Origin of the sequence: Marinitoga sp. 1135 (genome assembly GCF_013363245.1) — a bacterium.
GTDB classification, from domain to species: Bacteria; Thermotogota; Thermotogae; order Petrotogales; family Petrotogaceae; genus Marinitoga; species Marinitoga piezophila.
In genome coordinates, this window is record NZ_LBEZ01000003.1 from 115,344 (window position 1) to 346,029 (window position 230,686).

Here is a 230,686-nt window from a genome sequence, read left to right on the forward strand (position 1 = left end):
CCTCTATCCATTTGAAGAAAAATTGAAAGAAGAACTTACAATACAGGAAAGGATAGAATTTATCGACATAGGTGGTCCAACATTAATAAGGGCTGCAGCTAAAAACTTCGAACACACAATAGTTATTGTTGATCCTGAGGATATTCCAATGGTTATAGAAAAAATTAAAGAAAATAATATTGACTTTGAAACAAGATTATACCTTGCCTCAAAAGCTTTTAATCTTACAGCATATTATGATTCATTAATATCAAATTATTTAAACAAATTAATCAATAAAAAATTCCCCAAATATTATACCCCTTCATTAAAACTAAAAAACAAATTAAGATACGGAGAAAACCCTCATCAGGATGCAGTATTCTATGAAAACACACTTGAAGAAGGATTTTTCAACACCTTCGAACAATTAAATGGTAAAGAATTATCCTATAACAATTTAAAAGACATAGACGTTGCCTGGAAAGTGGTTAATGAATTTGATAATGAAAATGCATGTTGCGCTGTAAAACATCAAACCCCATGTGGTGTTGCAATAGGAAAAGATAATTTAGAAGCATATAAAAAAGCGTATGAATGTGATCCAATCTCCATATTCGGTGGAATTGTTGCCTTTAATCATACAGTAACTAAAGAAACGGCACTTGAAATGAAAAAACTCTTCTTAGAAGTAATAATTGCACCAGAATTTGAAGAAGAAGCATTAGAAACCTTAAAAAAGAAAAAAAATCTAAGAATTATAAAAGCTCATAAAAAACCATCAGAAAAAAGGGAATTTTCTACAATTGATGGTGGAGTTCTTGTTCAGGATAGAGATACAGAACTATTTAATAAATTTGAAGTGGTAACTGAAAAAGATATAGATGAAGAGCTAAAAAAAGAATTAATTTTTGCCTTTAAAGTAGTAAAACATGCTAAATCAAATGCAATTGTCGTTGCAGGTAATCAAATGGCAACAATAGGTTCAGGGCAACCAAATAGAATATGGGCAGCAATAGATGCATTAAAAAGGGCAAAACACCCAATAGTATTAGCTTCTGATGCATTCTTCCCATTTGATGATGTTGTTAGAGAGGCTGGAAAATACAATATAAAAGCTATTATACAGCCAGGCGGTTCAATACGCGATGAAGATTCAATAAAAGCTGCAAATGAACTGGGAATAGCCATGATATTTACAAAAATGAGACACTTTAAGCATTGAGGTGATAAGATGAAAGTAATGATTATTGGCAACGGCGGGAGAGAACATGCATTAGCCTGGAAAATATCTCAAAGTCCATTAGTCGAAAAAATATACTGTATCCCCGGAAATGGTGGCACATTTAATGAAAACAAATGCGAAAATGTCTATATAGACAATATTCATGACATAAAAGAATTCGCTAAAAATAATAATATAGCCCTTACAATAGTTGGACCGGAAAAATATCTTGTTGAAGGAATAGTCGATGAATTTGAAAAAGACAGCTTAAAAATTTTTGGTCCAGACAAACGCGCTTCAATGCTTGAAGGAAGTAAATCATATGCAAAAAACTTCGCTAAAAAATATAACGTTCAAACTCCAGAATATTCAGTATTTAATAAATTAGACGATGCAATAGAAAAGATAAAGGAAGTAAAATATCCAGTGGTAATAAAAGCCGATGGCTTAGCTGCTGGAAAAGGGGTAATAATCGCCAAAAATTACGAAGAAGCAGAAAAAGCTCTTTATGATTTTATGGAAAACAAAATATTTGAAGAGGCTGGAAAAACAGTTGTTATAGAAGAATATATTGAAGGTTATGAAATGTCTGTGTTTGTGCTTGTTGATGGAGAAAATTATAAGATATTCCAGACAGCAAAAGACCATAAAAAAATATTTGAAGGTGAAAAAGGACCTAATACAGGTGGTATGGGAGCAATTTCTCCACATCCCTTATTAAACGAAACATTATTTGAAAACATTAAACAAAAAATAATAAAACCAACAATAAAAGGTATAAAAGAAGAAAAATTAAATTACAAAGGTATTTTATTTATTGGATTAATGATAAAAAATAATGAGCCATATCTCCTTGAATATAATGTAAGATTTGGCGATCCAGAAACACAGGCTATGCTCCCATTATTGGAAAATGATATTGCAAAAATCTTTTTAAAAACAGTAGAAGGAAAATTAAATGAAGTAGAATTAAAATGGAAAAACAAAGTTTCATGCTGTGTTGTCGCAGCCTCAAATGGATATCCGGGAAAATATGAAAAAGGCTATGAAATAAATATCAATACAGAAGAAATTGTTTTTCATGCAGGAACAGCAATAAAAGATAATAAACTTATTACAAACGGTGGAAGAGTTTTATCATTAGTAACTATGGAAGATACACTTGAAAAAGCACAAGAAAAAGCGTATGAGGAAATCTCAAAGATTTCTTTTAAAGGAATATATTATAGAAAAGATATAGGAAAGTTATAGCTACAATATAACTAAAACCCCGGGAACTCTTAAATTCGGGTTCTCGGGGTTATTTTTTAAAAAATCAAAGTGATTATTATAGGAATTGATATTGAAAGCAAAACTCCATGACCAAAACTTATTAAAATCTTATCCTTATCAACACTTTTTGAAACAACTCCCAGAAGCGTATCCATAGACGGAGCACCTGCTATACCAATAGCTCCTAATTGAGAAACTCTTGCATATAATGGTATTAATAAAATTCCAAGAACTTCTCTAAATACATTGGACAAAAATGCCACAGCACCTAAAAACGGCGAATATAATGAGCTAATCATAACTCCAGATAAAGAATACCATCCCATTCCAGCAGCAGCACCCATTGCTTCTTTAAAAGTTAATTGAGTAAAAAACGAAACAAAACCACCAAAAACAAGACTTCCAAAAATTGTTAAAGATGTCTGGATTAATATTACCTTTAAACTACTCTTTAACTTTGATAATATACGTTCTTCAGATCCAATATCAACTCCAACTGAAAAAACCAATAGCATAAGCAAAACAGTAATTAAATTCGATGGAAGATTAATATCTATAAAAAATCCACTTATTATTCCTAATACAACAGCAGAAAGCAATAATATCATTTCACATCATTCCTTTTAAAAAAGAACTTTTCATATATTGTGGCCAGTAACGCACTTCCTAAAATTGCAAAAACAGCAATTATAAATGAAAGATATCCTATTTCAGAAAGTTGTTGTATTAAATCCTTATCAGAACCAAGTTCAAACCCCATAAAAAAAAGCAATAATACAGTGACAATAGTAACAACATTCCATTTTCTCAAAAATTGAAATTTATTCTTAATACCAAGAACAAACCCTAAAATAAATGCTGCCAGGATTAAATACAACATCCTATCACCCCTATATATAAAAAAATTGGCAACTGGAATTTCAGTTGCCATATATATTATATCACAAAAATCACTTTTTGTCAAGCAGATGGTTTATTAAAAGACTTTAATGTTTTGTTTGTTATTATTGTCACTTATATTACAGGGTATTGACAACAAAAAAATTTTATGGTATTATAGGATATGATTTACATGTATGAAATATTTTTCATGGAAATTTGTTATATTTTTGTACTAATTTTAATAAAGTAATTAAAATCGAAAACTTAAGATGTAAATATTAACATATATTATCTTTACATAGAAAGGGGTGTTAACTTTGGCTAGACAAAAGTGGGGTTCAAGATGGGCGTTTGTTTTAGCAGCCGTAGGTTCTGCCGCAGGTCTTGGGAATGCCTGGAGATTCCCATATATGGCATATTCTAATGGAGGTGGAGCATTTTATATTCCATATTTCATTGCTCTATTTCTTGCTGGTATACCAATTTTAATGGCAGAATTTGGAATAGGTCAGGGTTTACAAAGTAGTGCTCCTAAAGCTTTGGGAAAGATTTCAAAAGGTGCTGAATTCATCGGTTGGTGGGCTGTATTAACTGGTTCTATAATCGTATTCTACTATAACGTTATTATGGCCTGGATTTTTAACTATTTATACTTCTCATTTGGTCCAGCATGGAAAGGCGATCCAAAAGGTTTCTTCTTTGGTGATTTCTTAAAATTAACAGATGGACCTGGACAATTAGGTGGATTAAGATGGCCAATAGTTATTGGATTATTAATTGCCTGGTTATGGGTATATTTAATATTAAGAAAAGGTACAGAATCAGTTGGAAAAACTGTTATGTGGACTGTTCCATTACCAATTATTCTCTTAGTTTTATTAGGAATCAGAGGTGTAACACTTGAAGGTGCAGCCACAGGTTTAAATTTCTTATTTGAACCAAACTTTGCAAAATTAGCTGAACCAAGAGTATGGGCTAATGCATTTGGACAGATATTCTTCTCATTAAGTGTTGCATTTGGTATTATGATTGCATATGGTAGTTATAATGATAAGAAAAATGATGTTGCTAATAATGCTATTATTACTGCTCTTGGTAACTCAGCAACTTCATTCCTTGCTGGTATCGCTGTATTTTCCGTTTTAGGATATATGGCTACACAAATGCAGGTCCCAGTTGATGAAGTAGTTAGCGGTGGAATTGGATTAGCATTCGTTGTTTATCCACAGGCTATTTCATTAATCCCTGGCGGTGCTGTAGTTCAGTCAATAATTGGTTTAGCATTCTTTATTATGTTATTAACACTTGGTATTGACTCAGCATTCTCACTTGTTGAAGCAACAGAAGCTGCAGCTGGAGACAAATTTAAAGTAAATAAGAAAACATTCTTAGTTGGTTTCTCAGTATTAGGATTTATCTTTGGACTTTTATTTGCAACACAGGGAGGATTATACTGGTTAGACATCATTGATCACTACATGGGTACATATGCATTATTGGTTGTTGGTATATTAGAATCAATTGTTATTGGCTGGGTTTTTGGTGCAGAAAAATTAAGAGAATACATCAATTCAGTTTCTGAAGTAAAAATCGGTGCTTGGTTTGACATTTCTTTAAAATACATTATTCCTATTGTTTTAATCTCCATTTTAGGATTAAATATCTATGATGAAATGAAAAATCCATACGGCGGATATCCAGCATGGGCATTAACAGTTGGTTTTGTTATTTTCTTAGCTGTTCCAGTAATTGGATATATACTTGCTAAAATGCCTTCAAAAGACGAAAAGTATAATGAAAAGGTTACTGAAATTACAGTAGAGGATTAAGGGGGCGAAAATATGTCAGGAAGCGCAATAGCATTCATGATTTTTGCAGGTGTTGTATTATTTGGAGGATTAGCCTGGTCATTAAATATAGCAGCAAAACACAATAAATAATTATATAAAATAAACAGGCGCGTAAATTCGCGCCTGTTTATTTTATTATTAATGATATTAATAACAATGAAATTAAAAAATATGGTATTGCATATTTATGATATGTTTTCATTCCATTTTCAATCTTAGAAATTCTCAATCCTATAATATTTGCAAGAGAACCTATTATAAATCCTGTTCCAGCCAAATTAACTCCATAACTTAAATAATACCAGTTATCTGTGTAGTTAGATAAAAATATAGTTGCAGGAACATTACTTATTATCTGCGACAATCCTGTACTAAACAAAAACAAATTTTTTCCATTATTCAAACCAAAATGTTCAATAAAATATTTTATTTCAGGTATCATGGATAATATATTAAAATTAATAAAAAACAGAATAAAAAGAAGAATTATATTCCAATCACATTTAGATATTACTGATTTTTTAGTAATTAAATAATAAACAAAAATTACTCCTAAAAACAAATAAAAAAAATCTTCGTAATTCGAAGAAATTATGTACATTAAAAGGATTATTAACGAATTAAAAAAAGCGTTATTATCGTATTTTTCATCACTAATAACTATTTCCATTTTCTTATTTTTCACAAGAAATGTTGCATATACAATCAAAAGGAAAAATTCCAAAAGAAAAAAAGGCATCATTTTTAAAATAAAATTAAACACACCTGTGCCATAATTATGCCATATAAATATATTTTGAGGATTTCCAATAGGAGTTAATGAAGAACCAATATTTACAGCTATTATTTCAAGAATTATTATTCGAGAAAAATCAAAATTTACCAGTTTTTTTAGTTTTATTGTTAAAGGAATTACAATAAAAAGCGTTATATCATTGGTCAAAATCATCGCCAGAAAAGTTGAAATTATTATTAAAAAATATACAAGATTCCTTTCATAATGCGCCTTTTTAACCATAAATATCGCTATATGGTGAAAATAATTTGATAGTTCAATTGATTTAGTAATTAATAATAATCCCGAAAGAAAAAATATTGTTTTCCAGTTTATTAATTCTGGATATTGAACTGGTGAAATTTTATACATAAATGAAATTATTATTAAAAAAACAAATAAAAATACTATCAGTTTTTCTTCCATTATATACTTTTTTACTCTATCTATTGCAATCACCATCCACTATGTAATTTGCATATATATTATATCATATACTTTTTTACATATCTGTATTCAAATGGATAATAAACGTAGAACCAACCATCCATTGAGAATTATATTCTATTTTATAACCTGCAAGATTACACAGATATTTTACTATAGCAAGTCCAAGACCGGAACCACGAGCATATTTTTTCGCATCAACTCCACGATAAAATCTCTCAAACACTCTTTCCTTTTCTTCATCACGTATTCCTATTCCTTCATCTTTTACTATTATTTTATCTTCAAAAATAGATACATATACCCTGGAGTTTTCATATGAATATTTTACTGCATTTGAAATAAGATTTCTCAATATTGTATAAATTACAAAAGGATCTCCTTTAAGCATTTCTACATTTAAATCCGGATCAATACTAACATTCTTTCTTTTAATTTTCTCCTCGAGATCATTTTTTACATCTTCAAAAATCTTTTGAGGATCAAAAATTTCGAATTTTAAAACATAATTCTCAAATTCAGCCAACGATAACAAAGTCAATTGATCAAGAATCCTCTCTATTTTATTAATAGAATCTCTAACCTTCTTTAATGGTTTAATCGCTTCATTATCCTTCAAAAGATCTATGGCAAGATATATATTTCCCTTTGCAACAGATAATGGTGTTCTTATTTCATGGGATAATGAAGTTATAAAATCAGATTTCACCTTTTTTACCAATTCCTTTTCTGTTTGATCCTTTATAATCAACACATTATAATTTGATAGATATTTTAAAAAACAATATTTACTTTCTCCCTGAAAAAAATAGACAGTGGTTTCTATTTCAAAATCTTCATTATTAATAATAGCTTTAATAAACTCATCTATCTCATTAAACGTAATTATGTTTATTAACTCAATTCCTTTCTTAAATCCAAAATCCATTGCCGATTTATTAATTTCCTTCACTTTTATCTTATCGAGTTCAATATACGCTTCTTCTATAAAATCCAGGATTTTCGTATCCATATTATTCCTCCACTTCCCATGCCTGAGGATTAAACTTATATCCAAAATTCCTTACAGTTTTAATCCATCCTTTTCCTATTTTAGATCTAATCATACTAATATGAACATCTACAACTCTATCTGTTATATAATCACTGTCAAACCAGATTCTATCAATAATTTCTTCTCTTGAAAAAATCTTCTTATTATTTTTAGCTAATAACAGCAAAATTTCAAATTCTTTTGCAGTTAAATCTATTACATTATTTTTATGTTTAACCACATAATTTCCAGAAAAAATTTCAAGTGGTCCAAATTCCAATTTCTCATCTTCGTTTTTAAGTCTTTTTAGAAGAGCACGCACTCTTGCAACAACCTCTCGCGGATTAAACGGCTTTGTTACATAATCATCAGCTCCACTTTCTATTCCATATATCTTATCCCTATCTGTATTCTTTGCAGAAACAATTATAATCCCGGTATTTCTATTTGCTGAACGAATATAAGGGAGAATTTCCACAGAATCTCCATCAGGAAGCATAATATCAAGAAGAATAATATCCACATGATTTTTAGAAAGAAATGCTTTCATTTCCTGAATATTTTCAACCTCAAAAACATCATATTTTTCAATTTCCAGATATGTCCTCAAAATTTCGCGAATATCACTATCATCCTCAACAATTAAAATAGATGCCATTATTCCCCTCCTAAATATATTTCAATATTTCCTCTCCTTTTTCAATATACACAATCTCCTCACAAAGATTAGTAACCTGATCAGAAATTCTTTCAATATCTCTTGCTATTAAAACATATGGAATAATAGAACGTTCATCGTATTTCCCATTTTTAAAATCTTCTAATATATTTTTTCTATTTTCTATTTCAAGTTCGTCTATAATGTTATCCTTTTTCCATATTTCTATTGCAAGTTCTATATTCCTTTCATTAAAAGCTCTGAATACCTCCTTAAGCATCTCTAAAGATAAACCTATCATTTTCAGCATATTTTCATTTAATTTTGCATGTTCGTTTAACTCTTCAAATTCAAATGTTTTTTGCGCTATATTACAGGACAAATCTCCTATTCTTTCGAGATTATTGGAAAACTTTATCATTGTGATTATATATCTTAACTCTTTTGCAAGGGGATTATACCTTGCAATTAATTGATAAACCTCTTCTTCTATCTTTCTATTTAAATTATCAATTTTATCATCAAGATCTAATACTCTTTTAGCCAGCATTTTATCATTTCCTTCAAGTGCTTTAATTGACATATTAAAAGACTCAAGAATCAACGATAACATCTTTGATATATCAGCCTTTAAAATCAAAATTTCATTCTCAAAATGATGTATATTTTTCATTATATAACCCCCATTATCCTATTCTTCCATTTAAATAATCTTCGGTAAGTTGATTTTGTGGATTTTCTATTATCTCAGAAGTTTTTCCGCTTTCTATTAATTCACCCTGATACATAAAATAAAGATAATCTGAAATTCTAATAGCCTGAGAAAGATTATGCGTTACAATAACAATAGTATATTTTTCTGAAAGTTCCTCTAAAAGCAACTCTATTCTCTGAGTCGCAATTGGATCTAAAGCAGAAGTAGGTTCATCAAGCAATATAACCTCTGGATCAACAGCAAGCGCTCTTGCAATAACAAGCCTTTGTTGTTGCCCGCCAGAAAGTGTAAGAGCAGACTTATGTAATTCATCCTTTACCTCTTTCCATAATGCTGCTTTCCTTAATGAAATTTCAACTATCTCATCAATCTTTTGCTTATCTTTCACTCCATGAATCTTCAAACCAAAAGCCACATTCTCATATATAGACATGGGAAATGGCACAGGTTTCTGGAATACCATACCAACCTTTTTCCTATATATTGTAAGATCAATTTTACTATCATATATATTCTTTCCTTCAAAACAAATCTCCCCACTAATTCTATATTCCGGTATAGTATCATTCATTCTATTAATGCTTCTTAATAACGTAGACTTTCCGCATCCAGATGGCCCTATAATAGCACTTATCTTATTCTCCTTAATAGTTATATTAATATCTTTAAGAGCCTGTTTATCACCATACCATGCATTAAAATTTCTTACAGTAATTATATCATTACAACTTTTAATTATTGTTTCAGTTGCCATTTATTTTCCTCCTCAATCTAAACGCAAAAGAATATATTATTAATACTACTATCATCAATACAGAAGCTGTTCCCTTTGCCATCCATTGTGCATCAGCTCCATATGCCATAACAATATTATATATATGTGTAGGCAAAGTCATTACAGGATCTTTTATACTTCCTGGCAATTGCGTTGAATAAAAAACAGCAGCTGTAAGCAAAACCGGGGCAGTTTCTCCCATAACCCTTCCAGATCCAATTAACACAGCTGTTAAAATTCTCGATTTAGCTGCAGGCAATATTACCTTAAATATCATCTCCGTTTTCTTTGCACCAAGTGCATAAGCCGATTCTCTTAATACATCTGGAATAGCCCTTAAAGCTTCTTTAGTTGCAGATGAAATTATTGGCAATGCCATAACAGAAAGCGTTAAAGCTCCTGAAATTAAAGATGTTTTTAATCCCATTGTAATAGAAAACAACGCGAGTCCAAAAAGTCCGAAAACAATAGAAGGAACTCCAGACAACGATGTTATAGCTATATCAAGTAATCTTCCAATTCTATTATCGCCATACTCTGAAAGAAATATTCCCGTTAAAACTCCAACAGGTATCGATATTGCAAGAGTTAAAAATAACAAATAAAAACTTCCCAATATTGCAGGAAAAATACCTCCTTCTGTCATCATATCTTTTGGAAATTGTATAAAAAATCCAAAAGAAAAAAACCTTATACCCTCAAAAATAACAAACGCAAATATTATAACTACTACAACAAAAAGCAAATAACTAATACTTCTAAACACAATAGATACAACCTTATCTCTTGCCATTTTCATAACTCCTCACAAAATTTTTTGAAGATATAGTAAGAATAACAGAAATTACCAATAACACAAGTCCTGAAACAAATAGCGTAGAATAATGAATACTTCCAATTTCCACCTCTCCCATCTCACTTGCTATTGCAGCAGTTAATGGTCTCACAGGATCAAAAATAGATTGTGGAAGCATATTCGCTCCTCCCGCAGCCATTAATACAACCATTGTCTCCCCAATTACCCTATTGATTGTTAAAATAATGGAATTAACTATTCCAGGCAACGCTGCAAGAGTAACAATCTTAAATACCGCTGTAAATCGTGTACTTCCCAATGCCAGCGCTCCTTCCTTCAAACTCTTATCAACAGAACTCAAAGCTTCCTCCATTAATGATGCTGTATATGGAAAAGACAATAAAACAAGTCCTGACACAGCTAACAACATATTTTCCGGAGACCATGCTCCTATTTCTAACATCAACGGAGAAAGATAAATTACAAGAAACATACCAATAATCACAGATGGAACTCCAGAAAGAAGATCTATTGCAGACTTTATTAATCTTTTTTCAAGTGGCTTTGCATATTCATACATAAAAAAAGCTACAATATATCCTAAAGGGATAACTATAAGCGATGTAAAAATCGTCAATAAAATAGAATTAATTAACATAGTTAAAATACCGTATTCAGGCTCATCATAAGTTGGATACCAGTTAAAACTCGTGAATATTTCTATACCGGCACTTTTCAATGCCGGTATAGACTCATGAATAATAAAAACAAATATCAATATCAAAGCCCCTATCCCCAGAAATGCAGTTATATTAATAAGCATAAAATTCAACTTATCTTTTAACTCCCTCAAAAAAATCACCTCATTAAAAACCATATGCCGCTACATATCCTGCCTTTTCAACAAGTTCCTGTCCTTTTTTCGACAATCCAAACGTGATATATTCCTTAACAGGTCCAGATTCAGGCCATCCATTGGTTACATCTATAAACATATATAAAGGTCTTGAAATCGGATATTTAGCAGTTAAAATATTTAATTTTGTTGGTTTTACGCCTTCAACAGTTAACACTTTAACCTTTTCAGAAACATATCCAACTCCAACATATGCAATTGCATATGGATTTCTCGCAACCTGATCAATTTCAAACTGAGTTGATTCAACCATCTTCACAGTAGGAAACATCTTTTCTCCATCTAAAACCTTCTTTTCAAACGTCTCAAATGTTCCAGATGCAGTATTTCTCGAATAAATAACAATCCTTTTTTTAGGTAAATTTGGATCAACCTGATTCCACGTTCTAAGTTTTCCAGTATAAATCCCCTTTAAAGTTTTTAAAGTGATATTATTAATCTTCAATCTTGGATTTACAATTATTGCAATTCCGTCATATCCCACAACTATTGGCGCAAAATATAATCCTTCTCTATTCATCTTATCTATCTCTTTCTTCTTTAAAAATCTACTTGCATTTGCAATATCCGTAGTCCCATTAAACAAAGCTGCTATTCCTGTTGATGATCCTGCACCTTCAAGTGTAATTTCAATTTCCGGGTTATTCTTTTTTAATTCCTCAATCCATAATTGAGCAATTGGAAACACCGTATTTGATCCTTTAATAATCAATCTTTCAGCAAAACCTTTACCTAATATAACTAATACTAAAACAAGAAATAACCCTATACTTTTTTTCATCTTCATTCCCTCCTATTTTTTATTTTTACATCTGTAGTATAGATTAAATTTTTTTAGCATTTTTTTGCTTATATTAAGAAATGTTAAGATGAAAAATCTAAATAACATATTACTTTTATCTATCAAAAAGTGGTATAATTAAAATAGAGAAATTTTATTTAAATAGAATTAGTGCAAAATTTCATTAAGTAATCACAAATTCTATAAAGTGGGGTGGGACAATGTTGCTGTATTTATTAATAACAGTACCTCTTTTAGCCTTATTATTCGCAATGTATAATTATCGTTCTGTATTAAAATTGGATGAAGGTACAGAAAGAATGAGTGAAATAGCCTTAGCAATACGAGAAGGCACCAGAACATTTATTAATCACGAGTACACAACAGTTGGAATATACATTGTATTTATTTCTATTATCCTGGCTATAGTAACAGATATAAATACCGGCATTGCATTTGTTATAGGAGCTATAATGAGTGGTAGTGCTGGTTATGTCGGAATGAAAATGGCCACATATGCAAATGTTCGTGTATCCAACAGCGCAAGAACAACCAAAAATATTGGAAAAACACTAAAAGTTGCTTTTCAAGGCGGAAGCGTAATGGGATTATCAGTAGCAGGATTTGCATTATTGGGACTAATTATAATATATATAATATTTGGAAAATGGCAGGGATTACTCAACATCGAAAATATAAAAGTAATAAGAAATTGGCTGGGGATAAGCTATATTCCATTTGCAATGGTCATCTCTGGTTATGCTTTAGGTTGTTCTGTAATTGCAATGTTTGATAGAGTCGGTGGTGGAATATATACAAAAGCCGCTGATATGGGAGCTGATCTTGTTGGAAAAACAGAATTGGCCTTACCAGAAGATGATCCAAGAAATCCTGCAACAATAGCAGACAATGTCGGAGATAATGTTGGTGACGTTGCCGGATTAGGAGCAGATTTGCTTGAAAGTTATATAGGTGCAATTATCTCTTCAGTAATATTAATACTATATGCCAGCTTTATTCTATCAAAAAACAATTCCATCATATCTTATGAAACCACATATAAATTAATAGTTTATCCTGTTATCTTTGCAATCATGGGATTAATAGGCGCAATGTTGGGAATATTCTATGTAATAAAAAAGAAAAGCACAGACAACCCTCACAAAGAACTAAACACTTCACTTCTATTCTCTGCAACCTTTACAGGAATATTTACTTTAATAGCTGGATATTATTACCTCAAAGACCTTCCTCAAAATGAATTAAAGCTACTTGGATTTAAATATGGCATATTTTCACCATGGCTATCAGCTATGTTAGGAATTATTTCTGGTATTATAATAGGATTATTAGCTGAATATTACACAAGCGATAAATACAAACCTACACAAGAATTAGCCACATTTGCAAAAGGCGGTCCTGCAATAATCATTTCAAAAGGTATGGCTTTAGGAATGAAAAGTGTATTATATCCCGTCTTTATGCTAATGTTTGGAATTCTTCTTGCAAATTATTTTTCAGGATTATACGGTGTTGCAATGGCTGCAATGGGAATGCTTTCATTTGTAGCCGCAACTGTCTCCGTTGATTCATATGGCCCAATTGCTGACAATGCCGGAGGTATTAGTGAAATGGCAGAACTGGACCCAGAAGTAAGAAAAATCACTGATATGCTTGATTCCGTTGGAAATACAACTGCAGCTATAGGAAAAGGATTTGCAATTGGTTCTGCTGCATTTGCTGCCTTATCCTTATTTGCATCATATGTCTATTCACAAATTAATCCGGATATGGCAGTTGATTTAAAAACACTTTTAAATATCAATTTAATAAGTCCAAGAACAATTGCAGGGGCATTATTTGGAGCAGCATTACCTTTTTATTTTAGTGCATATTTAATTGATGCTGTTGTAAATGCAGCCGAAAAAATGGTGGAAGAAATAAGGAGACAATTTAGAGAAATCCCTGGACTAATGGAAGGAAAAAACAAGCCTGATTATAATAAATGTATAAAAATAAGTAGTGAAGGAGCTTTAAAAGAAATGAAAACACCTGCTTTAATTGCTGTATTAACTCCTATAATTTCAGGATTCATTTTTGGTACTGAATTTGTAGGAGGACTCCTTGCAGGAACTACCTTTAGTGGTGTAATGCTTGCAATTTATACAGCAAATGCAGGTGGTGCATGGGATAATGCAAAAAAATACATTGAAAACAATAATCTTGAAGGTGAAGGAAAAGGAACAGAAGCTCATAAAGCCTCAGTTGTTGGAGATACAGTAGGTGACCCATTGAAAGACACTGTTGGTCCTTCATTGGATATATTAATAAAAATCATGGCTGTAACTTCCTTAATTACAGTTTCAGTATTCAAAATATATCATCTATTTTGATTTAAACCATAACAAAGACTCTCCCGGACATTTTATTATGTTCCGGGAGAGTTGTTATTTAAGTATATAGGTGGCTATTTTTAATTTTTTATTTTAAAAGCTATAAATAGGATTTTGAGATTGCTATAAAATATTTATTTATAACTAACATTCTACATAAATAGTCACAATTTTTCTGACAATTTATTATAATAAATATATTTTTACAAAACAGAAAAGTATTGATAATATAAACGCAATAATCATTGATTATAATATCAATGTAATTTGGAAGGCTCAAAATCCTGAAGAAAGGAGAGTCTTGTTGTAGCATAAGTGTATTATGTTGCGACAAGACTCTTTTTTTTATTATATACAACAAAACCGAAAGGAGATGATATTTTAGAAAATATTATTAAATAAAAAATTTAAATCCGGATTTTAAAGGCTCTAACAGCAAAAGATAGCTTTTTATTTTTTCATCTACAATTTTATGAACGAGCCTTGTTATATTCCCTCCTCCACAAAGGGAATGGAATTCAAAGAGAAAAATCATTAAAATCCAAAGACTTATACTGCAACAAAATATTCTTGAGCTTATTTTTTTCAACATTTCAAATGAATTTTAAAAAAGTCTTGTTTTCAAAAAAACTCAAATATTTTCAAGTCTCGAGCGTTGAGAAGAGACTTTCAACAGCTAATAAAACTACAATGTATTTTTAAATCCGGAAAATTAGCTTAATACTAAAAATTGTGGAGGAGGGAATAGTATGAATAAAAATTTCATGGAAGCATTAAAAGAAGAAGGAAACGTATATTACACAGGAAATGGAGCATTGAGTTTAAAAAATAGCGGAAATAGTTTAGTTGATTTCTTTTACAGATGTGGGATTTTAATGAACCAGCCAAAAAGATTTGAAGAATTATTCCTTAATGCATTTGCAGAAGATAAAGAAAAAGCTATAAAAATATTATTTTACTCAAGGGATGTAAGAGGCGGTCAGGGAGTAAGAAGAACATTTAGACATATATTAAAAAAGTTAGGAAATCTATACCCTGAAATAGCAGTGCAGATAATAAAATATGTACCAGAATATGGAAGATGGGACGATTTATATGCCTTTGTTGGAACAAAAGTAGAAACAGAAGCATTTGAATTTATGTATAAACAAATAATAGAAGATGTAAAAAACTATAAGGATAACAAGCCAATAAGTCTATTGGCAAAATGGTTAAAGTCCGAAAACACAAGTTCTAAACACTCTGTAAAACTTGCCAAAATAACCAGAAAATATTTTAAAATGGACTCAAAAACATATAGAAAAATGTTGTCTGAATTAAGAAAATATATAAAAATAGTAGAAAGAGATATGAGCGAAAACAAATGGGATAACATTGAATATGAAATAGTCCCATCCCGGGCAATGAAAAAATATCACAGAGCATTTTATAAACATGATGCTGAAAGATATGAAAAATATCTTGAAGAAGTAAAAAATAACAAAAAGAAAATAAACGCAGGGACATTATATCCCCATGATATAGTAAAAATGGTATTGAATAAAGAAAATGAAACTGCAGAAATGCTATGGAAAAATCTACCTGACTATGGAATTGAAGAAGATGCCATAGCAGTAGTGGATACATCGGGATCAATGTACGGATGTGACGAAAGTTTGATCCCAATAACAGTAGCAGTTTCATTGGGAATATACTTTGCTGAAAGAAATAAAGGGAAATTTAAAAATTACTTTATAACCTTCTCCGAAAAACCTGAATTACAGGAAATAAAAGGAGAAACATTATACGAAAAAGTCCAGACATTATCTCAGGCATATTGGGATGCGAATACAGATATAATAAAAGTATTTGAATTAATATTAGAAACTGCCAAAAAAGGCGGATATACTATAGAAGATATACCTGAAAAAATATACATAATATCTGATATGCAGTTTGATATGGCTGTATCAGACAATAGCAAAACAAACTTTGAAGCAATAAAAGAAATGTACGAAAAAGCAGGATACCCAATACCACAACTAATATTCTGGAATGTAAGTAGTTACGGAAATGATGTTCCTGTTAAATTCGACGAAAATGGAACAGCATTAATATCAGGATATAATCCAGTAATATTAAAATACATATTGACTGGAAAAGACATAAATCCATACGAAATAATGGAAAATGTAATAAACTCTGAAAGATATAAAAATATACATATAAACTAAAAATTCCAGCCATCTACTCTTTACGATGGCTGGTTTTTTATATATAAAATAACTGATTTTTTGATATAAGTTGCAATTACATTTAATAAAAGATTTATAAAAAAACTAAATATAAAAGAAAAACAAAAGAAAGATATTCGCAAAATAGTCAAAATTATAAAATACGCATAAATAAACCAAAACATATCTACGAGGTTCGCAGAGGTTTATGATTTTGTAACACTTTTCAAAAACTACTTGACAAAAGGATTTTAGAATGTTATAATAAAAATAGTTCGTATACGGACCTAAATCCAAAAACACAAAATCTCTGAAAGCAGCTTAAACAAAAAAAAACTGAAAAACAGGTACGAATATAGATGAAAAGCGGATTACAGAGATTTTATTCGAAAAAATGCTGAAAATTTCAAAATTAAAAAACAGGTTCGAAAAATCACCTTCTAAAAAACGCTAATAATAACCACTCTAGAAACCAGCTATCCGAATATAACTACTCTCTGAAAGAGATAGAAACATATTTGGGAGCAAATAGTGCTCCCAATCATAGCCAAGATAATCCGAATATAACTACTCTCTGAAAGAGATAGAAACATATATTCTTTTTCAGATTCCTTGAATTCATCAATAATATCATCCGAATATAACTACTCTCTGAAAGAGATAGAAACCATTTATAGCCACGCTATTAAGTTTTATCCTCTTAATTCTATCCGAATATAACTACTCTCTGAAAGAGATAGAAACCAAATATGCTGCGGTTTGAGTTCTTCCTTCGGCCTTGCCGTATCCGAATATAACTACTCTCTGAAAGAGATAGAAACACAAAATTTCTCTCATACCACATTTGATTACCACCCACATTATCCGAATATAACTACTCTCTGAAAGAGATAGAAACATAAACCCGGCCATTTCAAGGCCGAGTACAAAGCCCTCAGCATCCGAATATAACTACTCTCTGAAAGAGATAGAAACCATCACCGCCTCAGTCGGACGACGCTGAGGCTGTCTGCTCATCCGAATATAACTACTCTCTGAAAGAGATAGAAACGGGTCATAATCTAATACCATTTTTAAACGTAAATCACCATTATCCGAATATAACTACTCTCTGAAAGAGATAGAAACTAGTATTCCAACCAGTCCTCCATTGATTCAAACCCTTCTTCATCCGAATATAACTACTCTCTGAAAGAGATAGAAACTTCTTCTTTTTTTATGGTCACGCAATACATACCCGTAATCATCCGAATATAACTACTCTCTGAAAGAGATAGAAACAAGTTGTTGAACCTTTTTCGAAGCCTTCAACGAAGGCTTCTTTATCCGAATATAACTACTCTCTGAAAGAGATAGAAACTAAACTTCTTAAAAATCTTCTAAAATCTCCTATTTTAATCAATCCGAATATAACTACTCTCTGAAAGAGATAGAAACTTAAGCCCCTGTTAAAATAAATTTTATTCTTCTTCAGTTACATCCGAATATAACTACTCTCTGAAAGAGATAGAAACTCTCTTTGGCGGATAATTTAACATCCGCCAATTCTTGAAGATCCGAATATAACTACTCTCTGAAAGAGATAGAAACAATTTTCTTCTTCATCTCCGAGGTCATCGAAATACTCGGACATCCGAATATAACTACTCTCTGAAAGAGATAGAAACTATCCTTCCTCGGGCAGGGTATGCCATACTCCTCTTGAAGGGTATCCGAATATAACTACTCTCTGAAAGAGATAGAAACTACGAACAGCGGCTTTAATGGTTGGCCGTTTAATCCTGCTATATCCGAATATAACTACTCTCTGAAAGAGATAGAAACTATAAACCTGGAGAAGCTTATAAGTTATTTCTGAGGTAGCTTATCCGAATATAACTACTCTCTGAAAGAGATAGAAACCAGTGCCTTTGATGTCAATCTCATTATGTTCATTTGTAATATCCGAATATAACTACTCTCTGAAAGAGATAGAAACTATTTTTTAAATTCCTCATATCCTTTAATCATTTCCTCCGGATCCGAATATAACTACTCTCTGAAAGAGATAGAAACCGTTCTTTTTGTTTTCTATTGTTTCATATGTTCCTTCTTCTATCCGAATATAACTACTCTCTGAAAGAGATAGAAACTGTTATAATACATTTGAAAACTTTCGGTTGTCACCTGATAATCCGAATATCACTACTCTCTGAAAGAGATAGAAACATTCCATGCCTTGAAATCCATAAAATCTTTTTCACTTTAAATCCGAATATCACTACTCTCTGAAAGAGATAGAAACTGAATTATTAATGTTGTTTCTCTTGGATATTTTTTTTCATTATCCGAATATCACTACTCTCTGAAAGAGATAGAAACACATCGCTTTTTTCTGCCAAATCATACCAAAAATCTACAAAATCCGAATATCACTACTCTCTGAAAGAGATAGAAAGCTCCTGCATTAAAAGCAGGAGCTTTTTTATCTTTTAATCACCAAAAACTATTTTAAATTTCTCCTATAAATATTGACATAATAATTTCATTATGTTAAAATTATAATATATACAATTTAAATTTTTGGTTGGTGAGAATATGAATTTTAAAGAATTAGCATTTAAGGCTGAAGAAGATTTTGACTTTGAAAAAGCTATTGAATATTATAAAAAAGCATTTAATGAATTAACAATTAATGATGATTCATTAATTCGCTATGCAAATTTATTATTTGATTTTCAAAAATTTGAAGAAGCAGAACCAATTTTTGAAAAAATAGTTTCTGAAATTAATGACTCGGAGTATATGAATAAACTTGCTATTATTTATGAAGAGAATAATAAATTTGAAAAAGCATTGAAAATATACAAAGAATTAGGAATAGAATCTAAAGTGAAAGAGCTCTCAGATAAAATCGAATTAAAAGCACCATCTCAAAATGCAATAAAACGTTTTATGACGCTTTTTTCAGGAAGAGAAGATGTTTTTTCTATTCAATATGAAGGTGGATACAGACCAATTAGAAGACCTTTGAATTTTCATGATATAAAAAATCATTTTTCTGGTAAAAAGACTTTAGGAATATATCTTTTAAAAAAGAATGATACTGTTAAATTTGCAGCATATGATATAGATATAAAAAAGCATTATTTAAATAGAGAAGATAAATTTGTTTATGAAGAGAATAGTAAAAAAGTTGCTAAACGATTATCTAGAGAATTGAATTTGGAAAATATAACTCATTATTTTGAATTTACTGGCAATAGAGGATATCATATATGGATATTTTTTGATATTCCTGTTTCTGCATATAAAATAAAGTATATTATGGAGAAAATTTTGGATAGAATTGAATTAGAAGAAGGTATCGATGTTGAGATATTTCCAAAACAAACATCTTTAAATGGTGGATTAGGAAATTTAATAAAAGTACCTCTTGGAGTTCATAAAAAGACAGGTAAAAAATGTTTATTTGTGGATAATGATTTTAATGTCATTGAAAATCAAATTGAATTTCTGAATAGTATAAAAGAAAATAATGCAACTGAAATTGATAAACTTTTTAGAGAAATATTCAATGAAAATGATTATGATGATTTTAATGTTACATATAAAAAAAGAACAACCAGTTCTAAAAATTCTGCATCTAAAAAAATTAAAAGTTCAATTAGAAAAACGCTGCCAAAAAGTAATAAGAATATTTTTACCCAAATGATTGAAGGATGCCATATTTTAAAACAAATTAACGAAAAGATAGAAAAAGAGGCATATATTACAGAAGAGGAAGAAATGATTTTTATAAAATCACTTGCTAATCTTGAAAATTCAAAAAAGTTTATAGAAATGAAATTATCTCAAACAATTAATTTTTCAAAAAAACGTATTGATATGATTATAAAACAAAGTTTAGGCGTTCCAATAACCTGTGAAGAGATACGGAAAATTATATTGAATAAAGATATATCGTTGAGTCTTGAAAACTGCACATGTAAATTTCAGGGTAATTATAATTCACCATATGCAATTGTGGAAAATATAGAAGAAATGTTTCTTGATAAAATTGACATAAATGACATTGCTAAAAAGATTGTTGAAAAAAATGCTGAAAAGTTTGAAATAGAAAAAGAAATTAAAAATTTAAAAAGAATGATAGCTAAAAAGATGGGCGATTCAAAAGAGTTAAGAACCGAAATAGGTACAATAAAAAGATTTGGCGATGATATAGAAATTATATTATAAGGAGATTTTTAAATGATTTTGTATATCACAGAACAAGGAGCTGTGCTTTCTAAAAGAGAAGGACGACTTGTTATTTCTAAAGAAAATTCTATTATTTCAGAGATTCCGTTAAATAAAATTGAAAAGATTAATTTAATGGGGAATATTTCCCTTACTACTCCAATTATTAGCTATTTTCTTGATCATGAAATAGAAGTTATTTTTATGACGAAAACTGGAAAATACAGAGGAAAATTATATACCGATGAATACAGAAATGTGTTATTAAGATTAAAACAATACGAACGCTCTTATGATGAAAAATTCAAACTGAAAATTTCAAAAGCAATAGTTAAAGGAAAACTGAAAAATTCATATGATTTTTTGATTAATAGAAGTAGATATTTACCTAAAGGAACTTTAAGCAAGGAAATTGCTTCGATTAGAAAGATTATAGAAAAAGTTGATAAAGGAAAAAATATTGATGAAGTAAGAGGATTTGAAGGAATTGGTTCTAAATATTATTTTGAAGGATTTAAAAAATTAATAAAAAACGAAAATTTCAAATTTGAAAAACGCATTATGCACCCACCAAGAGATCCTGTAAATGCCATGCTATCATTTGGATACTATCTTTTGTATAACGAAGTTATGGCAGCTATTAATATCGTTGGATTAGATCCATATTTTGGCAATCTTCATACCATAGAAATATCAAAAAAATCACTTTTATTTGATCTGGTTGAAGAATTTAGAAATATCATAATAGACAACTTTATACTTAAATTAATTAATAGAAATGAAATAAGCAAAGATGATTTCAATAAAAAAGATGAAAATATTATATATTTTACAGATGAGGGAATGAAGAAATTTATATCCAAATACGAAGAGATGATATCTCAAAAAATGCGATATCATTTAGACGAAGAAACAAATTATATTAGAACAATATTTCAAAAGCAGGCAAGACATTATGCCAGAGTTGTTATTGGAGATGAAGAGGAATATATTCCATTTTATAGGGTGGGGAATTAAATGTTTTATGTTGTAAGTTATGATATTACAAATGATAAAAGAAGACGAAAGGTTGTAAAATATCTTGAAAGTTATGGAGTTAGAGTTCAATACAGTGTTTTTGAAACGGAATTAAACCAGGACCAATTGAAAAAACTTATAAAAGGTTTAAAAAAGCAAATAAAAAAAGATGAGGACACCATAAGAATTTATCCCATATCTAAAGAAAGTAGAAGATATATTGTCACAATAGGCATTGATAAAGGAAAGTATTACGACAAGGATTTTTTAATAATATGAGAGAGGGGGAAGGGGCATGTATTTAAATTTGTATAAAATTGACATTCCTAAAAAAATTAAACGACTTTACTTCTACAATCCTGACATGGAACCTAAATTATTTGCCAGAAATCTTTCAAGAGTGAATAATTTTAAATTCCAGGATTCAAACGATCTTGTCTGGATTGAAATACCTGATATTGATTTTCAAATTACACCAAAAAACGTTTTTCAGTATAAAGTTGAAAAAGAAGAGATAATTAAGGAAGAAGAAGATAAAAAATTATTTGTAAAGACACTATACAAATACATAAAAAAACTTTTTCTTGACAATGATTTTTATTTTAAAAAAGGAAATAATTTTATTTCAAATTCAGAAGTGTTTTCTTTAGATTCAAATGAAAATGTAAATGCACACTTAACTTATAAAATAAAAATACATAATATTTCCAATGAGTATTATTTATCAATACTACCTAAGTTTACTTTCCTTTCAAAAGAACCTGCATTAGAATCAGCCATAAAAAGCGGATATTTATATAATATAAAATCTGGAAAAAGTTTTCCATATATTTCAGGATTGGATGGAATTTTAAAAATAGATATTGGAAATAACCAAATAGTAGAAGTTGCTTATCCAGAGAATTACCTTTTTAATTTTACAACTCGTGATGCAGAAAAATACGGTTTTTCAAAAGAAGTACACGAAATATATAAAAATAAAGTATTTGAAGGATTTAAAAAAATACCAAAAACATTAGGATTCTTAAATAAAATTACTAATCTTAATGAAAATTATCAATTGAAAGATGGATATAAAATATTTATAAATGTTATATATAAATTTAAAAATGGCGAATCTCGTTATGCTAAAGATGTTTTCAAATATTCTTTCTATAAAAACGAACAACCTCTTAAGGCAATATTCTTCTTTTCTTCAAAAAAACAGTTTTTTGAAGTTCAAAAATCTTTAAAAGAATTATTCCATAACAAACATTCAGTTTTTTATCGCACAGCAGCAGAACTTGGATTTTCAAAGGTTGAATTTTTAAGAGATCCTAAAACTAAAAGCTCAGCATTTTTATATAATCCTGAAGAATTTACAGTAAAAAATACAGAGTTTATAAATCAAATAGAAGATAATGTAATGGCTATAGTTTTGCTTGATAAATATATAGGAAATATAGATCCACTTGTAAGAAATTTTCCAGATAATCTAATTCTTCAACCTATATTAAAAGAAAAATTAGAAGATATAAAACCGTTTATCATAAAAAGTTATGTTTATAAAATGGGAAATTTTATTCCAGAATGTAAACCATTTATATTGAAGAAAATGGAAGATAAGGAGAAAAATTTATATATAGGAATAGATTTAAGTCACGATACCTATGCAAGAAAAACAAATCTTTGTATTGCGGCAGTTGATAATACTGGAGATATATTGTATATAGGAAAACATAAAAATCTGGAATTAAATGAAAAAATGAATCTGGATATTTTAGAAAAAGAATATATTAAGGCATTTGAAAAATATATTGAAAAATTTAATGTTTCGCCTGAAAATGTATTTGTTTTAAGAGACGGAAGATTTATAGAAGATATTGAAATAATCAAAAATTTTGTTTCTTATAATAATACGAAATATACTCTGGTTGAAATCAATAAAAATACAAATATTAATTCATATGATGATCTGAAAGAATGGATTATAAAGCTTGACGAAAATACATATATCTATTATCCTAAAACCTTTTTAAATCAAAAAGGAGTTGAAGTAAAAATTCTTGAAAATAATACGGATTATACAATTGAAGAGATAATTGAACAAATATATTTACTAACGAGAGTTGCTCATTCCACACCATATACAAATTATAAGCTTCCATATCCTTTGCATATAGCAAATAAAGTAGCTTTAACTGATTATGAGTGGAAATTATATATACCTTATTAAAATAACCCCTGATTTTCAGGGGTTATTTTAATAAGGGTAACGTAATTGGTTTTATTCCGACTTTTGCTGTATTTCTTCTATACTATCTTTATTTTTATAATAGATTCAGGGCTTCTATAAATTTGCCTTTTTTCTTTTCATCTTTTACAATTTCATCTAAAAAATGATGAAGAGCTTCTTTTTTAAAGTGAATTTCTCTGAATTTTTCGTCTTCTAAAAGTTCTTGCATTAAATCTTTATAACTTTTCATTTTATTGTCTTAATAGATTTCTTTAAAGACCATATACTCATTTTATCATACTCTTTATGCTATCATATATGATAACTAATATCAAGCAACTTTTTTGTAAATTTATAATTTGTCGTTTAATCAAATAAATCCCTATACATTCTAAATCACAGAACATATAGGGATTTTGAATAATAAAATTTATTGATAAATTTTGTAGTTTATTTTATATTTCTTTCCAACCATTCGTATCGTAATTTTCATACACAATTCTCTAATTTTTAAAATTTTCTTTTTATATAATAGTATCCAATTAAATTGTTTTCTTCCATATAGTCCATTTCTTCCTTTGTATAGATTCTTCCTTCTTCAGGCCTTTTTTCTAATTTTATTACAATAGCCTCTTCCCCAGGAGCAAAATAAATTTCTTTTCTTTCCAGAGGAATATCCAAATCAAACTGTTCTTTTATAAAATGTTTTATTGAATCGTGACCTATTGCAGAGTCCAAAGTCTGTTCATTCAGAGCATTTTTTAAAAAATTATAAAACTTTTCTTTTGTAATTTTTTCTATATCAAAGTTTCCTGTTTCACTATCTTTTGAAAGTGGAATTATTATGGAATTTAGTAAGTAAACTTTTCTCTTTAAGGTAGCTTCTTTTTTCTCAAATAACTCTATATTATTTGATAATTCTTCAATTTTTCTTACATACGACAACAATAATTTTTTTAAGTTCTCTTTTTTGAAGTCATCAGTGCCTCTTCCGGCATGTGCAATTTTATTTCTTGTGTCTATAATATTTTTAGTTAGTTTATCCAATCTTTCTGCAATTTCATTTCTTTTTAAAGAATCTTCCCAAAATATTCTTTCTCTTTTTTCTTTATCATCATAGTATAATATTTGCCCTTTTGCTAATAGATGTAAATCAATTAAAAGTTCTCTAATCTGAATCATTGCTTCTGAATACATTTCCCATTTTAATAATAATTTTATGAAATTTGCCATAAATATAATTTTTTCCCTGGTTAATGTATTATCATTTTTTATTGAATCGATATTATAAAATAAATCTTCCACGATAATTTTTCTAAGAGTGGCCAAAAAATAATTAATAGGTTCTATGAAAAATAACTTTTCTGTGCTTTTTGAACAATTTCTAAATTCTATAATGCTATTATCCAAAATTTCCTTTATTTTTAGTATAGAATTTATAATTTTTTCAGGTGATGCTGGAATTTTTATAATATTATTAAAATTAGATAACTCAGTAGAAAGAGAAGAAAATTTCAATTTATTCACATTACATAATTTATTTGTTGCAACTAATTTCTGGATATTTCTTAAAGCTTTTTCTATTCTTTTTGTAATTCCATATTCTTTAAATTCCTCCAAAGCAAGGGTTAAGTTTGAAAGTTCTAATGTCGATGAAATATTAAGAATCGGTACTTCTGGAGGTTTGTTTTTAAATTCCTTTCTTATATCATAAGCACCATAATATAATATAATATTTTTTTCTTCAAAATCCTGCTGTAAATTTTTTAAATAAAAAATTACTCCAGTGGTAAAGGTTGATATATGCCTAAGACCATGAGTTAAATCAAAAATAATTTCTTTTTCCGAAAATTCACTTATTGACTTTTTTATAATTGAAATTATTTCTTCGAGTTCATTATAATTCCTTCCTTCTGGAATATTTTCAAAGGTTACACTTATTCCTTTTTGATGCAGATTATTTATTTCATTATTTATATTTTGACCATGTTCGCTATTAGGATTTTCCAGAAAATTTTCTTTAACTTCTTTTGTTATAAAGAATTTTATTTCAACATCATTTCCTCTTTCTTTTTCTAAATATGCATTAGCTAAAGGGCTTAAATAACTTTTAGCTTTTTTGTTTTCAGCTTCTAATCTATAATATAATGATTCATTATATCTTCCTTTTCCAAGAAAAGATAATAATAATATTTTTTCCATAAATTGCCTCCTATATAAGTTCTAATAGATTTTTGCATTTATAGTCTTGATATTTTTGCATTATTTTCTCATATTCTCTTTCATATTTATCATGATCTAACCATATATAGTATAAATTTAATTTATTTTCATCTGTATCCCAAACAGCTCTAAAAATATTTCCGGTAATTGATTTATATAAATAAGGTTTATTAAATCTTTTTCCTTCCCAGGATTTGTTATGCATTAATTCTCCTTTATAAGAATTGTTATTACTTTTAAATAATTTTATTTTTCGTATAAGCTCAAAAATTTGAGTTTTTACAAATTTTCTTTTATCATTATCAAGTTTATCCCACATTTCTTTTAATTCATCTGAAATAAATATTTCAGTTGTAAGAATATTTTTAAATAAAAATAATCCAAAGGCATTTAAAACAACTACTCCATCAATGGTATCAAAAAAGTATGTATGATTATCAATAAACTCTTGTTCCATTTTTGATAAAGAATTATATTTAATTTCTGATTCCTGAATTTCTTTTATTAAGTATAAATAATCTATAGATTCTTCAATATCAAACTTTATAGGGATTGGAGGAACTTCCTGAAATACAGAACCTTCTTCATATAAATATCCCATTTTATAACCATAAAATGAACCAGCTACATATCCTAAATAAGACATAACTTTATATCCAGGTGTTGGCGAGAAAAAGGTGTTATAAATATTTCCTTTTTGTAATTCAGTTACAAGAATATCCATAAATTCACCATATTGTTTATTTAATTTTATTCTATCATTTATATCAAAATCTACACCTTTTAAAATCACATTTGCATTAAAATCTTTTCTAAATATATATTCATTTAATTTTGCAGAGATAATACCTTCTTTAGTGTTTGTATGAATAATGGATATATCAGGATTATTTGCTAATTTATTCATTTCTTTTAAAGTATGTACTAAAGAATATTCAACACTAACTTTTTTAGGATCACTTTTTGAGTTTTGAAAGGCGACTTTTACTTTTTCTATCCATTTTTCAACATCTTCACTTTTTAAATTTTTAACGTGTTCGATATTATTATCTTCAATAAATTTTCCTAATAAATTAAATTTGCCTAAAATTGATTTTCCCCCTGTAAGAACAATATTACTATACATTAACTGGTTCCTCCCTTCGTGTTTGACCTAATCCCATGGTGGTTTTATACCCCACTCCGGCATAAAATGCAAAATCAGATAAAATATTTGCTGTCTTTTTTAATTCATAATTATCTTCAGGAATTTCAAAAACTACATTACCTGTAAATCCCTGTAAATAAAAATTTGGAAAATATATGTATTTTAAATGAGTTTTTCTTTGAATTATTTTAATAGTATTAAATTTTTCTTTTACTTTTTCATTGAGTTTATAAGGACTATATTTATTGAATTTTATTAATAAGCTATTAAATATTTTTTCCGGATCCGGATATCTTAAATGTTTGTCTCCAGTTTTAAACAGTGTCGGAGTAATAAAAGTAAGAGAAATTTTATTGTCATAATTTTCTTTTAGCAAATCATCAATAGTTAATAAATTAGCCCATTTACTGTGTTCCTTATCAAAAATTATCCTGATTATTGAAAATGAAATATCTTCAATATTTATTTTTTCTTTGAAAATTTTATTTTTAAATATTTTTGTTGTAAATAAGATAAAAATTTTTTCTTCTAAAAATGTCATTCTTATATAATATCTTTTTCCTTTTAAAATAGTTACTGGCTCATCAATTTTTTTCCCAAGAAAAGAGGAAACTGTAAAAGGTTTATAATTTTTGTCTTCATGGAGTTTATAAGAAATTTCTTTATCAACATCTTTTAATATATTAAAAAAAAGGCCATGTATCTTTTTACCAGGAAAAGTGGGGATAACCCCACTTTCTAATGCTTTTAATTCTATGACTATACTATAAAAAATAGTATCACCTTCTATCAAAATTACTTAATTCTTGAATTTTAAATCTTCCATATCCCATAGAAGTTTTTGCACCAATTCCAAAATATTCTAAAAAGTATTTAAAATGAATGTTTATAATATTTATAACTTCATTGGAATCTGCAGAAATTAATAAATCTATTCTAAAAGTTCCATTAGAAACATTTAAATAATTCAATGGAATGGGATTATATACATCATTTGGAGGTTGATTATTCATATAATATTCCTGAAAATGTGGTGTTTGATAGTCAATATTTAATTTTATAGTATTAATAGGTATTGCATCTAAAAAATCAATATATCCTTTTTTCTCAGCATTTCCAAAAACTACATCTATAATACTTTTTAAATCATTATTTGATTCGATATATTTTCTAAAAGCTCCCTTTATTGACGTACCTGGAATTATTGGAAGTCCATAATTTCTACTCCAATAAAATCCTATTTCATCTATTGAAGGAATTCCTGCTCCTATTAAAAATGGTGTTTTATTTTTTACTATATAAGTTTTAACGTTATAATGTTTTTTTATTTTATTTATCATTTGAATTCTTATATTTTTTATAATCTCTATATTCTTTTTTATTATATTTTTATCCAAATTTATTAATATATCTTTATAATCATCTTTTATTTTTTTTAGATCTTCTGGATTTGCTTCATGGTATACAAATTTATCATAATACAAACTCGCGTTTTTTAAATTTTCTGGTTTATAATTGGTATAATACTTCAAGTTTATTCACCACCTGTTTGAATAAATATATCAACATATCTTCTGTACCAATTTGTAAATTCTAACACTTTTTCCTGTATAGTAGAAAGTTCTTCTGTATTTTCAAGAAATGTAAGCAAATCCTCTCCCTTAAACAACCCTTTTTCTTTAAGATATTGTTCAATATCATTAAATACAGCTTTATGATGATCTTTGTTTTTTGCTTTTAAAAATACAAGGGTTCCATATAACCCGTTTTGTATTATCATTGAACCAAGCCCTTTTATCAAAGATCTATAATCATCTTTATATTTTTTATTTATTTTCTGAATAACAAATTTTTTTGCTAATAATTTTGTGCTGTTTTCTCTTTTCACATTTTCACCTCACATTAATTTTATATATGAAAAACCTTTTCCAACAGAGGCCTTTCCACCAATATTTATGTATTCTTTATCTAAATTCTTTTCTACTTCGTTAAGCAATTCTTCGCTATTTTTTAGCGATTTTATTAAAAAGAACATTACAGTGTCTTGGGGTAAATATTCTTCATACCATAATGCACCTTCTGCTACTGTACCAGTATCAGGATTTATTCTAATTCTTGGTAATACTTCTGTAGCGTTTCTAACAAAAAAAGAGAAATCTTCATCTTTTAATACAATAACATTTTCTTCTAATACTTTTTGTAAATATTCATCAGGAGATACTTTTTTTAATTCTTTCATTAGTTCTTTTAATTCGTTAGATTCTTCGGTTTCTATAGCATATTCTTCCACATTAACAACAGTACTTTTAAATGTTGAATATTCTTTTTTATTTTTTATTGTTTTGAGAAATTTATTTATTTTTGACGCCATTTCAGTATTCCCTGAAATTTCAAAAGCGGTTTTTAATCTGGATAATACCATTGGACATGTTATCCATACTAAACCTCTATTTATACTTCTTAATGGGAAAAATAATATTTTGGCTTCTGAGAAAGTTATATTACCTGGTTTTGATTCTTTATTGTTATTACCTGGTTTAGAACCAAATATTTCTTCTTCTTTATTGAAAGATAATTCATTTCTTATTGCTCCTTTTATTCCTGCTATTATTGGGAATCCAGTATGTACCTCCCTTTGTATTGGTTGATCTACAACTCCAACATCCATTCCTTTACCTGCATGAATTTGTGTTACTGCATATAAAAATCCAACTTTTCCACTCAAGTTAATAACCCCCTTAAATTTTTATTTCAATATATTTTCCAAAATTATATTCATCATATTTATCAGTAAAATTTATTTTATAATTTTCTTTTTCAAAATCACCTTTTATTACATAAACACTTCCCGAAGGAACCACTTTAAATTGTTCACCAGGATGATTATTTTTAAGATCCCAGTATCCAATTGTTTCAGGTTTATAATTGGCAATAGCTATAATATTACTATCAAATATAGGTTTTACTCCATCTTCAAAGTATGCTGGAGTTAGTAACAATAAACCTTTTTGAGTATCAATTATTGGGTCAAAGATAGAAGTTTCTATCTCTTTTATTTCAATTTTTGCCATTTTTCCTTTTGTACCAAGAGTAATTATTTCAATTTCATTTAATATATTTAATTCATCTCGCTCTATAAAAAAAGCAAATCCTGCATCGTCTATAAATCTAAAATATGAATATGAATATAGCATACCCTCCATTGCTTTTCTATTTTCAAGAGCAATTCCTATTTTTTCTTCTTTAAAATATATCTCAGAATTATCATTGGAAATTTTTAAATTTCCTTTTTTTAGTTCTTCTAATTCATTTAATGAAATATACGTTTTTTCAGGCTCTTTTAAATTTCTCATACTCTTATATTTTATCCCATATAATTCTTTACCGTTTAAATTAAAAGTAAATGTTTCATCTATTTCGCCTTTATAAAATTCTTTTGTGATATCATTTTGTTTTATTATTGCAGGCATTCTAAAGTATATGTTACTTTCACTATCGGTTAAAAATGGACCTATAATTTTCAGTTTTTTATCTTTTATTATTTGTTCTATTTCTTCCTGGGTTAAATTTTTCTTTCTCATATATGCTGTCATTATTGCACCATAAAATGTTTTTGGATTAGGAAATATTGTTTCCTCAGCGTGAGAAAAAGTTTTTGATTTTCTAAAACCAACCCAATCCACTGGTTTAATAAACAATGTTTTAATTTTTTTCATATATATTCTCCCTTCTTGCATATTCTATATTTTCAAGGGTATTGAAATATTCCATTAATTTATTTCCAGTAAGGAATCTTTCATTAAGTGTAATTAATTTTACAAATGAATTTTTTAATTTATCTTTTTTTATTTCCATTCTTTTTTCAAGAAATGGTATAATATTATTTTTAAAATCTTCAATGGTTAAAATTTCGTTTCCAAATTCATCAAAACAATAATTTATATATTCAGATTTTAAACGTAAAATTATATTTTTAATGGATTTTTCTTTTTCAAAATCTTTTATAAATTCTAAACCTTTTAAAAGAATATCAAATCTATTCAATTCCCAAAAACTTTTTGATATATTTATTTGTCCGCTTCTTCTTATTGTAGCTATTGCAAAACTATCTTTTTTTCTACCACTTTTTTCTTCATTAGATTTAGCAAGTTTTTCCATTTCTCGAGCCTTGTTAAGTGCAAGTTTTAAATTAAAATTATGTTTCGATATAACAATTCCAGCACTCATTGTTGCCTGTTTTCCCATCATATTAAATACAGGATATTCCAGATTTTTTTCTTTTTTATAGCACCAGCCATTTTTGAATACATATTCTCCAACTTTTTCTTCACCAATTCCAGAATAAACTTTTCTCAATTTATTAGCAGCATCAAAAACTTTATTAGAAGGGAAAAGAGCTAGCACATCATCTCCGCCAGCATATATTAATAATCCATCAAATTCTTCCACCACTTTTGGTACAAAATTTGAAAAATTATTTAAAGTTCTACTAATCATCCTCTGATATGATGGAGTTACAAGATTTATATTTTCCAATAGTTTTGTGTATTCTTTGTCTTCTCTTTCTAATTCTTTTATAACTTTTGAATGTAGTCTTTTTTTAAATGATGGAGCTAATGTTCCCGATATCCATTTTCCCATATTATCTCCATCCATCAATAATACTGCAAGTTTATATTTTCCTGCTATTTCTTCAGTTGATTTTACATATTTTAATTTTTCATAAGCTTCTTTGTATCCAATTTCATTTAGATATTCAACAAATAATCTCTTTATTGCTGAAAGTGCCGATAATCTTTCCTTTTTTTCATCTTTGTCTATGATTTCGATTACTGCTTTATTTGCTCCGCTTAAATCGTCCCCATTTACAACATCATCTTCAAATAGTTGAATAAAATCACGTGTAGTTTTTCTTAGAGAACTTTTTATACCCAATAATTCACTATACATTCCATAAAAAGCTATATCTTTCATTTGATATGTTGATTCAAGTTGTTTCATTTTTTGATATAATTTTTTAATATTTTCATCTTCTGTATAAATATAATGTTTTTCAATATATTTTTCAATGTTATTAATTTCTTGATCAACTGTAATTATTATTGGGAATTGAGAAATTTGTTTATCCCAGTTTTTGAATGCTTCAAGTTTTTGAAAAATTGTTTCTTTATATTTTTTTTCTGATTGAATTAAATCTTCAATATATATTTTTATAAATTGACTTATATTTGACATTTCATCTTTTATTGCTTTTTTGATTTTGCTCTTTATTTTTTCTAGATCTTTTGTTGGAACAATGGCAGTGAAAATATTAGGAAGTGAAGCAACGCCAGGATCAGCAGATGTTTCAACGAATATACCGATTTTTTCGAATTCTTTTTTCACAAAATAATTGCCTCTCATGTATGGGAATATTACATTGTCATATCCATACTCTTCACCTATTACTTTTATTCCTTGGAAGGTTAAATAGGATAACATATAACTTCCAACTTTTAAATCTATAGTTTTTCTTGCAGCCGCTATGAACTCTTGAACAGGTCCTATAGATACTAATAATAAAGACATTTTATTGCTAACACTCATTGCAGAAGCACTATCAAGATGATCAATTATCGAATGACTTGGGATTCTTGTATCTCCAGGTAACATAAATGATAATTCAGTTTGTTCTGGAAGTTCCCACCATGTTTTATAATATGTTTTTTTGAAATCTTCTAATTTTTCTAATTTATCAGTTATTTTTTCCGAATTAAGTTTATCAATTTTTTGTTTAAAATCATTTTTAAAATAATCTTCTAATTTTTCACCATTTAATGGATGTAAATATTCTGGATAATGGTATATATTTATGCTGATTCTTTTACTGAAATGTTCTTTTTCTTTTGGAAATAATATTCTATCTGCAGCGCTTGAAAGATAATCGGGATTTTTATAATCATCTTTTAAATATGTTCCCAATTTATTTAATCTTCTATTTGCAATATTTTCATGATTTTCAAGATTTAACGCTTTTTCTACCGGATCATGTAAAAGCGCTATAATTTTTTTCTCCCAATTCACTTTTTCTCCCCCTTATTCGTTAATTTTTTTTCAACTTCCTTTTTAAATATATCCATTGCTTGATTATATATTTCAAAACTTTCTGGACTCTCAGTTATTAATTTATTTCTTCTTCCTTCGAAATATATTTTGTTATTTAAAGAAATTTTACTTGTTATCATTAATATTCTTACATAATATTCATTTTTTTCATTTAAATGAAACGAGAAGAAAAATGGTGAAGCTTTTCTTTCACCGTTTGTTAAAGTGTATTCATTACCTTTATAATTACGCAATTTTTTAGAGGTAATATTATATTTATAATTTATAGGTAATCCCATTAATGCCTGATAAAAAATAATATTACTTTCAATTGTATTTTTTGAAGATGCTTCAACTTCTCTTAAAGCATTTGTAAAAGAATCAGTGTTATTCAAAGTTCTTAGTTTCTTTTTAACTTTTATATAAACTCCTTTTTTAGATTCTTGCATTTCAGTTGCATAGAGTTTTTTATAGATATCAGAAAAATTCTTGATTGGAGATTTTTTTGTCGAAACGACTCTATAAGTTTTGGGATCTGATAATAATACAGGAAATTCAGGTATATCTAAAAATTCTGTTTGAGAATACTTGAAATGAGTATCGGATATAGAGCTAAAATATCGTTTCAAATTTTCATCTAATTCATTTAAAATATTTTTTACACTGTTTTTAATTTCTGATGAATTTTCTTTATTCGTTTTTATTAACTCTATTTTAAAGCTTCCAAAACCTTTTCTTGTTTTTGCACCAAACCCGCTTACTAAAGAAATTAAGTTCATTAAATTTATTATGATATTTAATAATTTATCTGGTTGCTTTTTTATGATAAAAGTTATATTTAATTTTGATTTTTCTTTTAAAAATTCTCTCTCTTCTACACCATAAATTCCATAAATGTAATTTATTTTTCTGTTTCTTTTATTTATTCTTGCAAAAGTAAAATAATCGTGATTGTTTGTAATATTAGTAGGCGATATTAAATCAACTATCACATCAAAACTTGATTTTCTTTCTGTTGAACCAAATATTAATTCTTCTGCTTTTTTTAATCCTATATATGGTTTTCTTTCACCGTTATAATAATGAATATCTATTACTCTTGGAACAACAGCTCTAAACCAGAATCTCATTACTCCTCTTACGCTTTGCGGAGTTAAAGAAAATGTTTTTCCGTCTCTACTTGCAAACATGGGCGATGTTGTAAGTAACTCAAATTCTAGAATGTTCATTTTTTCCCTCCTATTTATTAAAAATTAACATCTTCAACCAATCAATGATATATTAATAATATAAATATATTCTAATTAATCTTGAATTAAATTATACATTTCTATTTTAACACATCACAAAATTAATTTCAAGAAAATATAAGACCCCTGAAATTAATTGTAAAGGTTAAAGTAGAAAAGAATAAAAAGTGTGTATATGGTAAAACAAATTGACCCCTCTAAGGAAGAAAAAGCTTATGATGAGTAGTAAAATAGAAATATAACTCGTCGAAAGGAGAATGGGGGATGAAAACAATAATGGAAGCATATGAGATTATTACAATGTACAAGGGAATATAAGCAATAATAAAGAATGGATAAAAAAAACAGCAATACTCGGAAATAAGAAATTTATAAATAAACTAAATATAAAAGAAAAACAAAAGAAAGATATTCGCAAAAATAACAAAACTATAAAATACGCATAAATAAACTAAAACATATCTATGAGGTTCGCAGAGGTTTATAATTTTGTAACACTTTTCAAAAATCACTTGACAAAAGGATTTTAGAATGTTATAATAAAAATAGTTCGTATACGGACCTAAATCCAAAAACACAAAATCTCTGAAAGCGGCTTAAACAAAGGAAAACTGAAAAACAGGTACGAATATAGATAAAAAGCAGATTATAGAGATTTTATTCGAAAAAATGCTGAAAATTTCAAAATTAAAAAACAGGTTCGAAAAATCACCTTCTAAAAAACGCTAATAATAACCATTCTAGAAACCAGCTATCCGAATATCACTACTCTCTGAAAGAGATAGAAACTTTGCAGTTTTTCCACTTGCAAGCCCTTTCCAGTTTCCATATCCGAATATCACTACTCTCTGAAAGAGATAGAAACCATCATCGAGAGAATCTAAAAATTCTCTGATGACTACTTTAAATCCGAATATCACTACTCTCTGAAAGAGATAGAAACTATTATAATATCCACTTAAAACTTCTATATAACTTGCTTCATCCGAATATCACTACTCTCTGAAAGAGATAGAAACTAATATCCACCAATTCTTGAAGATTACCTGACTGGTAATATCCGAATATCACTACTCTCTGAAAGAGATAGAAACCGCTCATATTATTCGTCCCCCTTTTCGTCTTTCTCTTCAATATCCGAATATCACTACTCTCTGAAAGAGATAGAAACATTCGGCAACGACACCGTTTTTGCTTCCTTTAAATTCTATATCCGAATATCACTACTCTCTGAAAGAGATAGAAACCACGTGTAATTCCCTCGTTAAAATATTTTTCTACTTCTTTATCCGAATATCACTACTCTCTGAAAGAGATAGAAACCCGGAGTCAATCAACAGGTAACCGATTATCCATTTTTCTAAATCCGAATATCACTACTCTCTGAAAGAGATAGAAACTTTATAAAGTCTTTTCAACTCTTTAGCTAACTTTTCATATATCCGAATATCACTACTCTCTGAAAGAGATAGAAACTTGGGGAAAGATTTTTCCCCAATTTTTATGAAATAATCCGAATATCACTACTCTCTGAAAGAGATAGAAACTTATCTTTGTTTAATTTAAAAGATATTATTGCAACAACCAAATCCGAATATCACTACTCTCTGAAAGAGATAGAAACTCTGGATGCGCAGCTTGAATTTTATCAACTTTTTCTTTGATCCGAATATCACTACTCTCTGAAAGAGATAGAAACTGTATAAATCCTTGTTTTTCTAATTCATCTCTTACATCTAAATCCGAATATCACTACTCTCTGAAAGAGATAGAAACTCCATTCAGGCGCATCCTCTTTTAATTCTTCTTTTATGATATCCGAATATCACTACTCTCTGAAAGAGATAGAAACTTATAGTATTTCTTTGATATAATTGAAATAGATTCATTAATATCCGAATATCACTACTCTCTGAAAGAGATAGAAACGTGTCAAATAATCATTCCTCTTCCTCTACTACTTCACCATAATCCGAATATCACTACTCTCTGAAAGAGATAGAAACTGTTAAATTTATTTTATTCCTCTTCAGTTACAACCGACTCATCCGAATATCACTACTCTCTGAAAGAGATAGAAACATAATTATTTTTATTAAATTTTTAAATATATTTTTCATTTATCCGAATATCACTACTCTCTGAAAGAGATAGAAACTTGCATTTTCTAATCCTTCAGTATTTACTAATAGAGTAAATCCGAATATCACTACTCTCTGAAAGAGATAGAAACCAATCTATCAAGCCATTCTTCTGTATTTTCTAACTTATCTTTATCCGAATATCACTACTCTCTGAAAGAGATAGAAACTATCTACTTCTACAGCATTTGATAATCTAAATGCTTTTACATCCGAATATCACTACTCTCTGAAAGAGATAGAAACTCTTCAAAGCCGTCATCCCATGCCGGGGAGACGGCTTTTTTATCCGAATATCACTACTCTCTGAAAGAGATAGAAACTATAGTCTGGAAGTTTAACCTTTATTGTATAGGGTGTTAGTATCCGAATATCACTACTCTCTGAAAGAGATAGAAACAACTACCTAACCATTCTTCACTTAAAACACTCGTTATAAACCTATCCGAATATCACTACTCTCTGAAAGAGATAGAAACCAATTATCAGAAGAAGAAATGTTATTAATCCACCGATCCGAATATCACTACTCTCTGAAAGAGATAGAAACTTTTGTTTTGGATAAAGAAAATTTTCTTAGTTATCATATTATCCGAATATCACTACTCTCTGAAAGAGATAGAAACGATAAAAGATATGCCACTGGTAAAATAGATTTAATACCTGAATCCGAATATAACTGCTCTCTGAAAGAGATAGAAACCATCTTTTCCTCTTAATTTTTTACTATCTATTTCTTTCCAAATCCGAATATAACTACTCTCTGAAAGAGATAGAAACTCTGATAAATCTTTTCTAATTGTATTCTGTAATTTTTTATTATCCGAATATCACCACTCTCTAAAAGAGACAAAAAACTCCTGCATTTTTCAATGCAGGAGTTTTTGTGTATGGTATAATAACACCATGGGGGTGAAAAAATGAAGGAATTAAAAAGTCTTCCTCTGGGAGAAAGCAACTTTAAAACCATAATGGAAAACAATATGTATTTCATAGATAAAAGTATGCTCATAAAGGATATATTATCAGCAGGAAGAGTAATATTAATCACTCGACCAAGGAGATTTGGAAAAACATTAAATATGAGCATGTTAGAACATTTCTTTTCAATGAAAGAAAACAGTGAGAATTTATTTAAAGATTTAAAAATCTGGAATGAAAAGAAAATAATAGAAAAGTATTTAAATAATTATCCTGTTATATTTATTAGTTTTAAAGGCTTAAAGAAGAAAAAATATGAAGATATGAAAAACGGAATAAGAGAGTTAATATCAAAATTATATACAAAGTACGTATATCTCCTTAATACTGATAAAATAACACAATGGGATAAAAAAAGAATTATAGGTATATTAGATAAAACTGCAGAAGACGCTGTTTTCGAAGATGGAATAAAAAATCTAACAGAATATTTATATATATATCATGGTAAAAAGGTAATATTATTAATAGACGAATACGATACACCGATACAACAATCATATCTAAATGGATATTATGATGAGCTAATAGATTTTATAGGAAATATACTTGGAAATGCATTAAAAGATAATGAGTATTTAGAAAAAGCTGTATTAACAGGAATAACAAGAGTGGCAAAAGAGAGTATATTTACAGGAGTAAATAACCTCCAAATTTCAACTGTATTAAGCAGATTATTTAATGACAAATTCGGAATGACAAAAGAAGAATTACATGAAGCTTTGAAATATTATGGAATGGAATACGAAGAAGAAAAGATAATAGAATGGTATAATGGATTTAATTTTGGAGGATTTGAAATATACAATCCATATTCAATAATGAATTTAATCTTTGAAAAGGAAATAAAGAATTACTGGATAAACACCAGCGGGAATAAGTTAATAAAAGATTTAATAGCCAAAGGAAGTGCAGAAATAAAATCAAAGATTTATGATTTAATAGAAGGTGAAACAGTAACAACAACAATAAATGAAAATTTGGTATATGGAGATTTAAATGTCAATGTAGAAGAAAGCGTATGGACACTCTTTTTATTTACAGGATACTTAACCTGGATAGACAAAATAGGGGAAGGAAACAGTGCAGAATACAGACTAAAAATAACAAACAAAGAAGCTCTTGATTTCTTTAAAAAAACAGTGGTTAACATATTAGAGGATTCAGGTTTTAAATACAAAACACTGTTAAAAGATTTAATAGAGGAAAATTATGAAGAATTCAAAGAAAATTTTAAAGAATTAGTAGAAAATACAATAAGTTATTTTGATGTAAGTGGAAAAGAACCAGAAAGGTTTTATCATGGACTTATATTGGGACTGAGTGTGGGATTACAAAAGGAATATATAATAAAAAGCAATAGAGAATCAGGATATGGAAGAGCGGATTTAATATTAATTCCAAAAAAGAGAAGCAATCCAGGGATAATATTTGAATTTAAAAAATACTATAAAAAAGATGGAGATTTAAAAAGTAGCGCAGAAAAAGGAATGAAACAAATAGAAGAAAAGAATTATGAAGCAGAAATTAAGAGTTATGGAATAGAAAAAATAATAAAAGTTGCTATTGCTTTTGATAAGAAAGAGATTGAGATTGTAATTAAATAAAAAAGGCTCTTCGTTTTGAAGAGCCTTTTTGTTTATAATCCAAACACATTAACCTTATTTCTGAGAATAAATCGAATAAGATACTTGAGATTTTCGCATATTTCTTCTGTTAGATTGTTTGATTCAGTATCATTTAAAACATCCAATATAGCTTTAATAGAAGCATTTTTATGTTCCAATTTTTCTGGTAATTCAGAATATTCAATAAATTTCTGATATTTTAGTTTAAATCCATCTCCAAATATTTTCTTTGATGTTTCAAAAAGAAGCAAACCATTTTTTCCAAATACAAATACCGTATATACTTTAAATGCATTTTTTGGAAGGTTAAAAGCATTTCGAGTTAATACAATAATAAAGTTATTCTTAAAGAATTTTTTTGAATTTACATCACTAAAAAAGTAATATTCATCATCAAAATTATCTTTAATTAAAGATTTGAAATTTTCCTTTTCTTTTTCAGAAAACTTTTCATACATTTCAACAAAGGCATTTGCTAATGAATCTGAATCAAGAATAATGTTATTATATTTATCCTTAACCTGAAAATCATAATAAATGTCAGAAAGATAAAAGTCTGGATCGTTAAAATCCTTAATTCTAACTAATTTCTTATCTTTATCATAATAGAGATAATGCTCTAATTTCTGATTTTTTACAATATTAAGATAAATTCTTTTTAGATATTCTTTTCGTTCTATATCGGAATTAATAATATTATTCCATACATTTGAATAATAAATTCCTTCATTGATTATTTCTCTTTTATATTTTTCTATTTCATCATTTTTTAAATAATTTTTATAGTTAATCATCAAATAAGTCATCACTTTATCTTTTAATAAACTTATTTTTTCATTTATATTCCAATTATAATATTCCTGCATAAGATAAGGCTCAAAAGCATTTTCTATATTTTCATTTTTTTCAAACCATGTTTTTAAATCATCTATTAATTCAATTATACGTTTATCCTTATTATTTATGTAATAATACGCTTTGGCTAATAATTTCAAATTATAATCGTTTATATTTTCTGAAGTATCTATATTTTTCTCTATCAATTTTTCAAGGTTAATAAATAAATTTCCATATTCACTATAAACATCTCTTTGTAAGGAAAGAATATTTTCCCCTAAGTTTTCGAGCGTATTTATTTTTTCTTCATCTATTGCAATCTGGCTCTTGTATAAATAATTTATAAAATCCTTATATTTTCCAACTTCTGTATAATTTTTATTTTGACTATTTCTATATGAAAACATGTAATAAATAAAATCTGATGTATACTTTTTAAAATCCTCTTCATTCTGAGTATTAAATTTGAAATTTATTAAATCTCCACCATTTAATATGAATCCAATTAAGGTATTTTTATTTCGATTGATTTTAAAGGAATAATTATAATCAAAAGGATTATCTGGGTTTACCAGTTTATAACATAATTCCCCTTTAAACTTAGATTCCACATCATTAAAAAATGTTTTATGATCCTTTTTATATTCTTGTGAAAAATTAAAAGTAAATTTAATTTCTGGATCTTCTTTATTTAAAAACTCTGCAAAATATTTGCCATTTTCATCAGAAAACTTGTATTTTCTATATAACTCATTAGTTAATTTAAAATACGCTTGAAAACGTTCGGCATTAATTTTTGTAAAGTTATTATCAGGTTCGGAAAATTTCAAATCATATTCTTCAGGAACAAACTTTTTCAAATATTCTTTTAACGCTTTTTCTGTTTTTTCATAAATTCCTTTATTTATTGCAATATCCCTTGAATACATCTTAAATCCTTCTTTTATATTGTCTTTATAATAAGAAGAATCTATTTTTATTTGATCGGTTACAATAATAGGTTTTTTATCAAAAGATTCACCATAATAGAAAATTTCAGGACTTGGAAAATAAATTACTCCTTTTGAATAAACTTTTTCTTCTGATTTTATCTTATTCAAATCTATCCCTGCTTCAACAGTATATGGATATATAGCGACATAATAATTATTATTTTCATCCTTTGCTATAAACAGAAAATCCATATTATATGAGAATACTCTTAATTGGGCTAAATCTCTTATAGCTTCAATATTCAGACTTGGAATTTGTACTGAAACTTCTTTAGATTTAGCAAAAAAATTAGAAATTATATTATATCTCGAAACCAAAAAGGCTATTCCTATTATTAATGCTAGAGTTAGTATTCTAATTATCATTTTCTTCATTGTATCACTTCCAATAAACTATTATCCCATACAACCTCAACATTTTCATCTTGAATTGAATATAGTGGTTTTACAGCTTTTAAGAATTCCGATTTATAGTATTCTATAATATCTTTTTTAAATTCATTATCATTCCCGTATAAAAACTCAAGAGCTATTAAATCCTTTGCTTTTGCTTTTATCTCTTCGTCTAATCCAAGTGAAAGATCATTAACTGTATTTGAGCTTTGAGAAGAAGATTTTTCTAATTTTCTAACAAAATGCTTCGTTAAAAGATATCCTCCAACAGCTCCACCTAATGTTCCAACAATATTTATAGCTTTAAAATTCTTTAAAATAGAAATATTTGTTAATTTGCTACCAATCCAGGCTCCCAAAACTGTTCCTACTACTGGTGAAAATTTTTCTGTAATATCCATCAAATTACTATTATTACTTTTTACTTCAATTGGAAATGTATCAATTTCTTTTGAATTTTCTATTTCAACATCAATTTTCAACATATCTTTTTGTGGAATAGAAATATACACTATTTCCTTACCTGTTACCGAATCACTTTCGATTCTCTTTTTTAAATCTTCTACATTAAACTTTATTTCTGCTCTACCTTTAATATAATAAACTCTTGCCTTGTTTTGATTATTGTCTTTATACACAATATAATTATTAAATTGAATTTCTTTAAACACAATATATTCTATATTGTCAAAATAACTTTTCTTGGGAGCTGACACTTCATTTTCAACGGGAAAGAAATAATTAAAAATAAAAACAAATAATATAAAAATCCCTATATAAAACAGGATTACAGCAAATCTTTTTAACATTCCATTTTTCTTTTTAACTTTGTCCTGCTCGTCCATAAAATCCCTCCTGTTTTTTATCAATAATTATAATATTTACTAAATTTATTCTTTAACGTTTTAAAAAGCCAATCATTTGGTAATCTGGAATCATAAAATAATTTAATAAAATTATCTTTTTTTATTTCATAATATAGATCATTTGCAGAAATAGCAAAATTTAAGCCTTCGGTAATATTTTTATCCCCCCCCAAAGAATTGATTCCTATTACATTTCCATACTTATCAATAAGAGGACCTCCAGAATTCCCATGATTTATTGCAGCATCTGTTTGAATTAATTCAAAAAATTTGTTATTGTTTATATTATAAAATTCATTAATCCTTGCAAATCTTAGTGCTGATATAATACCTTGAGTAAATGTAAAATCTAATCCTTCTGGATTTCCTAAAGCATAAACCTTTGTTCCAATAGTATGAGAATATAATCCTAAAGGCAATACCGGATATGTGTTATCAAGATAAAATTTAGATATGCTTAAAATCGCTATATCTTTAAATGTAGTATTTATAAAAACTTCTTCTGGAGAAACAGTTTCGCCATTAAAAAAAGTTATGGAAAGTCCGTAATAAGATATATCTTTCGTTATATCTTCACCTATTGTGGAAACAACATGTGCATTTGTTGCAATATAATAGTAAAAATCATCTTCAGCAATTATAAAACCGCTACCTGAACCTTCCAATTCTTCATAAGAAGAATAAACATAATTATTTATTCTTACAACACTCTCCATTTTCTTTGCAATCTCTTCTGGAGAAATAATTTCTTCTCCTCTTTCTGCTATTAATAATTTATTTTTTAAATCATGTTTTTTAAAAGTTTGTATATAGTCAATAAAATTATTGTTGTTTGACATATATGTTTTGTATGCCTCAAAAATCTCAGTTCCATCTTTTTCTATATATTGTAAAATAGTATTTTCAGAACTACATAATAAAGCATAAATGTTATCATTATAAGGTATATAACCTTCCAATAAATAAAAACCATTATATTCATATGTATCAATTATTTCAAACTTCTCATCTTTATATTTTAATTTAGTTAAAAATGTTTTTTCATTGTCAAAATCATATTGTGTTAAAACAATAAACCAACCATTTTTCCAATAAATATATGGTCTTGAAATAATTGGAAATTTTAAAATCTTTTTTGAAATTATTTTTTCATCAGACGACAGCATATATATTTCCTTATTATATGTAATTAACGTCAATAAATCTCCAGTAAAATTAAAGTCATAAACAACATTCCCTGAAACTAACGGATACTTATAATTACCTTTATTGGGAAGTTCACTATAAGATATATAATAAGACTTTGTTGTAGGATCATATTCTATATAATTGATAGTAAAATTTTTATCTACAAAAACGCCTTCTGGATAATAATCATTATCTACATCTGCGTAATAAACTGTTGAAATTGGTGCAAAAATATCCTCTTCATCTTGATACCAATAATCAAAATCTATTTTTATCAAATTACCATTATCCAATATTTTAATATAATTATCTTCAAAAAACACCACTTCAATTTTCCCATCCTGATTAAGGTCTGAAAATGTAGGAGGGAGTTTATGAGACTTTTTTTCAGCATAATATCTATTTATTATATTTCCTTCATAATCCAATTGGTATATATATTTTTCAGTTTGGATAAACAAATTATCAGAAAAATCAAATTCATCCCTATAAATAACACCTGAAATTATATAATCAGGTTTTGTAACAATATTGGTTTTATAAACATAAGAAATATTACTATTATTCCTTAAGAGATGTAATGTAGCTACATCCTCAGAATAATTTTCAAGATATTTTGCCATATCGGAATAATTATATAGATATTCATCGTTAATTTTTATGATAATATCGTTCTTTCTTGCATTTAATTTATTCTCTTTAATAATAAAATCATTGTCAAAATCATTGGTTATCTCAATATCTTTATATTCAAATGACTTTTTCCATTCAACACTGATTTTTTCAGAATCTGATACATAAAAAGAAATTAATGTATTATCATAATATGCATAATATGTACTAAAATATCCTGGATAAAAACACTCACCAGAAACTATTGAAACGGGAGAATACGTCTTAAAAACATCAAGAATTTCCAAATTTTCTTTATCTAATAAATATATTCCCGCATCATTATAATCTTTATCCGGAGTTCCTGGAGAAGCTAAAATAATATAATTATTTGTAACTATAGGCGCATAATAAAAAAGTTCATCTCTATCTTCCATTGAAATATTAAGTATTTTTATATCCCCAAAAGAAAAAATACTAAAAATTAATAATACTATAAAAAGTAGAAAAAATGATTTTTTCATAAAACCAGCTCCTTTTTAATGAATTTTGAAATAATAATTGATTTTTCAAAATATTCTTGTTATAATTATAATACAAAAACTTTAATTATAATAACAAAAAGAGTTTCGATTAAATAAATTGAGGGGAAAATATGGATGAAAAAATTATATTTAGTATATTAAATCACGAAAATGATATAATATATAAAAAGTATTTAAATAATGAATTTTTATTTGGAGAAAGTATAGAAACAACTATTACTCCTCTTCATGCAGCAATTATTTCAGATAACATAGAAGTTATAAAACTCATGGAAAAAAGCGGATATAATATAGTTTATGCTCTTTTAAACAATAATGATATTTTAAATCCATATATTTTAGCTAAACGCTTAGACCGAGAAGAAATAGTAGAATATTTTGATGAAATATTAGAACAAAATTTAAATACGGATTTAAAAAATACAGAAAATTTTAAATATATAGAAATTGAAAAAGTATTTGAAGATATATTAAAAGATGCTGAGAATAAACAGAAAATACAGGAATTCTTAGAAAAATTTTTAAAACATCCCAAAAATTTATTATTAGAAACAAATATAGCAAAAAGAATTTTTTGTGAAATACCTAATGAAGAACTAGTTTTTTTTATAAAAAAAATTATAGATGTTTTAACCGATGAGTATTGCTCTATGTTTTTATATGAATTTTTGGATCCAAAATGTAAATTAGCTTCTGTATATGCATTAATAAGGATTAAAGAGAGCCAGAATATAGCTGCTTATTATAATGAAAAATATATAAATAGATTAATAGACATTTATGATATTTTTATGCTGAATGATGACGAAGATAAAATTACATATCTTGAAACTATAAACAGATTTTATATTGAAGAATTATCTGAAGATATAAAAGATTTATTTTTTGAAACACAAAATGATAAATTAAAATATATTACATACAAAATATTATTAAAATATGAATTAGAAGAATTATTTGAAATAACAAAGGAAGCAATGAAATCAAATTATTTACCTTTAAAAGAACTGGCAACACTAATATGTATATTAAAATATGAAAATAATTGTAAAAAACAGGACAATATTAAATTTGAAAATTTAAGGGAAGAAGATTATATTGCTATTTCATTATTTGATACTCCATATGTGGAGGATATAATATATAAAAAATTTTCAACTTTTTCATATGATACAAAATTAAGTATAATTTATAATCTGATGATTATGAGCTCAAAAAGAAGATATAACATGTTATTGGATATATATAAATTTGAAAAAAATCCTGAAATAAAAGCTGAAATCATTTATCAATTTATTATCAGAGAAATATACACACCTGAAATATTAAAAGTATTTATAGAAGATTTTATAAAGAATCTAGATGAATATAATTCGTATGATGATAATGAAGATTTTAATATATTTAGTGCCTTAGGGCATTATTTTGCAAATGTTTTGATGAATAAAAATTAAAATTACTTTAGGAGGGAAGGTATGAGTATTTTAGCTATTATATTTGGAGGAATATTATTTATAATATTTTTTGCACCTCTTGTTGAATTTTTTGGAAAAATACTACTACTTTTGCTTTTTATTGGATTTGCTGTTTTTATTATAGGCGGAACATTTTATGAATATTATGAAAAATTAATAGATTTTTTATCTTGGATTGATTGGCAAAATGTTTTTGGAATTACCATATTTATAATTATCGTAATAATTCTTTCTGCATTATATGATTTTAGCAAAAGTTTTTGGGAATAATTGGAAATAATGAATAATCTTTATTTTTTCTAATTTTATTTATATATGGAGGTGTTTTATTATGAGAAAAAAATTAATTTTAATTGTAATTCTTTTTTCAACTATTTTTGCTACTGCGAATAATCTAATTTTATCTCCAGAAGGTAAGATTATACTAAAAAAAGAACTTGATAAATTAGACAATGTAATTTTAAAAGAATTGGATTATTTATGTAATAACATCTATAATGATATTACTTCTTATGAAGTTTATACTCCACAATTCGTAAACGATATAACAGACTTTGGGAGTAATATAAAATCCATTTGGTATAAATCTAAAGACAAAATTTTAAAAATTGCCAAAAAAAATCCGGAAAATTATAACTCTTACGTAAAAAAAATTTTTGAACATTATTATTTTGACAATACGAAATTAGAAGAAATAATAGAAAATCATATGAAAAAGTTCCTATATAATATAAATAAAGAATTTTATATATTTATGAATAATTTATATGTAAATCTAGAATATAAAGATAAAATAGTTCTTGAAAATAACGAAAAGTTTAAATTATTAGTAAAAACACTTGATATTTATAATATATTTGATAATGATAATATATTTTCAGATAATATTACAGTCAAAATATCTAAAATGCAAAATCTAATAGTTTCAAATACTATTGTAGATTTTACATATTCAGCAGGAGCAATAATTACCGTATTAAATTTATTAGGTTTATCTAATCCTATAACTTTTTCTATTCTTTCTATCACAACATACGTATGGGTTGGTAATGTAATAAAAAAAAGTAATGATGAAATGAGAAAAAATTTAATTAATGAAATAAATAAAAATATAGAAATATTTTCAAAAAATTTAATCAACAAATTAAAAAAGGAAATTTCAAAAAAATACTCAAAGAAAGTGAAAGACGTTGTTCTAGATTTTAATTTGGAGGAAGTTAAATGAAAAAATATATATTATTAATTATTACTTTCATATTTCTTTTTATCCAATTAACAGCAAGTCCTATAAGTGTTATAACAAAAATCGGAAATGAAATGATTGAAAAATTGCCGAATTTAGGTAAGTATGTTAATGAAATAGCTGTACTACGAGATGGAGTATATGTTCTTATAAACCCCAACGTTATTGTAAAAATAAGATTATCCATAAATTTAGTAAAGTTAGGAACAAAATATGCTACTAAAGCTTTAAAGATGATTCGAATTTATGGAAATGATGTTGCTTTAGTAATTTCCAAACACGGAAAAGAAGGAATAAATTTAGTTGAAAAATATGGCAATAATTTTATAAAAGCTTTTAACAAATACGGAGATGATATATACAAAGCTTTCAGCAAATACGGAGATGAAACTGTTAAATTAATTGAAAAATACGGAAATGATGTTGCTCCTATAATTTCTAAACATGGTGATGATGGCATTAAATTAGTTGAAAAATATGGCAATAATTTTATAAAAGCTTTTAACAAATACGGTGATGATATATACAAAGCTTTCAGCAAATACGGTGATGAAACCGTTAAATTAATTGAAAAATACGGAAATGATGTTGCTCCTATAATTTCCAAACATGGTGATGATGGCATTAAATTAGTTGAAAAGTATGGCGATAATTTTATAAAAGCTTTTAACAAATATGGTGATGATATATATAAAGCTTTCAGTAAATACGGTGATGATACTGTTAAATTAATTGAAAAATACGGAAATGATGTTGCTCCTATAATTTCCAAACATGGGGATGATGGCATTAAATTAATTGAAAAATACGGAGATAATTTTATAAAAGCTTTTAACAAATACGGTGATGATATATATAAAGCTTTCAGTAAATACGGAGATGAAACCGTTAAATTAATTGAAAAATACGGAAATGATGTTGCTCCTATAATTTCCAAACATGGTGATGATGGTATTAAATTAGTTGAAAAGTATGGTGATAATTTTATAAAAGCTTTTAACAAATACGGTGATGATATATACAAAGCTTTCAGTAAATACGGAGATGAAACTGTTAAATTAATTGAAAAATACGGAAATGATGTTACACCTATAATTTCTAAACATGGTGATGATGGTATTAAATTAGTTGAAAAGTATGGTGATAATTTTATAAAAGCTTTTAACAAATACGGTGATGATATATACAAAGCTTTCAGTAAATACGGAGATGAAACTGTTAAATTAATTGAAAAATACGGAAATGATGTTGCTCCTATAATTTCCAAACATGGTGATGATGGCATTAAATTAGTTGAAAAGTATGGCGATAATTTTATAAAAGCTTTTAACAAATACGGTGATGATATATACAAAGCTTTCAGTAAATACGGAGATGAAACCGTTAAATTAATTGAAAAATACGGAAATGATGTTGCTCCTATAATTTCCAAACATGGTGATGATGGCATTAAATTAGTTGAAAAGTATGGCGATAATTTTATAAAAGCTTTTAACAAATATGGTGATGATATATATAAAGCTTTCAGTAAATACGGAGATGAAACTGTTAAATTAATTGAAAAATACGGAAATGATGTTACACCTATAATTTCTAAATATGAAGAAGAAGGTATAAAATTAATAGAAAAATATAAAAATGATTTTATAAAAATTTTCAAAAAATATGGAAAAAATTCAGTCAAATTAATAGAAAAATATGGTAATGATTTTATAAATGGAATTAATAAATATGGTAATCTTGCGTATAACGCATTTAAAAAATATGGTAATGAAACAATAAATTTAATTAAAAAAAATGGAGATGATGTTGTACCAGTAATTTCCAGATATGGAAAAGATGGTATCAATTTAATTGATGATTACGGAAGATTTTTTTTGCAACAATTTAATAAATATAGTGATGATGCATTTATAGCGTTTGGATTATATGGTAACCAAACAATAAAATTACTGGAAAAATATAGCGATGAGGTTATACCAATTATTGCCAAATATGGTGATGAAGGTATTAAATTAACTATAAAATATGGAAATAAAAGTGTTAAAGTTTTAAAAAAGTACGGAGACAGAGTTATCAACTTAATTGAAAAATACGATGATGATGTTATAAAAGTAATATCCAAATATGACGAAGAAGGTTTAAAATTAACTTCTAAGTATGGAAGTTCTTTTTTAGAAATTATTAATAAATTTGGAGATGAAGGTTTTATAGCTTTTGAAAAATATGGCGATGATATTTTGAAAGTTACAAAAAAATATGGTGATTCTATTGTTCCTATTATTGCTAGATATGGTGATAAGGGAATTGAATTTGTTTCAAAAAATGGTAATAATGGTATAAAGTTTTTAATTTCATTAAATCCAAAATATAAAAATATAATATTAGATAATCTAGATGATGTATATAAAATATTTAATAAAAAAGGACTTTACTTTACTGTAAAAATGCTTGATTTGGCTGATAAAGGAAAGATAAATTTAAAAATTATTTCTAATATATTTTCAAAATACGGCGATGATGCATATAAAGTATTACAAAAATACGGTGATGATGCTGTTGAATTAATTACTAAAAACGGGGATGAAATAATTCCTGTAATTTCTAAATATGGTGATAACGGTATCAATTTAATTAAAAGATTTGGAAAAAATGTAGCTCCTATTGTAGAGAAATATGGTGATGATGGTATTAAAGCTATTAATAAATACGAAGGATTATTAATAAATGCTTATACTAAATACGGCGACGACGCATATAAAGTATTACAAAAATACGGGGATGATGCTGTTGAATTAATTACTAAAAACGGGGATGAAATAATTCCTGTAATTTCTAAATATGGTGATAACGGTATCAATTTAATTAAAAGATTTGGAAAAAATGTAGCTCCTATTGTAGAGAAATATGGTGATGATGGTATTAAAGCTATTAATAAATATGAAGGATTATTAATAAATGCTTATACTAAATACGGCGACGATGCATATAAAGTATTACAAAAATACGGTGATGATGCTGTTGAATTAATTACTAAAAACGGGGATGAAATAATTCCTGTAATTTCTAAATATGGTGATAACGGTATCAATTTAATTAAAAGATTTGGAAAAAATGTAGCTCCTATTGTAGAGAAATATGGTGATGATGGTATTAAAGCTATTAATAAATACGAAGGATTATTAATAAATGCTTATACTAAATACGGCGACGACGCATATAAAGTATTACAAAAATACGGGGATGACGCTGTTGAATTAATTACTAAAAATGGAGATGAAATAATTCCTGTAATTTCTAAATATGGTGATAACGGTATCAATTTAATTAAAAGATTTGGAAAAAATGTAGCTCCTATTGTGGAGAAATATGGCGATGATGGTATTAAAGCCATTAATAAATATGAAGGATTATTAATAAATACTTATACTAAATACGGCGACGACGCATATAAAGTATTACAAAAATACGGGGATGATGCTGTTGAATTAATTACTAAAAACGGGGATGAAATAATTCCTGTAATTTCTAAATATGGTGATAACGGTATCAATTTAATTAAAAGATTTGGAAAAAATGTAGCTCCTATTGTAGAGAAATATGGTGATGATGGTATTAAAGCTATTAATAAATACGAAGGATTATTAATAAATGCTTATACTAAATACGGTGATGATGCATATAAAGTATTACAAAAATACGGTGATGATGCTGTTGAATTAATTACTAAAAACGGGGATGAAATAATTCCTGTAATTTCTAAATATGGTGATAACGGTATCAATTTAATTAAAAGATTTGGGACTAAAGTGTTAGTTTTATCTTCTAAATATGGTGATGAAGCCATCAACAAAATTATAAAAAATTATAAAAAATTAGATATTATCCTGGATTATATAGAAAAACATCCAAAAACTTTTTTAGGGTTAGCCACTTTACCAGCAATATATAAAGTTTTATCAGAACCTGAGTTATTATCAGAAGCATTAGAACCAGTAAATAAAAGTATAGAAGTAGTAGGTAAAAATGTAATTAGTCCTATAACTAATAAATTTGTAATTCCATCTCTTTACGTTTTATTATCATTAGTAATTGTTTTAAGTTTAATAAAAGTTACAAAAAAACAGAAAAATAAAAGGGAGTGAAATTATGAAAAACTATGAAAAAAAACTTACAGAAAGAGAACTTCTTGATATTTACAGCATAATGTTTTCAGTTGCATATGCTGATGGAGAACTTGATAAAGAAGAATTAAAGGTTATTTTTGAATATATAAATACTGAAAATTTTTCTGAAAATGGAAAACAGGAAATAAAAAATTTTCTTGTTTCACCTCCAGATTTTTATGCAGTTTTAGAGAGAATGAAAAATTATAAAAAAGAAATACAATATACAGCTTATTTAAATGGAATTGATGTTGCTTATGCAAATGATATTATAACCTCTGATCAAGAAAACCTGTTCAAATATTTAAGAAAAGAATTAAATATTAATGATGAACAAGATAAAGAAATTAGAAATTTCGTTTTAAAGATGAAAAAAATACGTGAAAGAGGACTCAACGATGAATATGCAAAAGATACTATTAAAACAGCTATTTCCGGATTAAGCGCTGTAGGAGTTCCTATTACAGCTATTTATTTTAGTGGAAGTGTTGTAGGATTAAGTGCTGCTGGAATTACAAGTGGTCTTGCTGCGCTTGGATTAGGAGCTGGAATGGTTCCGGGAATAGGAACAGCAATATTATTAGGTGTAACCGTATTCATGATATTAGCTAAAATATTGGATATTGGAGATAAACGAAAAAAGGAAAAATTTCAAAAAGAGAGAGAAAGAAGAGCTGAACAAGTAATTAAAAATCTTCAAGAAACTATTAATGATTTAATTGAAAGAATTGAAATTTTAGAAAAAAAGGCAGATGATTCTGAAGCTAATAAAAAAGCTGTAGAACAATTAACAAAAAGAATTACATTATTAAAACAGATTATTGAAAATAAAAAAAGAGGGATTGAATATGCTGAATAATGAACAATTAAATGATTTAAAACCTATTTTTTCTATGCAATTCCATCTAATAAAACGAATTCAAAAAAATTTGGATATTATTGAAAAAAGTTTCGAAAATAATGAAGATATATCCTCACAAATTAATGAGTTAAATAAATTAATGGATTACATTGAAGATAATATCGATTTATTAGAATATGAGGACATAAAAGAATGGGATGAACAAAATATATATAATCTATATCTTGAAAAATCCAAACTTATAGACAAAGATCTGAAAAAAATTAAAAATTCTGATTGGAATTCTTTTGTAAAAGAATCCATTAATTATTGTACAAAAAATAATTTAGAACTCTTTTTACCTTATGAAACATTTTTAAACGAGAAAGATCTTGAAGATATGAAAAAGGAAAATTATAAAAATAAATATAAATGGGATCGATGGGATTATATATTTGTCGGAATCGCAGGAGTTCTTGCAGCATTGACAGATTTTCTTATAGTAAAAATACCGAAAGATTTAAAGGTTGGAATTTATCAAGGACAAAAAGGGAGTAACCTTACAAAAAAACTTCAAACTCTTAAGCTACCAGCAAATATGCAAAAATATTTTGAAAGTATAGCTAAAGTTCCATACGATAACACTGGTGGAAGCGATCATCGAATTAACACACCAGGGCACGATCCAATTTTAGGATTTATTTTTGGTGTATACGACATTATTAATAATACTTCAACAACCATTTCTAATGGAAAATTACATATAGAAAATTTTGAAAAACTTCAAAATGATGGTATTTTAAATGCTTTTATAAAACAAGTTTTACATCTTATATCTGATGTTTGTACTGAAAAAGGATTACCTGTACCTTTCGCGAGCGCTTTTAGAATTTTAGATATCGGGAATTTCAAAAGAGCTAATGGCAAGACAGCAACAATATCAGATATAGCTTTATGGATGTATCATTACGGATATGATTTAAGACATTTCGCAACAATGTCAATTACCCCTTTAACTATAAACCTGTTTTTAAGTGTATATTTTTTAATACGAAATTTCACTGAAGAAACGGATGAAAATATTAAATTAAATAAAAATCCTAAATTTAGATCTATGCTTTTAACTTCCCATTCAATTGCAGCTGCAGCTAATGCTGGAAAAGTTATGATATACCACGGTAATCCACTTGCAATAAACTATGCCGAATGGTTAGCCTTAATTAGATATTTAATACCTTCTATAAAGTACTGGATATTTGATAATCATAAATTTAAAATAGCTCATATGGAAAAAATTAATGATGAACTTTGGGATGAATTATTAATTAACAGTTACCAACTACTTGATAAAGCTTCTACTAGAGAAATGGAAATTATAGAATTAGGAAAAAAATAAAATGTTATTTTTATTAAACCCAAAAATAATAACTTTTACTAATTTAAAAGGAGTGTACTTATGCCAAATAATGATTTCAAAGACTTTGAAAATGAAGTAAATAGTTATGAAAATAAAGTTGAAATAGAGTCCGGTTCGTTTTATAAAAAATTAAGAAATAAAATTAAAAAATGGGCTGGGAAGAATAAAGATAATAAAATCCTTGAATATATATTGCTTGCGCCAGATTTATTTTATTTTTTTCTTACCGTTTTAAAAGATAAAGATGTATATGTTGACTATAAGCTAAAAATCACTGGATATCTTGCATATTTTATTTCTCCAATAGATATTATGCCTGAAATGGTTTTGGGACCAGCTGGATATTTAGATGATGTATTAATGGGATTATTATTCCTCAGAACTCTTTTAAAGGAATTGCCATATGAGTATGTAGAAGAAAAATGGCCGGGTGATAAAGAAGTTTTAAAAAATGTCTCGGTAATGATTGATAATATTCAAGCTATTATTGATAGTAAAATTTTTAGAAGTGTGATGTCATATTTTTCCAAAAATATAGAGAAGAAAAAATAAGACTTTTTGTATACTCTCCTTCAAAATAGAGGGAGAGTATTGTATATGGTAAAATAAATCGCCCCCTCTAAGGAAGAAAAAGCTTATGATGAGTAGTAAAATAGAAATATAACTCGTCGAAAGGAGAATGGGGGATGAAAACAATAATGGAAGCATATGAGATTATTACAATGTACAAGGGAATATAAGCAATAATAAAGAATGGATAAAAAAAACAGCAATATTCGGAAATAAGAAATTTATAAATAAACTAAATATAAAAGAAAAATAAAAGAAAGATATTTGCAAAAATAACAAAACTATAAAATACGCATAAATAAACTAAAACATATCTATGAGGTTCGCAGAGGTTTATGATTTTGTAATACTTTTCAAAAACCACTTGACAAAAGGATTTTAGAATGTTATAATAAAAATAGTTCGTATACGGACCTAAATCCAAAAACACAAAATCTCTGAAAGCAGCTTAAACAAAAGAAAACTGAAAAACAGGTACGAATATAGATGAAAAGCGGATTACAGAGATTTTATTCGAAAAAATGCTGAAAATTTCAAAATTAAAAAACAGGTTCGAAAAATCACCTTCTAAAAAACGCTAATAATAACCACTCTAGAAACCAGCTATCCGAATATAACTGCTCTCTGAAAGAGATAGAAACCTTTTGTTAAAAACACTATTCTTGATAACCATCTAATCCGAATATAACTGCTCTCTGAAAGAGATAGAAACTCTGTTTTTTACTAAAGTCTCTAAATTCTTTTTGTTAATCATCCGAATATAACTGCTCTCTGAAAGAGATAGAAACGAAACATTATGTTTCCTGTTCCATTGAACATCAAGTTAAAATCCGAATATAACTGCTCTCTGAAAGAGATAGAAACTATATCTTCTTCTATCATTTTGTTTATTGTGTTTATTTATCCGAATATAACTGCTCTCTGAAAGAGATAGAAACGGCAGGCTCTTCAGGCAAAAGCCTGCCTTGCTTATTTTTTATCCGAATATAACTGCTCTCTGAAAGAGATAGAAACCCTTAAAGACTGGAGTTTTGATATAAATACTATATTCTTTATCCGAATATAACTGCTCTCTGAAAGAGATAGAAACTGTAAATTTTTTCGGGTGTTGTTATCGTGGTGGATATGGGTATCCGAATATAACTGCTCTCTGAAAGAGATAGAAACAATTCTGGGATCATTTTAAATTCATATGTATTTATATCTTCATCCGAATATAACTGCTCTCTGAAAGAGATAGAAACCACGATGGATACATAAATATAATCATCATCCACAAAATCAAATCCGAATATAACTGCTCTCTGAAAGAGATAGAAACCCATTTAAGCGGTCTCGAACCTTGAAGTAGTTCTCAAGCGATCCGAATATAACTGCTCTCTGAAAGAGATAGAAACTACTCCCAATCGTACCCAATAAATATTTTCCCATCAGTGATCCGAATATAACTGCTCTCTGAAAGAGATAGAAACCGGTTCGAGACCGTCTAAGCGGTCTCGAACCTTGAAATAAATCCGAATATAACTGCTCTCTGAAAGAGATAGAAACTGTATTTGTTGGTGTATTGCCGGTCAAAATTCTTTTTTCAATCCGAATATAACTGCTCTCTGAAAGAGATAGAAACTATTTATAATTCTTATATACTGCATTGAATATAACTTATAATATCCGAATATAACTGCTCTCTGAAAGAGATAGAAACCTGATTTGAAACTTTTTATCAAAACTTCCATCGTAGAGGCTATCCGAATATAACTGCTCTCTGAAAGAGATAGAAACTTTCACTTTCATCACTCCCTTCATTTGCTGTTTATGTCATAATCCGAATATAACTGCTCTCTGAAAGAGATAGAAACTTATAATATCCACTTGTAATTTCAATATAATTACATTTTACATCCGAATATAACTGCTCTCTGAAAGAGATAGAAACTTTCTATTGTTTCATATGTTCCTTCTTCTAATTCGTTTATATCCGAATATAACTGCTCTCTGAAAGAGATAGAAACTATTAGTATTCAAATATCATTTCCGCCATATATGGTTATGACAAGAAATCCGAATATAACTGCTCTCTGAAAGAGATAGAAACATTGATTTTTAATTGTAATATGTAGAACAATCTTTATTCTGATCCGAATATAACTGCTCTCTGAAAGAGATAGAAACTCTTCGATGACGGGTGGATATTCTATCCCGTCATCTTCTTCATCCGAATATAACTGCTCTCTGAAAGAGATAGAAACTTTCAGCTATAAAAGTAAGATATTTTTCAATTCCTGAATCATCCGAATATAACTGCTCTCTGAAAGAGATAGAAACATGTCAAAGATGTAAGCTTTCACATTTATTGCACCTCCTTATCCGAATATAACTGCTCTCTGAAAGAGATAGAAACACTATGAGAGCCAAGGAGTCTTGGAGGTAATGCTTTGACCCATCCGAATATAACTGCTCTCTGAAAGAGATAGAAACTCCTGTCGAGCATAGGCTAAAAACTCCTCCCTATTGGCTTCTATCCGAATATAACTGCTCTCTGAAAGAGATAGAAACCCTATAAATCAACATTTAATAAATAACCTCCTTTATCATTTATCCGAATATAACTGCTCTCTGAAAGAGATAGAAACTGTTTTTCTAATTCATCTCTTACATCTAATGCTCTGTTAGGATCCGAATATAACTGCTCTCTGAAAGAGATAGAAACAGGCTCTTAAGACAGAAACCTGCCTTTGGAATTTTTTGCATATCCGAATATAACTGCTCTCTGAAAGAGATAGAAACCATATTAATTACCTCCTTAGTATTTTTTTTTTAATTCAATAATCCGAATATAACTGCTCTCTGAAAGAGATAGAAACGCTGCTTTTGTTTTTGCATTACATATCAGATCTGGTATTCTATCCGAATATAACTGCTCTCTGAAAGAGATAGAAACACAAATTCTAAATAATCATAGTATGATTCCATACCAAGAAGATCCGAATATAACTGCTCTCTGAAAGAGATAGAAACAAAATAATCAAATGCTCCTTCTGCAATCAAAAAATATTCTTATCCGAATATCACTACTCTCTGAAAGAGATAGAAACCAAGTTCGTCTGCTTCTGGTGATAAATCGATTCTGTCTATAATCCGAATATCACTACTCTCTGAAAGAGATAGAAACTTGTTACTGCACCGACGTCCATGCCTGCAACATTCCCCGAATCCGAATATCACTACTCTCTGAAAGAGATAGAAACTTCATTTCCTCGATTTTTTCTTCCTTCATTGATTCAGGTATTCCGAATATAACTGCTCTCTGAAAGAGATAGAAACGAAACTATGATTGTTTGAAAACATAGTGTTTAAACTTTTCATCATCTAATTTACAACCACTCTCTAAAAGAGACAAAAAACTCCTGCATTTTTCAATGCAGGAGTTTTTGTGTATGGTATAATAACACCATGGGGGTGAAAAAATGAAGGAATTAAAAAGTCTTCCTCTGGGAGAAAGCAACTTTAAAACCATAATGGAAAACAATATGTATTTCATAGATAAAAGTATGCTCATAAAGGATATATTATCAGCTGGAAGAGTAATATTAATCACTCGACCAAGGAGATTTGGAAAAACATTAAATATGAGCATGTTAGAACATTTCTTTTCAATGAAAAAAAACAGTGAGAGTTTATTTAAAGATTTAAAAATCTGGAATGAAAAGGAAATATTAGAAAAGTATTTAAATAAATATCCTGTTATATTTATTAGTTTTCAGGGATCAGGTCGAAATTTGCAATTATCCTCCTAAAATTCGTAAAACTAATTATTTATATTATATTAAATTATCAGTGTCGAGAATAAATTTTATTATGATATAATTCAATTGATAATCTAGAGCGTCTGAAATAAAGGTGGGAAATTATGCAACAAATTTTTGAGCAAATATCGAAAACTCCTATTTTTAAATCATTAAAAATAACTGAAATAGAAGAGTTAATTTCTTCAGAAAAGATGATTATAAAATCTTATAAAAAGGATGAAATTATTAGATTTCGTGGAGAAAAGGTTAATGAAGTAATGATTTTGTTATCAGGACAGGTTAAGGCTGAAATGTCTGATACTCAGGGAAAGATCATAGAAATAGAAGAAATAAAGGCTCCAAACCTTCTTGCTGTTGGAGCCACATTTTCTAAAAATTCTATAATTCCTGTTGATATAATTGCAATTGAGAAATCTACAGTAGCATTTATAAATAAAGATGAAGTTTTAAATTTATGTATGCATAATAAAGACTTTCTGCAGGAATTGATCGAATATCTGGGTACAAAATTTGTTTTTATTTCACAAAGATTATGGTTTATCACTCTTAACAATATTAAAGATAAAATCTTATTTCATATAAAAGGAAAATTAAAAGATTCTTCTGATGATTATGTAATACTCGAATATTCTGTTGAGCAATTATCTCATTTATTTGGCGTTACAAGACCATCTCTTTCAAGAGCGTTTTCTAAACTCGAAGAGGAAGGTATTATAAAAAAGGAAGGAAATAAAATTTATATTTTGAATAAAAATATCTTTAAAGATATTTAATCTCTTTTTTTAGTTGAATTCCTTATTATTAATTCAGTTTTCAGAACTATACCTTTGAATACCGGTCCATCTGAATTAATTATTTGAATAATAAGATTAGCTGCTGTATATCCCATTTTATATATTGGCTGTCTTACTGTAGTTAAAGATGGTTTATAATGTCTGCTAAATGGAATGTCATTAAATCCTGTAATGCTAACATCATCAGGTATTTTCACACCTCTTTCATCAAGGGCATCCATTAATCCATAAGCTATAAGATCATTACCACCCATTATAACATCTGGAAGTTTTTTTAAATCTATTTCTTTTCCATACTGATACCCTGCATCATATGAAAAACAGGAATATATATGTTTATATGATTTAATATTATTTTTCTCCATAAATTCAGCAAAAGCTTCGTAACGCACCTGAGCGCTAAATGTATTTTCATTACCATTTACAAAATGAAAACTTCTATGATTTGTATCGTATAAATATTGGAGCAAATCATGCATTCCCTGTTTATTATCACTTACTACATAAGAAACATCTATCCCTTTTAATATTCTGTCGAGATATACAACTTTTATCCCACGTTCTTTTAAATGCTTTAAATAAGGATTGGTAAGACCACTACCTATAAAAATAACTCCATCTATATGATTTGATTCAAATGTTTCTATGATTTTTGTTTCTTGTTCTAAATCCTGACCGGAATTACTTAATAGCAATGTATAATCTTCTTTTTTTAAATAATCTTCTATGCCTTTAACTATATGCGGAAAATAAGGGTCTGTAATATCTGGAATAACAAGTCCTATTGTTTTCGCTTTCCCTTTTCTAAGACTTCTTGCAACTATACTGGGTTTATATTCTAATTTTTTTATTGCCTCTTCTACTTTTTTTCTCAATTCTTCTTTTACAGGAGCACTTTTGTTTATTACTCTTGAAACTGTTGAGATCGAGACTCCAGCTTCCTTTGCTACATCTTTGATATTTATTCTTTTCATATTGAATCCCTTCCCATTGTTTTATTTGTAGTTTCGAAAACGTTTTCGTAATTATAGGATATCACAAATTTAAAATAAAGTGAAATTCAATATTTCATAATGTTTATAGGATATAATTAAATATGAGCAAAAATTTCTTTTAAGCTATTGTATGCATAATATTAATACTGTTTATTTATCAATTTCAAAAAAATCTAAAACCATATCTAAAGATTTTACATTATTCATCTTATAATTATCCGATTTTCCAACTGCTTTTGTTATGACTGTGATTTTACCAGATTTTACTTTTAAAAGAACATATTCAAGATATCCATAATGTAGTTTTTTAGTATAAGGATTTAAAATTTTTTTATGCCCTGGATCAAACGGTGCGCCGCCGCCACCAGTGGTGATATATGTAATACCATTTAATTCAAATCGTTCATATGCATGAACATGTCCATTAAAAACAAGTTTAACGTTATATTTTTCAAATATTGGACGCCATTTTTTTTCAAGTATTTTATTATCTCTTCTCCATGCATAAATTGAATTGTTCCAAAACGGATAATGGAAAATTATTATATTTATATAGTTCTTATTGTTTTTCAAAGTTTGTTCAAGCCATATTGTTTCCTGTTTAAATAGTTCTGAATTATTGATAATAATTGAGTCAAGAAGAATAAAATTTAAATTTCCATATTTAAATGAATACCATTGTTTGTTTTGAAATCCTCCGCCCTCTGGTAATATAAACGCAGCATAATAATATTTTGAATTTTTTTCATGATTACCAGGAATAGGGAAATATGGAATGTTTAGTCCTTTTATTGTATTGAAAAAATTGGTCCAATAATTGATATTTTCTCCGTTTTCAACCATATCTCCAACATTAATTACAAAATCTGGTTTTTCTTCTATTATTTTATCTACTATCATTCTATGAAGTTTATCATAATATCTGGTGTCTCCATATACAACAAATGTAAAATCCTTTTTTAACGGATTAAATTCGTTGAATGTATTTTTGTATATAACTTTTGAATTTTGTTTTATAATATATTCAAAATTTTCATTAACATAATCAATATTTATTGGCATATGATAAAGTTCATTTTCCTGTAATTTAATAGAATATACTTCGTTTAGATTTTTATCTATAATATGAATGGAAAGTCCTTTAATTATTCCATTTGTTTTGAAATTTAAAAATAAATCTTTACCATTATATGTAATGTATGGTGGCCATAAAAATAGTGATTTTGAAAAGAGATATAAAGCTGAAAATAATAATATGAATAATAGAATATATTTTTTCATTCTTTCACCTCAAATATACAATTATTTGGTTTATAACTTTTTTTCAGGAGGACATTATGAGAAAAATACATTTATATATAATAATATTTGCTATATTGTGGGTTTTTCCAGTATCCATCTTAATGATTAACTACTTTGATTTTCATACTTTTTTAAATGTATTTTTTAGAGCAAGAACATTAAGGATACTAAAAAACACTGTTTATCAAGCCTCATTATCAACTGTATTTTCATTTATTATCTCGATATTACCTGCAATATATGTTGCTAATAATAAAAATACATTAAGTAAAATCCTTGAAAATTCATTTTTTATTCCATTTTTCTTTCCACCAATCTCAACGATAATTTCATTTTCGATTTTATATGGAAATAATGGAATTATAAATAAAATTTTTGATTTGAATATATTATACACCTTAACAGCTATTATAATAGCTCATTCGTTTTATAATTCTCCAATATTTGTAAAATACATTTCAGACGCATTAAGGAATATACCTAAAAATTATATTGAAAATGCAATAATAGACGGTGCTTCCAAAAAGGATATAATAAGATTTATAAAGGTTCCGCTTATTATCCCTTCTGTTTTAAAAGGTGGATTTCTTGTTTTTATGTATTCATTTGTTAGTTTTGCAATTGTTCTTTCACTTGGTGGAATAAAATATTCCACATTTGAGGTTGCGATTTTCACTACTTTAAGAAGTTCTTTGAATTTTTCAAAAGCTTTGTCTTACGCATTGATTCAATTTTTAATTCTAATTATTCTTAATTTTATAATTTCACTTCCAAAGATCCATGAAATTCCATCAGAAGAGCTATATGTTTCTAAAACTTCTATGATAACCTTTTTTATTTCTATATTTTATGTATTATTTGAATATAGTATTGTATTTGTGGGAATTTTTTCAGGATTTTATGATTTTATAAATAATAGATTTACAATAAAAGGATTATATAATCTGTTTTCTAAAAGTTTGAACAAATATTATCCTGTCATAAAAAGTATTTATAATACAACACTTATCGCGTTAATAGTAGGAATAATTTCTATTTTTTTATCTTATATCATTTTAAGGAATATTAAGAATCATAAAGATATGAGATTTGCAAATATTTTTATTATCTCTTCTCTGGGAGTGTCTTCAACATTTATTGCTATGAGTTTGCTTATTCTAAATATTGAATTTTCAATTCCTTATGCTATTTTATTGATTATTGGATATCTTGTAATTTCAATACCTCTTGGATACACATTTTTACAACAAAGCGTTTTATCCTTTGATAACTCAATTATTGAAGCTGCTAAAATTGACGGAGCAAATAAATTCCAAACATTTCTTTTTATTGAAATGCCTATACTAAAAAATTCCCTGATAAGTTCTTTTTTACAGATATTTGCCATAGTTTTTGGTGAATTTACAATTTCTTATACAATGCAAGTTTCAAATTATTTCCCCATAGTATCCAATATTAATTACACTCTATCAAACGCACGATATTATCTGGAAAGTCAGGCAATGTCCTCAATAACTGTAATAATAATATTTTTAATATTCTATATTTCCACATCTTTATTAAAAGAAGAAGTTTAAAGGTATTCAAGAATATATAAAAATATGATATAATAGCAAAAAAGGGTATAAGGAGTGTGCATATGGAAATATTATCTTTTAAAGAAAAGGTTTTAGAAAAATTAAAAGAGGTTGAAGAGAAACTCGCAGATCCTGAGGTAACCTCTAACCTCGATTTATTACAATCTCTTGGAAAAGAGCATAACAGACTTTCAACATTAAAGGAATTATTTGAAAAATATGAAAGTGTTAATGAGGATATAAAAGCGCTTGAAGAATTAAAACACGCTGAAGAGATAGATGAAGAAGAATATAATTCCATGGTTGAAGAAGCTGAAAAAAACCTCAAAAACTATTATCTTGAAATTTTAAGCCTTTTAATACCTGGAAATGAAATAAATGAAAGAAATATAATTATGGAAATCCGTGCTGGTACAGGCGGAGAAGAAGCTGCATTATTTGCTTCCGATTTAATGAGAATGTATTTAAGATATGCGGAAAATAAGGGTTGGAAACATGAAATAATGGAATTAAGCGATACAGGTATTGGCGGAACAAAAAACGCAGTTATAAAAATAAAAGGTAAAGGTGTTTTTGGTAGATTGAAATATGAAAGTGGTGTTCATAGGGTTCAAAGAGTTCCTGTTACAGAATCAGGAGGAAGAATACATACTTCAACAGCAACTGTTGCAGTATTGCCTGAAGCAACAGATGTTGATGTTAAAATAGAGGATAAAGATTTAAGGATTGATACCTATAGAGCGGGAGGTGCTGGTGGACAACACGTCAATAAAACAGAGTCTGCCGTGAGAATTGTCCACTTACCGACAGGGATTGTTGTTACATGTCAAAATGAAAGATCACAACATCAAAATAAAGAAGCTGCTATGAGTATTTTAAGGGCAAAGTTGTATGAAGAAGCATTAAGAAAACAACATGAAGAATTAACCTCTCAAAGAAGATCGCAAATTGGAACCGGGGAAAGAAGTGAAAAAATTAGAACATATAATTTCCCTCAGAATAGAGTTACAGATCATAGAATAGGTTATACATCATATAGATTAGGATTTATACTCGACGGGGATTTAGATGAAATAATCGATAAATTAATGGAATGGGATTTAACAGAAAAATTGGAAAATCTGGAAATCTAAGGGGGATGAGAGTATGAAGTTTTATATTGATGTTGCTTATAAACTGTCCTGGATTTTGACATTTATAATTGGATTCTCTGGTGTTAGCACATCATCTGGGGTTACAGGATTTTTCTTATTCTTTTTTACTTTAACTACTTTAATATTATTGACAGGAACATATTTATTTTCAAGAACAAAAGATGGATTACATACAATAATACATTATTTTAGTATGATAGTAATTGCTTCTGCGTATATGATTTCTATGTCATTAATAAAATTAAATGTATATACTTTTACTGTATATTATATGCTCTATAATGTTTTATACGCATTTATATTAAATAATTACTTTAAGTATTTTGAGGAAAAAGACCATTTGAAGGATTTATTAAAAACTCTAAATTTAAGCTATTTCGATTATTTTGATGGTCATCAAATGAGATTAAAACTCTTTAATAATAAAAAGAGTGTAACACCAAAGAATTTTTCTGCTGTTGGTCCATACTCTCATGCAATATTAAAAGATGATGAGTTATTTATATCAGGTCAATTGCCTATTAATTATGAAACTGGTGAAATACCTGAAAGTTTTGTTGAACAGACAAAACAAGTTATGGAGAATATTAAAACTATCTTGAAATCTTCCGGTTTTTCATTAAAAGATGTTGTTCAGGTGCAGGTTTTTCTTACTGATATGTCTAAGTTTAATGAATTTAATGTTGTATATGAAAATTACTTTAAAAAAATTTATCCTGCAAGATTTGTTATAGAAGTTTCTAAATTACCAAAAGATGCAATGGTTGAAATTGCATGTATTGCTAAAAAGTAATAAATAATAATAAAGAAGGGGTGATTATATATGGAAATGATAAAGATTGTATTGCCTGATGGTTCAGAAAAGGAATATAAAAAAGGAATTACTGCAGCAGAAATTGCAAAAGGAATTTCTGAAGGATTATACAGACAATCAGTAGGTGCATTGGTAAACGGAGAATTATATGATTTAACAAGACCTATTGAAGTTGATGCAACAGTAAAATTAATTACAGATAAAGATCCTGAAGCACCTGTAATTTTCAGACATACAATGGCTCATATTATGGCACAGGCAGTAATGAGAATATATGGAAAAGATGTAAAACTTGCAATTGGTCCTGTAATAGAAAATGGATTTTATTATGATTTTGATATGGAAGAAAAGATTTCCGAAGAAGACCTCGAAAAAATAGAAGCAGAGATGAAGAAAATAATAAAAGAAGATTTAAAAATCGAAAGATTTGAAATTTCAAAAGAAGAAGCAAAGAAAATGTTTGAAGAAATGAATCAACCATATAAGGTTGAATTGCTCGAAGATATAGAAGATGATACAGTTACATACTATAAACAAGGAGAATTTATTGATCTTTGTAGAGGTCCTCATCTTCCTTCAACAGGGAAAATTAAACAATTTAAATTATTATCTGTATCAGGAGCATACTGGAGAGGCGATGAAAGAAATAAAATGCTTCAAAGAATCTATGGTACAGCATTTGCTAAAAAGGCACAATTAGATGAATATTTAAAAATGCTTGAAGAAGCAAAGAAAAGGGATCATAGAAAATTAGGTCCAAAACTCGAATTATTTATGTTTGATAGCGAATTGGCACCTGCAATGCCTTTCTTCTTACCAAGAGGAGCTAAAGTTATTAATCAGCTTATAGAATTTTCAAGAGAATTACATAAAAAATATGGATATGAAGAAATACTCACACCATTAATGATGAATGTAAAGCTCTGGCATCAGTCAGGTCACTGGGATCATTATAAAGAAAATATGTATTTCACAGAAAAAGATGAGATGGAATATGCAATTAAACCTATGAACTGTCCTGGACATATTTTAATCTATAAATCAAAGGTTGTAAGTTATAGAGACCTTCCAATAAGATATTCTGAATTTGGTAAGGTTCATAGATATGAAAGAAGCGGTGTTGTTCATGGGTTATTCAGGGTAAGAGCATTCACTCAGGATGATGCACATATTTTCTGTACAAAAGATCAAATTGAAGAAGAAGTAATCAAGGTTATGGACTTTACAAATGAATTATACAACGCTTTTGGTTTTGAATATGAAGCAAATTTAAGTACAATGCCTGAAGACCATATGGGTGATGAAAAAACCTGGGAAATCGCTACAAATGCATTAAAGGCTGCACTTGAAAAATCAGGAATAAATTATAATATTAACGAGGGTGACGGAGCGTTTTACGGTCCAAAGATCGACTTCCAGATTAGGGATTCATTAGGAAGAAAATGGCAATGTGCTACAATTCAGCTTGATTTCCAGATGCCAGAAAGATTTGATATTCACTATGTAGACCACAATAATGAACTTCAAAGACCTGTTATGATACACAGGGCAATATATGGTTCTATTGAAAGGTTCTTTGGAATTTTAATTGAAAACTTTGCAGGTGCATTCCCAACATGGCTTGCACCAGAACAGGTTGCAGTAATTCCTGTTTCTGATAAATATGTTGAATTCAGTAAAGAAATTGCAGCAAAATTAGACAAAGAAGGAATAAGAGTAAAACTAGATGATTCTAATGCAACAGTAGGATACAAAATTAGAAATGCACAATTATTAAAGATTCCATATATGATTGTTATTGGTGAAAAAGAGGTTGAATCAAATAAGTTTAATGTAAGAACAAGAGAAGGTAATACTGTAGAAGATATCTCTCTTGAAGATATTATTAAAACTATACATGAAGAAGTGAAAAATAGAAGCTTAAAGTTAAGCTATTAAAATTAATTAAGTACAGTTGCGGTTTAAAAAATAAGCCGCAACTGTATTTTTATTTTCAAAAAATGGAAATTCCCTTATTTGATTTTTAAATCTATAAAGAGTATAATTATAATGGAGAGTATTGGGGGAATATTTATGATAAAAAAATATAAAAATGACGAAATATTACAATTAGAAAACGAGGACCCAATAGCTTTGGTTGTTTTAAAAAACGGCCATTTGTTAAGTGAATCAAAATTTTGTAATTATAAAAAAGTCTTTATTAAAAAGGGGATTTTTTCTGAAGAATTCCTTTTTAACATAAAAACCATTGAATCGCTGAGAAATGTTAGAAATTCGGAAGTCGAACTAATTACAGATAAAAAAGAAGCGGAAGAATTTTTAAAAAATAATAAAGAATTATTAAGTCTGGCTATAAAAAAGAGAATAAAAATGCTTGTTAATATGAATGATAAAATAGCTACTGATTTTTTTACCAAAAAAAATCAACGAAGACTTGCTGAAGATTTCAAAACTGAAATTGAGGTTGAAGAAGTTAAAAAGATTTTTAAAAAAATATATAAATATAACTGGCATTATTTTTCTGATGATTTTATACAAAAATATATATCAGCAAGAGAATTAATATTATCTGAAGAATATGAAGAAGCTTATGAAAACTTAAAAAATATAGATTTATCAAATATAGAAGATAAATACTTTAAAGCCGAAATAGAAATCTGGAAAATATATTGCCTTTATTTTATGCAAAATAATAACTATGAAAAAATGCTTGAAACGCTTCATTATAAATATGATTTTTTAAATGAACTTATATCTTTCTTTATTTTAAATAAAAGCATAAAGGATAAAAAAATTGACAGCAACTTAAAAACTTATTTTAAAAAAGGGTATTTAATTCCCGCCAAGACCGTTTTGTTCTTCGAAGGAGAAGAAGGTGACTGGTCCTTTTTAAACGTTAGCGGGAGTGTATATATTTCAAAATTTTTAGACAATAAAGAAATATTATTAAATATTCTTACTGAAGGAGAAATTGTAGGGGAAATTGCTGTAATTGAAAATGTTCAAAGAACAGCTACCGTCTTTACAAAAACTCCTTTACAGTTTATTTATATAACCTCAGATAATCTGGAAAGTTTGATAAATGAAAGTTATTTATTGGGTAGAAATATTTTAAAAGCCCTTATTAAAAGAGTTGATTTTCAAAAAAAACTAATAGCTAATACAGATTTAATCGATAAGACAAAAGTATTGATTAATAAATACAGCCGTCAAAGATTAAATAAATTTAAGCTAACCCCCCAACAGTTTTTAAATCTATCAGGTTTAACAATGGATATTTCTGAATTTATAACAATATTATCCAAAAATAAAATATCCACAATTAGACCTGATGGAACTCTTTATTTTAAATAATATTTTTGGGATGTGATTATATGAAAGAAAGGTTATATGCTCCGGAAACTATTTTGGTAAATGAGGGAAACGAAGTTGAAAACTTGATAATTTTAAAAGAAGGGATGTTAGAAACAACATCTTCTTTTTGTGCTCATCATTCATATGAAACTAAAGGAATATTTGGTGCTGAATTGCTTATTCCAGGGATAAAATCTTTTGAATCAATAAGAGTTATTGAAAATAGTAGGGTTCTTTTATTGGAAAAAGAACTCGTAGAAAAATTTTTGTTATCAAATTCCAGTCTGGTTATATATCTTATAAAAAAGTATATAGAAAAAATTATTAGTTTAAATAAAAAAATATTCGGAGATATAAAGAAGGAAAATGAGAATAAGAAAAATTCGGAGCATCTTATTGATAAAAACTTAGATGTTGTTGATATTTCGAAAAAATACCTTAAAAGACATAGAAGAAGGGAATATACAAGTATAAAAGATCATAACATACAATTATATGAAAACGGTAGAAAACTTTTTAATGCAGGAAAAATAAAGGAAGCTTTAAATGAATTTAAAAAGATTCAATTTAATAAATTCGATATGTATTTTCAGGCAGAAGTTGAAATCTGGAAAGATTTGTGCATGATATTAATCTCTCCAGATAAAAAATATTATCTTGAAAAAACTCTAAGAGAAAAATATCCGTTTATAAAAGAGTTATTTTCATTTATGGTTTTTGAGTCGGTTATTACAAATAAACCTTTAATAAAACCACTTGTCACTTACTTAAAAAGTGGATATTTGCTTCCATCTCATACTGTATTATTTCATGAGGGGGAAGAAGGAGATTGGGCATTTATGATTCTCTCGGGAAATGTTAGAGTATCAAAATTTTCACCTCACGGTGAAAAATTGTTAGCAATTTTATCAAATGAAGAAATAGTAGGTGAAATTGCTTGTTTTAAAGATGTTGAAAGAACTGCAACTGTATTTACTTCAACACCTTTACAAATGATAAAAATTGAAAAAAATAATTTAGATTCATTGGTTACCAATGATCCTGGTTTTGGATTAAAAATAGTAAAGAAGCTTATTATGAGACTAGAATTCGAAAGATATTGGGCTTCTCCAATGAATTTTGACGAAAAATTAACATATATGATTAAAAAATATGGTAAAAATACATTGAATAAATCTCATTTAAAAATTGAAGAAATATTGAGTTTGTTTAGAATTACTGATAAAAAACCAAATGAAGTTATCGATTACCTTTTTAAATCAAATATTGCGAGATTGAGAACAGATGGGACGTTGAAGTTTATATAGGGAGGTATCTAATTGACAGAAAACAAGATATTTAATAAGAAAATGATCATAAAAAATATTTTATTAGCTATTTTTATTGGATTGGCTGTAAATATTGTATTTATTTTTTATTCTGATTTTGAAAAGATAAAAGAAACTATTTTATATACAAAATTAAGTGATTTTTTTATTCCATTTATTATTTTTATTGCAGTTTATATTATTGAAGCCATAAGATTAGATATAGTTTTAAGATCTTTAGGTCATAAAATTACTTTTAAAGATGCTTTTACTAATTCCGTTATTAATTATCTTTTTACATACATTACACCTCTTGCAATGGGGGGACAACCATTTCAAATATATCATTTAAAAATGTTAGGAATAAAAGCTCGTGAGTCAACAGCCATGATAAGTTCTAAATTTATTGAATATCAATATACTGTTATTTTTTTAATTGTGGTATTTATTTCAAAAATCAAGTTTATTGTTAATCAAGAAGTTTTAAGTTACAAAGTATTATTAGGTGGTTTTACTGTTACAATAATATTTTCAATATTTTTTACTGCTTTATTAGTAGAACCTTTATTGGTAATTAAAATATTAAAAAAATTTCCAAAACTTAAGAAGAAAAGAATATTAAAATTAGAAAGTTGGACTATGGAGTTAAGAGAAAATATAGCCTTCTTATGGAAAAAAAATTTTTTTGTTATGGTTATTGATATAATATTGGGAATTTTAAGTTTAATGATACAGAGTTACACATTGTATGTTGTTTTTAGTTATAAAATTCAAAATTTTAATCTCGATTTTTTCACCTTTTTCCCTTTGTATTTATTAGTATATTTATTGGTTTTTTATTTTCCTACTCCAGGTTCGAGTGGAGGTTTAGAAGCTGTTTATGTTCTCATTTATTCCTCAATATTTAAAAATTCTTCAAATGTTTTAATCTCTATATTAATTTGGAGAATAGCAACTTATTATTTTCAAATAGTGTTTGGACTAATAATGTTATTTTTAAATAAGAATCTATTTTTTAATCAAATAAGCGAAAATTAAACCGGAGGGCATTATGAAAAAAGAAAAAGTAGCTGGATTAATTCTCACACATAATAGGAAAGAATTATTAAAAAAAGGAATAAACGCGCTTTTAAATCAAACATATGAACTTGAAAAAATATTAATAGTTAATAATAATTCTACCGATGGTACAAAAGAATACTTAGAAAGTTTAAACAATGACAAAATTGAAGTTTTAAATATCAATGAAAATATCGGTAGTGGTGGAGGATATCATGAAGGTATAAAATACCTGGAAAAAGAGGAAAAATATGATTGGATATGGTTAATGGATGATGATGCTCTACCTGAGAAAAAAGCTTTAGAAAAAATGATAAATGCATATTTATCTTTACCTGAAAACAAAAGAAATAATACAGCTGTTTTACAAAATGATGTAATAACCATAGAAGAAGATTTCTTTAAAAAAACAAATGATAATAATACCAATATCTGGCTAAAAAAAAGAGAATTTACTGTATTTGTTGGATTTATGATAAAAACTTCTGTGGTAAAAGAAGTTGGATATCCTAAAAAAGAGTATTTTGTGGGTTTTGAGGATGTTGAATATGGATTTCGAATAAGAAGACGAGGATATTATATGTATACTGTAAAGGGTGCATATATTTTTCATAAAGCATGGAATTTTGCCGAATCATGGGAAGATACTATTTTATACGATGAAACAAAAAATATAGAACCTGAAAGAATTAAAAAAAGATTTATTTTTAAAAAAGTAAATGTAGATGGATGGAGATTATATTATCATTTTAGAAATGCGTATAATGCTTTTGAAGAAGAACCAAATATTTTTTTAAGATCTTTGGGAAAATTATGGTTATACTATGATAGATTTGTATGGAGTATTGTCGAAAAAGATAAATTGAAGTTTGTTGATTTGGGTTTGGAACATGGTAAAAAAAATATAATGGGAATAACCATGCTTCCTTCAAAATCAAAAGAGCCTATTTTGGTAGACAAAATTAAGCAATATAAATAAAAGTTTTAATATGAGGTGAAAAATATGAATATAGGCATATTTTCAGATGTATATTTCCCACAAAAGAATGGTGTATCTACTGCTGTAAAATTATATAAACAGGAAATGGAAAAATTAGGACATAATGTATATTTATTTGTACCAAGATATTCTCATAATTATAAAAGAAATGAAAAAAACGTTTTTGAATTTCCTGCAATTAAATTCTTATTTGAAAAAGAACAAAGAATTGCCATTCCAATTTCAGGAGATATTTTTAAAATAAAGGATTTAGAATTAGACATAATTCATTCGCAAGATCCTTTTTCAATGGGAATTCTTGCAGAATTTTTAGCAAAATTATTAAAAATAAAACATGTTGGAACCCATCATACAATGTATGAATATTATAGAAAATATTTACCTTTAATTATTAGACCAACTTTAAAACAAACTCAAAAAATGATACGAAATTGGTGTTTGAAATTAGACAAGGTAATTTCACCTACAGAAAATATAAAAGAAGTATTAGTTGATTATGGTGTTCCTGAAGACCATATAGTGGTTATTCCTACTGGAATAGAAACAGAAATTTTTAATAAAGAAATAACCTGGAATCTTAGAGAAGAGTATAATATAATGCCTGATGAAAGAATTTTATTATTTGTAGGAAGGCTTGGGCCAGAAAAAAATATAGATTTCTTAATTAATGTATTTTCAAAAGTTGTAAATAATGAAAAGAATACTAAATTTGTCATTATAGGTGATGGTGTAGAAAGAGAAAAACTAGAGGAAATGGTTGTAAATCTCGGCTTGCAGGAAAAGGTTATTTTTACAGGTGGCCAACCACGTGAAAAGGTATTAGAAGCATATAAACAGGCTGATATTTTTGTATTTGCTTCATATACAGAAACTCAAGGTCTTGTGGTTTTAGAATCTATGGCAGCAGGAACACCTGTTGTAGCACTTGGAAAAATGGGAGTTTACGATCTTTTAAATCACGAAAATGCTGGTGGAATAATGATCAAAGAATTAAATGAAGATGATTTTGTTCACGAAATTTTAAGAGTATTAAAAGACCATGAATTGCATAAACAATTGTCAGAAAATGGAATTAAATTTGTAAAAGAAAATTATTCAATAGAAGTATCGGTTAAAAGAATTATAGAGGTATATAAAGATGTTTTAAATTCTTGACAAAATAATCTCTTTATGGTAGAATTTATACGGTAATTAGGGTGCTTAGCTCAGTGGGAGAGCGCTTCCTTGACGCGGAAGAGGCCGCAGGTTCGATCCCTGCAGCACCCACCAAAAGCCCTTTAAGGGCTTTTTATTTTTATTATATATCTCCTTAAACAGTTCTGGGACAGAACCGTTTTATGCATATTTAGTTCTGAGGCAGAACCAATATATTCTTAAATTATGTATTTTTATGGTATAATATATTCATATAGAACTATTTTATGCATATTTAGTTCTGATTCAGGACTTAAAGAGGTGGTAAGGATGAACAAAGATCTAATAATTGAAAAATTAGAAGTTTTTCAGGAAAAACTGCTTTATATTTTACCTGAAAAATTCCGACCTTTTTTTGATACTATTAACAAAGATACAAAAAATTTAATGTTAGTTGGTTCTCGTGGAACTGGAAAAACAACCTTTTTATTAAAAAATTTAAAAGAAAAAAATGCTCTCTATATATCAGCAGATAACCCTATTGTTTCAACAATACCATTATTTGATCTTGTAGAAGCCGCATTTTTAAAAGGCTATGAAAGTGTTTTTATTGATGAGGTTCATTTTGCAAATGATTGGAGTATTCATTTAAAAGGAATTTATGATGTCTTTCCTGATAAGAATATCTGGGTAAGTGATAGTAGCAGTATAATTTTACAAAAAGGAGTTTCTGATCTTTCAAGACGTTTCCCAATTATAGAAATTCCTTTGCTTTCACTTCGCGAATTTATTTATCTTGTTGATGGAAAACTTTATCCTATAATCGATCCTTTTGATTATGATCCCAAAATCATCAAAAAAATAATTTCCGAAATTAACGTACTCTCATTATATAGAGACTATATAGACCATGGATTTAGACCAATTTTTCTTGAAGATTTACATATGTATGATAATAAGCTTTTAAAAATTGTAGAAAAGTCCATACAATCAGATATTTTATTTTTACTTCCACAATTACGAGAAAATTATTTAAGAATAATAAATGCAATCATTGGATATCTGGCATTATCTAAAATACCACGACTTATAATAAATTCACTGTGTAAAGAATTTTCAATTGGAAAAGAAAAGCTTTATCAACTTCTAAATGCTCTTGAAGCTATAAAAGTAATAAGAATTATAAGACATGAAAAAGATTATAAACTCAATTCTGTAGGTTCAAAAATATTTTTATATGATCCTGGAATATATAAAATTTTTAATGGTGATTCTGGAAACTTAAGAGAAGCATATGTTGCTGCACTCTTTTCAGAAGCAGGAATGAAGGTATATTCATCTAAAAAAGAAGAATATGGTGATTTTGTAATTGATGGAAAACTTATTGAAGTTGGTGGGAAAAATAAAAAAATTAAAAAGGCTGATTTTGTTTTAAAAGATGACATTGAAATTCCAGTTAAAAATTCCATTCCTCTCTGGCTTATAGGCTTTTTATATTAATCAAAAAAGCTTCCTGAAAATCAGGAAGCTTTTTTGATTTATGTTCTTGAAATTTTTCCATAGTTAGATGATTTAATAAGTCCAGCACCAAATAAAAATAACACAACATACATAAATTCATCAAAATTATTTGAAAAGTTATACCAGAATGGAATTTTATTAATCATTAATATCGCCGCTATTGAAAAGAAAAAGCCTTCAAGTCCTCTAATCAAGATTCTTTTCATAAGAAAACGATAGAAATATGATTCCCTTGTGTATCCAAATGAAAGTATCATTGATCTAAATCTGCTATCAAATTTATCCTTAGCTGTCATAAATGATCTTGTATAAAATAGAATAAGCGAAATAAACAATAATAGATTACTTAACTTATAATATTCCACATTTAGCATTTTTAGAAGCACAACACTTCCTAAAAAGTTATACATGTTAAAGAATTCAATTATAAAGAAAGGTCTTTTGTTTGAAATTATAAAATACTGTGCAAGGAAGAATGCCAGAAATGATGCTACAAAACATTCAAAAATCAAATATATGTAATAAAACGTCATTAAAAAACTCCTTTCTTTTTATTCAGAAGTTTCCTTTTTTTCTTCTTTTTTCTCCTGTGGCAATTTTGATTCAACCATTGCTGCAACAGATCCTAAAACGCCCATTATATCATAAGGTATAAATAATTTTGAAGCCTGACCATTTGCCATTTCCTGTAAAGTTTCTAAGTATTTTACCTTTAATAAATCTTCTGTTGGCTGACCTTCATGTATTGCTTTGAATACGTTAATAATAGCTTTTGCCTGACCTTCTGCTTCAACTTCGTATTTGTATTTCTTAGCTTCAGCAACTCTTTTTACAGATTCAGCTTCACCTTCGGCTTTTAATATAGCAGAACGTTTATCTCCTTCAGCTCTTAAGATAGCTGCCTGTTTATAACCTTCAGCTTCTAATATTGCAGCCCTTTTCATCCTTTCAGCCTTCATTTGTTTACTCATTGCTTCCATTATATCATCTGGTGGATCAATCTTTTTAATTTCTACCCTTGTTACTTTAACACCCCATTTATCCGTGGCGTCATCAAGCACTTCTCTTAATCTGGTATTGATCATTTCCCTTGAGGTTAATGTCTGGTCAAGTTCGAGTTCACCTATTACATTTCTTAAATTTGTCTGTGCAAGTTTTATAGCTGCAAGCTGGAAATTATTTACATTATAGATAACTCTAAATGCTTCTGTTATTTCATAATAGATTACAGCATCAACGGTTACAATAACATTATCTTTTGTAATAACCTCTTGTGGTGGAACATCAATTACACGTTCCCTCATATCAACCTTTATCATTCTATCAAGAAAAGGAATAATAAACTGTAATCCTGGTTGAGCCTCTCTATGAAACTTCCCAAGACGTTCAATTAAACCTTTTTCATATGGCCTTATAATTTTTAAACTTGTAGCTGCTATTAAAATGACAAATACAGCTATAATAGTTAATAAATACATCCTTAATCATCCCCCTTCAAGAAAGTTTTTTTACAACTAATGTATTACCTTCTCTTTTTAAAACTACAATTTTATCCCCTGATTTTATTTCTTCATCCGACATTGCTTTCCATTCTTCACCGAAAATTTTTACTATTCCAGATTTGTTTTTCCCAATATCTGAAATTGCAATTCCTGTTGCATTTTCTAATTCATCAAGACTGAATTTTCTATTTTCAGAACTTTTAAGCCATGGCTTTACAATTTTTCTTGAAAAAATCACAAGTATAAAGGATAGTATTATAAAAAATGTGGTTGTAATTATTTTGTTTGTTGTAAATATTCCTAATATGGCAGTAATAAAACTACTAATTCCAAACCATAAAAAGAAAAATGTTGGCGTAATAATTTCAAGAATAACAAAAATAATCCCCAATATTATCCAGAATTGCCATTCCAGCATTTTAACTCCCCCTTTCCATATGTTTCGCTATATTATGGAAATTTCTTCTGGATGTACAATATGAAACTCTATATCCTTAAATTCACTGGATAATTCTTCTTTTGTTTTTTTAATTAACCTTGTATATCGGCTTGAAATATGATAAAGAATAACCTTTTTTGGCTTAATTTGTGTTAATAATTTTTTTATTTCGTCTAATGATGTATGATTGCGCAATTTTCTATCTTTTTCTCTTATAAAAGTACATTCATGTACCAATATATCACTATCTTCTATAATATCCGGTGATACAGGTAACGAATCTCCGCTAATAGTAACTAATTTTTTTGTATATTTTTCCAATATATTTTCTTTACCCATTTTACTTATTAATTCCTTTATTTCATTTCCAGATAGATTTTGATATTCACTTTTTAAACGTTTTCTGTTTTCAAGAATCTGGAAACCAACAGATTTTTCGCCTGGAGTATGCCTTGTTTTGAAAATCTTTAAATATCTGTTATTTTTTAAAGGGATAATATCACCATGTTCAACGGTAATAAATTCAAGTTTGAATCTTAAATATTTATTCATTCTCTGGATAAAGTTTAGATATTCTTCTATATTTTTAGAACCTTTAGGATAATAAATTGTTAACCCCTTTTCTCGACTTCCCATTGCATTGTTTCTGGTATTTATAAATCCCCACAAACCTGCAATATGATCAACGTGAGAATGTGAAATAAATATCTTTTCTATACTGTATATCTTGTTTCCTAACGCAGCGCTTATTCCTTCGCCTACATCAAATAAAAGCCTATCAGGTTTATAATAAACCCATGTAGTATATAATGCCTTTGAACGAATTATAAATTCCAAAATTTTTCACCATCCATTATTCTTCTAACGGTTCTATTTTAACCTTAATATCTCCTTTTACACCTTCTGGAAGTTTTATTGTTAGTGTATATAACCCTACTTCTTTAATATTAACCTTTTCTGTAAACCATCTTTTATCAAAATCGATATTTGTACTATCTTTTATATGTTTTGCAATATCATTTGCTGTAATTGCTCCAAATAATTTTCCATTTTTTCCACATTTTATTTTTAATTTATAAACTTTTTCCTGGAGTTGTTTAAGTAATTTTTCCATTTTTTCTTTTCTTTTTTGTTTTACTTCTTTTTTTACTTCCTGTATTTTTTGAACGTGTTTTATTTCTCCTTCTTTCGCTTCAATTGCAAGTCCTCTTGGTATTAAATAGTTTCTTCCGTAACCGTCAGAAACTTTTACTATTTCCCCTTTTTTACCAACTTTTGCTACATCTTTCAATAACATTACTTTCATATAACCCCTCCTTGTTTCTTTCTTTATTAAGTATATCACAATTTAGTTAAATTTAATGTGAAAATGGAATAACAAAAATTAAAGGAGGCCTCAGCCTCCTTATATTATTAGTCACTAATGAATGGTAATAATGCCATGTGTCTTGCTCTTTTAATCGCCTTTTTAACCATTCTCTGGTGTTTTGAACAATTTCCGTTTAATCTTTTTGGAATTATTTTACCTTTTTCGTTAATGAAATCTTTTAATAAATCAACGTTTTTATAATCAATATATTCTATTTTTTGAGAACATAATTTACATTTTTTTACTCTTCTTGGTCTTCTAAATGCCATGTTGTTCACCTCCTAAAAATTTGGTGGGGTATCATCCTCGGTTCCCGCATCATCAATTGGGAAAAATTGAGGAAATTCATCATTTGAAAAGTCATCAAAATCATCATTTACTTCGTCGATAGTCGGTTCAATAACTTCTATATTTGAATTATCTTCAAAATTATTTGTTATATATGCATCTCTGCTTGCTTTTGACTCCATAAATTGTATTGTGGAAGCTGAAACCTCTGCTCTTTCCCTATAATTATTGTTTTGATCTCTCCAGGTATTTATTCTTAAAGCACCTTCAACAAGAATCAAAACACCTTTTTTGAGGTAATTTTCAGCAAATTCTGCTTTTTTTCCAAAAACAACAACCCTTATGAAGTCAGTTTTTTGACCGTTGAAATCATTATTCCAATTTGGTCTATCTACAGCAAGTGTAAAATTTGCGACTTTATCTCCTGAAGTTGTCATTCTTACTTCTGGATCTCTTGTAAGTCTTCCAACAAGTATAACCCTGTTGAATGAATAGCTCATAATATCATCCCTTATTCTTCGTCAGCAGCTACTGGTTCTTCAACAATAACTTCCTGTGTTTCTTCAGCTTTTTTTGCTTTGTTTTTTTCAGCTTTTTCTAAGTCTTCTCTTCTGAATACCTGCCATCTGAATGTGTTCTGGCTGTTAATTCTGAAAAGACCGTCTAATTCGTTTACCTTATCTGGTTCTGCTTTGAAAATTCCCCAAGCATAGTCACCTTCTGTATAACCTTGATGGGTTCTGTAAGCTAATTTTCTCATACCCCATCTTTCCCAGTGTTCAATTTCTCCACCAACTTTTTCTTCGATCCATGATTTAACTTTTTCTACTTCTGCGTTTCTTGCTTCTTCAGATAATTCTGGAGAAACAATAAACATAACTTCATAAATCCTTTTCACTACCATACACCTCCTCGGACATTTTTGGCCCTTATTTAAAAGAGCGGAATTTTTGCCATATTATTATATCAAAAAAAGTCTCAAATAAAAAGCTTTTAACATAAAATTATCAAAAAAAATAAATTATAGAAACTCTTCATTGTTTTGCATATCAAATTTGTGTTATACTTATATTAGGAGGTATTCTAATGGAAAGAATAGATACACAGGTTTTTGTTGCTTTTGATCTTGAAACTACCGGGTTAAAACCCTATTTAGGAGATAGAATTATTGAGGTAGCTGCTATTCCTATATTTAATGGGAGAATAAAAAGAAAATATGAATTTCATACATTGGTAAATCCAAATATTAGAATTCCTGGTGAAGTTTCACAGTTCCATAAGCTTAATAATACTGATATAGAAAATGCACCAACTATTTTAGAGGTTTTTCCAAGGTTCAAAGAATATGTCTCAGGTACAATTTTGGTTTCCCATAATGCAAGAATGGATATGAAATTTCTTGATGTTGCTGCAAAAGAAAGCGGTATTTTACCTTTAAACAATTATTATATCGATACTCTGGAATTGTCAAAAGCTTTATTGGAAACAGGCCCATATTCATTGGAACATTTATCAAAACGCTTCAAAATATATGAGGGAAAATCTCATAGAGCATATGACGATGCTTTGATGACTGCAAAATTATTTTTAATTTTTATAAAACGTTTTGGCTTAAAGAGTCTATCTGATTTCATAAAAAGATGGAGGGGATAGTTATGGTAAAAAACTTTGTGCTCGACACAAATGTATTAATTCATGATCCAAAAGCTATTTTTAATTTCCAGGACAACAATGTTATTATTCCATTTCCTGTTTTAGAAGAAATTGACAATTTAAAAACACGCGGTGAAAGAACAGGTGCCGCTGCTAGAGAAGTAAATAGAGTATTAGACGGATTAAGAAAAGACGGTAATTTAAGAAAAGGCGTAAAACTCGAAAATGGAGGTTGTTTAAGAATATTAACCCTTGAAGAAAATGGCTTTAAGATTCCTAAATATTTAGGGAGAAAGATGGATGATTTTATTTTAATGTATGCAATGTATTTAAAGGAACACGATAAAAAACATGAAACTTATCTTGTTTCTAAGGATATTAATATTAGAATAAAAGCAGAAGCCGTTGGAATAGTGGCTCAAGACTACCTTACAGATCGTATTGAATATGAAGATTATTTTGAAGGATTTATGGAGTTAAATATTGAAGAAAAACTTATTGAAAAGGATAAGATAAATATAAACCTCATTGAAAATCACGAAAACATTTCACCTAACACATATTTTGATCTTAATAATGGCAATTATTATAGATATTCTGAAAAAGAAAAAGCCTTGGTTAAACTTGATGTTTCATTATTTACAGAAGTTTTTGGGATTAATCCGAGAAACAGAGAACAGATTTTTGCATTTGATGCTTTACTAAATGATGAAATTCCACTTGTAACTCTTGTTGGAAGCGCTGGAACCGGAAAGACGTTATTGGCATTAGCAGTGGGACTTTTCAAGGTTTTAGATGAGAAAAAATATAAAAAATTACTTGTTTCAAAACCTGTAATTCCTGTTGGAAAAGATATAGGTTTTTTACCTGGTTCAATTCAAGAAAAGATGAAACCATGGTTGCAGCCTATATACGATAATCTTGATTATTTATTCCAGGGAAAAGGGAAAAAACCCGATGAATACCTTGAAAAAAGAGAAATATTAGAAATAGAGGTTCTTTCATATATTAGAGGAAGATCTATTCCGGAACAATATATGATTATTGATGAAGCTCAAAATTTGACTCCTCATGAAATAAAAACTATAATTACAAGAGTAGGAGAAAATACAAAGATAGTATTAACCGGTGATCCATTCCAGATTGATAATCCATATTTAGGTTTTTCATCAAATGGTCTTACATATGTCTCTTCAAAATTTAGAGAATCTCCTTTAGCTGCTCATGTGTATCTTTTGAAAGGAGAAAGGTCTGAACTTGCATCTAAAGCAGCAGAAATTCTGTGATTTGTAAAATATATTTAAGAATAATTCGGTAAAATATAGAAAATCTAAATATGAGAAAGGATGAGAAAAATGAATAATTCCGATGTTTTAGAATATGATGTATACGTTAAAGTAAAAAAAGAGGATATACATCTTGTCACTTATTTACTTGAGTCTGTTGATAATTTAATGAATGTAAGAAATGTTGTTGAAAACAACATGATGAAAATCATATGTCCAAAAGATACTCTTGATGAATCTTTAAAATTAATAAATTCTTTAAAAGAAATGACTGATCTGGAGGTTGTAAAGATTGAACCCAACAACGGGGAAGTCTAATTCCAGAAAAAAAGGGATATATAGAATTATCCCTATACCTTATGAAAATTATCCAAGTATTTTTGAAATTGATTATAACAGATTAAAAAAACTCGGTTTTAAAACTTTACTATTTGATTATGATTTTACTCTTGCTCCTTGGAAACAACAGATTGATGATAAAACTATTGTTTTATTTGAAAAATTATCTAATCTTGGATTTAAGATTGCAATTGTATCAAATGCCCCAGAAAAACGAATAAAACATGTAAAAGAAAAAGCTGGAGAACATATCCATATATATTGGCGTATGCATAAACCGTTATCTATAAAAATTAAAAAAATCTTTGAAGATTTAAAAACAACACCTGCTGAAACTGTGATAATTGGAGATTTATTTTTTACAGATATTTTATTAGGAAACAGATTGGGATTATATACTATTCTGGTTAATCCATATACATACGAAATTGATTCTTTTTTTAAAAAAATTGCCGCTTTTCTTTCTAAAATTTTATATTATACATTTTTTTATACATTGGGGTGGTTGTTTAGAATGCTTGATCATACTATACCAAACGAATTTGTTAACGATGTTTTTGAAATAGACTATAAAAAATTAAAAGATAAAGGTTTTAAACTTTTGATTTTTGATTTTGATAACACATTAACTACCTGGAGAAATGAAAAATTGCCAGATGAGATATTAAATTTATTTGATAATTTATCAAAAGATTTTAAAATTCTAATTGCATCTAATGGTAAAGAGCATAGATTTCATAATATTAGAGAAGAATTAAAAAGATATAATATCGATGTAATGGGATATTCTCTAAAACCTTTTCCTTTTAAGATTAGAAAAAAAATTAAGGAATATAATATTCCTCCATCTCAATGTGTTTTAATTGGTGATCAATTATTTACTGATATAATTGCAGGTAATAAAAATAATTTTTATACAATAAAAGTTAAACCAATTTCAAAGCATGAAAGAGTATTTACCAAAATACTAAGATTTTTCGAAAAGATTGCCATGAAATCAATGAGAGAAAAACCTAAAGTTTAGGAGGGGGAAGATGGCGTTTGATAAAGAAGTCTACAGAAATTCTGTAAAAAGCGTTACTAAATATTTATGGTTCAATACTGAAAAACCCATAGAAATAATTCATATAACAGATGAAGTCAGAGATTTTGTAAAAGAAAGCGGTATTATTGATGGATATGTAATGGTTTCCGCTATGCATCTTACAGCATCAGTTTATATTAATGATTATGAGTCCGGATTAATTGAAGATATTAAAGAATGGTTAGAAAAATTAGCTCCTCAAAATTATCCATATAAACATCATTGGACAGGTGAGGTCAACGGTCATGCTCATTTAAAGAATCTAATTATGCACCATCAAATAATAGTTCCTATAACAGATGGTGATCTTGATTTGGGACCATGGCAGGAGATTTTTTATGCTGAATTTGACGGACAAAGAAGAAAAAGGGTTATATTAAAAGCTTTTGGAATCTCAAAATAAATGAAATAAATGGGGGATTTTATGGAAAAAGTTTATTTTTATGACGGATTTTTATGGGGTGGAGTATTTGATTCTTATCAAATAGAAAAAATGAATGATCGTACAAACTGGGATGAATGGCAGAAAAAAGGAAAAATAAAAGACGGTACTACATTAAAAATCATAGAAAAGTTTCAGAAGAATTTATTTTCTGAAACTTTTGAAATTTCTAAAAATATAGGATTAAATTCCTTAATGTTTTCAATAGAATGGGCAAAAATATATCCTGAAATGGGATATATCAATCGTGCAAAATTAGAAAGTTATAAAAACTTTATCCTATCTCTGAAAAAAGAAGGAATTGAAATATTTTTAATTTTAAACCATTTTACTTTTCCAATCTGGTTTGAAGAAAAAGGTGGTTTTCAGAATGATGAAAATCTTAAATTTTTAATTTCATACACTGAAGAAATAGTAAATGAATTTAAAGATATAGTTGATTACTATATTCCTTTTTATGAACCTTTAAAATATATTGATTATGCGTATAAAAAAGGTTTATATCCTCCGGGGATTAGCGATGAAAAAATTTCTGAAATAGTTAAAGAAAACATAATAAAAGTTTATAAGGAATTATATCTTTTAATACACAAAAATAATATTTATTCCAAGGTCGGAATTATCAAAAATACAAATTATGATAATACTTTTTTTAATGTTTTAAAAAATTATATGGATTTTCTGGGAATTACATTTTACGATGATAAAACATCAGGTTTACCCCGTACAGTTCAAAAAGATGATATTGGAAATAATATTTATCCAGAAAAATTGAATATTGAGATACCAGAATTAAAGAAATATGATAAACCTATTGTAATTTCTTCTATCGGCATTGCTGATGAAAGCGATATTTATCGATCTCAATTTTTGATAAAAACAATTTCCTATATTCATGAGTTATTAAACAATAATATTAAGATTATGGGGTATTTTCACAAAAATATCTTTGATTTATTTGAATGGGAAGAAGGGTTTAGTGCCGAATACGGATTATTTGAATTTGATTCTATAAATAATCGCATAAATCCTCGACATAGCGCTAAAGTTTTTTCCAATATAGTTCAATCGAATAAAATACCACCACATTTAATTAAATATACTCAATAATAACATTTTGAAAGGTCAGGCTTAACGCCTGACTTTTTTATTTATAATATATACTTTAATTTTTTTAAAGTCACTTATAAAAAAATTGAATTTTCTATAAAAAATTTTATGATATTTTAATATTTGCTATTGACAAATAAAAATTTTTTTTGTTATAATAGAGTTGAACTTATAAAAATTAAAGTATATATAAATAAAATTAAAATAACCACGTCTATTAAGATGGAGAGAAATTAAATAATAATATTTTTTAAAAAGGGGGTTTTAATATGTTGAAAAGAAAAAAACATTTTTTAAAAGAAAAAAAGACAAGATCATACTACGAAGGATTTGATTCAATGACTGAATTAAAAGATGTATTATTAGAAATGAAAAGATATCAATTGTAACTTTTATTGCTACTCCTTCCTAAAAAAAGAAGCTCCGAAATTTTCGGAGCTTCTTTTTATTCATTATTTATAATACTATGTGCACTTTTAAGTTCTGAATGAATAATATTTTTTGCATCATCAAAGAGTTCAAAAATATGCGGATATTTTAATTCACAATATACAATATTCCCAACCTTTTCTTTTTTAATTAAACCAACATCTTCAAGAATTTTTATATGTTGAGATATGCTTGACTGCGTAAGCCCTAGCTTTTCAGAAATCTCAAGAATATTACATTCTTTATTATTTAATATTTTTAAAATTCTCAATCTTGTAGGATGAGATAAAGCTTTAAATATATCTGCTAATAAATCACAATTATCCATATTCAACACTCCATCTTTTAGTATTTCTAAGTAAAGTATAAAGTTTTAGTTTTACGATATATTCAAGGAAAAATTAATTTTCTGCTATTTTTCGCGCTTCAAGAATACCGTGTGCTGTAGCATGAACTATACTTCTTGTATGTCCAGAACAATCACCTATAAATTTAAGATTTTCAAATAAATCGTTATTTAATTTTTTACCATAAAATTTTACTTCTACTCCATATAATAAATTTTCTTCATCTGCAATTCCAGGAATTATTTTATCTAAATTATCTATAAATTCTATTAATGATGTAGAGGTCTTACTTGGAAAAACTAAATTAAGATCACCAAGAACATATTCATCATTATTTAAAGTTGGAAATACCTTCCATAATTTTTTTGTTCTTTTTCCTTTTTTAAAATCACCATATGTTTGAAGTATTATTTTATCTCCGCCTGCTAAAATATTGGATAATTTTGCTATATATGAACCATATCCATTTGGATCATTAAAAGGTTTTGTAAACGAATGAGTTACCAAAATTGCAAAATTAGTATTTGTCGATTTTTGATCATGTATTGCGTGACCATTTACAGTAATAAAATCAGAGTATTTTTCTGTAACAACATATCCCGAAGGATTATTACAAAATGTTCTTACCAATTGACCATTTGAAGACTTAAATTTCACTTTAAATTCATATAATGCCTCATTAAGCTCTTTAACAACTATATCCGGCAATTCAAATCTTACTCCTAAATCCACCTTTGTATTCGATAATATTATATCCGGATATTTCTCTGTTAAGGTATCTATTAGCTTAAATCCACTCCTTCCAACTGCAATATACACTTTATCAAACTCTTCCTTTTTTTCTTCACGACTTTTTCTATCGATATATTTAATTAATATTTTTTCATTAACTTCAATATCTTTAACAAAGGAATTAAATTTAAATTCTATTCCTTTTTTAGAAAATTCCTCATGTGCATTTTTTAGAAAAATCTTCAATTTATCTGTTCCAATATGAAAAAATTCTGATTCTACAAGTTTAAAGCCGTTAATAAAAAATTTCTTTTGTAGTTCTTCAAGATTCTCTCTAGATCCAATTTCAGGTTCTGTCTCTGCAAGCTTACAATAATAATCCACAATTTCTTTTTGCAATGTTTTATTATATAAAATTTCCTCTAAATCTCCTCCCATTTCTGAAGAGACAAAGAGCTTCCCATCAGCTCTAATTCCACTAATAGAGGATGAATAAATATCTGCATTCATTTCAAAAACTGTAATTTCATGTTTAGATGTGTCTATTTCCTTCAAAAATCCAACAGCTGCTGCACCAAATCCTATAACTGCTATTTTCATTAAAACCTCTCCTTTCAAATGTATATTTCCCTTACAAAAAAATAGACTGAAACCTTAAAGGTTTCAGTCTAGATTACTTTTTTATAGTATAGTAGCATCTCTTTGGAGATTCAATTTTCTCCTCTTTCTTTAATTTCTTTATTGCCTTATCCACTTCTTTTTTATCAATTCCCGCTTTTTCTGCTATTTCCGCAGATTTTAAAGGTTCTTTTGATTCAGATAATACTTTAACAACTAATTCTATATTATCCATTATATCTTCCTCCTAATAAATCTTTATGTTATTAATTCATTCTTTTATTTAAGTATTTTTTCAATTCATCAAATGAAATTTCGAAAATATTATCTATAATATAATCTAAATCATCTATATCCAGATTTTCAATTTTATTTCTTAATTTTTCTATATCTTTTTCTTTAAATTTTCTTTTTAATAATTTTATCACATCTTCAACTTTTGCGCTATGTAATCCTTGCTGTAATCCCTGCTCTAAACCTTCTTTTCTTCCTTCAATCATTGCTTTTTCTTTACTTTCTTTTATCGCTTCTTCAACTGTTCTTATAAAGTTTTCAAACATTCCCTCCACCTCCTCATTTTCATATATCTCGAGTTCTTTTTTATCGATTCCAGTTTTATTCGTTAATACATTAATTACTATACCTACATATTCTTTAAATTTCGCTTTTTCAGTTTCCGGAAGAGTTTCTAATTCTTTCTTTATCTCTTTTAACGTTTCTATTATCCTTTCTGTTTCCGACTTATTTAAGGTTAATAATAGTCCCAATGCATTTTTTATTCTTAATAACCTTTCTTCCTCTAATTGACTTAGATCTATTATTTCATATTTAAATGATGGTACATATTCTGAAAACATTTCCCAATTTTCTACTTTTTTCATAAACCAATTCTCGGCTGTCCATTTTCTTTTCCCTGTATAGAATACTATGGGGATTATAGGTATAAGCTTGAAACCTTTTGTTCTTGATTCTTTTTTAAAACTTTTTATATATTCTCTCCATATTCTAATCATATATTCTAATATTCTAAATTGCATCAAATAATCAACACTTGACTGATGTTCAATTAACAAAAATAAATACATTTCTCTTTCATCATACTTTATTTTAAACAATAAATCACTTTCCTTATCTCCATAGGCTAAATCAGTGAAACGTGTATTCTCTATTTTTATATTTTCTGGTTTTATGTTATAGGATCTCAATTTTGGTAAAAATATATTTATAAATTCAACAAGCATTTCCTTATCAGATAATATATTTTTAAATAGTTGATCTTCCATCCCCATTTAGATCCCCCCTTAAAAATATATTTATCATGAAATATTATAAAAAAATTTATTTCTTATGTCAAGAATACATTATTTTAAAATTCCTTTTATAATCAATTCCGTGGCTTCATCTTCTGTAAGTCCTTTAGCCATCAACGTTTCTAATTGCTGTGGATTAACTCTTCCAACGGATGCTTCATGAGTCAATTCTGCTAAATCGTTATTAACTCTCAATATTGGAATTGTACTTACATGAACATTTGAACCTTTACTGATTTCTGTACATTCAATGTGCCCCTTTGAATATGGTGCATTACCATAAGCTTCATTTATTACTTCTGCATTTGTTGAATCCTGAGCAAAAACATATGTTTTGGCAATACCTGAAGCCTTTTCGCCATTTAAATTCACTACTTCTTTTATATTAATCTTATCATCTTTTTTACCCCAGACTTTGGATTCAAGCAATGCTTTAGAAGATTCGTCAAGATCCACTGTCATTTCAATTTTTAACTCACCAGCTCTTGATTTCGTTAATCTAAATCTGCTATCAAATACAGAATTTTTTGCAACCTTTGTATAATAATATGTTTCTAAAAATATTCCATCTTTTTCATTATGAAAGTGCTCGTCTTCCATAAATACAATAGAGTTTTCACCAATATACATTTCTGAATCCATTTTATGGTGAATCTTTCCAAACGGGAACGAACAATGAGAAAGGAATTTTACATCACAATTATTTCCTATTGTATATTTAACCTTTATGTATTGTTCTCCTTGATTCCTTAAAAAGCCAACACATAAATGAATAGGTTTATCCATTTTAACTCCATCATCTATAATCATTTCATAATCAACAACACCATCTTCTGCTTTATGAATTATTATATTTATTCCTTCTACAGTATTCTTACCAAGTATTTTATCTCCACTGATAATAATAGAAACTATATCTTTACTTAATAAGTTACTTATATCACCACCAGCCTGCTCATAGGCTTTTTCTATCATTTCAAATTCTTTAGCATAATTTTTTTCTATGTTCATAATTTCACCTCATTACCCATATCTTCAACAGGTACATTTATATGTGCACAATTATCGCATGTGCTTTTATATACTTCAGAAACAATTTTTGGATCTCCCTGCGATTTAATTCTTCCTGAACAGATTAAAAATGCTTCATCGGCTATTTCTGCAATTTCCTCCCTATGAGTAATACTTAAAACACTTCCGCCATTTGAGGTTATCATTTTGAATATTCTTTCAATCATTATATTTGACATCATATCTATTCCGGAATCCGGTTCATCAAAAATAGCAAATTTTGGTTTTAATATAATTAATGATGCTAATTCTATTCTCTTTCTTTCACCACCCGAAAGTGTCTTATCAACCTTTCTATGAAGATAAAAAGGATTAAGACCCACAAGGTTTAATATCTCTATTAATTCCGCATCACTTAAATTTATCCTCTTTCCCAATGTAAGATATTCCTTTACTCCAAGTCCTTCATATCTCACTGGTTCCTGCCATGCCATTGTGATTCCCAATTTAGCTCTTTCAGTTATCGAATAATCAGTAATATCTTCACCATTAAATATTATTCTTCCACCATGATTCCCTTTATATCCGTCAAGTCCCATTATTATTCTTGCCAAGGTCGACTTTCCAACACCATTATTCCCTAAAACTGCATATATTTTCTTTTCTTCAAATTTAAAGGATATATCTTCTATAATCTTTCTTGGTCCCACATTAAAACTTATGTTTTGTAATTCTAACATTATACTTCCTCCCTGATCTTTTAGGATTACTATTATAATTCTATCAAATTATTGTAAAAATTCCTGACATAAAATATCGAAAATATAATAGTTTGTAAAAAGTGTATTAATATGTTATAATTCACACTGAATAAATATTAGAGGTGTGTTACGGTGAAGAAACAGAATATCTTGAAAACGGAATATTTTGATATTGAATATAATATAATAAAATCACCAAAAAGAAAAACAATGTCTATAATAATCTCCGAAGACGGTGAAGTAATTGTTAGAATTCCAAATTGGATTTCAAATTACGAAGCAAAGAAATTTGTATTTAACAAAAGAGAATGGATTGTTTCGAAACTAATGATATTTAAAAAACAAAAAATTCCTGAAAGAAAATATGTTTCAGGAGAGAAGTTTTTGTATCTTGGTAAGACATATACTTTAATGATTATGGAAGGGAATTATGGCGTTGGAATTTTAGATGATTTTTTATATATTTCACTAAAAAAAGACTTTTTCGACAATTATGATTTAAAAAGAAATATGGTTATAAAATGGTATAAAAATCAGGCCAAAAAGATAATAAACGAAAGATTGGAATACTATTCAAAAATAATGAAATTACAATACGGCAAAGTTTTCATCAGAGATCAAAAAACACGTTGGGGCAGTTGTTCAGGCAAAAACAATCTCAGTTTTAACTATAAAATAATCATGGCTCCAAAAAGAAAATTGGATTATATTATTGTACATGAATTAGCTCATATTATATATAAACATCATCAAAAAAGTTTCTGGAATTATGTAGAAAAATACTGTGAGGATTATCAGGAAAGCAGAAAATGGTTTAGAGAAAACGGACGATATTTGATATTATAATCTATTATAATCTCAGGAGGTGCAATATGATAAAGATTGAAGAAGTTATAAAAGAAAAAAAGAAAATATATGCAATCTCTTTAGAATCACCATTTTATCCAGACGGAAAAGGCGGACAACTTGGAGATAGAGGAAAAATAGGAGAAGCAACCGTGCTTTTTGTGGAATATAAAAATAACAAATATTATCATCAAATCGATAAAGAAATAGAACCCGGAGAATATGATTATGAAATCGATTTAAAAAGACGTAAGGATATTTCACAACAACACACAGCTCAACATATTTTATCAGCTGCTTTTGAACAAATTACTGATCTTGATACCGTTGGTTTTAGAATGGCTGAAGAATATACTACAATAGATTTAAACACCGCAAAATTAGATGAAAAAATAGAAAAAGAAGCTGAAAGATTATCCAATGAAATAATACAAAAGTGTTTACCTGTTGAAGAAATTATTACTTCAAAAGAAGAAATAAAAAAATATAATCTCAGAAAAGAGTTAAGCGATAAGGTTCAAGGAGATGTAAGATTAATAAAGATTGGTGATTTTGATATAAATCCATGTGGTGGATTTCATGTAAAAAATACAGGCGAAATTGGATTGGTAAAAATCATTTCAAAGGAAAAGGTAAAAGGGAATCTAACGAGATTATATTTTGTAGCTGGAAACAGGGCCATTGAGGATTATGAAAAAAGAATTAATATTACAAAAGATATTTCACATATTTTAACTGCTAAAATAGAAGAAACACCTATAAGAGTTGAAGAAACATTGAAAAAAATGAAAGAATATAAAAGCGCATACGAAAAATTAAGCGAAAAATATGCTGAAATAATGGCTAAAAAATTCTTAGAAAATGCTAAAACAATAAATAATATAAAATTTATCTATATTGATTCAAACGAAGATTATATAAATTATCTTCCCAAATTCCTTCCGATGAATGAAATTTTATTTGTTACAAAAAAAGAAAACAGATACGAAATATCTTCAGGAATCATTGATTGTAAGGAATTAATAAACAATATTAGAAAAGATTATCCTGAACTTAAAGGTGGCGGTGGTAAAAATAGGGGAAGTATTATAGGAAATATTGACATAGAAGTTATTAAAAATTATATAAAATAAAAAGCCGGATTTTGAAATCCGGCTTTTTTATTAGTTATTTGGATTTTGTGTGTCTTCAGGATTTGGTCCTGCTGCGCCTGCGTCAGCATTAGCTGTTTGCTGTGCCTGTTGATAAATCAACTGACCAAGTTTCATTGATTCGTTCTTTAAGTCTTCCATTACTATCTTTAATTTTGCAATATCATTGTTATTTATAGCATCTCTTACATCGTTAATTAATGTTTCTAATCTTGCTTTCTGATCTTCTGGTACTTTATCTTTATTTTCATTGATTAACTTTTCTACCTGATATGCAAGGTCGTCAGCCTGGTTTTTGAGTTCGATTTCTTCTCTCTTTCTCTTATCCTGCTCTTCATATTCCTGAGCTTCTCGTATCATTCTTTCAATATCTTCTGAAGAAAGTTTATTTCTACCTGTTACAACCATTGACTGCTGTTTTCCTGTTCCTAAATCTTTTGCTGAAACATTTACTATACCGTTAGCATCTATATCAAATGAAACTTCTATTTGTGGCACTCCCCTTGGTGCTGGTGGTATTCCTGTTAATTTAAAGCTTCCAAGGAAGAAGTTATCCTTAGCAATTGGCCTTTCACCCTGGAATACTCCGATTTCAACTTCTGTCTGGAAGTCAGCAGCTGTTGTGAATACCTTACTCTTTCTAATAGGTATCTTACTGTTCTTAGGAATAATAATTTCCATTAATCCACCTTTTACTTCAACCCCAAGTGAAAGTGGTGTAACGTCTACAAGTACTAAGTCCTGATCTGTATTTCCTGTCATAATTGCAGCCTGAACAGCAGCACCTATTGCAACAGCTTCGTCAGGGTTAACACCTTTACTTGGTTCTTTGTGGAATATTGATTTTACCAATTCCTGAACTGCTGGAATTCTTGTTGAACCACCAACTAATAATACATCATCAATTTCTTCTGGTGAAAGTCCAGCATCTTTTAATGCTGTTTCAATTGGACCTCTTGTTGATTCAATTAAATCTCTTACCAATTCTTCGAATTTCTTTCTTGTTAATGTTTTCTGTAAGTGTACTGGCTGACCATTAACAACTGTTAAGAATGGTAAGTTAATTTCTGTTTCGAGTTTTGTTGATAATTCAATCTTTGCAGTTTCTGCAGCTTCCTTTAACCTCTGCATTGCCTGTCTGTCATTTGAAATATCTGAACCATGTTCTTTCTTGAATTCTTCAACTAACCAATCGATAATTCTCTGGTCAAAGTCATCTCCACCTAAGTGGTTGTTTCCTGATGTTGATACAACTTCGATTACACCTTCTCCAACATCAAGTATTGATACATCAAATGTACCTCCACCAAGGTCATATACTACTATTTTCTTATCTTCATGTGTTTTGTTTAAACCAAATGCAATTGAAGCTGCTGTTGGTTCGTTGATAATTCTCAACACTTCTAAACCAGCAATTTCACCAGCTTCTTTTGTTGCCTGTCTTTGTGCATCATTAAAGTATGCTGGAACTGTAATAACTGCCTTCTTAATTTTTCCACCAAGATATGCTTCTGCATCTCTTACTAATTTCTGTAATACAAAAGCACTTATCTGTTGTGGTGTAAAGCTTTTACTATCGATACTTACTTTATAATCAGAACCCATTTTTCTTTTTATTGATCTGATTGTTCTATCTGGATGTAATATTACCTGTCTTTTTGCAGGTTCACCTACAATTACAGTTCCATCTTTTGAAAAATGTACTATAGAAGGAGTTGTTCTTTTTCCTTCTGCATTAGGAATAACTTCTACATTTCCATCTGGTTTCATCCATGCTATAGCTGAGTTAGTTGTACCAAGGTCGATACCAACTACGTATTCTTTTTCAGCCATATTATCACCCTCCTTATTTTCATCGTTTTTTGATTTCCGTATATATTATACTTCAAAATCAGCAAAATTGTTCAATTGAAATATTTTTTTAATAATATTTCGTAATAATTATTATTACTATATTTTATTTGTTATAATTTTAATGTTACTAAATTTTATAGCATTCTTAACTTTTATTTGCTTATTAAATACAGTTTTTTATGGTTAAAATTTTGATTATATGCAAAAAATACATCTATGATTTATTATTTTTTTAACAAGTTATGATATAATATGATTATAAAAAATAAAGAAAGAGGAGTGTGATATTATGAAATTAATTGAAAAAATGCTCGAAGAGTTGTTAATGGATTCTATCAAGAATTTATATAATGTTGAATTAAAAGAACCTGTAGTACAAAGAACTGCTAATGATAACTTTGGTGATTTTCAAACAAATTTTGCTATGATAAATGCCAAGGTTTTAAAAAAAGCTCCAAGAATGATAGCACAAGAAATCATTGATAATTTCCCCGAAAATGATATTATAGAAAAAATCGAAATAGCAGGACCAGGATTTATAAATTTCTATGTAAAAGATGTATTTTTAACTGAATACTTGCCAAAAATCGAAAAAGAAAATCCTGATTTTTCATTTATTGATAGAGAAGGCGATGTTATTATCGATTATTCTTCACCAAATATTGCAAAACCTATGCATATTGGTCATTTAAGAAGTACTGTTATTGGGGATGCTATAAAAAGAATTTATAGATATCTTGGTTATAATGTAATTGGAGATAATCACCTTGGTGACTGGGGGACACAATTTGGAAAATTAATAGTTGGTTATAGATTATGGCTTGATAAGGAAAATTATGAAAAAGATCCTATTGGTGAAATGGAAAGAATTTATGTGAAATTCGAAAAAGAATCTGAAAATAATCCTGATCTTTTAGAAGAAGCAAGACAGGAACTCAAAAAATTACAGGATGGAGATCCAGAAAATAGAAAATTATGGCAGGAATTTATTGATTTATCATTAAAAGAATATAATAAAATATATAAAAGAATGGATATAGAATTTGATACATATTATGGAGAATCACATTATCACAATATTATGCCTGAAATTGTAAAAATGCTTCTTGATAAAGGTATTGCAACATATAGTGAAGGTGCTGTTGTTGTATTTTTTGACGAAGAAGAAAATCTACCTCCAGCAATTATTCAGAAAAAGGACGGAGCTTTCTTATATGCAACATCAGACCTTGCATGTATAAAATTTAGAAGAGAAACATATAATCCTAATAGAATATTATATGTAACTGATGAAAGACAACAAACACATTTCAAACAGGTATTTAATATTGCAAGAAAGTTAGGCTGGGATGATAATTATCAGCATATATGGTTTGGATTAATGAGATTTGCTGATGGTGTTTTCTCTACAAGAAAAGGTAATGTGATAAAATTAGAAGAATTACTTGATAAAGCTGTTGAAAAAGCAAAGGAAATCATTGAAGAGAAGAATCCAGGATTGTCTCCAGAAGAAAAAGAAGAAATTGCAGAGGCAATTGGAATCGGTGCTGTAAAATATGCTGACCTCAGTCAAAACAGAATAAGCCATATTATATTTGACTGGGATAAAATGCTCGCCTTTGATGGAAATACAGCTCCTTACTTACTTTATACATATGCAAGGATACAATCATTAAAAAGAAAAGCTGAAGAAAAAGGCTATACATTTGAAAATGCAAATCTAAAAATAACAGAAAAACTCGAAAGAAAATTGGGATTGTTATTAACCCAGTTACCAATTGTTGCAATTAGAGCTGCTGAAGATTATAAACCTAATTTAATTGCTGATTATCTCTTTGAATTAGCACAAACATATAATTCATTCTACAATAATCTTCCTGTATTAAAGGAAGAGGAAGAAACATTAAAATCAAGGTTATTATTATCTCATTTAGCTGGAGAAGTATTAAAAAGAGGTCTTGACTTGCTTGGTATAAGAGTAGTAGATAAAATGTAATGTGAGGTGTGTTAAGTGATTTACTCTATAGTTTTTTCAATTATTTTCCCAGTCTTAGCTGTTGTCTTATTTAAAAGTCCTGTATTGTATATTGTATTGATGAGTATATTTGCATTGACCACAGCGTTTTTTTCATTTCTTTCAAAAAAATACGATAAATTGACTATAGTATTTTTATTCATAGGATTGTTATTAGCTGGTTTTGGATATATAAGAGGCTATGCTATTGATTTATTCATGGTAATTACACTGATTTCTACAACATTTTCATCTCTTTTTTCATTTAAAAACAAAAAACTATATATTGTATTAGCCTGGTTATTTAATGCCATGGCAATTGGAACGTATGTATATTTGAATGTTTCTTTAAGCAGAGCGATCTTAATAGCTGTTCTCGTATTCTTAGCTGGATATAGGGACATTATGCCTCAAAAAAGTACAGAGGAGGAAGAAAATTCTTGAAAAGAATTGTTTTCAGACTTTTAAAATCAAATAGGTATTCTATCACAGCTCTTATTGCAGCAATGGAAAAAGAAAATATAGAAATAGAAACTATACTTGAAAAAAATTTTGAAAAAATACTGGAATATAATCCTGAAGATACATTAATAGCTTATTCATTTATGAGTTTTGATATTTTTCAGGTTGAAAAAGAAATTCCACTATTAAAAGAAAAAGGGTTTAAGGTTATTGCCGGTGGTCCACATCCAAGCGCAATGCCTGAAAAAACAGAAAAAATAGGATTTGACCATATTTTTATTGGTGAAGGTGAAAAAACCTTCACCGATTTTTTAAAGGGCAAAATATCAGAAAAATTCATAGCATCAAAAGAATTTGTTGATTTAAATTATTACCCGCCATTTGCAATTAAAAACAAACATTTTATGCCAATAGAAATTACAAGGGGTTGTCCTTTCGGATGTGGATACTGTCAAACTCCTTATCTCTTTGGTAGAATTGTTCGTCATAGAGAACCGGGAATTATTCATGAATATGCAAAATTAGGCGTTAAACATAACAGAAAAATTGCGAGGTTTATTACACCAAATTCTTTTGGTTATGGCTCAAAAAATGGTGTTACACCTAATATAGAAAAACTCGAAGAATTGCTATCTGGTTTGAGAAAAGTTGGTATAGAAGAAATTTACCTTGGTTCATTTCCTTCAGATGTAAGACCGGAATCTGTAACTGAAGAAGTTTTAAAACTTATAAAAAAATATGTTGATAACAAGATGATAATCATAGGAGCGCAAAGCGGTAGCAATGAAATTCTAAAAAAAATAAATAGAGGACATTCTTTAGAAGAAATAGAAAGGGCTTTATCCCTTGTTTCTGCTCATGGATTTATACCGTATGTAGATTTTATTTTTGGATTCCCTTTTGAAACAGATGAAGATATTAAAAAGACTTTTGACTTTATGGACAAAATTACAGAAAAATATAATGCTGTAATACATTCACATACCTTTATGCCATTGCCAGGAACACCTTTATTTGATGTTGGACCTGGTAAATTGAATAAAAAATATTATAAAAAACTTGGAGATTTATCAAGGAATGAAAAACTCGCCGGATATTGGCATAAACAGGAACAATTGTCTCAAAAAATATTTAATTATTTTCACGGAGGTGAAATTTAATGAAAAAAAGCTTTTTTATAATTTTTCTGATTATTACCAGCATTTTGGTTTTTTCCGATGATTATCAGGTAGTTTATAAAACAAAAATTAATCTTGATTCAGACAAATCACTTGAACATGTAACTTTAAAAGGCAAAAAGGTTAGTGAAATTTATTGGGGAAGCTTTTTATTAACAATTGAAGACGCCGGAACAACTTTTGATATAATGACTGGTATAGATGGATATAACCCTAAAATAGAATATTTTGATTTTAATGGTGATGGAATTAAAGATATTTTATTAACAACAAGAAGTGGTGGAAGTGGAAATTATATAAATTATGCTTTATACTTATACACAGGTAAAGATTTAACAGAATATAATATAAAACCCTTTATCAAAGATATTAAAGGATTTTTTATGGATCAATACAAAGCAGTTATTAGCTATAAAGATGCCTTTACATACCTTGACCTTTCAGACAGAAAAAAATTATATCAGGAAATTAAAGCCTATGATCAATACGGAAGATTTATAAAAGACTACAATGAACTTATGATAGGTGGTTTTTCTGAATTAGAACCTTTTGATTTTGGAAATGATGGAACATATGAATTAAAAGGCAGTATATCAATTTCCGGATTGTATCATGCTGATAGTATAGGATATCTTCACTTTATTTATTCTGTAAAAAAAGACAAATTATTATGGCTTGAAGTTTCAAAAATTACATATGTTGATGTTCAATAAAAATAGCAGGTGCTGAGCACCTGCATTTTTTATTTTATCCCATCCCCCGCTATTATTATTTATTTAAAGGATATAATGAATCCATATAAATCTGTTTTACAATTTCTTTTGTAGCTTTAACAGGTGCTAAGCTCAATAATAAATCAAGTGAAGGTGTATTAAATGCCAATTCTACTAATTTGTCTATATCGCTTTCTTTAAATCCTTCATCTGTTAATTTTTGTGTAACTCCAATATTAAATAACCATTTTTCAATTCCTTTTGCTGCTTCTTCTGCTTCACCCGGTACTCCTTTTAAACCTGGAACAATTGGACTATATATTTCTGCAAGCACTTCTGCCTGTGCAGGATAAATTGCTTTTACTACTGCTGGTAATAACATTGCTAATCCTAAACCATGTGGTAAATCTGGTCTGATTCCACTTAGTGGATGTTCTAAAGCATGTGTGAAATGTAACAATCCATTATCAAATGAAATACCAGCTATTGTTGAAGCATATAATAAGAAATATCTTGCTGTTAAATCTCCTGGTTTTGCCTGAGCTTGAGGAAGATATTTTGAAACTAATCTTATTGTTTCTTTAGCTAATAAAATTGAATATGGGGATGCTGCTAATGTTGTTGCTGCTTCTGTAACATGGTTTATTGCATCAATAGCTGTGTATGTTGTTTGTGACCATGGTAATGATTTTGTAATTTCTGGATCATCAATAGCAAATATTGGATATATACTATCATAAGCTAAGGCTGGTTTATAACCTTTTTCCTCAATTGTTGCAACTGCAAATCTATCAACTTCAGTACCTGTACCATGAGTTGTATTTATTGCAATTATTGGCAATGCTTCTTCTGGTACAAATTTTAATTCATATAAGTCAGAACCTGTATAATTCTTATATTTTTCATGTAATAATACTGCAACACTCTTTGCTGTGTCAATATGACTTCCGCCACCAATTCCTATAACAGCTTTTGCTCCAAAATCTAATCCCATTTTCTTTGCTTCATCAATCATTTTTACATTTGGATTTGGTTTAATTCCATAATATACAATATATTCAATACCAGCTTCACCTAAAAACTTTTCAACTTTTTCTTTTATTCCTGTCACGTTATATACAACTTCGTCGGTTAAAATTAAAACCTTTTTCATATCCTTTTTGTTTAAAAATTCACAAATATCCTTGAACTTTTCTATAGCACCTACTCCAAAATAAGCTGTTGTTTTACATCTTAACTCAAAAACGTTGTAAATATCTACTTTACTCTCCCATGCACCATTTAATAACATAATTTCACCTCCAAAAAATATAAAATCCCTCTCCCAATAACTAGTGCTTTTTTTCACATTAATTTTAATTAAATTTCTTTTTTTCAAATATAATTATACATATGAAATATTAAATTGCAATCATCATTGTTTCAATGTTATTTTTTTCACGTTAAAAAAATCACATTATAAGAAGTCATCTTTATAACTCTATTCATATGCTTATTATAGAGTTATAATTACTTTTTACAAAATTTATAAATTAATGGTATAATTATTATTAGAATTATTGGAGGTGAAATTATGGCTGATGTTATTGATTATAAAATTTATGGTGATGATATGCAGATTGTTGAAATTGAATTGGATCCGGGGGAAGGAGTTCGAGCTGAAGCAGGTGCAATGATGTATATGGAACCTGGTATAGAAATGCAGACAAAGGCAACAGGAGGAATTTTCGGCGGATTAAAAAGAATGTTAGTTGGTGAAAGCTTTTTTATAACCAATTTTTTAAATACCGGACATTCAAAATCTCACGTTGCTTTTGGAGCGCCTTATCCAGGAAAGGTTATTCCTATTGATTTGACAAAATTTGGAGGAGAATTTATATGTCAAAAGGATAGTTATCTTTGTTCTGCAGCAGGAATAGATATTGAAATTACATTTACTAAAAAAATTGGTGCAGGTCTTTTTGGGGGTGAAGGTTTTATTCTCGAAAGGCTTGTAGGCGATGGCCTTGCTTTTGTACATGCTGGTGGAACTATTATAGAAAGGCAATTAATGCCTGGTGAAACCTTAAGAGTTGATACTGGTTGTATTGTTGGATTTTCCAATACTGTAGATTATGATATTCAATTTGTTGGTGGATTTGTCAATGCTTTATTTGGCGGAGAAGGTATTTTCTTAACTCATTTAACTGGACCTGGAACCGTTTATTTACAGAGTTTACCATTCTCGCGATTGGCTGATAGGATTTACTCTGCAGCTAATTTTTCAAATAGAGGCGAAACAAAAGGTATTGATGGAATAGGCGGTAACCTCTTAGGAGGATTATTTGGGGGAGACACCAGATTTTAAAGGAGAGACTAAAGATGAAGATATTATCCTGGAATGTTAATGGAATTAGAGCAGCTATAAAAAAGGGATTTTTAGATTTTCTTGATAAGGAAAATCCTGATATTTTATGCGTTCAGGAAACTAAAGCGCGAGAAGAGCAATTAACAAAAAAGTTTTTAACTTACGGTGATTGGAAAAAATATTTTGTTTCTGCTGAAAAGAAGGGATATAGTGGTGTTGCAACATTTACAAAAATTAAACCTAAAAATGTTTTAAAAGGTTTAGGTAATGAAATGTTTGATTCTGAAGGTAGAACATTAATTACTGAATATGATAATTTTTCCTTATTTAATATCTATTTTCCAAATGGAAAAGCTCGTGAAGAAAGGCTACAATATAAAATGGATTTTTATTATTATCTTTTAGAATTTCTTGAAGATTATAAAAAGAAACAACCAAATATAATTATTTGTGGAGATGTTAATACTGCACATAAAGAAATAGACCTTGCAAGACCAAAAGAAAATGAAAATACTTCGGGATTCTTACCAATTGAAAGAGAATGGATTGATAAACTGCTTGAAAGTGGATTTGTTGATACCTTTAGAATGTTCAATAAAGAACCTGGAAATTACACCTGGTGGGATTATAAAACAAGGGCAAGGGAAAGAAATGTAGGCTGGAGAATAGATTATTTTTTTGTTAGTACTTCTTTAAAAGAAAAGGTTAAAGATGCTTTTATATTATCAGAAATTATGGGTTCTGACCATTGTCCAATAGGTATTGAAATTGATATATAATAATGTTAAATGGTGCAGATTTTCTGCACCATTTAATCTTTTATTTCTGCTATATAATTTCCTGCTAATACAAGAGATGCACCTATTAATGTATAAAAATTTGGATAATTTTTTAATAATACTGCATCGGCAATAACAGTAACTATTGGTATAAAAAATATTCCATTTGTTGTTGTTTTAGCTCCGGCAAGCCTAATGGCTTTATTCCACCATATATATCCAAGGGCTGTACAGAATATACCGAGATACAAGAATGCTGTTATTACTACTGGATCTAACCATAATTCAAATGCTGGACATGTGCCTGCACTTTTTAATTCATAAAGAGAAAATGGTATAAAAAATAACATTCCGTAATAATTCAAATCTCTTGTAATTGCCAGATTATCGTGATGATGCAATTTTTCTATAAATACAGTGTATAAAATCCAGCTAAATGCTGCACCAAACATTAATAAATCTCCAAGTGGATTTAATTTTAAAACAAATCTTCCGTTAAGCACAATTAATGCAACACCAAAAAATGCCAGTAATGTTCCAAAATATCGAATTTTATGTGAAAAGCTTTTTCTTAGTATATCTGAAAATAATAGATATATTACCGGTGTAGCCGAAATAATGAGAGAACCATTTGTTGCTGTGGTATATTGCAAAGCTGAATTTTCAAATAAGAAATATGCTGTAACTCCAAAAAAACCTGATAAAAGCATATAAACATATTCTTTTTTTTCATATTTTATTTTAGTTTTTATAAATAATACAAGTATTAAACTTGAAAGAAAAAATCTCAAAAATGCTGCTGTTATCGGTGGAACGGTATTAACTATTATTTTCGTTGCTACAAAAGAAATCCCCCAGAATATTACAGTGATCCACATATAAATTAAACCCCTGGTTTTATTTTTCAATTTATCACCCTCTGAATATCAATATATGAACATTGAATCACCAAATGAAAAGAATCTATATTTTTCTTCAACAGCCTTTTTATATGCTTCCATTATAAAATCATATCCTCCAAATGCTGCAACAAGCATTAAAAGTGTGGATTTTGGTAAATGAAAATTGGTTATCAATGCATCTATTAATTTAAATTCATATGGCGGATATATAAATATATCCGTAGTCCCCATATAGGATTCCTGTTCTGGAAGTTGTGCTATTGTTTCAAGTGTTCTAACCACAGTAGTTCCTACACTGATTATTCTTCCTTTATTTTGTCTATATTCACGTATTTTTTTCATTGTTTCTGCTGGAACTTCATAATACTCCTCATGCATTTCATGTTCTTCTATATTATCCACTTTTACAGGCCTAAATGTACCAAGACCAACATGAAGAGTTACTTCAGCAAATTCAATTCCTTTTTCTTTTATCTTATTTAATAATTCCTTTGTAAAATGCAACCCTGCTGTTGGTGCCGCAACAGCTCCCTGAATTTTCGCATATTCTGTTTGATACCTTTCACCTGGAACATCAGTGCTTTTTATATATGGTGGCAAAGGCATATTTCCAACTCTTTCAATTTCTTCCCATACATCTTTATCAGATGTAAAATGAATAATTCTTGAACCATCGCTATTATGTTCTATTATTTTAGCATATAGATGGTCAGAAAATTTTATTTCTGCACCTTTTTTTAATTTTGAACCGGGTTTAACAAGTGCTTTCCATGTATTTTCTTCGTGTGTTTTCTCGAGCAATAATACTTCAACCTTTGCACCTGTTGTTTTCCGACCATATAATCTTGCTGGAATTACTTTTGTATTGTTTAATACCATTAAATCTCCAGGTTTTAAGTAATCAATTATATTTCTAAAAATTTTATGTTCTATAGTTCTGATATTTCTATTTAATACCATTAACCTTGAAGAATCTCTTGGTTCTGCTGGTTTTTGAGCTATATATTCCTCAGGCAAATGATAATCAAAATCTTCTACTTTGTATAATGGTTTTCTCATTTCTCCCTCCATAAACACTTAAGCATTTGCTCTTATGGTTAATATTTCTCCATCTTCTACAATTTCTTCTTTACCAGCTAATCTCCATAATCCTGCTTTTTTCACTTCATCTTCGCTTCCTAGTCTTATTAAATCATCGTAGTGCATTACTTCTGCTTTTACAAAACCTTTTTCAAGATCTGAATGTATTTTACCTGCTGCTCTTTTCATTGTAGTTCCTTTATTAATTGTCCATGCTCTTACTTCATCTTCACCAACTGTAAAGAATGTGATTAAACCTAAATGATCATATACTGTTTTAGACAACCTATCGATTCCTGGTCTTTCAATTCCCAATTCTTCCATAAATTCTTTTCTTTCTTCTTCGTCTAATTCTATGAGGTCTGCTTCGGTTTTACCACATATTTCAATATATGCAAAATTTTCTTCCTTACATGTTTTCATTAATTCTTCTTTTCCTGGATAATTCTTTTCCATCAATTGATTTTCATCAACATTTACAACTACGATTATTGGTTTTAATGTAAATAATGCAAGAGAGCTTATTAATTTTTTATCTTCATCTGATAATTCAACCTTTGATGCAAATTTTCCATCTTCAAGTACAGGTTTAATCTCTTCCAATATTTTTACCTGTCTCTCTTCCTCTTTGGTAGGTTTCTTCTTTTTATTTTGTTCTATTAATCTTGATAATCTATTTTCAACTACTTCAAGATCTCTAATTATCATTTCCGTTTTTAATGTATCAAGCTGATCTAAAGGTGTTTCTGAACCTTCTGGAAATGGAACTGAATCATTTTCAAATGCCCTAATAACAAGTATAATTGCATCAACAGTTTGTATCATCTGTAAGATTCTATTTTTTTCTTTTCTATCGGCTGAAGGATTATAACTTGGAATATCTATAAAGTTCAATGTTGCATATACTGTTTTTTTAGGATTATACATTTCTGTAAGTTTTTCAATCCTTTCGTCTCTAACATTAGCAATTCTTTCTTCTGCATCTTGCTTATATGTTCCGTCATATGGTTTATTTGTCAATAACGAGAATATTGTTGTTTTTCCTGTCATAGGTAACCCTAAAATTCCTATCTTCATTGTAATTCCTCCTTTATTTTTTCAAATGTTTTTTCGTATTTTTCTCCAACATATGATATTTCTATATCTCTATATTCTATATTTTCATTGTAATATAATTGTATTTTTAGATATTCGTCAGGCATATAATATTCTAATCTTTCAGGCCATTCTATTAAATATATTCCGTCAGAATCATCGAATAAACCTACATAAGGTATTTCCTCTGGATCAGATAACCTGTATAAATCCGCATGATATATTTTTACAGAATTTTCATATATTCTAACTAACGCAAAAGTGGGTGATGTAACGTTTATCTCTTCATCACCTAAATAACTTCTGATAAATCCTTTGGTAAAAGTAGTTTTTCCTGTACCTAAATCTCCATATAAAAGGATATTCATTCCAGGAAATGTATATTCTGCTATTACTCTTGCTATTTCTAAAAGTTTATGTTCGTTGATTTTATCCAGCCTTTTGATCTTAATACTGCCTCCTTCCAGATATAATAATCCCTTTCTAATTTTTCATTCTCTTCTGGCATTATCTTTATACCTGAAAATTGCAAATTTTTTATTTCATTAATAGAAAGATTTTCTGAACCAATTGCTGCCATAAATGCTGCACCTAATGCTGTTATCTCCTGAAATTCTGGAACAAATATCTCTGCATTTAACAAATCACTTTGTATTTTCATCAATAATTTATTTTTTGTAGCTCCACCATCAACATTCATTTTTTTAATCTTTGTCCATACTGCTTCCTGCATTGAGTCTATAACATCTCTAACACTAAAAGCTACTGATTCCAAAGCAGCCCTGATTATATTTTCTTTTTTAGTACCTCTGGTTAACCCTATTATTAAACCTCTTGCATCTGCATCCCAATATGGTGTTCCAAGACCACTTAATGCTGGAACAATATAAACTCCTCCGTTGTCATTATCAAGAGAATATTTTTCAAGATCAGGATAATCATCTATAATCTCTATATCTTTTAACCATTTAAAGAATGCACCAACGGTAAATATACTTCCTTCAAGAGAATAAATAGTTTCATCTTTAATTTTCCAACCAATTGAAGTTAATAATCCCGGATGTGGTTTTGGTGGTGTATTACCCGAATTCATTAACACAAAAGCACCTGTTCCATAAGTACATTTTGAATCACCAATTTCAAATGCTCTTTGTCCAAATAATGCAGATTGCTGGTCACCAATCATTCCATAAATTTTTGGGCCAAATTTCGTTTCAATTCCACCTTCAATAGCTGTATTAACCAACTGAGGCAGAATATCTTTTTTAATACCAAATGTGTTTAATATTTCATCATCCCAATCTAATGTATGTATATTTAACAATTGCGTTCTGGAAGCATTTGAAAGATCACTAATATGTTTTCCAGAAAGTTTAAATGCCAACCAGGATTCTATTGTTCCCACTTTTAAATTTCCATTTTCATATGCTTCTTTAACTGCTGGAACATTTTCTATCATCCACACTATTTTTGAACCTGAAAAATATGGATCCTTTACCAATCCTGTTTTCCTCTTTACTTCATTCCAGAATGATGCAGAATATCTATTAATTAATTCATCTGTCCTCCTACATTGCCATACTATTGCTCGAGTTAAAGCTTTTCCTGTATTTTTATCCCAGGCTACAACAGTTTCCCTTTGATTTGTAATTCCAATCCCAATTATTTCATTCCAGGATATATTGTTCTTTTCTAAAACTTCTAACATTGTTTCTTCAGTTTTTTGATACAATTCTTCAGCATCCTGCTCTACCCATCCAGGTTTTGGATAATACATATTTATTTCTTTTTGAGAAAAGTCTATAAGGTTAAATTTTTCATCAAACAATAACGTTCTTGTACTGCTTGTTCCTTCATCAATTGCAAGATAGTAAGCCATTTTTCTCCCCCCTAAAAAATTATGATTTTTATAATTTAATTATAACACAATCTCTTCATATTTTATTTACTTTATGAAAACTCTGCTTCTTTTTTCACAATGTTCTAAAAAAATTTTTTATTTAGCTATAGTTCTATGTAACAATTTGTGAAAGTGAGAAAAGATTCATTTCACATAATTAAGAATGATTTAAGACTATTAATAATGATTATTTAGTTGAAACTATATTTTTATCTGTTTGTAAAAACTGATATAATATGAATGAAATATTTTTCATCGAAATTTAAAAAAAGAGGTGATTCAGTTGAAAGTTGTTAAGGCGGAAGAGGCCGTTAAAGTTATTAATGATGGCGATTCAATTATGATTGGAGGATTCTTAACAATTGGAACTCCAGAAACGCTTATAGACGAAATTATTAAGCAAAAGAAAAAAGATTTAACAATTATCTGTAATGACACATCCTTTGAAACAAAAGGAATCGGAAGACTTATATACAACAAACTTGCTAAAAAGGTTGTAACTTCACACATTGGAACAAATAAAGAAACACAGAGACAGATGATTGAAAAAGAACTTGAAGTTGAACTTGTTCCTCAGGGAACATTAATAGAACAGATAAGAGCAGGTGGAGTTGGTCTTGGCGGCATTCTTACCCCTACAGGTATTGGAACTATTGTTGAAGAAGGAAAACAAATAATAGAAATTGATGGAAAAAAATATATTCTTGAAAAGGCAATAAGAGCAAAGGTTGCACTTGTTAAAGCCAAAAAAGCTGATCATCTTGGAAACCTTACATTTTCATTTACTGCAAGTAATTTTAACCCTATAATTGCAATGGCAGCAGATACTGTAATTGTTGAAGTAGATGAATTGGTTCCAGTAGGTACAATTACACCTGAAGAAGTGCAATTCCCTGGAGCACTTGTTGATTATGTTGTAATAAGGGGGAGAGAATAATGAATGCAAAAGAACGAATTGCTAAAAGAGTAGCAAAAGAATTTAAACCAGGAAATATAGTAAATCTTGGAATTGGATTACCAACATTAGTTGCTAATTACGTTCCAAAAGATATGAATATATTCTTTCATGGAGAAAACGGTGTATTAGGAATTGGATCTGAAGTACCAGAAGAAATTGCAAATCCTGATTTGACAAATGCTGGCGCAAAATATATTGATACCTTACCAGGTGCAATGGTGTTTGATACAGCATTTTCATTTGCCTTAATTAGAGGAGGTCATCTCGATTTCACTGTTTTAGGAGGATTACAGGTTGATGAAGAAGGTCATTTAGCAAACTGGATGGTTCCAGGAAAATTAATTCCAGGTATGGGTGGAGCGATGGATCTTGTTACTGGAGCTAAAAAGGTTATAGTAGCTATGACTCATACAGCAAAAGGAAAACCTAAAATAGTAAAAAAATGCGATCTCCCTCTTACTTCAGTTAGAAGAGTAAATTTAATAGTTACTGAATATGCTGTAATAGAGCCTGTTGATAATGGTTTATTATTAAAAGAAATTGCTCCAGATATTACATTAGAAGAATTAAAAGAAATAACTGATGCTGAACTTATAATTCCAGAAGATTTAAAAACGATGGAGGTTTAAAATATGGGTGAAAAAGTAATGATAAGAGTAAGAATGAGTTTACATGATGCACATTATGGTGGAAATCTTGTTGATGGCGCGAGAATTTTACAACTCTTTGGAGATGTGGCAACAGAACTTTTAATAAGACACGATGGAGATGAAGGATTATTTAAAGCATATGACAATATAGAATTTATAGCTCCTGTATATGCAGGTGATTATATAGAAGCAGTTGGAGAAATAGTAAAGGTTGGAAATACATCAAGAAAAATGGTGTTTGAAGCAAGAAAGGTAATTGCTCCAAGACCAGATATCTCTGATTCAGCTGCAGATTATCTTGAAGAGCCTATAGTTGTTTGTAGAGCAAGTGGTACATGTGTAGTACCAAAAGACAAACAAAGGAAGGGAAAAGAAAATGGATAAATTGATAATCACAGTTGCTTTAACAGGTGCAGAGGTTACAAAAGAACAACAGCCAAATCTCCCTGTTACACCTGATGAAATTGCAGAAGCTGCTTATGAATGTTATCTTGCAGGAGCATCAATTGCCCACGTTCATGCAAGAGATGAAGATGGAAAACCCACACAATCCTATGAAGTATATAAAGAAATAAAAGAAAAAATAGAAGCAAAATGCAATATGATTTTTCAACCATCTACTGGGGGAGCGGTATATCATACTTTCGAACAAAGAAAACAACCACTTGAATTAAATCCAGAAATGGCAACCCTTTCTGCTGGAACAACAAATTTTGGTGAAGATGTATTTATGAATACGCAGGAATACATGGAAAAATTTGCAGCAGAAATGAAGGAAAGAGGAATAAAACCGGAAATAGAAGTGTTCGAAAGAGGTCATATTGCAAATGCGTTGAGATTGGTAAAAAAGGGTCTGCTAGATATGCCTATCCATTTTGATTTTGTTATGGGGGTTCCTGGAGCTATACCTGGAGATATTGAGGATTTGGTATATCTTGTTAGCCGAATCCCGCAGGGAAGCACATGGACAGTTGCTGGAATAGGGAGATACGAACTTCCACTTGCTGTTCATGCAATATTAATGGGGGGACATGTAAGAGTTGGATTTGAAGATAATATCTACTATAAAAAAGGAGAATTGGCAAAATCCAATGCTCAATTAGTAGAAAGAATTGTAAGATTGGCAAAAGAATTGGGGAGAGAAGTAGCAACACCAGATGAAGCAAGAGAAATTTTAAATATAAAAAGAAAATAATGGAGGGAAAATAATGAAAAAAGGTTGTCCATTTGGTACACACAGAGTTATAGAACCAAAAGGATTATTACCACAAGCAGCTAAAAAAATTGATAACACAATGGAAATTTATTCTAATGAAATATTGATTGATGTAATTACATTAAATATCGATTCAGCAAGCTTTACTCAAATCAAAGAAGCATGTGATCATGATGTAGAAAAAATGGAAAAGATGATTCTTGACATAGTAAATGAAAGAGGAAAAATGCAAAATCCAGTTACAGGTTCTGGTGGAATGCTAATTGGTATAGTTAAAGAAATTGGACCTGATTTTCCAGACAAAAAATTAAAGGTTGGAGACAAAATCGCTACACTTGTATCTTTATCCTTAACACCATTAAAGATTGAAAAAATCAAAAAGATTAACATAGAAAATGACCAGGTTGATATTGAAGGACAGGCAATATTATTTGAAACTGGATTATATGCAGTATTGCCAGAAGATATACCAGAAAAATTAGCTCTTGCAGCATTAGATGTTGCTGGCGCACCAGCACAGGTAAACAAGCTCGTAAATGAAGGAGATACTGTTTGTATTATCGGTGGTGGAGGAAAATCAGGGGTATTGTGTTCATATCAGGCTATGAAAAATGCTGGTAATACTGGAAAAGTTATAGTTGTAGAATATTCAGAAGAGAATGCCAAAAGAATTAAAGATATGAACCTTGCACATGAAGTAATTGTTGCAGATGCTACAAAACCTGTAGACATATATGAAAAAGTATTAGATGTAACAGGAGGAAAATATTGTGATATCACAATAAATAACGTAAATGTACCAAATACCGAAATGTCATCAATATTAATAACAAAAGATGAAGGTACAGTTTATTTCTTCTCCATGGCAACATCATTTACAAAAGCCGCACTTGGTGCTGAAGGTGTTGGAAAAGATATAACAATGATTATAGGAAACGGATATACAAAAGGACATGCTGAATTAACCCTTGATATTTTAAGGGAATCAAAGGAAATTAGAGAACTGTTTGAAAAATTATATATTTAAATATCAAAAAAGAAGAAAAGAAAGGAGACGTTAAAATGGCTAAAAGGCGACATTATACAGAAATACCATTATGGAAAGATGTAACGGAAGAGGAATGGAATGATTGGCACTGGCAAATGAGAAACAGAATAACAGACGTTGATACATTAAAACAGGTAATAAACCTAACTCCCGATGAAGAAGAAGGAATAAGAAATGCATTAAAAACATTAAGAATGGCAATTACACCATATTATGCGTCATTAATGGACCCAGATGATCCAAAATGTCCAATAAGAAGACAGGCAGTACCAACATCTAAAGAATTGGTAAAAAGCATGTGGGATATGGTTGATCCTCTTCATGAAGATGAAGATTCACCTGCACCTGGATTGACACATAGATATCCTGATAGAGTACTTTTCTTAATTACAGATATGTGTTCAATGTATTGTAGACACTGTACAAGAAGAAGATTTGCTGGACAAACAGATGCACATAAAAGTATGGATGATATTAACGCAGCAATTGAATATATAAGAAATACACCACAGGTAAGAGATGTATTATTATCTGGTGGAGATGCTTTAATGGTTGGGGTACCAATGCTTGAATACATCATTAGTGAACTTAGAAAGATACCTCATGTCGAAATTATAAGAATTGGGTCAAGAACACCTGTTGTATTCCCACAGATAATTACAGATGAATTGGTAAATATGTTAAAGAAATACCATCCAATATGGTTAAACACACATTTCAATCATCCAAAAGAAATTACACCAGAATCAACTGAAGCAGTTAGAAAACTTGTAGATGCAGGTATTCCTGTTGGAAATCAGACAGTATTATTAAGAGGTGTAAACGATAGCAGATATATCATGATGGCATTAATGCATGAATTGGTAAAAATAAGAGTAAGACCTTACTACATCTATCAATGTGACCTTTCACAGGGAATAGAACACTTCAGAACATCTGTTGCCAAAGGTCTTGAAATAATGGAATCATTAATAGGACATACTTCTGGATTCGCAGTTCCATCATTTGTTGTTGACGCACCAGGTGGCGGAGGTAAGATTAGATTAATGCCAAACTATCTTATTTCTCAAACAGATCATACAGTTATCCTGAGAAATTATGAAGGCGTAATTACAACATATCATGAACCAGAAGATACTTCAACAGATGTAGATGATTCAGAATATAGAGAAAAATATAAATGGTACGGTGTAGCGGGATTATTTGATAATAAAGAAAGAATCAGTCTTGAACCAAGCCATCTTGAAAGACATGAAAGAGCTAAATTGAGGGAAAAATATGAACATTTGGGTGATAAAAAATGAAGTATGATGAAATAAAATTAGGTCAGATATATGAAGTAAAAAGGAAAATAACAGCACATATGGTTGAAACCTTTGCCGAGATCACAGGGGATAAAAACCCTGTGCATCTCGATGAAGAATATGCAAGCAAAACAATATTTAAAAAGAGAATCGCACATGGAATTTTAAGTGTAGGTTTAATTTCAGCTGTTTTGGGAATGGAATTTCCAGGCCCTGGAACAATATATATGAAGCAGGATACAAAATTTTTAAAACCTATATATATCGATGAAGAAATCACAATAAAAATAACAGTAAAAGAAAAAATAGAAGCAAAATCAAGGCTATTGCTTACAACTCAAATTTTCAATGAAAATGGTGATATTGCTGTAGATGGAGAAGCACTTGTATTATTTAAAAATTAATAAGGGAGATTTGCAAATTGGAATATAAAAGCGTCTCTGTAGTTGGTCTCGAAAAAAATACGGGAAAGACCGAAACATTAAATTACATTATAAAACATATAAATAAAAAACTCGGATTAACCTCAATAGGTATAGATGGTGAATCCATAGATCAGGTAACCTCTACACCTAAACCAGAAATTGAAATAATAGAAGGAACAATATTTGCTACTGCCGAGAAATTCTACAGACAAAAAAGATTCCTTGCTGAAATATTAAGCATTGAAGATATACGTACATCTATTGGAAGAATAGTAATTGCAAAAGCTAAAGAAAGAGGAAAGATTATATTAGCAGGTCCTCAAAACACAAAAAATATAAAGAAAGTGATTAATAAAATGCTTGAGCTTGGGGCTGAACAGGTTTTGGTAGATGGGGCGCTATCAAGGCTCAGCCCCGCTTCTCCCACTATAACTGACGCAATGATTCTTGCAACAGGAGCAGCATTAACAATAAATATAAACGAATTAGTAAAAAAAACAAAGCATGTGGTAGAAATGATACAACTTGAAAAATATAACGGTAAAATTCCAGAAGTAGAAGATGGAGTATATGTTATAGATAATAATAAAATAACAAAATTGCCCATAAAATCATTACTATCCTTTAAATCGCTCGACAAACATATATTGGAATATGGTAAAAAGATATATATAACAGGTGCATTAACCGATAAATTCCTTGATTATCTTACAAAACAAAAGGGATTAAACGAAACTGAAATAATAGTAAATGATTTCACAAAGATATTCATAACCCCTGAAACATACAGAAGATTTATAAAAAAAGGGGGAAAGATATCGGTATTGCAAAAAACAAATTTAATTGCAATAACAATAAACCCATATTCACCACGAGGCTATATGCTTGATTCAAAAGTAATAAAAGAAAGATTAAAAGAGCATATAAACCTTCCAATAATAAATGTAAGGGAAGATGAATTATGGTTGAATTAGAATATCTTTTTAAAAAACTGGAAATAATAACCCCTCTGGGACAAAAATTTTTAAGAAATATAGAATTTCTTAAATCAAAAGATGAAATAAACAATGAAATTATCAAGCTTGAAAAAGCTATAAAAGCTTATGAGAATAAAAAAGATACAATAGAAAATATAAAACTAAAATTAATGAATATAAAGGATATCTCTGGAACAACTGAAAGATTAAAATCCGGTTATATACTTGACGATATTGAATTATTTGAATTAAAATCATTTGCTCTTACATATGAAGAAATTAAAAAAATAAATCCTTTGGATTTTCTTTCATTTCCAACTCTAAATGAAGTAATAAATATCCTCGATCCAGATGGAAATAGATTATCAACATTCTATATCTATGATTCATACTCACATGAATTATCAGAAATAAGAAAAAAAAGAAAAAAGACTGATAATGAAGAAGAACGAGAACAACTATATGAATTAGAAATGCAAATTGAAGATGAGATAAGAGAAGAACTTTCTAAGAAATTAAGAACGTATGCTTCTGATATAGAACAGGGATTGAGAGATATAGCGGAATTGGATTTTACAATTGCTAAAGCTTATTTTACCAAAAAGTTTAATCTTACAAAACCGGAAATATCAGAAACATATGAAATAAAAGGGATGTTTAATCCGGTTATAAAAGAAAAACTGGAAGAAGAAAATAAAGAGTATCAGCCCGTTGATATAACCTTAAAACCTGGAGTTACATTAATTACCGGAGCCAATATGACAGGAAAAACAGTAATATTAAAAACCATAGCTTTATTGCAAAATTTGTTTCAATATGGATTTTATATACCAGCAAAAAGCGCAAAACTATATCCTGTCAATAAAATCTTTCTTATTTCCGGCGATTATCAATCATTATTCTCAGGGCTTTCATCATATGCAGCAGAAATGCTAAAAATTAACGAAATACTAAAATATATCAAAACTGATGAAAATGCTCTTATACTCCTTGATGAACTTGCAAGAAACACGAATCCACATGAAGGCAAATTAATAGTAAAGGGCGTCATAGAAATATTAAACAATAAAAAATCCATATCTCTTATCACTACACACTTTAATAATGTTGCAGATAAGGGGATTAGAAAACTAAGAATAAAAGGAATAAAAAAGGAAAAACTAACAGAAAACATAAATCCTGAAAATATAACCGAAATAATCGATTATTCATTAATTGAGGAAAATGAAGAAATAGTTCCTGAAGAAGCAATAACAATAGCCAGACTTTTGAATATTGACGAAGAGTTACTTGATACTATTGAAAGAATAAAAAAGGAGGAAACATTCCATGAGTAAATTAGGACTTGATTTTAAAAAGGTTGAATATGCAAGAAGTCTTGCAAGGAAAATAGCTGAAGATGTTCAAAATTTCGTAGATAAACGTTCCACGGTTTCAGTAGAAAGAACTGTATGTAGATTATTGGGAATAGATGGAGTAGATGAAAATGAAGTTCCATTACCAAACGTAGTTGTAGACCATATAAAAGAAAAAGGATTATTAAAAGAAGGTGCTGCTTATTTAATTGGAAATGCAATAATAGAAACAGGCTATACACCACAGGAAATAGCTGAAAAAATAGCAAAGGAAGAACTTGACCTTTCAAAATTAAAAATAAATTCTGATGACAAAATTAGAGAAGCTATTGAACCTTATGTGAACTCAATGATAGAACTTATACAAAATAATAGAAAAAAGAGAAATGAATATATAGAAAAACTCGGAGAAGGTCCTCAGCCATATTTATATGTAATTGTTGCAACAGGAAATATATATGAAGATGTTGTTCAGGCCCAGGCTGCAGCAAGACAGGGTGCAGATATAATTGCTGTTATTAGAACTACTGGTCAGAGTTTGCTTGATTTTGTTCCATATGGCCCTACTACAGAAGGATTTGGTGGAACAATGGCAACACAGGAAAACTTCAGAATAATGAGAAAAGCTCTTGATGAAGTTGGAGAAGAGGTTGGAAGATATATAAGACTCGTTAATTATGCATCAGGATTATGTATGCCAGAAATTTCAGCTATGGGAGCTATTGAAAGATTAGACGTAATGCTTAATGATGCATTATATGGAATATTATTTAGAGATATAAATATGCAAAGAACAATAATTGACCAATACTTCTCAAGGGTAATAAATGGTTTTTCCGGCATTATAATAAATACTGGCGAAGATAATTATCTTACAACAGCTGATGCCTATGAAGAAGCACATACTGTATTAACTTCAGATTTAATAAATGAGCAACTCGCTTTAATGGCAGGAATACCGGAAGAACAAATGGGATTAGGACATGCATTTGAAATGAATCCTGACCTTACAAATGGATTTTTATACGAATTGGCACAGGCACAGATGCTAAGAGAAATATTCCCTAAAGCACCTTTAAAATATATGCCACCAACAAAATATATGACAGGAAATATTTTCAGAGGTCATGTTCAGGATGCATTATTCAATGTTATATCAATCTGGACACATCAGGGAATTCAATTGCTTGGTATGTTAACAGAAGCAATACACACACCATTTATGTCAGACAGATATCTTTCAATTGAAAATGCAAGATATATCTTCAATAACCTAAAAAATATCGGTGATGAAATAGAATTCAAAAAAGATGGAATTATCCAGAAAAGAGCACAAAAAGTACTCGATGAATCAATAGAATTACTTGAAAAAATGGTAAAAGATGGATTGTTTGTTTCTCTTTCAAAAGGCACATTTGCAAATATCAAGAGACCTATAGACGGCGGTAAAGGTTTAGACGGTGTATTTGAAAAAGGAACACATTACTTTAATCCATTTATCAAAAAGATGTTGGAGGCGGAAAGACCATGAGTGGAGGATTATATTCAACAGAAAAAAAGGATTTTGATAAAACATTAAACTTAAAGGCAATAAAACCATATGGAGATACTATGAACGATGGTAAAGTACAATTGAGCTTTACTTTGCCAGTTCCAGATGGTGATGAAGCTGTAGAAGCTGCAAAACAGCTTATGAAAAAAATGGGGCTCGAAGATCCAATGGTTGTATATCATAAAGAACTTACAAAAGACTTTACATTTATAATTGCCTATGGAAGCTGTACGCATACAGTAGATTACACAGCAATCCATGTTCCAAAGGTTGAATCAACAACATGGTCAATGGAAGAAACAGATGAATTTATAAGAAAAAATATCGGAAGAAAAATAAGAGTAATTGGTGCAAGTACTGGAACAGATGCACATACAGTTGGAATAGATGCAATTATGAACATGAAAGGATATGCAGGGCATTATGGCCTTGAAAGATATGAAATGTTTGAAGCTTTAAATCTCGGCAGTCAGGTTCCAAATGAAGAATTTGTTGCAAAGGCTATAGAGTTCAATGCAGATGCATTACTTGTATCCCAGACAGTAACACAAAAGGATATTCATATAAAGAATCTTACAGAACTTGTGGAAATATTGGAAGCTGAAGGAATAAGGGATAAAGTAATTCTTATAGCCGGTGGTCCAAGAATTACACATGAACTTGTAAAGGAAATAGGTTATGACGCAGGATTTGGTCCAAATACATATGCTGATGATGTTGCTTCATATATTGCACAGGAATTATACAGAAGAATGCAGGAAGGAAAAAATAAATAATTCAACATAAATGGGAGGTTGAAAAAATGAGAATGGAAGGAAAAGTATGTATAGTAACAGGTGGAGCAAGAGGTCTCGGAAAAGCAATGGTTGAAAAATTTGCAAAAGAAGGTGCAAAAGTAGTATATGCCTGTGATTTAAATGAAGAAGCATTAAAAGAATTAGAAAAAGAATATTCAAATGTAAAGGGTTATGTATTAAATGTAACCGATAGAAAAGCAATAGAGGAGTTTAAAAATAAAGTAATGGAAGAAGAAGGACATGTTGACGTACTTGTAAATAATGCCGGTATAACAAGAGATGCATTAATTCAAAAAATGTCAGAAGAAGATTGGGATATTGTAATTGATGTAAACTTAAAAGGTGTGTTCAATATGACACAATTCTTTGCACCTGAAATGATGAAAGCCGGAAAAGGCGCTATTGTAAATATTTCTTCCGTAGTTGGTATTTATGGAAATGTTGGTCAAACAAATTACGCAGCAACAAAAGGTGGTGTAATTGCAATGACAAAAACATGGGCAAAAGAATTTGCAAGAAAGGGTGCTCAGGTAAGGGTTAACGCAGTTGCACCAGGATTTATAAGAACTCCTATGACAGAAGTAGTACCTCAAAAGGTTATAGACTATGTTGTAAGCAAAACACCTCTTGGAAAAATGGGTGATCCTGAAGATATAGCAAATGCCGTATGTTTCCTTGCAAGTGATGAAGCTAAATTTATAACAGGTCAAGTACTTGGTGTAGATGGAGGACTTATACTTTAAAAATAAATAAAAGTAAAAAAGGGGGAAATAAATAATGAGTAAAGTATATATTGTAGGTGCAAAAAGAACAGCAATTGGAAGTTTTCTTGGTACAATAAAAGACAAAAAAGCAGCTGAATTAGGTGCTATCGCAATAAAAGGTGCTTTAGAGCAGGCTGGATTAAAACCTGAAGATGTTGATCAAACAATAGTTGGTAATGTATTAATGGCCGGTCAGGGTATGGGACCCGGAAGACAGGCTGCAATATACGCAGGAATTCCTGTAGACAGACCTGCATATACAGTTCATATGGTATGTGGAAGCGGTATGAAAGCAATTATGCTTGGCGCAAATGAAATAAAACTAGGTAATTCAGATATTGTTGTAACAGCTGGTATGGAAAGTATGTCAAATGCTCCAATGTTATTACCAGCAAAAGCAAGAGCCGGATTAAAATTTGGAAACATTGAAATGATTGACCATATGGTATACGACGGATTAACAGATGTATTTAATCAATATCATATGGGAATTACAGCAGAAAACCTTGTTGAAAAATACAATCTTACAAGAGAAGAACAGGATGAATTTGCTGCAACAAGTCAGCAAAGAGCTGAAAAAGCAATCAAGGAAGGAAAATTCAAAGATGAAATTGTTCCTGTAGAAGTAAAAACAAGAAAAGAAACAATAATATTTGATACTGACGAATATCCGAGATTTGGAACTACAAAGGAAACACTTGCAAAACTTAGACCAGCATTTAAAAAAGATGGTTCAGTAACAGCAGGTAATTCTTCAGGAATCAACGATGGTGCAAGTGCAATAATCCTTGCTTCAGAAGAAGCCGTAAAGAAATACGGTTTAACTCCATTAGCAGAAATAGTTGCATATGAGCAAGGTGGCGTTGATCCAAGTATAATGGGAATTGGTCCTGTTGCTGCTATAACAAACCTTGTTGAAAAGAAAGGCATAAAGTTAGAAGCAATGGAATTATTGGAATTAAATGAAGCATTTGCAGCACAATCATTAGCAGTAATAAAAGAACTCGGAGAAAAATATGGCCTTTCAAAAGACTGGTTTATGGAAAGAACAAATGTAAATGGTGGAGCTATTGCTTTAGGACATCCAATAGGAGCCTCTGGAAACAGAATCACCGTTACATTGCTTTATGAAATGAAAAAGAGAAATCTCGAATATGGTCTTGCTTCATTATGTATAGGCGGCGGAATGGGAACTGCTATGGTAATTAAGAATTTATAATAAACATAAAAAAGAGAGGGGAGATAATTCCCTCTCTTTTTATTTTTTTTGCTATTTTTATCTCACTTTTCCGGCATTAAGAATTTTTTTGATGCAATTATGAGAAGAAAAATTCCTGTTATTAACAAGACGATATTTAAAAAAACAAGATATTGAATTTTCATATTGTCAATTCCAAATGTATAACGAATTCCATCTATAACATATTTTGTTGGAAGTATATAGGATAATGGTTGAAAATATTTGGGTAAAAATTCTATAGGGAAATATACTCCGGAAAAGAACATCATTAATGTAAAGAATGCAGAAGCAGCATTCTGTGCTGTCTCAGTATTTTTAAAAAAGAATAAAAACAATAAGCCAAGCCCCATCATTCCAAATGTAGCATTTAAAGCTAATATAATATACGCATTCCAATTAACTGTTATTGTAGAAGAAAATATTATTTTTCCGGCATATATAAGTATTATTGAGGAAATAAATGTCATAAAAATTCTTGATATTGAAAATCCAATCACAAATTCAATTGGATTCATTGGAATTAGTATAAAACGTTTTAATATATTCTGTTTTTTATATTTCCCAAACAATGTAATAACAGAAAACATTCCATTTGAAAGTAAGGAAATCCCAATTAAACCAGCTAAAAGAAAGTCTATATATTCATGCTCTTTTTCAGTTGTTAATACTTTATTTTCTCTGACAACTATATAATCATTTTTAATATTAGAACGATTTTTTATAAGTAATTTTTTTAAGGTTAACTCGAGAAAATTTATATCCTGAGAATTTTTTATATCTGAAGAATTATAGAAAATAATTGCATTATATTCCGAAATATATATTCCAATATTTGCTTTTCCTTTTTTTACTGAATCTTTTACATCGTTTTCAGACTTTTCCGGAATCACATTGTATATTTTATCTAATTCATTTTTATAATAGTTACTATCAGCATATAATGCAACAATAGACTTAGAGTTTTGCTGTTCAAAAACAAAACCAAAAATAATAAGTAATATTACAGGAAAAAATATAACAAAGAACATATCCCCTTTATTTTTTATTATATCTCTGGTGATGTATTTGCTTAAAATATAAATCTTATTCATATCCCATCACCTTCCTATATTTTATTGAAAACGCCATAAAAGACATAATAATCCATAGCATCGGAACTATTATTAGCCAGGCATTTGAAATAGGAGATATATTCATTCCTATTGTTCTTCTCATACCTTCTACAAGATATGTAATAGGGTTTATATATACTATCCATTTTATTGCCCAGGGAATATTAAATACAGGAAAATATAATCCCCCTAAAAACATAAATATTTGAAAAAGAATATTTAAAATTGACATAGTTGAACTAATATTTTTCGAAAATGCTGTTATTAACAATCCAAAAGAAAAAATAGTAATTATAGAAAAAAGGTATAAGAGAAAAAATCTTACAGAGAAAAATTCTGAAGAAACATGCATTATAATTCCAGCTAAAAATAAAAATATGCTGGATAACATTACTATAATTAAATCACTTAAAAGTATACTCAAGAAATATGTAAAACCATTTACCGGTGTGGTTAGCATTTTCTTGTTAATGCCAGAATCCCTCGAAAATAATATGTCATATGGAATTGAAAAGAATCCTATAGACATTATGGACATAATCAATATTCCCGGAAATAAAAAATCCCTATATCTAAAAACATCTTTTGAATCTATAGCAATTTTTTTTATTTCAGGCTCTTTTATTTTTTTTACATTTTTTATTATCTCTATATTTGAGTATTCAAAAAAGATTTTTGATATTTCCTTTAATATTTTTGAGTTATTTCTGCCTTCTACATAATATATATCCACATTTGCTTCTTTTTGTTTTATTCCAAACAATGAAGAATTAAGATTTAAAGAAAAATCATCTGGAAAGTAAATTATAATATCCAATTTTTTATTTTTCAATTCATTTAATGCTTCATCTAAAGTATTTATATTTTCTGTTTTGAAATTTGTATGTTTAAGCATTTGAGAGATAATGGTTTTCCCAAATCCTGTAAGTTTTTTTTCATATACAATTCCTGCTTTTAATGAATTAAAAGAAAGGTCTTCACTATAATTAATATTATCAAAAATCATTACAAAGATAACAAAAAGAACCACAGGAAAGATAAATGCCCAAAAGTAACTATCAAACGATCTAATATTGTTTTTTAACATTGATTTAGTCAATATGATTAATTTAGACATAGTCATTCACCTCAATCCCTTAATGAACGACCGGTAAGATGTAGAAAAACATCTTCAAGATTTGGTTTTCTTATAGTTAAGTTATCAACAGTAATTTCTGATTTTTTTGTTAAATTCAATATTTCAAATAATACTTTTTCAACTTCATTTGTTTCTATTTCCACTTTTTCATTCGTAACATTTATTTCTCTAAACTTATCTAAAAAAAGATCAGGTGTTTTTGTTTCAAATGTAATAATTGATTTTTTATTTAGAGATTTAATTAATTCATTAACACTGCCATTTGCAATTATTTTTCCATGATCTATTATGTAAACTCTATCTGAAAGATATTCAGCTTCTTCCATATAATGTGTGGTTAAAACTATGGTTTTACCAGCTTTTTTAAGGTTTAAAACAATTTCCCATATATTTCTTCTTGACTGTGGGTCAAGTCCTGTAGTTGGTTCATCGAGAAACAGTATATCAGGATCATTGATTAAAGCAATGCCTATAGCAAGACGTTGCTTTTGACCACCGGACAATTTCTTTACTTTTGAATTTTTCTTTTCATTTAATGACATAATTTCAAGTATTTCATCCGCTTCTCTGGTTTTGGGATATAAACCTTCAAACATTTTTAATGTTTCATATACTGTAAGGTTATCAAAAAAAGCACTGTTTTGTAATTGAACACCTATTCTTTGTTTTATGTAATTATCCGAAGGGTCAGTATATTTATCAAAATATATTATTTCTCCGGAATCCTTTTTTCTAAGTCCTTCTATAATTTCAAGTGTAGTGGTTTTTCCTGCACCATTTGGCCCCAAAAAAGCAAACACTTCACCTTCGTATACATCAAAGGAAATGTCATCTACAGCCTTAACATTTTTATAATACTTTTTTAAGTGCTTAATCTCAATTATTTTTTTCATATCAAATGCCCCCAGAATTTATTTACTCTTCTATCACTTTCAATGCGATACTTGAAACTCCACTATCAGAAATAATTCTTATATCTGGATTAATATCTGTTTTTATCAATCCAGAATCAATATGAGTATTTTTCACCAAACCATCAAGAGAATAAAAATATGTGCTGTTTTCTGGTATTTTCAAAGATAATTTCAAAGCTCCGCTATCTGTATTTATTACAAGCGGAATGTTAAATCCTTCTCTTATTTCTCCTTTTATATTAGCGGCACCAGCGTCTATTGAAATTTTTTCTATATTATTATATTGTTCTTTTAATTCAAAGTTAGCGGCACCTGCATTAATATCAAAATTATATGTATATTTTGAAGGAAGATCCAAAATAATTTTATATCCGTTTTTTAAAAAAGTATCAGAATTAATCTTTATTACATTACCATTATTCCTTATTTCAAGAGGCTCAGGACCATAATATGTTCCTTCTATTTTATCTATATCATCTCTAATATTTACTTTTACAGTTACTGCAGAAAAATCCATTTTAAAGGTTTTATTCTCATACTCATCTGGCAATATTTCAAAATAATTTTTTTCATATTTCTCTTCATTATAATCAAATGAAAAAGATGTATCAAAGGTATTTTTATTCCAGAATAATAAGAGTAAAATAAATATAATTCCAACTACAGTATTAAGATGCTTCATCCATTTTAGCTTTTTGGTTGAAGATAATATGGAAATTCCTATCATAATAAAAATAAACGGCCAGAATCTTGTGAAATTGAAAACTATTCTTGTAAATAAATCAATGTCAAAACCATTTAAAATAAGAAAAATACCCATTAATACGAAAAATATCCCCATTACATATTTCATCTTTTTTCACCCCATTCATTGTAGATTAAATATATACCCAAAAATACAAGTATTATACCTGCTATTAGAGCTGAAGAAAAATGAACAATTTCAGGAAAAAAATTATAAAGTATTTGAAGTATTCCAATTATAATAAACGCTGAGCCTATAAATATGCTTCCCATCTCTCTATTTCTCTTTTTATAGTTTTTTCCTTCAATAGTTTCAGTTTCAAACTTGTTATTTAAAGGTTCCGTAGGGATTATTAACCACGCAATAATATATACCCATATTCCAATACCATTACTTAAAAATAAAGCTATACATATTAATCTTACTATAATAGAACTTATATCAAAATATTCAGCAATGCCACCACAAACTCCTGCAACTACACGATCCTTTCTCGAACGATAAAGTTGTTTTCTCACAATCTCCACCCCTTTTAAAATTAATTAACAATTATATTTTACACCTAAATATTATTTTTTTTATAAGTTTTCCGACATAACGTTCATTTTTTTATTTGAAATGTCATATTTTTGTTTTATAATATAATTATAGAAAGAAAAACTTTCGGAGGTGAATTATGAACTTGAATTTTCTTGTTTTGCAGTTTAACCCTTTAAATTCCCTTGAAGAAAATATAGAGTTTATTGAAGGAATGGTAGATTTTGTTTATCATAAAAATCCTTCTTTTATGTTTATAAACGGAAATGCTTTTAAAAATGGTTCTATAAACGATGATGAATTAGAACAAATATCTGATTTCCTATCAGCAATTGCAGACTATAATAATTTAACAATTATTACAGGGCAATTTTATCAAAAGAAATATCAATTACTTATTCAAAAACCTTTTGAAGAATTGGAAATAAAAAAAGATTTTGAATTAAAATTGAATAGCGGCAAAATAATTGCTGTAAATTCAAATATTGAAGATAATAATAAAAAATTAAATGTAATTATAAATCCTAATTTTGAAATTGAAAATATCGATAATATAAAGGCTTTTGAAAATTATGTATATTTAACTCAACCGCATCTTGGAAAAACACATATAAAAATAGGTGATAAAAAATGGGTTGGTGGAAATCTCGAAGGATTTATCTCTTTCTCCTGGTAATTTTTCTATTTCTCTTTAACTTTATAATTTTTAAAAAGGATAGCATTACCATAATTAATTTAAATCCCTTTGAAACTATAGAGTTTTTCAATGGGAAAGATTTTACTGAATATAATTTTGGAATAAAAAGAATAAAAATAGATGAAATTATGCTTATTAATTTTCAGAAAAACTATACTATACATATACCAATTAAAATAAACACTGATTTTGAAGTAAGAAATACAAATAAGTTATATATTGCATATTCAATTCCTGAAAATAAAATTCTTTTAGATAATACTAAAATATATTATGAAGATAATTTCGATGTTTCTTATATAACAGAGGGAATTATTTTCCTAAAATCAGTAAATATTGAACTTCCAGAAGAGTTATATATATTTAATAATGAATATGCACAATCCTTTTTTCTTTATCCGAACTATATATTTCTAAGAAATATCGATTTCAAAAACGGTATTTTTGTGCACGAACTCTCACACTATGTTTTCGGATATAAAATACAAAAAAAGAAAAAAAGTGATATATGGCCTGAATTAATTGCTGAAGCAATAAGGTTAAACTATTTAAAATCAACAAACCGAAATTTGTATAAAAAAGTTATTGAAGATAAAGCTAAAAGTGAGGATATATATAGTAAAGTTTTAGATTATCCTATATTGGTGAATAATATATATCAATTTATATCTACTTTTAAAGAACAATATTATAATAAAAAGATGTCTGATGATGAGTTTTTTAGTCTTTTGGATAAATACAGAAGGGAGATGGAATAATTGTTATTGGATTTTGTCCTTGTAGTGATTGGAATGATTTTACTAATAAAAGGTGCAGATTATCTTATTAGCGGTGCTGTTGGCTTTTCAAGAAAAATGGGAGTTTCAGAATTATTTACAGGACTAACATTAGTTGCTTTTGGCACAAGTGCTCCAGAATTATTTGTTAGTATAAGTGCTGCTTTTAAAGGTTCAGCAGGTATTGCTTTAGGAAATGTAATAGGAAGTAATATCGCAAATATTGCTTTAATTCTTGGGCTTTCATCGATGGTTAGAAAGAGCATAATAAAAAAAAGCACTTTATTATATGAAATACCGTTTGTTATTCTTATTTCTATGACATTGTTATTTATGTTGCTTGATGGAAATAGTTCTCTCTCAAATTACGATGGTTTTATGCTACTTACATACTTAATTATATTTATAGCTTATATGTATAATATGGCAAAAATGGATAAAACCTTTCAGGAACAATTTTCTGAAGAATTAAATGAAGTAGAAACTAAAGATATGTCCTGGGGTAAAATTACATTCTTATCATTGCTTGGTATTGTAATGTTGGCTATTGGTGGAGACGTAACTGTTAATGGAGCATCAGGACTGGCTATAGCGATGGGATTATCCGAAACACTTATTGGTGTAACTATTATAGCTTTAGGAACTTCTTTACCAGAACTTGTTACAAGTATTATCGCAGCAAAAAAAGGAACAAACGATATTCTTGTTGGCAATTTAATAGGTTCTAATGCTTTTAATATCTTAGTTGTTCTTGGAATTTCTGCAAGTATTCATCCAATTGTACCTGATAGAAATGTAATATTCGATGCTTATTATATGGTTGGAATAATAATATTAACAGAATTATTTATGTTTAGAAAAAGAGAAATGGGATTTTTTAAGGGGTTAATTTTGTTGTTGTTATATTGTATATACATTGGAATCAGTATTAACATCGGCTAAGGAGGGGATACTATGAAAGTAACTTTTATCGGGCATGCTACAGTATTAATAGAAGGAAGCAAAAAGTTTATTATTGACCCTTTTCTCAATGACAATCCACAATCAACACTAAAAGTTGACGATGTAAAAGAATTAGATTATATTCTTGTAACGCATGGTCATTTAGATCATCTTGGAAATACAGTAGAGCTTGCGAAAAAAACTGGAGCAGTTGTAATATCAAACTTTGAAATTTGTGAATATCTTGGTTCAAAAGGAGTAAAAAATATACACCCAATGCATATAGGAGGAAGAAAACAATTTGATTTTGGTTCATTAAAAATGACCCCTGCTTTACATGGTTCTGGAATTATAGAAGGAGATAAAATAATATATGGTGGTAATCCTGGAGGATTTATTGTAGAAATAGATGGAAAAAAGATTTATCATGCTGGTGATACAGGATTAACTAAAGATATGGAATTATTGGAACTTGAAAATATTGATATTGCATTCTTACCTATTGGCGGAAATTTCGTAATGGATGTTGAAGATGCAGTAATTGCAACAAAGATGATAAAACCAAAAGTAGTAGTTCCATTCCATTATAATACATGGGATATTATCAGTGCTGATCCACAGGCATTTAAAACAAAAGTAGAAAGTCTCGGAGTAAATTGTGAAATTTTAAAACCAGGAGAATATATTGAATTTTAAATTTCAAGCACTGTTAACAAAATTTCTTTAATATTTAAAGTCTATTTGTTAAAATCCCCCTGAAAGAAAAAATAAAAAGTAAGGGGGTTATGAAATGATAAAAGCTATGTACTTTGCAAACAAAACATGCAGAACATGTAAGGCATTATGGCCAAAGGTCGAAGCTTTAATGGCAGAAAACAATATTGAAGTAGAATATGTGGATATTGATGAAAAAATGGAAGTCGCAGGTCAAATGCTTGTTTTCTCTGTACCAACACTTGTATTTGTTGATGAGGATAATAAAGAAATTACACGTTTCTATAGAAACTTTGGTATGCATGAAGTTCAGGCATTTGTAGACAGATATATGGAAATAATAAACTCATAATTTTATAAAAATACCGCCAGTTGAAAAATCTTCTGGCGGTATTTTTTATTTTCTCAAAAACTTTTTGAATTTTAATTTCTGTTTTTGTAACTTAAAATGGTATAATATATGTGAAAAAGATTCTGGAAGGAGGAAGATAATGTCAATTAGCACTGGCGGTGGAGATAAAGGTCAAACAAGTTTATGGTCTGGCGAAAGAGTAGACAAAGATGATGCCAGGGTTGAAGCATACGGAACTATTGATGAATTATCATCTTTTTTAGGAGAAGCAAAACATTATGTAAAATCCTATAAAGTAAAAGATATTATCCACAAAGTTCAAGATAACCTTTTCAGGGTTGCAGGAGAACTTGCATCTGAAAGCAAACTTTTTGTTCAACCAATAACAAAAGAAGATGTAGATGAAATCACAAAACTTGTCCATTATTTTGAAGATGCAGTGCAATTAAAAGGCTTTGTTATACCTGGAACAACTATACAATCAGCAAAACTTGACATTTGTAGAACTATAGCAAGGCGTGCAGAAAGAAGAATAATAACTCTTTCTAAAAAAAATAAAGTAAATGAATACCTTATAAAATACGTAAATAGATTATCTGATCTTTTATTTATTATGGCAAGATTTGAAGAATACATCGAAGATAAAATCGAATATAAAAAGTGGTGAATATGAGAGTTTTATTGGCATATTATCAAATTAGATTATTTGATGTACATTCATTAAAAGAAAAAAGAAGCATTGTAAAACGACTTATAAATAAACTGAGAAAAAAATTTAATCTTGCAATAACTGAAAGCGATTTCCATGACAATAAACAATTGCTTGAAATATCTATAGTTACGCTTTCCAAAGATAAAGATTTCCTTATATCCTTTTTTGAAACCATAGAAGAAGAAATAGAAACAGAAGGTTTTACACTTTATTCTTCAGAATTTGAAATTTTATGAGGTGATATATTGGAAACAATAAAAGAAGAAATAAAAGAACTATTAAATAAACTCGTAAGCCCTTATAGATTAAAACATATTATGGGTGTAGCATATATGTCAAAAATACTCGCAAATCTATATGGTGTATCTGAATTAAAAGCTGAAATAGCCGCCTTTGGGCATGACCTTTTTAGGGATGTGAAACCTTATCGTTTCTTAAATATGGCAAAAAGTTATGGATTGGAACTCTCCAAGGTAGAAGTCAAAAATCCAATATTATTGCATGGAAAAATAGCCGCTGAATTCTTGAAAAAAAAATATAATATTTGTAATGATATTTATGAGGCTATATATTTTCATACAAGTGGCTGTAAATGCTTTAATACAAATATAATTGGAAAGATATTATTTATTTCAGATTCAATTGAACCTACAAGGAATTATGAAAATGTTGAGTATTTGAGAGAATTAGCAAAAAGAGATATTGAAAAAGCTTATATAGAAATATTAAAAAATAAAATAATTTATGCTATTGAAAAAAAACATTTATTGCTGTATGAAACTGTTGAAGCATGGAATTATAATATTATGGAGGTGGAGTAAGTGGCAACAAGATTACAGGTTGGAAATACAAGAAGAGGTTCATCAGGAAGTCTTATATGGATAATTTTATTAATTATAATAATTGCAGGTATTGGTGGAGTATATTATTTTTACAATAATTTAAAAAACAGCACAGAATTAAAGGCCGACTCAATTAGTTATCTCATTTCATATGAAGATGGAAAGAATACGGAAATTTATTTTGTTAGAATAAAAAATAATTCAAGAAAAATATTTATTGTAAAGAGTCCTGATAATGTTTATTATTCAGAAAAAAACCTTTATATTGATTCTTTAAAACCGGAGGAAGCTCTAACAAATTTTGAAGAAATTTTTGAAATCAATCCATCAACAATAAAATACTACTTTTCAGTAAAAAAAGATACAGTTCCTTCATTAGTTGCAAAGTTAAAGGGAAGTGGAACAACCATCGATAATTTCTTTGATACATTAAAAACTCGAAAATCAGGACTCATGGATATGTTTACAATTAATAAGTTAATAGACATAATCAGAAAAGATGGTAGCACAAATATCTCTTATAATGGAATGTTTGCATTATTACAGGCTTTTTCAAAATATTCAATTACTGGTTATGATAAATTGGAAATAAAAACACTTTTATCTCAGCCAATAGAGATTAACTTACCAGACTTAAAAAAAGATGTAAAAAGGAATTATATAGATAAAACTAATATTGAATCATTGAAGACTATTATGGAGTGATTAAATGAAATATTTTATGTATTTTCTGGGAATTATTTTCTCAATCATGGTTATCATTTCCATGATATATCCTTTTGTAAAAACATATGCAAATATAGAAAAACTTCCTGAAACATATTATTTTTTAGTTCTTGGGATGGATACAACAGATGTTAATGAAAAGGTTTCAAGGACAGATTCTATATTGTTAGTTGGAGTAAATACAAAAAAAGAAAAAATACTGGTTTTACCAATTCCCAGAGATTTACTTGTTACTATAAATAACAACACTTTAAGAGTAAATGCAATATATGTAAAATACGGCGCTAAAGAATTAATAAATTTATTAGAAAATATGTTTAAGGTGAAAATATCTGATTATCTTGTTTTTGACTATGGATTATTTAAAGAAGTCGGAAATCTTTTTGCACCTGTAAGAATATACGTTCCAAAAGATATGTATTATGAGGATTATCATCAAAATTTGCATATAGACTTTAAGCAGGGATATAACTATTTAAATGGAGAAGAGCTTTTATATTACGCTCGTTTTAGACATGATGCAATGGGTGATTTAGGGAGAATTCAAAGACAAAAGGACGTATTATTCGCCTTAATGAACGCAGCAAAAAGCTCAGGAATGTCAAAAATAATTAAATCCATTGATATAGTTTTAAAAAACACAGTAAATTCATTTGATTTTAAAAAATTATTCTCTCTGTTTCTGGTTTCAAAAAATGCAGAAATTAATTTTTTGAATTTGCCTGTTGAAATCGTTAATGATTACGTAAAGCTTTCTTCCAAAAATGCAGAATATATGCATCAATACCTTGTAAAATTTGAAGAACCAAAAGAAAATAAGAAAATATGGGTAACATTAATAAACAACATGGAAAGTTTTGGTTTAAGTTTTTATACTGTAACCAGAAACAGATGGACAAATGCGCGTGGATATTTAATTGAAATAGTAGATATACTTCCAAATGTCGATGGAATAAAACATAATAAATCATACATATTTATAAAAACTCCGGAATACAAGGAAAAGATATTAGAAGAAATACGCAAAAGATATAAAAATGAAACCTTTGAAATTGTTGATATAAAAGGAAATGAGATGGTGTATTTTTCTCTGATAAAATTTTTAAGCAATAATTACTATAACACTTTAAAATCAGATGCTATTATATTAGTGGGGAGTAATTTATGAAAGAAATAGTTATACTTATTAAAGGATTTTTGAAAAAAAACAGGAAACATTTCTTGTTTCCTTTTTTATCCATTTTGATAGGTGTTTGGGGAATGATTGTTGTTATATCTGTAATAAAAGGTTTTGATGTTTTGTTAATAAGGTCTATTACCTCTTTTAATCCACACATCACCATTTTTCAACAATATAACAAAAAAATTCCTGAAGAAATTTCAAGAATAAAATTTTCCACATATCAGGGTTTTTTTAATATTTACGGTAAAAAAATCGGCGCAAGTTTAATGGAAGTAGATGATATAACAATATTTAAAAAGTTATTGGTAAAAGGTTCCTTTGAAAAAGCAGTAATAGGAAATGCTTTAGCTCAAAATTTAAATATAGATATTGGGGACAATTTAAATCTTATATATACAGATGACTCTGGAAATATTAAGATGAAAATACTAAAAGTTTCTGGAATATTCAAATCAGGAATATACATTGTAGATTCTGCTTTCATTTTACAAGAATCAACTAAAAAATCTTATAATTATATAGGTATCTACTTAAAAAATCCAGAAAAAGCTCAAGAAATTAAAAGTAAATATTTAAATGGAATCTTAGCTACAACCTGGGAAGAGCAAAATGAAAATTTTGCCAAAGCCGTTGAAATGGATTCATATTTTGCAATGTTAATTACCTTTTTTGTAGTTTTTATGAGCGGATTTAGCATTTCAAATTCTGTTATGTACTCTATTTTTGTTAGAAAAAGAGAAATTGGAATTTTAAAATCGCTTGGTATGGGAAAACAAAAAATAGCTATGGTTTTTATTGGAGAAAGTATGATAATTGCTCTTGTAGGATTTGTTTTTGGAAGCATCTTATCAATAATTACAGTAAAAATACTTGAAAATGTTAATATTCCTATACCACAAAATATCTTCTATATCGATAAAATCCCATTTTATTTATCCTCAACAGATATAATATTAGCCTTTATATTTATCACATTATTATCCTTTACTTTTTCTTTTATTTCATCTCGAAAGCTTCTTTCTTTTGATATTGTAGAGGTGCTTCATGGTGAATAATATTATTGAGATAAAAAATATTTCATATTCATATGATGGAAATCATAATGTTTTAGAAAATATAAATTTTTCAATTCCGGAAAATTCATATTTCGGCATTTATGGTCATTCTGGAAGCGGGAAAAGCACTTTATTATTTTTAATTGGAAACTTATTAAAAATTCAAACTGGAACAATTGAATATAATTTTGAATTTCATAAGAAAAAAATTGGTTTTGTTTTTCAATTTTTCAATTTAATAAACGAGCTTACTATTTTTGAAAATGCCAGATTAGCTCAATTAATACGCGTAAAAAAAGAAAATAAAAATGAAATTATGGATTATGCTAATTTATTAGGAATAGAATCAATTATAAATAAATATCCTCATGAAATATCTGGTGGTGAACAACAAAGAGCCAGTATTTTAAGAGCCATTGTTGGTGATACAAAAATAATTTTAGCAGATGAACCAACAGGAAGTTTAGACCTAAAAAACAAAGAAATTGTTTTTAACCTTTTTAAAGAGTTAAAAAATATCGGCAAAACAATTGTTGTTGTTTCTCACGAATCAAAACTTCTTCAATACTGTGATTATTCAATAAAATTAGAAAATGGTAAAATCAAGGAGACAGGGGGGATTTAAGTATGGTAGAAAGAGAATTTATTTTTTTGAAACCCAACACTATAAGAAGAGGATTAACAGGAGAAGTTATCAGTAGATTGGAAAGAAGAGGAATAAAGATTATTGCCTTAAAAATGATACAGTTTACAAGAGAACAGGCTGAAAAACTATATGAAGAACACAAAGATAAACCTTTTTATAATGAGTTAATTGATTTTGTATTATCTGGTCCTTCTGTTGTTATGGTAGTAGAAGGACCAAGAGTTATAGAAATGGTAAGACACATAATAGGTGCAACAGATCCATTAAAAGCTTCTCCAGGAAGTATAAGAGGAGAATTTGGAATGAGTGTTACAAAAAATATTGTTCATGCTTCAGACTCACCAGAAAAAGCAGAAAGAGAAATGAAAATCTTCTTCAGTGAAGAGGAAATTTTAAACTATAGATTGGATGTGCAGGGCGATTTATGATAGTAGTGACTTTAAAAAAAGGAAAAGAAAAAAAGATTAAAAATGGATATTTATGGATTTTTAAAGATGAAATTTCCGAAATCACCGGTGAAAAAAAAGACGGTGAATTGTGCAATGTTTTTTCAAAAGATTTTGAATATATAGGAAAAGGATTTTTTTCAAATAGCTCAAATATTGCTGTAAAAATCTTAACCTTAAAAGATGAAAATATAGATAAAAATTTCTTCTTAAACAAATTCAAAACCGCATTATTAATAAGAAAAGGATATGGAGATTCATATCGTTTTTTCCATGCAGAAGCTGATGGAATTCCTGGAATAATAATAGATAAATATGAAAAATTTCTTGTAATTCAGTTTAGAAATAAAGGTGTAGAAAATTTCAAAAATGAAATTATAGATGCATTGATTGACTTATTTGGAAATGAAATTAAAGGAATATATGAAAGAAGTGATTTTGAAACATCTTCAAAAGAAAATCTTGAAAGAAATGTGGGTCTTTTATATGGAGAAAATCCACCAGATAGATTTACTATTGAAGAAGAAGGTATAAAATATATTGTCGATATAAAAAATGGCCAAAAAACTGGTTTTTTCTTCGATCAAAGAAAAAATAGAATATATATAAGACAATATTCAAAAGATGCTACAGGATTTGACGGATATTCATATACAGGTGGTTTTGCATTAAACATGGCTGTTTTTGGTGCAAAACACGTTGTTGCTGTTGATAAAGATGAATACGCTATTGAATTATTAAAGGAAAATGCAAAATTGAATGGTGTAGAAGATAAAATCGAAGCAATATATGGAGATGTAGAAAAATATCTTGAAAATACAGATTATAAATTTAATCTTATGATGTTAGACCCACCATCTTTAATAAAAAAGAAAACTGAAAGGCATAAAGGCGTTCAAATATTCAAACGAATATCTCGATCCGGTATTCTAAAACTCGAAGATAATGGCATATTAAGCGTATGTAGCTGCGCCTATCAGGCAGATATAGATTTGTTGGTAGAATCTTTAAGAAGAAGTGTTGAATTTGAAGGAATTAGATTAAATGCAATAGATATCATTACTCAATCTAACGATCATCCATGGATACTTCAAATACCTGAAAGCTTATATTTGAAATGTATGTGGATAAGAATTTTGAGGTGACTTTATGCCAAGTATGCTTGCACATATTATATACGCAATGAAAAAACACAATAATTGGAACACGGAACTATACCTTGGAGCTCAAGGGCCAGATGTATTCTTTTACGCAAATGAAAAAAAATATAAAGAAATTGGAGATATATTGCATAAAATATCATCTAATGAATTTAAAGAAATAATGAAAGGGTTCCCGAATGATTTTTATAAAGGTTTCATATTGCATATGGAACTTGATGAAAAATTACATGGTATCATTAATTCATATTATTCAGAACCAATTTCTCATACGCATTTTGAATATAATTTTGACGAATTATTATCTTTAAAAATATATGGAATGCATTTTATTGAACAAAAATGGTGGAAAATTCTACAGATTGAAAATATAGAAATTATTGACAGAAAATTCAATGATGTATTAAAAAAAGAATTTGGAATAACAGGTATAAGTTATGGTTATGCGTACAAAAAAATGCTTAAAAATTTAAAATTATTATTTCAATATCCAATATTCAAAAAAAATCTTTTAATGCCTGTTATAAAATTAATTGGCCTGGATTATTCATATTTATATCCAGATATCAAAGACAAGGATATTGAAAAATTAAAACATCTTGAAAGGGAATTTTTCGACTTATTTGAGGGGGAATGATAGAATGAAAGTTCTCGGTTTAATTCTGGCAGGTTCATCAAAAAGCGGTATTGAACAATTAACAATGAAAAGAGCCAGTGCAGCAGTTCCGGTATTTGGAAAGTATAGAGCTATAGATTTTACAATTAGTAATTTTGTAAATTCAAAAATTAAAAAAGTTGGTGTGCTGACACAATATTATCCACGAAGTTTAATGGATCATCTCGGAAGCGGTAAAGAATGGGATCTCGACAGAAAAACAGGCGGTTTATTTATTTTACAACCTTTTTTTAGAAAAAAAGACGAAATCCCTGTTTATAAAGGTACTGCTGATGCCATATTTCAGAATATGACGTTATTAAGGCGTGGTGACGAAGATTTCGTTTTAATTGGTTCTGGTGATCATATATATAATTTTGACTTTTCAGAATTATATAGATTTCATCTTTCAAATGCTGCTGATATATCCATATTAACAAAAGAAATTGATAATGAAAAGGAATTGTCTCAATATGGCCAGGTAATTACAGAAAATGATGGAAGAATTACAGAATTCTACGAAAAACCTGAAGAAATAAAATCAAAAAGAATTTCACTTGGAGTTTATTTTATAAATAAAGCACTTTTAATAGAATTACTTTACACCAGTATTCCTAATGGCGGTAAAGACCTTGTAAAAGATATTATAATTCCGAATCTAAAAAAATTAAGAGTATATGCCTATGATTTCAAAGGATACTGGTCAAATATAAAAAAATCCATAGAAACTTATTATAATACAAATATGGATATATTGAAAAAGGAAATACGACAGGAATTATTCTATCAAAATAAAATATATACCAAATTAAAAGATTATGCGCCACCTAAAATTAACATTAATGCCAGCGTTAAAAATTCATTTATTGCCGATGGAACAATAATAAATGGAATGGTTAAAAATTCCATTATTTCACGAGGTGTTCGAATAAAAGCAGGTGCGGTAGTGGAAAATTCCATTATATTACAGGACACAATAATTTCTGAAGGAAGCGTTATAAGAAATGCCATTATTGATAAAGACTGTGAAATACGTGAAGGCAGGAAAATTATTGGTGAAAATGGCATTAAAGTAATTGAGAAAGGTACTATTATATAGTATTGGGGGGAGAAAGATGAATGTTGTTGCTTTAATACTTGCTGGTGGTCAGGGGACAAGACTTGGCGCTATTACCGAATACCTTGCAAAGCCAGCAGTTCCATATGGAGGAAAATATAGAATTATAGATTTTGCTTTAAGTAATTGTGTAAATTCTGGAATACATAATGTAGGAGTTTTAACTCAATATAGACCCCATATTTTAAATAAACACCTTGGAATAGGTCGTCCATGGGATCTTGATATAAAAACCGGAGGATTAACTATACTTCCACCTTACGTAAGCAATACCGATCAATCGTGGTATCGAGGAACAGCAGATGCCATATACCAGAATATAGAATATATTGATAGCCATAACCCTGATTTTGTAGTAATTCTTTCAGGTGATCACATATATAAAATGGATTACAATGAAATGATTGATTACCACATTGAAAAAGGTGCTGATATAACAATTGCCTGTATGGAAGTACCTATTTCAGAAGCACATAGATTTGGGATAATGGTTACAAATTCTTTTGGAAAAATTGTTGAATTCCAGGAAAAACCAGCAGAACCTAAAGGAAACCTTGCTTCTCTAGGAATATACGTATTTTCGTGGGAAATTTTAAGAAAATTATTAATAGAAGATGCTGAAGACGTAAATTCAGATCATGATTTTGGTAAAAATATAATACCAAAAATGCTTGAAAACAAAAATGAATTATATGCTTTTAATTATGAAGGCTATTGGAGAGATGTTGGAACTCTTCAATCATACTGGGAATCTAATCTTGAATTATTAGGACCTATGCCATTATTAAATCTACATGAAATTAACTGGAAAATATATACACAATCTGAAGAATTACCCCCAGCATATATTTCAGAAAAAGCCCATTTAATTGGTTCACTTGTAAGTGAAGGAAGTGAAGTGTATGGCTCTGTTGAAAATTCTGTAATTTTCCAGGGTGTAATAATCGAAGAGGGTGCTGTGGTAAAAGATTCTGTTATAATGAACAGCTGTGTAATAAAAAAAGGTGCTTATATTGAAAAAGCTATAATATGTGAAAGAGCTGAAATAGGTGAAAATTCTAAAATAGGTATAGGTGAATATGCAGAAAACTCTTATAATTCAAAAGTTTATAATTCTGAAATAACTTTAATAGGGTTCGATGTAAAAATCCCTTCAGGAATTGAAATTGGGAAAAATGTTTTAATTGGAAATGGTGTGAAGGAAATTGAAAACAATATTCCTTCAGGAGGGTATATTCTTTAGGAGGGGAAATTATGGATTTTTATGCAGTTAAGTTCTTTGCAACATCATCGTTAACAGCCGAAGTAATAGTTGGGTATATGTTTGGTAAACAAAAGGGTGCCCCTGAATATAAAATGTTATCAATACCAAAATCCAAACTTCCGAAGTTTGAAATACCGGATATTAATCTCTCATATATTGAGTATAAATCTAAAATTGAAGAACTTTATTACAATGCTATCAAGGATTCAACAGTTCTTGACTTAAATAAGCAATTTTTAGCTTTTGTTCAATCAACAATAAAAAAATATGGTCCTGAAATTATCAATGCTAAAATGTTTTTAGGAGTGCGAGATTCAGACATTATTATTGTAAAAGCTATACTTTCTGAAATCCTGGAAGAATGGGAAGGAGAAGTAAACATAAAAGTTGTTGCTGAAAAACTTACATATCAGGATTTAGTATGGTTAATGACACAAAATAGAAGTTTTACTGATAAAGAAAAATCATATTTAAATAGAATTGATGTTCAAAACTCACCTGAAGTTTTACCTTTATCTGATCCATTAACCGGATTAACCATTAACAATCTCGATGTTGGAGACCCTATTTATTCATTGGTTATTGATCCAATAGATCCTGCAAATGTAAACAAATTAAAGGAACTTTATCCAGATAAATTTGATGATAGCGGAAAAAATATAATGCCTATTGAATCTCAGCTTGTAGCTAAAGAATTGATTCCTGAAACAGACTATTTCTTCATTAAGGTCGATCTGGGAAGTGGGCTTATTGGAAAAGCTGTAATATCAAAAAATCTAAAAATGATGGTCGATGCAAAAAAAATTGAAGAAATGCATAAAAAAAGAGAAGAATATTTTAATCCACCAGAAGATAAAATAATAGGCGATGTTATAAAAGATTCAATTGCAGGTTTAAAAAAAGAAGCAAATTTACCAGAAAATAAGGTTAGAACATCTGATATTCTTATAATATTAGGACTTTCATTAGGATTAATTGTAGGAGCGTTGCTCCTTGGAATCTGGATGGGGGTCTTTTAGTGAAAATTTACTCTTTATTCTTAATAATTTCTTTAATAATTATAGGTATTGTATTTAATTTATATATGGTAAATTATATATATAGAAATGCTGTATATAGGAATAAAGAATTTGAAAATGGATTAAAAAAAATAAATGAAACAGAAAAAATGTTTTCAAATGGCGATTATAAAACGCTTATAATATATTCTTCAAAAGAGGCTACATTAATAAAATTAATTTTCGACAATGGGGTGGAGGGGATAAAAATTCAGGAGGAATAAAATGAAAATAAAATTATCCTATGCAACAGCTGCAATTTTGGGATTAAAAAAAGGAAAAATCAACTTTGAAATGCCTACTGCATATTTAATGCTTGGTGAAAAATGTCAATATAATTGTAGTTTTTGTGCTCAGGCAAAAGATGCAAAATCAGATGTTGATTATTTATCAAGAATAAAATGGCCAGAATATGATGTTGAAATATTTTTAAACAAATTAGAAGAACTTAATCCATTTAAAAGATTATGTATTCAAGTAGTAAATTCTATTGGATATTTTGAAGAATTAAAAAGTTTTTTGGAGAAAATTAAAGATTTTAATGTATTAAAAGCAGTTTCATTAAGGCCAAAAGATTTTCACGAAATAGATGAAATATTTTCATATGGAATAGATAATCTGGGTATTTCCATTGATGTTGCTAATAAAGATTTGTATTCTGAAATTAGAGGAGGAAGTTTTGACTTCCTCTTTGGTATGTTGACAGATGCATCAAAGAAATATCCTAATAAGATTACAACACATATAATTGTTGGTCTTGGTGAAAGTGATAAAGATTTAGTTGAACTAATGCTAGAAATGAAAAAAATAAATGTACTGGTTTCTTTATTTTCATTCACTCCAATAAAAGGCACTAAATTGGAAAATCTTGAGCCTCCTTCTATTGAAAGATATAGAATTATACAATATGCTCGTGAAATAATAGAAAAAAACGATGTTTCAATAGAAGATTTTGTATTTGATGAAAATCAAAAATTAGTAAGATTACCTCACATAGATTTTGATGTAGAAGAAGCAATAAAAACCAGTGGATGTAGTTATTGTACACGACCATATTATAACGAAAAGCCAAATAAGGTATTATATAATATTCCAGAAAGTAGGAAGTTCTGAAAGGAGGCTGGCGATGGGATTTTTAACCTTTAAAGGTGGGGTTCATCCACCAGAAAAAAAAGAATTAGCAGAACATGTTCCAATTAAGGTATTACCTTTACCAGAAAAGGTATATGTTTATACTACAAATCATATTGGAGCACCTGCTAAGATTATTGTTGAGGTTGGTCAGAAGGTTAAAACAGGTCAGAAGATTGGTGAAGCTAACGGATTTATTTCAGCAAACATTCATTCTCCTGTTACCGGTGAAGTAGTGGAAATTACAAAAATGACAAACGCTGCTACTGGTACAAAGAATGACGTTATCGTTATTCAAAGAACTGGAGAAGATGAATGGGAATTAATTCCAAACCACGGTGATTACACAAAGAAATCACCTCAGGAAATTGTTGAGATTGTAAAAGAAGCTGGTATTGTTGGGCTTGGTGGAGCTATGTTCCCTTCACATGTAAAAATGTCAATTCCAGAAGGGAAAAAAGCAGAGTTTTTAATTATCAACGCTGCAGAGTGTGAGCCATATATAACAATAGACCACAGAATGATGCTCGAAAGATCAAAAGACATCATCAAAGGTATAAAAATTATTATGAAAGCTATTGGCGTTGATAAAGCATATGTTGGAATTGAAAGCAACAAACCTGATGCAATTGAAGAAATGAAAAAAGCTGCTTCAGGTGAACCTATTGAGATTAAAGTTCTTCAAACCAAATATCCACAGGGTGCTGAAAAACAATTAATTTATGCAATAACCAATAGAGAAGTTCCTTCAGGGGGATTACCTCTTGATGTTGGAGCTGTTGTTTTTAACGTTTCAACAGCATATGCTATTTACGAAGCTGTTGAAAAAGGAAAACCGCTTGTTGAAAGAGGAATTACATTAACAGGAGAAGGCGTTAAAAAACCAGGTAATTTCATATATAGAATAGGTACATTAGCAAAAGACTTATTGGATCATGTAGGTCTTGTTGAAGAAGATAAAATCGATAGAATATTATATGGTGGTCCAATGATGGGAATCCCACTTCCTAACATTGAATTACCAACATTTAAAGGAAACAATGCATTAACTGTAATGACCAAAGATGTAGTTCCAAATAGAGAAACATATCCATGTATAAGATGTTCAAAGTGTGTTCAAGCATGTCCAATTAATCTCTTACCTTATTTGCTTAAAATGCAAATTGATAAGAGAGAATATGATAAAGCTATGGAATATGGTCTTATGGATTGTATAGAATGTGGTTCTTGTTCATATGGATGTCCTGCAAATATTGATCTTGTAAAAACATTTAAAACAGGTAAAAAAGTTGCAAGAGCTTTAAAAGGGAGGGCCAAAAAATGAAGTTAAATATGGCAGCTGGTCCACATCTAAGGACAGATGATAGTGTAAGAAAGGTAATGGTTGATGTATTAATAGCCCTCATCCCATCATTCCTCGTATCAGCTTGGGTATTTGGATTCAGGGCTGTATGGATTATGTTATTCTCAATGGTTGCAGCAGAAGCTCTTGAATTTTATATAATGAGAGTTTTAAGAAAGAAAAAAGACTTTAAACCTGATTTTAGTGCATCAGTCACAGGTTTATTATTGGCAATGAATTTAAGTTTAGCAGTAACCTGGTGGCAAATATTAATAGGTGTATTTGTTTCTATTGTTTTAGGAAAACATGTATATGGAGGTCTTGGAAGAAATATCTTTAACCCTGCATTAGTTGGAAGGGTGTTTATGCTTATTTCTTTCCCTGTTGCAATGACCACATGGTATAGACCATTTTATTACAAATATGACACTATTACAACAGCAACACCACTTGCTATATTAAAAGAAAAAGGGTTAGACTCATTAAACAATTGGGCTGATTATACAATAAATTTAAAAACATTATTTATTGGTACAATTCCTGGTTCAATTGGTGAAGTTAGTGCAGCAGCATTATTATTAGGATTTGCATATCTTGTATATAAAAAGAGAATAAAGATTTTGATTCCTGTTTCATATATAACAACTGTATTCGTAATTTCTGGTATATTCTATTTAATTGATCCAACAAAATACGCAAGTCCATTATTCCACATTTTAAGTGGAGGTATAATGTTAGGTGCATTATTTATGGCTACAGATATGGTAACAAGTCCTATGACACCAAAAGGACATATTATATTTGGTATAGGTTTAGGTATTATTACAATGGTTATTAGACTTTTTGGAGCTTATCCAGAAGGAGTTTCATTCTCAATATTAATCATGAATGCTCTAGTTCCTCTTATTGATATATATGCTAAGCCACGTATTTTTGGCACAACAAGAGGTGGTAAAAAATGAAGGAATATATGAAAACAGGTTTTATATTAATGTTATTTATAGTCATTTCTGGATTTATTGTTGCAACAGTTTATGTATCTACAAAACCTGCAATTGACAATGCAGAATTAAATGCAAAATTAAAAGCTATAAAAAAGGTTTTAATTGATTCAAGAAACGGTGGATTATTGCTTTCTGAAGATAAAATCCCAACTTCTTTACAACAATTACAAAGTGCTGAATGGGATTCATCAGATACAGGCATATTATACGAAGGAAAAAGTACAAAGGTTTATTCACCTGTATATAAATATACCAATAAAGATGGTAAAGATATATATGTATTAACAGTTTCAGGTATAGGATTCGGTGGTGAAGTTATCTCTGTAATTTCTTTTGTAAAAGATGGTAAAGAATTATATTTCAATAATCTTGAAGTAATTTCATACTCACAGGAAACTCCTGGCTTAGGTGCCAATATAGCTTTAGATAAGGTAAAAAAGAGATTTTATCCTATAAGTTATGAAGGATTATTAAACGGTGTAAAGGTTAATAAAGATGCTGGAGTAATTCTTTCTACACCAGAACAAATGAAAGAAGGAAAAGAAAAAGGTATTGTTCAAACAAGTGATATTATGACAGGTGCTACTATTACACCAAGAGCAGTAGCAGATTCAATAAATGCTGGATTTGAGTACCTCAAATCTAAAGGGGTGATTCAATAATGGCTGATATTAAAAATTTTAAAGCTGGTTTAGTACAGCAAAACCCTGTATTTGTTCAGGTTTTGGGCATGTGTCCAACACTTGCAACTACAACAAATGCAGAAAATGCTTTAGGTATGGGACTTGCTACATTATCAGTTTTAACATTATCAAATATTGTTATTTCTATAATTAAAAAATGGGTACCTAAAAACATAAGAATTCCTATTTATATTGTAGTTATCGCATCATTTGTTACTATGGTTGACTTATTAATGCATGGCTATACATATGATTTATGGAAAACTTTAGGTTTATTTATTCCTCTTATTGTTGTTAACTGTATAATCCTCGGTAGAGCTGAATCATTTGCTTCAAAAAACTCTATTCTCGATTCTATATACGATGCTTTAGGTATGGGTTTAGGTTTTACAGGAGCGTTAGTATTACTTGGTTCAGTAAGAGAATTACTCGGTAATGGAACTATTTTCGGTTTCCCAATTTGGGGAGATGCTATGAAGTTATATGTTATGATATTACCACCAGGAGCCTTCTTAGTTTTAGGTATGTTACTTGCAATGTTTAATGCTATTGCAATTAATAACAGAAAAAAGGCAAAGGCTGGTGATAAGAAATGAAGCTTTTCTTTATATTTTTATCAGCAATTTTAGTAAATAATTTTGTATTATCTAAATTCCTTGGTATATGTCCGTTCCTTGGAGTTTCTAAAAAAATTAGTTCAGCTTCAGGTATGTCAATGGCTGTTATTTTCGTTATGGTTGTTGCAAGTACTATAACATGGTTCTTGAATTTATTGCTTGTAAAACTTGGCCTTGAATTCTTAACAACAATTGTATTTATACTTGTTATTGCCACATTAGTTCAATTTATAGAATTTTACATAAAAAAGGTATCTCCAAATCTCTATGAAGCATTGGGTATTTACCTTCCTTTGATTACAACAAACTGTGCTATCTTAGGTCTTGCATTAATTAATGTAATGAATGGATATACACTTGTTGAAACAATTATAAATGCTTTAGGTGCAGGATTTGGTTTTGGTATGGCATTAATAATTTTTGCTGCTATGAGAGAAAGATTGGATTATTATGATATTCCTGAACCATTTAAAGGAACAGCAATTGCATTAATTACAGCTGGATTGTTATCAATGGCATTTATGGGATTCTCCGGTCTCATAAAAATATAAGGGAGGAGTTATAATGTCTATAATCATAAATGCAGTAATCTTGCTTGCTATATTGGGGTTTTTAGCAGGAACATTTCTTGCTTTTGCTGAAAAGAAATTTGAAGTTAAAGAAGATCTTAGAGTAATATTCGCAGAAAATTTATTACCCGGTATTAACTGTGGTGCTTGTGGATATCCTGGATGTCCTGGTTTCGCAAAAGGATTTGTAAATGGCGATGTAAAAGCTGATGGATGTTTACCTGGAAAAAGACAGGGAGTGCCTGAAAAACTTCAAAAACTTGCAAAAATGTCTGATGAAGAATTAGAAAAAATCTGGGAAGAAATTGGTGAAGATCCAGATAAAATAAAAGAAAAATTTTAATGTTAAAAGAGGCTTGAATCGATGATTCAAGCCTCTTTTATTTTTTAAGAAAGTTTTTCTAATAATATTTTTTTAAAAAATAAAACATCTTTATCTTCTGGATTTTGTTCTATATAATTCAACCAATTGTACAATTCAGTAAATTCATAATTATTTAGATAATCTTTTAATCTCCCTACTTCTTTTGAATTATTAATATTCGTTTCTTTTAATATTTCTATGTATAATTCCAATATTTCATTTATTAATTCTTCAGCCTGCAAAACTGTGTATTTCTTCTCAACAAGATATTCAATATACCTTGATTTTAAATTTTCAAAATCAAATTTATCAAAAAATTCTTTATAATTAATCGGTATCCTAAATAATATAGATGTATTTTCAGAAGTTTGATTTATATAATATGTAGCTCGCAATATTTTTAAATATTCCTTTATTATCAATACTCCATAAACTTCGAAATTTATTATCTTAGTTATATTTTTATTATTAAACAGCAACAAGAAATCATTTAATAATGTATCTGTTGTAGTTATTTTTATCTCTAAATTATTTTTTAGCATTATATATTCAATAGTAATATCACAATTATCTGAATTTTGAAGTAACATCGAAAGCAATTCATACATTATTCTAAAAATTGCATTTTTATTTGAAAAAACATATTCCTTTTCAGTTTTTATTTCTGAAATAATTTTTATGTTTTTATTATTTAAAATTGGCGATATTGAATATATTAGTTCATTATGCAATCCATTTAATTTAAAAAAGATAAATAATGTATTATCGTTCTCAAGATATACAAATTTTGAAATATCCTGAAATTTTCGAACAATATTTCTAATTTCTATAATGTTATTGTTAATTATTTTTATACTTTTTTCATCACCGCCATTTAAAAATATATAATCTAAAATATTCTGGAGTGGATTATTAATCATATGGGAAAAATCATTAATAAAACTTTTGTATGATACATATAATGTCTCCATTTGTTCTCTTAACTCTTCTATTCCTTCCAAACTATTTTTCAATTCAGTTTGAGTTTTTATTATTTTATTTTTTAATTTTAATGCTTCATCTAATTTTGGTTCTACTTCCTCTAATTTATCAAAGTTTTCATTTAAAAATTTTAAATCAATAGTAGTATATTCTTTTGTATATTTAATAAGAAAATATAGCATTAATAACTCAAAGAAAAGCAACAGCACATAAATCAATATTATATGTGGTTCAAATATATCAAGAAATTGCACTTTTTTTAGAAAATAGAAATCAATATTATTAAAGGTTAAGATTTTTATTAAATCATTGTCAAAAAAGATCTCATTAATTTCACCACTTTTATTTATATATATTCCTTTTTTAACTGCTATTATTGGAAGAGGTGTAAATGCATTTAAAAAATCTATTAAATCTGAAACTCTATATGCATAAAAATACTTTTTATTTTTAATAATAAGAGATTTTATTATAAAAAGTTTTTTATTGATTTCATTTATAGAGTTTATATAAAAATCATTATACACAATATGTTTATTTTCATCCCAGATAATAATATCAAGAATTTTAAATGTAAAATTCTTATTTTTTAAATAAGAAGATATTCCACTTTCTATTTTATTGTTAAGCTTTAAAAATTCATTTTTTATCGCTGTTTGATGTTGATCTGCTACAAAAATATTCAACTCATTTTTTATATATATAGAAAATGAAAATAACGTAATGACAATTAATAAAAAAATTGAATAAAAAAATATTTTGAAATTTTTCATATTTTTTCCTCCAAAAAATATAATACACATTTATTATATCACAAATAAAAAAAACGGATCCAACGGATCCGCTAAATGTCTATCCATCTATTTCAGGGGGGGATAGGGGGATTTTCTTTTTACATCTATAGTATACAAAATCAAATGTTACTTTTCAATACCTTTATATTAATTGTGAATTTTCTAAGTAACAAAAAAATCAGTAATGTAAATTAAAATTATCTCTTTATTTTTAAAGCTGGAATATAAATAACTGTCATAAGCCACACAATAAAAACTCCTAAAACCATAGTTAAACTAAACTGTTTTAGCAGTTCACCACGAGATAATTGAAATGTTATAAATGAAGACATGGTTGTTAAGAACGAAAGAGTTGTAGCTTTTAAAGTGTGCCAATAATGCACTTTGTCTTCATCTATTGCATGGAAAAGATGTATGTAACCATCTACACCTATACCAAATATTAATGGAAATGAAATTACTGTTAAGAAGGTTGCCTTAATATTATAAAAGTAAATAATACCAAATGTAGCTAAAATCGAGAATAACAATCCAAATATTGCAATAAAGGTTTCATTAAGTGATTTTCTGGACATATATGTCAATATTCCTATTAAAATAATTGATACAACTATAACATACGGGAACTTTTTTTCTATTAATTTCATTATATAATATAAAGCTTTTCTTTCTCCTAAAAACCTCTCTCGATACTTTCCAACTGAATCAAAAAAATATTTTAATCCGTTATCTCTTGCAAGGGAAATTTTAGGTGTAACATAGATAATAAAATATTCCTGATTATTTTTTGTTATCATAATACTTCGCTTTAACTCTTCTGGTATAAGTGATGTAATTCCAAGAATAAAATCCTTTTGATTTTTTGATTTTGATGCAAGATCTATAATTTTAAGGGTATCAGAATATATATTGTATTTTTTCAATACAGAAACAGAAAATGGATCATTTACCAATTTTGAAATTTCCTGTGTCTTTAATTTTAATTTGTTAAAATCTCCAATTTGCTTTTTTAAAACATCAAGATAACTTTCCACTTTCTCAATATAAGGCGATTTTTTTAACTCCTTAATAATTTTGTCAGAATCTTCATCTATTTTAACAATAAACTTTAAATCATTAAACAATGATGCACCAAAATGTTCTGCAAGTTCATTGAAAACCCTTATACTTTCTGAATTAGTCGGAGCCAATCCTGGTGGTGTATATGAAAAATTTGAGAAATTAATTATTCCAAATATTGAAAAGAAAATTATTACTGATGGCAAAAGCGTAAGAATAAACCTTCTTTTTTTAGGTATATAAACTCCAAGTTTCTGAAACCATAAATTTATTTTATTTTCCTTATATGATTTTAAAATCATATTTCTAAATGGATAAAATAAAACAGGTACAATAAAAATCATATTTATAAAAAACACAATAAGTCCTATGCTACTTATGATCGCCATCTGGGTAAATCCCGGCAAATTCATTAAAATTAAAGAAAGAAAAACAAGAATTGTAGTTGCCACGCCATAAAACAAAGGAATTAATACAGTTTCATAAGTTATAGACAATGCTTCAATATAATTTTTTCTCTCTTTATATTCAGAAATAAGACGGCTTGTAATGTGGATTCCATAATCAATACCCAGACCTAATGTAATAGCCGCAACAAATGATGTAATAATATTTAATTCTTTAAATATTAATGTAGAAATACCTAAAGAAATTCCTGTCGATAAAATTAAAGAAATAAAAACAATTATTGTAGAAGGTAAATTGGCAAAAGTAATATAAAAAATTAAAATTATCAAAAACATTGAAAGATATGTTGTAATTGAAAAATCAAAATTTACAGTTTCGTTCGCTTCATAATCATATATATAAGAACCTGTTAAACCAGATCTTATATTATATTTTTGAGAAATATTCTGAGATATCTTTTTTACCCTGGGAATTATCGATTTAACAAAGTTAAGATCTGAAGTTGGTTTTAAAAAGGTTAATCCCATAACCATAACCTTTTTATCAGGAGACAAAGTATAATAACCTAATAAAGGATCATTCTCATTTGATGCTTTAAAATTTGTATCAACCTGATTTAGAAGCGAAAGTGTAGTATTTATATATTCAAATGATTTAAAATCATATGGATTTAATTTCGAAAACGAATCAAACGTACTTTCAAGGTTTTTCACAAGATCATCTATTAATTTTGAATTTGAAACGTTTAAAAAACCATATGAAAGCAAAAGTGAAAGATCTGTCTTTGCCAACCCATTAAAATCCGGAAGTTCTTTCAAATTATTATAATAGTCCAACGCAACTTTTTTATAATCTGTATTTTCATCAATAAAAAATGCTGTTATCAATACTGAGGAATTGCTCTTGGTTTTCTCTTCCTCTTTTAAAGAAAGAACTATAGGATCATCTTCCGGAAGTATTGTCAATAAATCAGAATTTATTTTCAAATTCTTTAAATTTAAAATAGAAAGAACTGAAAATATTAAAAATAATAATAATATAATCTTGTAGTGATCTGTCAAAAATTTTGATAGTTTCAAATACTTTTTCTGCATACCTTTCAACTCCAGATTATATAATATAGTAAAATATCAATCACAATTCCTACTATCAATGCATAAAATCGTTTTTCATTAATGTCCTTAACTCCTTTTAATATTTCATACCATATAAATGGATAATAATAAAAATTATTATAAAACGAAAAAAATCCCATCATTAAAAATACAGCAGAGGTTAATATATAATAAGGAAAAATTTTTCTAAATTCTTCAATAGGATAAAGAAATGCTCTTATTGCATTATTTACAAATAAAAACAAAAACAGGAAAAAGATTTTTTTTAATGATATATAATATGAAAAATTACGTATTAAAAGAAAATACGATAAAAAAATAAATGTAATTATTCCCACAAATATATTTTCATATTTCACATTTTTTATTCTATGAGGAGTAAAAATAATTTTAAAAATATTTTCAAGCATCAGTGTAAACCTCCGGTATAAACTTTCATATCATAGACCACAGAAAAACCCAGATTTTCAAAAACATCAAGTAATGGTTTAATTCCCGGATAATCAAGTATTTCTTTATCTATAATAACCCCATTTTCATTCTTCAAAGCTTCAAGAACTTTGGTTTTAAATGAATAAGATTTATAACTTTTTTTATCCATAACATAATATTTTAATTTTAAAAATGTCAATTCTTCATTTGTTAGATTATTTAAATCAATAATGGCTATTGTGGGATAATTTAATAAAGTAAAATTCTTTGAATAAACAATACTTTTTTTTAGTTTTAAGCCATAATAAAAAACATTTTTTTGAATTTCTTTTATGTTTGAATCAAAGGATTTTAAAGATGTCTTTAATTCCTGAAACATTTCATCATTAATAACTGCTATAGTAATATGATTATTAAGATAATCTATTTTAATTTTCCCTATAAACACACCAAGATCCTCAATAATAAATAACATAGTAGATAAATTTTTGGAATTAATAGTAATATTAACAAGGGAATCTTTTATTCCCTGATGAAAAGTATTTATTGTATATACTGGCATTGGTTCTCTAACAACATTTTCAACGTCAATATTTGCAAAAAGAAAATATACAATAGAGCTCAACAAAAGAATGGTAATAGAAAAAACTATTACCATTCCATATATTCTCAATTTATTTTCCCCCCATTATTAAAACTTCTATGGCTTTTTTAAGTTGTACATCATTTTCTGGATCAATAACAGCTTCATATGTAGTTGTATTTTTAGCTTCTAATTTTTCAACATTCTTAAGTTCTTTTTTGGGATTTTCAATTTTAATGTCTGGCTCAATACCTTTTAAATGTATATCATTTCCATTTGGTGTGAAATAATGTCCTATTGGCAACCAAACTTCTCCACCATTTTCAAGAGGAATTGGTCTTTGAACAGCGGCTTTACCATATGTTGTGGTTCCAATTACTGTAGCAATTTTATTATCTTTCAAAGCACCTGTCATAATTTCAGAGGCTGATGCTGAGGATTTATTTACCAATAATACTATTGGTAATTTATCAAGAAAATCAAAATGCTCAAATGTTTTTGGCTTAACCACTTCTTCAGAACCATCAAAATAACGCACTGTAACTATTGTTTTATCTTTAATAAACATACTTGCTATATCTATTGCAACATTTAAATATCCACCTGGATTATTTCTCAAATCAAAAATTATTCCATCTACATGCTCCCTTTCAATAGCCTTTAATGCCTTTCTCATTTCAGACGCACTTTTTTCACCAAAATTGGTTAATTTTATATATCCTATCTTAAATCCATTATCTTCAAAAACTTTATATTTTGCTGTAATAGTTTCAATCTTTGCCCTAACAAGCGTTATTTTTTTAGCTTCTTCCCAACCTTCTCTAAACACTTCTATTTCAACTGTTGTTCCTGGTGTTCCGCGCATCTTGTTAATTGCACCCATATATCCAATTTCAGAAACTGGTGATCCATCAACACTTATAATTAAATCATCAGCCTGTAATCCTGCTTCATATGCAGGTGTTCCAACCATTGGACTGACTATTCTGATTGCCTCTAATTTTGAATCATAACTTACCAATATCCCAAGGCCGCCATATTCACCAGATTCTTCAATATCACTTTCTTTAACCTGCTGAGCATCAAGATACCATGCAAAAGGATCATTTAAACCATCAACTAACCCTTTTAATGTTGAATCTAAAACTTTATCATAATCAACTTTATCTCTTTCATAGTACATATGTTCAATATAATATAAAAGACTATATATAGGATTCTGAAATTTTTCAAGATATATTTTTTCTATATCTCTTGTATCAGTTTTTGTGTTAGCTAATAACAAAACAAAAGAGGAAATAATTAGAACGACTGTGATAATACTTTTCATTTTTTTACTCAAAGAAAATCTCTCCTTTCAACCTCATAAATTAATTTATTAATATTTAAATGTACTTCTTCCAATAAATTCTCTTAAAATAGACTTTCTTGGTATTTCTTCCAATACAGTAATTGGCAAGAAATAATCAAGAAATTTTAATAATCTTTTTGCTTCTGAATATTCTGGATTTGAATTATCTACCATTAATAATAATGGTTCTGCAAATATCTTTAAAACAGATAATTCATAAATAAGATTTGAATTAAACATAATATCCGCTTCTTCCTGGAATGGGAAAATATTTCTATCTTCACCCCTTCTAACACTTGGCCACATTTTCAGTGTTGCTAAAGCGGAATGTCCTCTAAAATTAAAGTCTCTAACAATTCTTCGAATAAGCCTTGTATCAGTTGTGGTAATTCTATTCATTGAATCAAGATTCATTTGCGTTAACGCACTTACATAAATTTTATATTTAAATTCTCTTGGAATACTTTCTGTTAATAGCTCATTTAACCCATGAATTCCTTCTATAATCAAAACCTGATCTTCTTCCATTTTAATCTTATTTCCACTCCAAACTCTTTTTCCATGAACAAAATCAAACTTTGGCAATTCTATTTCTTCACCTTTTAATAATTTTGAAAGGTGAGTATTAAACAAATCTAAATCAAGTGCATATATAGATTCGAAATCATAATTTCCATTTTCATCACGAGGTGTTTTTTCCCTATCAACAAAATAATCATCCAATGATATTGGAATAGGTTTTAATCCATTTACTTTTAGTTGCAAAGCAAGTCTTTTAGCACTTGTTGTTTTACCTGATGAAGAAGGTCCTGCAATTAAAACAACCTTTATATTTTTTCTTTTAATAATTTCATCTGCAATTTGCGCATATTTCTTTTCATGCAAAGCTTCAGAAACCCTAATTAATTCAGTTGCCTCTTCTGGTCCCTTAGCAATTAAACTGTTTAATTCGCCAACAGTACTTACTTCTAATATTTTCAACCATTCTTTATATTCGTTAAAGGTATAAGATAATTTTGGATAATGTTTATACTCAGGAACTTTATCAGGAGATTTTGGTGTTGGATGCAATACTACAAATCCATCATCTATAGATTTTAAATCAAATAAATCAACATATCCCGTAGATGGTGGCATATAACCATAGAAATAATTGAAATATTTATCGCATATATAAATATTAACCTTATCTTTCTTTCTATATTTAAATAATTTAGATTTATCTACTAAATCAACATTTTCAAACATCTTTATAGCTCTAAATTTAGAAATTGTTTTCTTTTCAAAAGGGAGATCTTCCTTTACATATTCTAACATTTTTTCTTTTAACATTTCAAGTTTTTTCTGTGAAGGTTTTCCACTTCTTAATTCACAGTATAAGCCGCTTCCTATACTATGATGAACATATAATTTATCTTCTGGATAAAGATCCTTTAATGCCATATACAATAAAAATAATACACCTCTTTGGTAAATTCTAAATCCATCAAGCGTAGAAGTATCCAAAAGTACTATTTCTCCAGAATCCTCTATTTCTTTAAGCAACTCTTTTATATTATTATTATGTTTTACTGCAAGAATTTTAAAAGGATGTTCCTTTTGAATCTTTCTAATAATTTCTATATACTTTGTTCCTTTCTCTGCATATAAAATTTTATCTTTTATCTTCAATTCGTATCTCATAAAAATACCTCCTCCATTTTTTATTTTTTCGTAATAATCTTATTTAAATCCAGAAACATATTGGTGTTGACAAAATCAAAAATTATGATATAATAAGTATTGTGATTGGGGCGTGGCCAAGCGGTAAGGCGGCGGATTTTGGCTCCGTTATTCGGTGGTTCGAATCCATCCGCCCCAGCCAGAGCCGGCGAAAGCCGGCTTTTTTTATATCTAAACTCCAAAATTTGACGATATTAATTATATCATAAATTTTAAAAATTTGATAATTGGAGATGAGGAAATGGACCTCTTACAATTAAAATATTTCAGGGAATTGGCATACTCCCAGCACATGACTGAATTATCAGAAAAACTACATATCTCTCAGCCATCTTTAAGTATTACTATTTCAAAACTCGAAGAAGAATTGGGAGTAAAATTATTTGATAGAATTGGTAGAAGAATTGTTTTAAATGAATATGGGAAAATTTTTTTAAAACACGTTGATACTATATTTAATGAACTGGAATATGCCAGAGAAGAAATTAAAGAAGCAAAAAAAGCCTGTCATAAAAAGGTAATTTTAGCAACCACCGGAACCATATTTTTATCAAATTTCATTATTGAGTTTTTAGAAAAAAATAAGGATATTAACTTAAAACAATTTATTTCAAATAATGAAGAGGCTATTGAGCTGTTAGAAAAAGGGGAAATAGATTTTGCAATTACTTATCCTCCACTGAAATCCGAAAACATAGAAACTGTTATATTATTTGAAGATGAAATAATGCTTGTAATTCCAGAAAATCATCGTTTTTCTAAAAATAGGGAAATAAGTCTATATGAATTAAAAGATGAAAAATTTATAAATCTTGTAGATCATTATGACTTTAGAAAAGTAACCGATGAAATTTATAAAAAAGCAGGTTTTACACCTAATATCGTTTTTGAGGGTGAATTATCTTTATTAGAAAAATTAATGAAATCAGGTGTTGGAGTTGCCCTTGTTCCAAAATCCATAGTTGAATTATATTCAGACTTCCCTGCAAAAACATTAAAACTCAAAGAACCAAAATTTAAATGGACAATAGGATTTTCATGGTTAAAAAATAAATATATGGTTGATACATTGAAAATATTTAAAGATTGTGTATTTAAATATTATAATATAAAATAAGGCTGTCCCATACGGACAGCCTTATTTTAAAAACTCTGGATCTAAATATTCTGGATTTGGATATTTATAGAACCCTTCGCCTGTACTTACTCCTAATTTATTCTTATCAATAAACATTTCCTTTATTTTTTCTGCACGTTTTAAAATTTTTTCATCCTGTAATTTTTCACCACGCATTTTTATTATATTATAAAGTGTGTTCATTCCTATTAAATCAATAATTCCAAATGGTCCAAACTTAGAGCCGGTACTTATCATCCAGGTTTTATCTATACTTTTATAATCCGCTACTCCATCAAAATACAATGTTTCAGCTGCATGTAATAAAGGTACAAGAAGCGAATTTAAAACATATCCACTTTGTTCTTTTTTCAATGGAATTGGGACCATTCCAATGGCTTTAGCAAATTCAACTACCGTATCAAAAACTTCTTTTGATGTTTTTTCATGACCCATAACCTCTCCAATATTTGCTTCCCAAACCGGATTGGCAAAATGTAAAGCAAGAAATTTTTCTGGCCTTCCTGTAAAGTTCACTAATTGTGAAGGCAACATAGTTGAAGAGTTGGTTGTAAAAATAGTCTTTTCTGGTGCAACAGCAGCAAGTTTTTGATAAATATCCTTTTTTATTTCATATACTTCTGGAACAGATTCACTAATAAGATCAGCTTCCTTTACTGCTTCATTAAGATCAGTAGTATATTTTAACCTTGAAAAAGTTGCTTCAATTTCTTCTGAAGTTGCCCCTTTATTTTTTAGAAAATATTGTGCATATCCTTTATGAAAATTTTTTGATTTCTCTAAAGCATCTTCATTAATATCATAAACAATTACATCAAATCCCTTATATGCTACCTGCCAAGCTATTTGGGAACCTAAAACACCTCCACCAATAATAGTTACATTTTTTATATCCATAATTATCTTCCCCCTTACTTTAGAATTTTAAATATTTCTAATATTCTCATATTCTTAATTATATTACACAATTGCAAAGAAATCTAATACAAAAATATATATATGTATATAAATATTAATTTATATATTCAAAATTCATCACATAAAATTTTGTTACATTTTTAATACAATTTTGTGGATATTTTGATGATTTTTTTATTTAATATAATAGTAGAATGTTATTTCATATTCTACATAAGGGGGTATTACTGATGAAAAGATTGATGTTAGTATTATTTTTGATTTTCGCTTTAACTGTTTCATTTGCTGAACTGATTATTTATAGTAGTGTTGATGAGGCAAATGCAAGAAAAATCTTAAACGCATTTTCCAGAGAAACAGGCATTACAGTAAAATATATATTCCTTTCTTCTGGACCTGCATTAGCAAGACTTGAAGCAGAAAAAAAGAATCCACAGGCAGACGTATGGTTTGGAGCTCCAATGCCAAATCATATTATTGCAAAAGAAAGAGGGCTTACAGAAGCTTATAAAACAACCAGCATTTATGGAATAGCTCCAAATTTCTATGATATCGAAGGTTATTATCACGCATTCTATATGAATCCTCTTGGTATTGGAATTAATTTAAAGGTTTTGGAACAGATAAAGGCAGATATGCCAAAAAGCTGGCAGGATTTATTAAAGCCAGAATATAGAAATATGATTCAATATCCAAGTCCTCAGACTTCAGGTACTGCATATGCATTTATCACAGGACTTATTGAAATTTATGGAGAAGATGGCATGATTGATTATTTAAAGAAATTAGCAAAGAACGTTCAGTCATATACACAAAGTGGAACAGGTCCTTCAAAATCAGTAGGTGTAGGTCAGGCAGGATTGGGAATTCAATTTACACCTGCATTCTTCCAGTTTAAAGAACAGGGGTATCCTATAGAAGTTGTATTCCCTGTTGAAGGCGTTCCATATGAGGCAGCATGTGTATCAATTGTAAAAGGTGCAAAACACAAATATGAAGCAAAAGTACTTGTTGACTGGTTACTTTCAAAGAAAGGACAACAAACAATTGTTGATACAAAAACATTTTTCTATCCTGTAAGACCAGACGTTGATTTTGGAGCATTACAACCATTATCAACTATAAAATTAATCAGTGTTGATGAAAACTGGGCTGCACAGAATAAAAAGAGAATTGTAGATAGATGGATAAAAGAGGTATTACCTGTAAAGTAATTTAATAAAAAGGGGGAAATCTCCCCCTTTTTTTGGAGGGATTTTAATGAATATCGCTAATCAAGAGTTTTCAAATAAATTCAAAAATATGCTGAAGAACCCTTCATTAATTATATTGCTTATTCTAATATTTATATCGCTATTTATATTTATAATTTTTCCATTATTGAAGGTCTTTATAATAAGCTTTACAGATAATGAAAACAATTTTTCATTGCAGACATATAAGGATATGTTATCCAATGATTATATGAAACAGGGATTTAGAAACAGTATTCTTGTAGCCTCTTTAACAGCTATTTTAGGAACATTAATAGGATATTTATATGCATATACAATAAACAGGGCAGATATACCTTTTAAACGGTTTTTCAGAACAATTGCAGTAATTCCAATGGTTTTCCCACCATTTATAGGGGCATTGTCAATAATAATGCTTTTTGGTTTTAATGGTTTAATTACTGCAAAAATCTTTGGTATAAGAACCTTCCCTGTTTATGGATTATGGGGATTATTAATAGCACAAATAATTACTTTTTTCCCTGTAGCCTTTATAACCTTAGATGGTGTAATCTCAACAATCTCACCAACACTGGAAGATGCTGCTTTTAATTTAAAAGCAACAAGATTACAGGTATTCCTTAAGGTTGTTCTTCCATTATCTATTCCGGGAATAGCCAGTACAATGCTTGTATTATTTATAGAATCGCTTGCAGACTTTGGTAATCCTTTAATATTAGCTGGTTCAAGATTTCCTATTCTTTCTGTTCAGGCATATCTTCAAATAACCGGCATGTTCGATTTGAGAAGCGGTGCAGCTCTTGCTGTATGGTTATTATTACCTTCTTTAATAGCCTTTATCATACAAAAATACTGGATAGGAAAGAAAAAATATATCACCGTTACCGGAAAACCAAATACATCTCAATTAAAAAGCGTTAGCAAAGGTGCAAAATGGGTATTATTTTCCCTGTGCATGATAGTCTCATTATTCATATTATTAATCTATGTAACCATTTTCTGGGGTGCATTTACAAAAATATGGGGTATGAATAATGAATTTACATTGGAGAACTTTAAATATGTATTTGACGTTGGAAGAGAAGCTATTAAAGATACGCTTACAATTGCTTTAACTTCCACTCCTATTTCTGCATTACTTGGAATGATTATTGCATTCTTAATTGTACGAAAAACATTTCCCGGTAAAAGAACCTTGGAGTTTGTCTCGTTATTAAACTTTGCAGTTCCGGGAACTGTAGTTGGTATTGGATATATATTAGCATTTAATTCAAAGCCATTGTTATTAACAGGGACTTTTGCGATACTTGTATTGAATTTTATATTTAGATATGTGCCAGTAGGTATTCAATCTGGAATTTCACTTTTAAATCAGGTAGATCCGGCAATAGAAGAGGCTGCATATACACTTGGAGCTAATGATAGACAGGTATTTTCAAAGATTACTTTACCTCTCATTGTTCCTGCATTTTTTTCAGCTCTTGTATATTCATTTGTGAGGGCAATGACGGCAATTAGTGCTGCTATATTCCTTGTTTCTGCGGATTGGAATTTAATGACTGTTCAAATATTAAGCCAAACGGATTCAGGAAGATTATCAGAAGCATGTGCATTTTCTGTAATTTTAATAATGATAATTATAATATTTATTTCCCTATTAAAGGTATTCTTAAAAAATAAAGTTTCTCTGATGAATGAAAATTTTGCTTCAGAATAGGCAGGTGTATAACCCATGAGTTTAGAATTAAAGAATATTTATAAAATATTTAAAAGCGAAGGGACAGAAACAGTTGCTGTAAATGATTTTAATCTAAAAGTAGAAGAAGGGCAATTGGTAACCTTTTTAGGGCCTTCAGGTTGTGGAAAAACCACTACATTAAGGATGATTGCAGGATTTGAAATTCCTACCAATGGAAGGATATTTCTCAATGGAGAGGATATTACCAATATGCCACCAAACAAGAGAGATATCTCTATGATGTTTCAAAGCTATGCGTTATTTCCTCATATGACTATAAAAGAAAATATAGAATTTGGTTTAAAATTAAAAAAATTATCAAGAAATGAAATAACTGAAAAAGTGAAAAGAATAATAGAATTAACCAATCTTGAAGGCATGGAAAACAGAAGACCTGACCAAATTTCCGGTGGTCAACAACAGCGTGTTGCACTTGCAAGAAGTCTTGTTATGGAACCAAAGGTATTGTTATTTGATGAACCACTTTCAAATCTTGATGCCAAACTTCGTGAAAGTATGCGTTCTGAAATTAGAAGAATACAAAAGGAACTCAATATTACCAGTATATACGTAACTCATGATCAAATAGAAGCAATGAGCATTTCAGATGTTATTGTTGTAATGAATCAGGGAAAGATTATGCAGGTTGGGAATCCTCTTGAAATATATTCAAAACCCAAAAACAAGTTTGTTGCAGATTTTATTGGAAAGGTTAATTTTATAGAGGGCAAGGTTATAGAAAAAAAAGATGATGAATATGTCATATTCAATGAATCGCTTAATCAAAGTTTTACAGGAATTGGTGGTGAAGAATTCAGTATAAATGATTCCGTATTAATTGCCTTACGACCTGAAGCTATAAATACAGAGCCTAAGGAAAACAATATAACCGGAATTATAAAAAAATTGGTATTTCTTGGTGCGCATGTAGAGTATCAAGTGGAATTAAAAGATGGTCAAACAATAGATATAGTACTCTTTAATCCTATTGAAAATGAAATCCCACCAATTGGTAAAGAAATAAAATTATATTTCAGCAAAAAAGCTGCATGGATAATAAAAAATAATTAAACCATCACATCACAGGGGGTGTTCTTATGAAAAAGAGTATTTTTTTGGTAGTTTTGTTAATCGTTGGCATTATGGCATTTTCAGCAAATGTGGTAAAGGCTTATACAACGCTTGAAGAACCGCTTGCCAAGGAATTATTTGACAGATTTGAAGAAGAAACAGGGATAAAAGTAGAATGGGTAAGATTATCCACAGGTGAAACAGTAGCAAGACTTGAAGCTGAGAGAGAAAATCCACAAGCATCAATTTGGGTAGGAGGAGTAGGTCTTGGACACGTTGAAGCAAAACAAAAGGGTTTAACCACACCTTACAAATCACCTCTTGCACAATATACACCTGCACAGTTTAGAGATCCAGAAAATTATTGGATTGGTTTATATATAGGTGTACTTGCATTTGCTACAAATGAAGAAAGAGCAAAGGAATTAGGTTTAGAAGCACCAAAAGGATGGTTTGATATTATTGATTCAAAGTACAAAGGACTTGTAAGGGTTGCAAATCCTAATACCTCAGGAACAGCATATAATGTTATTACAACAATTTATCATTTATTCCATGAAGACGAAGAATTAACATTTATGTTCTTACATCATCTTGATAGAAGTATAGACCAATATACAAAATCAGGTTCAGCTGGTGGAAAACAGGCTGCTATAGGTGAAATTCCATTTGCAATAGGTTATGCACATGATTTATTTAAATTAATCGCAAACGGTGCTCCATTAAAGGTTACAGTACCAGAAGAAGGAACAGGTTTTGAACTTGCTTCAATGTCATTAATTAAAAACGGACCAAATCCAGTAAATGCAAAGAAATTATATAACTGGATGCTTCAAAAAGAAGCACAGGCTATGATAGCAAAATGGTTTGTAATTCCTGTATCAAAACTTGCTCCAAAGGATAAGGCTCCTTTAAACATTGACGATTTAAGAATTGTAAATCAGAATTTTGTATGGGATGCTGCAAACAGAGAAAGATTAGTAGAAAGATGGAATAAAGAAATTGGTGCAAAGTAAAAATTAAACCTACCAGACGGCTAAATAGCCGTCTGGTTAAAATAATATTCAGGAGTTGAAAATATGTTCACAAAAAAGAAGATAATGTATTTTCTATTATTTTTAATCATTGTTGCTTCTGCAGATATATGGATATTCTCCAGCATAAAGGATTCATATACAAAAATAATAAATGATAATATTCTTGAAACTGGGAAGATAATATTTTCTTCTGTTTCTGATAAAACAGAGGATATTGATTCATGGATTTCTAACGTCGAAAATAATTATGAAAATATAAGAATTATATATATAAAAGGTCTTCCTCAATTTGAGGAAACTACAGAGTTTTATAAAGATAAAGAATTTTATGAATTTTATAAATCTAAACTTTCCGATCCTATTTTTGAAAAAGGATTAGAAAGTGCTGTATATAGCGAATACTTTTTAACGGATAATATGTATTCGTTAGATAATTCGCAGTATAAGATAGTTTTTGCCCCAATATTAACTTCTGAGTATGATATAGTGGGAATAGGAATAATGTTTTTTAATATGGAAGGATATTTAAAATTCTATAGACTATTAAATATCTTTGCTGTTTCAATAATTGTGGCATTTATTTTGGTATATGGGATTATCCTCTTTTCAAGAGATCCTGTAATGAATTTTATTATATTAGGATTATTTGTTATTGTAGGTATATTCACTGCATATCCTCTTTTCGAAGCAGTAAGGCTTACATTTATAAAAAACGGTGAGTTTTCCATGGAAATATGGAAAAAAATACTCACCACTGATCAATATTTAAAGGCTTTCTGGGGAAGTATTAAACTTGGTATTTCAACTGCCACACTTTCAACATTAATAGGCTTTCTATTTGCATTTACCTTAACAAGAACATCTATAAAAGGAAAGAAATTTTTCAGCACAATGGCTACATTACCTGTTATTTCTCCACCATTTTCTTTAACATTATCCATATTATTGCTATTTGGAAACAATGGACTTATCACAAAAAAAATATTGCATTTGCAAAATTTTAGTATATACGGTTTAACGGGATTAACCCTTGTTCAAACAATGGGAATGTTCCCAATAGCCTATTTAACTATGGCAGGAATACTTCATGCAATAGATTCAACATTGGAAGATGCTGCACTTGATTTAAACGCATCAAAATTAAAAACATTCTTAACGGTTACATTACCGTTGTCAGTACCAGGAATATTAAGCGCCTGGCTTCTTGTATTTACCAATTCACTTGCTGATTTTGCAAATCCATTGATATTATCTGGAAATTATAGAGTACTTTCTGTTGAGGCTTATCTTGAAGTTACTGGTATGAATAGATTGGGAAATGGTGCAGCATTATCATTGTTGTTATTAATGCCAACCATTACTGCTTTTCTTGTTCAGAGATTCTGGGTATCAAAAAAATCATTTGTTACCGTAACAGGAAAACCTTCACCACGTATTACTGAATTGGTATCAAAACCTGTTAAAGTAACTTTGGTAACCTTAATGGTATTAATAGTGGTATTTTTGATTTCATTATACGGTACAATTGTAGCTGGATGTTTCGTGAGAAATTGGGGTATTGATTATACATTTACACTCGAAAACATCAAAGAGGCTCTTCAAAGAGGTAAAGATGCAATTACAGACACTGTAACGCTTGCAACAATTGCAACACCTCTTGCTGGAATTCTTGCAATGCTCACAGCATTAATTCTTGTTAGAAAAAACTTTAAAGGAAAGAGAATATTTGAAATACTTATAATGGCTCCATTTGCTATTCCTGGAACATTAATAGGTATCAGTTATATTCTTGCATTTAATAAACCACCATTAATATTAGTAGGAACAGGAGCTATCATAGTTATAAATTATATTATCAGGGAATTGCCAGTTGGCGTTGAAGGCGGAGTTGCAGCATTAAGACAAATAGATCCATCAATAGAAGAGGCTGCTCAGGATCTTGGTGCCGATGTACCAACGGTATTTAAAACTATAGTATTGCCATTATTAAGGCCTGCATTTATTTCAAGTTTATCCTACACATTTGTCAGGTCAATGACAGCTGTTAGTGCTGTAATATTCTTAATATCAGCAAAATGGTATCACATTACTGTTTTGATATATAATTTCTCAGAAAATCTGAGATTTGGTTTAGCCAGTGTTCTTGCAACAACATTAATCATTATAGTGCTTATAGCCTTTGGATTAATGCGATTAATAGTAAGACAAAGTGAAACACTTGAAAAAACCGTTTCCGGTGAGAGGTGAAAATTATGAAGAAAAAACAGGTATCCTTAAGATTAGAAAATGTAACTAAAATATTCAAGGACAGGAAAAATAATACAGAGGTAATAGCAGTAAACAATTCTACCTTTGAAATAAAACCAGGAGAACTCATTACATTGCTTGGACCTTCTGGTTGCGGAAAAACTACTACATTGCGTATGGTTGCCGGATTTGAATTACCAACGAAAGGAAAAATATATATAGGAAATGAAGACGTAACTTTCCTACCTCCTAATAAAAGAGATACTGCAACTGTTTTCCAGAGTTATGGATTGTTTCCACATATGACAGTATTTGACAATGTAGCATATGGTTTGAAATTAAGAAAATTATCCAGGGAAGAAATAGAAAAGCGTGTTTTTGAAGCGCTTGAAATGGTTGGATTAAAGGATTTAGCATCAAGGGCACCATCAAGGCTATCAGGAGGACAACAACAAAGGGTTGCGCTGGCACGTTCAATTATAGTAGAACCGGCTATATTGCTCCTTGATGAACCACTCTCCAATTTAGATGCTTTACTCAGGGAACAAATGAGAATTGAAATTAAAAAAATACAGAGAAAATTAGGAATTACAGCTATATATGTTACGCATGATCGTGTTGAAGCAATGAGTTTGTCTGACAGAATAATAGTAATGAAAGATGGAAAAATTATGCAAATTGGAACACCTGTTGAAATATATGAAGATCCAATCTCTAAATTTGTAGCCGGATTTATAGGGAAGGTTGCCTTTTTTACAGTTGATGTAATAGGAAAAGAAAATGACAATATAGTAATTGATTTTAAAGGAAGAAAATTAATTATGAAAAAGTATGATAAAGAGTTAAATAGCGGAGATAAAGGTGTTTTAATGGCAAGACCAGAGTCTCTAATTTTAAAAGAAGAAAAAGAAGGGTTAATAGAAGGAAGGATAAAAATAAATGTATATCTCGGAAATACTGTAGAATCATTTATTGATACAGAATACGGTGAAATAATGGTTCAAATTGATAATCCTGGACAAAAAAAGATTTTCCCGGAAGGTGCTGCAGTTTCTATAGACATTGTCCCTGAATTGTGTAAGGTATTTAAGGAATAATAAAATTATTGCAAATGAGGCTTTGAATAAAAAGCCTCATTTCATTTTAAGCACGGTATGATATAATTTAATAAAAGGCTTATTGAAAAATCTTGAATTTTATAGAAAGGGTGATGGAAAAATTAGATTGGATATATTTTTAGTTAATAATAAATACGTTGATTCACGTGAAAAAGCACAAAGGCTTATAAAAGAAGGAAAGGTTTATGTAAATAATCAAAAAATTACAAAACCATCTAAAAAAGTAGATGAAAATGCTACAATAAAAATTACAGAAACAGAAAAATACGTAAGCAGAGCTGCATATAAATTATTAAAGGCTATTAAAGAATTTCAACCTAAAATAAATAACAAAATATGTGCAGACATTGGTTCCTCTACAGGAGGATTTACTCAGGTATTACTGGAAAATGGTGCAAAAAAAGTTTACTGTATAGATTCAGGAACAAATCAGCTTCATGAAAGCTTAAGAAATAATGAAAAAATAGTTTTAATGGAAAACACAAATGCTCGATACCTTAGAAAAGAAGATTTTGAATCTGTAGAATTTTTTACCAGTGATGTTTCTTTTATTTCAATTACAAAAATTATTCCATCAATAAAAGAAATTACTGCTAATAATGCAGAGGGAATAATACTCATAAAACCTCAATTTGAATTGGAACCATCAAAATTATCAAAAGGTATAGTTAAAAAGGAAGAATATAGAGAAGAAGCTATAAAAAAGGTTTTTAATTCATTAATTGAAAATGGATTTGAAATAAAAGGAATGGTAGAATCACCAATTAGAGGTAAAGACGGTAATATTGAATATCTGGTCTATATAAAGAAAATCAATTAACAGAGTATTAATTATAAAGCAAAAAAAATAACGTTTTTATCTGTTAAAATACAGAAAAAATTAAATATTCTGGAATTTTTCTTTTCCTATATAATTCCGGTAATATGGTCCGGAAGTCTCTACCAGATGGCCGTAAACCATCTGACTATAGGAAAAGGGGAGCTTAATATATATAATAATATATAATGCACCTCTTTTCCTAAGAGGTGCATTATTTTTATAGGAGGTGCCTATGAAAAAAGTATTGATTATTGATTATGGTTCGCAATATACACAACTATTAGCAAGACGTATTAGAGAAATGGAAATCTATTCTGAAGTTGCTCCACATGACGCTGAAATCACCAATTTAGAAGATATAACAGCTATTATACTATCTGGAGGTCCAAAAAGCGTTAACGATAAGGATGCGTTAGAAATTCCTGATTGGATATTTGACTTAGATGTTCCAATATTGGGAATCTGTTATGGAATGCAGGCATTGGCAAAAAAACTTGGGGGCAAAGTTGAGAAAACAGAAGTTTCTGAATATGGAAAAACAAAAATAAAAGTAAGCAATAACGTATTATTCTCAGAAATACCGGAAAAGATTATAACCTGGATGAGCCATGGCGATTCTGTTGTTGCACTTCCAGAAGGAAGCGAAATTATTGCTACTACTTATAATGGTATAAATGCTGCTGTAAAGTTTTCTGAAAAAATTTACGGGATTCAATTTCATCCAGAAGTAAAACACACAGAATTTGGATTTGAAATACTTGAAAATTTCCTCATTAAAATTGCAAAACTGGAAAAAAACTGGTCTCTTGAAAATCTCATCGAAAATAAAATAAAAGAAATAAAAGAAACAGTTGGTAATTCAAAAGCCATCATTGCACTTTCTGGCGGAGTAGATTCTTCTGTTGCTGCAGTATTGGTACACAAAGCCATAGGGGAACAATTGAAAGCAGTGTTCGTAAACCACGGATTAATGAGATTAAATGAAGAAATTGAAGTAAAAAAGATATTCAATGAATTATTAGGTATAAATCTTACAGTTGTAGATGCACAAAAAAGATTTTTATCTAAATTAAGCGGTGTTACTGATCCTGAAAAGAAAAGAAAAATAATAGGAGAAGAGTTTATACGCGTATTTGAAAACGAAGCAACTAATGAATATGAATTTCTCGTTCAGGGAACTATATATTCTGACGTAATTGAAAGTGCCGCATCAGGAAAAAATACGGCAAAAATAAAGAGCCACCACAATGTAGGCGGATTGCCGGAAGATATGAAATTTAAAATAATAGAACCTTTAAGGAATCTTTTCAAAGATGAAGTAAGAGAAGTTGGAAAATTATTGGGAATACCTGAACATATATTATACAGACATCCATTTCCTGGTCCAGGATTGGCAATACGTATAATTGGAGAAATCACAGAAGAAAAGCTAAATATATTAAAAAAAGCGGACCATATATTTATAGAAACATTAAAAGAGTTTAACTGGTATAACAAAGTATGGCAGGCTTTTACTGTTTTAACTCCAATAAAGAGTGTTGGAGTTGTTGGCGATGAAAGAAGTTATGATTATGTGCTTGCAATACGCTCTGTAGATAGCGTAGAAGGAATGACTGCTGATTGGTCAAAAATCCCTTTTGAAATACTTGAAAAAGCCTCAAGTCGTATTGTAAATGAAGTAAATGGTGTTGGAAGAGTTGTATATGACATAACCTCAAAACCCCCGGCAACAATTGAATGGGAATAGAAAGGAGCGATAAAATGTTTAGAGAAGGATTGACATTTGATGATGTATTATTATTACCAAAATACAGTGAAGTAATTCCTTCGGAAGTTGAAACAAAATCCATACTTGTTAAAGATATATATTTAAACACACCTTTTCTTTCAGCAGCAATGGATACAGTAACTGAAGGCTTAATGGCAAAAGCAATAGCCCATGAAGGCGGTATTGGTATAATTCATAAAAATCTAACTATAGAAGAACAGGCTCATGAAATAGAAAAGGTAAAAAAAGCGGAAAATGGCATAATATACGATCCAATAACAATAACTCCAGACACAACAATATACGAAGCGGAAAAATTAATGGCTGAATACAAAATAGGGGGATTACCTGTTGTAGATGAAAATAATAAATTATTGGGAATATTGACAAATAGAGATATGCGTTTTGAAAAAAACACATCAAAAAAGGCAAAAGAATTAATGACACCTTTTAAAGACCTTGTTGTCGCAGGGCCACACATTACAGTAGTTGAGGCAAAAGAAATACTTCATCAAAATAAAATAGAAAAATTACCTATTATAAATGAAAATAATGAATTAATTGGTTTAATAACAATAAAAGATATAATATCCGTAGTTGAACATCCAAATGCTTCAAGAGATAAAAAGGGAAGATTATTAGTTGGTGGAGCAATTGGGGTTTCTGATGGGTTAGAACGTGCAAAAGCTCTTATAAAAGCCGGTGTTGATGTATTAGTACTCGATTCAGCACATGGTCATTCAAAAAATATACTGGAGACATTGAAAAAAATAAAAAGCAAATATCCTGAAGTACCTATTATTGCTGGAAACATTGCAACAGCAGAAGCAGCAAAAGACTTAATAAAAGCCGGTGCAGATGCTGTAAAAGTAGGAATTGGCCCCGGTTCTATTTGTACAACAAGAATAGTTGCTGGTATTGGAGTTCCACAATTAACAGCAATAATGGATGTAGTTAGCGTTGCAAAAAAATATAATATACCTGTAATAGCCGATGGGGGAATACGATATTCAGGAGATATAGTAAAAGCATTGGCTGCCGGTGCCAATACCGTAATGCTTGGCAGTTTATTTGCAGGAACAGAAGAAGCACCCGGTGAAACTATACTTTATCAGGGAAGAAAATATAAAACATATAGAGGAATGGGTTCAATTGGAGCAATGAAAAGAGGCAGTAAAGATAGATATTTCCAGAGCAATGTAGAAGAAACAGAAAAGCTGGTACCAGAAGGTGTAGAAGGAATGGTGCCTTATAAAGGAAAAGCAAAAGAAGTAATTTATCAATTGCTTGGCGGATTAAAGGCTGGAATGGGATATATAGGCGCAAAAAATATTGCAGAATTGCATGAAAAAGCAGAATTTATAAAAATCACAGCTGCAAGTATGAAAGAAAGTCATCCTCATGATATATCCATCACCAAAGAATCGCCAAATTATTCAATAAAATAACACTGTTTATAATGCGGCTACAAATGTAGCCGCATTATTTATATAATAAATTATTGGACAATTTTTAATTTTTGTGATATAATTTTGTTCGTAAAACTAACAAAGGGGTGATACAGTGACTTTCGCCATTTCAATTGCTCATTTTTTAGCCGACTTTTTAAACTCTTTCTTCAAGCCGTTAGGTCCATACTTCATTGAAAGATATAATATTGACAGCAGAACATTTACAAGCTTACTTTCTTTAATAGGTGCATTGTCATCGATTTTGCAAATATTTTTTGGATTATATTTTGATAGGAGAAAACGCGATGGTGTATATATTATTTCTATATTGATAATGGAAATAATATTGATTTCTATCTTAGGATTTGTAAACAGCTTCTGGATTTCACTGGTAGTAATATTTTTTACAAGATTGTTTAATTCTGCTTTTCATCCTATTGGTGCCAGTTTTGCAGGAAGAGAGAACAAAGGACATCATATTGCCTGGTTCTCAGTATTTGGAACATTTGGAGCTGCAATGGGACCAATATTTATTACAATGTATCTCAGCATAGTTGGATTTGAAAAAATCTATTACGTTGGGCTTATAGCATTATTATTTATTCCTTATTTATATAAAAAATTATGGAAATATGAAAAACAACAAATAGCAGAAAAAAGATTCCCTCAACTTTCTGAAGCACTTACATTAATTCCTATTTTTTTAATGGTAACCCTAAGAGGTTTTGTAATGGATATATTCCATACATTTGTACCTATATACGTTAATTTGCACGGTGCCAGTCTTGTTGTAGGTGGTGCTACTTTAAGTATTGGTATGATTATCGGAATGTTTACCAATTTCTATGGAACAAAATTAATGGAAAAAATAGGTATTAGGTTTATAAATTTAATTGGTTTCCTTGGAATGGGTATTGCCGGTATATTATTATTAATGGTTGATACATCATTTTTAAGAATAATAGCCTTTGCATTATTTGATGCCTTTGGATTTTTAACAATGTCAGCAAATATTGTTGAGGCACAGAGTCTAATGCCTAAAAATAAAAGTTTTGCTTCATCGGTATCAATGGGATTTGCCTGGGCTATAGGAAATTTCATATCCAGTGGATATGCTGCAATTTTTGGAAATAACGTCTCTTTTGTTTTATATAGCGTTAGCATATTTTCCATATTTCTTGGTATAATATATCCTATATACTATAAAAATAAAAAAAGATTTAATAATTAAATTTCAGGAGGTGTGAAAATGAAGTGGGATTTAACTTTTTTCTATGATTCACCAGAAAATGAACAAATTAAAAAGGATTTTGAAAATGCGCTTGAAGGAGCAAAAAAGTTAAAAGAAAAATATTATCCTATACTTTCTTCAAAAGAATTATCAGCTAAAGAGGTTAAAAATTTTCTTGAAGAATTGGAAAAACTTATTGAAAAACCATATTTTGCAATGCAATATGCAAGTTTATTATACTCTGCAAATACTCAGGATAAAACAGCTCAAAAATTAGTTGCTATGGGACAGGATTACCTTACAAAAGGAGAAATGGAACTTTCATTCTGGAAACCTGTATTATTAAGCCATTCACTTGAAAAGCTTGAAGAATTAAAAAATTCACCTGAATTAGAAAAGTATAAACATGTACTTGAAGTATTAATTGAAGAAAAACCTCATGTTTTAAGTGAAGACGCTGAAAAAGCTTTATCTGCTTTAGAACCTGCTGGAAGAAGAGCATTTAGCAAGTTATATGAAAAATTAGTTTCCTCATATACATTTGAAATTGAAATTGACGGTGAATTAAAAACAATGACAGGTGCTGAAATTCGTTCATTAAGACAACATCCTGACAAAGATTTAAGACAAAAAGCAATGAAAATGTTCTTTGAAAGATATGAAAAGGATAAAATCATATTAGAAAGCACATTTAATTCAGTTGCAAAATATTACGATACAGAAAGCAAATTAAGAAACTATCCAGAACCAATTTCCATGAGAAATATGGCAAATGAGGTTAAAGATGAAATTGTAAAAATGGTAATAGATGTAACCACAGAGCAAACACCTATTGTTCATAAATACTATAAATGGAAAAGAGATTTCCTTGGATACGATATAACCCTTGCTGACATCTATGCACCATTAAAACCGGTAAAAAAGGAAATATCCTTTGAAGATGCAAAAAAATTGGTACTTGATGCCTACTATGAATTTGACAAAGAGATTGGGGATATTGTAAAATCATTCTTTGATGAAAACAGAATTGATTCTGAAATTCAACCTGGAAAACGTGGTGGAGCATTCTGTTCATATAATATTCCTAACTACAAACCATTTATATTACTCAACTATACAGGAAACATGAGAGATGTAATGACATTAGCACATGAACTAGGACATGGTGTGCATGGGACATTATCTTCAAAACAGTCATTATTAAATTATCATACACCATTAACAATGGCAGAAGTAGCTTCTGTATTTGGCGAAATGCTCGTAATGGACAAATTACTAAAGGAATTAGAAGGCGAAGAAAAACAGATGTTTATAGCTTCAAAAATAGAGGATATGTTCGCAACAATGTTCAGGCAAAACATGTTTGCTAGATTCGAAATACAGTCACACAAAATGATTGATGAAAATGGAATGGCTTCATGGGAAGAATTGTCAGAATTATATGAAAAAGAATTAAAAATAATGTTTGGTGATTCTGTAAAAATCCCTGAAGAATACAAATACGAATGGAGCACAATACCTCATATGCTTGCAGTACCATTCTATGTATATGCATATAACTTTGCAAATCTTCTTGTAATTGCATTATATGAAAAATATCTTGAAGAAGGAAAAGCATTTATCCCGAAATATAAAGAATTATTATCCAGCGGTGGAAATGCAGCTCCAGAAAAATTACTTGAAAAACTGGATATTGATATTACTAAAAAAGAATTCTGGGAAAAAGGCTTTAAATATATAGAAAGAGAACTAATTAATAAGTTATAAAAAGAAAACAGCCATATATTATGTGTCTGATAGACTGAAAACAAACCTCTTTGCTAAATCAAGCAAAGAGGTTTGTTGTTCTAAATATGCGACAAAAAAAGAAAAATTAATTATAATTTTACTCGGATTTCACATTATATATTGATATCTTTTTTTCTTTTTGATATAATGATTGTGAAATAAATAATTAAAAACTAATATCTTTTGATTATAGTGTAACAAATATTAAAAATATATATTTGTTAGGTTTTATTATGAATTATTAGTTATAAATTTCACAATATTATCAATGATATTATTATAATAGCTGGTATAAATGGATATAGTTACAGAAAAAAATCTTTAAAAACCGTTATTCAAATCAATATTATAAGTAAGAGGTCAATTTTTTACCCCAGGGGGTCAAAAGTTATTAGTTGACATTTGCATTCAGTCGGCTGAGTTCTTCTGGTACCAGATGAAATATACGATAGAACTTTCTTAATTATATTATAAAAACTCTTTGAAAACATTTTCTCAAACTTTAATATAATACTTAATCAAAGGAGGAGGAGTCTTATGAAGAATAAAAATATATTTTTTATAGAAATTTTTATAACCCTTAGTCTTTTTAGTGTCTTTTTTACTTTTTCAAGTATTAATTTAGCATCTATGCTTGGAATCTCAAAACATGCAGCTGAAAAGGTTATAGATATCATTGATACATTTTCAACGGTAACAACAATTATTTCAATTATTACAGCAGTTATTGGAGCAGGAGCAATTACAGCAGGACTTGTTGCTGTTGCAAAAAAAAATGATAAAAAAATATGGCAAAAGATATGCAACTATGTGGTAATCTTTTTTAATTAAAAAGGGAAGAATGATTTAATCATTCTTCCCTTTTCAAGGAGGAGATAAATATCAAATTACTCATAAAATATTGGATAAATAATTTTAAAATAGTTGAAGATACATTTATAAACTCCTTTATTTTTTTGTTCGTATATATTTTCATGATCTTAAGTTCTTTTTTTCTATATATTTTTCTTCTAGATAAAAATAATTTTTTAATAATTTATTTTTTTTCATTTCTATTATTTGACTATAATTTTCCTAATATTATTTCACTATTAAAACAGTATAGAAATGTACATTATTTAGTATCCAGGGAAGTTACTGCTAAATATGTTATATTTACTTTTTTAAGATTGAATCTTTTTAGCAGTATATTTATTATTTCAAATATATTGTTATTTTTATTATATTACAATGATTATAAAAAACTATTATTTTTGTTAATTAATTTTTTACTTCAAATTACCTTATTTTTTGTGAAAATATATACAAAGAAGGAAAAGTATATACTTATAGTTTTTGTTTTTCTTTATTTATTGTATATTTTAAAAATAAACATATTATTTTTTATTCCTGTTATTATTATTAATGTTATATTTTTATATCGCACATGGTTTTCACAATTAAAAAATATAATTATTAATGATAAAAAGTTTTCAGAATACCTTTTTTATTCAGAAAAAATTACTTCATGTCACTCTTTAATACTTTTTTTTAAGAGATTACCATTAAAAGAGTATGCTGAATTCATATTCGTTTGTTTTGGAGCAATTATTACCTATCATTTTTTTGGATTATATTCAGCAGAATATTTTTTAATAATTTTGTTACTAGCAGAATTAGAGATAGTTTTTGAAAAAAATTTTTTAAATTTTGACAGAGAATATAGTAAATATATATTTTTTAAAACCACAATACGTCCATATAAAAATTGGTTTCTTAATTCATATGAATTGAAAATAGGAATTATTTTTACCGTTATTATATTTTTATTTTTGTTTTTTATAGTATTTTCTGAAGGATTAAATTTTTACATTTTATTATTTTTTATAAATCTTCTTTTACTAATGGTGTACATAGTAAAATCTTATATTTTCGTTTATTACAAATCTCTTGAAAATAAAAGAAAAATAAATCATTATTTTTTGTTTGCATTTATAATATTTGTGGCAATAATTTTTCAAGTTCCTGATATGTATAGTAAAATCTTTTTTAAAATCCAAGGGTATCGCAAAATATATGGAGAATTCTTTAAAATTACCTTTTTGATGATTTTAAATATATTTAATATCCATAAACTGATATCTGATTATATTTTTAAAAAAAGGTGAATGTATGCCAAGAAAAAGACATATTTCTATTTATCTAATATTGTACCTATTTTTATGTTTTGAATTAATATATTTTTATGATAAGATATTTTGTTTATCCGGGGAAATATATGCAATACCACAAAAACATAGCTTTAAATTAGCTATTGATATTATATTAAATAATTTAAAAAATTTTATATCTTATATATTTTTATTTCCTTTAATGCCAGTATTCTGGATAATTGATCTATTTTCAACAACCTGGAGTATTTATATTGGTATAAAATCAGTAGGTTTATATAATACTTTTGATAAACTTTTTCCACATATTGTTATAGAATTTCCAAATTATATTATCTATTCTTATATATCCTATTGCCTTATGCTTAATTTTTATAGATTTAAATACAATGTGATTTTAAAAATATTTTCTGAATATAAGAGCATTTTATTAATAAATATTTTTTCTATTATAATAAGTGGGTTTGTAGAAGGTTTAATATCCTAATAAATAATAGGAGGAAAATTCTAAATGCTTGAACTTAAAAACTGCTCTAAGAAATATGGAAATAAAGTTATTTTTGAAAATGTATCCTATACTTTTTATAATAATATATATTGGTTAAAAGGAGAAAACGGAATAGGAAAAAGTGTATTTCTTAGATGCCTTTCAAATATAGAAGAATTTAGTGAAGGAATATATAAAAATAATTTTAAAAAAATTTTGTATATTCCAGAATTTTCACTTAATGAAGACTGGCTAACATTAGAAGAAAATATAAGATTATTTATGTATTATCATAATATAAAAATTACAGAAAATACCTTTAAAGAGATTTTAAAAAAATTAAATATAAATGATTTTTCCATATTTCCTTATAAAGCGTCTATGGGGACAAATTTAAAAACAATTTTTTCATTAATTTTTATACCAAAAGTGTGGAGTTTAATTGTAATTGATGAAACTCTTTCTCATATTGATATAAAAACACAAAATATTATATTTAATGAGTTAAAAAAAAGAGTATCTGAAGGAACAATAATAATATTTACTTATCACGGAATTTTAAATAGTCATAAATTTATAGAATTAACCTTAAAAAAGGAAGGGATATTTTGTGATTAAAAAAGAACACATTATTTTTCTTTTAACTTATATTGGTGCATTATATATATTTATTTCTTTTATTTTTGAATATTTTCAAAATAATCCTGAAATGAAAAAAAATATTGTTGATTTAGCTCAAAATATAGATATAAATATTTTATATTTAGATAAAATAATTATAGTTATTTCTTTTATTATTTTTTTCTTTTCATTTGTAATAGAGATATGGTTAAATAAATTATTTTTTGATTTTTTCTATTTGAAAATTAAAGAATTAAAGTTAGCAATAGGTATTTTAATAAGTAACATCTTCTCTATATTGATAGGTATCTTCCTTTTAAAAATAAAAATAAAATTTTATATATTACTTGTATTTACAAATTTTATTGGAATACTGATAATGATTATTTTATTTTCTGACGAATTAAAAAATAAAAAATTGTATTATGGTATATTTTTTGGCATAGTATATAGTATAAATTTTGTTATCCATTATTTTGGTAAATAAACCTTATTTTTTAAAATTAATATGGTCACCTTTTTGGTGACCATATTAATTTTATTCTTCTACCCAAACAGAGACAGAACCTCCATTAACTTTAAATTCTGCCCATCCATAATCATTTGTCCAAATTTCCTCTTTTATATTCCCCAGCAAATCTATAAACTTTGTTTTTTTCTTTCCAACATACATCCATTTGCTTCCACCAGGACCATCCGAAAGTATTACTGCCATGCTTTTTGGGTGTTCTTCGTCTCCCAATCTTGTCCAACCAATTATGTCTTGGTGATCTAAATAATCATATTGCTTTCCATATGAATATAACTTTCTTGCTTCAATAAGTTTTTTAATTGTCCCATATTGTTCTTTTATTCCAGGAGCACCATACATATCCCCATAAAAAACACATGGATAACCATCTTTTCGCAATAGAATCATTGCATAAGCTAAAGGTTTAAACCAATCCTGTACAGGAGAAGATAAAGACTGACCAGGCTGTGTGTCATGATTTTCAACAAAAGTAACAGCTTTTATAGGATTTTTCTGAACAAGTGTTCCATTAAAAATATTTCTCATGTCATAATAGCCCCCAGAATTCGATGCCTCGTAAAAATGTTGATGCAATGGAACATCAAAGAGAGACATTCTACCTTCTGTTTTTGATATATAATTTTCTAGTTTATTAATATCTGTACTCCAATATTCTCCAACTGTAAATAATTCTTTTCCTAATACATTTCTCATATAATCCAGCCAATCATTAAAAAAACTAAATTTTATGTGTTTTACAGCATCTAATCTAAATCCATCAATTTTTGTAAAATTAACATACCATTTACCCCATTTTTTAAGTTCTTGTACAACTTCAGGATGATCCATATCAAGATCTGCACCCATTAAATAATCATAATTAAAATTTTCATCATCCACTTCCCAATCCCATGCCTTTCCAATTCCATTAAACCTGAATATAGCTTTTTCACCAGTGTTTTGATCCCAATCTACACCATCAAAATGATACCATCTCCATTTAAAATCTGAATATTTATTATTTCGTCCTGGAAAATTAAAAAGTGTCCATGCTTTTATTGTTTTATTTTCAATTTCAATATTCCTATTATTCCATGAAACTTTTGTTGCATTAACCCATTCTGTATTATCTGCTCCCATTTTATGATTAAATACAATATCGCCATAAACCTGTATATTATATAAATGGGCATTTTCAATTAATTTTAAATATTGTTCTTTCGTTCCGTATTTTGTTGAAATAGTACCTTTTTGATTGAATTCTCCAAGATCATACAAATCATAGACTCCATACCCCACATCACTTTTTCCTGCCTGCCCTTTATATGCTGGTGGAAGCCATAATGCCGTTATCCCCATTAAGGCTAAATCTGGAATTTTTTTTGATAACTCTACCCATAATCCGCTTTTGGTTTTCTCATTATATTCTGGCAAATACCATTGAAAGGCCTGTAGCATTACACCATTTACAGCTTTTATATATTTTTCAACTTTTATATAATGAGTATCATCATAAAAAGTTATTTTATAAGTGGTGTAAGGTTCAACTTCATAATCATTAGCGGGATAACTTTCTTTCCAATCACCAAAATGATCTATCTTAAATCTTGGTTTTCCATAACCATCTCCATTATTAAATTTAATTATAATTTGCCATGTATGAGGACCTATTTTAGACATATGAGTAATTCCCCAATTGTTTGGTGTGCCTCTAAAATATGCATTCCCCCATTCACTTTTAACTTCTTTTAAAATTTGTTTCTTTTCATGATATGATGTTTTCAGAGTTTGGTTAACACATCCATTTAAAATGAAAAAAAAAGATAAAAAAAACATAAAAACAAAAGTTACCACTAACTTTTTCATTTTTCCTCTCCTTTCATAAAAGATGTTATTTTTTTTTAAGTATAGAAATTATATAATTCTTAGTTTAATTTTAAAAAGATAGAAAATAAAAGTTAATATACAAAAATTAAAAATATCACCTTATAATCAATAATAAAAACAAATAATACATCATAATAATAAAAAACTCTAATGCAGGTATTAAATATAATAAATACCCACATTAGAGAAAAGTAATTAAATTTATTACTGTATTAAATTTCTTATAGCTACATTCAATGTTGTTGTTAATGATAAGGTTAGATTATATTTATTTAATTCTGGAGAATAGAATCCTGCAAGTTCGAGATTTAAAGGAATCATTGAATCGGTTAAGAAATAAAGTTTTGGCGATAATACAATTGATGTCCCTAATAAATTCTTTTCATCGGTATATTTATATAAAGCATTCAATGATATATTTACATTACCTAAAGAAAATAGATTATATACATTTAAACGATTTTCAGCATAAAAAGTCTGATGAAACAATTCAACATCCAATCCATAATAATATTTAACCTTGCTAAATTCAAAAGTAAATGTATTTGGAAATTCTTCATCAAATATTACTTCCCTGCCATTAAGCGCATTAAACATCTCAGCATTTGAATATGCAACTTCTATACTGAAAGAATTAAAAAACTTTGAATAATTATCAAAGAAATATGCTGCATTTCCAATAATTCCATAATTATATTCATTATCTTCATTCATAAAATAATAACTACCATTTGTATATAATCCTGAATTAAATAATTCAGAAACTTCAAATCCAGTATATACATAATAATTTTCTAAATCAAAAAGTTTTAAACCACCATAAAAAGCTTTATTCCCTGTTAATATTTTTGAAGGTAATCCTATATCAAGTTTTTGAGGTAATGCAAATAATAAATCAACATTAAATTCCTGAAATTTATTAATATAATCAAATGAAAAGTCCGATGAAAGTGAAAGCCATGGTGACGGATTGTATTTACCAATAAAATAAATACCTTCATATATTAGTTTTTTATCAAACCATGAATAGAAATCTTTTGGTTTTTTCATTAATGAAAAATATCCTACACCTAAAGAATAATATGGATATGCTTCAAATGCTAAATAAGCCGTACTTTTTGATTCTAAAATATTTATTGGTTCATAATCTGTTTCAAAATTTATAGAATACGAATCATAATCTGAATAATTTGAATTTTCAGGAATTAAATTTGATTTTATTATTACAGGATAATGATTGTTTCTTCTATTCACATCAAATGTATGCATATCAGGATCAATATCTATTCTTTTTATATTGGAAATATCGTATTTTAATACGGTACTATCTGTTGTTACAAAATCTATTGTAGCCTCTTTAGTTATAACCTGAACTCTAACTGGAACATGCTTATTATCTAAATCTATAACGAAATGATTATCCTGATATTTTATTGATGGATCGAAATTCTCTTTACTTTCAAATAAATCATATACAATTTCTTTTTTAACTCCATTCTTTATAAGAAATTCATAAAATTCTTCCTCTGAAGGATCTTTCTCATTATATTGTTTATAATACTTCGCAAGTAGTTCTGTGAATTTCTTTCTGGTTAATAGTTCTTCTAAAGAAAATAATGCTCTTTTTCCTTTTATATAATAAATTGAGGAAGCAAAGTTATATGGAATTTCATCAATGTTATCAGAAACTGCATTTTCTATATCAAAATACTCTAAATAAAATATACTTTTTTGATCCATTTCTGAAAATGTTTTGGGCATATTTTTAACAAGAGATTCTGTTAAAAAATCTGGCAAATAAAAGTTCATTAATGGATCATTATCATACTTTTCAAACATGGAAATATGCGCAGAATAATCTGCAAAAGCCTCACTCATGAAATTATTGTCAAAAAAATCAACGCCAACACCTATTCCAAACCAGAGATGTGCCAATTCATGTGATACTACATAAAATGTAAGTGGCTCAGTCAATCCCGGCAATAATAAATCTGCTGTGGTAAAAAATCCATCCCCAAGCAAAAACATTCCATCTGCTGCCATTCCATACATTCCCGGATATGGATCCTGAACTACATTTATATGAGAATACTTTAATTTCCCATAATTTTCTGTATGTATTTCAAGCGCTTTTATTACATGCGTTGCCATTACAGCAGCTCTTTGTTCCTGGCCTTTTTTATACCAGATAGAAATTTCATAATCTCTGGCTTTAAGCTTTAATTCATTATAAACGTTTTTTTTCACAAACACTATTGGAAAAGAACGAAATTTTCCTTCTGAAACATAATAACCATCTATATATTTGCCAGAAAATACAGGAATATAATCTTTATTATTAATAGAATTAAACCTAACTTTTATATTATGCGCTTTTAATACATATCCGCCATTCTCTGGAAGTATCATTGGATACCATCCAAAACGCCATATAAATATGTCCTGATATGCAACATTATCAGCACCGTTCATTTTTACAAAATATGTTTTAAACTTGATATGTATCTTCCTTTTATCTGTTTTTACAAGTAACACGCTATTTTTCAATTGATATTTTCTCAAATATTTAGAGTTATAATCTCCAATTGTATAATCCAGAGGTTCATTTTTCTCATCAGTAACCGTTAAAATCTCCATTTTTGTTTTACTATTAGATTCAAATAATGCATTTAGATATGGATTGTCTTTGCTATCCAAATTTGGATATAATATAAATTGAGGTTTTTCGCCATTTTCCAATTCAACAGTCATATTTCCCCAAACAGCTGCTTCATCAGGAAGAAAGGTTAAATCAATTGTATATTTTGCTGAAAATACTATCACAAAAGATAATATAACCATAATAATCAGTAATACCTTTTTCATTTATTTCCCCCTCCAAGCATTTCATCAAGGAATTTAACAGCATTTTCTTCTGTATAACCTATACTTTCAAGAAGTTCTATGGCAAAAGAACGTGTTATTTTTTCAGTAAGCAATAACTCTAAAATCTTCTTTTCTTCAATTGTTAATACCATATTTTCCTCCTTTAAATTAGAAGAGTCTTTTAAATTTTCATTAACTTTATTATTCTCCTTGTTTATTTTTTCAACATTTTCAATTCTTTTTAATTCAATATTTAAATCACCAGAAACACTTATAAAATCAATTATTCTATTTTCTCTTTTTTGATTAAATTCCACATCTATACCTTTTAAATATATATCTCCACTTGCTGTTTTTTTATTTACATAAACCTTTTCATTTCCAGCAATAACTAAATCACAATCACCAGAAACATTCTTTACATAAACCTTTTCAAAGTCTTCGATTAAATAATCCACACTTAAATCACCAGAAACATTCTTAAAGTCTATAACCTTACATGGAGTTTTTGAAATATCAAGATCACCACTGGTACTTGAAAAATTGATTACATCAATGGAAGAGTTATTTATGTCAGTATCTCCAGAAACAGTTTTTATATCAAATTTTTTTAAAGTTATGCCGTTACAGTCACAATCACCGGTAACACTATTAATTGAAAGTTCTTCAATATCTTTAGAAATTTTTAATGTTGCATCACCATATACTCCACCTGAAAATCCAAAAAATTTCTTTAAAAAGGAATTTTCTTCTTTTTTTACCTCGATAATCCATGTATCTCCTTTTACGTTTTCAACAATTTCACAATCCGATGGAAGATCATCATACTCAAAAATATTTGTTTCATTTTTTGATGAAACAACATCAAGATCAATACCTACTGCTTTAATAACAATCTTCTTCACTCCATCCCGCGTTAAGATTCCATTCATTCTTTATTCCCCTTTCCTTTTAAGATTTCTTTGGCTTCTTCAGGAGTAAGTTCTCCTTTTTCTATTTTTTCAAGGATTTTCAAGGTATCAACTGTATTCTTTTTCTCATCAAATCCCATAGCCCTTACAACACCTTCAAGCCTTGCTTTTGCTGTTGGATATGATATGCCTATTTCTTTTTGAACATCAGAAAGATTTCCTCTGTTTTTAATAAATATCTTTAAAAAATATAATTGTTCATCTGAAAGTTTTGCAAAATCATCAAGGTGGAAACTACCTTTTATTGTAATATCACATGTTGGACATCTAAATTCAGAAATAACAAGATCACCACCACATACAGGACATCTGGTTAAACGTTTTTTCTTCATCATGTCACCTCCAGGAATTTAAAAATTTTTATTTACATAATAAATAATACCACTTAACTTTAAAAAAGTCAAGTGGTATTATTAAAAAAATAAAAATCCATATTCAAATAATTTTATTATATGATTTTAATTTAAATAATTTCAATATTAACCTTTAATTTTTCTAAGTCCAAAATTTCTTTCATACTTTTTCCATTTACACTTTTTATGAAATCTTCAATTACAGCAACATCATATCCTTTTTTAATTGCAGTTTTAATTGTTGCAAGGACACATACATCACCAGCAAGTCCAAAAATAATAAGTTTTTTAAAGTTATTTTCTCTAAGAAATTTATCCAGTTCTGTTTCATTTTTTGTTTCCATATCCTCGTAAAATGCTGAATAACTATCTGTATTTTCTGTTGTTCCTTTTTTTACGAGGAAATCATAATGTTTTATAAATAATTCATTTCCATATGTTCCTTTTATACAATGAGGTGGCCATTCATTAAATGATTTGTGATTTTCAGGATGATCATCTTTACTTGCAATAATGGTATAACCAATATCTTTTGCTTCCGCTATAAATTCATTAACCTTTTCTATCCATTTTTCATCCGTACCTTCTACAGGCAATTCTTCTGGACATCTAAGAGTAAAACCATTTTGGCAATCAACACATAAAATTGCAGTATCTTTAATATCATAGTTTAAATCTTTCATTTTTTCAACATACATATAAAAAACCTCCTTTTTGTTAATTCATCTTTAATTATACTAAAAAATAGGAAAAATGCAAAAAAGACAAATATAATGAAAAATTTTTCATTATTTGATAAATTTCGAGAATAACCGTTGCTTTGTAAAGTTTTTGAGGTAAAATAAGTATGGTATAATAAGATGGAAAATTACAATCCAATAAGGAGGGATATAAAAATGGCAAAGATGATAAGAAAAAATTATTTGTTGGCACCAGGTCCAACACCAGTTCCAATTGATTTATTATTAGAAGGTGCAAAGGATACAATTCACCACAGAACACCTCAGTATTTAGAAATTCAAAAGGTTGCTTTAGATGGTGCTAAATATATTTTCAGAACTGAAAATCCTGTATTTATTTTATCCTCTTCAGGTACAGGAGCTATGGAAACAGCTGTTGCAAATACCTTAAATCCAGGAGATAAAGCAATAGTTGTTGTAGCAGGTAAATTCGGAGAAAGATGGATGGAAATTGCAAAAGCTTATGGAATAGATCCAATAGTAGTTGACCTTGAATGGGGAGATTATGTAAAACCAGAAACAATAAAAGAATTATTAGAAAAAAATCCTGATGTAAAAGCTGTATTTACAACATTAAGTGAAACATCAACAGGTACAGTTCATCCAATAAAAGAAATTGCTGAAATAGTTAAAGATACAAATGCAATAATGGTTGTAGATGCTATTAGTGGTATGTTAGCTCAACCATTAGAAATGGATGCATGGAATCTTGATATTGTAGTAACAGGTGTTCAAAAAGGATTTATGATGCCTCCAGGTATCGCTTTAATATCAGTTAGCGATAAAGCATGGAAAGTAATCGACGAAAATAAAAATTATCATTATTACTTTGATTTAAAAGCATACAAAAAGAAATATCCAGATTCACCATACACACCACCAGTTAACCTAGTATATCAATTAGCAAAATCAGTTCAAATGATTGAAGAAGAAGGTATTGAAAATGTATGGGAAAGACACAGAATTATGGCTGATGCCACAAGAGCTGCAGTTCAAGCAATGGGATTAGAATTATTTGCTAAAAATCCTGGAAATGTTTTAACTTCAGTAAAAGTTCCTGAAGGTGTTGATGGAGGTAAAATATTAAAATATTTAAGAGATGAAGAAGGAGTAACATTTGCTGGTGGTCAAAATCACTTAAAAGGTAAAATAATAAGAATTGCACATCTTGGTTATATGTCAAAATACGATGTAATTGTTGGAATAAGTGCTCTTGAAATGGCATTAAAGAAATTCGGATTTGATGTTGAATTAGGTGTAGGTGTTAAAGCAGCACAGGAAGTATTCATGAAAGAAGGTGTTTAATATGTGGATTCATATAAATGATCCTCTTGATAGTGAAGCAACAGAAAAGCTCAAGGCTGCTTTACCTGAAGCAAAAATAACAATAGAACATTTTGAAAAAGATGAATTAATTGAAAAGGTTAAAGATTTTGATGTTTTGGTTGTAAGAAGTGCAACTAAAGCAACAAAGGAAGTTATCGAAAATGGAACTAATTTAAAATTAATTGCAAGGGCAGGTATGGGGTTAGATAATGTAGACCTTGAAGCAGCAAAAGAAAAAGGAATAAAGGTTATAAATACACCAGGTGCAAATTCATTATCAGTTGCTGAATTAGTTGTTGGATACATGCTTTCAGTATACAGACATTTAGTAACAGGAACAGTTACATTAAGAGAAGGAAAATGGGAAAAGAAAAAATTAAAGGGTTTTGAATTAACAGGAAAAACCCTCGGTATAGTAGGATTTGGAAATATTGGAAAATTAGTAAGAAAATTAGTAACAGGTTTTGATATGGAAGTGCTTGTTTTTGATGTTTTCGAAATTCCAGAAGAAGTTCAAAAAGAACATAATGTAAAACAGGTATCCTTAGAAGAATTAATTAAAAACTCTGATATAATTACATTACATGTACCTTTAACAGAAAAAACAAGACATCTCATTTCAGAAAAAGAATTTGAAATGATGAAGGATAATGTTGTAATTATCAACGCAGCAAGAGGTGGAGTTGTCGATGAAGAAGCATTATTAAAATACCTCGAAAACGGAAAGGTTCTTGGTGCTGGATTGGATGTGTTTGAAACTGAACCTCCAACATCAGAAATACAAATGAAATTATTAAATCACCCAATGGTTGTTGCAACCCCTCATATTGGCGCAACAACAAAAGAAGCGCAAAAAAGAGTAGGGCTTGAATTGGTAGATAAAATTGTTGATATAGTAAAAAATATGTAATTTGTTAAATTATTTTAATAATTTTTGCTATATTTTGAGTTATAATATACTTGTAAAATTTAAAATATGGAGGTGTTAACCGTGAAAGTATTCGTAGATAGAGATGCATGTATCGGTTGTGGTGTTTGTGAAAACCTTTGTCCAGATGTATTCAAAATCAATGACGAAGGTAAAGCAGAAACATTAATGGAAGAAACAGATTTACCATGCGCACAGGACGCAGCTGATTCATGTCCAACACAAGCTATCTCAATTGAAGAATAATATCCTCTTACAGACCAACCTTGGAAAAGGTTGGTCTTTTTTATTCAATTTTATATAAAATTTATTCAATAAATTGCAAAATGCATGTTTTGCGAATTATAGATTTTGATATTTTGAAAAAATGTTGTATAATAAGAATTGAAATTTTGTTAATTACAATCTGGAGGGGGCTAATATGAAAAAAAGCAAAGTAATTGTTGTTACATCTGGAAAAGGAGGAGTAGGAAAAACCACCATATCCGCTAACATAGGCACTTCTCTTGCTTTATTGGGATATGATGTATGTTTAATAGATGCGGATATTGGATTAAAAAATCTTGATCTTGTATTGGGATTGGAAAATAGAATAGTTTACACTATCCTTGATGTTGTAAAAGGCGGAAAATCTCCTCTTGAAGCTGTTGTAAAACACAAACAATTAAAAAAGCTTAACTTACTTGCATCTTCGCAAATAGCTAATAAAGATATGATTTCTCCAGAAGATATGAAAATGATAATAAATGAACTTTCAAAACATTTTGATTATATAATTGTTGACTCACCTGCTGGAATTGAGAGAGGATTTAAAAATGCTGTTGTTGCTGCACAACACGCAATTGTTGTAACAACTCCTGAATTAACAGCTATTAGTGATGCTGATAGAGTAATTGGGTTATTGGAAAATGAAAAATATGATGAAGATAGTATATCATTAATTGTAAACAGAGTAAAACTTCACATGGTAAATAGAAATGAAATGCTATCTCCTGAAGATATAAGGTCTGGACTTGCTGTTGAATTATTAGGTATTGTTCCGGATAGCGAAGAAATAATTATTGCAACAAATAAAGGAATCCCTGTTACAATGGAAGATGAATCAAAGATTTCAAAAATCTTTATGAATATAGCAAAAAGAATCTCAGGTGAAGAGAATCCTATTGAAAACGACCTTGCTTTATTAAAAGAATCCTCAAAAACCGGATTCAAAGGATTCCTGCAAAAGATATTTGGTGGCAGGTGATATGAATGGGCTGGTTTAATTTCGGAAAGAAAAAAGCAAGTAGAGATATTGCTTTAAAAAGAATGCAAAATCTCGTTGGAAATAGGAGAGAAAAGGTAACAAGGGTTGTCTCAAGTGAAAGCAGAGGCAATGTTGCTGTTATGGAAAGAACAAATGTAAATATTAATGTAAATGAAATGTCAAAAATGATAAGGGATTATGTTTATAAAAAAGCTAAAATTGATAAGAAAAATGTCAAAATTCATATTAGCAAAGATGAAAATGGTTATACAATAGTAACAAATATCTTTTTCAAGTAAAAGAGGTGATTTAGATGCTTAAAGAATTTCATATTAGAACTTCTACAAGAAATGAATTTATAGATATTACCTCTCAAGTTGAAAGTTATATTTCTGAATCCAATGTTAAAGAAGGTATTGCAATTATTCATGTTCCACATACTACTGCTGGAATAACAATAAACGAAAATGCAGATCCTTCTGTAAGATATGATATGACATCATTTTTAAGCAAGCTTATTCCTAATTTAAAGGAATTTACACATATGGAAGGAAATTCTGATTCTCATATAAAATCCTCACTAATAGGTCCGTCTTTAACTGTTATAATAGAAAATGGCAGATTGCTTTTAGGAACATGGCAGGGAATATATTTTTGCGAATTTGACGGTCCAAGAATGCGAAAATTTTATGTAAAAATAATCGAAGGATAATAAAAAAGGGACGTTTAAAACGTCCCTTTTTTATTATTTAAATTTTAAATCTTTTTATTAAATCTTCAAGTTTTTTAACTGAGTCTTCCAATGTTTGAGAAGTTTTCAAAAGTTCTTCACTACTCCTCTCTATATGAATAAATTCTTCTTTTGACTCTCTTACATATTCATTTACGTTTAATACATTTTTCGATGCCTGATCCATAGCAGCTGCCATTTCTTCAGATGATGCACTCTGTTCTTCGGAGCTTGAAGCAAGACTTTCGACCATACTTACTATATTTACAACAGCATCTTTTATTGCTGTAAATTCATTTGAAACCTCTGAACTTTTTGAAGAAACCCTTTCTATTATTTCAGAAACATTCATTGATTTCTTACTTACCATATCCGCTTCATCTTTTATTCCTTTTAAAAGATCTGATATGTTTTCTGTAGCCTTTCGTGTTTCTTCTGCAAGCTTTCTTATTTCATCTGCAACAACAGCAAATCCTTTACCAGCTTCTCCAGCTCTTGCAGCCTCAATTGCAGCATTTAATGCCAAAAGATTTGTTTGTTCTGCAATGCTGATAATTGTATCAACAATTTCACCAATATTTGCTGATTTTTCCTGTAAGCTCTTTACACTCTTTGTATTTTCTATCGCTGCATTTTTAGCCTCTAATGCTATTTCTAAAATTTCATTTATACTTTTTTCCCCAATTTTAACTGATTCTTCTACATCTGTACTTTTCTGACTTAAATCCTGTGCGGCCGAGCTTACCATCTGAGCTGCTGATGCAACCTCTTCAATTCCTGATGTTGTTTCTTCAATGGAAGATGCTGCATTATCTGATTCTGTTAATGCAATGTCTAATGTTTGTTCAACCTTTTGAGTTACTTCTCTCAATTTATTAGATGCGTTTAACACATTGTTTTTCTCTATACTTAATTCATTATTACCGGCTATAATTGACTCTATAAGATTTTTAAGAGATACTCTCATATTTTCAAGAGATTGTTCCAGATGTCCTATTTCTGATTTTGATGTAATCTTAATTTCTTCATTTAATATTCCTTGTTCAATTTTTTTAATATTTAATACCAGCATATTTATTGACTTTGTAATTAATATCTTCATTATATAAAAAATAACAAAAACCAAAATAACCAGTATAGCAACTAAAATAACTGCATTTTGCATGGTTGAATCATATAAAGGTTTATATATTTCATCCTCATATGCTGCTAAAACAACATATAAATCCCCACTCATCCTTTTTACATAAGCTATCTTTTTATACAATTTATCAGAATCTTTTGACTTTGGATAATAATATTCATAAAAACCTTCACCTTTTTCTATAGCCAGATCAACTATTTTTTTACCTGTTTTTGGATCAACAGACGTTGCTGGCTTTCCTATTTTAGATTTATCTTTATATATAAAATACCTACCATCTCTGGTATATACTATAGGATATGTATTATCTCCTACATATGAAGCAGTATACAAATCATTATACAAATTATTTAAAAATTCTTTTTTTCTTTCAGCTAACTTTTTATCAATATCGTCTATATATACTCCTGTTCCAACCAACCATTTAAATTCAGGAATCCAGAATATTACACTTATTTTTGGAAACTTTTTATCTTCAGGTTCTCCAGGTTTTCCCCATTCATATTGAAGAGTTGCTGTATTATCCCCTTTTTCATATGCTTTTTTAGATAACTCTATCATTTCTTTTACTATATATTTTCCATCTTTAGATTGTAAAGAAGACAGATTTTTTCCTTCAAGAGATGGTGAAGCCGCATGCATTATCGTTTTTCCAGTTTCATCAAAAATAAAATAATATCCTGTTCCATTATCATATCTTAAAATCCTTATCTGTTCCTTTATAATATTCTTTGCTTCTTCGCTTGAAATCTCTCCTTTTTTCATTTTTTCAATATATACATTCACTATATCTTTAGCTATATCATTTAATGTTTCCAGTCTATCAATAGCTGCTTTCATCATTTCATTTTGTAATTCCTGTGTCCCAACTCTGTATGTTTCCATTGTTGTTGCTATACTCTCAACACTCTGTTTTAAAATTCCATTTTTTACATATCTGTCTGTTAGATTTTTAATATTTCTATGTGTTGAAAATCCATTTATTAAAAATCCAAGAACTATAACCACTGTTACATAGAAAATTACTTTAAAACCTAACGTTTGATGAAATTTAAGTTTTTTCATACTTTCACTCCCTTTTTCATATATACAAAAATTATATATATAATTTCTTATTAATATTATATCACATTTTTTATAAAAATTAATATATCATTGATATATTAATTTTATGAAACAACAAAAATACCAGGTTTTAATGCAAAACCATTAAAACCTGGTATTAATCATTGTTATATTAACTTTTATCTTTTAATTTCTTTTTCATATTTTTTAAACTATACATATTCTGATCCGCTTTTAATAAAATCTCATCAATATCACTATTTGGAATATATCTTGCAAATCCAAGACTTACACTATAATGAATATAACTATATTTATTTAAATGCTCCAGTTTTTTATTTATTGTATCTCTAATTCTTTCTGCATCTTCAATAGTACAATTATATAACCCCATAAAGAATTCATCGCCACCATATCTCGCAACAACATCTGAATGTCTAACAGAAGATTTTAATATATTTGCTATATTTTTTATAGCTTCATCACCTTTAGAATGGCCATATACATCATTTATTGTTTTTAAATTGTCAACATCCACAAAACCTATTACAAGAGGCTTGTTTTCTCGTTTTGACAATAATGCCAGTTCTTTTAAAATTTCCATGCCAGCTCTTCTATTATATAACCCTGTTAACGAATCATAATGAGCAAGTTTTTCAAGTAAAATCTCATTTTCCTTTAACTTTGTAATATCTCTGCTAATTAAAGCAACACCATATTTTTCTCCACCTTTATATATTGGATAATAGCTATTACTTACCCAATATATACTGCCATCTCTTCTTTTTATAGGTTTTTCTATAACGAAACTTCTTTCTTCATTATATGCTTTTTCCAATTCTAATAAAAATAACAATTCTCCTTCAAAAATTTTTCTTAAATTAGAACCTTTTGTGATATTTTTATGAAAATCCGTTCTTGTCCTCTCTTTAAAAACATTATTAACAAGTATAACATCAAAATTCTTATTTACAAATAATATTCCATCTATACTATGTTCTATAAATGATTCCAGAAGTGCCTGAGATTCTTCGAGTTTCCCCTTGGTATTTTGAAGCTCTTCCATATTATGTTTTAAAGTGTTATATAATTTTTCAACTTTCTTTTTATTTTTCTCCAGCTCTTTATTTCTTTCTAACAATTCTTTTGTCTTTTTTTCTATATTTCTTCTCATTAGATAAATAAAAATAATTAATATAAAGGTTATTATGCCTATAAGCAAAAGTACCGGTAAAATCCAGGTTGGAATTTGCTTTTTATATAAATATTTATTGATAATTTTATAATAATAAGATTCATCATTTCTCTTTAATTCTTTAAGTCTTAAATCAAGTCTATCTATAATTGGTTTTAATGATTTATTACTATATATCATATATATATCAACTGTATTCAATATCAATTGTGTTTCTTTTATATCATACTTTTTTCTGGTATTTAGACCAAAAATCCTGCTGGCAAGAGCATAATCAACTTCACCATCTTCCAAACTCTTAAAAACTTCTTCATATGAATTATATTCTTTAAATTTTATATTTAAATTCAAATCACTATCTATCTTTTTTAACCCCTGTGGTCCTTCATAATATACATCTTTTTTCAATACAGCAACACTTTTATTTTTCAAATCCATAAAACTATGAAGTGTAACATTTTCTCTGGAAAATATCTGTCCCCAATCAAATAGCAAAGGTTCTCTGCTATATTCAAAATATTTTGCTCTCTCTTTTGTATATGCCACACCAAACATAATATCGGCAAGATCATTTTTTAAATATTCAAGACCATCTGCAAAATTTAAATAAATATATTTATAATCTATTCCTTCTTTTTTAGCTATATAATCAAATATTTCCGGAAATATACCTTTTACCTTCCCATTATCAATATACATAACCGGTGGTGCACTATATATAACCACCGTCAATGGTCTTGCTATCGTAATCGTTACCATTATTATTATAATAAAAAAAAGAAACATTTCTTTTTTCATTCCAACACCCCTAATTGAATTGTATGGTTAGATTCACCATATTCATCAAAGGATAATTCACCAAATGTTGTTTTAAACCTATATTTAAAAAATGAATCTCTTATCGCATTAACTTCTCTACCTTTATTTTTTATAATTTTAGATATTACTTCAAGAGCCTCGTAGGTACCACATGCATATATTGTTGGTTCTCTTTGATATAGTTCTTTATATTTTACAAAAAATTCTACATCTTCTCGAGGTTTATATCTTAAATAATATGAATATATAACATTCTTTTTTACATTTAATAAATCAGAGAGTTGATTTTTATCAATCCATGGCGTTATCACTATATATACATCTTTATTAATTGATTTAAGATAATTAGCTATCATTGCTGTATTGGTTACAGAATTAATTAATAAATACACAAAGTTCTGTCCTTCGTATATATTTTTAACCTGTTCCAATATTGAAATATCAGAATTTTTTAATACACCATAATATATTTTTCCGTTATAATATTTTTTAAAATTAACGAAAGAATTATTTATATAAAGCGGATTTTCAAAATCTTTTATCACAAGTAATTCATCTGTTGTTTTATTTAAATATTTAGCAATTGCTTTTTGTTCATTTTCATTTGATATATTTAACCTAAAAAAATTATCGTTTTTGTTTTTAAATTTATCTGCAGTAATTGAAATGCCAATACCTATAATCTTTTCATCCTTTAATTTTCTATATATAGGTTCAAATAATGTGGACGATGAATCAAATAATATTACCCTTACACCTTTTCTTTTTAATTTTTCAAAAGCTTTTTGCGCATCTTTGACATTTCCCCCATCATCTTCTATAATAATTTCAAGTTTTTTAGAATCAGGATTTAATTTTTTAAACAATTCTATACCATTTATTGTATCAGAAACCATAAACGCTTCATTGCCATTTAGACTGGCTATAACCCCAACCTTAAATGGCATCATAATTGAATATATGACATAAATTATAAGTATGGCTCCTAAAGTAATAGATAGTATTTTAATATTTTTTTTCATTGAAATCCCTCACAAAAAAAAGTTTTTCATTTAGATTATATACAAAAAAATAAAATTTGTAAACATTTCAGTTATAACATTCGATATTCTTAATATTTTTGTAAGCTTTTTTCAATTTTTTCAAGAATTTCTTCTTTAAATTTATTATTAAAAACTATAAAAAGGTATTCATCATTTTTTTCACGAGCTCTATATGTAAGATTATAACTTCCAATTAATACCCCTTTTTCATTAATTAATATTTTTAAATGCATATTTTTTTTATTATCCTTTATAAATTTTACTTCAACACCTTTTAAGTATCTTAGAATATTTATATTTTCCAGATTCCAATCATCTGCATATATTTTTATTTTTATATTTTTTCTTGTTGAAAGTTTCTCTATTAAATACGCAATTCTTGAATCAGTAAAAGAAAAGGTATATATGTTTAGAAACTCATTTGTATTCGTAATAAAATCTTTTACCGTATTATATATGTTTTCAGAAGGACCGGTAACTATTTTTATTTTTCCAAATTCTTTTGTAAAAATTTCTTCATTTATTATTTCTTTTTTCTTACCAAATTTTCCTGATGCAAAATTTTTAAATTCTTTTAAAAATAAATTTACAATTTTTATATCTTCAGAATATATAAAAAGATTTATGTCTTCAAAAATACTTCCTGACGTAAAATTTCCAGTTCCAAATAACACGCTTTTATTGTTAAAAATTATAAACTTTTCGTGTAAATAACCTTCATAGTTTCTATCAGGCAATATATAATTTAAATCGCCCTTTAAATCATTTTCTATAAATCCTTCTGTCTTTCTGGAATCGAGTATATCTATAAATGGTTGTGAAATACTTAAAGAAACAAATTTTATATTTTCAGATAAAAAAGATTTCTCTTTTATAAAATAAAAGAGTTCCTGTGAAGGAGTTATGAAAATTTTATACGGAAATGTCATAGAAGAAAAAATTATTATTATATTTAAAATAATCTTTCTTCTCATATTAAAACTTTATTCCGGTAAAACGCAGAAAAATACAGCAATAAAATGTGCAACACTACCAGCAAGAACAAATAAGTGCCATATCATATGTCCATATGGCAATTTTTTCCATATATAAAATACAGCACCTATTGTATATGCAAGTCCTCCTATTACAAGCCATATTAATCCACCATATGGTAAATTTGCAACCAATGGTTTTATAGCTACGACTACTAACCATCCCATCATCAGATAAAAAATCGTTGAAAGGATTCTGAATTTCTTTACAAAAAATATCTTTAAAATAATACCGACTATTGCCAGACTCCAAATGGTAATAAATAACGTCCATCCAATTTTTCCATTTAGTGTAACAAGAGTAAATGGTGTATATGTTCCTGCTATAAGCAAATAAATTGACGAGTGGTCAATTATTTTTAAAAATTTTTTTATTCGTGGTTTTTGAATGCTATGATAAACTGTAGATGCAGTATACAAAAGAAGTAAAGTTGAACCATAGATAGCAACACTTAATGTCTTCAAAAAGTTATTTGTTTTTGCAGAAAATATTATCAATATAATCAATGCCACCAGACTGAAGATAATACCAACACCATGAGTTATGGCGTTGGCGATTTCTTCACCAAGAGTATATTCCTTGTATTCAGTATTTTTTGTACTCATTTTTCATCCCCCTTATTAAGTTTTTTTTCTATTTCAAGTACTAAACCTTCAGCTGTTGCAAGATTTGTTGCCAAAGGTATATTATGAACATCACATACTCTTAATAAAGCAGATACATCTGGTTCATGGGGTTGAGCAGTAAGTGGATCTCTTAAGAATATAACAAAATCCATATTACCTGATGTTATTAACGCTCCTATTTGTAAATCACCACCATATGGTCCTGATGCAAATTTTGTAATTTTTAAACCAACCTTTTCCTCTATTAAGCTTCCTGTTGAATTAGTTGCATATAAATTACATCTTTCAAATACATGTTTCCACTCTCTAACAAACATCACGAGATCAAGTTTCTTTTTATCGTGTGCTATTAATGCTACATTAATCACATTCTCTCCTCCTGAATTTAAATTTATGATATAAATAAAAAGCGACCTGATTCTTCTCAGGTCGCGAATTTTTAAACATCTCATTCCTATTATATCATATAATTTATATTTTGTCAACAGGATAAAAGTTACTATTTTTTTAATTTTTTCAGTTTAAAGAATTCTTCTCTCTCAAATTCTTCCAATGTATCCTGAATAAATTTGATAGATGATTGTAACTGTGGAATTACAACATTTTCAAGTGCAGAAACTCTTTTCTTTGTTTTCTTTACTTCATATGCAAGCTTATATACTTTATTTTCTATCATTGCTGCCTCTGTAATTAGTTCAAGAACCTGTTTAAAAGATATATACGCTTTATCTAAAGCTGCATCGGTTCTATATATTTCATATGGTATTTCTGTTTTTTTCTCATTTTTATATATTTCAGGTACTTCAACACCCATAATACTTCTAAATCGTATTTTCATTCCATCGAATTCTGGAACCCCCTTAGCGTATTGTTCTACATTTTCTATTCCAAGATCAAGGTTTGCAAGTTGCAATGATTCATAAGCTATTTCAAAGATCTTAAGTATTCTCTCCTGTATTTCCTGTGCCTGTTCAATTAAATCAACTAACTCTTTCATTATTATATTTCTCTTTTTTTCAAGCAAATCGTGCCCCTGTTTGGCAAGTTTATATTGTTGTTTTAAATTTATAAGATTTCCTTTTGTTGGAATAGTTTGATTGAATATCATAATTTCACCTTCATTCTTAATGCAATAAACTTATGCATTTTGAGGTTTATAATACTTTTCTATATATGCTTTTTTCACACGTGTTAATTCGGTTTCTGGCAAAATTGAAAGCATTTCCCATGCCAGATCCAGTGTTTTCTCAAGTGGTCTTTCCTCATCAAATCCCTGATTAATAAACTTCTCCTCAAACTCTTTACCAAATTTTAGATATAATTTATCGATATCAGAAAGATCTTCTTCACCTATAATAGCTGCCAATGACCTAATTTCAAATACTCTTGAATATGCTGCAAAGAGCTGTGATGAAATATCTGGATGGTCTTCCCTTGTATATCCTTTACCAATACCATCTTTCATTAACCTTGATAAAGAAGGCAATACACTAATAGGTGGATATATATTTTTCCTATGTAAATCCCTTGATAAAACTATCTGCCCTTCAGTAATAAACCCTGTTAAATCCGGTATGGGATGCGTTATGTCATCATTTGGCATTGTCAGAATTGGAATTTGTGTAACAGAACCTTCTTTTCCTCTAATCATACCAGCTCTTTCGTATATTGAAGCAAGATCAGAATATAGATAACCCGGAAATCCTTTACGCCCTGGAATTTCACCTCTATAATTTGATAATTCTCTTAACGCTTCACAATAATTTGTCATATCATTTAATATAACCAATACGTGTTTTCCTAATTCAAATGCAAGATATTCAGCAACAGTTAAAGCTATTCTCGGAGTTGCAATTCTTTCTACTATTGGGTCACTGGCAAGGTTTAAGAAAACTACCATATTTTTTATTGATCCACTTTCCTCAAAGTTTTTGATTATAAAATTTGCATCGTCTTTCTTTAATCCAATTGCACCAAACACAACTGCAAACTCTTCATTTGATTTTAATTTTGCCTGTTTTGCAATTTGAACCGCCAGTTTATTATGAGGAAGTCCATTTCCTGAAAAAATAGGTAATTTTTGTCCTCTTATAAGAGTAAGCATACTATCAATTGCCGAAACTCCTGTTTGAATAAAATTTCTTGGATATTCCCTTGCTGCTGGGTTAATAGCGGAACCATTTATATCAACACTTTTTTTGGAAATTATTTCTCCCATTCCATCAATTGGGCGACCTAAACCATCAAATGTTCTCCCAAGAATATCTGGAGAGAGATTTATTTCAAGCGGTTTCCCTAAAAATCTAACTGTTGTATCTCCCAAAGATAATCCCTGAGTACCTTCAAAAATCTGTATTACAGCAGCATCTTCACTAACCATAATAACTTTTCCGCTTCTTTTTTGATTATTATGAATTATATCTACAACTTCATCATACTTTACATCTTTTATATTTTCAATAATTGCAAGTGGTCCTTTTATTTGAGATAATCCTGTATATTCGCGTACTGCCATTGTATCACCTCTTAATCATGATAGGTACTTTCAAGTTTTTCAAAATGTTCATCAAGCATCTTTTCAATACCTTCAAATTCTTTTATTTCCTTTATTTCTTCCTTCATAGTTAGTAACTTTGATATTATTTCAGGTGGTAAAACCTGACTTAATGCAATAGACCTATCAACATATTTCTTTGCCTTTTGATACGTATCCATTATTATTTTTAATAAATAATATTGTTTTTCAAGCGGACAATAAGAATCAACCTCGCTAAATGCACTTTGCTGCAATATACCAATTTTTATCATCTTAGCTATTAAAACCGTTAATTTCTGATTATCTGGCAATACATCTTCACCAACTATTTTAATAATTTGTTGTAATCTATCATCTTCTGTAAGCAGTTTCATTGCTTCATCTCTATATTCATTCCAATCGGATTTCACATTTTCTTTAAACCAGTCATTTAAATCTTCCGTATATTCACTATAACTCGTTAACCAGTTTATCGATGGATAATGTCTTGAATATGCAAGGTTTTTATCCAATCCCCAAAAACATTTTACAAATCTTCTTGTATTTTGAGTAACTGGTTCTGAAAAATCACCACCGGGAGGAGAAACAGCCCCTATAATTGTTATAGAACCTTTTGTTCCATTGAGATTTTCGCTAATTCCAGCACGTTCATAAAATTGCCCTATTCTTGATGCAAGATAGGAAGGATAACCTTCTTCAGCTGGCATTTCTTCAAGTCTTCCTGATAACTCCCTAAGAGCTTCAGCCCATCTTGATGTTGAATCTGCCATAATCGCAACATTATATCCCATATCTCTAAAATATTCTGCAATTGTAATTCCAGTATAGATGGAAGCTTCCCTTGCTGAAACAGGCATATTAGATGTATTTGCTATTAATACAGTTCTATTCATTAAAGGTGCTCCTGTTCTTGGGTCTTTCAACTGTGGAAATTCTTCTAAAACTTCTGTCATTTCATTTCCACGTTCTCCACAACCAATATACACTATAATATCAGCATCTGACCATTTTGCCAATTGATGTTGCGTAATTGTTTTTCCAGTACCAAAACCTCCTGGAATAGCTGCAGTTCCACCTTTACTTATTGGAAAGAATATATCTATTACACGTTGCCCTGTAACTAATGGTATTGATGGTTCCAATCTTTTTTTTACAGGTCTTGGGACCTTTACAGGCCATTCTTGATATAGTTTTATTTCATGAATATTTCCATTATTATCCTCTATTTTTGCAATTATATCTGTTACTTTATAATTTCCATCATTTACAATTTCAACGATTTTACCAGATAAATTTGGGGATACCATTATTTTATGGACAAGATGTTCTGTTTCCTGAACCTCTGCAATTACTTCTCCACCTTCAACCAAATCCCCTTGTTTTTTTATTATCTTTACTTCCCAGTATTTATTGGTATCTAATCCAAATGCATCTATTCCTCTTCCTATAAACGATCCAGACTTTTTTATCAACTCATTTAAAGGTCTCTGTATTCCATCATATATACTGCTTAACAATCCCGGCCCAAGAGCTACAGATAACATTTTCCCTGTAGATTCCACAGGTTCTCCAGGTTTTAACATAGATGTCTCTTCATATACCTGTACTGTAGCAATATCTCCATCTATCCCAATAACTTCACCTATTAACTTATAATTACCAACTCTTACCATTTCATTCATAAATAAAGTTTTTGCATCTTTTACCTTAACAACAGGACCATTTATTTCTTTAATTTGCATTTAAATCACCTACCTCTTCTAAAACAAGAGTGAATATTTCGCCCTTTATTTCTTCAATATATGAATCTATTGTGTTTCTTATATTCACCTTTTCACCTTTTAATAATACTCCACCTTCAATATTTGAATCACCAATTACTTCGTGATCCATTACAAAAGACTTTACAATTTCAATATCATCAGGATTACATAAGACAACATATTCTTCATCTATTAAATTTTTTGCTTCTATATATAATTTTTGATAAAAAAACTTTTTTCTTTTGGCATCAAGATTATATAAATCTTCCTTAACCTTTTCTAAAATCCTTTCTAAAAACTTATTTTTTAAATATGTATTTTCTTGATTTAATTTTAATTCCACTTTTGATTTTGCTATCTTTATTATCCTTTCACTTTCAAATTTCACATCTGAAAGCCTCTTATTCTTATATTCTTCAATTTCCTTTTTAATCTGTTTTTTATACTCTTCTAATTTTTCATCATATTGTTCTTTCATTGATTCGTATTCAACTTCAAAATCTTTTTCTAATAAATTTATCATTTTATTTAATTTATTCTCTATACTACTCATGGACTCTCACCCCAATTGCTTCTTCAACATACCTGGTAATAAAGTCTTTTTCACCACGCCAACCGTGTCTATCGGGAATTACAAAAATCAAAGGTAATTTACCTGATAATTTATGATTTTTTAGCTCCTCAGGTATTTTATTTGCAGCAAGTTCAGTTATTAAGATTACCCCTATTTCTTTATTTTCAATTGCATTATTAAATTCTTTTAATATCTCTTCACGTTCATGAACAACAACACCATTGACACCACTTAATCTCAATCCTATAGATGTGTCAATATTATCGCTAATAAGAAAGAATTTCATTGTTAAATCCTCCCAAGAATCATAATAGTAACAATTAATCCATAAATTGCTATACCTTCAGCAAGACCAACATATATCAATGTTTTACCCAACAATTCTGGTTTTTCACTAATTGCACCAACTGAAGCAGCACCTACCATACCTACACCAACACCTGCACCAATAGCTGCAAGTCCTGTTGCCAATGCAGCACCAACAAGACCTAATCCAAGGTTGTTATTTGTATCTGTTACTGCTGCTTGTGTAGTTCCTTCAGCAAATACATTTGTTGGGAAAAGTCCTATTACTGCAAACACTAAAATAGCAACAAATAAAGCTATGTTTCCGACAAACACCTTTTTAGCAAATAATCTGGCTTTTTCTGGATTTTTTGAAAAGTAAAAACCTGCCCATACTGTTGAGATAACTAAAAACATTAATGAGATAACATATGCCATAACTAACACCTCCGTGATTTTAAAATTTAAATATATTTTTAATAATTAAAAATAAAAGTTCTTTTAGATAGTGAAATTTTTTAGTTTGTATTTATTATAAGAAAATAGTTAGAATAATGTGAGCGAAAACTTGAAAATTCCCGAAAAAATTCGAAGTGGAGCCGGTCAAAATCACACGGATGTGATTTTGAGTGAAGACGAACATGGATGTGAGTCTGCAACGACCGGCAGGAACGAGAATTTTTGAGGATTAGAATTTTCTACCGTTTGAGCGAACATTATTCGTACTATTTTCTTCATATTAACCTTTAAAAAAATTTTACTAAAATTTATATTTTATAGGATTAAATTCCTTTCCATCACCTTTAAAGAATCTTGTAAAAAATTCATAATACTCAAGCCTCAACGTTTGAATAAATACTACAAGACCTTCAAGAACGATTATTATTATATTTCCAAGCAATAAAATAACAAATGACGATACGGGATTATTTGTCATTTTTGCCATCATATAAAAAGCCAAAAACAAGCCTGCATGATTCATTGCAAAAGCACCAAGCCTTATAAATGAAAGCGTATTACTCAAATATCCCAATAATACTTCAAATAAATCAAAGAATCCCTGAACAATTTTCTCTCCCAATTTCCCTTCTTCAAATAAAATACTTCTTAAATATATTAAAACTACTAATGTAATTATGAATATATAACTTATTTTTGGAAATACCCCATTTTTCATCATATAGAATACAGAACCCAACAATATCCAGTACAAAGCTATTCCTGAGATGCCATTTGGGTCAAACAACAAAAAGCTTTTTTCTCCACGTCTAATTCTATTGGCTATATTTAAAATCATTGCCACAGTTATAATTGCTATACCAAAATATACAGAAATTAGTAAAAAATAATTTATATTATCCATTGGACGTTTCCATAAAGGTTGTATTATATCTTCAAAACCAAAAACACTTCCATATAAAATTCCAAATAACATTGAAGATAATCCTGAAGCACCTATTACATAAAACAAATCGGAACCTTTCTTTTTATATAACCAAAAACCTAATGCTGAAAGTATAAAACCATGTCCTACATCTCCAAACATCATTCCATAGAAAAACAAAAACATTAAAGTTATTAACGGCGTTGGATCAATTTCATCACTTGATGGAACACCAAACATTTTCACAATAAATTCAAAATGTTTGAAAAATCCCTTATTATTTAAAATAGTTGGTGCTTTATCATTAAATGCATATCTTAAAAGTAATATGTAATCATTTGTATTTACATGTTTTTCAAGTTCTTGATATGTTTCTCTGGTAGTCCAACCAGATATTACAAAAAAGTTTTCTGTAAACTTAACATTTTGAGCAAGATCATATATGTTTTTTAGAACAAATATGTAATCAAAATATTTGTATATAAATCTTCTATTTTCGAAAAATATCTTCTTTTTTGCCATATTTAGCATTTCTATTTCATACTCAATGGACTTGTATTCATCATATAATAAAAGTAATATGTCTTTTGGATAACCTGCATAGTCTTCATTAATCTTATATTCGACAAAATTTGCTATGGATAAAATCTTTTCTATTTTTAAATTGGAATCATATATTATAAAAACCCAGGTATTTACCTCATCCGAGTCAAGGATAATGCTTATTATATTCTCCTTTTTTATACTGTCACAAAACCTTTCAAAATAAAGCTTATTTAATTTTCCTATCTTATATTTTAAACGTTTCATTTTTTTTAGATCTGATACATCTATATCTATATTTTTCAATTTTTCAAATAATTCAATTTCCTTTGACAAAATTTCTTTTTTTTCGCTTAACTCTGACATTTTATTTGATATATTTTCCAGTTCTGTATTCAACTTTTCTGAAAAATTACTTATTTCATCCTTATCTATAATCATAGGGAAATCTATTTCTTTAACTTTTGGTTTGGGGGTTCTATTTACACTATTGAATATATTCATAAAATCATCATATATCTGTTTATATGGATTTTCTTTTTCTGTTTTCAATTGTTTTAATATTTTTTTATCTATTACCTTTTCAAGAGGAACTATTTCTATATTATTAGAATCGAGAATCTTTTTTGAAATAATTTCCAATTCATATTTATTGGATATTATAGTGAATGGTATCATTTCTTTTTTCATCTTATTACACCCCCATTAATAACAAAAACTCTTTAATCTTTTCATTTGGCAATTTATATCTTTTTCCTTCAATTAATGTTATTAAATCCTTATATTCATATTCCCTTATATACAAATATCCACTCATTACATCAAATCCATTTTGTGTATGAGATATTAGCTTCCTTGATGATTTCAACAAAATTCTTTCACATAGCCTTTCAATAATATATGGAAAAATTTCCGGATCAACATTTTTAAAGAATTCACCATATTTATTTTCAGTTAATTTTGCAAGAAATTCATCTGTATTGGAAGCATTTGCAAGTTCTCTTAATTCATCCTGAGTTAATCTATAATGTATAGGCATTAGAAAATTCAAAACCTCTTCTGGAGACAACTTAAATAATATTCTTGAACGATATATCCACTGTATATTAGCAAGATCCATTTGTTCATAGAAAAGATATTTCAAGTTTTTTCCAAACATTGGCATTAAACTCAACATCGATTTCATATTGGTAAAATACCAGAAATCAAAAGCATTAAGAAGATATTGAATTTTTCCATTCTTTTGATAATTACTGTAAGCAGGTTCAAATATGGAGCCATACACACTATTTTTAAATACATTTAATGCATCATCAAAAGATTTAATAGTAAGCAGGGTATCTGTGGATATACTCTGGTGGTATAAGGGGAAGAATTTCTCCTCTGTAATATATTCAGGATGTTCAGAATGCAGGGAACGAAGGATAAATTTTATATTTTCTATTTCAAATCTCTTTTCCATTAATTTGAAGAATCTTTGACCTTCAACTGGAAGATAGAAATATATATTATAAAAATCTTTTAAAATTGCCTGTCTTATAAGTATTTCTACATCTCTTCTATGTAGTTTTGAAATATCCACATTTTCAAAATATTCTTTGTAATGTGTATTTGCTTTAAGATATTCGGTTACCTCTGTAACCGTTTCTGTATTTATCAAATTATTAAAGTCTTCCTCTGTCAATATTTTTGAATGCAAGACTTTAACCTTTGACATTAGGGCTGGAAATTTCAAGGCTATCATCTCCAATTTTATTTTATTATAATTTTTTCAATAATTTTATTACTAATCTCATCTATATTATCATTTAATTTATCATACCTTTCTTTTAATTTTTTGATATCGTTTTCAAGCGTTTCAAAAAGCTTTTTTTCTTTTTCCTTTGCAGAATTTATTATTTCTTTACATTCGTTTTCAATCTCTTGGAATAATTTTTCTTTTTCATTGTCAATATCTTTTTTCTTTTTTTCAAAAAGCTTTTTTAATTCCTGTTCAGCAGTTTCCAATTTTTTAGAATGTTCAACTTCAGCATTTACAAGTTTTTTAACTATTTCTTCTGGGGAATATTCCATTTTTACACCTCCTTCTGTTATACATTATACTCCTTTAAAAATTAAAATAAAAATAAAAATATGGATTTTTATAAATAGATATTATTAAGAAAAAATTAAAGATATAATCTGTCATATTTAATTATATCTCATTGAAAAATCTAAAAACGTGATTTTAATCCTTGATTTTTTTTAACGCGTCTGATACTTTAATTAATATAAAATAAACCTTTTATGGATATAATTAAAATAAAGTTAAAATAGAAAGGAGCAAATTAATGAAAATAGCTTTTATCTCAGATATACATGCAAACTTAGAAGCTTTTGAATCTGTTTTAAAGGATATTGAAAAAAAAGAAATAAATGAAATTTATTGCCTTGGAGATATAGTTGGCTATGGTCCAAATCCAAATGAAGTTATTGAAATAATTAAAAATAAAAATATTAAATGTGTCAGAGGAAATTATGATGATGCAATAGGATTTGAAAAAGAAAGCTGCGGATGTGCATATAACCCTGGAAGAGAAACAGAAGTTGGTGATGAATCGATAAACTGGACTATAAAAAATACTTCAAAAGAAAATAAAAAATTTTTAAGGGAATTACCATTATATATGGAATTTGAAAAAGAAAATCTCAGATTTTTTCTAACCCATGGTAGCCCTTTTGATAATTTATTTGAGTATATAAAACCTTCTGATAATGCAGAAAAGTTCATAAAAATATCCCGGTATAATAATTCAGAAATATTTGTATTTGGTCATACACATTTAATGATGGCAAAACATATTAATGGAAAAGTTATACTTAACCCTGGAAGTGTAGGAAGAACAAAAGACGGGGAACCCTTAGCTACATATTTAATTATGGATATATTCAATGGCATTTATTCTTATGAATTCATTAAAGTAAAATATAATGTAAAAACTACCATAGAAAAAATTGTAAATGTTGGATTACCTGTTGAATTAGCTGTTGTTTTAGCTTTAGGAAAAACATATAATATGGGAAAAGCTAAAATTAATTCAAGAATTGGTTTTAGATTGTAATCTATTATTATAATAATATTAATATAATTATTTTAACATTAAAATAAGGGGGCCCGTTATGAAAAAATTTCTTACCTCTTTACTTCTTTTTATGGCATTGCTTTTTTTTGTTTCATGGTTATTTCTACCAAGAGGATATGTTTTAAAAGATTGGAATATTGAAGTTCCATTTTATAAAATTCTTGAAACTCCAGATAAAATAACCTTAGAAACAACTTTTAAAAAAGTTGATTATAATTCTTTGATAATCCCAAAAATAGCGGGAACAAGAATACAGGTTTTTATCAATAATAATATGATATATGATTTTGGAAGCAGTTCTGGAAATCTCTGGAATAAAGCTTTTCTTGTACGTTTCAACAAAAATATATTAAATGAAAATAATACTTTAAAACTTATAATTGAAGGTGCATATGATTATGGTTTAAGATATTATCCATATTTGGTTTCAGAAAATGTAGCCAATAAATATTATTTATTGATAAAAATATTCAACGAAGATATTTACCTGATAATAATTGGTAGTTCTTTAATTCTCGGTATTATTTTAATACTTTTATCCTATAGAGAAATTAATAGAAAACATTTCTTTTTTCTCGGGCTATCTCTAATATTTGTGGGTTTATATTTAATAGATTTCCATACACGTGTAAGCAATGGAAGCTTAATGCAATATTTTATTTTAAAGAAAATACTGATAACTTTTTCTTTTCTAAGTTCTCTATATATAATGCAAAGTGTAGAATTCTATATTTACAGCTATATAAAGGATAAATTTTTAATTATATTAACATTTTTAGCTATTTTGATAATCTGGGCCACTCCTAACTTTTATATATTAAAAAAGGTCTATGACATATCCAATTTAATAATTATTTTAAATCTTTTGGCAGCGGTATTTAGAATACATCAAAACGCTTTAAACCTTTATTATTTTTCAACATGGTTTTTGCTCTTTACGTCATTTCAATCAATTATAGTAGTATTATTTAAAATAAATCAACCGGTAATCTTTAATTATGGTATGTTAATTGTAAGTTTAAGCTATGGTTTTCATCTGGTAATTAATTATAGACTTCTTGCTGAACATAGTAATAAAATGTATAAAAAAGCTATCATGGATCCACTTACCAATGCATATAATAGAAGTTTTCTTGAAGAAATTCCACATAAGGGGAAATTAGTATTAATAGACCTTGATGATTTAAAAAAGATAAATGATGAATTTGGCCATAAAAAAGGCGATGAAATATTAAAAGAATTTGTGGAAATTGCAAAAAACAATCTGAGAGAATCAGACTATGTAATAAGAATGGGCGGAGATGAATTTATATTAATTATTAATGCCAAAAATGCTGAAAATATTATAGAGCGTATTAGAAATATTTTTAAAAACAAAACTGGTTATGACTTTTCATATGGTATTTCTGATTTTAAAGAATTCTATACTTCTTTTGAAGAAGCTGATGAAAAAATGTATATAATGAAAAAAAAGAAAAAAAATTCAAATGTTAAAGAGGGATAATTATGTATTATTTCAATGAAGATGGAAAATTCATATATAAAAACACTAAATTTAATAACAAAAGCTTTGCAATTCCAGTGGTTACAGATACACATATGCATATATTGGGATTTGGTGAAAAACTTTTAAATCCTGACCTTTTACATATGAAAGATAATGAAATAATTGAGCTAATTCTAAAAAAAATAAATGAAGCACCTGAAAAAATCATTCTAAGAGGTTGGATGAATACAAAAATAAATATTGGTATGCTGGATAATATTACCAAAGATATTCCTATTATTATGATAAGAAATTGTGGTCATATTGCTTTAGTTAATTCTAAAGTTTTTGAAGATATTGATTTTAAAAATAAAGAAAATATTGATGTAAAAACCGGATTAGTAAAAGAAAAAGCACTTGAAGAAATTTATAATAAATATGGCTATTTTTCTGATATTAATAAAGCATTTTCTACTGCAAAAGATTATCTATTAAAACGAGGATATGGTTATATACATTCTGATGATTTACACGGAATTGATATAAATGAACTTCCACAAGATGAGGAATTATTTATATATGAAAAAATAGCTGTAAATAATTTTGATGAATTAATTCAATTAAATAATAAGAAAATATTCAAAAAATATAAAGCTGTAAAAGTTTATATAGATGGCTCTTTTGGAGGAAGAACCGCATATTTAAGAGAAGTATATAATGATAATAAAAATACATACGGTATATTAAATTGGAAAAAAGATGAACTTAAAAAGGTGATAGAATTTTGTGAAAATAACAATTTACACCTTGCAATGCACGCAATAGGAGATAAGGCTATAGATATTATTCTTGACTCTTTTGAGGAATTAAAACCTGAAAAATGGCATAGAATTATTCACGCTTCAATGTTACATGATGAACAAATTGAAAAAATTAAAAGGTTTAAACTTATTTTAGATATGCAACCGCAATTTATGAAATCCGATGATAAAATGTTAAATGAAAGATTAGGAAATAGAAAAGTTCTCACATATAGATTTAAAGAAATTTATAATCATAATATTCCTATGTTCTTTTCTTCTGATGCACCAGTTGAAACACCAGATTGGGTAAGAGATGCAAAAATCTTAAATTTCTCAGGATTACCCATGGATTATATTTTAAAGACAATAATCTATTCGCCAAAATTAATTGACAGTAAAGATAGAAATAATGGTTATATTATCTTTAAAGAAAATCCTTTAATTAATTTAACCTATCCTGATGAAATTCAAAGGGAGTTTTAAAGATGTTATTGTATTTTATATCTGTTGGAATAATTCTAATTATTCTCCATCTTTACTTTGTTCGAAAAAGACATGAACAATTAAACAACATTATAAAAGATGCATATAAGATTCTTGATATGCTACCGTTTTCCATTGTTATACATGATAAAGAAAATATACATTATAACAACTTAGAATTTAAAAAAATGATTGGAAAAGATATTAATACAAGCAAAGAGTATATTGAACTCTTTCCTGAATCTGAAAGAAAAAAAATAATAGAAACATATGAAGCGTTAAAACAGGGAAAAGAAGTTCCAGATAGATTTAGAACCATTAACAATAAAATTTATTATTTAAATACACAAAAAATAGATGTATTTGGAAAACAATTATTTCTAAGTATCTATAAAGATATGACAGAAATAATAAAAAAAGAAAATGAATTAAGAGAATTTAAGGAAAAAACAGAAATATTAAATGATATCCTTAAACTTTCATATTCAACAGATTTTGATCTAAAAAATGACATAGGAATAATATACAATTATTTGAAAAAAATAAATATGATAGACCTTTTTGGTGTTTTTAAATATGAAAAAGAAAATGGTTATTATGAAGAATTTATATATTACAATAACGTGTTTTATAATGGAATTCTAAAACCCACACCTGATTTGGCCCTTGAATATATTAGAAAAAACAATATGAAAGAATTAGATGTGCCAATATTCAATAATGAAATAAAAATCGGCAATAGAAAATACATACTAAATCATGAAATATTTAAAAATAAAATATTTTATTCCAGAATATTTTTATACCATTCCGGCGACAAAAATGCTTCTGCAATCTTTATATTTGGCAAAAATAAAGCCATTTCGGAAGAAGATAAAAAATTAATCTCACTAATTATGAATCAGATATATATTACATTTCAATATAAAAGAGTTATAAAAAATTATAATGAAGAAAAAGAATACTTTAAAAGTATTGCCAATAAAGATCAATTAACAGGATTATATTCCAGATACTTCTTTAATGAATGGATTATAAAACATGTAGAATACCTGAAAAGAAGTCAGAAAAACTCTGTTTTTGTGATGATTGATGTTAATGAATTTAAAAAAATAAACGATACATATGGGCATTTAACTGGTGATAAAGTGCTAAAATACGTGGCAGAAAAGATAAATGATGGAATAAGAAAAATGGATATAGCTGTTAGATATGGTGGTGACGAATTTTTAATTGTTTTTCCAGAAACGGATATAAATCATATAAAGAAAAAAATGAATAAAATTTGTGAAGATATTCAGAATAATGAATTTGATTTTGAAGTTGGAATTTCTTATGGAATATCTGAATTTTCAGGAGAAGACTACCTTGAAGCATTAAAAAAAGCCGATAAGGAGATGTATATAATGAAAGAAGCAAAGGATTGTTAAGTCCTTTGCTTTTTTTATTTTTTTTGTTATAATATATTTGAATGATTATTCAATTATTCAAATAAAAGAGGTGAGAAAAATGAAAAAAAAGGAACTTGTACTCGACGGTTTAAATTGTGCAAGTTGTGCTGCAAAAATAGAAGAAAACGTAAAAAATCTGGAAAATGTTGAAGGAGTAGAATTAAATTTTATTACCAAAACATTGTCTGTTAATGTAGATGATGAAGATAAAATAGAAGAAATAAAAAAATTAGTAAAAAATATTGAACCAGAAGTATTGGTATACGAAAAAAACAATAAAAATGAAAAAAATAATGAAAACGGTCATAATCATGGCGATGAAGAATTTAACAGAAAATTTGAAATTATCAGATTAATTTCTGCACTTGGTATATTTTTAACTGCCTTGTTTGTAAAAGAGCCTGTTTGGCTTCAGATTTCATTATACATTATTGCATACTTAATTTCTGGTGGAAAGGTATTAATAAGATCTTTTAAAAATATTATACGTGGAAATTTTTTTGATGAAAATTTTTTAATGAGTGTTGCAACAATAGGTGCTTTTTCAATAGGTGAATTTCCTGAAGCAGTTGGAGTTATGGTATTTTATGAAATAGGTGAACTATTACAGGACATGGCTGTAGATAATTCAAAAAAATCCATAAAAGCTTTGTTGGATATTAGACCAGATTATGCAAATCTTTTGAAAAATGGAAAAGAAATAAAAGTATCTCCAGAAGAAGTTAAAAAAGGTGACCTAATAATTGTAAAACCTGGTGAGAAAATACCATTAGATGGTTTTATAGTAAAAGGAAATTCTATGGTTGACACATCTGCTTTAACAGGTGAGTCTGTTCCCAGAACAATAAAAGAAAATGATGAAGTGATGAGCGGGTTTATAAATCTTAATGGTGTTATTACAATAAAGGTTGATAAAGAATATGCAGAATCTACTATTTCTAAAATACTTGATATGGTTGAAAATGCTGCAGCAAAAAAAGCAAAAACTGAAAAACTTATAACAAAATTTGCAAAGTATTATACACCTGTTGTTGTATTTCTGGCTATCGCTTTAGCAACATTACCTCCATTAATTACAGGTGCATCATTTAATGAATGGTTATACAGGGCTTTGATTTTCCTTGTTATTTCCTGTCCATGTGGTCTTGTTGTTTCCATACCTCTTGGATATTTCGCAGGAGTAGGTGCCTTGTCTAAACGTGGAGTTCTTGTAAAAGGCGGAAATTACCTGGAACGGCTTAAAAATTTAGATATAATAATTTTTGATAAAACTGGTACATTAACTGAGGGAGTTTTTGAAGTTGTTGATATAAAAGCTTTTAATAATTTTAAAGAAAAAGAAATACTTGAAATAGCTGCATATGCCGAAAAGCATTCAAATCATCCAATAGCGGAATCAATAAAAAGAAAATTTGGAAAAAATATAACTAAAGATAATATAGAAGATTATGAAGAAATTTCAGGTTATGGAATAAAAGCAAAAATAAATAAAAAAGAAATATTAGTAGGAAATAAAAAATTAATGAGTATGTATGGAATAAAAACTCCAGAAATTAAATACAATGGAACTATAGTATTTGTTGCTATTGAGGGTAAATTTGCAGGATATATTGAAATATCAGATAGAATAAAGCCTGGTGTCGCTGAAGTAATAAAAAATCTAAAGAATTTAGGAATTAAAAAGACAGTAATGCTTACTGGAGATAATAAAAAAGTAGCGGAATCTGTTGCAAAAGAACTTGAAATTGATGAATATTATGCCGAATTACTTCCCGGGGATAAAATAAAACTTTTTGAAAAATTTATAAATGGAGTTTCTACTGCTTTTGTCGGCGATGGAATAAATGATGCTCCTGTATTAACAAGAGCCGATGTTGGTATTGCAATGGGAGGTCTTGGCTCAGATGCAGCAATAGAAGCAGCTGATGTTGTTATTATGGACGATGATATTTCCAAATTAATTGATTCAATAATGATTTCAAGAAAAACTTTAAAAATAACCTGGCAAAATATAATATTAGTTCTTGGAATAAAAGTATTATTTCTCACACTTGGTGCATTAGGAAAAACAGACATGTGGGGGGCCGTATTTGCTGACGTTGGTGTAACTTTAATGGCAGTATTTAATACATTAAGAATTTTAAAAAAATAACACTCGCGACTTTGCGAGTGTTATTTTTTTTCATTTATATGAATATATCCAACTTCTATTAATTCTTTTACATGTTCATCATCAAGGGAATAATACACTACTTTTCCAACTTTTCTATATTTTACAAGATTAGCCTGTCTTAAAACCCTCAACTGATGTGAAACGGCGGAAATTGTTTTTCCAAGAACATAAGATAAATCACATACACACATTTCTTCAACCTGCATTAAAGTATATAAAATTTTCATTCTCGTTTTATCACCAATAACCTTAAAAAGTTCTGTTAATTTATTCAATGTTTCTTCATCCGGAGTATTAGTCTGAACTTTTTTTACAATATCCCCATGAACTTCTATTGTCTGGCATATTTCAATATTGGACTTTGTGTTTTTTTTCATATTTTCACCTTCTCGATATAATTTATAAATATTATATAATGAATGCCTTCAAAAGTCAATTAACATCTAAAAAAGCCAGAGGAAATTCCTCTGGCTTCAATTAAATTCTGCATTATTTTCCGGTTGATAATATTCATCTGGTAAAGAGAAATAACCTATTATCACAAATATAGAGGCAATAAAGTAAAGAACAAACCCTATAAGAATTACAAATAATATAAGCCCCCATTTTGTAAAGGTTGCTGCTTTATAAAAATAATCATTCCCAAAATAATCACCTAAAAGATTATATGCTTTAATTTTATAAATTACAGGAATTATCATTAATGCAATAAATAATAACAAAACCCTGAAGGAAGATGAAAAAAAGAAATTTGTTTCCACGTTATAATAATTAACCCCTGTGACAGTATCGTGAAAATCTTTTAAAATTCCTAAAAAACCAAATGCATAAATGGCATAAATAAATATAGTTGGCCATAACAAATAATTAAAAATACGTTTATCTCTTACAATCTGACTTATCTTATAAACTCCTATAAGTTCAAGAATTGCTCCAATTATTCCAAAATGCCCAGCAAATCCCAATACTGCCCCCACTCCCGCTAAAATTTTCGCTGTTTTTAATTCGTTATTCATGAAATCCCCTCCTTTTAATGAGAATTTATTCACAACTTAGTGTAAATTTTTATTTTAAAAAAAGAATATATATATAAATCATGCATATTATATCATAATATTTCATTTTTTTCAAGAATTTATAAAATATCGTTATAATGTTTCTTATTATAAATTCTAAAAAGTTATGGTATAATATTATTATAAACAGAAAACGTTATCAATACAAATAATACCATTAAAATCATAAAAAAGGAGTGATGAAAATGGATTACATGAAAGTATATGAAGAATGGTTAAATAGCCCATATGTAGACGAAGATACAAAAAAAGAATTATTATCCATAAAGGATAATGAAAAGGAAATCATGGAAAGATTTTACAAAGAACTTGAATTTGGAACAGCTGGATTAAGAGGTGTGCTTGGCGCAGGAACAAATAGAATGAATATATACACAGTTGGTAAGGCTACTCAGGGATTGGCAGACTTTATCATATCAAAAGGCGAAGAATATATGAAACGCGGTGTCGTAATTGCCTATGATGTTAGACATATGTCACCTGAATTTGCAAAAACAGCAGCTTTAGTTTTAGCTGCAAATGACATAAAGGTTTATTTATTTGATCATATTGCACCAACACCATTATTGTCATATTCTGTTAGGAGATTAAAAACTGCTGCTGGTATTGTTATTACAGCAAGTCATAATCCTAAAAATTATAATGGTTATAAAGTATATTGGGAACAGGGATCACAAATTCTTGATGATGTTGCTATTCCCGTAATGGAAAATATAAAGAAATTAACAGATTTCTCTATGATTAAAAAGATTACTGAGGAAGAAGCTTTAAATAAAGGATTATTGGAATATGTAGGAAAAGAAATTGAAGACGAATATATTGAAAAAGTAAAAGGTCTTGCAATAAGAGAAGAAATTGATAAAGATATAAAGATTGTTTATACACCTTTAAATGGGACAGGAAATAAACCTGTAAGAAGAGTACTTGCAGAAAGAGGATTTAAAAATGTTTTTGTTGTTCCTGAACAGGAAAATCCAGATCCTGACTTCACAACTGTTGGTTATCCAAACCCGGAAGATTTAAAGGCTTTTGAATATGCAAAAAGATTGGCTAAAGAAAAAGATGCTGATTTAATTATTGCAACTGATCCAGATTGTGATAGAACAGCTGTAGTAGTTAAACACAATGGAGAATATGTTCCTCTAAACGGAAATCAAACAGGTGCTATTTTAATAAAATATATTATTGAAGGAAGAAAAGAAAAAGGCACTTTATCAGATAAAGGTATGATTATAAAATCTATTGTTACAGGAGATCTCGGTAAGGAACTTGCTGCAAAATATGGAATTGTAACCTTTGAAACTTTAACAGGATTTAAGAATATCTGTGGTCTTGAAAATGAATTAGAAGGGAAATATGATTTTGAATTTGGCTATGAAGAAAGTATTGGTTATGTAACAGGTACATTTGTAAGGGATAAAGATGGAGTAATTTCATCAATGTTTGTTTCAGAAGCTGCTGCATATTATAAAACACAGGGGAAAACACTTGTAGATGTATTATACGATTTATACAACGAAATTGGATATTACTTTGAAAACAACTTCTCATTGATTATAGAAGGTCTTGAAGGAATGGAAAAGATGAAGAGAATTATGGAAACATACAGAAAAGAATTCCCAAAAGAAATTGGAGATATGAAACTTGTAAGATATATAGATTATCTTGAAAGAAAGGATAAAGATCTTGTTTCAGGTGAAGAAAAAGAAACAGATGTACCAAAATCCAATGTTTTAAGATTTTTCTTTGATGACGGTTCATGGTATGCTGTAAGACCGTCAGGAACAGAACCAAAATTAAAAATTTATATTTACTCAAAGGATAAAAATGAAGAAAAATCAAAAGAAAAATTAGCTCTTATGAAAGAAAAAATAATGGAAATTATTAACTCTGTTGAATAATATAATAAATAAAAGCTCCCATATGGGAGCTTTTATTTTATACATTAAAATCCTACAGCAAAATTAATATTTAATCCAGTATTTACACCATCAAATAATTTGTCTGTATCTGGTGCTTCTGACTGTACTGATATATTTAATTCACCAAAGAAAACATTAACTCCAAGTCCTCCATCAAATCTCCAGAAATTTATATTTCCTCCATCATATGAGTAATTTCTTATTTCTGCCCATACTGGTAATAATCCCCAGAATAAAGCTTTTCCCGCAGAAACGCCCCATACTGTATCCTCTGTATCTGGTGCATATTCAATAAATGGAACAAAATCAAATATTATAGGTAATGTCAGGAAGAAGGTCATTTTCCATGGAGGCATACTTTTAAATGGCTCTTCATTTGTTAAGCTACCTATTTCAAAGTTTGTAAATTCAACATATTCAGTGTCCATTTCTCCATATACAAAATTTGTATCATATTTATATATATCACTACCCTGAGAAATTGTAATATCCTTTAATCCAAAACCTATTGCAGGGTAATTTTTACCTGCTACAAATCCTATGTCCATTGTGATTATTCCATTATTCATAAGTTTATCTGATAAATCTTCAATATCTTCAAATATCTTCATATCATCAAATAAAAGGGAATAGTCATATGGAAGTTCATGGATTCTTCCTTTAAATGCTGATACTACAATAAATTTTTCGCTTTCACTATCACATCTCACATCAAACACAGGAACATGACTTTTTACAGTTGCTCCAAATGAAAAATCCTTTCCTTTTAATCCAAAATAAACTCCTCCTGTTACCCATAATGAATTTTCAAGAAATTTGTTATAATCGATAAAATCCTTATTTGTTATATTTAATTCAGGAGCCACTACTAATGCACCTAACTTTAGTTTTGAATATAAATCAAGAATTTGTTTTCTTCCAAGAATATTAGCTTCTTCTAAATCATATAAACCAGATATATTTCCAACAAGATTCAAGTCCATTGCTTCTTCAAAGGATAAATTTGCATCCTGTACTATTCCTAAGTTTAAAGTTCCTCCTAATTCAATATTATTTCTTGCTGACCATGCTATTAAAGCCGGATTCACTTCCCGGTTCCATGGCGATAATGCGTTAATGGCAGAAAATGCTGTAATAACCATAAATATGGTAAGGATAAAAATAATGTTTCTTTTCATTTTAAACCACCCCTTTCAAAAATTTCAAATATATATATCGCCTATTATTATAAAAACTTTAATTATAATCGCTCCTCATTTTTATTATATCACAAAAATTACAAAATTGAAACTAATTTGTTTATAAAAATCAAACTAATATTTTTTGAAATGCCTTTATTCCAATTTCAATAATATTATCATCAGGTAAGAAAAGGGGTGAATGTAAACCTACTCTTTTATTAGTTCTGGTACCAAGCCAGAACATTAATGACGGATACTTTTCAGCAATAAACCCAAAATCCTCTCCTGTCATTTTATATCCACAATCTATAACTTTAAAATCATCTGAAACTTTTTCTATAAAATCCTTATACAATTTTTTGTTATTAATTACTTCCTTATACCTTGAACCAATAGTTATTTTATAATTTATTCCCATGCTTTGTTTAATTGATTTAAGAATTTCTTCTAATTTTTTTATATATTTATCTGTATATTCCAAACTTAATGATCTTATACTTCCTTCTATTTTTGCATATGAAGGAATAACGTTTCTAACATCTCCTGATTTTATCTTTCCAATTCCAAATAATATTGGCTCAACAGGGTTTAAATTCAATCTGTCTACATTATCAAGAAATGTTCTTAACGCATTAAATGCATTGATTCCATCTTGTGGAAATGCTATATGTGACTTTTTACCAAAAAATTCAATATCTATTTCAACAGCCGATGCAAATAATATACCTTCTGTTGTGGCAATAATTCCTTTTTCATATTCATCAGTAACATGAAGCGCATAAGCTCTTTTTATATTAAATTTATCAAATATACCACTTTCTATAATTTTTAAAGCTCCTCCTCCACCTTCTTCTGCAGGTTGAAATAAAAATAAAATATTTTTTTGAATTTTTTCTTTCAAAACATAATCTATCAATCCATATAAAATTGCCATATGAACATCATGACCACATGCATGCATATTTCCATTATATGATTTAAATATAGCATTTGTTTCTTCTTTTATAGGTAATGCATCAATATCCGCTCTAAATAAAATATATTCATTTTCATTTTCCAGAGGGCTATATTCTATAATCAATCCTGTTTTTAATGGTGTATGAATTTTTATATCGACTTCATACGCTTCTGCTAAATTAGATATGTACTTTTTGAGCATTGCAGTAGTTTTTATTTCCTGAAATCCCAATTCTGGATTTTGATGTAAAATATGTCTTAATTCAACAGCATTTAGCATATCAAACCCTCCATAATATTAATTATTTTATCTATTTCATCATATTTGATATTTAATGCTGGCAGCAATCGTATAACAAAATTGTTCTGAATCATATTTAATAATAATCCTTTACTTAATGCAATCTTTTTTAATTCATGATATGAATCATCTAATTCGATTCCTATCATTAAACCTTTTCCTCTAATATCCATAATTTTAAATGAATTTAAATTTTCTAATTTTTCAAAGAAATAATTACCTTTTTCTTCAATATCATTTAACATATGAGGAATATTATCAACAATATATTTTGCACCAGCTATTGAAACTGGATTAGGTGCGAATGTTGAACCATGATCACCCTTTGTTAAAATTTCAGCTGTTTCTTCAAGAAATAATGTAGCTCCTAATGGTAATCCTCCACCAAGGGCTTTCCCCAATGTAATTATATCAGGTTTCAAATTAAAATGTTCATATGAATAAAATTTTCCTGTTCTTCCTATTCCAGCCTGTATTTCATCAGATATTATTAAATAATTATATTTTTCTTTCCAAAAATTAATTGCTTTTGAAAAATTATCAGTTATGGGGATAATTCCTCCTGAACCCTGAATTGGTTCTACAAAAATTGCAATAACCTCTTCCCCATGATGTTCCATATAATCATTAAATCCGTTGACATCATTAAATAAAAATTCCTGACATTTTGAAAGCAACGGTCTAAATGGAGCTTTTAAGTTTTCAAAACCATTTATAGATAATGCTCCCAATGTTCTTCCATGAAATCCGTTTTTAAAATAAATTATTTTATTCTTTTTATTATGAGAAATCTTTTTTATTGCTTTTAGAGCTGCTTCCACTGCTTCAGTTCCAGAATTAGTAAAAAAGACTTTCCCTTTTTTACCAGTAAAAGATATGAGTTTTTCTGCAACATATAATGCATCTTCATCAAGAAAAAAATTTGAAATATGCATATATTTTTTCATTTTTTCCTGAAATTTTAGTAATAATGGTTTGTATGAATGTCCAAATGCCATTACTCCTATTCCAGAAAATGTATCAATATACTTATTTTCTTTTTTGTCGTATATATATATTCCTTCTGCTTTTTCAACTTCAATATCAAAATAATCATACATTTCAAGAATCATAATTCAAACTCCTTTGTTATAGAATTTATAGCTTCTGAAAGATATTGCTTTTCAATTAAACATGAAATTTTTATTTCAGATGTTGTAACCATTTTTATAGGTATATTTCTCAAAGCTCTAAAAAATCTTGAAGCAACTCCTTTTTCTGTTTTCATACCAATTCCTACAACAGAAACCTTAACATATCCGTGTTCATAATTTATTTCAGAACCATCTACATCTTCCAGAGCTTCTTTTAAATATCTATCAAAATGTTCCATTTCTTCTTCTATTATTGTAAACGAAAGATTCAATTTATTATTTATATTTATTATAGATATCATATCCACATTAAAACCTTTATGGGCAATCTTATCAAATATATTATACACCTTTTCATGATCAAGTGGTAGATTTGTTATTGTTACCTGAGTTTGATTTTCCAATATGCTCATTCCTGTAACAACTGGATTTTCTATATTATCTGCTATCACGTATGTTCCCTCCTCATTTAAAAAAGTCGAGGCACAGTATATTTTTACATTAAATTTTTTTGCTACTTCCACTGCTCGACTATGTAACACCTTAGCTCCTAAACTTGCCATTTCCAACATTTCATCATATGTAATATATTTTAATTTTTTTGCTTCTGGATATATTTTAGGATCAAATGTATAAATACCTGCAAAATCGCTGTATATTTCACAATTAATATTTAAAGCAGCAGCTATAGCTACTGCAGATGTATCAGAACCTCCTCTACCAAGTGTGGTATAGTCGCCATCTTCATTAATTCCCTGAAATCCTGTAATAACAAGAACATCATATATTTTAAAAAGAGAAAGTATTTTATCTGTTTTGAATTTTTGAATTCTTGCATTGTTATAATCACCTGTTGTAAAAATACCTGCCTGAAAAGCATTTAACGATTTTGATGAAATATTTAAATCATTTAATGCAATGGACAATAACGCAACAGACATTTGTTCTCCAGTTGTTAAAAGCATATCCAATTCCCTTGGATGTGGAGAATTGGAAACTTTTTTTGCCAGCTCTATCAGCTTATCTGTGGTTTTTCCCATTGCAGAAACTATTACAATTACTTTGAAGCCTTCTTGAACTCTATTAGAAATTTTTTTCGCCACAAATTTTATTTTTTCTGGTGTTGCAACAGATGAACCTCCATATTTTTGAACAACTATATTCATATTATCACCTATAATTCTCTTAAAGCATCAAGAATTTGTGTTTTGCTCTTGGTTTTTTCATCTACTTTTTTTATTATTTTTGCTGGAACTCCTGCTACAACCGAATTAGGCTCAATATCAGAGGTTACAATTGCACCTGCTGCAACAACGGAATTTTCCCCTATTTTTATTCCTTCTAAAATAACTGCATTTGCTCCAATTAATACATTATCTGCTATAATTACTGGATCTGCACTTGGCGGCTCTATTACACCGGCTATAACTGCTCCTGCACCAATATGACAGTTGTTTCCTATAATTGCTCTTCCACCAATTACCGCATTCATATCAATCATAGTTTTGCTTCCAATTTTAGCTCCAATATTTATTACAGCTCCCATCATAATTACAACATTATCTCCAATTTCCACAAGATCTCTTATTATTGCACCTGGTTCTATTCGAGCATTAATTTTTTTCAAATCCAATAAAGGTATGGCGGAATTTCTTCTATCTAATTCTATTTTATAATTTTCTATTTTTTCTCGATTTTCAGATAAAAAACTTTCAAACTCTTCTAATTCGCAAAATAAAACTCCACTTTTTTCATCACCAAAATAATCATTAAAAGGCAAATCTTTAAAATTCCCTTTTAAATATACTTTAACAGGAGTTGTTTTTTTTGATTTTGCAATATACTCTATAATCTCATATGAATTCATAGATATCACCTCATTTATTAATTTATTGTTAGATTGAACACATCATTGAATGTATAAAATCCTGCTATGCTTTTTATTGCAAATTCCGCAGATTTCAAAACCCCTTCTGCAAATGTCCTTCTCGACAATGCTCTATGTGAAATAGTAATTACCTCACCAAGCGTACCAAAATAAACTGTATGATCTCCTGGAACATTTCCAACTCTTATCGAAGAAATATTTACATCTTTATTTAACACATCCTTTAGCATTTTAGCAGTACCAGAAGGTTTGTCTTTTTTAAATCTATGATGCGTTTCTAAAATTTCTATATCTACATCTTTTAATAATGAATCTGCTAATTTTGTTAACCTTAATAAAACCTGAATTCCAATTGAAAAGTTATAGCTTTGAACAACAGGGATATTTTGCGAAATTTCATGTAATTGTTTAATTTGATTTTCATCTAATCCTGTTGTTCCTATTACTAAAGGAACCTTAAATTTATCAACATATTCTATAACTTTATTAAAAGCTTCTGGCAAAGAGAAGTCTATTAATATTTCTGGTTTTTCTTCAAAAAACTCACCTGATTTATCATATGAAAAAACAAGCTGATGTCCCTTTTCAGAAAATAAATTATATATTTCATTTCCCATTCTTCCATTTCTTCCAATTAATCCATACTTCATATTCCTAACTCCTTAAACAAATTATCAATTATCTTTTTTGAATTTTCACTTAATTCAACAAGCGGTAATCTTAAAATATTTTTACAATATCCAAGTTTTGAAACGGCATATTTTATCGGTATAGGATTCACTTCAATAAATAGCTTTCTCATTAAAACATTATATTTTTTATTTATTTCCTGTGCAGTTTTGTAATCATTTTTTATTATCGCATGAGTAAGTTTTTTCATAACTTCCGGTAAAACATTTGAAAATACTGATATAACCCCATCTCCTCCCAAAGCCATCAGAGGTAAAGCCTGATCATCATTCCCGGAATAAACTTTCATATCTTCCGGTTTTACTGAAATTAATTCTGCAATTTGAGATATATTTCCACTTGCTTCTTTTATTCCAATTACATTTTCATTTTTTTCAAATATTTTTACTGCTGTTTCTGGTAAAATATTTGATCCTGTCCTTGAAGGAACATTATACAAGATTATTGGTAAATCTGTTCTTTCGGCTATATATGTGTAATATTCAACAAGTCCATTTTGTGTGGATTTATTATAATACGGATTAACTATTAATAACCCATCTGCACCAGACTTTTTAGCAAGCATATTATTCGTAATTACGTGTTCTGGATTATTTGAACCAGTCCCCACAATTACAGGTATTTTTTTATCTACTACTTCAACAACTTTATTAACAATTTTTTCTCTTTCATACTCTGAAATTGTTGGTGCTTCACCGGTAGTTCCAAGAACTATAATTGCATCTACATATTTTGCCTGAAATTCAACAAATTTTTCTAATGCTTTAAAATCAACTTTTTTATCTTTATCAAATGGAGTAATAATTGCAGTTCCTACACCTTTAAACATAAATATCGCCTCCCTGTATTGTTGAAAAATAATCATCTATTGTTTCTGCTCTTCTAATCATTTTAAATTCTTTACCATCATAAATAAATTCCGCAGGACGTAATTTTCCATTATAATTAAATCCCATTGAATGGCCATGTGCTCCAACGTCATGAATAATCAAAATATCTTCTTCCTCTAATTCTGGCAATTCTCTATTTATAGCAAATTTATCGTTATTTTCACATAATGATCCAACAACATCATATTTTCTAACTTTTTTTGTTTTGCTTTTTCCTAACACACTTATATGATGATACGCTCCATATATTGCAGGCCTCATTAAACTGGACATATTTGCATCTACCCCGGCATATATTTTATAACTTTCCTTTATATACAAAACCTTTGTTATCAAGTAACCATGAGGACCTGTTATATATCTTCCATTTTCTGTAAAAATACGTGGTTTCATATTGTTTTTTATAAAATACTCAAAGTATAAGTCCTTAATCCTTATACTCAATTCTTCAAGATTAATTTCTTTCTCCTGCGGATGGTAAGGAATACCAAATCCGCCACCAATATCTATAAAAGAAAAATTTATATTTAATTTTTTGGATATTTTTAAAGCTGCTTCAAAAATCAATTCTGTATTTCTAGCAATTATATTTATGTCCAGAGTATTTGAAATTATCATGGCATGTAATCCAAATTTTTTAATTCCTTCTTGTTTTAATAATTCATATCCTTCAATTAACCTGTTATATGGCACCCCAAACTTTGCTTCTTTAGGATTCCCTATAATTCCCGTTCCATATGCTTTTTCAGGTGTATACCGTATAGAACCAATTTCAGGAAGAGAATATAATCTTTTAAGCTTTTGAATGTGATTAATATCGTCAAAATTAATTATCGCTTTTAATTCCAATGCCTTTTTATACTCTTCCATAGGAGTATTATTTGAAGTAAATAGAATATTTTCACCCACTGCTCCTACCCTTTCTGAAAGTATTAATTCTGTCATAGAGCTACAATCCATACCGCAATTGTTTTCTTTTAATTTTCTTAATATATATGGAGTAGGCGTTGCTTTTACCGCAAAGTATTCCTTGTAATTACACCAATTAAATGCATTTTGAAGACTTTTTAATGAATCTATGATTCCTTTTTCATCATATATATAAAATGGTGTTGGATATTTTTTAGATAATTCATAAATTTTTTCTTCAGGTATAGGTATTTTTTTCATTTAATCCCTCATTTCCAGGTGTTTTAATAATATTCTTACCGCATTTGTTGCAGCTCCAACCCTTACATTATCGGCAACTATCCAAATTAAAAAGGTATTTTTTCCCATTTTTCTTAAACGTGAAACATAGGTTATATTACTTCCAGCAACCATTAAAGGAGTTAACAACTTTTCTGTATATACAACATTTTCTGTTGCGGAAATAAGATTTTTAATTGTTTCTAAAGGAATATCTTTCTTTATCCTGAAAACTACGCTTTCTGAATGTCCATATAATACAGGAACTCTAACTGCAGTAGGATAAACACTTATCGAATCATCATTAAAAATTTTCCTTGTTTCATTAACCATTTTCATCTCTTCTTCAGTAAAACCATTTTCCAATATAGGACCAATTTGCGGAATTACATTATTCATAATTATATCCGGAAAATGGGCTGTATTATTAATTCCATTTTGTTGATTTAACAATTCTTGAATTCCTTTATTACCTGCTCCAGAAACTGCCTGATAAGTACTTACAAATATTTCTTCTATTCCTATTTGTTTCTGAATTTCAGATAATGCAAGGACCATTTGAATAGTAGAGCAATTTGGATTTGCAATTATTCCTTTGTAATTTTTTATTATTTCACCATTTATTTCTGGCACAACCAATGGTATATTTTCCTGCATTCTGAAAGCTGATGAATTATCAATAATTACATTTCCAGCTTCAGCAGCAATTGGTGCATATTCTCTTGAAACATTTCCACCTGCCGAAAACAATAAATAATCATATTTTTCTCTCATAACATTTTCTGATATTTCCTCAATTGTATATTCTTTATCTTTAAATTTTAATTTTTTACCTGCTGATTTTTTTGAAGCAAATAGCCTTAATCCATCTACTTTTAAATTCGATTCTTCCAGAACTTTTATCATTGTTCTACCTACCTCACCTGTAGCGCCTACAATTCCAACCTTCATTCTCTCTCCTCCTTAAAAATTTATATAAAAAAAGGTCTTCCGAAAATACGGAAGACCCTATATTTGAAATAATCTATGTTATATACTATTTCAGCATATAACAACCTTTATTCCAAACGGCTCTCCGCATTTTCTCAAATACGACAGTTACATGGGTATTCCCCATATAACCAGGCATACAGGATGGGTAAGTCCTGTACCCTTCGGCAACCTCGCCTTTCATCTATCCCAAGCCTACCCGGGCGATAGATAGATTACTCTTCTTGGTTGCGCCTCCGTTTGTTCGTTATACATATTAACTTTTGCTGTAGTTTAACAAAAAAGATTTACAAAAATTTTAATTAAATATTAAATTTATTTTTTTAAGTTTATATCCTTTACTTTTATTTTAACTTTTCTCATCCTTATTTTTTCAATAAATCTAATTATGGGACATCTCATTTTCCATCTTTCAAAAAATGTCATTATTTCTCCTCCATTTCATATATTACGTAGGTATTTTTTTGTTTTTTAGCTTTATACATAGCCATATCCGCTAATTTAAGCAATTCTTCAATTTTCTGACTATGTTCAGGAAATAATGAAACTCCTATACTCGTAGTTACAATAAAGCTTTTATTTTTTATTTTATATTCCCTTTTTGTACTCTCCTGAATCCTTTTTATAACAAGAGTTATATCTTCTATTTCTTTATATTGCATTAAAACAACAAATTCATCTCCACCAAATCTTGCTATTAAATCTGATTTTCTCATATGTGCTTTTAAAATATTGGCAAAATCAATTAGTAATTCATCACCTTTATCATGTCCAAAATTATCATTTACTGATTTGAAATTATCAAGGTCCATAAATAAAACTGCATACTTTAAATTATTTCTTTTTCCCAATTCCAGCATTTTTTCTGCATTATCAAAAAAGAATTTTCTATTTGGTAATTTTGTAAGCGAATCATGTGTTGCCGTGTAGTCAAGATTTTCTTTTACTTTATTTAAAGCCATATAATTATATACTATAAATGTCAATAGAATTATATTAAATAATATAAATCCCGCATCAAGAACTATCATCTTCTGTTTTTCTTTTAATATACTTGCCACATTACTTTCAAGTTCTTTAATTTCAATATTAATTATTTCCTGTGTATAAGAAATAAGCTCTGATAAATTGTAAAATACCTCTCCAGCATTTAAATGATAATAAGTTAAATTAAAAAGAGATTTGTAATAATTTTCAAGATCTTTATATTGATCCATATTTTTAATATTTTTTAATTTTTTTAATGTTTCTTCTCTAAATGGAAATTCCATAAAATTAATTATTTCTGTTAATCCATAATAGCTCTTATTAACGATATATAATTCTCTTTCTGATGGTGGCCTTTTATCAACAATCAGAGCAGAAAAAATTCCTCTAAATTCACCGATAAATTCCTTATTTTCCTCTATTAGATATATAGATAAAAGAGTTTTTGCTGTCTCAGGAAAAGAATCTTCTTTTAATGGATAATAATAAAATCTCAATAATTCATTTATGATATTGGTATATTCAACAAATATATCTATATTACTCTTTTTCTGAAAATTCTCCTTTCTAATATTTTCAATAGAGTATTTGATTTTTTCAATATTTGTACAACAACTATCGTCCACAAAAGCTTTTTCTATATTATTGAGATAAAAATCAACTTCTTTTTGTTCATGTTTTATTTTTTCAATAATATTTTCATCTCCACATATATGCATATTCATATATCCTCTTTCTTTTTGAAGATGAAATATCGCATTAGATGTATTTTTAATAACTTCTATTGATTTTTTTAAAATAACCAGGCTTTTTTGTTCCTTTTGGATTTGTAAAAAAAAGTTACCTGAAATTGCTAAAATACCTAAAAAAACAAGGATTATAGCCATAGTATTTAAAATACTCTTTTTCATAACTCACCTCAAATATTTGAATATATTTTATATTTAATATTATATCATAAATATAATTTCACAAAAAATCAAGGTATATTATCCATAATATTCAACACATATTTTATGTTATAATTGATATTGAATGGATTTAAATACTGGAGGTGTTAATATGTCATCAAAGGTTTATTTTACCAATTTAAGAACAAGACCTGGAATGAATTTGCTTGATAAACTCGAAAGATTGGTGAAAAAAGCTGGAATTGAAAATATAGATTTTAAAAATAAGTTTGTAGCAATAAAAATTCATTTTGGAGAACCTGGAAACCTTGCTTATATACGACCTAATTACGCTGCAAGATTGGTAAAAATTATAAAGTCATTGGGCGGAAAGCCTTTTTTAACTGATGCAAACACGCTATATACTGGAAGACGTTCAAATGCTTTAGACCACTTAGAAAGTGCCTATGAAAATGGTTTTAACCCACATACTCTTGGTTGTCATGTTGTAATTGCAGATGGTTTAAAAGGGACAAATTATAAAGAGATTCCAATAAATCTTGAATATTGTAAAACCGCAAAGATTGGAACTGAAATTGCAGAAAGTGATGTAATAATTTCCATGGCCCATTTCAAAGGACATGAACAGGCTGGTTTTGGTGGAACATTAAAAAATCTTGGAATGGGTTGTGCATCACGTGGTGGAAAACTCGAATTACATTCTACTTCAAAACCTGTTATAAAAACCAAAAATTGTGTGGGTTGCGGTATTTGTGTAAATAGCTGTGCTTATGACGCTATTCATTTAAACGAAAATAAAGTTGCTGTAATTGATTATGACAAATGCGTGGGATGCGGTCAATGTGTGGCTGTTTGCCAATATAATGCAGCTCAGGTAGTATGGGATGAGGCTTCAGAAATTATGAATAAAAAAATTGCTGAATATACTTATGCTATTGTAAAGGATAAACCTGCATTTTATATTAATTTTATTATGAACGTCTCTCCAGATTGTGATTGCTGGTCACATAATGATTATCCACTTGTTCCTGATATTGGAATTGCTGCATCTTTTGATCCAGTTGCATTAGACATGGCAAGTGTTGATCTGGTAAAAAGTGCTCCTGTACTTCCAGGAAGCAAAATTTATTCACACGAACATCAACAAGAATTTGTAGGCGAGGATAAATTTAAATTTGTTCACCCAAATGCCGATTGGGAAGCTGGTTTAATTCACGGAGAGAAAATAGGACTTGGATCAAGAAATTATGAATTAATTGAGGTATAATTATGAAAATAGATGTATATGGCGCTATATTTTATGACATTTATATTTACGGAGAAGAACCACATAAAAGTGAGATTTTAGAATTTCCTGGAGGTTCCGGTTTTAATATTGCCTATACTTTATATAAATTAGGAAATGAGGTTTATTTCAATGGAGTTATAGGAAATGACTTTAAGGGAAACTTTTTAAAAGAAAAAACACCTTTTAAGAATATAAAGGAAATTAAAAATCAGGAAACAGCTGTTTTCATTTCCAAAAACGATATTCCACTGGCAGTAAAAAGAAAAATAAATGATATTGAATTTTCTGATTTTGAAAAACATGGCGAAGTTGCTGTAATAACAAGTGAAATATCTATAAAAAATATTGAAAAAATATTAGCTTTAAACTATGATTATATATTTATAGATATAGGACCAAGACCTTTTTTAATTAATGATATTTCCTTTTCTGAAAATGTCTTTATTTTAGGAAATGAAAATGAAGCTAAATTATTTAATAAAAAAATTGATATTATAAAAGCAGGAATACGCGGCGTTTATTATAATAATAAATTATATCCTTCAAATGGTAAAAAGGCAAAATACACCACCGGACTTGGAGATATTTTTGATGCTTTTTTTATCGATAATTATATTAAAAATTTCGATATTGAAAACTCTGTATATAATGCTATAACCGCTGTTGAAAAAGTACTTGATATACCTACTCCATATCAAAAAATTGAATCCTGCACATAGAAGTGCAGGATTCTTCAATCTGATAACCCTTCCAGATTTCTGGAAGGGTTATTTTAAAAATCTATCAATGATCTCATCAAACAAAACTCTTTCATCATCTTCAAAAGAGTAATAACCAAGAGCAACACGCTTATAACCTAAACCATATTTAAGGGCAAAATCCCTAACCTTACCTTTTGGATAAGGAGTAATGGGCCATTTAATATCGTATCGAACACAATTTCTTAAAAACACATCAAAAACTTTCATTTCCTCATCGCTGAGCTTAAAATAATTAAAAACAAATTCCTTAAAGTTCTTTGGTTTCTTAAAAAGCTCAGTGATGAGTTTTTTTCTTGCTAAATAAAATGGTGAAATATTATATTCCGCATCTTCAACATCTTCAGAATTCAATAATTTCCTTTCAGTTTTCTTCAAATACTCTTTTAATCTCCAACTTACAAAAAGTTAAAACTATTTTTACTAATCTTTTTTGAAAGTAAGAAACTTTAAAATTAACATTCTCTTGTAACATAATAAAAAATTAAGAAAAAGACAAAATAATGAATATAAAAGTATTTTAAAAAACGAAATAAAATCCCGGATTTTTCGATGTTACATGAGTTAATTAAAATGTAATAAAAATCAACTTCTGAAATACTGATAAAAAGCGGATTTTTATTTTTGAAAAAACACTTGCAAGTCATGTCAGAAATGGTAAAATTCAAAATAAGAGGTGAAATTTAAATTATCTAAATAAATTTCATTAATTAAATGCTTTATATTTTTTTAAATATATAAATCGGCCTGACCTCTAAAAAATGGAGGAGAAATAAAAAAATTACAAAAATTCAAATATTAACTGACAAATACACGCTTTTGTTTTTTATATCCTCTTGAAAGGAGTTGAATATGAAAAAGATAAAAAATATTATAAATTTCATATATTCAAGATTAGGAAATAAAATAAAAAGGAACGTATTTTTAATAATAATAGTCTCACTAATTGCAAATATTCTTGCCATTATTTTGCCATTGTTCCAAAAAAATATAATAGACGCTATTGTTAAGAGTAATTTAGAAAATGGATTAATATTTATTTTTCTTATATCAGGATTAACCATTTCGTTGATATATATAATTGAATCATTATTATTAGAAAAACTATTTAGAAATTTGAAGGGACGCGTACAATATGAATTATTGACTTCCATAACAAGACAAAATAATAAAATTATTGACCAAAGAGGACCTGGCGCATATATGACAGGTCTTTTTGGTAATTCAGAACAAATAGCTATGCTATTAAAAAAGAATTATTTTTCTATGATTATAGGTATTATAGTAAGTTTATTTGCATTGATAATTTCTGCAAAATGGACATTAACATTTCCACTATTAATTGTAGGCTCTTATATATTGATTTTTTCAATAATAAAGATAACAAACAAAATTCATATAAGTAATTTCAATAAAGCAAGAGAATTGGTATTTGAAACAAATCCAAAAGTACTGGAATTTATTGAAAACAAAAGGAGTATAAGCGGATATGGAAATATATTAAAGCTTGAAAATAGGATATATAAATTATTTGAAGAAAGAGATAATTATTTTAAAAAAGCATCATATGCATCAATATTTGGTAATTCATCAATAGTAGCAATAAAAAATATAGTATTGACAATATTTTTTATACTTTCAATGTTTCAAATACAGAAAGGAAATCTTGAATTATCAGCATTTATAGCAATATTATCATATTTCCCTATAGTGTTTAAACCCATAGATTCAATTCAGGAAATATATTCCAATATAAATAAATTCGAAATGTTTTACAAACGTATAGAAGACAATCTTTTAAAGAAACCTAAATTGGATTTACCTGAGAACAATAAAATAAAAATAAGCAATTGTTCATTTTCATATTCTAATACAGAAATAATAGAAAATCTTAATTTAGAGATAAATAAAAAAATAGGGCTTGTTGGATTATCAGGAGAGGGAAAGAGCACAATATTAAAAATGATTTTTGGAGAAATTTCACCGCTTAGAGGATATGTGGAATTTGGAAATAAAGATGTAAGAAATATACATAAACCTTTTGTTTATTCCAGTATAAGATATTATTCACAGGAAATGGAAATATTCGATGAAGATTTAAATTTTAATGTAACCCTTGGAAAAATTGGACTATCTAAAAATGAATATATGGAAAAATTAAAAAATTATGAAGCACAATTATTTAAACTTATAAAAAAAATAAAGACAATGAAAGAGCCTTTAAATTTAAAAAATCTTGATTATGAATATATAAATATGATATATGAAATCTTTAATATTAATGATTGTTATGTAGAGAAAGAAAATCTTCTATATGAAATAATTGAAAAAATAAAAGATAACAAAATTAATGTCTCATTTGTGGCTGAAATATTATTCTCGCGTGATTACTACATACTGGAAAAATATGAAAATATAATAAAAGAATTGGAACTTGAGAAATTGGGAAATAGAAAATTAGGGCAAAGAGGTAAAAAAATATCCGGTGGTGAAAAAAATAGAGTATGTATGGCAAGATTTTTGTTGCCAGAACATAATGGGCCATTTATAATAGATGAACCATTTACAAGTCTTGATGCGATATCTGAAGAAAAAAATCTCAAAATATTAAAAGAATATATAAAAAACAAAAATGGAATAATAATATCGCATAAGATAAATATTATAAAAGAATTAGCAGATGAGATAATAGTTATAGATAAAGGAAAAATAATTGAAAAAGGAACACACAATGAATTAATTCAAAATCAAAAGCTTTATAGCAAAATACATAAAAACTTTGTGAAAATGAAAAATGTATAATTAATATATGGTATTAATAAACAGGAGTGAAAAAAATGATAAAATTTGAAAATGTTGTAAAAGAATATAAGTTAAAAAAAGATAAGGCGGTAACAGCACTTAAAGGAATTTCATTTGAAATAGAAAAGGGAGATATCTGTTTTTATCTCGGGCCAAATGGAGCTGGGAAATCAACAACAATAAAATTATTGCTTGGAATATTAAAACCAGATGATGGAAAAATATTAATAAACAATAATGAATTAAAGAAAAAATATAAAAAAGAATATTTGAAAAGAATCGGAATAAGTATAGGTAACAAGTCCCATTTAATATGGGACATTCCAGTTATAGAATCGCTTAAATTGGTGGGGAAATTATATAAAGTTCCTGAAAAAGTATCAGATGAACGGATAAAATATATGGCCGAAAAGTTAAATATCACACATGTACTGAATAAACCTGCAAAGTTTTTATCTCTTGGTGAGAGAGTAAAATCTGATATGATATGTGCTTTAATTCATGAACCTGAAATTGTATATCTTGATGAGCCAACAATAGGGGTTGATATATTATCAAAAGAGATAATATTCGAATTTATAAAGGAACATAATGAGAAAAATAAAACCACATTCTTTATAACCACGCATGATATAAGCTGGGTGGAAAAGGTAAATACAAAATTAATTTTAATAGATAAAGGAAAGAAAATATATTCAGGTGAGGTTGAAAAATTAAAACAAAATTATAAAATACCGGAATCATTTATGATTGAATTTGATAAGAAGATTGATATAAATAACTTTTTAGATTTTAAAGATAAATTCCTTGAGTTTAAAACAAGCGATAATAAAATATCTTTTGTATCAAATAATCATAATGTCCATATTGAATTTATAAATTATTGCTTTAAGAATTATAATGTGGTGAGAATAAATGAAATGACAAATAAAAAACTTGAAGATATAATAATTTCAATCACAAAAAAGGAAAGTGAAAAATATGGCCAATTTTAATTATTATTTTGAAAATTTCAAAATAGAATTAAAGCGATATTTTTTATATACACAGGAATATATAATGATGCTGATAATGAATGTAACAATGGTCTTTATTCAGTACGCTTTGTTTTCCAATCTTTTTTATGCTAAAAAATAAGTAATAAACGGATTTACAAAAGAAAATCTTTTACAATACTTTATTATAAATTTTCTGATTTCACAATTGACCTTTACAGAAGTACATGCCTCAATTAAAAATGATTATTATAATGGAAAAATGGTATTATAAGTTTTTCAAATACTTATGGCCTTATGGTAAAGCATATATATACAATGATATATTCAATATTCTCCGGTTTTTTAATACCGTTAAATTTCTTTCCTTTATGGTTGCAAAAAATAGCCAGTATTTTACCATTTAGATATATGGCATATGAACCAATAATGCTTTTTATATCTTTTAATAAAAATACATTTTTCAGGATTATAGGAATTCAAATATTCTGGATAGTAATCTTATATATTATTGTAAAATGGATATACATAATCATATAGGAGAGAGGTTGTATATAAATGGATAGCGAAATAAGATATTATACAACAATATTTATGGAATATATAAAAATAAAATTTAGGAAGTTAAAAAGAGCTAAAAATATGGTATATATTTCTTCCCTGCAAACGCTTGTATTTCAATTAATGAATTTAATTTTGATATTTACTGTATATAAAAACGATATAATCATTAATGGCTGGAGTCAGTATGAATTATTGTTTTTGTTTTCTTATACCAGTATAATACTGGATATATATTATATATTCAGCGGTGGATTATTCACATTGCCATATATGTATATTCATCGCGGAAAATTTGATAAATTACTTGCATATCCATTTAATACATTAAGCCTTTTAATATTTGAAAATATATCTCTCTATAGATTAATTCCATTAATTTTCAATATAGCGCTTACAATAATATTTGGGATAATGATACATGTAAAATTAAATATATTATCTTTATTTTTAATGTTTTGGAATATAATAACAGGATTTTTAATACTTTTTGGATTGACAATAATTCTAACTTCATTTAGTTTTGTGATGAAAACAAGGCAATCACCAGCATCATTTTTAACGCTTATAACAGGATTTGCAAAGTATCCATTAAGCTTTTTTGATAAGTTCATTCAGATATTGCTAACCTATTTTATTCCATATGCTTATATATCCTATTTACCAATTTCTTTCATACTGAATAAAAATGTGAAAATAAATTATTTATGTATTTCAACACTACTGGCTATAATTTTATTTTTAACAGGAATAATATTATTTCAAATCTTTACTGAAAAATACAGGTCAGTAGGTTCAAACTAGTGTCTCAGCATAGTTCTATACATTATTGATGCAGGTGTGTCAAATATTAAAAAAATAAATCCTGATGAAATTTGCGAGAGTGTTGGATATTATTATAAAAAATCCTGCACTTCTATGTGCAGGATTTTTTATAATAACTCCCTTAATATTTCTTCATAATTTCTTACTCTTTTGCATTGTAAATCCTGATGAATATCTTCTGGATCATATAGTATAAAATCCATTCCGGCGTTTTTGGCTCCCAGATAATCAGAATCAGGATTATCACCAATATATATTGATTTTTCAATTGGAACACCAGAAATTTCTGCAGCTTTATAAAAAATAATGGGGTCAGGTTTTGGTTTTCCAGCTTTTTCAGAAGTTAAGACAAATTCAAAAAAACGATCTAATTTTAAAATTTTGCTTCTTCCCTGTTGAACCTTTTCAACACCATTTGTAATTGCTGCCATTCTTTGTCCCATTTCTCTTAACTTAAATAGAAATTCCTCAGCTCCATCAAAGAAAAAACCGGCTTTTGAAAGGTTTTCAAGATATAAATTAGAAATTTTTTGAAAATCCACATCTTTATTTATGCCCGCTTCTTTAAAAAATTCTTTAAATCTTTCTACTATAATCACTTCTTTAGGATATTTCCCTTCAGAAAATAATTTCCACCATTTTTCATTTATAGGTACATATATTTCTATAAATTCTTCTTTAGGTTCAACATTTAAAGATTTTAACACTTCAAATAATGCGTATCTTTCAGATTTTGGAAAATCCAATAACGTATGATCTAAATCAAAATATACTATTTCATATTTCATTTTAAAACTCCTTCCTTACAATAAAATAATAAAAAGAACCTTTAAGATATCCATATTCCTTTATTTGAAATTCAGCATGCTTAATATAGTCAAGAGGTTTTCTAACCATCGAAGAACCTGCAAGCGGATAGGTAATAAGCGTTGTAAGATATAACATAAAATCTTTTAAAATATTTCCTGTTAATCCATGTTCAACAAATATCCCGGTTCCACCGTTTTTCAAAACTCGTTTAACCTCCAACATAGAATTAAATGGATTTTTTACCGAACAAAATACGTCTATAGATAATATAGTATCAAATGTCTCATCTTCAAAAGGCATATTTTCAACAGATGTGTTTATAAATTTCAGATCCAGATCTTTTCTATCTAAAGACTTTTGTTTTGCAATTTCCAGCATTTTAACACTTTTATCTATTAAAACAACTTTTGAATTTTCAGGATAATATTTTATATTATTCCCGGTTCCAACTGCAAGATCGAGTGTATATCCTTTTATCATCGGTACAAATCTTTGTCTGAACATATCCAATGTATTTCTTTCAAGGCTTCTTAAAAATGTATCATAATGTTTTGAAATAAAATCATATCGGGTCATTTAAATCCCCTCCACAAATTAAGAAAATATTTTTTCAGCGTATATCCTAACTTCTCTATCAAGATTAATAATATCCTCAAAGTCATTTAAAACTATATTTTGCTTTTCAAAATAATCAACACTGTTCTTTACAATTTTATAGATGTCTGTATATTTAATCTTTCTTTCGAGAAATAATTTAACTGCAATTTCATCGGCTGCATTAAAAGTTATCTGAAGCTTTTGATTCCCTAAAATTTCAAAAGCAAGTTTTAATGCCGGATATCTATTATAATCCACCTTTTCAAACTTTACAGGTTCTAAGGTTATATCTGGCAATTTATATTCAAATATTCTTTTTGGATATGTAATTGAATATGCAATAGGTATTTTCATATCTGGAATACCGTAATGAAATTTCATAACCCCATCTTTATATGCAATTATGCTATGAATGTGACTATTTCTATTTATTACAACATCTATATTCTTTATTCCAAAAAGATAATATGCTTCTATTACTTCTAATCCCTTATTAACCATTGTTGCTGAATCAATTGTAATCCTTTTCCCCATTGACCATACAGGATGATTTAACACATCTTCAACTGTTACGTTCTCTAATTCTTCCAGTGGAACATCCCTTAATGCACCACCTGATGCTGTTATTATTAATTTATATGGAATATCATCACCGTTTTTTAATTGAAAAAGCGCGCTATGTTCACTGTCAACAGGTATTATTTCAGTATTATGCTCTTTTGCATAATTTAAGAGCATATTTCCACCACATACTATTGATTCTTTATTTGCAAGGCCTATTCTTTTTGAAACTTCAATTGCTTTTAATGTATGGCGTATCCCGGCTGCACCACCAGTTGCAACAAGAGTAAAATCAGGTTTTGAATTTTTAAGCATTTTCAATGTTGCTCCACTGCCAGAAAATATTTTTGTATTGTTTATTTTTTCAGGTAATTCTTTATTTTCTATTGCTGCATATCCAGGATTCCATTTTTTTATAATTTCTATTAATTTTTTATCGTTTGAACCTGCACTTACTCCAACAATTTCAAAATCAAACCCTTTATTTTTAAGAAATTCCAAAACTTCAAGCGTTTGAGTGCCAATAGAACCAGTAACTCCTGTTATAGCTATTTTCAAGACTATCACCTCTAATTATTTCTTTTTAACATTTTATTATATCATACTATTCTTTACTCCCAA

Annotated in this window: 210 protein-coding genes, 2 tRNA genes, 1 pseudogene, 3 CRISPR repeat arrays and 2 riboswitches (2 of these 218 only partly in view); of the genes and pseudogenes, 118 read left to right on the forward strand and 95 right to left on the reverse strand. The window is 28.3% G+C overall.

Translation table 11 applies throughout. The annotated features are described in order from the left end of the window. Positions 1-1,204 carry the 3' portion of a bifunctional phosphoribosylaminoimidazolecarboxamide formyltransferase/IMP cyclohydrolase gene (gene purH / locus XO10_RS02010; RefSeq protein WP_175421062.1) on the forward strand. 296 nt of this gene lie to the left of the window's left edge, so only the last 1,204 of its 1,500 coding nucleotides appear in the window; the start codon falls outside the window, past its left edge; its stop codon occupies positions 1,202-1,204. Positions 1,205-1,213: 9 nt separating this feature from the next. Next, a complete protein-coding gene (gene purD / locus XO10_RS02015) occupies positions 1,214-2,455 on the forward strand; it encodes a phosphoribosylamine--glycine ligase (RefSeq protein ID WP_175418093.1) in 1,242 nt (413 codons plus the stop codon). 56 nt (positions 2,456-2,511) lie between these two features. On the opposite strand, the gene XO10_RS02020 is transcribed toward purD, so the two are convergent. Then, positions 2,512-3,084 (reverse strand): lysine exporter LysO family protein, encoded by a 573-nt coding sequence (locus XO10_RS02020; RefSeq protein ID WP_014295904.1) that lies wholly within the window; start codon positions 3,082-3,084, stop codon positions 2,512-2,514. Further along, positions 3,081-3,356 (reverse strand): LysO family transporter, encoded by a 276-nt coding sequence (locus XO10_RS02025; protein WP_041638440.1) that lies wholly within the window; start codon positions 3,354-3,356, stop codon positions 3,081-3,083. Before XO10_RS02025 ends, XO10_RS02020 begins: the two co-directional genes overlap by 4 nt. Positions 3,357-3,675: 319 nt before the next feature. On the opposite strand from XO10_RS02025, the gene XO10_RS02030 reads away from it, so the two are divergent. Together XO10_RS02030 and XO10_RS02035 are read left to right on the forward strand one after the other, a co-directional pair. Beyond that, positions 3,676-5,187: a sodium-dependent transporter gene (locus tag XO10_RS02030; RefSeq protein WP_014295906.1), complete on the forward strand. Its 1,512-nt coding sequence runs from the start codon at positions 3,676-3,678 to the stop codon at positions 5,185-5,187. Positions 5,188-5,199: 12 nt separating this feature from the next. After that, positions 5,200-5,298, forward strand: coding sequence for a MetS family NSS transporter small subunit (locus XO10_RS02035; RefSeq protein ID WP_014295907.1), 99 nt, complete (start codon positions 5,200-5,202; stop codon positions 5,296-5,298). Between the two features lie 37 nt (positions 5,299-5,335). Here XO10_RS02035 and XO10_RS02040 read toward each other — a convergent pair whose 3' ends face one another. Genes XO10_RS02040 through XO10_RS02075 form a run of 8 tightly spaced genes read right to left on the reverse strand, consistent with a single transcriptional unit; the run spans position 5,336 to position 12,104 of the window. Then, positions 5,336-6,445, reverse strand: coding sequence for an SLC13 family permease (locus XO10_RS02040; protein ID WP_014295908.1), 1,110 nt, complete (start codon positions 6,443-6,445; stop codon positions 5,336-5,338). Positions 6,446-6,485: 40 nt separating this feature from the next. Continuing rightward, on the reverse strand, positions 6,486-7,442 hold the full coding sequence (locus tag XO10_RS02045; RefSeq protein WP_175421063.1) for a sensor histidine kinase KdpD: 957 nt from the start codon (positions 7,440-7,442) through the stop codon (positions 6,486-6,488). Between the two features lies 1 nt (position 7,443). Next, positions 7,444-8,121, reverse strand: coding sequence for a response regulator transcription factor (locus tag XO10_RS02050; RefSeq protein WP_014295910.1), 678 nt, complete (start codon positions 8,119-8,121; stop codon positions 7,444-7,446). A gap of 10 nt (positions 8,122-8,131) precedes the next feature. Further along, entirely contained in the window at positions 8,132-8,794 is a 663-nt protein-coding gene (gene phoU, locus XO10_RS02055; RefSeq protein ID WP_075780259.1) for a phosphate signaling complex protein PhoU, read from the reverse strand. 13 nt (positions 8,795-8,807) lie between these two features. Next, positions 8,808-9,590: a phosphate ABC transporter ATP-binding protein PstB gene (gene pstB, locus XO10_RS02060; protein WP_014295912.1), complete on the reverse strand. Its 783-nt coding sequence runs from the start codon at positions 9,588-9,590 to the stop codon at positions 8,808-8,810. Continuing rightward, positions 9,580-10,404, reverse strand: coding sequence for a phosphate ABC transporter permease PstA (gene pstA, locus XO10_RS02065; RefSeq protein WP_175421064.1), 825 nt, complete (start codon positions 10,402-10,404; stop codon positions 9,580-9,582). Before pstA ends, pstB begins: the two co-directional genes overlap by 11 nt. Then, a complete protein-coding gene (pstC, locus tag XO10_RS02070) occupies positions 10,391-11,284 on the reverse strand; it encodes a phosphate ABC transporter permease subunit PstC (RefSeq protein WP_303048655.1) in 894 nt (297 codons plus the stop codon). The genes pstA and pstC overlap by 14 nt, the downstream gene beginning before the upstream one ends. Then, a complete protein-coding gene (locus XO10_RS02075) occupies positions 11,274-12,104 on the reverse strand; it encodes a phosphate ABC transporter substrate-binding protein PstS family protein (protein WP_014295915.1) in 831 nt (276 codons plus the stop codon). The genes pstC and XO10_RS02075 overlap by 11 nt, the downstream gene beginning before the upstream one ends. A gap of 221 nt (positions 12,105-12,325) precedes the next feature. Here XO10_RS02075 and XO10_RS02080 point away from each other — a divergent pair, with 221 nt between their 5' ends. The 6 genes from XO10_RS02080 to XO10_RS02105 all read left to right on the forward strand — a co-directional run bounded on the left by XO10_RS02080 (position 12,326) and on the right by XO10_RS02105 (position 24,160). Beyond that, complete coding sequence (locus XO10_RS02080; RefSeq protein WP_014295916.1) at positions 12,326-14,497, forward strand: sodium-translocating pyrophosphatase; 2,172 nt, start codon at positions 12,326-12,328, stop codon at positions 14,495-14,497. 749 nt (positions 14,498-15,246) lie between these two features. Continuing rightward, positions 15,247-16,710 carry a DUF2828 family protein gene (locus tag XO10_RS02085; RefSeq protein ID WP_175421065.1) on the forward strand — a complete coding sequence of 488 codons (1,464 nt, stop codon included), beginning with the start codon at positions 15,247-15,249 and terminating at the stop codon, positions 16,708-16,710. A 478-nt stretch (positions 16,711-17,188) separates the two neighbouring features. Continuing rightward, positions 17,189-19,148: direct repeats of the CRISPR family, unit length 36 nt; unit sequence ATCCGAATATAACTACTCTCTGAAAGAGATAGAAAC. Positions 19,149-19,287: 139 nt separating this feature from the next. After that, complete coding sequence (locus tag XO10_RS02090; RefSeq protein WP_175421066.1) at positions 19,288-20,928, forward strand: CRISPR-associated primase-polymerase type A1; 1,641 nt, start codon at positions 19,288-19,290, stop codon at positions 20,926-20,928. A gap of 12 nt (positions 20,929-20,940) precedes the next feature. After that, positions 20,941-21,945 carry a CRISPR-associated endonuclease Cas1 gene (cas1, locus tag XO10_RS02095; protein WP_014295919.1) on the forward strand — a complete coding sequence of 335 codons (1,005 nt, stop codon included), beginning with the start codon at positions 20,941-20,943 and terminating at the stop codon, positions 21,943-21,945. After that, positions 21,946-22,224: a CRISPR-associated endonuclease Cas2 gene (gene cas2 / locus XO10_RS02100; protein ID WP_014295920.1), complete on the forward strand. Its 279-nt coding sequence runs from the start codon at positions 21,946-21,948 to the stop codon at positions 22,222-22,224. A 16-nt stretch (positions 22,225-22,240) separates the two neighbouring features. Next, a complete protein-coding gene (locus XO10_RS02105) occupies positions 22,241-24,160 on the forward strand; it encodes a hypothetical protein (RefSeq protein ID WP_175421067.1) in 1,920 nt (639 codons plus the stop codon). Positions 24,161-24,254: 94 nt separating this feature from the next. Here the strand turns inward: XO10_RS02105 and XO10_RS02110 are convergent, their stop codons facing one another. From XO10_RS02110 to cmr1, 10 genes are all read right to left on the reverse strand, one after another. Then, on the reverse strand, positions 24,255-24,410 hold the full coding sequence (locus XO10_RS02110; RefSeq protein ID WP_156865381.1) for a hypothetical protein: 156 nt from the start codon (positions 24,408-24,410) through the stop codon (positions 24,255-24,257). A 260-nt stretch (positions 24,411-24,670) separates the two neighbouring features. Further along, positions 24,671-26,362: a TM1812 family CRISPR-associated protein gene (locus tag XO10_RS02115; protein ID WP_175421068.1), complete on the reverse strand. Its 1,692-nt coding sequence runs from the start codon at positions 26,360-26,362 to the stop codon at positions 24,671-24,673. Between the two features lie 10 nt (positions 26,363-26,372). Then, entirely contained in the window at positions 26,373-27,509 is a 1,137-nt protein-coding gene (locus XO10_RS02120) for a CRISPR-associated protein (protein WP_014295923.1), read from the reverse strand. After that, positions 27,502-28,323 carry a CRISPR-associated endoribonuclease Cas6 gene (gene cas6, locus XO10_RS02125; protein ID WP_075780266.1) on the reverse strand — a complete coding sequence of 274 codons (822 nt, stop codon included), beginning with the start codon at positions 28,321-28,323 and terminating at the stop codon, positions 27,502-27,504. Before cas6 ends, XO10_RS02120 begins: the two co-directional genes overlap by 8 nt. Further along, positions 28,310-29,062, reverse strand: coding sequence for a type III-B CRISPR module RAMP protein Cmr6 (gene cmr6, locus XO10_RS02130; RefSeq protein WP_014295925.1), 753 nt, complete (start codon positions 29,060-29,062; stop codon positions 28,310-28,312). The genes cas6 and cmr6 overlap by 14 nt, the downstream gene beginning before the upstream one ends. Before the next feature lie 2 nt (positions 29,063-29,064). Then, a complete protein-coding gene (gene cmr5, locus XO10_RS02135; RefSeq protein WP_014295926.1) occupies positions 29,065-29,418 on the reverse strand; it encodes a type III-B CRISPR module-associated protein Cmr5 in 354 nt (117 codons plus the stop codon). A 9-nt stretch (positions 29,419-29,427) separates the two neighbouring features. Further along, the gene (cmr4, locus tag XO10_RS02140) at positions 29,428-30,255 is read right to left on the reverse strand and encodes a type III-B CRISPR module RAMP protein Cmr4 (RefSeq protein WP_014295927.1); all 828 of its coding nucleotides are present in this window, start codon (positions 30,253-30,255) and stop codon (positions 29,428-29,430) included. A 13-nt stretch (positions 30,256-30,268) separates the two neighbouring features. Then, the gene (gene cmr3 / locus XO10_RS02145; RefSeq protein WP_014295928.1) at positions 30,269-31,246 is read right to left on the reverse strand and encodes a type III-B CRISPR module-associated protein Cmr3; all 978 of its coding nucleotides are present in this window, start codon (positions 31,244-31,246) and stop codon (positions 30,269-30,271) included. After that, positions 31,233-33,593, reverse strand: a complete 2,361-nt coding sequence (gene cas10, locus XO10_RS02150; RefSeq protein ID WP_175421069.1) for a type III-B CRISPR-associated protein Cas10/Cmr2 — start codon at positions 33,591-33,593, stop codon at positions 31,233-31,235. Before cas10 ends, cmr3 begins: the two co-directional genes overlap by 14 nt. Next, entirely contained in the window at positions 33,590-34,843 is a 1,254-nt protein-coding gene (gene cmr1 / locus XO10_RS02155) for a type III-B CRISPR module RAMP protein Cmr1 (protein WP_014295930.1), read from the reverse strand. The genes cas10 and cmr1 overlap by 4 nt, the downstream gene beginning before the upstream one ends. Before the next feature lie 774 nt (positions 34,844-35,617). After that, a CRISPR array of direct repeats spans positions 35,618-37,862; the repeat unit is 36 nt; unit sequence ATCCGAATATCACTACTCTCTGAAAGAGATAGAAAC. A gap of 63 nt (positions 37,863-37,925) precedes the next feature. Here cmr1 and XO10_RS02160 point away from each other — a divergent pair. Next, the gene (locus tag XO10_RS02160) at positions 37,926-39,593 is read left to right on the forward strand and encodes an AAA family ATPase (protein ID WP_175421070.1); all 1,668 of its coding nucleotides are present in this window, start codon (positions 37,926-37,928) and stop codon (positions 39,591-39,593) included. 32 nt (positions 39,594-39,625) lie between these two features. Here the strand turns inward: XO10_RS02160 and XO10_RS02165 are convergent, their stop codons facing one another. Genes XO10_RS02165 through XO10_RS02175 form a run of 3 tightly spaced genes read right to left on the reverse strand, consistent with a single transcriptional unit; the run spans position 39,626 to position 45,026 of the window. Then, complete coding sequence (locus tag XO10_RS02165; RefSeq protein WP_175421071.1) at positions 39,626-41,818, reverse strand: DUF4230 domain-containing protein; 2,193 nt, start codon at positions 41,816-41,818, stop codon at positions 39,626-39,628. Next, positions 41,815-42,681 carry a hypothetical protein gene (locus XO10_RS02170; protein WP_014295933.1) on the reverse strand — a complete coding sequence of 289 codons (867 nt, stop codon included), beginning with the start codon at positions 42,679-42,681 and terminating at the stop codon, positions 41,815-41,817. Before XO10_RS02170 ends, XO10_RS02165 begins: the two co-directional genes overlap by 4 nt. Positions 42,682-42,701: 20 nt before the next feature. Continuing rightward, a complete protein-coding gene (locus XO10_RS02175; RefSeq protein ID WP_014295934.1) occupies positions 42,702-45,026 on the reverse strand; it encodes a S1C family serine protease in 2,325 nt (774 codons plus the stop codon). Positions 45,027-45,157: 131 nt separating this feature from the next. Between XO10_RS02175 and XO10_RS02180 the strand changes: the two genes are divergently transcribed. The 9 genes from XO10_RS02180 (at position 45,158) to XO10_RS02220 (ending at position 59,338) form a co-directional block, all read left to right on the forward strand. Next, positions 45,158-46,501, forward strand: coding sequence for a hypothetical protein (locus XO10_RS02180; RefSeq protein WP_175421072.1), 1,344 nt, complete (start codon positions 45,158-45,160; stop codon positions 46,499-46,501). 21 nt (positions 46,502-46,522) lie between these two features. Beyond that, complete coding sequence (locus XO10_RS02185) at positions 46,523-46,792, forward strand: hypothetical protein (RefSeq protein ID WP_175421073.1); 270 nt, start codon at positions 46,523-46,525, stop codon at positions 46,790-46,792. 61 nt (positions 46,793-46,853) lie between these two features. Further along, the gene (locus tag XO10_RS02190) at positions 46,854-47,747 is read left to right on the forward strand and encodes a hypothetical protein (protein WP_175421074.1); all 894 of its coding nucleotides are present in this window, start codon (positions 46,854-46,856) and stop codon (positions 47,745-47,747) included. Next, complete coding sequence (locus XO10_RS02195; protein WP_175421075.1) at positions 47,744-51,910, forward strand: hypothetical protein; 4,167 nt, start codon at positions 47,744-47,746, stop codon at positions 51,908-51,910. Before XO10_RS02190 ends, XO10_RS02195 begins: the two co-directional genes overlap by 4 nt. Positions 51,911-51,914: 4 nt before the next feature. Further along, positions 51,915-52,790, forward strand: coding sequence for a TerB family tellurite resistance protein (locus tag XO10_RS02200; RefSeq protein ID WP_175421076.1), 876 nt, complete (start codon positions 51,915-51,917; stop codon positions 52,788-52,790). Continuing rightward, positions 52,780-54,168 (forward strand): hypothetical protein, encoded by a 1,389-nt coding sequence (locus XO10_RS02205; protein ID WP_175421077.1) that lies wholly within the window; start codon positions 52,780-52,782, stop codon positions 54,166-54,168. Before XO10_RS02200 ends, XO10_RS02205 begins: the two co-directional genes overlap by 11 nt. Before the next feature lie 60 nt (positions 54,169-54,228). Beyond that, positions 54,229-54,741, forward strand: coding sequence for a YkvA family protein (locus tag XO10_RS02210; RefSeq protein ID WP_175421078.1), 513 nt, complete (start codon positions 54,229-54,231; stop codon positions 54,739-54,741). Between the two features lie 623 nt (positions 54,742-55,364). Next, positions 55,365-58,080: direct repeats of the CRISPR family, unit length 36 nt; unit sequence ATCCGAATATAACTGCTCTCTGAAAGAGATAGAAAC. 143 nt (positions 58,081-58,223) lie between these two features. Next, complete coding sequence (locus XO10_RS02215; protein WP_175421079.1) at positions 58,224-58,553, forward strand: AAA family ATPase; 330 nt, start codon at positions 58,224-58,226, stop codon at positions 58,551-58,553. Positions 58,554-58,666: 113 nt separating this feature from the next. Next, a complete protein-coding gene (locus XO10_RS02220; RefSeq protein ID WP_175418099.1) occupies positions 58,667-59,338 on the forward strand; it encodes a Crp/Fnr family transcriptional regulator in 672 nt (223 codons plus the stop codon). Here XO10_RS02220 and XO10_RS02225 read toward each other — a convergent pair. After that, positions 59,335-60,333, reverse strand: a complete 999-nt coding sequence (locus XO10_RS02225) for a LacI family DNA-binding transcriptional regulator (protein WP_075780278.1) — start codon at positions 60,331-60,333, stop codon at positions 59,335-59,337. The two genes, XO10_RS02220 and XO10_RS02225, sit on opposite strands and share 4 nt — an antisense overlap. A 171-nt stretch (positions 60,334-60,504) precedes the next feature. Next, entirely contained in the window at positions 60,505-61,635 is a 1,131-nt protein-coding gene (locus tag XO10_RS02230) for a metallophosphoesterase (protein WP_175421080.1), read from the reverse strand. Positions 61,636-61,691: 56 nt separating this feature from the next. Here XO10_RS02230 and XO10_RS02235 point away from each other — a divergent pair, with 56 nt between their 5' ends. From XO10_RS02235 to XO10_RS02285, 11 genes are all read left to right on the forward strand, one after another. Continuing rightward, positions 61,692-63,233 (forward strand): iron ABC transporter permease, encoded by a 1,542-nt coding sequence (locus tag XO10_RS02235; protein ID WP_175421081.1) that lies wholly within the window; start codon positions 61,692-61,694, stop codon positions 63,231-63,233. A 68-nt stretch (positions 63,234-63,301) separates the two neighbouring features. Then, positions 63,302-64,366, forward strand: a complete 1,065-nt coding sequence (gene prfA, locus XO10_RS02240; RefSeq protein WP_175418169.1) for a peptide chain release factor 1 — start codon at positions 63,302-63,304, stop codon at positions 64,364-64,366. A gap of 13 nt (positions 64,367-64,379) precedes the next feature. Further along, the gene (locus XO10_RS10490; protein ID WP_014295944.1) at positions 64,380-65,180 is read left to right on the forward strand and encodes a RidA family protein; all 801 of its coding nucleotides are present in this window, start codon (positions 64,380-64,382) and stop codon (positions 65,178-65,180) included. A gap of 36 nt (positions 65,181-65,216) precedes the next feature. Beyond that, positions 65,217-67,139 (forward strand): threonine--tRNA ligase, encoded by a 1,923-nt coding sequence (gene thrS / locus XO10_RS02250; protein ID WP_175421134.1) that lies wholly within the window; start codon positions 65,217-65,219, stop codon positions 67,137-67,139. Between the two features lie 135 nt (positions 67,140-67,274). Then, positions 67,275-68,555, forward strand: coding sequence for a Crp/Fnr family transcriptional regulator (locus XO10_RS02255; protein WP_014295946.1), 1,281 nt, complete (start codon positions 67,275-67,277; stop codon positions 68,553-68,555). A 20-nt stretch (positions 68,556-68,575) separates the two neighbouring features. Next, positions 68,576-69,862, forward strand: a complete 1,287-nt coding sequence (locus XO10_RS02260) for a cyclic nucleotide-binding domain-containing protein (protein WP_014295947.1) — start codon at positions 68,576-68,578, stop codon at positions 69,860-69,862. Positions 69,863-69,874: 12 nt separating this feature from the next. Then, positions 69,875-70,900: a lysylphosphatidylglycerol synthase transmembrane domain-containing protein gene (locus tag XO10_RS02265; protein WP_175418102.1), complete on the forward strand. Its 1,026-nt coding sequence runs from the start codon at positions 69,875-69,877 to the stop codon at positions 70,898-70,900. A gap of 13 nt (positions 70,901-70,913) precedes the next feature. After that, positions 70,914-71,900, forward strand: a complete 987-nt coding sequence (locus XO10_RS02270) for a glycosyltransferase (RefSeq protein WP_175418103.1) — start codon at positions 70,914-70,916, stop codon at positions 71,898-71,900. A gap of 24 nt (positions 71,901-71,924) precedes the next feature. Then, positions 71,925-73,076, forward strand: coding sequence for a glycosyltransferase (locus XO10_RS02275; protein ID WP_175418104.1), 1,152 nt, complete (start codon positions 71,925-71,927; stop codon positions 73,074-73,076). Positions 73,077-73,115: 39 nt separating this feature from the next. Next, positions 73,116-73,190: transfer RNA gene (locus XO10_RS02280), tRNA-Val, on the forward strand. A gap of 195 nt (positions 73,191-73,385) precedes the next feature. Further along, a complete protein-coding gene (locus XO10_RS02285; RefSeq protein ID WP_175421082.1) occupies positions 73,386-74,555 on the forward strand; it encodes an ATP-binding protein in 1,170 nt (389 codons plus the stop codon). Positions 74,556-74,593: 38 nt separating this feature from the next. Here the strand turns inward: XO10_RS02285 and XO10_RS02290 are convergent, their stop codons facing one another. The 8 genes from XO10_RS02290 to rpsF form a co-directional block, all read right to left on the reverse strand. Then, a complete protein-coding gene (locus XO10_RS02290; protein WP_014295952.1) occupies positions 74,594-75,109 on the reverse strand; it encodes a hypothetical protein in 516 nt (171 codons plus the stop codon). Between the two features lie 18 nt (positions 75,110-75,127). Continuing rightward, positions 75,128-76,054, reverse strand: a complete 927-nt coding sequence (locus XO10_RS02295) for an SPFH domain-containing protein (RefSeq protein WP_014295953.1) — start codon at positions 76,052-76,054, stop codon at positions 75,128-75,130. Between the two features lie 16 nt (positions 76,055-76,070). Then, positions 76,071-76,496 carry an NfeD family protein gene (locus XO10_RS02300; protein ID WP_175418106.1) on the reverse strand — a complete coding sequence of 142 codons (426 nt, stop codon included), beginning with the start codon at positions 76,494-76,496 and terminating at the stop codon, positions 76,071-76,073. Between the two features lie 27 nt (positions 76,497-76,523). After that, on the reverse strand, positions 76,524-77,354 hold the full coding sequence (locus XO10_RS02305; protein ID WP_014295955.1) for an MBL fold metallo-hydrolase: 831 nt from the start codon (positions 77,352-77,354) through the stop codon (positions 76,524-76,526). Positions 77,355-77,370: 16 nt separating this feature from the next. Beyond that, positions 77,371-77,823 (reverse strand): 50S ribosomal protein L9, encoded by a 453-nt coding sequence (rplI, locus tag XO10_RS02310; protein ID WP_014295956.1) that lies wholly within the window; start codon positions 77,821-77,823, stop codon positions 77,371-77,373. Between the two features lie 107 nt (positions 77,824-77,930). After that, positions 77,931-78,155, reverse strand: a complete 225-nt coding sequence (gene rpsR, locus XO10_RS02315; RefSeq protein ID WP_014295957.1) for a 30S ribosomal protein S18 — start codon at positions 78,153-78,155, stop codon at positions 77,931-77,933. Positions 78,156-78,167: 12 nt separating this feature from the next. Continuing rightward, complete coding sequence (locus tag XO10_RS02320; RefSeq protein ID WP_014295958.1) at positions 78,168-78,674, reverse strand: single-stranded DNA-binding protein; 507 nt, start codon at positions 78,672-78,674, stop codon at positions 78,168-78,170. A gap of 11 nt (positions 78,675-78,685) precedes the next feature. Then, a complete protein-coding gene (rpsF, locus tag XO10_RS02325) occupies positions 78,686-79,078 on the reverse strand; it encodes a 30S ribosomal protein S6 (RefSeq protein ID WP_041638447.1) in 393 nt (130 codons plus the stop codon). A gap of 182 nt (positions 79,079-79,260) precedes the next feature. Here rpsF and XO10_RS02330 point away from each other — a divergent pair, with 182 nt between their 5' ends. The 6 genes from XO10_RS02330 to XO10_RS02355 all read left to right on the forward strand — a co-directional run bounded on the left by XO10_RS02330 (position 79,261) and on the right by XO10_RS02355 (position 84,088). Next, entirely contained in the window at positions 79,261-79,827 is a 567-nt protein-coding gene (locus XO10_RS02330; RefSeq protein WP_014295960.1) for a PolC-type DNA polymerase III, read from the forward strand. 2 nt (positions 79,828-79,829) lie between these two features. After that, positions 79,830-81,113 (forward strand): PhoH family protein, encoded by a 1,284-nt coding sequence (locus XO10_RS02335; protein WP_175418107.1) that lies wholly within the window; start codon positions 79,830-79,832, stop codon positions 81,111-81,113. 69 nt (positions 81,114-81,182) lie between these two features. Beyond that, positions 81,183-81,431, forward strand: coding sequence for a DUF4911 domain-containing protein (locus XO10_RS02340; protein ID WP_041638449.1), 249 nt, complete (start codon positions 81,183-81,185; stop codon positions 81,429-81,431). Continuing rightward, on the forward strand, positions 81,406-82,476 hold the full coding sequence (locus tag XO10_RS02345) for a YqeG family HAD IIIA-type phosphatase (protein WP_014295963.1): 1,071 nt from the start codon (positions 81,406-81,408) through the stop codon (positions 82,474-82,476). The genes XO10_RS02340 and XO10_RS02345 overlap by 26 nt, the downstream gene beginning before the upstream one ends. Before the next feature lie 10 nt (positions 82,477-82,486). Continuing rightward, positions 82,487-82,939 (forward strand): secondary thiamine-phosphate synthase enzyme YjbQ, encoded by a 453-nt coding sequence (locus tag XO10_RS02350; protein WP_175421083.1) that lies wholly within the window; start codon positions 82,487-82,489, stop codon positions 82,937-82,939. Between the two features lie 21 nt (positions 82,940-82,960). Next, positions 82,961-84,088, forward strand: a complete 1,128-nt coding sequence (locus XO10_RS02355) for a family 1 glycosylhydrolase (RefSeq protein ID WP_075780285.1) — start codon at positions 82,961-82,963, stop codon at positions 84,086-84,088. Between the two features lie 445 nt (positions 84,089-84,533). Here XO10_RS02355 and XO10_RS02360 read toward each other — a convergent pair whose 3' ends face one another. From XO10_RS02360 to XO10_RS02385, 6 genes are all read right to left on the reverse strand, one after another. Next, positions 84,534-84,845, reverse strand: a complete 312-nt coding sequence (locus XO10_RS02360) for a helix-turn-helix transcriptional regulator (RefSeq protein WP_014295967.1) — start codon at positions 84,843-84,845, stop codon at positions 84,534-84,536. Positions 84,846-84,918: 73 nt separating this feature from the next. Beyond that, positions 84,919-86,196 (reverse strand): NAD(P)/FAD-dependent oxidoreductase, encoded by a 1,278-nt coding sequence (locus XO10_RS02365; protein WP_014295968.1) that lies wholly within the window; start codon positions 86,194-86,196, stop codon positions 84,919-84,921. Between the two features lie 73 nt (positions 86,197-86,269). Then, positions 86,270-86,449, reverse strand: a complete 180-nt coding sequence (locus tag XO10_RS02370; protein ID WP_014295969.1) for an HTH domain-containing protein — start codon at positions 86,447-86,449, stop codon at positions 86,270-86,272. Positions 86,450-86,480: 31 nt separating this feature from the next. Beyond that, positions 86,481-87,503 carry an Rpn family recombination-promoting nuclease/putative transposase gene (locus tag XO10_RS02375; protein ID WP_175418108.1) on the reverse strand — a complete coding sequence of 341 codons (1,023 nt, stop codon included), beginning with the start codon at positions 87,501-87,503 and terminating at the stop codon, positions 86,481-86,483. A 72-nt stretch (positions 87,504-87,575) separates the two neighbouring features. Further along, positions 87,576-88,535, reverse strand: coding sequence for a SufD family Fe-S cluster assembly protein (locus XO10_RS02380; protein ID WP_014295971.1), 960 nt, complete (start codon positions 88,533-88,535; stop codon positions 87,576-87,578). Beyond that, on the reverse strand, positions 88,532-89,275 hold the full coding sequence (locus XO10_RS02385) for an ATP-binding cassette domain-containing protein (protein WP_175418109.1): 744 nt from the start codon (positions 89,273-89,275) through the stop codon (positions 88,532-88,534). Before XO10_RS02385 ends, XO10_RS02380 begins: the two co-directional genes overlap by 4 nt. A gap of 153 nt (positions 89,276-89,428) precedes the next feature. Here XO10_RS02385 and XO10_RS02390 point away from each other — a divergent pair, with 153 nt between their 5' ends. Beyond that, positions 89,429-90,142, forward strand: coding sequence for a SprT family zinc-dependent metalloprotease (locus tag XO10_RS02390; RefSeq protein WP_175421084.1), 714 nt, complete (start codon positions 89,429-89,431; stop codon positions 90,140-90,142). A gap of 26 nt (positions 90,143-90,168) precedes the next feature. After that, complete coding sequence (locus XO10_RS02395; protein WP_014295974.1) at positions 90,169-91,275, forward strand: alanyl-tRNA editing protein; 1,107 nt, start codon at positions 90,169-90,171, stop codon at positions 91,273-91,275. A 30-nt stretch (positions 91,276-91,305) separates the two neighbouring features. Here XO10_RS02395 and dnaK read toward each other — a convergent pair whose 3' ends face one another. Beyond that, on the reverse strand, positions 91,306-93,126 hold the full coding sequence (dnaK, locus tag XO10_RS02400) for a molecular chaperone DnaK (protein WP_014295975.1): 1,821 nt from the start codon (positions 93,124-93,126) through the stop codon (positions 91,306-91,308). A 310-nt stretch (positions 93,127-93,436) separates the two neighbouring features. Between dnaK and argS the strand changes: the two genes are divergently transcribed. The 4 genes from argS to XO10_RS02420 are packed head-to-tail and all read left to right on the forward strand — an operon-like array spanning position 93,437 to position 97,514. Next, entirely contained in the window at positions 93,437-95,143 is a 1,707-nt protein-coding gene (gene argS, locus XO10_RS02405; protein WP_014295976.1) for an arginine--tRNA ligase, read from the forward strand. Between the two features lie 15 nt (positions 95,144-95,158). Then, entirely contained in the window at positions 95,159-95,605 is a 447-nt protein-coding gene (locus XO10_RS02410) for a hypothetical protein (protein WP_014295977.1), read from the forward strand. After that, positions 95,602-96,783 (forward strand): TIGR04013 family B12-binding domain/radical SAM domain-containing protein, encoded by a 1,182-nt coding sequence (locus XO10_RS02415; RefSeq protein WP_014295978.1) that lies wholly within the window; start codon positions 95,602-95,604, stop codon positions 96,781-96,783. Before XO10_RS02410 ends, XO10_RS02415 begins: the two co-directional genes overlap by 4 nt. Further along, complete coding sequence (locus tag XO10_RS02420) at positions 96,783-97,514, forward strand: hypothetical protein (RefSeq protein ID WP_175421085.1); 732 nt, start codon at positions 96,783-96,785, stop codon at positions 97,512-97,514. The genes XO10_RS02415 and XO10_RS02420 overlap by 1 nt, the downstream gene beginning before the upstream one ends. Before the next feature lie 55 nt (positions 97,515-97,569). Here XO10_RS02420 and XO10_RS02425 read toward each other — a convergent pair whose 3' ends face one another. After that, positions 97,570-98,805: an iron-containing alcohol dehydrogenase gene (locus XO10_RS02425; protein WP_014295980.1), complete on the reverse strand. Its 1,236-nt coding sequence runs from the start codon at positions 98,803-98,805 to the stop codon at positions 97,570-97,572. Positions 98,806-99,087: 282 nt separating this feature from the next. Here XO10_RS02425 and XO10_RS02430 point away from each other — a divergent pair, with 282 nt between their 5' ends. Both XO10_RS02430 and XO10_RS02435 read left to right on the forward strand, forming a co-directional pair. Beyond that, complete coding sequence (locus XO10_RS02430; protein WP_014295981.1) at positions 99,088-99,861, forward strand: TIGR00266 family protein; 774 nt, start codon at positions 99,088-99,090, stop codon at positions 99,859-99,861. A 14-nt stretch (positions 99,862-99,875) separates the two neighbouring features. Next, a complete protein-coding gene (locus XO10_RS02435) occupies positions 99,876-100,640 on the forward strand; it encodes an exodeoxyribonuclease III (protein ID WP_014295982.1) in 765 nt (254 codons plus the stop codon). A gap of 32 nt (positions 100,641-100,672) precedes the next feature. On the opposite strand, the gene XO10_RS02440 is transcribed toward XO10_RS02435, so the two are convergent. From XO10_RS02440 to XO10_RS02460, 5 genes are read right to left on the reverse strand one after another with little or no spacing between them, the layout of a single operon-like run. Continuing rightward, positions 100,673-101,548: a DMT family transporter gene (locus XO10_RS02440; protein WP_014295983.1), complete on the reverse strand. Its 876-nt coding sequence runs from the start codon at positions 101,546-101,548 to the stop codon at positions 100,673-100,675. Between the two features lie 18 nt (positions 101,549-101,566). Next, positions 101,567-102,601 (reverse strand): tRNA preQ1(34) S-adenosylmethionine ribosyltransferase-isomerase QueA, encoded by a 1,035-nt coding sequence (gene queA, locus XO10_RS02445; protein ID WP_014295984.1) that lies wholly within the window; start codon positions 102,599-102,601, stop codon positions 101,567-101,569. A gap of 18 nt (positions 102,602-102,619) precedes the next feature. Further along, positions 102,620-103,699 carry a redox-regulated ATPase YchF gene (ychF, locus tag XO10_RS02450; protein WP_014295985.1) on the reverse strand — a complete coding sequence of 360 codons (1,080 nt, stop codon included), beginning with the start codon at positions 103,697-103,699 and terminating at the stop codon, positions 102,620-102,622. Further along, on the reverse strand, positions 103,696-104,085 hold the full coding sequence (tsaE, locus tag XO10_RS02455) for a tRNA (adenosine(37)-N6)-threonylcarbamoyltransferase complex ATPase subunit type 1 TsaE (protein ID WP_050899148.1): 390 nt from the start codon (positions 104,083-104,085) through the stop codon (positions 103,696-103,698). Before tsaE ends, ychF begins: the two co-directional genes overlap by 4 nt. A 38-nt stretch (positions 104,086-104,123) precedes the next feature. Further along, on the reverse strand, positions 104,124-105,596 hold the full coding sequence (locus tag XO10_RS02460; RefSeq protein ID WP_014295987.1) for a glycerol kinase GlpK: 1,473 nt from the start codon (positions 105,594-105,596) through the stop codon (positions 104,124-104,126). 304 nt (positions 105,597-105,900) lie between these two features. On the opposite strand from XO10_RS02460, the gene XO10_RS02465 reads away from it, so the two are divergent. From XO10_RS02465 to XO10_RS02525, 13 genes are read left to right on the forward strand one after another with little or no spacing between them, the layout of a single operon-like run. Then, entirely contained in the window at positions 105,901-106,554 is a 654-nt protein-coding gene (locus tag XO10_RS02465; RefSeq protein WP_175421086.1) for a CoA transferase subunit A, read from the forward strand. Then, entirely contained in the window at positions 106,554-107,204 is a 651-nt protein-coding gene (locus XO10_RS02470) for a 3-oxoacid CoA-transferase subunit B (protein ID WP_014295989.1), read from the forward strand. The genes XO10_RS02465 and XO10_RS02470 overlap by 1 nt, the downstream gene beginning before the upstream one ends. 3 nt (positions 107,205-107,207) lie before the next feature. Further along, complete coding sequence (locus XO10_RS02475; protein WP_014295990.1) at positions 107,208-107,609, forward strand: hotdog domain-containing protein; 402 nt, start codon at positions 107,208-107,210, stop codon at positions 107,607-107,609. Further along, positions 107,602-108,420 carry a 3-keto-5-aminohexanoate cleavage protein gene (locus XO10_RS02480; protein WP_075780300.1) on the forward strand — a complete coding sequence of 273 codons (819 nt, stop codon included), beginning with the start codon at positions 107,602-107,604 and terminating at the stop codon, positions 108,418-108,420. The genes XO10_RS02475 and XO10_RS02480 overlap by 8 nt, the downstream gene beginning before the upstream one ends. 13 nt (positions 108,421-108,433) lie before the next feature. Next, entirely contained in the window at positions 108,434-109,468 is a 1,035-nt protein-coding gene (locus XO10_RS02485; protein ID WP_014295992.1) for a zinc-binding dehydrogenase, read from the forward strand. A gap of 35 nt (positions 109,469-109,503) precedes the next feature. Next, a complete protein-coding gene (gene ablA, locus XO10_RS02490; RefSeq protein WP_014295993.1) occupies positions 109,504-110,793 on the forward strand; it encodes a lysine 2,3-aminomutase in 1,290 nt (429 codons plus the stop codon). After that, the gene (locus XO10_RS02495; RefSeq protein ID WP_014295994.1) at positions 110,790-111,197 is read left to right on the forward strand and encodes a MaoC family dehydratase; all 408 of its coding nucleotides are present in this window, start codon (positions 110,790-110,792) and stop codon (positions 111,195-111,197) included. The genes ablA and XO10_RS02495 overlap by 4 nt, the downstream gene beginning before the upstream one ends. A 17-nt stretch (positions 111,198-111,214) precedes the next feature. Then, complete coding sequence (locus XO10_RS02500; RefSeq protein ID WP_014295995.1) at positions 111,215-112,192, forward strand: hypothetical protein; 978 nt, start codon at positions 111,215-111,217, stop codon at positions 112,190-112,192. Then, positions 112,180-113,532, forward strand: a complete 1,353-nt coding sequence (locus tag XO10_RS02505; RefSeq protein ID WP_175421087.1) for a DNA mismatch repair protein MutS — start codon at positions 112,180-112,182, stop codon at positions 113,530-113,532. Before XO10_RS02500 ends, XO10_RS02505 begins: the two co-directional genes overlap by 13 nt. After that, positions 113,525-115,081, forward strand: a complete 1,557-nt coding sequence (locus XO10_RS02510) for a lysine 5,6-aminomutase subunit alpha (RefSeq protein WP_014295997.1) — start codon at positions 113,525-113,527, stop codon at positions 115,079-115,081. Before XO10_RS02505 ends, XO10_RS02510 begins: the two co-directional genes overlap by 8 nt. Beyond that, positions 115,078-115,878 carry an OAM dimerization domain-containing protein gene (locus XO10_RS02515; protein ID WP_175421088.1) on the forward strand — a complete coding sequence of 267 codons (801 nt, stop codon included), beginning with the start codon at positions 115,078-115,080 and terminating at the stop codon, positions 115,876-115,878. Before XO10_RS02510 ends, XO10_RS02515 begins: the two co-directional genes overlap by 4 nt. A 26-nt stretch (positions 115,879-115,904) precedes the next feature. Beyond that, on the forward strand, positions 115,905-116,642 hold the full coding sequence (gene fabG, locus XO10_RS02520; RefSeq protein ID WP_175421089.1) for a 3-oxoacyl-[acyl-carrier-protein] reductase: 738 nt from the start codon (positions 115,905-115,907) through the stop codon (positions 116,640-116,642). Between the two features lie 34 nt (positions 116,643-116,676). After that, positions 116,677-117,882: an acetyl-CoA C-acetyltransferase gene (locus XO10_RS02525; protein ID WP_175421090.1), complete on the forward strand. Its 1,206-nt coding sequence runs from the start codon at positions 116,677-116,679 to the stop codon at positions 117,880-117,882. 62 nt (positions 117,883-117,944) lie between these two features. Here the strand turns inward: XO10_RS02525 and XO10_RS02530 are convergent, their stop codons facing one another. Genes XO10_RS02530 through XO10_RS02550 form a run of 5 tightly spaced genes read right to left on the reverse strand, consistent with a single transcriptional unit; the run spans position 117,945 to position 122,330 of the window. Further along, a complete protein-coding gene (locus tag XO10_RS02530) occupies positions 117,945-118,994 on the reverse strand; it encodes an ABC transporter permease (RefSeq protein WP_075780306.1) in 1,050 nt (349 codons plus the stop codon). Next, positions 118,987-120,132: an ABC transporter permease gene (locus XO10_RS02535; RefSeq protein ID WP_175421091.1), complete on the reverse strand. Its 1,146-nt coding sequence runs from the start codon at positions 120,130-120,132 to the stop codon at positions 118,987-118,989. The genes XO10_RS02530 and XO10_RS02535 overlap by 8 nt, the downstream gene beginning before the upstream one ends. A gap of 11 nt (positions 120,133-120,143) precedes the next feature. Beyond that, positions 120,144-121,046 carry an ABC transporter ATP-binding protein gene (locus XO10_RS02540; RefSeq protein ID WP_175418114.1) on the reverse strand — a complete coding sequence of 301 codons (903 nt, stop codon included), beginning with the start codon at positions 121,044-121,046 and terminating at the stop codon, positions 120,144-120,146. A 22-nt stretch (positions 121,047-121,068) separates the two neighbouring features. Next, the gene (locus tag XO10_RS02545; RefSeq protein ID WP_175418115.1) at positions 121,069-121,920 is read right to left on the reverse strand and encodes a hypothetical protein; all 852 of its coding nucleotides are present in this window, start codon (positions 121,918-121,920) and stop codon (positions 121,069-121,071) included. After that, a complete protein-coding gene (locus XO10_RS02550) occupies positions 121,917-122,330 on the reverse strand; it encodes a PspC domain-containing protein (RefSeq protein WP_217671611.1) in 414 nt (137 codons plus the stop codon). Before XO10_RS02550 ends, XO10_RS02545 begins: the two co-directional genes overlap by 4 nt. A gap of 158 nt (positions 122,331-122,488) precedes the next feature. Between XO10_RS02550 and XO10_RS02555 the strand changes: the two genes are divergently transcribed. The 26 genes from XO10_RS02555 (at position 122,489) to XO10_RS02680 (ending at position 142,383) form a co-directional block, all read left to right on the forward strand. Further along, complete coding sequence (locus XO10_RS02555) at positions 122,489-123,025, forward strand: hypothetical protein (RefSeq protein ID WP_041638453.1); 537 nt, start codon at positions 122,489-122,491, stop codon at positions 123,023-123,025. Then, the gene (locus tag XO10_RS02560) at positions 122,980-123,804 is read left to right on the forward strand and encodes a hypothetical protein (RefSeq protein ID WP_175421092.1); all 825 of its coding nucleotides are present in this window, start codon (positions 122,980-122,982) and stop codon (positions 123,802-123,804) included. The genes XO10_RS02555 and XO10_RS02560 overlap by 46 nt, the downstream gene beginning before the upstream one ends. Beyond that, a complete protein-coding gene (locus XO10_RS02565) occupies positions 123,805-124,764 on the forward strand; it encodes a calcium/sodium antiporter (protein ID WP_014296008.1) in 960 nt (319 codons plus the stop codon). A 12-nt stretch (positions 124,765-124,776) separates the two neighbouring features. Continuing rightward, on the forward strand, positions 124,777-125,460 hold the full coding sequence (locus XO10_RS02570; protein ID WP_014296009.1) for a metal-dependent hydrolase: 684 nt from the start codon (positions 124,777-124,779) through the stop codon (positions 125,458-125,460). Between the two features lie 94 nt (positions 125,461-125,554). Beyond that, entirely contained in the window at positions 125,555-125,830 is a 276-nt protein-coding gene (locus XO10_RS02575; RefSeq protein WP_014296010.1) for a thioredoxin family protein, read from the forward strand. A gap of 139 nt (positions 125,831-125,969) precedes the next feature. After that, positions 125,970-126,497 (forward strand): cob(I)yrinic acid a,c-diamide adenosyltransferase, encoded by a 528-nt coding sequence (locus tag XO10_RS02580; RefSeq protein ID WP_014296011.1) that lies wholly within the window; start codon positions 125,970-125,972, stop codon positions 126,495-126,497. 2 nt (positions 126,498-126,499) lie between these two features. Next, positions 126,500-126,778 (forward strand): DUF503 domain-containing protein, encoded by a 279-nt coding sequence (locus XO10_RS02585; RefSeq protein WP_041638455.1) that lies wholly within the window; start codon positions 126,500-126,502, stop codon positions 126,776-126,778. 9 nt (positions 126,779-126,787) lie between these two features. Further along, positions 126,788-127,363 (forward strand): bis(5'-nucleosyl)-tetraphosphatase (symmetrical) YqeK, encoded by a 576-nt coding sequence (yqeK, locus tag XO10_RS02590; protein WP_014296013.1) that lies wholly within the window; start codon positions 126,788-126,790, stop codon positions 127,361-127,363. After that, positions 127,364-128,089 carry a hypothetical protein gene (locus tag XO10_RS02595; RefSeq protein WP_075780311.1) on the forward strand — a complete coding sequence of 242 codons (726 nt, stop codon included), beginning with the start codon at positions 127,364-127,366 and terminating at the stop codon, positions 128,087-128,089. A gap of 4 nt (positions 128,090-128,093) precedes the next feature. Beyond that, positions 128,094-129,278, forward strand: coding sequence for an LCP family protein (locus XO10_RS02600; RefSeq protein ID WP_014296015.1), 1,185 nt, complete (start codon positions 128,094-128,096; stop codon positions 129,276-129,278). After that, positions 129,275-130,348 (forward strand): ABC transporter permease, encoded by a 1,074-nt coding sequence (locus XO10_RS02605; RefSeq protein ID WP_175421093.1) that lies wholly within the window; start codon positions 129,275-129,277, stop codon positions 130,346-130,348. Before XO10_RS02600 ends, XO10_RS02605 begins: the two co-directional genes overlap by 4 nt. Next, entirely contained in the window at positions 130,338-130,973 is a 636-nt protein-coding gene (locus tag XO10_RS02610) for an ABC transporter ATP-binding protein (RefSeq protein ID WP_014296017.1), read from the forward strand. Before XO10_RS02605 ends, XO10_RS02610 begins: the two co-directional genes overlap by 11 nt. Before the next feature lie 2 nt (positions 130,974-130,975). Further along, entirely contained in the window at positions 130,976-131,422 is a 447-nt protein-coding gene (gene ndk / locus XO10_RS02615) for a nucleoside-diphosphate kinase (RefSeq protein ID WP_014296018.1), read from the forward strand. Next, on the forward strand, positions 131,419-132,585 hold the full coding sequence (locus XO10_RS02620; protein ID WP_175421094.1) for a class I SAM-dependent rRNA methyltransferase: 1,167 nt from the start codon (positions 131,419-131,421) through the stop codon (positions 132,583-132,585). Before ndk ends, XO10_RS02620 begins: the two co-directional genes overlap by 4 nt. A gap of 4 nt (positions 132,586-132,589) precedes the next feature. Next, positions 132,590-133,237 carry a hypothetical protein gene (locus tag XO10_RS02625; protein ID WP_014296020.1) on the forward strand — a complete coding sequence of 216 codons (648 nt, stop codon included), beginning with the start codon at positions 132,590-132,592 and terminating at the stop codon, positions 133,235-133,237. A gap of 4 nt (positions 133,238-133,241) precedes the next feature. After that, complete coding sequence (glgD, locus tag XO10_RS02630) at positions 133,242-134,354, forward strand: glucose-1-phosphate adenylyltransferase subunit GlgD (RefSeq protein WP_014296021.1); 1,113 nt, start codon at positions 133,242-133,244, stop codon at positions 134,352-134,354. 16 nt (positions 134,355-134,370) lie between these two features. Further along, positions 134,371-135,615: a glucose-1-phosphate adenylyltransferase gene (locus XO10_RS02635; RefSeq protein ID WP_014296022.1), complete on the forward strand. Its 1,245-nt coding sequence runs from the start codon at positions 134,371-134,373 to the stop codon at positions 135,613-135,615. A gap of 11 nt (positions 135,616-135,626) precedes the next feature. Further along, complete coding sequence (locus tag XO10_RS02640; protein WP_014296023.1) at positions 135,627-136,655, forward strand: DUF4899 domain-containing protein; 1,029 nt, start codon at positions 135,627-135,629, stop codon at positions 136,653-136,655. Continuing rightward, positions 136,655-136,918 (forward strand): hypothetical protein, encoded by a 264-nt coding sequence (locus XO10_RS02645; protein WP_014296024.1) that lies wholly within the window; start codon positions 136,655-136,657, stop codon positions 136,916-136,918. The genes XO10_RS02640 and XO10_RS02645 overlap by 1 nt, the downstream gene beginning before the upstream one ends. Position 136,919: 1 nt before the next feature. Continuing rightward, a complete protein-coding gene (locus XO10_RS02650; RefSeq protein ID WP_014296025.1) occupies positions 136,920-137,807 on the forward strand; it encodes a radical SAM protein in 888 nt (295 codons plus the stop codon). Between the two features lie 13 nt (positions 137,808-137,820). Further along, positions 137,821-139,149 carry an electron transport complex subunit RsxC gene (gene rsxC / locus XO10_RS02655; protein ID WP_014296026.1) on the forward strand — a complete coding sequence of 443 codons (1,329 nt, stop codon included), beginning with the start codon at positions 137,821-137,823 and terminating at the stop codon, positions 139,147-139,149. Then, positions 139,146-140,129: an RnfABCDGE type electron transport complex subunit D gene (locus XO10_RS02660; RefSeq protein ID WP_014296027.1), complete on the forward strand. Its 984-nt coding sequence runs from the start codon at positions 139,146-139,148 to the stop codon at positions 140,127-140,129. Before rsxC ends, XO10_RS02660 begins: the two co-directional genes overlap by 4 nt. Continuing rightward, complete coding sequence (locus XO10_RS02665; RefSeq protein ID WP_014296028.1) at positions 140,126-140,833, forward strand: RnfABCDGE type electron transport complex subunit G; 708 nt, start codon at positions 140,126-140,128, stop codon at positions 140,831-140,833. The genes XO10_RS02660 and XO10_RS02665 overlap by 4 nt, the downstream gene beginning before the upstream one ends. Further along, positions 140,833-141,450, forward strand: a complete 618-nt coding sequence (gene rsxE, locus XO10_RS02670; RefSeq protein WP_014296029.1) for an electron transport complex subunit RsxE — start codon at positions 140,833-140,835, stop codon at positions 141,448-141,450. The genes XO10_RS02665 and rsxE overlap by 1 nt, the downstream gene beginning before the upstream one ends. Continuing rightward, positions 141,447-142,022 (forward strand): electron transport complex subunit RsxA, encoded by a 576-nt coding sequence (gene rsxA, locus XO10_RS02675; RefSeq protein ID WP_014296030.1) that lies wholly within the window; start codon positions 141,447-141,449, stop codon positions 142,020-142,022. Before rsxE ends, rsxA begins: the two co-directional genes overlap by 4 nt. Before the next feature lie 13 nt (positions 142,023-142,035). Beyond that, positions 142,036-142,383, forward strand: coding sequence for a (Fe-S)-binding protein (locus XO10_RS02680; RefSeq protein ID WP_014296031.1), 348 nt, complete (start codon positions 142,036-142,038; stop codon positions 142,381-142,383). A 44-nt stretch (positions 142,384-142,427) separates the two neighbouring features. Here XO10_RS02680 and XO10_RS02685 read toward each other — a convergent pair whose 3' ends face one another. From XO10_RS02685 to XO10_RS02710, 6 genes are all read right to left on the reverse strand, one after another. Beyond that, positions 142,428-144,158, reverse strand: a complete 1,731-nt coding sequence (locus XO10_RS02685) for a HAMP domain-containing histidine kinase (protein ID WP_014296032.1) — start codon at positions 144,156-144,158, stop codon at positions 142,428-142,430. A 218-nt stretch (positions 144,159-144,376) separates the two neighbouring features. Beyond that, positions 144,377-146,740, reverse strand: coding sequence for an RND family transporter (locus XO10_RS02690; RefSeq protein ID WP_014296033.1), 2,364 nt, complete (start codon positions 146,738-146,740; stop codon positions 144,377-144,379). Positions 146,741-146,745: 5 nt separating this feature from the next. Further along, positions 146,746-147,171, reverse strand: coding sequence for a hypothetical protein (locus tag XO10_RS02695; RefSeq protein ID WP_014296034.1), 426 nt, complete (start codon positions 147,169-147,171; stop codon positions 146,746-146,748). Continuing rightward, on the reverse strand, positions 147,171-147,866 hold the full coding sequence (locus tag XO10_RS02700) for a hypothetical protein (RefSeq protein ID WP_014296035.1): 696 nt from the start codon (positions 147,864-147,866) through the stop codon (positions 147,171-147,173). The genes XO10_RS02695 and XO10_RS02700 overlap by 1 nt, the downstream gene beginning before the upstream one ends. A gap of 1 nt (position 147,867) precedes the next feature. Further along, positions 147,868-149,118, reverse strand: a complete 1,251-nt coding sequence (locus XO10_RS02705; protein WP_014296036.1) for a S41 family peptidase — start codon at positions 149,116-149,118, stop codon at positions 147,868-147,870. Positions 149,119-149,154: 36 nt separating this feature from the next. Next, positions 149,155-150,810: a nucleoside kinase gene (locus XO10_RS02710; protein ID WP_014296037.1), complete on the reverse strand. Its 1,656-nt coding sequence runs from the start codon at positions 150,808-150,810 to the stop codon at positions 149,155-149,157. A gap of 106 nt (positions 150,811-150,916) precedes the next feature. On the opposite strand from XO10_RS02710, the gene XO10_RS02715 reads away from it, so the two are divergent. Together XO10_RS02715 and XO10_RS02720 are read left to right on the forward strand one after the other, a co-directional pair. Beyond that, positions 150,917-150,991 (forward strand) — tRNA-Gln (locus tag XO10_RS02715). Positions 150,992-151,090: 99 nt separating this feature from the next. Then, complete coding sequence (locus tag XO10_RS02720) at positions 151,091-151,966, forward strand: LysR family transcriptional regulator (RefSeq protein ID WP_014296038.1); 876 nt, start codon at positions 151,091-151,093, stop codon at positions 151,964-151,966. Between the two features lie 21 nt (positions 151,967-151,987). On the opposite strand, the gene XO10_RS02725 is transcribed toward XO10_RS02720, so the two are convergent. Continuing rightward, complete coding sequence (locus tag XO10_RS02725) at positions 151,988-152,884, reverse strand: 3-hydroxyacyl-CoA dehydrogenase (protein WP_014296039.1); 897 nt, start codon at positions 152,882-152,884, stop codon at positions 151,988-151,990. A gap of 251 nt (positions 152,885-153,135) precedes the next feature. On the opposite strand from XO10_RS02725, the gene XO10_RS02730 reads away from it, so the two are divergent. The 15 genes and pseudogenes from XO10_RS02730 to XO10_RS02800 all read left to right on the forward strand — a co-directional run bounded on the left by XO10_RS02730 (position 153,136) and on the right by XO10_RS02800 (position 172,154). Next, positions 153,136-154,119 carry an ABC transporter substrate-binding protein gene (locus XO10_RS02730; RefSeq protein ID WP_075780318.1) on the forward strand — a complete coding sequence of 328 codons (984 nt, stop codon included), beginning with the start codon at positions 153,136-153,138 and terminating at the stop codon, positions 154,117-154,119. A gap of 46 nt (positions 154,120-154,165) precedes the next feature. Further along, entirely contained in the window at positions 154,166-155,857 is a 1,692-nt protein-coding gene (locus XO10_RS02735) for an iron ABC transporter permease (RefSeq protein ID WP_014296041.1), read from the forward strand. A 15-nt stretch (positions 155,858-155,872) separates the two neighbouring features. Continuing rightward, positions 155,873-156,949 carry an ABC transporter ATP-binding protein gene (locus XO10_RS02740; RefSeq protein WP_014296042.1) on the forward strand — a complete coding sequence of 359 codons (1,077 nt, stop codon included), beginning with the start codon at positions 155,873-155,875 and terminating at the stop codon, positions 156,947-156,949. A 26-nt stretch (positions 156,950-156,975) separates the two neighbouring features. Then, positions 156,976-157,965, forward strand: a complete 990-nt coding sequence (locus XO10_RS02745; RefSeq protein ID WP_175418125.1) for an ABC transporter substrate-binding protein — start codon at positions 156,976-156,978, stop codon at positions 157,963-157,965. Between the two features lie 63 nt (positions 157,966-158,028). Beyond that, positions 158,029-160,233 carry an iron ABC transporter permease gene (locus XO10_RS02750; RefSeq protein ID WP_175421095.1) on the forward strand — a complete coding sequence of 735 codons (2,205 nt, stop codon included), beginning with the start codon at positions 158,029-158,031 and terminating at the stop codon, positions 160,231-160,233. Between the two features lie 5 nt (positions 160,234-160,238). Continuing rightward, the gene (locus XO10_RS02755) at positions 160,239-161,330 is read left to right on the forward strand and encodes an ABC transporter ATP-binding protein (RefSeq protein ID WP_014296045.1); all 1,092 of its coding nucleotides are present in this window, start codon (positions 160,239-160,241) and stop codon (positions 161,328-161,330) included. A gap of 82 nt (positions 161,331-161,412) precedes the next feature. Then, positions 161,413-162,171: a TlyA family RNA methyltransferase gene (locus tag XO10_RS02760; RefSeq protein ID WP_175418128.1), complete on the forward strand. Its 759-nt coding sequence runs from the start codon at positions 161,413-161,415 to the stop codon at positions 162,169-162,171. A gap of 66 nt (positions 162,172-162,237) precedes the next feature. After that, positions 162,238-162,339: riboswitch (purine riboswitch) on the forward strand. Positions 162,340-162,403: 64 nt separating this feature from the next. Beyond that, a complete protein-coding gene (gene guaA / locus XO10_RS02765) occupies positions 162,404-163,918 on the forward strand; it encodes a glutamine-hydrolyzing GMP synthase (RefSeq protein WP_175421096.1) in 1,515 nt (504 codons plus the stop codon). 14 nt (positions 163,919-163,932) lie between these two features. Beyond that, positions 163,933-165,387, forward strand: coding sequence for an IMP dehydrogenase (gene guaB / locus XO10_RS02770; protein WP_175421097.1), 1,455 nt, complete (start codon positions 163,933-163,935; stop codon positions 165,385-165,387). A 115-nt stretch (positions 165,388-165,502) separates the two neighbouring features. After that, positions 165,503-166,621, forward strand: a complete 1,119-nt coding sequence (locus XO10_RS02775; protein ID WP_175421098.1) for an MFS transporter — start codon at positions 165,503-165,505, stop codon at positions 166,619-166,621. An 18-nt stretch (positions 166,622-166,639) separates the two neighbouring features. Continuing rightward, complete coding sequence (locus tag XO10_RS02780; RefSeq protein WP_014296050.1) at positions 166,640-168,388, forward strand: M3 family oligoendopeptidase; 1,749 nt, start codon at positions 166,640-166,642, stop codon at positions 168,386-168,388. Positions 168,389-168,946: 558 nt separating this feature from the next. Then, positions 168,947-169,226 (forward strand): annotated as a pseudogene (locus tag XO10_RS02785) (uberolysin/carnocyclin family circular bacteriocin). A 1,334-nt stretch (positions 169,227-170,560) separates the two neighbouring features. Next, positions 170,561-171,046 carry an integral membrane protein gene (locus tag XO10_RS02790; RefSeq protein WP_014296053.1) on the forward strand — a complete coding sequence of 162 codons (486 nt, stop codon included), beginning with the start codon at positions 170,561-170,563 and terminating at the stop codon, positions 171,044-171,046. A 24-nt stretch (positions 171,047-171,070) separates the two neighbouring features. After that, positions 171,071-171,664, forward strand: coding sequence for an ATP-binding cassette domain-containing protein (locus XO10_RS02795; protein ID WP_014296054.1), 594 nt, complete (start codon positions 171,071-171,073; stop codon positions 171,662-171,664). Then, positions 171,657-172,154, forward strand: a complete 498-nt coding sequence (locus tag XO10_RS02800; protein ID WP_014296055.1) for a hypothetical protein — start codon at positions 171,657-171,659, stop codon at positions 172,152-172,154. Before XO10_RS02795 ends, XO10_RS02800 begins: the two co-directional genes overlap by 8 nt. A 51-nt stretch (positions 172,155-172,205) precedes the next feature. On the opposite strand, the gene XO10_RS02805 is transcribed toward XO10_RS02800, so the two are convergent. From XO10_RS02805 to XO10_RS02825, 5 genes are all read right to left on the reverse strand, one after another. Continuing rightward, positions 172,206-174,044, reverse strand: a complete 1,839-nt coding sequence (locus XO10_RS02805; RefSeq protein WP_014296056.1) for an alpha-amylase — start codon at positions 174,042-174,044, stop codon at positions 172,206-172,208. A gap of 225 nt (positions 174,045-174,269) precedes the next feature. Continuing rightward, complete coding sequence (locus XO10_RS02810; protein WP_175418132.1) at positions 174,270-176,930, reverse strand: M1 family aminopeptidase; 2,661 nt, start codon at positions 176,928-176,930, stop codon at positions 174,270-174,272. Further along, positions 176,927-177,862, reverse strand: a complete 936-nt coding sequence (locus XO10_RS02815; protein WP_014296058.1) for a DUF4097 family beta strand repeat-containing protein — start codon at positions 177,860-177,862, stop codon at positions 176,927-176,929. Before XO10_RS02815 ends, XO10_RS02810 begins: the two co-directional genes overlap by 4 nt. After that, a complete protein-coding gene (locus XO10_RS02820) occupies positions 177,859-178,233 on the reverse strand; it encodes a DUF2089 domain-containing protein (RefSeq protein WP_014296059.1) in 375 nt (124 codons plus the stop codon). The genes XO10_RS02815 and XO10_RS02820 overlap by 4 nt, the downstream gene beginning before the upstream one ends. A 131-nt stretch (positions 178,234-178,364) precedes the next feature. Next, positions 178,365-178,952, reverse strand: a complete 588-nt coding sequence (locus XO10_RS02825; RefSeq protein WP_014296060.1) for an isochorismatase family protein — start codon at positions 178,950-178,952, stop codon at positions 178,365-178,367. A gap of 198 nt (positions 178,953-179,150) precedes the next feature. Between XO10_RS02825 and XO10_RS02830 the strand changes: the two genes are divergently transcribed. The 6 genes from XO10_RS02830 (at position 179,151) to XO10_RS02855 (ending at position 183,206) form a co-directional block, all read left to right on the forward strand. Continuing rightward, the gene (locus tag XO10_RS02830) at positions 179,151-180,299 is read left to right on the forward strand and encodes an alanine--glyoxylate aminotransferase family protein (protein WP_014296061.1); all 1,149 of its coding nucleotides are present in this window, start codon (positions 179,151-179,153) and stop codon (positions 180,297-180,299) included. Between the two features lies 1 nt (position 180,300). Then, positions 180,301-181,230 (forward strand): D-2-hydroxyacid dehydrogenase, encoded by a 930-nt coding sequence (locus XO10_RS02835; RefSeq protein WP_175418133.1) that lies wholly within the window; start codon positions 180,301-180,303, stop codon positions 181,228-181,230. An 81-nt stretch (positions 181,231-181,311) separates the two neighbouring features. After that, entirely contained in the window at positions 181,312-181,494 is a 183-nt protein-coding gene (locus XO10_RS02840; protein WP_014296063.1) for a ferredoxin, read from the forward strand. Between the two features lie 175 nt (positions 181,495-181,669). Further along, the gene (minD, locus tag XO10_RS02845; RefSeq protein ID WP_014296064.1) at positions 181,670-182,494 is read left to right on the forward strand and encodes a septum site-determining protein MinD; all 825 of its coding nucleotides are present in this window, start codon (positions 181,670-181,672) and stop codon (positions 182,492-182,494) included. Positions 182,495-182,499: 5 nt separating this feature from the next. Next, positions 182,500-182,793 carry a hypothetical protein gene (locus tag XO10_RS02850; RefSeq protein WP_014296065.1) on the forward strand — a complete coding sequence of 98 codons (294 nt, stop codon included), beginning with the start codon at positions 182,500-182,502 and terminating at the stop codon, positions 182,791-182,793. A 14-nt stretch (positions 182,794-182,807) separates the two neighbouring features. Further along, entirely contained in the window at positions 182,808-183,206 is a 399-nt protein-coding gene (locus tag XO10_RS02855; RefSeq protein WP_014296066.1) for a secondary thiamine-phosphate synthase enzyme YjbQ, read from the forward strand. A 37-nt stretch (positions 183,207-183,243) separates the two neighbouring features. Here XO10_RS02855 and XO10_RS02860 read toward each other — a convergent pair whose 3' ends face one another. The 15 genes from XO10_RS02860 to XO10_RS02930 all read right to left on the reverse strand — a co-directional run bounded on the left by XO10_RS02860 (position 183,244) and on the right by XO10_RS02930 (position 199,309). Then, positions 183,244-185,433 (reverse strand): methyl-accepting chemotaxis protein, encoded by a 2,190-nt coding sequence (locus XO10_RS02860; protein ID WP_175421099.1) that lies wholly within the window; start codon positions 185,431-185,433, stop codon positions 183,244-183,246. A gap of 172 nt (positions 185,434-185,605) precedes the next feature. Then, positions 185,606-187,426 (reverse strand): diguanylate cyclase, encoded by a 1,821-nt coding sequence (locus XO10_RS02865; RefSeq protein ID WP_175421100.1) that lies wholly within the window; start codon positions 187,424-187,426, stop codon positions 185,606-185,608. Further along, positions 187,423-188,469, reverse strand: a complete 1,047-nt coding sequence (locus tag XO10_RS02870; protein WP_075780329.1) for an ABC transporter substrate-binding protein — start codon at positions 188,467-188,469, stop codon at positions 187,423-187,425. Before XO10_RS02870 ends, XO10_RS02865 begins: the two co-directional genes overlap by 4 nt. 89 nt (positions 188,470-188,558) lie before the next feature. Continuing rightward, the gene (locus XO10_RS02875) at positions 188,559-189,464 is read right to left on the reverse strand and encodes a phospholipase D-like domain-containing protein (RefSeq protein WP_175421101.1); all 906 of its coding nucleotides are present in this window, start codon (positions 189,462-189,464) and stop codon (positions 188,559-188,561) included. A gap of 9 nt (positions 189,465-189,473) precedes the next feature. Further along, on the reverse strand, positions 189,474-190,130 hold the full coding sequence (locus XO10_RS02880) for a hemolysin III family protein (protein ID WP_175421102.1): 657 nt from the start codon (positions 190,128-190,130) through the stop codon (positions 189,474-189,476). Then, positions 190,127-190,519, reverse strand: a complete 393-nt coding sequence (locus XO10_RS02885; protein ID WP_014296072.1) for a methylglyoxal synthase — start codon at positions 190,517-190,519, stop codon at positions 190,127-190,129. The genes XO10_RS02880 and XO10_RS02885 overlap by 4 nt, the downstream gene beginning before the upstream one ends. Positions 190,520-190,650: 131 nt before the next feature. Next, positions 190,651-191,259: a V-type ATP synthase subunit D gene (locus XO10_RS02890; RefSeq protein ID WP_014296073.1), complete on the reverse strand. Its 609-nt coding sequence runs from the start codon at positions 191,257-191,259 to the stop codon at positions 190,651-190,653. Between the two features lie 30 nt (positions 191,260-191,289). Further along, the gene (locus XO10_RS02895) at positions 191,290-192,666 is read right to left on the reverse strand and encodes a V-type ATP synthase subunit B (RefSeq protein WP_014296074.1); all 1,377 of its coding nucleotides are present in this window, start codon (positions 192,664-192,666) and stop codon (positions 191,290-191,292) included. Between the two features lie 11 nt (positions 192,667-192,677). Beyond that, entirely contained in the window at positions 192,678-194,429 is a 1,752-nt protein-coding gene (locus tag XO10_RS02900; protein WP_075780330.1) for a V-type ATP synthase subunit A, read from the reverse strand. Continuing rightward, positions 194,419-195,003: a V-type ATP synthase subunit E gene (locus tag XO10_RS02905; protein ID WP_014296076.1), complete on the reverse strand. Its 585-nt coding sequence runs from the start codon at positions 195,001-195,003 to the stop codon at positions 194,419-194,421. The genes XO10_RS02900 and XO10_RS02905 overlap by 11 nt, the downstream gene beginning before the upstream one ends. Next, complete coding sequence (locus XO10_RS02910; RefSeq protein ID WP_014296077.1) at positions 194,996-195,310, reverse strand: V-type ATP synthase subunit F; 315 nt, start codon at positions 195,308-195,310, stop codon at positions 194,996-194,998. The genes XO10_RS02905 and XO10_RS02910 overlap by 8 nt, the downstream gene beginning before the upstream one ends. Before the next feature lie 2 nt (positions 195,311-195,312). After that, positions 195,313-195,747, reverse strand: a complete 435-nt coding sequence (locus tag XO10_RS02915) for an ATP synthase subunit C (RefSeq protein WP_175418138.1) — start codon at positions 195,745-195,747, stop codon at positions 195,313-195,315. Between the two features lie 322 nt (positions 195,748-196,069). After that, a complete protein-coding gene (locus tag XO10_RS02920) occupies positions 196,070-197,926 on the reverse strand; it encodes a V-type ATP synthase subunit I (protein ID WP_175421103.1) in 1,857 nt (618 codons plus the stop codon). Positions 197,927-197,930: 4 nt separating this feature from the next. Continuing rightward, the gene (locus XO10_RS02925) at positions 197,931-198,971 is read right to left on the reverse strand and encodes a V-type ATPase subunit (RefSeq protein ID WP_075780332.1); all 1,041 of its coding nucleotides are present in this window, start codon (positions 198,969-198,971) and stop codon (positions 197,931-197,933) included. A 17-nt stretch (positions 198,972-198,988) separates the two neighbouring features. Continuing rightward, positions 198,989-199,309, reverse strand: a complete 321-nt coding sequence (locus XO10_RS02930) for a hypothetical protein (protein ID WP_014296081.1) — start codon at positions 199,307-199,309, stop codon at positions 198,989-198,991. 257 nt (positions 199,310-199,566) lie between these two features. Between XO10_RS02930 and XO10_RS02935 the strand changes: the two genes are divergently transcribed. From XO10_RS02935 to XO10_RS02955, 5 genes are all read left to right on the forward strand, one after another. Beyond that, positions 199,567-200,337 carry a metallophosphoesterase gene (locus tag XO10_RS02935; protein WP_175421104.1) on the forward strand — a complete coding sequence of 257 codons (771 nt, stop codon included), beginning with the start codon at positions 199,567-199,569 and terminating at the stop codon, positions 200,335-200,337. Positions 200,338-200,395: 58 nt separating this feature from the next. Continuing rightward, positions 200,396-201,862, forward strand: a complete 1,467-nt coding sequence (locus XO10_RS02940; protein WP_175418141.1) for a GGDEF domain-containing protein — start codon at positions 200,396-200,398, stop codon at positions 201,860-201,862. A 2-nt stretch (positions 201,863-201,864) separates the two neighbouring features. Further along, the gene (locus XO10_RS02945) at positions 201,865-203,130 is read left to right on the forward strand and encodes an amidohydrolase family protein (RefSeq protein WP_014296084.1); all 1,266 of its coding nucleotides are present in this window, start codon (positions 201,865-201,867) and stop codon (positions 203,128-203,130) included. Between the two features lie 2 nt (positions 203,131-203,132). Then, entirely contained in the window at positions 203,133-204,560 is a 1,428-nt protein-coding gene (locus tag XO10_RS02950; protein ID WP_014296085.1) for a GGDEF domain-containing protein, read from the forward strand. A 79-nt stretch (positions 204,561-204,639) separates the two neighbouring features. Continuing rightward, positions 204,640-206,733, forward strand: coding sequence for a heavy metal translocating P-type ATPase (locus tag XO10_RS02955; protein WP_175421105.1), 2,094 nt, complete (start codon positions 204,640-204,642; stop codon positions 206,731-206,733). 20 nt (positions 206,734-206,753) lie between these two features. Here XO10_RS02955 and XO10_RS02960 read toward each other — a convergent pair whose 3' ends face one another. Together XO10_RS02960 and XO10_RS02965 are read right to left on the reverse strand one after the other, a co-directional pair. Further along, positions 206,754-207,131: a metalloregulator ArsR/SmtB family transcription factor gene (locus tag XO10_RS02960; RefSeq protein ID WP_014296087.1), complete on the reverse strand. Its 378-nt coding sequence runs from the start codon at positions 207,129-207,131 to the stop codon at positions 206,754-206,756. Positions 207,132-207,227: 96 nt separating this feature from the next. After that, positions 207,228-207,770, reverse strand: a complete 543-nt coding sequence (locus XO10_RS02965) for a DUF996 domain-containing protein (protein ID WP_014296088.1) — start codon at positions 207,768-207,770, stop codon at positions 207,228-207,230. 245 nt (positions 207,771-208,015) lie between these two features. On the opposite strand from XO10_RS02965, the gene XO10_RS02970 reads away from it, so the two are divergent. Continuing rightward, positions 208,016-209,731, forward strand: coding sequence for a phospho-sugar mutase (locus tag XO10_RS02970; protein WP_175421106.1), 1,716 nt, complete (start codon positions 208,016-208,018; stop codon positions 209,729-209,731). Between the two features lie 44 nt (positions 209,732-209,775). Here XO10_RS02970 and XO10_RS02975 read toward each other — a convergent pair whose 3' ends face one another. From XO10_RS02975 to XO10_RS03020, 10 genes are all read right to left on the reverse strand, one after another. After that, on the reverse strand, positions 209,776-210,930 hold the full coding sequence (locus XO10_RS02975; RefSeq protein ID WP_014296090.1) for a hypothetical protein: 1,155 nt from the start codon (positions 210,928-210,930) through the stop codon (positions 209,776-209,778). A gap of 130 nt (positions 210,931-211,060) precedes the next feature. Beyond that, positions 211,061-212,170 (reverse strand): amidohydrolase, encoded by a 1,110-nt coding sequence (locus XO10_RS02980; RefSeq protein WP_014296091.1) that lies wholly within the window; start codon positions 212,168-212,170, stop codon positions 211,061-211,063. Then, the gene (locus tag XO10_RS02985) at positions 212,164-213,303 is read right to left on the reverse strand and encodes an aspartate aminotransferase family protein (protein ID WP_175421107.1); all 1,140 of its coding nucleotides are present in this window, start codon (positions 213,301-213,303) and stop codon (positions 212,164-212,166) included. Before XO10_RS02985 ends, XO10_RS02980 begins: the two co-directional genes overlap by 7 nt. Beyond that, complete coding sequence (locus XO10_RS02990; RefSeq protein WP_014296093.1) at positions 213,300-214,490, reverse strand: aspartate kinase; 1,191 nt, start codon at positions 214,488-214,490, stop codon at positions 213,300-213,302. Before XO10_RS02990 ends, XO10_RS02985 begins: the two co-directional genes overlap by 4 nt. An 8-nt stretch (positions 214,491-214,498) precedes the next feature. Further along, entirely contained in the window at positions 214,499-215,191 is a 693-nt protein-coding gene (gene dapD / locus XO10_RS02995) for a 2,3,4,5-tetrahydropyridine-2,6-dicarboxylate N-acetyltransferase (RefSeq protein WP_175421108.1), read from the reverse strand. Between the two features lie 17 nt (positions 215,192-215,208). Beyond that, a complete protein-coding gene (locus XO10_RS03000; protein ID WP_014296095.1) occupies positions 215,209-215,862 on the reverse strand; it encodes a 4-hydroxy-tetrahydrodipicolinate reductase in 654 nt (217 codons plus the stop codon). Next, on the reverse strand, positions 215,859-216,731 hold the full coding sequence (gene dapA / locus XO10_RS03005; RefSeq protein WP_075780352.1) for a 4-hydroxy-tetrahydrodipicolinate synthase: 873 nt from the start codon (positions 216,729-216,731) through the stop codon (positions 215,859-215,861). Before dapA ends, XO10_RS03000 begins: the two co-directional genes overlap by 4 nt. Next, positions 216,724-217,962, reverse strand: coding sequence for a diaminopimelate decarboxylase (locus tag XO10_RS03010; protein ID WP_014296097.1), 1,239 nt, complete (start codon positions 217,960-217,962; stop codon positions 216,724-216,726). The genes dapA and XO10_RS03010 overlap by 8 nt, the downstream gene beginning before the upstream one ends. Next, complete coding sequence (locus XO10_RS03015; protein ID WP_175421109.1) at positions 217,963-218,931, reverse strand: aspartate-semialdehyde dehydrogenase; 969 nt, start codon at positions 218,929-218,931, stop codon at positions 217,963-217,965. A gap of 109 nt (positions 218,932-219,040) precedes the next feature. Then, positions 219,041-219,217, reverse strand: a riboswitch (Lysine riboswitch). Between the two features lie 178 nt (positions 219,218-219,395). Then, complete coding sequence (locus tag XO10_RS03020; protein WP_175421110.1) at positions 219,396-220,868, reverse strand: GGDEF domain-containing protein; 1,473 nt, start codon at positions 220,866-220,868, stop codon at positions 219,396-219,398. 151 nt (positions 220,869-221,019) lie between these two features. On the opposite strand from XO10_RS03020, the gene XO10_RS03025 reads away from it, so the two are divergent. After that, positions 221,020-222,135: a DUF362 domain-containing protein gene (locus tag XO10_RS03025; RefSeq protein ID WP_175421111.1), complete on the forward strand. Its 1,116-nt coding sequence runs from the start codon at positions 221,020-221,022 to the stop codon at positions 222,133-222,135. A gap of 2 nt (positions 222,136-222,137) precedes the next feature. Then, on the forward strand, positions 222,138-222,875 hold the full coding sequence (locus XO10_RS03030) for a PfkB family carbohydrate kinase (RefSeq protein WP_075780356.1): 738 nt from the start codon (positions 222,138-222,140) through the stop codon (positions 222,873-222,875). A 48-nt stretch (positions 222,876-222,923) separates the two neighbouring features. Here the strand turns inward: XO10_RS03030 and XO10_RS03035 are convergent, their stop codons facing one another. Further along, positions 222,924-223,292 (reverse strand): hypothetical protein, encoded by a 369-nt coding sequence (locus XO10_RS03035; protein WP_254871300.1) that lies wholly within the window; start codon positions 223,290-223,292, stop codon positions 222,924-222,926. 474 nt (positions 223,293-223,766) lie between these two features. Here XO10_RS03035 and XO10_RS03040 point away from each other — a divergent pair, with 474 nt between their 5' ends. The 3 genes from XO10_RS03040 to XO10_RS03050 all read left to right on the forward strand — a co-directional run bounded on the left by XO10_RS03040 (position 223,767) and on the right by XO10_RS03050 (position 228,076). Then, positions 223,767-225,716 (forward strand): ABC transporter ATP-binding protein, encoded by a 1,950-nt coding sequence (locus XO10_RS03040; RefSeq protein WP_175421112.1) that lies wholly within the window; start codon positions 223,767-223,769, stop codon positions 225,714-225,716. A 35-nt stretch (positions 225,717-225,751) separates the two neighbouring features. Continuing rightward, entirely contained in the window at positions 225,752-226,711 is a 960-nt protein-coding gene (locus XO10_RS03045) for an ATP-binding cassette domain-containing protein (RefSeq protein WP_014296105.1), read from the forward strand. A gap of 558 nt (positions 226,712-227,269) precedes the next feature. Further along, entirely contained in the window at positions 227,270-228,076 is an 807-nt protein-coding gene (locus XO10_RS03050) for an ABC transporter permease (RefSeq protein ID WP_075780360.1), read from the forward strand. Between the two features lie 128 nt (positions 228,077-228,204). On the opposite strand, the gene XO10_RS03055 is transcribed toward XO10_RS03050, so the two are convergent. The 4 genes in view from XO10_RS03055 to XO10_RS03070 are tightly spaced (at most 37 nt apart) and all read right to left on the reverse strand, a layout consistent with a single transcriptional unit that may run on beyond the window. Beyond that, the gene (locus tag XO10_RS03055) at positions 228,205-228,885 is read right to left on the reverse strand and encodes a YjjG family noncanonical pyrimidine nucleotidase (RefSeq protein ID WP_014296108.1); all 681 of its coding nucleotides are present in this window, start codon (positions 228,883-228,885) and stop codon (positions 228,205-228,207) included. 1 nt (position 228,886) lies between these two features. Further along, on the reverse strand, positions 228,887-229,483 hold the full coding sequence (locus tag XO10_RS03060; protein ID WP_014296109.1) for a class I SAM-dependent methyltransferase: 597 nt from the start codon (positions 229,481-229,483) through the stop codon (positions 228,887-228,889). A gap of 18 nt (positions 229,484-229,501) precedes the next feature. Continuing rightward, a complete protein-coding gene (dxr, locus tag XO10_RS03065) occupies positions 229,502-230,632 on the reverse strand; it encodes a 1-deoxy-D-xylulose-5-phosphate reductoisomerase (RefSeq protein ID WP_368494255.1) in 1,131 nt (376 codons plus the stop codon). A gap of 37 nt (positions 230,633-230,669) precedes the next feature. Further along, positions 230,670-230,686, reverse strand: partial view of a DUF3919 family protein gene (locus XO10_RS03070; RefSeq protein ID WP_014296111.1) — the final stretch only. It continues 754 nt past the right edge of the window; 17 of the gene's 771 nt are visible here — the last part of the coding sequence; its start codon lies beyond the right edge, outside the window — the gene reads right to left on this strand; its stop codon occupies positions 230,670-230,672.

Bases quoted from the DNA above. Each gene is read 5' to 3' on its own strand.
- purD (WP_175418093.1), top strand. From the start codon at position 1,214: ATGAAAGTAATGATTATTGGCAACGGCGGGAGAGAACATGCATTAGCC.
- XO10_RS02020 (WP_014295904.1), bottom strand. From the start codon at position 3,084: ATGATATTATTGCTTTCTGCTGTTGTATTAGGAATAATAAGTGGATTT.
- XO10_RS02025 (WP_041638440.1), bottom strand. From the start codon at position 3,356: ATGTTGTATTTAATCCTGGCAGCATTTATTTTAGGGTTTGTTCTTGGT.
- XO10_RS02035 (WP_014295907.1), top strand. From the start codon at position 5,200: ATGTCAGGAAGCGCAATAGCATTCATGATTTTTGCAGGTGTTGTATTA.
- XO10_RS02040 (WP_014295908.1), bottom strand. From the start codon at position 6,445: ATGGTGATTGCAATAGATAGAGTAAAAAAGTATATAATGGAAGAAAAA.
- XO10_RS02045 (WP_175421063.1), bottom strand. From the start codon at position 7,442: ATGGATACGAAAATCCTGGATTTTATAGAAGAAGCGTATATTGAACTC.
- XO10_RS02050 (WP_014295910.1), bottom strand. From the start codon at position 8,121: ATGGCATCTATTTTAATTGTTGAGGATGATAGTGATATTCGCGAAATT.
- phoU (WP_075780259.1), bottom strand. From the start codon at position 8,794: ATGAAAAATATACATCATTTTGAGAATGAAATTTTGATTTTAAAGGCT.
- pstB (WP_014295912.1), bottom strand. From the start codon at position 9,590: ATGGCAACTGAAACAATAATTAAAAGTTGTAATGATATAATTACTGTA.
- pstA (WP_175421064.1), bottom strand. From the start codon at position 10,404: ATGGCAAGAGATAAGGTTGTATCTATTGTGTTTAGAAGTATTAGTTAT.
- pstC (WP_303048655.1), bottom strand. From the start codon at position 11,284: ATGGTTTTTAATGAGGTGATTTTTTTGAGGGAGTTAAAAGATAAGTTG.
- XO10_RS02075 (WP_014295915.1), bottom strand. From the start codon at position 12,104: ATGAAAAAAAGTATAGGGTTATTTCTTGTTTTAGTATTAGTTATATTA.
- XO10_RS02080 (WP_014295916.1), top strand. From the start codon at position 12,326: ATGTTGCTGTATTTATTAATAACAGTACCTCTTTTAGCCTTATTATTC.
- XO10_RS02085 (WP_175421065.1), top strand. From the start codon at position 15,247: ATGAATAAAAATTTCATGGAAGCATTAAAAGAAGAAGGAAACGTATAT.
- XO10_RS02090 (WP_175421066.1), top strand. From the start codon at position 19,288: ATGAATTTTAAAGAATTAGCATTTAAGGCTGAAGAAGATTTTGACTTT.
- cas1 (WP_014295919.1), top strand. From the start codon at position 20,941: ATGATTTTGTATATCACAGAACAAGGAGCTGTGCTTTCTAAAAGAGAA.
- cas2 (WP_014295920.1), top strand. From the start codon at position 21,946: ATGTTTTATGTTGTAAGTTATGATATTACAAATGATAAAAGAAGACGA.
- XO10_RS02105 (WP_175421067.1), top strand. From the start codon at position 22,241: ATGTATTTAAATTTGTATAAAATTGACATTCCTAAAAAAATTAAACGA.
- XO10_RS02110 (WP_156865381.1), bottom strand. From the start codon at position 24,410: ATGAAAAGTTATAAAGATTTAATGCAAGAACTTTTAGAAGACGAAAAA.
- XO10_RS02115 (WP_175421068.1), bottom strand. From the start codon at position 26,362: ATGGAAAAAATATTATTATTATCTTTTCTTGGAAAAGGAAGATATAAT.
- XO10_RS02120 (WP_014295923.1), bottom strand. From the start codon at position 27,509: ATGTATAGTAATATTGTTCTTACAGGGGGAAAATCAATTTTAGGCAAA.
- cmr3 (WP_014295928.1), bottom strand. From the start codon at position 31,246: ATGAAAAAAATTAAAACATTGTTTATTAAACCAGTGGATTGGGTTGGT.
- cmr1 (WP_014295930.1), bottom strand. From the start codon at position 34,843: ATGAACATTCTAGAATTTGAGTTACTTACAACATCGCCCATGTTTGCA.
- XO10_RS02160 (WP_175421070.1), top strand. From the start codon at position 37,926: ATGAAGGAATTAAAAAGTCTTCCTCTGGGAGAAAGCAACTTTAAAACC.
- XO10_RS02165 (WP_175421071.1), bottom strand. From the start codon at position 41,818: ATGAAGAAAATGATAATTAGAATACTAACTCTAGCATTAATAATAGGA.
- XO10_RS02170 (WP_014295933.1), bottom strand. From the start codon at position 42,681: ATGGACGAGCAGGACAAAGTTAAAAAGAAAAATGGAATGTTAAAAAGA.
- XO10_RS02175 (WP_014295934.1), bottom strand. From the start codon at position 45,026: ATGAAAAAATCATTTTTTCTACTTTTTATAGTATTATTAATTTTTAGT.
- XO10_RS02180 (WP_175421072.1), top strand. From the start codon at position 45,158: ATGGATGAAAAAATTATATTTAGTATATTAAATCACGAAAATGATATA.
- XO10_RS02185 (WP_175421073.1), top strand. From the start codon at position 46,523: ATGAGTATTTTAGCTATTATATTTGGAGGAATATTATTTATAATATTT.
- XO10_RS02190 (WP_175421074.1), top strand. From the start codon at position 46,854: ATGAGAAAAAAATTAATTTTAATTGTAATTCTTTTTTCAACTATTTTT.
- XO10_RS02195 (WP_175421075.1), top strand. From the start codon at position 47,744: ATGAAAAAATATATATTATTAATTATTACTTTCATATTTCTTTTTATC.
- XO10_RS02200 (WP_175421076.1), top strand. From the start codon at position 51,915: ATGAAAAACTATGAAAAAAAACTTACAGAAAGAGAACTTCTTGATATT.
- XO10_RS02205 (WP_175421077.1), top strand. From the start codon at position 52,780: ATGCTGAATAATGAACAATTAAATGATTTAAAACCTATTTTTTCTATG.
- XO10_RS02210 (WP_175421078.1), top strand. From the start codon at position 54,229: ATGCCAAATAATGATTTCAAAGACTTTGAAAATGAAGTAAATAGTTAT.
- XO10_RS02215 (WP_175421079.1), top strand. From the start codon at position 58,224: ATGAAGGAATTAAAAAGTCTTCCTCTGGGAGAAAGCAACTTTAAAACC.
- XO10_RS02220 (WP_175418099.1), top strand. From the start codon at position 58,667: ATGCAACAAATTTTTGAGCAAATATCGAAAACTCCTATTTTTAAATCA.
- XO10_RS02225 (WP_075780278.1), bottom strand. From the start codon at position 60,333: ATGAAAAGAATAAATATCAAAGATGTAGCAAAGGAAGCTGGAGTCTCG.
- XO10_RS02230 (WP_175421080.1), bottom strand. From the start codon at position 61,635: ATGAAAAAATATATTCTATTATTCATATTATTATTTTCAGCTTTATAT.
- XO10_RS02235 (WP_175421081.1), top strand. From the start codon at position 61,692: ATGAGAAAAATACATTTATATATAATAATATTTGCTATATTGTGGGTT.
- XO10_RS10490 (WP_014295944.1), top strand. From the start codon at position 64,380: ATGAAGTTTTATATTGATGTTGCTTATAAACTGTCCTGGATTTTGACA.
- thrS (WP_175421134.1), top strand. From the start codon at position 65,217: ATGATAAAGATTGTATTGCCTGATGGTTCAGAAAAGGAATATAAAAAA.
- XO10_RS02255 (WP_014295946.1), top strand. From the start codon at position 67,275: ATGATAAAAAAATATAAAAATGACGAAATATTACAATTAGAAAACGAG.
- XO10_RS02260 (WP_014295947.1), top strand. From the start codon at position 68,576: ATGAAAGAAAGGTTATATGCTCCGGAAACTATTTTGGTAAATGAGGGA.
- XO10_RS02270 (WP_175418103.1), top strand. From the start codon at position 70,914: ATGAAAAAAGAAAAAGTAGCTGGATTAATTCTCACACATAATAGGAAA.
- XO10_RS02275 (WP_175418104.1), top strand. From the start codon at position 71,925: ATGAATATAGGCATATTTTCAGATGTATATTTCCCACAAAAGAATGGT.
- XO10_RS02285 (WP_175421082.1), top strand. From the start codon at position 73,386: ATGAACAAAGATCTAATAATTGAAAAATTAGAAGTTTTTCAGGAAAAA.
- XO10_RS02290 (WP_014295952.1), bottom strand. From the start codon at position 75,109: ATGACGTTTTATTACATATATTTGATTTTTGAATGTTTTGTAGCATCA.
- XO10_RS02295 (WP_014295953.1), bottom strand. From the start codon at position 76,054: ATGTATTTATTAACTATTATAGCTGTATTTGTCATTTTAATAGCAGCT.
- XO10_RS02300 (WP_175418106.1), bottom strand. From the start codon at position 76,496: ATGCTGGAATGGCAATTCTGGATAATATTGGGGATTATTTTTGTTATT.
- rplI (WP_014295956.1), bottom strand. From the start codon at position 77,823: ATGAAAGTAATGTTATTGAAAGATGTAGCAAAAGTTGGTAAAAAAGGG.
- rpsR (WP_014295957.1), bottom strand. From the start codon at position 78,155: ATGGCATTTAGAAGACCAAGAAGAGTAAAAAAATGTAAATTATGTTCT.
- XO10_RS02320 (WP_014295958.1), bottom strand. From the start codon at position 78,674: ATGAGCTATTCATTCAACAGGGTTATACTTGTTGGAAGACTTACAAGA.
- rpsF (WP_041638447.1), bottom strand. From the start codon at position 79,078: ATGGTAGTGAAAAGGATTTATGAAGTTATGTTTATTGTTTCTCCAGAA.
- XO10_RS02330 (WP_014295960.1), top strand. From the start codon at position 79,261: ATGGAAAGAATAGATACACAGGTTTTTGTTGCTTTTGATCTTGAAACT.
- XO10_RS02335 (WP_175418107.1), top strand. From the start codon at position 79,830: ATGGTAAAAAACTTTGTGCTCGACACAAATGTATTAATTCATGATCCA.
- XO10_RS02340 (WP_041638449.1), top strand. From the start codon at position 81,183: ATGAATAATTCCGATGTTTTAGAATATGATGTATACGTTAAAGTAAAA.
- XO10_RS02350 (WP_175421083.1), top strand. From the start codon at position 82,487: ATGGCGTTTGATAAAGAAGTCTACAGAAATTCTGTAAAAAGCGTTACT.
- XO10_RS02355 (WP_075780285.1), top strand. From the start codon at position 82,961: ATGGAAAAAGTTTATTTTTATGACGGATTTTTATGGGGTGGAGTATTT.
- XO10_RS02360 (WP_014295967.1), bottom strand. From the start codon at position 84,845: ATGGATAATTGTGATTTATTAGCAGATATATTTAAAGCTTTATCTCAT.
- XO10_RS02365 (WP_014295968.1), bottom strand. From the start codon at position 86,196: ATGAAAATAGCAGTTATAGGATTTGGTGCAGCAGCTGTTGGATTTTTG.
- XO10_RS02370 (WP_014295969.1), bottom strand. From the start codon at position 86,449: ATGGATAATATAGAATTAGTTGTTAAAGTATTATCTGAATCAAAAGAA.
- XO10_RS02375 (WP_175418108.1), bottom strand. From the start codon at position 87,503: ATGGGGATGGAAGATCAACTATTTAAAAATATATTATCTGATAAGGAA.
- XO10_RS02380 (WP_014295971.1), bottom strand. From the start codon at position 88,535: ATGAACATAGAAAAAAATTATGCTAAAGAATTTGAAATGATAGAAAAA.
- XO10_RS02385 (WP_175418109.1), bottom strand. From the start codon at position 89,275: ATGTTAGAATTACAAAACATAAGTTTTAATGTGGGACCAAGAAAGATT.
- XO10_RS02395 (WP_014295974.1), top strand. From the start codon at position 90,169: ATGATAAAGATTGAAGAAGTTATAAAAGAAAAAAAGAAAATATATGCA.
- dnaK (WP_014295975.1), bottom strand. From the start codon at position 93,126: ATGGCTGAAAAAGAATACGTAGTTGGTATCGACCTTGGTACAACTAAC.
- argS (WP_014295976.1), top strand. From the start codon at position 93,437: ATGAAATTAATTGAAAAAATGCTCGAAGAGTTGTTAATGGATTCTATC.
- XO10_RS02420 (WP_175421085.1), top strand. From the start codon at position 96,783: ATGAAAAAAAGCTTTTTTATAATTTTTCTGATTATTACCAGCATTTTG.
- XO10_RS02425 (WP_014295980.1), bottom strand. From the start codon at position 98,805: ATGTTATTAAATGGTGCATGGGAGAGTAAAGTAGATATTTACAACGTT.
- XO10_RS02430 (WP_014295981.1), top strand. From the start codon at position 99,088: ATGGCTGATGTTATTGATTATAAAATTTATGGTGATGATATGCAGATT.
- XO10_RS02435 (WP_014295982.1), top strand. From the start codon at position 99,876: ATGAAGATATTATCCTGGAATGTTAATGGAATTAGAGCAGCTATAAAA.
- queA (WP_014295984.1), bottom strand. From the start codon at position 102,601: ATGAGAAAACCATTATACAAAGTAGAAGATTTTGATTATCATTTGCCT.
- ychF (WP_014295985.1), bottom strand. From the start codon at position 103,699: ATGAAGATAGGAATTTTAGGGTTACCTATGACAGGAAAAACAACAATA.
- tsaE (WP_050899148.1), bottom strand. From the start codon at position 104,085: ATGAATATCCTTTTATATGGAGATTTAGGTACAGGAAAAACTACTTTT.
- XO10_RS02460 (WP_014295987.1), bottom strand. From the start codon at position 105,596: ATGGCTTACTATCTTGCAATTGATGAAGGAACAAGCAGTACAAGAACG.
- XO10_RS02470 (WP_014295989.1), top strand. From the start codon at position 106,554: ATGAATGCAAAAGAACGAATTGCTAAAAGAGTAGCAAAAGAATTTAAA.
- XO10_RS02475 (WP_014295990.1), top strand. From the start codon at position 107,208: ATGGGTGAAAAAGTAATGATAAGAGTAAGAATGAGTTTACATGATGCA.
- XO10_RS02480 (WP_075780300.1), top strand. From the start codon at position 107,602: ATGGATAAATTGATAATCACAGTTGCTTTAACAGGTGCAGAGGTTACA.
- XO10_RS02485 (WP_014295992.1), top strand. From the start codon at position 108,434: ATGAAAAAAGGTTGTCCATTTGGTACACACAGAGTTATAGAACCAAAA.
- ablA (WP_014295993.1), top strand. From the start codon at position 109,504: ATGGCTAAAAGGCGACATTATACAGAAATACCATTATGGAAAGATGTA.
- XO10_RS02495 (WP_014295994.1), top strand. From the start codon at position 110,790: ATGAAGTATGATGAAATAAAATTAGGTCAGATATATGAAGTAAAAAGG.
- XO10_RS02505 (WP_175421087.1), top strand. From the start codon at position 112,180: ATGGTTGAATTAGAATATCTTTTTAAAAAACTGGAAATAATAACCCCT.
- XO10_RS02510 (WP_014295997.1), top strand. From the start codon at position 113,525: ATGAGTAAATTAGGACTTGATTTTAAAAAGGTTGAATATGCAAGAAGT.
- XO10_RS02515 (WP_175421088.1), top strand. From the start codon at position 115,078: ATGAGTGGAGGATTATATTCAACAGAAAAAAAGGATTTTGATAAAACA.
- fabG (WP_175421089.1), top strand. From the start codon at position 115,905: ATGAGAATGGAAGGAAAAGTATGTATAGTAACAGGTGGAGCAAGAGGT.
- XO10_RS02525 (WP_175421090.1), top strand. From the start codon at position 116,677: ATGAGTAAAGTATATATTGTAGGTGCAAAAAGAACAGCAATTGGAAGT.
- XO10_RS02530 (WP_075780306.1), bottom strand. From the start codon at position 118,994: ATGAATAAGATTTATATTTTAAGCAAATACATCACCAGAGATATAATA.
- XO10_RS02535 (WP_175421091.1), bottom strand. From the start codon at position 120,132: ATGTCTAAATTAATCATATTGACTAAATCAATGTTAAAAAACAATATT.
- XO10_RS02540 (WP_175418114.1), bottom strand. From the start codon at position 121,046: ATGAAAAAAATAATTGAGATTAAGCACTTAAAAAAGTATTATAAAAAT.
- XO10_RS02545 (WP_175418115.1), bottom strand. From the start codon at position 121,920: ATGAAATATGTAATGGGGATATTTTTCGTATTAATGGGTATTTTTCTT.
- XO10_RS02555 (WP_041638453.1), top strand. From the start codon at position 122,489: ATGAACTTGAATTTTCTTGTTTTGCAGTTTAACCCTTTAAATTCCCTT.
- XO10_RS02560 (WP_175421092.1), top strand. From the start codon at position 122,980: ATGGGTTGGTGGAAATCTCGAAGGATTTATCTCTTTCTCCTGGTAATT.
- XO10_RS02570 (WP_014296009.1), top strand. From the start codon at position 124,777: ATGAAAGTAACTTTTATCGGGCATGCTACAGTATTAATAGAAGGAAGC.
- XO10_RS02575 (WP_014296010.1), top strand. From the start codon at position 125,555: ATGATAAAAGCTATGTACTTTGCAAACAAAACATGCAGAACATGTAAG.
- XO10_RS02580 (WP_014296011.1), top strand. From the start codon at position 125,970: ATGTCAATTAGCACTGGCGGTGGAGATAAAGGTCAAACAAGTTTATGG.
- XO10_RS02585 (WP_041638455.1), top strand. From the start codon at position 126,500: ATGAGAGTTTTATTGGCATATTATCAAATTAGATTATTTGATGTACAT.
- XO10_RS02600 (WP_014296015.1), top strand. From the start codon at position 128,094: ATGAAATATTTTATGTATTTTCTGGGAATTATTTTCTCAATCATGGTT.
- XO10_RS02605 (WP_175421093.1), top strand. From the start codon at position 129,275: ATGAAAGAAATAGTTATACTTATTAAAGGATTTTTGAAAAAAAACAGG.
- XO10_RS02610 (WP_014296017.1), top strand. From the start codon at position 130,338: ATGGTGAATAATATTATTGAGATAAAAAATATTTCATATTCATATGAT.
- ndk (WP_014296018.1), top strand. From the start codon at position 130,976: ATGGTAGAAAGAGAATTTATTTTTTTGAAACCCAACACTATAAGAAGA.
- XO10_RS02620 (WP_175421094.1), top strand. From the start codon at position 131,419: ATGATAGTAGTGACTTTAAAAAAAGGAAAAGAAAAAAAGATTAAAAAT.
- XO10_RS02625 (WP_014296020.1), top strand. From the start codon at position 132,590: ATGCCAAGTATGCTTGCACATATTATATACGCAATGAAAAAACACAAT.
- glgD (WP_014296021.1), top strand. From the start codon at position 133,242: ATGAAAGTTCTCGGTTTAATTCTGGCAGGTTCATCAAAAAGCGGTATT.
- XO10_RS02635 (WP_014296022.1), top strand. From the start codon at position 134,371: ATGAATGTTGTTGCTTTAATACTTGCTGGTGGTCAGGGGACAAGACTT.
- XO10_RS02640 (WP_014296023.1), top strand. From the start codon at position 135,627: ATGGATTTTTATGCAGTTAAGTTCTTTGCAACATCATCGTTAACAGCC.
- XO10_RS02650 (WP_014296025.1), top strand. From the start codon at position 136,920: ATGAAAATAAAATTATCCTATGCAACAGCTGCAATTTTGGGATTAAAA.
- rsxC (WP_014296026.1), top strand. From the start codon at position 137,821: ATGGGATTTTTAACCTTTAAAGGTGGGGTTCATCCACCAGAAAAAAAA.
- XO10_RS02660 (WP_014296027.1), top strand. From the start codon at position 139,146: ATGAAGTTAAATATGGCAGCTGGTCCACATCTAAGGACAGATGATAGT.
- XO10_RS02665 (WP_014296028.1), top strand. From the start codon at position 140,126: ATGAAGGAATATATGAAAACAGGTTTTATATTAATGTTATTTATAGTC.
- rsxE (WP_014296029.1), top strand. From the start codon at position 140,833: ATGGCTGATATTAAAAATTTTAAAGCTGGTTTAGTACAGCAAAACCCT.
- rsxA (WP_014296030.1), top strand. From the start codon at position 141,447: ATGAAGCTTTTCTTTATATTTTTATCAGCAATTTTAGTAAATAATTTT.
- XO10_RS02680 (WP_014296031.1), top strand. From the start codon at position 142,036: ATGTCTATAATCATAAATGCAGTAATCTTGCTTGCTATATTGGGGTTT.
- XO10_RS02685 (WP_014296032.1), bottom strand. From the start codon at position 144,158: ATGAAAAATTTCAAAATATTTTTTTATTCAATTTTTTTATTAATTGTC.
- XO10_RS02690 (WP_014296033.1), bottom strand. From the start codon at position 146,740: ATGCAGAAAAAGTATTTGAAACTATCAAAATTTTTGACAGATCACTAC.
- XO10_RS02695 (WP_014296034.1), bottom strand. From the start codon at position 147,171: ATGCTTGAAAATATTTTTAAAATTATTTTTACTCCTCATAGAATAAAA.
- XO10_RS02710 (WP_014296037.1), bottom strand. From the start codon at position 150,810: ATGAGATACGAATTGAAGATAAAAGATAAAATTTTATATGCAGAGAAA.
- XO10_RS02720 (WP_014296038.1), top strand. From the start codon at position 151,091: ATGGACCTCTTACAATTAAAATATTTCAGGGAATTGGCATACTCCCAG.
- XO10_RS02725 (WP_014296039.1), bottom strand. From the start codon at position 152,884: ATGGATATAAAAAATGTAACTATTATTGGTGGAGGTGTTTTAGGTTCC.
- XO10_RS02730 (WP_075780318.1), top strand. From the start codon at position 153,136: ATGAAAAGATTGATGTTAGTATTATTTTTGATTTTCGCTTTAACTGTT.
- XO10_RS02735 (WP_014296041.1), top strand. From the start codon at position 154,166: ATGAATATCGCTAATCAAGAGTTTTCAAATAAATTCAAAAATATGCTG.
- XO10_RS02740 (WP_014296042.1), top strand. From the start codon at position 155,873: ATGAGTTTAGAATTAAAGAATATTTATAAAATATTTAAAAGCGAAGGG.
- XO10_RS02745 (WP_175418125.1), top strand. From the start codon at position 156,976: ATGAAAAAGAGTATTTTTTTGGTAGTTTTGTTAATCGTTGGCATTATG.
- XO10_RS02750 (WP_175421095.1), top strand. From the start codon at position 158,029: ATGTTCACAAAAAAGAAGATAATGTATTTTCTATTATTTTTAATCATT.
- XO10_RS02755 (WP_014296045.1), top strand. From the start codon at position 160,239: ATGAAGAAAAAACAGGTATCCTTAAGATTAGAAAATGTAACTAAAATA.
- guaA (WP_175421096.1), top strand. From the start codon at position 162,404: ATGAAAAAAGTATTGATTATTGATTATGGTTCGCAATATACACAACTA.
- guaB (WP_175421097.1), top strand. From the start codon at position 163,933: ATGTTTAGAGAAGGATTGACATTTGATGATGTATTATTATTACCAAAA.
- XO10_RS02780 (WP_014296050.1), top strand. From the start codon at position 166,640: ATGAAGTGGGATTTAACTTTTTTCTATGATTCACCAGAAAATGAACAA.
- XO10_RS02790 (WP_014296053.1), top strand. From the start codon at position 170,561: ATGCCAAGAAAAAGACATATTTCTATTTATCTAATATTGTACCTATTT.
- XO10_RS02795 (WP_014296054.1), top strand. From the start codon at position 171,071: ATGCTTGAACTTAAAAACTGCTCTAAGAAATATGGAAATAAAGTTATT.
- XO10_RS02805 (WP_014296056.1), bottom strand. From the start codon at position 174,044: ATGAAAAAGTTAGTGGTAACTTTTGTTTTTATGTTTTTTTTATCTTTT.
- XO10_RS02810 (WP_175418132.1), bottom strand. From the start codon at position 176,930: ATGAAAAAGGTATTACTGATTATTATGGTTATATTATCTTTTGTGATA.
- XO10_RS02815 (WP_014296058.1), bottom strand. From the start codon at position 177,862: ATGAATGGAATCTTAACGCGGGATGGAGTGAAGAAGATTGTTATTAAA.
- XO10_RS02820 (WP_014296059.1), bottom strand. From the start codon at position 178,233: ATGAAGAAAAAACGTTTAACCAGATGTCCTGTATGTGGTGGTGATCTT.
- XO10_RS02825 (WP_014296060.1), bottom strand. From the start codon at position 178,952: ATGTATGTTGAAAAAATGAAAGATTTAAACTATGATATTAAAGATACT.
- XO10_RS02830 (WP_014296061.1), top strand. From the start codon at position 179,151: ATGGCAAAGATGATAAGAAAAAATTATTTGTTGGCACCAGGTCCAACA.
- XO10_RS02835 (WP_175418133.1), top strand. From the start codon at position 180,301: ATGTGGATTCATATAAATGATCCTCTTGATAGTGAAGCAACAGAAAAG.
- minD (WP_014296064.1), top strand. From the start codon at position 181,670: ATGAAAAAAAGCAAAGTAATTGTTGTTACATCTGGAAAAGGAGGAGTA.
- XO10_RS02850 (WP_014296065.1), top strand. From the start codon at position 182,500: ATGGGCTGGTTTAATTTCGGAAAGAAAAAAGCAAGTAGAGATATTGCT.
- XO10_RS02855 (WP_014296066.1), top strand. From the start codon at position 182,808: ATGCTTAAAGAATTTCATATTAGAACTTCTACAAGAAATGAATTTATA.
- XO10_RS02860 (WP_175421099.1), bottom strand. From the start codon at position 185,433: ATGAAAAAACTTAAATTTCATCAAACGTTAGGTTTTAAAGTAATTTTC.
- XO10_RS02865 (WP_175421100.1), bottom strand. From the start codon at position 187,426: ATGAAAAAAGAAATGTTTCTTTTTTTTATTATAATAATAATGGTAACG.
- XO10_RS02870 (WP_075780329.1), bottom strand. From the start codon at position 188,469: ATGAAAAAAAATATTAAAATACTATCTATTACTTTAGGAGCCATACTT.
- XO10_RS02875 (WP_175421101.1), bottom strand. From the start codon at position 189,464: ATGAGAAGAAAGATTATTTTAAATATAATAATAATTTTTTCTTCTATG.
- XO10_RS02880 (WP_175421102.1), bottom strand. From the start codon at position 190,130: ATGAGTACAAAAAATACTGAATACAAGGAATATACTCTTGGTGAAGAA.
- XO10_RS02890 (WP_014296073.1), bottom strand. From the start codon at position 191,259: ATGATATTCAATCAAACTATTCCAACAAAAGGAAATCTTATAAATTTA.
- XO10_RS02895 (WP_014296074.1), bottom strand. From the start codon at position 192,666: ATGGCAGTACGCGAATATACAGGATTATCTCAAATAAAAGGACCACTT.
- XO10_RS02900 (WP_075780330.1), bottom strand. From the start codon at position 194,429: ATGCAAATTAAAGAAATAAATGGTCCTGTTGTTAAGGTAAAAGATGCA.
- XO10_RS02905 (WP_014296076.1), bottom strand. From the start codon at position 195,003: ATGAGTAGTATAGAGAATAAATTAAATAAAATGATAAATTTATTAGAA.
- XO10_RS02910 (WP_014296077.1), bottom strand. From the start codon at position 195,310: ATGAAATTCTTTCTTATTAGCGATAATATTGACACATCTATAGGATTG.
- XO10_RS02915 (WP_175418138.1), bottom strand. From the start codon at position 195,747: ATGGCATATGTTATCTCATTAATGTTTTTAGTTATCTCAACAGTATGG.
- XO10_RS02920 (WP_175421103.1), bottom strand. From the start codon at position 197,926: ATGAAAAAAGAAATGATACCATTCACTATAATATCCAATAAATATGAA.
- XO10_RS02930 (WP_014296081.1), bottom strand. From the start codon at position 199,309: ATGGAATATTCCCCAGAAGAAATAGTTAAAAAACTTGTAAATGCTGAA.
- XO10_RS02935 (WP_175421104.1), top strand. From the start codon at position 199,567: ATGAAAATAGCTTTTATCTCAGATATACATGCAAACTTAGAAGCTTTT.
- XO10_RS02940 (WP_175418141.1), top strand. From the start codon at position 200,396: ATGAAAAAATTTCTTACCTCTTTACTTCTTTTTATGGCATTGCTTTTT.
- XO10_RS02945 (WP_014296084.1), top strand. From the start codon at position 201,865: ATGTATTATTTCAATGAAGATGGAAAATTCATATATAAAAACACTAAA.
- XO10_RS02950 (WP_014296085.1), top strand. From the start codon at position 203,133: ATGTTATTGTATTTTATATCTGTTGGAATAATTCTAATTATTCTCCAT.
- XO10_RS02955 (WP_175421105.1), top strand. From the start codon at position 204,640: ATGAAAAAAAAGGAACTTGTACTCGACGGTTTAAATTGTGCAAGTTGT.
- XO10_RS02960 (WP_014296087.1), bottom strand. From the start codon at position 207,131: ATGAAAAAAAACACAAAGTCCAATATTGAAATATGCCAGACAATAGAA.
- XO10_RS02965 (WP_014296088.1), bottom strand. From the start codon at position 207,770: ATGAATAACGAATTAAAAACAGCGAAAATTTTAGCGGGAGTGGGGGCA.
- XO10_RS02970 (WP_175421106.1), top strand. From the start codon at position 208,016: ATGGATTACATGAAAGTATATGAAGAATGGTTAAATAGCCCATATGTA.
- XO10_RS02975 (WP_014296090.1), bottom strand. From the start codon at position 210,930: ATGAAAAGAAACATTATTTTTATCCTTACCATATTTATGGTTATTACA.
- XO10_RS02980 (WP_014296091.1), bottom strand. From the start codon at position 212,170: ATGCTAAATGCTGTTGAATTAAGACATATTTTACATCAAAATCCAGAA.
- XO10_RS02985 (WP_175421107.1), bottom strand. From the start codon at position 213,303: ATGATTCTTGAAATGTATGATTATTTTGATATTGAAGTTGAAAAAGCA.
- XO10_RS02990 (WP_014296093.1), bottom strand. From the start codon at position 214,490: ATGAATATAGTTGTTCAAAAATATGGAGGTTCATCTGTTGCAACACCA.
- dapD (WP_175421108.1), bottom strand. From the start codon at position 215,191: ATGAATTCATATGAGATTATAGAGTATATTGCAAAATCAAAAAAAACA.
- XO10_RS03000 (WP_014296095.1), bottom strand. From the start codon at position 215,862: ATGAAGTATGGATTAATTGGAAGAAATGGAAGAATGGGAAATGAAATA.
- dapA (WP_075780352.1), bottom strand. From the start codon at position 216,731: ATGTTTAAAGGTGTAGGAACTGCAATTATTACTCCATTTGATAAAGAT.
- XO10_RS03010 (WP_014296097.1), bottom strand. From the start codon at position 217,962: ATGAAAAAAATACCTATACCTGAAGAAAAAATTTATGAATTATCTAAA.
- XO10_RS03015 (WP_175421109.1), bottom strand. From the start codon at position 218,931: ATGAAGGTTGGAATTGTAGGCGCTACAGGTGAGGTAGGTAGAACAATG.
- XO10_RS03020 (WP_175421110.1), bottom strand. From the start codon at position 220,868: ATGAAAAAGAGTATTTTAAATACTATGGCTATAATCCTTGTTTTTTTA.
- XO10_RS03025 (WP_175421111.1), top strand. From the start codon at position 221,020: ATGTCATCAAAGGTTTATTTTACCAATTTAAGAACAAGACCTGGAATG.
- XO10_RS03030 (WP_075780356.1), top strand. From the start codon at position 222,138: ATGAAAATAGATGTATATGGCGCTATATTTTATGACATTTATATTTAC.
- XO10_RS03040 (WP_175421112.1), top strand. From the start codon at position 223,767: ATGAAAAAGATAAAAAATATTATAAATTTCATATATTCAAGATTAGGA.
- XO10_RS03045 (WP_014296105.1), top strand. From the start codon at position 225,752: ATGATAAAATTTGAAAATGTTGTAAAAGAATATAAGTTAAAAAAAGAT.
- XO10_RS03050 (WP_075780360.1), top strand. From the start codon at position 227,270: ATGGATAGCGAAATAAGATATTATACAACAATATTTATGGAATATATA.
- XO10_RS03055 (WP_014296108.1), bottom strand. From the start codon at position 228,885: ATGAAATATGAAATAGTATATTTTGATTTAGATCATACGTTATTGGAT.
- XO10_RS03060 (WP_014296109.1), bottom strand. From the start codon at position 229,483: ATGACCCGATATGATTTTATTTCAAAACATTATGATACATTTTTAAGA.